We start from the raw sequence: 230,159 nt of genomic DNA, 5'->3' as shown, positions 1-230,159 counted from the left end.
GAAGTGCTCGGCCAGCGAGCCCAGGTCCGCCTTGCGGCTGCGCAGCGGCGGCAGGTGCAGGGGGATGACACAGAGCCGGTAGTACAGGTCCTCGCGGAAGCGGCCCTCGCGCGCAGCCGCCAGCAAGTCCCTGTTGGTGGCCGCCACCACGCGCACGTCCACCGTCTGCGGGCGGCTGGCGCCCACGCGCTTGATTTCGCCGCCTTCCAGCGCGCGCAGCAGCTTCGCCTGCAAGTCGAGCGGCAGCTCGCCAATCTCGTCCAGGAAGAGGGTGCCTCCGTCGGCCTCCTCGAAGGCGCCCTTGCGCGCGCCCATGGCGCCGGTGAAGGACCCCTTCTCATGGCCGAAGAGCTCGCTCTCGATGAGCTCCTTGGAGATGGCCGCGCAGTTGACGGGCACCAGCGGCCGGTTCGCCCGCTGCGAGCAGGCGTGGATGGCGCGGGCCACCAGCTCCTTGCCGGTGCCGGACTCGCCCAGAATCGTCACCGCCGCGGAGGACGGGGCCACCCGCTCAATCAACTCCGAGAGTTGCCGTACCGACGGGTCGCTGCCGATGATGCCGTGGAAGGACGTGGGCTCCTTGCGCGTGGTGGGCGCGGCGGGCTCCAGCACCAGCTCCGTCTCACCCACGCGCAGCACGGTGGGCAGCGGGACTTCCGCCTCGAAGACACGCACCGGGCCCATCCACGTCCCGTTGGTGGAGCGCAGGTCCACGACGTGGAAGGTGTTGTCGCGCCGGGTCACCTTCAGGTGCCGGCTGGAGGCGAAGCGGTCCTGGAGCACCAGGTCGCAGCCGGCGTCCTTGCCCGCGGTGAAGCCTTCACCTGTGAAGCGGTGCACGGACTCGTTGAGGCCCTGCTTCACCCGCACCTGCGCGGGCTGCCAGCGCGGGGCCTGCGTGTCGCGGGACTGGACGGACGTCGTGTGGCCCACCTCGGTGGTGACGTCCGCGCCTTCGCTGCCGCCGCTGATGCGGAACACCGCGCGCCATTGGCCCAGCGCCAGGTCCGCGCCGTCTGGCAGCTCGCCGTGGGTGATGGACTGGCCGGCGACGGTGGTGCCCTTGCCGGACAAATCCTCCACCCGGCAGCGCTCGCCGTCCCACAGCAGGGCGACCTGGAGGCGGCTCACCTCGGGGTCCGGGATGGCGACGTCGCTCTGCTCGCCGCGCCCGAGCACCAGCCGTGCCCGGTCCACCCCCACCCGCAACACCTCCTCGCCACGACGAAAGAACACCAGCTCCGGCATCCCAGCCCTCTCAGCAGTCCAGCACCTGAGAGCGCTTTACACGCCCTGGTGTTCGGCTTTCAACCCCGCGCCCTGCGGCGGGCGCGGGGGAGCGGGCGCTCAGCGCCGCGGGAGGAACGTCGGCCGGTTGAGGAAGCCGCCGAGCCGGGCGGCGCGGAAGCTGGGGTCCGTCTTGTCCGGCGGGAGGATGGTGACGCCCGCGCCCACCAGACCCAGCCGCTTCTGGAACTCCGGGTCCAGCTTGATGTTCACATCCATGCCGGGCTCGCTGTACTCCAGCCGCTTGCCCAGCTTCAGCGTGCCGGTGGCCACCGCCTCCAACTCGTTGCTCTTCAGGCGCAGCGACTCCACCGTGCCCAGTCCCTTGACGAACTGGATGCGCCCGGTGAGGGCGCCCAGGTCGATTTGCGGCAGGTCCATGGGCACCGCCGTGCCACCTCCCATGGGGATGGCCACCTTGCCGCTCTTGATGACCATGTTCCGGGTGTCCAGCGTCAGCTCGCCGTTGGCCTGGGACAGGTCCGGTTGCGCGCCGCTCTTGGGCAGCGTCAGCGACAGGGCCGCGTTCAGCTCGCCGTCCAGGTCCATGCCGGTGAAGGCCGGCAGGTTGCCGCCGGAGGCCTGGAGCCCCTCCGCCGTCACCTTCACGCGCGTGTCGCCCAGCAGGCCCACGGAGGCGCTCAGCGTGCCGCCCATGACGCTGGCGCGCAGCGCGATGCCCGGCGGGAAGAGGGCGGGGCGCAGCGCCACGCTGTCCAGCACCAGTGGCTCGCCCAGCTCCGCGGCGCCCAGCATGCCTTCGCCCCGCGCGAGGGCCGCCACCGTGTCCGCGCTCAGCGGCTGGGGCGGCTTGCTCACGCGCACGTTGGTGGCGGTGATGCCCGCAAGGCCCGGCCGCAGCGAACCGATGCGCACCGCGAGCCCCGCCTGGGCCGCTTCGCTGACCAGCCGCTTGCGGATGGCGTCGTACGGGAAGGTGACGAGCAGGCCCACGACGAAGGCCACCACCGCGAACGCGGCGTAGCCGAGGAGAATCTTCCAGCGGGCGGCTTTGGAGTCAGTGGACATGGGTCAGGGCTTCATCCGGTAGGTGGCGACAGTGGTCCACGCCGTCAGCGTGTCCGATGCGGGACGCGGCTCGATGCGCAACAGCTTCACCTTCACCACGCCCGGGCCGCTCTCCACCGTCTGCAGGAAGTCGGTCAGCTTGCGCAGGTCCACGTCCGTGAAGGTCAGCTCCACGGCGCTCTCCACGATTTTCCCGTCGCCGATGCCCACCTCGCCCTTGGGCGTCATGTTGGGCACCTGGAGGCCGGCCAGCGTCGCCTTGTCCTCGATGTAGCTGATGAGCTGCACGTTGCTGGACGTGAGCTGCTGCTCCACCGACTGACGGTTGGCCTGCGCCTCGCGGAAGCTGGCGGCCAGCGTGTTCACTTCCTGCAGCTTGGCCAGCTTCTCCTCGGTGCGCTTGCGGTACCCGGACGCGCTGTTGGTGAACGTCATCACCACGGCGAACAGGATGAACACCAGCACCGCCGCGCCGGCGATGGACACCATGCGGCGCTCGCGGTCGCTGAGCCGCTCGAACCACGTCTGGATGGGGGCGAAGACTTCCTGAAGCTTGGCCATGGTCAGCTCTCTCCTCCCTGCTCACCAGGGCATTGCACCTGCACGTCCAGGCGGAAGGACATCTTGCTGCCGTCCCGCGTCTTCTCCACCTTGCCCTGCCGGACGTCCTTGAAGCAGTCGTGGTTCTTGATGGCGTTGGACAGCGTGTCGATCTGCTTCGAGGAGTCCGTCTCACCCTCGAGGATGACGCGGCTCAGGTCGATCTGGATGCGGGTGAACTTCACCGGCATGTCGTCCGGAACGCGCCCCGTCACCTCCGCCAGGAGGTTGACCGCCGTCAGCCGGGGCAGCGCCGCCGCCGGGCTCTCCACGCCCGCGAGCATGTTGAGCGCGCGGTTGTAGTCCTTCTCGCACCGGCCCAGGATTCGCTGGGTGGTGTCACACAGCACGGCGTCCACCTGCGCCTCGCGCCGCGCCAGCACGGAGTTGCGCACCACCCCGAACGCGATGAGCAGCAGGATGAGCGTGGCCGCGAAGGACGCCAGGAGCCCCAGCTTGTCCTTCATGTAGTCGAAGTCGCCCTTGAAGGCGAACTCGCCCCGGCGCAGGTTGAAGCGCGGCGCGCGCACGCCCGCCGCGTTGCCGCGCAGGGACAGCGAATACGCCTGGGCCGCCACGGGCTGCTCCGCCGCGGGAATCGCCTTCGCGTCCGCGGGCAGCGCCAGCACCCGCACCGGCAGATTCAAGTCCCGGGAGAGCTGCTCGGCGATGCCCGGCAGCTTCGCGGTGCCGCCGCACAGCACCACCGCGCCCACCTGCTGACGGGTGCGGGCCGTGAAGGCCTTGAGGGTGGGGCGCAGCTCGCGCAGCATCGGCTGCAGGCCGCGCACGAAGGCCGCCGCCGCGCGCTCCGCGTCCGGGCCCTGGGCCGCGCTGGCCACCGCGCCGTGCTGCTCCTTCCAGTGGTGCGCCTCCGCCAGCGACGTCTGGAACTCCGTCGCCAGCGCCTTGCTCAAGTCCTTGCCGCCGCCGGAGAAGGTGCGCGCGAACTGGACGCCCTCGCCGGGCTTGCCCACCGACACGGAGGTGCGCTCATGGCCGATGTCCACCACCGCCACCGCGCCGCCTTCACCCGTGCCCTGGAAGAGGCCCGGGTGCTGCTGGAACAGGTTCTGGTAGGTCAGGCCCGGGTGCGTGACGATGCGCGGGTCCACCTTCAGCTCGGACAGCAGCGCCAGCAGCTCCGCCAGCTCTTCCTTGCGCACCACGCCCACCAGCAGGTCGCTGGCCTTCTCCTTGCCTTCGCCGTCCTTCAGGCCCACGACCTGGTAGTCGTAGACGACGTCGGAGATGTCGAAGGGCAGCTGGCTGCCGACCTCGAAGGGCAGCGTCGCCTCGATGCGCCTGGCGTCGGAGAAGGGCAGGCTCAGCGCGTGCGTGGTGAGCGCGGGGCCGGGCAGGGCGATGACAATCTGGTCCACGTTGCCCGGCGGGAGCTGGCCCAGCAGCTCCTGCACCGCGGCTCGCAGCGTGTCGGCACGCTCGCCCTCCTGGGCACGCCGGACCTCGGCGAACCCATGGGTGGTGTGCGTCTTCGTCTTCGCCTCCAGCACCACGCCCTTCACGGCGTGACTGCCGAGGTCCAGGCCAAGGATACGGGCCATGCTATTCCTCTCTCCAGTACAGGAGCCGGCCCAGAGTGTCGTCGAGCCGGATGACGGCGGTCAGCGTCTTCTGCACGCTGCCCGCTTCTCCCACAGATTTGATGGTGAATGTCTGACTCTTGTCGCCCACGAGCCGGTTGCCCGCGACGTTGGACTTCACGGCCGGGTCGACCAGGATGCCCGCGGCTTCCACCACCGCGACGAAGTCCTGCACGGACATCCCGAAGAAGCTGAACATGCGCGCGGCGCGCACGCGTTCGATGAGCTCGTTGAGGAACACCGGGTCCCTCAGGCGCGGATCCGGCCGCGTCTGGTCCGCCACCGACATGATGGCCAGCCCCATCATCACCGGGTCGTCGGTGTTGATGTTGGGCCGGCGGTTGATGTCTGGATAGACGGTGAGGCGATCCCGGAACGCCGCCATGAACTGGTCGTTGACGCCGTGGACCCGGTACAGCTCGTCCACGCTGTCGAAGCGCGCGTTCTTGGGCTGATAGCCGGGTTCATAACGGCTGTAGGCCGCGCCTTCATCCGAGAACCCACCCGGCAGCGGATTCACCGGGTCCACCGGGTTGAACGCCGAGCCTGTCCGGTCGTCGTCCGCCCAGTCCTTGAGGGCCAGGAGGACGTCCTGGGGCGTGCTGCGCACCTTGTTCGCGTCGTCCCGCTCCCAGAGGAACTCGAAGCGCGGGTCCGCCATCATGTCCATGAGCCGCAGCGCCGTGGGCCGCGCGTCACCCGCGCCCGCGATGAGGCGGTGCACGTTGAGCTTCTCTTCCTCGTCGGTGATGGTGGCCAGGAAGCAGCCTTCGAAGCCGCCGAAGGAGCGCATGGTCATCTGCGAGGCGACCTCGCGCGCCGCCGGGTCCGCGTCCTCGTCATCCAGCTTGAAGTTGTCGTCCTGCTTGGGCTCCAGCGCGGAGACCTCTCCACCCGCGCCGTCGTTCTTCACCAGCCCACGGAGCATGTGACAGTCCACGCGCGCCATCTTGAAGAGCTGGATGTTGAGCGAGGAGGGCTGCACCTGCCCGGCTTGCGGCGTGCCGCCGATGCCCAATTGCCCCAGGATGGCCGCCGGGTTGGGGATGGGCGTCTGGTCCACCTGCTTCTGGAAGCGCAGCAGCAGCCGGGACAGCGCGATGCCCGAGCGCGCCATGTAGTAGGCGCGCACTTCGTCCCGCTGGTTGGCCGCCAGCTGCAGGTCCACCCGGCTGTTGTAGGCGAAGTCGGTGGCAATCACCGTCAGGATGGCGATGGAGACAATGGCGATGATGAGCGCCACGCCGCGCGAGCGCCGCTCCCGCCGCGCCGGGCGGGGCTGGGGCGTGCGTCGCCGCCGGGGCGTCTGCTGGAAGAAGGGCAGGGGCATGGCTCAGTACCTCGGCAGCTCCGTGTTGAGCATGATTCGGGCCTGGGTGACGTAACGGGCCTCCTTGCCCGTTTCGTCCACCGCCGTCAGCGTCACGCGCACCCGGGTGGGCAGGATGGACTTGCGCTCGGTCCGCCGCGTGTCCCACTCGTCGTCCCACTCCTTCTTCTCCGAATCCCAGTAGGCGAACTCCAGCTCCTTCACGCCTTCGAAGAGCACGTCCACGTGGCCGCCCTGCTCCATGCGCTCGTCGATGTTCGCGTTGACGCGCCGCTTGAGGTCCTGCCGGCCGCGGGCCTCCCGGTCCTCCGACGCCTCCACGAAGTACTCGACGATGGCCTGGTCGGACTCCTTCACGTCCGTGTAGAGGCGCTGGTGCGAGAAGGTGGTGAACAGCAGCTTGCCGCGCTCCCCCACGAAGTTGCTGGGCCGGTCGTTCTGGTCCCGGAAGCGGGTGGAGTCGTAGCGGTCGCTGACGTAGGCGGAGCCAATCTCACGCGCCATGCGGTTCATGGCCACGCGGACCTGCCGGTAGCGGTCCGCGTCCACCTCCACCGTCTCCTTGGCTGTCAGGCCCGTCTGGAAGGCCATGGCCACCACCGTGCCCATGAGGGCGGTGATGGCGACGGCCACCATGACCTCCATCAGCGTGAAGCCTCGCGTGTGACGCCGCATCATTGAGCCCCTCGGAAGCCGCCCGGAAGCCTCGGGTTGCCCATCAGGCTGCCGCCGCCCATGTTCCCCCGGCGGCCGCCCAGGTCCTGCTGCGCGTCGGACATGCGGCGCAGGGGCTGGCGCGTCGTCGGATCCAACATGACGCCGTTGGGGCCGGGGATGGGGTTGGCCACGGGCCGCCCGTCCTGCGTCACCCACTGGTTGTCGGAGCCTCCGCCCTGGGCCGCGGCGGCGCCGCCGTTGCGGTCCGAGCCCGGCCCGAGCGACACGACGTGGGTCACCAGGTCGATGCTCTCCACCTGCGTGCCTTCCTGCCAGTAGACGGTGAGGTGCACCTCGCGGACCGTCTGGGTGATCTGCTCCACCATCTGCGTGAACATGGGCTGGGCCATGCCCATGGCCGCGCCGCCCATGCCGCCCAGGCCCGCGGCCTGGGGGCCGCCGGAGGACGCGCCGTCCTTGCCGCCCGCGCCGCCTCCGAAGAGGCCCGCCAGCCCGGACAGCGGGTCATCACCGCTGGCATTGTCGCCAATGGGCAGGTTGAAGATGGCGCCAATGAGCTGGTCCGGCGTCACGCCGTCCGTCTTGGGCGCGATGATGCGCGCGCGCCACTTGAACTGGTTCCAGCCTTCATCGGAGAAGTCCCCGGACTCCTCCTGGTCGTCCAGGCTGAAGCCGTCGTCGTAGAGGTCCTGCTCCAGGTCCGTCATCTTCGACCGGGCCAGCAGCGACGCCACGGTGAGGCGCTTGGTGTAGACGTGGTTGGACACCGCGCCCGCGTTGAGGTCGAAGATGGCCATCAGCGCCAGCCCGAGGATGGCGAGCGCCACCACCACTTCCAGCAGCGTGAAACCCTGGGCGCGCTTCATCGCGGCACCTCCAGCGCCTCGGCGACAATCTGCACCTTGCCGGTGAGCGGCGACACGTCCAGCGTCCAGACGTTGTCTCCCTGCTGCACGTAGACGTAGGCCTTCTCCGTGTAGCCCTGCGGGAAGAAGTAGAGGTACGCCACGCCGTTCTCCACCGGCTGACGCTGGTTGCGCGTCCACACGGAGACCTTGACGTCCGCCGGCAGCTCACGCGCGGGGACCTCCTCGGACGTGTAGGAGGAGAAGCGGGCCGCGTTCTCCACGCGCAGCTTCTCTCCCTCCAGCAGCTCCTGCGCGCTGGGGGCGTTCGTCCCGCTGCCGCCGGACAGGTAGTTGCGCCGCTCGTCACGGCCGCTGCCGCTGCCCCGGTTGCGCGCGGCGCGCTCGCGCTCGCTGTTCTCCGCGCGCAGCGTCTCGTCGCGGTCTCTCGCGGTGGTGACGGCGCCCTCCGCGCATTCGGCGTGATAGCGCGTGGCCTGCTCGCTCTTGGGGTCGGGAATCTCGAAGACCAGCCGGCACGTCTGCCCTCGCAGCGCCGCCGAGTCGTAGAGCGAGCGGATGAGGCCCGCCAGCTCGCCCGCGCTGCCCTTGGCCTTGGCGCCGGTGATGGAGCCGATGCCCATCACCGCCGCGGAGAACAGCATCGCGACGATGATGATGGCGATGGAGATTTCGATGAGCGTCAGGCCGCGCTGGGCGCGGTGGCTCCGCTTCGTCATGGATCCGCCCAACCGGCGGCCAGCACACCGCCGCTGCTCAGGTCCGCGTCAGGCCCCGTGCCGCCCGGCTTGCCGTCCGCGCCATAGGAGACGACGGCGCCCGTGGAGCCGTCCATCCAGTACACGTACGGGTGGCCCCAGGGGTCCTCCGGCACGCGGTCCAGGAGCCGGGCCTGGATGAGCGGCGTGAAGCCCTCTGCCTGGGAGGGGAAGCGGCCCATCAGCCGGTGGTGGGACTTGAACATGCCCTCCAACTGGCGGATGTCCGTGCGCGCCCGGCGCTGGTTGGCGTCCAGCGTCCGGTCCTCCGTCACGTAGACCAGCGTGAAGGCGAGCCCCGTGGCGGCCACGAAGACGAACGCGAGGAGGAACCGCCCCAGCCTCTGGCGGCGGTCCGGCCCCTCGTGCGAGGGCGTCGGGGATGGAATGGCGTCGTGCTCGTTCATGCCCAAGCCCTGTCAACGTGTGTCGCGCGCGACTTGTTCGTCACTTCTTGGCGGAAGCCGCCGCGTCCGCGGAGGAGATGTCCGCGTCGTTGCCCTCACCGCCCGAGGCGCCGTCCGCGCCATAGGAGATGATGACCGGCTTTCCGCCCTCGTTGATGTAGACGTAGTCGTTGTTCCAGGGGTCCTTGGGCATCTGCTCGAGCGCCTGCGCCTCCACCAGCGCTTGCAGGCCGGAGGCCGTGTCCGGGTACTTCCCCTTCTTCGTGTAGTAGAGCTTCATCGCGCCCTGGATGTTCTTGATGTCCAGCGCGGCGCGATCCCTGCGCGCGGCCTCCAACTGCGGGATGACGGCCACGCCCACCGCCGCGGCGATGAGACCGAGGATGGTGATGACCACCATGATTTCGATGAGCGTCATGCCGCGGTTGCGGCGCTGCTTCCTCTGCTGCTTCTGGCTCTGGCGCATGTGTGCTCTCCATCCCGGGTGACTTTCTGGCAGGCCACCCTCGTGTCGTCGTGTCTTCTTGTCAGGGCGTCCGGACGCTGTCCGCCGCACCGGCGGGCGGGCGCGGTTGCTGGGGACCGTACAACCGGGCCCCCACGGTCAGCAGCGCCGCCGCCATGGCGACCATTGCCGCCAGGGTGACGCGTTGAATCCAACGGTCCGCCATGTCGTTCATCATTCCGCCACACCTCACCGGATGGCCGAGTTCACCTGCAGAATCGGCATCAGGATGGAGAGCGCGACGAATGCAATCACCGCGCCCATCACCACGATGAGGAGGGGCTCCAGCAGCGAGGTGAGGGCGCTGATGCGCACGTTCACCTGCGTCTCGTAGTTGTCCGCCACGCTGGTGAGCATCTCCTCCAGCTGGCCGGAGCGCTCACCGATGGCGACCATGTGGTACACCAGCGGAGGGAATTCCCCGGAGCGCTTCAGCGGGTTGGCGATGCTCTCGCCCTCGCGGATGGAGTCGCGGGCCTTCTCGACGACCTCCGCCAGGACGGTGTTGGTCATGATGGCCTTGACGATGTCCATGGCCGCCAGCAGCGGGACGCCGCTCTTGAGCAGCGTGGACAGCGTGCGGGCGAAGCGGGAGATGGACAGCAGGCGCACCAGGTTGCCCACCACGGGGGCCTTGAGCGTGAAGCGGTCCCACTTGGGCTTTCCCGAGGGGCTCTTCGTCCAGCGCATGAAGAGGACCACGCCCAGGGCCATGGCTGGCAGCAGGACGAACCACCAGCTCTGGAAGAAGTTGCTGGAGGCGATGAGGAAGCGCGTGCTCAGGGGCAGCGTGGCCTTCATCGTCTCGAAGATTTTCGTCACCTTCGGCACCACGAAGACCATGAGGGCCACGAGGATGCCGCCGCCCACCACCATCATGATGGCGGGGTAGAGCATGGTGCTGAGAATCTTCTGCTGCAGCCGGGCCTGGTTCTCCGTGAAGTCCGCCAGGCGCGTGAGCACCGCGTCCAGCGCGCCGGAGGCCTCACCCGCGCGCACCATGTTCACGTAGATGCTGGGGAAGATTTTCGGGTGCTGCCCCATGGCTTCCGCCAGGGACGAGCCTTCATTGACGCGCTGCTTGATGTCGGAGAGGGCGCGCTTGAAGCGCTCCTTCTCCACCTGGTCCACCAGCGCGCTGAGCGACTCCACCAGCGTGACGCCCGCACCCAGCAGCGTGGAGAGCTGCCGGGTGAAGATGGCCACGTCGTCGGTGTTGACGCGGCCCCGGCCCAGCTTGCGCAGGTCGATGTCGCGCGCCACCAGCGCCGCGTTGGTGCCCTTGGCCACGGCGGCGCGGCTGCCTTCGGCCTGGGCCAGCACATCCGTGAGGAAGATGCCGTCGGCGCGCAGCTTGGACCGCAGCGTCTTGGGGGAGTCCGCCTCGAGCAGGCCCTTGATCTGCTTGCCCGCGGAATTGAGACCTCTGTACTCGAAGACCGGCATGGTTCAGGAACCCCGGCCCCTCCCAGGGAGGAGCTGTCGGCTACATGTCCTCCTGGGTGATGCTGAGCACCTCGGCGATGGTCGTCTCGCCCAGGGCAATCTTCCGCGCGCCGTCATCCAGCAGCGTCGTCATGCCCTTGGACGTGGCGGACCGCTTGATGGTGGAGGCATCCACGTTCTTCAGCACGAGCTGGCGCACGTCGTCATCGACGGGGAGGAACTCGTAGATGCCGGTTCGCCCGCGGTAGCCGTTGCGGTTGCAGGAGGGGCAACCGGCGGCCTTGTAGATGCGGTCCACGCCGTAGCGCTGCTTGAAGGAGGCCACCGTGTGGCCCAGCTCCTTGAGCTCCGCGTCGGTGGGCTCGTAGGGCACGCGGCAGTCCGGGCACACGCGGCGCACCAGTCGCTGGGCCAGGATGCCGGTGAGCGAGGACGCCACGAGGAAGGGCTCCACGCCCATGTCCACCAGACGCGTCACGGCGCCGGCGGCGTCGTTGGTGTGGACGGTGGACAGCACCAGGTGGCCCGTCAGCGAGGCCTGGATGGCGATCTCCGCCGTCTCCTTGTCGCGAATCTCGCCGACCATGATGACGTCCGGGTCCTGGCGGAGGAAGGAGCGCAGCCCCTGGGCGAAGGTCAGCCCAATCTTCGGGCTGATGGCCATCTGGCCAATGCCCTTGAGCTGGTATTCGACCGGGTCCTCGACGGTGAGGATGTTGAGGTCGGGCGTATTGATTTTCGACAGGGCGCCGTAGAGCGTCGTCGTCTTGCCGGAGCCCGTGGGGCCCGTCACCAGGATGATGCCGTGCGAGCGCTTGATGACGGCTTCCATCGACTCGAGCGTCTTCTGGCTCATGCCGATTTCCGCCAGGTCCAGCAGCGTCGCCGTCTTGTCCAGCAGACGCATGACGATGCGCTCGCCGAAGGACGTGGGGATGGTGGACAGACGGATGTCGATGTCGCGGCCGGCCAGCTTGATGCGGATGCGGCCGTCCTGCGGCAGGCGCTTCTCCGCGATGTTGAGCTGCCCCATGACCTTCACGCGGCTGACAATGGCGTTCTGGTAGCGCTTGGGCGGCTTGATGACCTCCTGCAGCACACCGTCCACGCGGAAGCGCACCAGCAGCTCGCGCTCCATCGGCTCGATGTGGATATCGCTGGCGCGCTCCTTGGCGGCGCGGAACAGCACGGAGTTCACCAGCCGGATGACGGGCGCCTCGTCGTCCTCGTCGAGCAGGTCCTTGGGCTCGTCCAGCTCGTGGGCGATGGCGTCCAGGTCCTGCGTTTCCATCTCGTCCACGAGCTGTTCCGTCTCGTTGACGGAGCGGTCGTAGACGCTGTTGATGGCGTCGGTGATGGTGGAGCCCAGCGCGATGCGCTGGCTGACGCTCTGGCCCAGCAGCACGCGCACGTGGTCCAGCGCGGCGGTGTCCAGCGGGTCCGCCACCGCCACCGCCACCGTGTCACCCTCCAGGGACAGCGGGAGGATGCGCGACTGCTTGGCGAAGTTGATGGGGATGCGCTTGACGAGCTCCGCGTCCACCTCTTCGGCGAAGATGCGCGCCAGGTAGGGCAGGTCCAACTGGTGCCCCAGGGCCTTGGCCACGTCCTCCTCGGAGACCGCCTTCATCCCCACGAGGGCCTCGCCAATGCGCTGCCCCTTCTCGTCCTGGATGGCGAGCGCCTCCTGGAGCTTCTCCTCGGTGAGCGAGGGGACGATGGCGCGCAGGATCTCCCCCAGCGGGCGGCCACACAGGTAGGCCTGCCCGTGCGCCACGAGCTGCGTGGCGTCGTTGCGCGGGGAAACCGTGCCGCCGGTGGCGGCGCTGGTGAGGGCGGGGTCGGCGGTCAGGTTCATGGCGTCTACTCCCTCGGCCCCGGCTCGATGTGCTGGATGCGCAGGCGTTCGGCGTCTCCTGGCTCGGGGACCTGGATGGCCTCGGGCGGGGGCTGCTCGAAGTTCTGCGGGGCGGGCGCGGGCACTGGTTCTTCCGAACCATCCGGAGGCGGCATGCCTTCCCGCACCGCCGGTCCACCTTCATCCTCCGGGGAGGCGGGCGCCTGCCGCTGCGTGGAGGGCACGGCTCCCGGGCTGCTGGCCGGGGGAGGGGCCGGGGTGATGACGCGCTCGCCGGACAGGCCCGGACCGCCGTTCTCCGCGCGCTGCTCCTCCTGCGTCACCTTCTGGCCCATGCGCGACAGCGGACCGGGCTTGCGGCTGAAGTCCACCGCCACGTCGTAGCCGGGCACCTGGCCGTAGAACTGCTCCACGAACTGCTGCCGCTCCTTCATCTTGCGCTCGAAGATGACGCGGAAGTCCTCTGGCCCCCGGATGATGTAGGGCGTCAGGAAGAGGAGCAGGTTCGTCTTCGTCTTGCGGCGCGTGGTGTCGCGGAACAGGTGGCCCAGCAGCGGGATGTCACCCAGCAGCGGCACCTTGGACACGCTCTCCAGCGTGCGGTCCTGCATGATGCCGCCAATCACCAGCGTCTCCTGGTCCCGCGCGATGACCGTCGTCTTCGCGCTGCGGCGGGACGTGGTGGGGCCGAGCACCGGGTCGGTGGAGGCGATCTCCTCCGTCTGCTGGTTGATGACCAGGCGGATGTAGTCGCTCTCGTTGATCTGCGGCTTCACCGTCAGCTTCAACTCCACGTTCTGACGGGTGATGGGGGCGTAGAGCGAACCCAGGCCACCCAGGCCGCCCAGCAGGCCGCCGCCCAGTCCTCCCGCGACGCCGCCGGCGCCCACGCCGGCCCCGAGCGAGCCCAGCGAGGTCGGGTTGAAGCCGGACTGGAAGGGCACGTTCTGGCCCACCGTGATTTCCGCCTCCTCGTTGTCGCTGGTGAGGATGTGCGGCGTGGAGAGCACGTTCACATCCGAGCTCTGCTGCATGGCGTGCAGCACCACGCCAAAGGCCGGGATGCCCAGCTTCTCCAGCGCGGGGATGACGGGGCCCTGGATGCCGGCGAGGAAGCCGCCGTAGGACGCCAGGCTGGTGAGCGACAGGGACGGCGGCAGGCCCTGGCCGGAGGTGTTGGTGCCGATGAGGCCGGGCACCTGATCGCCGCTCGACGTGCTCAGGCTGAAGCCGCTGTGGAGGTTCATGCCGAGCCGCGCGTTGCGGTCCAGGTTGACCTCCATGATGACGGCCTCCACGAACACCTGGCGGCGCGGCTTGTCGAGCTGCTGGATGACCTGGACGATGTTCTTGTAGTCCGCCGAGCTGGCGACGATGACCAGCGAGTTGCTGCCCTTGTCGGCCGAAATCTTCACCTCGCCGCTGAACAGCTCCGCCGCCTGCGTCGTGGTGGGGCCGCCAGGGGCGCCCGGCGGACGGGCCGGCACCGGGGTGCGGCCGCGGGGCGCGTTGCCGGTGCCCTGGGCCAGCGACTGGAGCGTGCTGGCCAGCTCCTCCGCGTTGGCGTTCTCCAGGTAGTAGACGTTGATGCGTCCGCCGCCGCTGGTGGGGATGTCAATCTGCCCGACGATGTCCTGGATGCGCTCGAAGGCCGCCGGGCTGGCGACGATGATGAGCTTGTTGGTGCGCTCGTCCGGGATGATCTGCGACAGCGTCACCGGACCGCCGGTGGAGCCTTCCTGGCCCTGGCCGGCCTGGGGCGTGGCCTGCGTCGCGGCGGGGGGCACGTTGCGCCCGGCGGCGGCGGGCTGGCCGGGGCGGGCGCCCTTGGCCTCGAAGAGGCGCTGCACCGTGTTGGCCACGTCCTGCGCGGAGGCGTACTGCACCTGGATGATGCGCATCTCGTCGCTGGCGGCGCGCGTGTCCAGCTGGTGGATGATGCGCTCCAGGCGGTGGATGTTGGAGCCCACGTCGTTGATGATGATGGTGTCGGGCGGGTACGGAATCGTGTCGCCGTCCTTGGACACCAGCTGCTGGAGCACGCCGCGCAGCGGCTCCACTTCCACGTTCTGCACGCGGAACAGCTTGGTCACCATCTGCTCGTTGGTGGTGTACGGCTCACCGTCCTCGACGATGGTCGGGATGGGGTTCTGCTTCGCCGAGCGCTTGTCGACGATCTTCATGAACCGGCCGTACTGGTAGACGGCGAGCCCGTTGGCGTCGAGCGAGGCGAGGAAGGCGGAGTAGAAGGCGTCCGCGTTGACCTCCACCCGGCCATTCTCCGGGCCGATGATGGAGATCTTCCCGCGCACGTTCTCCGGCAGGATGAAGGTGCGGCAGGTGGCGTCCGCGACCGTCTGGACCAGCTTCTCGATCTCCACCTTGTCGAAGTAGATGCCGTAACGGGCATTGCGGCGGGCCTCCTCGCACGTCGGCGTGCGGCGGGGACCCGCGTTGGCGTCACCAGCGCCGGTAGCGCCAGTGCCTTGCGGGGAAATCGTCCGCTCTCCGGCGGAACCAGAGGGCGGTGAGCGGCGCTGGGCCTGCGCGGGAACAGCGAGCGCGAGGCACAGGCAGAGCATCCAGGACGGGAGCGTCTTCATGGAGGAGCGGGCGCTGCGGAGGTGATTAACGGACGTTGTACGACTTGCGGATCGGCGCACCGTTGCGCTCGATCTCGATCTCGATGCGGGCTGCGTCCTTCATCTTCGAATAGACCTCCAGCGCTTTTTCCGGGCTGTTGAGGTCGAATCCGTTGATGCGACGGATGACGTCGCCATTCTGGACGCCAATCTTGGAGTAGATGGAGTCCGGACGGATGGAGAAGAGCTTGAAGCCCACCGCCTGACCGTCCTTGAACGCGGGCACGATGCGCGCCTGCATGGCGACGTTGTTGAGGTTGTTGAGCGTCTTGTCGATTTCCGCGCGAGGGACTTCGTACTCGTTCTCGCTGGTGGCGCGGATGCCGCTGCCGTCGCTGGGCGGAGCGGTGTTGGCCTGGGCCACTGGGGGCGAGGGCGGCACGAAGGCGCCGTCACCCGGATTGCCGTCGATGTACTCGCGGCGGCCACCGTTGATGATGATGACGCGCTCGCGCTCGATGTTCTCCACGGTGGCTCCCTGCAGGGAGTTGCCCACCATGTAGGTCTGCGAACGCTGCGTCGTCATGTCCTGGATGGAGGCGAAGGACCAGTCGGGATTGCTCGCCACCAGCGTGCCGAGCAGCTTGACCCGCAGGCCGCTCTTCACGGGCGCGGCGTTGGGGTCCACCTCCGCCGAAGCGCCGCCGGGCTCCTGAACCTCGGGCTCGGGTTCGGGGAGCTTGATGCCCGTCAGCCGTGACAGACGGTCCAGGTCGAGCATCGCCATCGCCGTCTCGATGCGGCGCGGCTGTGAAGGCGCGCGGGCGGACGACCCCCCGGTGGGAACCGGGGAGATGGCGGACTCGACGAACAGGTTCACCGTGCTCGCCGCCAGCAATCCGACGAGCAGGATGAACACCAGGTTCACCGTCCAAAAGTATTTTCGAAAGAAGAGTTCCATCACGCTTCCGGGAGAAAGCCGGGCCCTCATTGAGCAAGCCAGGTGCCATCGCGGGCCAGGCGGGCAAGACAGGACCTACGGCCAACCACTTGGAATTATTCCGGAATAGCAGGCGCCCCTGACGCGTGGCGGGCCTTCCGAAACCCCGCCAGACAAATTGTCAAAAGCAGGCGGGGGGCCGTGTGACGCCCTGTCAGTCGTCGGTGTCGGGGCCGGGGGGAGCGGCGGTGGGGCCATCCCCGGTGGACTGCTCGCGCTCCAGCTTGCGGTAGATGGTCCGCGCGGCGATGCCCAGCAGCCGTGCGGCCAGCGTCTTGTCTCCGCGGGTGTGACGGAGCGTCTCGTGGATCACCCGGCGCTCGATTTCCTCCATGGGCGTCCCGATGGGAATGACGAGCTGTCCGGCTGAGCCCAGCGGGCCCTTGCGCACGGATTCAGGCAGGTCACTGGCCTCCAGCACCTCGCCGCGCGCCAGCACCACCGCGCGCTCCACCGCGTGCTCCAGCTCGCGCACGTTGCCGGGCCAGGCGTAGTTCTCCAGCACGCCCATCGCCTCCTGCGAGAAGCCGCGCAGCACCTTGCCGTTCTTGGCGGCGAAGCGGCGCAGGAAGGCGTCCGCCAGCAGGGGAATGTCCTCGCGGCGCGAGGCGAGCGCGGGCACGCGAATCTCCACCACGTTGAGCCGGTAGTAGAGGTCCTCGCGGAAGCGGCCTTCGGCCACTTCCTTCTGCAAGTCCTTGTTGGTGGCGGCGACGAGGCGCACGTCCACCTTCACCGTCTGCGTGCCACCCAGCCGCTCGATTTCGCCCTCGGCCAGCGCGCGGAGCAGCTTCACCTGGGCGGGCAGCGGCATCTCACCGACTTCGTCCAGGAAGAGGGTGCCACCGTGGGCACGCTCGAAGCGGCCCTCTCGCCGGGCCACCGCGCCGGTGAAGGCGCCGCGCTCCACGCCGAAGAGCTCCGCCTCCAGGATGTTCTCCGGCAGCGCGCCGCAGTTGACGGCGACGAAGGGCCCGCGGACCCGCTGGGAGAACTCGTGCACGGAGCGCGCGGCCAGCTCCTTTCCCGTGCCGGACTCACCCAGCAGCAGCACGGTGGCGGTGGAGGGGGCCGCCTGGCGGATGGTGTCCAGCATGGCGCGGAAGGCGGGGGACTGGCCCACCATGGAGCGCCCACCCGCCGCGTTCATCTCCGCCAGCTTCGCCTTGAGCGACTGGTTCTCCGCCACCAGCGCTCGCTTCTCCAGCGCCTTCTGGATGGCCTTCACCAGCGCGTGGCGCTTGAGGGGCTTGGTGATGAAGTCGTAGGCGCCGTCCTTCATGGCCGCCACGGCCGTCTCCACCGTGCCGTAGGCCGTCATCAGCACCACTTCCACGTCCGGGCGGATGGCGCGCGCGGCGCGCAGCAGCTCCTGGCCGTCCATGTTGGGCATCATCAGGTCGGTCACCATGGCGGCGACCTCCGGCCGGCGCAGCAGCTCCAGCGCCTCCGTGCCGTTGGCGGCGGCCAGCGTGGCCATGCCCTCACGCTGGAAGATGCGGATGACCGAGTCGAGGTTCGCGCGGTCGTCGTCGACGACCAGGACCGTGGGGGATGTCATGTTGGGCGCAACCTCCTGCAAATCGTGTTCCCTCAAGCCGATTCCTCGTCCGGCTCCAGCGGCCCGCCGCCCATCCGGCCAATGTCCTCGCGCCGCACCTTGTCGACGTTGAACTTCCGGGCGCTGGCCTGCATCCGGTCCACGGTGGCGTCGAAGTCCGGCTTCCCGCCATCCTTGCGGAAGCGCAGGAAGTTGATGCGGGCGACGACGAAGTTCTTGAGGTACGGGCTCTGGAGGCCCCGCGCCTTGAGGGCGTCCACCACGGACACCACGGCGTCGTCCAGCTCCAGCAGCCGCCGGGCCCGGGCCTCGCGCAGGGGCAGGGCGTCCTCCAGGGGCGTGTCGAGGAAGTCCTCCACCACCTTCACGAAGGGGTGGTAGGCGCCCGCAGAGAAGCGGGGGCGCTGCTCGTAGGCGGCGCCCAGGGTGATGAAGGAGGGCTCCTCGAAGAGGTGGGCGAAGGCCGTCTCCGGCCCCTTGCGCTCCGCGCCCACCAGTCCGCGGTACATGCGGATGACCTCCAGCGAGCGCTCCTTGAGGTTGTGGGCCTTCTCCGTGTTGAGGGCCAGAATCTGGTAGGCCACGTCCTCCTCGGGCAGCACCAGGGCGACAATGGACTTGGCGCCCAGAAGCCGGCTGGCGTTGAGGCGGTGGTTGCCGTTGGGCGTCCAGTAGCGGCCGTCCTTGCGCACGGCGATGACGGGGTCCAGGAAGCGATCCAACCGCTCCATGGCGTTGGCCAGCCGCTTCACGTGGGGCTCGGACACGTCGCGCTGGTAGGGCGTGGGCTCCACCTTGTCGATGGGCAGCACGGAGAACAGCACCGGGTGGCCGCCCAGCGGGTCGCGGTACACGCCGAGCACCTCGCCGCCGTCCTCGCGCACCGCCTCCAGCAGCTCCGTGGGGTACTCCACCGAGTCGCTGGCCACCTCCGCGGGGGACAGGCCCCGGGACTTCGGCGCCGCCTTCTTGCGGCGGGGCTTGCGCGGCGTGGCCGCCTTCTTCGCGGCGGGGGACTTGCGTGCGGACTTCGCTGCCATGGGCTGCACCCTCCTCGTGCTGCTTGAAGCGTTCTACGAGGAGGCCCTGACACGTCCCCCCGCCGGCGCACGGTAGGGGGACGTGGAAGGGTGGGCTACTCGCCTGAAACGGTGAGCTGCCGGAAGCGGACAGTGGGCGCGCCCACCGCGCCGCTGCGGAACTGGAGGTCGCTGCCGACGCCGTCCAGGTCCTTGAGCATCTGCAGCAGGTTGCCCGCCACCGTCACCTCCTGCACGGGGTGCGTCAGCTCGCCCTTCTCAATCCACAGGCCGTTGGCGCCCGCGGACAGCTCGCCCGTCACCGGGTCGGTGCCGTGGCCGAGCAGGGCGGTGACATAGAAGCCGCTGTCCACCTCGCGCAGCAGCTCCTCCGGCGACTTCGTGCCCGCCTCCAGGTACAGGTTGCTGGTTCCGATGGAGGGTAGCCCGTTGTAGCCGCGTGACGCGTTGCCGGTGGTGCGCGCCTTCGCCTTGCGAGCGGTGAACGCGTCGTAGAGGAAGGACTTGAGCACGCCCTGCTCGATGATGGGGGTGCGCCGCGTGGGCACGCCCTCGCCGTCGAAGGGCGCGGTGGCCAGTCCGCGGGGCATGAGGCCGTCATCCACCAGCGTGACGTGCGCGCCCGCCAGCCGCTTGCCCAGCAGCGGGGCCAGGAGGCTGGCCTTCTGGTACACGGCGTTTCCGTCCGCCGCGCCCGCCACGTCCGACACGAAGGACGCGGCCACCTGCGGGTCGAACAACACGGGCACCTGCTGCGTCTTCACCCGCTTCGCGCCCAGCATCCGCACCGCGCGGCGCGTGGCCTCCCGGCCGATGGACTCCGGCCCGTCCAGGTCATCCAGGAAGCGGCGGTAGTCCATCCAGTAACCCGTCTGGAGCCCGTTGCCGTCGGAGGCCACCGGCGCGGCGTACAGGTACACGTAGGTGCCGGAGTACGCGCCTGTCACGCCCTCGGTGGAGGCCATGTACACCTCGGACACGGAGTCCCCTGCGCCCACGCCGTTGAAGGCGATGATGCGCGAGTCCTCCGCCCGGGCCGCCTTCTCCACCTCCAGCGCCGTCTTGATCTTCCAGTCTCCGGGAAGCTCGGCCACCTTCGTGTCGAAGAGCAGGCCGGTGTCCCCGAAGCGGCCCAGGTCCTTGCCGGAGGGCAGGCCGTTGAGCTTGCTGGGGGCGGAGAACTCGGCCAGCTTCAGTGCCTGGTCCACGATGTGGTCCACGGCGGAGGGCTCGAAGTCGGACGTATAGGCGAAGCCCAGGCGGTCCTTGAGCACCACGCGCACGCCCACGCCCTTGCTGGTGGACTGGGTGAGGTCTTCAATCTGCCCCTGGTGCACGCGCACGCTGCTCTGGCGGCCCACCTCCAGGAAGGCCTCCGCCTGGCGAGCACCCTTGCGCCTGGCGCGCTGGACGATTCTCTTCGCGAGCTGCTGGTAGTCCATGGTTGGTGCTCTCTCTCAGGCGACCTTGGTTCCGCCAACGGTGATGTTGTCGATGCGCACGGTGGGCAGCCCCACGCCCACGGGCATGGACTGGCCATTCTTTCCGCAGATGCCCATGCCGGGGTCCGGCATGGGGTCGCAGCCCACGCGTGACACGTTCTTCAGCGCCTCCGGCCCCACGCCGATGAGCGTCGCGTTCTTCACGGGGCGGCCCAGCTTGCCGTCTTCGATTTGATAGGCCTCGCTGACCTCGAAGACGAAGTTGCCGTTGGTGATGTCCACCTGCCCACCGCCGAAGGTGGCGCAGTACAGGCCGCGCTTCACCTCCTTGAGGATGTCCTCGGGGGCGTGGTCGCCCGGGGCCAGGAAGGTGTTCGTCATCCGGGGCAGGGGCAGGTGCTTGAAGGACTCGCGGCGCCCGCTGCCGGTGCTGCGCTGGCCCATGAGCTGCGCGTTGAGGCTGTCGTAGAGGTAGCCCTTGAGGACGCCGTTCTCGATGAGGACCTTGCGCTCGCCCGGGTTGCCCTCGTCGTCGATGTTGATGGAGCCGCGCCCGCTGGACACGGTGCCGTCGTCGATGATGGTGACCAGGTCGGACGCCACCTTCTCACCCAGCTTCCCAGCGAACAGCGAGGTGCCCTTGCGGATGAAGTCCGCCTCCAGGCCGTGGCCCACCGCCTCGTGCAGGAGGATGCCGCTCCAGCCCGGCGCCAGCACCACCGTCTGCGGGCCGGCCACGCAGTCCACCGCGCCCAGCGTGGCCACCGCCTGACGCGCCGCTTCCCGGGCTACGTCCTCCGGGGAGAAGGTGTCCCAGTGGCTGAAGGGCACGCGTCCGCCGCCGCCGTACATGCCGGTGCGCTGCTCGCCGCCCTTGCCCTGGGCCACCACCATCACCGAAATCCGGCACAGGTCCTGGGTGTCCTCGGTGTAGCGCCCGTGGGTGTTGGCCACGGCGATGCGCCGGGTCTGGTCCACGTAGCCGCCGTTGACCTGCTTCACCCGCGCGTCGAAGGCGCGGGCGGCCTTGTCGGCGCGCATGAGCAGGCCCGTCTTCAGCGACACCTCCACGTCCATCAGCGGGGGGCTGACGTGATAGTGGCTGGGGACCGCGGCGCGGCGCACGGGGAAGCTGCGCTCGGCGCCGCCACCCTGGGCAATCATGGCCGCCGTGGAGGCCGCGCGCAGCAGCGCGGACTCATCCCAGTCGTCGGAGAAGGCGTAGCCCACCTTGCCGCCGGAGATGACGCGCACGCCCACGCCCTGGACCAGGCCCGTCTGCGCGCTCTTGATGCGGGATTCTTCCAGCCTCACCGCCGTGGTGAGCGTGCGCTCGACGTACACCTCCGCGAAGTCGCCCCCACGCTCCATGGCCACGGCGAGCAGGCGCTCGATCAGCGGCTGGGGCAGCAGGGCGACGGGCGTGGGCCGCCGGGCCACCGGTGGGGCCAGCTTCAAAGAGGGGGCGCGCTTCGAGGGCGCAGACGCTCGGGGCATATTTCGGGACTCCCGCAGTGAAGACGATGGGGTATGTGACAGCCTACATAGGAGGGGGCGCCGCCGGGAGCAACGCTCAAGGGCCCCTGTTCTTTCCCTGATCCGCGGCCTGTCCGCATTCCCACCATGGAGACGGCGCTCTAAGATGTCCGGCGCTTCGAGACTGGAACCCACCCCATGCCTCCTCGTCCTCCTCCCTCTTCCCGTTCTGGCGCCGGCCGTTCCGGTGGTGCTGCGGGTGAGGACCCAGACTCCATGAAGTCCCCCTCCCGGCGCAGCCCCGCGTCCGAGGACGAGGACTTCGCCGCCCCCGCATCCGGCGAGGACGGCTACCCAGACGATGGGCCGCCCAACCCGGACCTCTATGGCGAGGAGTCACCGGGCCGCTCCCGCACGGGGGAGACGCGCGTGGCCTCCATCGAGTCCGTGGAGGAGGAGCGGCGCTCCCGCGACGAGGACGAAGACGACAACGCGGACGCCACGCGCGCCGGACCGCCAGTGCAGATGCATGTGCTGGACGGCCCGGACAAGGGCCGCAAGAAGCGCTTCCAGAGCGTGCGGATGGTGGTGGGCCGCAACAAGGACTGCGACTTCGTGCTGGAGGACCAGTCCGTGTCCCGCCGGCACCTGGAGCTGGTGTACGGCCAGGCCGGCGTGGTGATGCGGGACCTGGGCAGCGTCAGTGGCACCCAGGTCAATGACCAGCGCGTGGACGAGTGCCTGCTGAAGCATGGAGACGAAATCTCCATGGGCAAGACGCGCCTGCGCTTCGTGGACGAGTCGGAGCAGATCAAGGAGCTGCGCGCCCAGGCGGAGGCCCGTGAGGCCGCGGAGAAGCGCGAGCGCGAGGCGGCCGCCCGCGAGGCGGAGGAGAAGCGGAAGAACCAGGCCGCCGCGCGTGGCAGCGAGGTGGATCCGAACGACCCGCGCTTCAACGAGGCCACCAACGCCAACTACAAGCTGCCTGAATCACTCAAGGAGAACTCCGGCGCCAAGGGCGCGGTGGCCGTGCCCCGGTCCCGTCCGCCCATCCGCAGCACGCCGACGCGTTCGAACAGCGGTGGACTGACGGGCAAGCAGAAGGCGCTCATCGGCGGTGGTGGCGCGTTGGTGGTGGTGCTGGTCATCGGGCTGATGCTGATTCCGTCCGGACCGCCGCCTCCGCCTCCGCCGGACCCGAAGGTGGAGAAGGCGAAGGTGTTGATGCAGCAGGCGCGCGAGTCCGTGCGCGCGGATGACTTCGCCAACGCCATTCGCCTCGTCGGCGAGGCGGAGAAGCTGGTGCCGGGCATCGACGCGGACAACCTGGCCCGGGGCGCGCGCACGCAGCTGGAGGTGATGACCTCCCTTGATGCCGTCCGCACCCTCATCGAGGAGAAGCAGTTCGACGAGGCGCGCGCGAAGCTGGAGGCGACGCCGCAGGGCACGGCGAAGACGGATGACATCCGCCGCAAGCTGGCGACGGAGCTGGAGGAGAAGGACATCGCCTGGCGGCTCCAGCAGGTGGAGGAGTCCTTCGCCTCGCGCGACCCGGAGACGATTCGCCCGCTCATCGCGCAGCTGCCCCCGCTGAACCGGCCGGCCTACGAGGTGAAGCTGACGGACCTGGAGGCCGAGCTGGCGAAGGAGGCCCAGGATGCGTCGCGCCGCACCCGCAACGCCAACGCCCGCGCGGCGGAGGTGGCCAAGGAGAAGCGCAAGGAGTTCATCGCCGAGGCCTTCACCGACGTGGAGCGCCGCTTCAACGGGGGGGACTACCAGCGCGCCGTCCTGGAGTGCGACCGGGTGATGGACAAATACCGGGCGGACAAGGACGTGAAGGACCGGGCCCTGGCCCTCAAGCGTCTGATTCCCCAGTTCCGGCGCGCGCTGGAGGATGGGCAGAAAAAGCTGGACGCCAACTCGCTGGAGGCGGCGGCGAAGCCCCTGCGGCGCGCGGCGGAGCTGTACCGCCAGATTGGCTTCCGGGGCTCGTTGGGGAACACCATCGACGAACAGCTCGCGTCGTCATCGCTGGCGGCGGGGCAGAGCGCGCTGAAGAAGGGCGACCTGGGCGCGGCCGGCTCGCACTTCCGCGAGGCGCTGCGGCTCAACCCGGGTGACGGGCGGGCGCGTGAAGGACTGGAGAACCTGCAGAAGAAGGCGGAGGAGCTCTTCCTCCGGGCCTACATCCAGCGGGATAGGGATCCAAAGGCTGCGGCGGAGATGTTCAAGGTCGTCATCGAGACGGCCTCGGAAGGCTCCGACGTCAAGCGCAAGGCGGAGATGTATCTGAGCGAGCTCCAGCCGTGAGTGGCGGCGGGCCGACCATGATTTGCCGGGGAGAAAAGGGATGAACGAGTCGTCGCTGCGTGAGCTCGGGATGGACCTCATCGAGGAGCGCCAGTTCGAGCGAGCCCTGGCCGTGTTCGCCGAGGCGGTCCGCCGCGTCCCCGCGGACCACCGCTCGCGGATGCTGGCCGCGCGCTGCCTGGCGGAGCTGGGCGAGCGTGAGCGCGCCGTCACCGCCTACCACGCCTGCGCGGAGGGCTTGCTGCGCCGGGACTACCTGTTGTCCGCCATGGCCGCGTGCAAGCTGGCGCTGGACCTGGCGCCCAACGAGCGGCGCTTGAAGGAGACGCTGTTTCGCGTGCACTCGCGCGCGGTGCGCAACGCGCCGGGCCGCGCGGTGGTGCCTCCGCCGCTGCCGCCCGAAACCCTCTACGACGGCAAGGTGGAGACGGACCTGATGGGGCTGCAGGGCGAGGAATTGTCCAGCCGCGCCATCGAAGTGCTGGCCGCGACGGACCCGGGCGGCGCCGCGGACCCCAACAGCCGTCCGCCGCTGCCGCTGTTCGCGGAGCTGGACCGGGATGCCTTCGTGGACCTGGTGCGGCTGATGGCGTGGCGCCGCGTGAAGCCGGAGGAGGCGGTGAGCCGCGAGGGCGAGCCCGCCGACTCCCTCTACGTCCTGGTCGCAGGCAAGGCGGAGGTGACGCGGCAGATGGAGGGCGAGGCGCGCACGCTGGGCTTCCTCGGCGGCGGCTCCATCTTCGGTGAAATCGCGCTGCTGACGGGCGCTCCGCCCACGGCGACGGTGTCCGCGGTGTCGGACACGGAAGTCTTCGAGATTCGCCGCGAGCACCTCAACGCGGTCGCCAAGAGCCACCCCGCGGTGCCGCAGGTGCTGGCGGACTTCGCGCAGCAGCGCATGGCGCGCAACCTGATGGCCACCTCGCCCATGTTCCAGACGATGCCGGAGTCGGAGCGGGGCGCGCTGCTGCGGCGCTTCACCTTCCGGGCGCTCCAGGCCCGGGAGAAGGTGCTGGTGGAGGGCGAGCACTCGCCGGGGCTGTTCCTGGTGCTGGCCGGTGAGCTGGTGGTGCAGAAGGAGGACCCGGCGGGCGGCGTGGTGACGCTGGGCATGCTGCGCGAGGGCGAGGTCGCGGGCGAAATCTCCCTGCTGACGGGCCTGCGCGCGACGGCCACGGTGGCGGCGGCGCGCAAGACGGCGGCGGCCTTCCTGGAGCGCGCGGCCTTCCACGAGCTGGTGACGGCCGTTCCGGACATCCGCACGTACCTGGAGCAGCTGTCGGACCGCCGGCTGAAGCAGATTGGCGAGGCGCTGCGGCCCGCGGAAATCATCGACGCGGACGAACTGGTGCTCGAGCCCGAGGCGGCGTGAGAGGGGCCATGGTGAACGTGACGCGCTCTCAGGTGGTGGGCGGGGTGCTGGCGCTGCTGGCGGCCGGCGCGGTGCTGTACTTCTGGCCGCGGCAGCAGCTCACCGTGGAGGAATCCATCCGCCGTCAGGTGGTGGTGATGACGCGCGCCGCGGAGGCGAAGGACGTGGGCGGGGTGATGGAGCACGTCTCCGAGCGCTTCCGCTCCAACGGGCAGGGAGGCTGGTCGAAGAAGGACGTGCGCGGCATCCTCACCGCGCAGGTGCTGCGGGGCCAGTGGGTGCGCGTCTTCGTGACGAACCTGGAGGTGCGCGAGGTGTCGCCCTCGGAAGGGGAGTTTCAGGCGCGCTTCATCTTCGGCCGCTCCCAGGCGGAGAAGGTGGAGCACCTGGCCGCCGACAGCGTGCTGAACGCCTACCTCATCGAAGGCGCCTTCGAGAAGGAAGAGGACGGCGAGTGGCGCGTGGTGCGCGCCCGCCCGGAGTCCATCAGCCCCACTGACCTACTCTAGGAGCGAGCTCGACTCCGCCTTCCAGGCCTTGGCCATGCTGGCCTGGCCGGCGGACACCAGCCGCTTGCGGATGTCCTCCACGCGCTCCGCCAGCGCCTCGCGGGGCGTGCCCTGCGCCTGGGCGCGCGCGAGGCCGAAGAAGTAGTGCTGGCAGCCGGCGGCGTGCTCGCCCTGCGCGAAGAGCAGGTCCCCCATGGCGGTGTAGGCCTCCGCCATCGTGCCCGCGCCGCTGTCGGGTGCCACGGCGGCCAGCAGCGGGCGGGCGCCCTCGTAGTCCTTGCGCGCCAGTAGCAGCGCGCCCTTGGCGTACTGCGCCCGGGCCAGGTCCACGCCGCGCGCCGCCAGGGCCTTGTCGTAGGCGACCAGGGCATCGTCCTGACGGGAGGCGGCCTCCAGCACGCCGCCGCGCGCCAGCCAGTAGCGGCTGTCCTTCTCCAAGAGGCCGGCCTTCTTGCCGTCCGGGGTGGTGGTCTGCACCGGACCGAAGGTGGCCTCGTACGCGTCCAGCAGGGCCACCGCGCCGTCGGTGTCACCGGCGGTCTGCAGCGCACGCGCGCCGTCCAGGTAGAGCAGGGGCGCATTGCGACGCCGGGCCACGGCCGCCTCGAAGGCCGCGCGCGCCTGGACGTCACGCTTCACCGCCAGGGCCCGGGCCCGGGCGAAGAGGGCGTAGTGCTCATCGGGGACGGCCTTCAGCGCTTCATCCGCGGCGGAGAGGGCCTCGTCGGGCGCGCCGCGGGCCAGCGCCAGCTCCGCCTTCAGCGCGCCCGCGCGGGCCTTCAGTCCGGGCGTCAGCTCCGCGCCCCGGGCCTCCACGCCGGAGAGCACCTGCTGCGCTTCCTCCGTCTTGCGCCCCTGGTAGGTGTGGGCCAGCGCGGTGGACACGCGGGCCAGCAGGTGGTCCGGGTTGACGCTGGTGGCCTTGGCGAAGGCCTCCACCGCCTGCGGGTACTGGCCTTCGTCCATCAGGGCCTCGCCGTACGCGGTGGTGAAGCGTGGATCGCGCCAGGACGCCTCCGCCGCGCGAGCGAAGGCCTGCCTCGCGCCGGGAAGGTCGCCGCGCGCCTGGAGCGCCAGGGCCCGGGCCAGCGTCAGCCGGGCGTTGTTGGCGCCGCGGGCCTCGAGCCCGGCCAGGTACTGCTCCGCCTCGGCGGACTTGCCCGCGGCCAGCAGGTGCAGGGCGTGGGCGCCGTAGCGCTCGCCGGACTGTGACTCCAACTGCGCGGCGCGGGCGAGGTGCTCGCGGGCCTTGGCGTCCGCGCCGGGCTGCCGGTGCTCCAGCCACAGCACCGTCTGGATGTCGGCGGCCAGGGCCTGGGCGTCACGGGCCTCGGCGTCGAGCTGGAACAGGGCCTCCAGCTCCGTCATCGCGCGGGCGAGGTCAGCGGGGTTGCCACGCATGGCGGCGGTGCGGGCCGCGCGCAGGTGTTCCTCCGTCTGCTTGCGGACGGTGCCTCGGTGGACGAAGAAGACCACCGCGCCCGCGAGCAGCACCGCCACCACGCCCACCTGAACCAGCGCGCTGGTGAGGCTTTCGCGCCGCTGCCAGTCCTTGCGCCCTTCGGTGCCCATGGACCTGTCCCCCGCGCTGGAGTTGGATGTGCGCCGGCCGTAGTGCCGGGTATAGAAGCCGCGCTCAGATAGGAACGGTCCCCTCGACTGTCAACGGGGGGCGGCGGCGTGAACACGGACGTGGGAGGTCAGAGGTATGGCGGTACACACGGCGCTACCCCGCGAGGCATTCGAGCGGGTCGCGGAGGCATTCGGGCTCGGGGCTGTGAGTGAGGTGACGCCCATTCCCCAAGGCTCCATCAACACCAACCACCGCGTGGAGACGCAGAGCGGGCGCTACTTCGTGCGCCACACCACGGTGCGCTCCGCGGACGATTTGCGCTTTGAATCCGCGCTGCTCGCGCACCTGGCCGCGTACCACTTCCCCGGGCCCGTGCAGGTGACGACGCGTGACGGCGCGACCTTCCTGGAGCTGGAGGGCGGCCGCGTCAGCGTCTTCCGCTGGCTGCCGGGCGAGGAACTGCGCCACCCGGCCCTCACCGCCGACCACCTGGAGCGGCTGGGCGCGGAGCTGGGCAAGCTGCACCGCGACACGCAGTCCTTCACCGGCTCGCGGGAGAACCCCTACGGACCGGAGACGGTGAGCGGCTGGCTGGAGGCGCTGGCGGCGCACCCGGACGCGGAGCTGGCGGCCGTGGCGCGTGAGCTGCAACGCGACATGGAGACGGCGCGCACGGCGCGCCAGGGGCTGGAGCCTCGCGGCGTCATCCACGCGGACCTCTTCATGGACAACGTGAAGTGGCTGGGGGACCGCGTGGGCGCCTTCTTCGACTTCGAGATGGCGTGCCGGGAGGACTACGGCCTGGACGTGGCCATCACCCTCAATGCCTGGTGCTTCGACGGCGGGCAGTACCTGCCGGAGCTGTGCCGGGCATTCATTCGTGGCTACGTGGACGTCCGGCCGCTGTCCGCCGTGGAGCGCACGAACCTCTTCGGCCATGCGCTCTACGGGGCGGTGCGCTTCACGGCGAGCCGCATCCGCGACTACCACCTGTCCCCGCTGCCGGCGGACAAGCTGGTGCGCAAGGACTACCGCACCTACCTCCACCGGGCCCGGGCATTGAATGCCATGGGGCCCGAGGGCTTCGCCGCGCTGTTGGGCCTGTGAGGGCCCGACGGCGTCAGATGCCGGTGAGGATCTTCCAGGTGCCGTCTTCCTTGCGCAGCACCATCTGCTCCAGCTCGGACTCCTTCATCGGGCGCGAGTGGAGCGACGGCATCCGCCAGGAGGCGTTCCAGTAGTAGATGGCGGCGGCCACGCCGTCACCCACCTGGATGCGGCGGATGCTCAGCTCGATGCGAGGGCCCTGGATGCGGGGGAACACCCGCTCCAGGTAGGGCACCAGGGTCTGCGCCGTCAGGTCGTCGCTGGGGTCGTTCGGCGTGCCGCCGTCGTCCTGGAACGAAGGCGAGACGAGCTTCTGGATGGCCTGGGCGTCCCGGGCCTCCAGCGCGGTGCGGTACTCCTCCATGACCGCGAGAATGGCGCGCGTGTCGGAGTTGTCGACGATGTCCGTGCCGGGGATGCGCTTCGGGGCGCAGGCGACCAGCAGGGACAGGACGCTGAAGGCGAGGAAGCGTTTGAGCATGGCGGGGCCTTATTGGGACAACCCAACGGAAGTCAACCCATTCCCAGGCCCCGCCGGAGGCGGGAAGACGACTAACCGGGGCGGATGACCTCGGCGATGAACCGGTTGAGCACCGGCACCTCGTTGTCGAGGATCTTCAGGCCCTCCGACTGGATGACCTTCTCCGCGATGAGCCCCAACGGCTTGAGGAGGAAGGGCAGCTTGAGGGCGATTTCACCGTCCATCACCCGCTCCGTCTGGCCGCCGCCCACGTCGCGGAAGCGCATGGTGCCGGTGTTCACCAGCATCTTGGAGATCTTGTTCGAGGTGGGGACGTTCTCGAACGTCAGCTCCTTGCGGCGCTTGTCATAGGTGGACGTCTCGATGAACGCGAACCACTCCGGGGGCACCGTCTTGGGGCCAATCTTCTCGATGACGGGCTTGGGGCGGTAGCGCACGCGGCGGCGCACGACGTCTCCGTCCGGCTTCACCTCCAGGGGCTGCAACTCCAGCAGCACGCCATGGTGCTTGAGGAGGAACTCGAAGTACCGCTCGTCGAGGAGCGCGCGCTCCACCTCATCCACCGTCCCCTGAATCCGATGCCGCGACTCGAAACGCATCCACGTCCTCCTTGCCAGGCTGGCACGTCACCGCTGTCTGGCTGCCTGCCTAGCCGAAAAGCGTGGCTAGCGGAAAGCCTGTCGTGGCACCAGCAGTCCGCGGAAGGTCTTCTCCTCGAAGTCGCAGCGCTCCCGCCACTCGTCGGCGGAGGCCCGGAAGGCGGCGCCAAAGTCCGGTAGTGCACCGACCTCGTGCCGCACCGCGCCGCAGTCTCCTGACAGGTAGGCGGACTCCACCCGCATGCGCAGGGCTTCGCGGCGGAGCGCCTCCGGCAGGCCTTCCGCCGCCAGGGCTTGTTGCAGGTAGCCCGTGGCCAGCACGGGCGAGCCCACCTGCTGCAACCGGCGCCCCATGAGGTAGTTGAGGAACGGGTCTGTGGGCACCGCGGCCAGGGCGCGTGCGAGGATCAGCAGCCGCACCTCGTCCTGGCCGGCCCGGAAGTACGCGTCGATGGGGGCCTGGCGCACGGCGTCCTCCATGGCGGCGAGCTTCACCTGGGCGGTGCGCGTCAGCTCCGGCCCGGCGTCCTTCGACAGCACGGTGTCGAGGAAGCGGCGGGCCTCGCCGGGCTGGTCGCGGCGCAGCGCGACGTCCGCCCGCGCCATGGCCACCTCCGCCTCCAGCACGGCCTGGCCCTTCATGCGCTCGCCCACCTCGGCGAGCACGGCGTCCGCGTCCGCGTAGCGCTCCAGTTGGGACAGGGCGACGGCCTCACCGATGCGGAAGCCCGGCTCTTCGGGCTGGAGCTCGCCGGCGCGGCGGTAGCGCTTCAGCGCGTCCTCGGGGTCACTCGCCAGCGCCTGCCGGGCGGAATCCGACAGTCGCGCCACCTCGCGAGCGCAGGCGCGGGTGAAGAGGCTGCCGGTGCGGAAGCGCGCGAAGGCCCTCGCCACGGAGGCTTCGTCCAGGGGGAGCGCGTCCACGTACTGCTCCCACTCGGTGACGAGCTCTCCCAGGGGACGGCCGTAGGCGGCGTCGAAGTCCGCATGGGCATACACGGCCCGCAGCCGGTCCGCGCCATAGGTGTCCGCCAGGTAGCGCAGGAACGAGCCCGCCACCGTGTACGCGCGCGCGGGTGCCGACTGGTAGAAGCCCTTCGGCCCCATCAGCTTGCGCATGTCCGGCGCCAGCTTCTGCCTGCGCATGCCCGCCGCCCACTGGTGCAGCGTGAGGTCGCCCTGCACTGGGCCGTCCGCGGCGACGGCGAACCCCTCGATGACGCCCATGAGCGGCCAGATGCCCAGCCGGGTGGTGACGCGGAAGGGACCGCTGCCCGCGGGGGCCGCCATGACGTGCGCCAGCTCATGGTGGAGCACGGAGTGGGGGAAGGGCCGGTCCTGGATGTGCAACTCGTGGCGCCAGGGCTTGGCGAACTGGGTGCGGCCGGCGCCCACCAGGCGCTGCTTCTCGTGCTCGTCGCGGTAGAGCCAGACGTGGATGGGCTCGGTGGGGGCCACGCCCAGGAAGTGCCGCGTCTGGGCCCAGCGGAACTCCAAGTCCCTCGCGAAGCGGTCCACGTCCTCGTGCGGCTTGCCTTGCCAGTAGTGGAAGACGAAGTGCTCCGTCTCCCGCAGGCCGCCGAGCTCCTGAGTGAGCCACGCATCCGTCATCCGCAGGCCCATGGCGGGGCCGCGCGCCTCCATGAAGGCGATGGCGGCCAGGGGCAGCACCAGGGCGGCCAGGGTGGCGCGGCGCAGGCCGGCGCGGCGAAGGCGCCCGGTGCCCAGGTCCAGCAGGGCGCAGGTGAGCCCCGCGAGCACGGTGACCCACAGCAGCGTCTCCAAGCGGAACCAGCCGAGCGCGGCGGAGACACCCAGCGCCTCGTCGTAGAGGGGCCCGGGCATGTGTCCCAGGAAGTGGTTGAAGGCGAACACCTGGGGCCCGGCGACGATGGGCCACGCGGTGGGCACGGCGGAGAGGAGGATGAGGAGGGCGTACAGCCCCGCGGCCCTGCGGGGGCGCTCGGCGGTGAAGCCGCACAGCACGCCCGCGGAGGCGGCCAGCGCGGCCGAGGGGAGGGTGAGCATCGGATAGAAGCCCACCAGTGCGAACGGGTCACACGCGGTACGCAGCCAGGCGAACAGGGTGGCCACCAGGAAGGGGGGCACCAGGACGCCGACGTTGAGGAGCAGGGCAGTGCCCAGGGCCCGGCCCACCGCGCCGCTGGGCGTCTGCGGCCGGAGGGCGCCCGGTGGGGTCGGGGAGGTGCCCAGCAGGATGCGACGCTCCTGGGCGGCCGCGGCGATGCCCATCCCCCCTCCGAGCAGGCCGACGGCGATGGAGAGAGCCAGGCTCAGCTCGAAGCCGGGGACGCCAAAGAGGGGGAGCAGGACGAGCGCCGAGCCCCCGCCCGCGAGCAGGAGGACGGTGGCCAGGACGGCAGGGCGACGCAACAGGCCAGAGGCGCGGGTGAGGACTTGCCGCATGGCCTCTCCTATACTCCCGGCCAGCATGTCCGAACAGAAGACAGGTCCAGAGCACCGCCAGAACGGGCGCGCGCCCATCGAGCTGAAGGTCGACTACAAGAAGCTCAACTCGTTCTTCGCGGACTACACGAAGAACATCAGCAAGGGTGGCACGTTCATCAAGACGAAGAAGCCGCTGCCCATCGGCACGCGCTTCCTCTTCAAGCTGACGGTGCCACACCGGGAGGCCCCGTTTGAATTGCTGGGCGAGGTCGTCTGGTCCAAGGCGGACGCGGACGAGCCCGGCATGGGCATCCGTTTCATCTACAGCAGTGAAGCGCAGCGGGTGGAGTTCGAGACGGTGGTGGAGGGGCTGATGTCCGACAGTCTCGGCGGCGAGCTGACGGAGAAGCTGCTCAACAAGCCGCTGCACTCGCACTCATGAAGCACGGCCTTCGGTGGATGGTGGTGGCGGTGCCGTTGCTGGCATCGGGCTGTCAGCAGGAGGCGCAGGGCAGCGCGCCTCGTGCCACGCCGAAGGCAGCAGCGCCCCGTCCGCGCGTCACCGACGTCACCGCCGAGGACTACGTCATGCAGCCGCTTCCGCGTGGACATGTGCGGCTGGAGGATGCCTTCGGCGGAGCGCGCCGGGTGGAGGTGGAGATCGCCGCGACGGCGGGCACACGTGCCCGGGGCATGATGTGGCGCAAGGAACTGGCGGAGGGGAAGGGCATGCTTTTTCTCTTCCCCCACGAAGAAGTCCAGGGGTTCTGGATGCGCAATACGCTCATCCCGTTGGACATGATTTTCATTACGTCCGACCTGCGCGTGGCGGGCATCGTGTCACGCGCGGTGCCTCGCTCACTGGAGTCCCGCTCCGTGGGCGTACCCAGCCAGTACGTGCTGGAGGTGCCCGGCGGCTGGACGGAGAAGGTGGGCATCCGCAAGGGCAGTCCTGTCCGCTTCGAGGGCGTGGCGGGTATGGCCATCGAACCCTGAGGAACGTTCATGACCTGGCGTCGCGCATCGACGCCCATTGGAACGCCCTGCAAAAGGCCAGGCTTCGGAGCTGAGTGAGCCCTGCCTCATTTCGATGGGGTGCGTTTCATGGCTTCCTGCCAGGCGCGTTCGAATTCCTCCGATGGGATTTCGTACTCCTCACTCAGGTCGAGAACCTCGAACGGTTGATCCGCAAGGTGTTCGAGGTGTTTCTCGTCGCCCCAGAGCCACGTTTCTCCGTAGATTTCAATCTGCCGGCTCGGCCAGTCCCCCGTGATTTCCATGTAGCAGATGCCTTCTCCGTACTCGGATTCTGCATCTCGTTTGAAGTACCGCTTCGTGCTCAAGGGGGCTCCTGCAGATGGCGCTGATTGCGGGACGTCTGACGGGTTGTGGCGGCGTGGAACTGGAAGACGCCGAGCAGTCCCTCGACACGAACCTTGTCGGGCAGTCGGGCTGTACCTGCGGCGGTGCCCGCGTGAACCGGGGCAACAAGGTCGGACGGCCGCGTCGTGCGCATCGCGCCGCAGCCGTGTCCGTCATCAGGCCGGCGTGCGCCGTTCCAGCAACTCCGTGATGCGGCGAATGAGCTGCTGCATGGTGACGGTACCCAGGAATCGCTTCTGGGCATCCGTGACGACCACCGGGTCATAGAGCGCTTCGGGCGCGCGCTCCATGGCGAGCCGCGCCAGGGTGGTGAGCGCCATCCGGTCCTCGACGATGAGCGGAGCCACCTGCGCCGCGCCCTTTGTGGCCGTCGCGCGCCGCAACACCAGCGCCTCCAGCCGTTCGCCATGCAGCACGGCGACGTGGTCCACGTCGGCCTTTTGCTGGAACAGCCGCTCCAGCTCCTCGGGCGTCACGGGCCGCTCCACGCAGTTGCGGCGGATGACGATGCTGCCCACCGTCTCGTCGTCCTCGTCCTCGCGGAAGTCGAGCGCGCGCATGGCTTCATGGCGCCGCGCCTCGAACTCGACGCTGGGAAGCACGGGGACGGGAGCGGGGCGGGCCACCAGGTAGCCCTGCGCGTGCCGGATGCCCAGGCGGAGCAGCACGGCCAGCTCGTTCCACGTCTCCACGCCTTCCGCAATCAGCGTCGCGTTGACGCTGGCCGCGAAGGACACCAGCGACTTCACCAGGTGCTGCTGGTAGCTGTGCCGGTGGATGTCCCGCACCAGCGCCTGGTCCAGCTTGATGAACTGCGGCGCGCTGTTCACCAGCGTCACCAATCCGGAGTGCCCCGCGCCGAAGTCATCCAGCGCGATGCCGAACCCCAGCGCCGAACACTGCCGCGTCAGCCGTTGCAGCAGCGCGTTGTCCTCGAACGCCGCCTTCTCCGTGATTTCGAGCACCAGGTTCTTCGGGTTCAGCCCGTAGCGCGCGAGCAGCTCCTCCGTGGAGCCATCCCCGAAGCGCGGGTCGCTCAGCACGTCCGGGCTGACGTTGAAGAAGAAGGGCGCGCTGCGTTGCGCCTCCGGCAGCGTGGAGATGCAGCGCAGCGCGGACGTCCAGCACGCGCGCTCCAGCTCCCACGTGTAACCTTCCAAGCGCGCCTGCGTGAAGAGCACGTGCGGCTCGCGGAACTCGCCGGGTCCTCGCGAAAGCACTTCGTGCCCGATGACCTCGCCACGCAGCAAGTCCACGATGGGCTGAAACACCGAGGTGACGCTCGGCTCGTCACCTTTCCACAGCCAGGCGGGGGCTGGTGCGGAGGAGAGGGGCAGGCTCATGTGTGGAAATTGTAGCCGAACCCACCGCAGGCTCCATGCCCTCCCCGAAAGAAGCTGCAAGGCCGCATGTCACGGGGGCACTGCACCAGGGCCGGAGCCCCGGCGCTCAAGACTCGCCGACCCTCGGCTGCCCGCTTGCCGGGCCAGACGCCGGGCCTTCCTCGCCCTCGGCCTGTCTGACTTCCAGCGGAGGCGAGTGCATGGAAGCCCCTTGAATCATTGAAGATACGTCCTCCATGGAGTGGGCCTCCTCGCGCTGGAGGGAGGAGAGGGCGCGGAAGCGGCGCGCCAGGGCGGACAGCTCCGCGGCCTTGAGTTGGGCCTGGCCGCTGCGCAGTGACAGCAGGGCCACGCGGGCCCGTTCCAACTGGGCCACCTCTGCCCTCAGGCGGGCGAGGATGCGCTCGCGCCGTTGTTTCAGGGTGCCCAGCCGCTCCACCTCCTCACCCAGGGAGGCCGCGGCCAGCTCGAGTTGGCGTCTCGCGATGGCATCCGTGCTGGCGCGGGCGCTGCGCTCCAGGTCTTCGCGCTCGGCCTGGAGGTCCGCTTGCGCGCGCTCCTCGATTTGGGCCTCCACCCCCGCCCATTCAGACGCGAGCTCCGCGGCGTCGCGCGTCATCTTCCCCAGGGTGCGCGCCAGTTCCTCGCGCGCGGGCTCGCGAGGGAGCATCGCCAGGGACTGTCCGCATTGCCGGTACAGGTTCAGCGCCCGCTCGGTCAGCGCACGGAAGTCACCGGCGAGCTGCGGCAACAGCGCCTCCACGCGCGCCTCCACAGGGTCCGCTGACAGCGCCAGGTGCGCGGCCACCGCGCTCAATCCCACGAAGAGGCCCAGGATGCCGCCCGCCACTCCCGCGCTCAGCAGCGCCGGCGTGGCCAGGTCCGCCAGTCGCGCGGAGAAGACGCGGGACACCTCCATGCCGCCCAGCGTCAAGCCCGTGCACAGCGCCGCGCCCAGTCCGAAGTGGAAGAGGGTGGGGCGGGCTTCCGCCACCTGGCCATTCTCTCCGCGCTCACTGAGTCGCGAGCGCACCAGCAGCGCCCCCGCCGCCGCAGCGCTGAACGCCACCGTCCATCCTGGGGCCATGCCCAGGGCATAGGGCAGCGCGGTGAGGAGTACTCCCAGCCCCCCGAGCAGCACGCGGTCCCACTTGTCGCCTCGTGCACACCCGAGCACGACGGCAGCGGGGACGAGCCACGCCAACGGCAGGGGCACCCCGACGCGTGTCAGGGCCAGATGCAACACGCCGGCACCGGCCCCGGCAGTGAGCGCGCGCGTCACGGTCTGCTCGAAGGCCTCGCGATGATGGAGCTGCAATAGAGTGGCGTTCATCGACTCCCCACGGATGTAGGCCGGGCAGGAACTGTTCCTTTCACGCATGGGTGGCGAAAAAGGTCTGCCGATGAAGAGCCCCGTCGTTCCCGAGACGATGCGCGCGCTGGTCCTCACCGCCTATGACGGACGGCCGGAGTCCCTGCGCGTGGAGTCACGGCCGGTGCCTCGGCCCACCACGGGCCAGGTCCTGGTGCGCGTGGCGGCGGCACCCATCAACCCGGCGGACCTGATGTTCGTGCGTGGGCAGTACGGCATCCGCAAGCCGCTGCCCGTGGTGCCGGGCCTGGAGGCCAGCGGGACGGTGGTGGCCTCGGGCGGCGTCGCGGGCCGGCTCCTGGTGGGGCGCCGCGTGGCGTGTGTGGCGCCCGGCGAGGGGGACGGCTTATGGGCGGAGTACGCGGCGGTGCCCCTGGGGCAGTGCCTGCCGCTGCGGGGCCACGTCTCCGACGAGCAGGGCGCCAGCCTCTTCATCAATCCCTTCACCGCGTGGGTGTTGATGGCGCGTGCGAAGGAGGGGGGGCACACCGCGCTGGCGCAGACGGCCGCCGCGGGCACCATGGGACGGATGCTGCTGGCGCTCGCGAAGCGCCGGGGCGTGGCCATGGTGAACGTGGTGCGGCGCCCGGAGCAGGTGGCCCTGCTCCAGGACCTGGGCGCGGAGTACGTGCTGAGCACCCACGAGCCCGAATTCGAGGAGCGGCTGCTCCGCGTATGTCACGAGCTGAAGGTGTCGCTCGCCTTCGACCCGGTGGGCGGACGGCTCACCGGGCAACTGCTCCACGCGCTGCCGGAGGGCGGCACCGTCATCGTGTATGGCTCGCTCTCCGAACAGGAGTGCCGCATCGCGCCCGGGGACCTCATCTTCGGGCGCAAGCGGGTGGAGGGTTTCTGGCTGTCGGAGTGGCACCGGCAGGGCTTCGGCGCCGCGCAAATCAAGGCGCTGATGGGCGTGCCGTCGCTGGTAGGGCAGACGCTGGAGACGCCCGTGCGCGCCCGGCTCCCGCTGGAGTCAGCGGGCGAGGCGGTGCGTATCGCCTCCGCGGACATGACGTCCGGCAAGGTGCTCTTCGTTCCCGCGCAGGGGCAGGCACCGGGCGAATCACCGTGAGCCGGGCTCAGGCCTTGTCGCGGGAGATGGGGCCCGTCTTCGCCTTCGTCACGCGCAGGTAGTCCGCGGGAGCGAGCACGAGCTGCGTGCCACGCACGCCCGCGGACACGGCGATGGCGTCGAACAGCTCCATCGTCTCGTCGACGTACACGGGATAGTCCTTCTTGCCGCCGATGGCCGTGCAGCCGCCCCGGATGAATCCGGTGAGCGGCTGGAGCTCCTTGAGCGGCACGGTGTCCACCTTGCGGTCTCCGCTGAGCCGGGCCAGCGCCTTCAGGTCCAGCTCCGCGTTGCCGGGCACCACCGCCATCAACACGCCGGTGCGGTCGCCGCGCGCCACCAGCGTCTTGAAGACCTGCTCGGCGGGCATGCCCACCTTGGCCGCCACCGACTCCGCGGACAAATCCTCCAGGTCCACGTCGTAGTCGCGCAGCGCGTACTTCACGCCGAGCGAGTCCAGGAGCCGGGCGCTGTTCGTCTTCACGGCTTCACATCCCCAGTGCGGTGGCGGCGGCCTGCACGCGGGCGAGCGCGTCCTCGGGCGAGCTGCCCACCGCGGACAGGTGCCCCATCTTCCGGCCCTTGCGCGCCTCCCGCTTGCCGTACAGGTGCAGGCGGACGCCGGGCATGGCCAGCACCTCCTGGAAGCGAGGGCCGCCGTCCTTCAGCCACAAGTCGCCCAGCAGGTTGACGATGGCCGCTGGACGCACCACCTCCACGGAGCCCAGCGGCAGGTTGCACACCGCGCGCACCGCCTGCTCGAACTGCGAGGTGAGGCACGCCACCTCGGTGGAGTGGAAGCTGTTGTGCGGGCGCGGCGCCAGCTCGTTGACGAGCACGCTGCCGTCCTTCAGCAGGAACAGCTCGATGACGAGCAGGCCTTCGACCTGGAGCGACTCGGTGATGCCGCGTGCCAGCTCCGTGGCCTTGTTCAGCACCGCGGGCGGCAGCGGTCCCGGCAGCAGCGACCACGCGAGGATGCGCTCCTCGTGGTGATTGAAGGCTGGCGGATACACCGCCACTTCTCCATGGGGGCTGCGGGCCACCAGCACGGACAGCTCGGACTGGAGCGCCAGCGCGGCCTCCACCACCACGGAGCGCTCACCCAGCTCGCGCCACGCCTGGGCGGCCTCGTCCGCAGAGGTCACCTCTACCTGCCCGCGTCCGTCGTAGCCGCCCTCGCTGGACTTCACGAAGCAGCGTCCCCCCAGCGCCTGGATGGCTTCGGCCAGCTCCGCGGCGGAGTGCGCCTCGCGCCACGGGCCCAGGGGAAAGCCGCCCTTGGCGAGCCAGCCCTTCTGCCGGCCCCGGTGCTGAATCACGCGGAGCACGTCCGCGCCCGGGCGCATGGGGGTGTGCCGCGCCACCGCTTCCAGCGTGGGGAGGGGAATCTTCTCGATTTCGAGCGTCACGGTGTCGCACGCGCGCGCCAGCGTCTCCGCGGCCGCCGTGTCACCGAAGGACGCGGTGACACACCGGTCCACCACGGAGTGGGCCGGGCAGTCCGCGTCCGGGTCCAACGCCTGGACCTGGAAGCCCAGCGTGCGCGCGGCCAGGGCCATCATCCGCCCCAACTGGCCGCCGCCGAGCATGCCAATCGTGCCGCCGGGCAGCACCACGCGGGGGCTCATGACAGCTCCCGGTGCGCCAGCACTTCGTCCGTACGCGCCTTGCGCCAGGCCGCGAGCCGCTCGCGCAGCTCCGGGTACTTGAGGCAGAGGATGGCCGCGGCGTGCAGGGCGGCGTTGGCGGCGCCCGGCTTGCCAATGGCCTGCGTTCCCACCGGCACGCCCTTGGGCATCTGGACGATGGACAGCAGCGCGTCCAGGCCGCTGAGCAGCGTGGTGGGCATGGGCACGCCAATGACGGGCAGCAGCGTCTTGCTCGACACCATGCCCGGCAGGTGCGCCGCGCCGCCCGCCGCGGCGATGATGACGGACAGCCCCCGCGCCTCCGCGGTGGACGCGTACTCCATCATCCAGTCCGGGGTGCGGTGGGCGGACACCACGCGCACCTCGTGTGGGATGCCCAGTTCCTTGAGGATGTCGACCGCGGGCTGCAGGTGCTCCAGGTCGCTCTTACCGCCCATGATGACCCCGACCCACGGGGTGACCGTGCTCGCCATTGGTGTGCGCGCCTCCGTGCGCTGTCCCGCCGAAACCAGGAGGAACGCGGAGATAGGGCGGGGGGATTCCGCGGGTCAACACGGAAAGGTGCGGGTGACGAGGATGACACGCCGGCCTTCCCGCATTCCCGGTGCGCACTCGCACACAGGGTGGGGCAGGGGGATGAGCCCCTGCCCGCCACCCAGGGCGGCTAGGCCGCGGAGACGCTGCGGTCGCTGCCCTCGCGGTAGAGGGCTTCGATGGCGTCGTTGTAGCGGGCCACGACGTTGCGGCGCTTCACGCTCATCTTGGGGGTGAGCATGTCGTTGGCGACGGTGAAGTCCTCGCTGATGAGCAGGAAGCGCTGCGGGCGCTCATAGCCCTTCACGTCGCGGGTGAACTCGTTCAACTGCTCACGGTAGAGCTGGAGCACCTCGGGACGCTTGAGCAGCTCCGGCATGGACGTCGTGTCCAGGCCCTTCTCCGCGGCCCACTTCTTCAGCGTGTCCACGTCCACGACGATGATGGCCACGTTGTACGGCTTGTTCATGCCGTGGACCAACGCGTTGGCGATGTAGGTGGAGAGTGCCAGCGACTGCTCGATGGGGCTGGGCACTACGTACTTGCCGTTCTCCAGCTTGTACTGCTCCTTGATGCGGCCGGTGATGTAGAGGTAGCCGTCCGGATCCAGGTAGCCCATGTCACCGGTGCGGAAGCCGCCGTTCCCGGTGAACACCTTCTCGTTCTCCTCGGGCTTGTTGTAGTAGCCCATCATCACGTTGTGCCCGTGGACGACGATTTCGCCCTGCGTCGCCTCGCCGGTGGCCGCCGTGTCGATCTCCACGCGAACCCCGGGCAGCGCCTTGCCCACCGAGCCGATCTTCCGGTTGTTGGGGAAGTTGGCCGTGGCGATGGGCGACGTCTCCGTGAGGCCGTAGCCCTCGTAGACGGTGATGCCGAGGTTGTCGATGAACTCCGCCACCTCCTTGGAGATGGCCGACCCACCGGAGAAGGCGTACTTCAGCCGCCCGCCGAAGCGCGCGCGGACCTTGGAGAAGACCACCTTGTCGAAGAAGGCGTGCTGCAGGTCCAGCAGGCCGCTCGACTTGCCCGCCTCCGCGAGCGCGCGCCGCTGGGCCGCCACCGCGAGGCCGCGGTGGAACATGAACCGCGTCACCGCCTTCTCGCCGGCCATGCGCTTCTGCAGGCCGTCGTAGATGCGGTTGAAGATGCGCGGCACGCTGAACAGCAGCGTGGGCTTCACCTCGGAGAGGTTGTCGATGATCTTCTCCACCGCCTCCGCGATGGCCATGGACGCGCCCATGGACAGCAGCGCGTGCAGCTCCACCGTCTGGCCGAAGACGTGCGCCCAGGGCAGGAAGGCCAGGGAGCGGTCCTCCGTCCCCATGGGAAACACTTCGTGCATCGCCGACACGTTGCGGGCGATGTTCGAGTGGCTGAGCATCACGCCCTTGGGCTGTCCCGTGGTGCCCGACGTGTAGATGAGGCCGGCCAGGTCCGTCGGCTTGGGGCTCACCAGGGGCGTGGGCGTCTCGGCGCCCCGCCGCAGCAGCGTCGCGAAGCTGTCCGTGTCGCTGGTGGTGCCGCTGAAGCGGATGATGTGCTCCAGGTGCGGCAGCTCCGCGCGTACGGCCTGGATGCGCTGCGCGATGTCATCCGTGGCACAGAAAACGACCTTGGAGCCGCTGTCGTTGAGGATGAACTGCAGTTCCTTCACCTGCTGTGATTCGTACATCGGGACGTAAGCGCCGCCGAGCGTGTACGTGGCGTACGCGCCCACCGCCCACTCCAGGCGGTTGTTGGAGATGACGGCCACGCGGTCGCCCGCGCCCACGCCCAGCTGAGCGAGCCCACCACGCAGGTCGTCGACCATCTCTCCGAAGCGAGAGTAGGTCGTCCAGACCCACTGGCCGTTCTTCTTCTCTCCGAAGAGGTCACGGCTGCCGAAGGTGGAGGTGCTGCGCTTGAAGATGTCGATGAGGGTCTGGAACTGCGGGAGCTGCATGAGGGGGGCTCCACTCGGAAACAGGTTGGTTTGAGGTGCCGCAGCTTAAGGCTGAACGCCTCCTGTGTGGGCCCATTCCTGAAACTTCACGCCCCACCTGCACACAATCGTGAACACGACGCAGTGCGGCGGGGCGTCTGGGTGATGTGCGGGACGACTCTCAGTACGTGGAGCCGAGCTTGCCGAAGCTCTTGAGGGCCTTCACCTTGCTCTTCTTCACGAGCGAGCGCCGGGCCTCTTCGCCCTCCGCGCTGTCGTACTCGTCCATCACCGCCCGCTGTTCGGCCTGGTCCGCCGCCACCGCGGCGCTGCCGGACACCGCGCTGGCTTCGTCAAAGAGCGCCTGGTTGCGTTGCAGGTAGAGCTTCGCCTCGTCCTTGCGGCCCTCGCTCAGGGCCTCGGCCGCCTTCTGCATGTTGACGGCGCTGCGCGCCCGGGCGGCGTAGACGGTGGCCTCGCGGTCCTGGCGGGCGAGCACCTCCTCGCGCCGGTTGGTCACCACCGCGGACAGCGAGGCTTCGTTGGCCACCTCTGCGTCACGGATGAGGTCCGTGTACGCCAGCTTCAGGTCCAACACGCGCGCCGTCCGCCCCACCGAGTCCCCGGTGACGTTGAGCCGCACCACCACGCGCTCCAACTGGCCCGCGGAGAAGTCGGGCAGCGACACGTGCACCTGATTGCCGGACTGGCTGGCGCGGTAGCCCAGCACCTCGCCCAGTGACGTGCCGGGGGGCAGGGTGAAGGTCATCGTCACGCCGCGCGCCACCGTCGTCCCGGCCTGCTGCAGGTCCTTCTGGAAGAGGGTGGAGAGCTGGGCGGCGTCCTCCAGGAAGCCGTAGGCGCCGGCGCCGTACTCGGCGAAGGCCTGCATCAGGTCCTCGTTGAAGTCGGTGCCCACGCCGATGGCGCTCAGGGTGATGCCGGTGGCGCGCAGCTCCCGCGCCATCCGCGTCAGCTCCTCGTCGGCGGTGAGGCCCTCGGTGGGCTGGCCGTCGCTCATGAGGATGAGGCGGTTGACGCCGTAGGTCCGCTGCGCGGTGGACAGCTGATAGCGCCCGGCGGACAGGCCCGCGCCGATGTTGGTGCCGCCTTCGTCCCAGATGCCGTCCACGTACTGGAACATCCGCTCGCGGTTGGCGGCCGTGGCCTCCAGGGACGGCAGGCTCTTCACGTCCGAGCCGTAGTGGATGATGGCCAGCCGGTCCTGGTCATTCAGCAGCCCGATGAGGTGCCGCGCCGCCTGCTTGGCCTGGGCCAGCTTGTAGCCGCTCATGGAGCCCGAACGGTCGATGACGAGCGCCAGATTGACAGGGCTTCGCTGTGCCCCCGGCACCTGCGCGCCCGACAGGTCGAAGGTGGCGAACACCTCGGAGGTGCCCGCGGGGACGTACGGATGGGACAGCCGGCTCGTCAGCGTCAGCGAGCCCACCGTGGCAGGCACGACGGGGGGCGGGACGGGCGGCGGTGGCGTGGGGTGGGCGACGATGATCGGCTTCGGCGGGGGCGGGGTGCCCATCTGGGGCAGTCCCAGCACCAATGCGGTGAGCGCGAGACCGCCAGCCAGACTGAGGAAGACGACCGTACGGTTCATGAGGCAGGGCTCCTTGCGGAAACAGCGCGGGCCCTCCCTTTACGAACCAGTCGCGCGGAAAGGTCTACCCCTCCGCGCGAAAAGTGTCGGGTGGGTCAATCCGGGATGAGCGCGCCGGCGCAGAAGAAGGGCGAGTTGTTCTCGCCGAACGTCCGTCGGTAGAAGGCCTCGTCCGCGGAGCGGAGTGCATCCAGCGTGTCCTGATCCAGCAGCATCGGGCGGCACGACATCCGGCCGGGCAGGTCCGGATTGACGTCGTCGGTGTCCGTCACGTCGCACGAAGACGCGCCCTCGACGCAGGGCTTGCTGCAGTAGCCCATCGCCGGAGCATTCTCGTTCAGTGATCCATCCTCATTGAGGGCCCGAGGGTAGTCCTGGTCCCGAACGCAGATCAGATCCTCGCAGTTCACGGATCCGAACGAGATGAAGTCCTGCTTGGCCGCGATCTCCTTTTCCAGGATGGCGACGGCCACATCACTACCGGCAGCCCGTTCCTCGGGGGTTGCCTTGCGCACCAGCGTGCAGGGCTTGCCAATCTCGCTGGCCACCTCACAGCCACCCAACAGGAGCGCGGCGGACATCATGAGGGCGGTTCGCACGAACATCTTCATGGGACCTCTGACCTCTACAAAGGGGGGATGGGGCACGGGACCTCGGGGCCCGCGAGCCTCAGGAGGGTAGCACAGCCCCCTGGAACACCAACGCCCCCGTACGGCGGTACAGCGGGTGGAATTGTGAAGGAATACCGGAGGGATAGGCGGTAACCGGGCTTGCTCAGCGCGGTTGATGGTTGGGAATACGACCGATAGGATGTGCAAGCCGAGAGTCGCGCTGAACCCCCGGTGGCAGTTACGCCCCCCTCCCTCACGGAGCCTCCGGATTTGAACCGCCCCAAGTTGCTGCTCGCCCTGTGTCTGGTGCCCGCACTGGCATCCGCCCAGAGCCAGGAAGGCATGGGACTCGACCTCACCGACGAGTCACAGGCCGAGTCATCGCAGGATGCAGAATCACCCGCGCCTCCTCCGGTGGAGGAGGCCACACCGGCCGCGGCGTCCCGCCCCGCGGACGAGCCATTGGAAGCGGATCCGCAGTTGCCGCTGACGGACATCACCCAGGAAGACCGGGTGAAGAGCGTCCAGCGGAAGGTCTACCTCAAGAAGGGCCGCTTCGAGCTGACGCCGCTGGTGAGCTTCTCGGTCAACGACCCCTTCTATTCGAAGGTGGGGTTGTCGGTCCGGGGCGCGTACTACCTGGCGGACACGCTGGCCATCTCCGCCCGGGCCTCGCTGATGCAGGTGTTGCCGTCGGATGACGTGCGCACCGCGAAGCGGACCTTCAACAGCAAAATCTACTACTCGGTGCCCCAGTGGTCCGCGATGGGCGACGTGGAGTGGAGCCCCATCTACGGAAAGGTGGCGTTCCTCAACTCCATCCTTCACTTCGACGGCTACCTGCTTGCGGGTGCGGGCGTGGTGAATACGGAGACCTCGGCGCTCCCCGGGCGAGGCCTCAACCCGGCCGCTGACCTGGGCCTGGGCATGCGCTTCGTGGCTCAGGACTACATCGCCGTCAACGTGGCCCTCATCAACACCTCTTATGTGGATCAGCCCCTGGGCAGCAGCAAGGGCGCCATCCAGAACGTCATGACGCTCAACGCAGGCATCTCGCTGTTCCTGCCGTTCAAGTCGACGGGGAGGGACTCGGAATGAAGCGCTTCTTCCGTGTGCTCCTCGCCCTCTGTCTGACGGCGCCCGTGCTGGGCCTCGCCCAGACCACCGAAGAGGCGGAAGCCGGCGACGTGTCGGAGGTCGACAAGGACCGGCTCGGGCCCCTGCGCGAGCGCGTCCGGCCTGTCTCCGGCCACGTCTTCCTCAAGAAGGGCCGCTTCGAGTTCAGCCCGTCCGCGACGCTGTCGCTGCGCGACGCGTTCTACAGCAAGTACATCTTCGGCGGCACGCTGACGTACCACCCGATGGAGACGTTGGGCGTCAGCCTGCGTGTGGGCTACGCCATCAACACGGTGGCCGGCGCGGCGCAGAAGTGCACGTTCGGGGACGGAGGCGAGGGCTCCACGCGCGGTTGCGTGCCGCCCACGCTCGACGAACTGGACGGGAACGCGCCGGGGCAGATCAAGCTGCTGGGCGGCGCGGACGTCCAGTGGGCGCCCATCTACGGCAAGGTGTCGCTGCTGGCGGAGGCCTTCGTCCACTTCGACCTGTACGGCATCGCGGGCGCCTCGGTGGTTCAGTACCGCGGTCCCGGTGACTCGCCGGGCGCGGAGGCGCAGAACTACCTCACGCCGGGCGCGAACCTGGGGGTGGGCGCGCGCTTCTTCCTCAACCGGTGGATCACGCTGCGCACGGAGCTGCGTGACCTCGTCTACGTGGAGAAGGGCACCGCGGAGTCCGGCAACTACTTGCGCAACCAGCTCCTGTTCGAGCTGGGTGTCTCCTTCTTCTTCGGGTCCGAGTCATGATGCGCTCCTTCAAGCTCATCCGTGTCGCCGTCGTCGGGCTGTCGCTCGCGTGGACGGCCCCCTCCTACGCGCAGAACTTCGAGGGCCTGGACCTCTCCGGCCAGTCCAAGAAGAAGCGCACCACCCCCAAGAAGAAGAAGCCCACCCGCAAGAGCCGCGCCGACAAGGCGAAGCCCGTGCCGGTGCAGGAGGAGGACGCGGACGACGATGCCGCCGCTGCTTCCTCCAGCGAAGCGCCCACGAGCGTGTCTCCCGCGGAGACGGCGCCCGCTGTGGCCCCTTCCACGCCCGCGCCTACCCCGGCTTCGCCTCCCGCGAACACCGGGAGCATGGGCATGGGCCTGGACCTGACGCAGGAGGCGCCCAAGCCGGCCGCGCCCACCATGTCCTTCGACGCGGTGGACGTCTCCGGCAAGACGGCGGACCGCCAGCGCCTGGACGTGGCCGTCAGCCTCTTCAAGAACGACGAGTACGAGAAGGCCTCCATGGCGGCGCACGAGCTGCTGGAGGACCCGAAGCTGGCGGGCCTGCACACCGAGGCGCGCTACGTGCTGGCCAAGTCGCTCTACCGCATGGGCATGTACCACTCGTCCCTGGGCGAGTTCTCCAAGATCCTCTCCCTGGGCCCGTCCACCAAGTTCTTCAAGACGAGCCTGGAGTGGCTCTTCTTCATCAGCCGCAAGACGAAGAACGAGACGGTCATCCTCGACGAGATTGCCCGTCACGCGAACCAGGAGTTCCCCGAGAAGTACCGCAACGAGTTCCGCTACCTGCTGGCGCGCTACCACTTCGTGCGTGGCCGCGCGCTGGACCAGGTGGGGCAGCCCGAGGAGGCCGACAAGAGCTTCTCGGAGGTGAAGCGGCTGGCGCTGACCATTCCGCGCACCGACCCGTTCTTCCCTCGCGCCAAGTACCTGGAGGGCCTGTCCTCCTTCCGCAACGGCAGCCGTCAGAAGGACGCGGCGGCCAAGCGCGCCAACGGGGAGATGCTGGCCGCCATCGAGGCGATGAAGGAAGTCGTCCGCCTCACGCGTCCGGTGCCGGGCAAGACGGTGGACCAGGCGAAGATGGACAAGTCGCTGCGTGAGCTGGCCTTCATGCAGCTGGCCCGCACGCACTACGGCATGCAGCAGAACCGCTTCGCGCTCTTCTACCTGGGCAAGGTGGAGCGCGGGAACACCCAGTGGCTGGAGGCCCTCTTCGAGTCCAGCTGGGCCAACTACCGCGTGGGCCAGTACGAGCAGGCGCTGGGCAGCCTCATCACCCTGTCGTCGCCCTTCTTCCGCGAGGAGTACTTCCCGGAGGCGCTCATCCTGAAGGCGGTCATCTATTACGAGAACTGCCGCTACCGGGAGTCCAACATCATCCTCCAGGACTTCGAGCGCACCTACCTGCCCGTGCACGACCAGTTGGAGGCGCTGGTGAAGAAGAACATGGAGGCCAGCGAGTACTACTCGGTGCTCTCCGACGTGCAGAAGAAGAACAAGGACGGCCTGGAGAAGAACGAGACGGACATCATCCTGGAGCGCATCCTCCGGCTGGCCCTGACGGACCAGGACCTGCGCAAGACGAACGACTCCATCCTCGAGCTGGAGGCGGAGATGGACGCCTTCGCGAACCGGGCGGACACCTTCAAGTACTCCGAGCTGAGCAAGTCCCTGCTGGAGGGGCTCAAGGTGCAGCGCACGGCGCTCATCTCCAAGGCCGGCATCATGGCCAAGGGCAAGCTGGAGACGGAGCTGGTGGCGCTCAAGCAGCTCTTGGCCAACGGCCTGCGCATCAAGTTCGAGACGACCACCAAGGAGAAGGAGTTCCTGGAGGAGCAGCTCAAGGCGGGCGGCCGCACGGCCATCGTCAAGAAGTACAAGTACTCCGTCGCCGTGCAGGACGACCAGCTCTACTGGCCGTACGAGGGCGAGTACTGGCGTGACGAGCTGGGCACCTACCAGTACACGATGACCAAGGGCTGCATCGAGCGCGACACCGCGAACCGGAACGTCCAGTCCGCCGAGGCGATGTAAAGCCCTTCGGACCCGGGACTTCTCCCCCATTCGAGCCGCCGGGGCGCTATCTTCGCGCTCCGGCGGTTTTCTTTTTCAGCAAAGGGGCAACTGGTGGTGCGGCGGGCGGCGTCACTCCGTGTCGTTTTCGGAATCGTGGCGCTGGACCTCATCGGGTTCGGCATCCTGATTCCCCAGTTGGGGGTGTACGGCGTGCGGTTCGGTGCCTCGCCCTTCACGGTGGGGTTGCTCATCTCCGTCTTCTCGCTGATGCAGCTGGTGTCGGCTCCGATACTGGGCCGGCTCAGCGACCGGTACGGCCGCCGGCCGGTGCTGCTGGTGAGCCAGGTGGGCTCGCTGCTGGCGTACCTACTGTTCGCCTTCGCGCAGTCGCTGCCGCTGCTCTTCCTGGCGCGTGTCATCGACGGCATCTCCGGTGGCAACATCTCCACCGCACAGGCCGTGGTGGCGGACATCACCACGCCGAAGGACAGGGCGCGGGGTATGGGAGTCATTGGCGCGGCCTTCGGGCTGGGCTTCGTGCTGGGACCGGCGCTGGGCGGCTTCCTGGGCGCCTGGGGTGGCAACCTCGCCATCGGTCTGTTCGCGGCGGGGCTGGTGGCCATCAACCTGACGGGCACGTACTTCTACCTGCCGGAGACGCGGGTGGAGGGGCGCCCGGGGGAAGGGCACGCGCGGACGCTGAAGGGCGCCACGCTGGCCATGAGCCTGCCCGTGGTGGGGCGCTGCCTGGTGCTGATGCTGGTGTTCACCACCGCCTTCGCGCAGATGGAAGGCACCTTCTCCGTCTACCTGCTGACGCGCTTCCTGTCGTCCGGGCCGGTGCCGCTCCAGGAAGGCGGGCTGTTCCTCCGGGCGGCGGTGACGGACCTGGACGTGCTGCGCGAGGCCAGCCTGCGCTCCGGTTGGCTCTTCGCGGCGATTGGGGTGATTTCCGCGGCGGTGCAGGGCGGGCTGGTGCGCCGGCTGACGGGAGGGCCCGGGAGCGCGCCGGGGCGCGAGGCGCTGCTGGCCACGGTGGGCTTCGGACTGACGGCGGCGGGGCTGGCCCTGTTGCCCGTCGCGCCGGATTATGCGTGGCTGTTCCCGGTGATGGGGTTGTTGGCGGTGGGGTCGGCGCTGGTGACACCGTGTCTGTCCGCCCTGGTATCTCTGCATGCCCCGCCGGAGCGGCTGGGCGCGGTGCTGGGGGCGTACCAGGCCTTCGGCTCGCTGGGGCGGATTCTGGGGCCGGCGCTGGGAGGCTGGCTCTTTACCCGGCTGGGGCCCGCGGCCCCGTACGGGACGGCGGCGGGCATGGTGGCGATGGCGGGGCTCCTGGGATTGTCCCTGGTGGCCCAGACGAGAATGGCAGGCGCGGGGGCCGAGCAAAGGTCCTAAGATGGAGGACATGGTGGGGACGCAGCCGCAGCCAGTGACGATTGCCTTCGATGTCATGGGAACGGACCACGGCCCGGCCGAGGTGGTCCGGGGAGCGGCGATGCTGTCGCTCGAGTCCCCCCACATCCACACGCTCCTGGTGGGGGACCGCACCCTCATCGACGACGCGCTGGCGGAGACGAAGCACAACGGCGAGCGCATCTCCGTGCAGCACGCGGCGGACTTCATCGGCATGGACGAGAAGCCAGGCGAGGCGCTGGCGCGCAAGCCGAACGCGTCCGTGGCGGTGGCCGCGCGGCTGGTGGCGGAGGGCGAGGCGCAGGCGCTGGTGTCCGCGGGCAACACGGGCGCGGGCGTGCTGGCGTGTGCCCGGCACTTCCAGCTCATCCCCGGCGTGCGGCGCGCGGCGCTGGCCACGGTGTACCCGACGCGCTCGGTGCGCGGCGCGAAGGGGGACCCGTTCTCCCTCATCCTGGACGTTGGCGCCACGGTGGAGGCCACCGCGGATGACCTGGTGACGTTCGCGGTGATGGGCTCCGCCTACGCGCGCATCATCTCCCAGAACGAGCGCCCCAAGGTGGCGCTCCTGTCCAACGGCATCGAGCCGCAGAAGGGCCCGCCCCGCGTGGTGGAGGCCCATGCCCGCCTGTCGGAGATGAAGGACATCCACTTCATCGGCAACGTGGAGGGCATCGACATCCCGAAGGGCACCGCGGACGTCATCGTCACCGATGGCTTCGTGGGCAACGTCTGCCTGAAGATGCTGGAGGGCGTCCACGACACGGTGGTGGAGCTGGCCCAGTACGCCTACAAGGAGAGCCTGCGGTGGCGCGCGGGGCTCGCGATGTTGTCCAGCGGCATCCAGCGCATCAAGGACATCACCGACTGGAACCAGTACGGCGGAGCCCCCATCCTGGGGTTCGATAAAATCTTCATCAAGGCACACGGGCGTTCGAAGTCGCGGGCCATCGCCAACGCGGGGAAGGTCGCGGCGAAGGTGGTGTCGAACAACCTGGGCGCTGCCATCCGGGAAGGCCTGAAGAAGTGAGCTTGCCGGACCGCATCGACCCGCGTCCGCCCCGGCGCATCTACCGCTGGGATTTGGACAAGACGTACCTCCAGACGGAGTTCGACTCGCTCCGTGACCTGGTGCGGACGGCGTTCCAGAAGGCCCACCAGAAGGTGGCCGTGCCGGGCGCCAGCGCGCTCATCCGCGAGCTGTCGGAGAACGGGGACTCGCGGCTGTGCATCGTCTCCGGCAGTCCGAAGCAGATGCGGGCCGTGCTGGAGGAGAAGCTCAAGCTGGACGGCGTGCGGTGGGACGAGTTCGTCCTCAAGGACAACGTGGGCAACCTGCTGCGCGGCCGCTTCCGGGCCCTGCGCGGTCAGGTGGGCTACAAGCTGCCCGCGATTCTGGAGAGCCGGGTGCACGCGCCGGTGGAGGCGGAGGAAGTCCTCTTCGGTGACGACGCGGAGGCGGACGCGTTCATCTATTCGCTCTTCGCGGACCTGGTGGCGGGCCGCGTGGACGAGCGCGTGCTGTCGCAGGTGCTGGAGGCGGGCGGGGTGTACCCGGACGACGCGCTGCGGGTGCGCGAGGCGTGGAAGAAGATTCCGGTGGGCGACCCGGTGCGCCGCATCTTCATCCACCTGGACAGGCTGACGCCCCCCGCGCACTTCACGCCCTACGGACCGCGCGTGGTGCCCATCTTCAACTACTTCCAGGCCGCGCTGGTGCTGCTGGCGGACGGCCACCTGACGGCGCCGCAGGTGCTGAAAATCGCAGTGGAGATGGTGCAGACGGCGGGCCACAACATCATCACCCTGTCCAACTCGTTCCAGGACCTGCTGCGGCGCGGGCTGCCGCTCCAGCAGGCGGCGGTGGCGCTGTCCCAGGCGCTGGAGGGGCCCAACAAGCTGCTCGCGGCGATGCGGCCCATGCCGGACATCCTGGCCGCCTTCAGCAAGCGCCTGGCCGCGCTGGGCACGCCGCCGCCCCCCCCGCCGGTGCAGGCGGTGGACTACGTCTCCCTCATCCACCACGCGCTGCCCCGGAACCACAAGGGGCGCACCAAGCCGCAGTAGGGGCTGGCCGCTCGGCTGCCCCTCGGGTGGGCCTGCGTTCCCCTCGCGGGCCGGCCCCAGAACGTTTCCGGCGGACGCTGTGTTGATACAGGACACAGGCCCGCGGCCCCCACGCTTCGCGCGTGCCCTGTCCCCTGGTTGGGAGCAGGAAAGCGGGCGGGGGAGCCCGCTGCCCGGTGACATCCGACAACAATGTCGTCCATCGCTACTCCCTACCCGGAGGATGCGGTATAGACGGCAGGCCTACAAGCGCCCCGATGGGGTGTCCCTGGCTGATGACACGAGATTTGACTGAGACGCCGCCTGCCGGCGGTCTGCTGCCACCTGCGCCCGAGAATGACGCGCGCGAGGTTGCCTCTACCGAGGCGGCAGGGACTTCCGAGCGCGGCGAACAAGAGGTTCCCATGAACTCCCAGCTGGAGCTGTCGGCGCACCCTGAAGAGGACAGCGCCTCCAAGCCCGTGGCCGCCGACGAGCAGGCCCCCACTGAAATCCCCTCGATACAAGTCGCCACCCCCGCCGAGCCGCCTCCGGCCCCCGCCTACGCGGATGCCGAGGACGAGGACGACGAGGAAGATGACGACGAGGTAGACCCGGCCGAGTCGGGCCTGGACGACGCCGTCCTGGGCGCCGAGGCCGCGCTGGCCGCCGCCGAGGCCGAGGACGCCGCCGAGGCCCGGGGCGAGGACGTCGAGGAAGTCCCCATCGTCCTGGAGCCCGAACCGGAGCCGACGCCCGATGAGCGCGCGCTGCACGCGCCCCATGTCCGGCCCAGCGGCGAGCCGGCGGAAATCGACCCCGATGAGCTGGACCCGGACGCCCTCAAGGTGGTGCTCCGCCTGCACCAGCACGGCCATCAGGCGTACATGGTGGGCGGCTGCGTGCGTGACCTGCTGCTGGGGCGCAAGCCGAAGGACTTCGACATCGCCACCAGCGCGACGCCGAACGAGGTGCGCGGCATCTTCCGCAACTGCCGCCTGATTGGCCGGCGCTTCCGGCTGGCGCACGTCTACTTCAAAGGCGGGAAGATCATCGAGGTCTCCACCTTCCGTGCGAATCCGACGGAGCTGGAGCACGCGGCCAACGGCGCTGAGGATGAGGGGGACGGTGAGGACCTGCTCATCACCCACGACAACGTCTTCGGCACCGCGCAGCAGGACGCGCGCCGCCGTGACTTCACCATCAACGGCCTGTTCTACGACGTGGCCGAAGGGCGGGTCATCGATTACGTCCGGGGCCGCCGTGACCTGGATGAGCGCTTCATCCGCACCATTGGCGACCCGGAAGTGCGCATGCGCGAGGACCCGGTGCGCATCCTGCGCGCGGTGCGCTTCGCGGCGAAGCTGGGCCTGGACATCGAGTCGCGGACGTACGCGGCCATGGAAGGCGCGGTGGAGGACCTGCCCCGCTGCGCGCCCGCGCGTCTGCTGGAGGAGACGTTCCGCCTCATCCGCGGCGGTGTGTCCGCGCCGGCGCTGAAGCTGCTGGACGCGCTGGACGCGCTCAAAATCCTCCTGCCGCCCGTCAACGCGTACCTCAAGCAGCACGGCAAGGAAGGCGAGAAGACGTTCTACGCCTTCGCGGAGTCGCTGGACCGGCGCGTGTCCGCGGGCGAGCCGCTGGACGACGCCATCCTCCTGGCGATGTTGCTGATTCCCATCAGCCGCTCGACGGGGCCCGAGGAGCCGCAGGAGGGCCGCCCGTCCGTGTCGCAGGTGGTGGAAGACCTGCTCGCGGGCTTCGTCCAGTCCGCGCGTCTGCCGCGCCGCATCGCCGAGCGCTGCCGCATGCTGCTGCTGGCCCAGCGCACCCTGTCCGGTGAGCGCCGTCGTCGCAGCGCCGCGTTCAAGCGGCACCCCCTCTTCAGCGAGGCCCTCACCGTGTTCGAGATGACGGTGGAGGCCACGGGCGAGAATCGCGAGCAGTTGGAGGCGTGGAAGGCCGGCGAGGTGCCGCAGCCGCGTGCCGCCGCCGCAGAGGGGGAGGAGTCCGACGCGGGAGGCCAGCGCAAGCGCCGTCGCCGTCGCCGCCGCCGCCGTCCCTCGGCGAACGGCTCGTCCGGTGAGAGCGCCGGTTCGTCCTCCGAGTCGGGCGACGCCTGACTCGAGGTCGCGTCCGTGCTGTGAGGGCACCGGCTCGGCTTCCGGGTCGGGCGCTGCCTGAGTCGAAGTCGCTACCGTGAGGTGTGGGCCGCTCCGCGAACAGGCGTGAGGCCCCACCCGTACCAGGCCCTCAGTCCTTGGGCCCGCCCTTGTCCACTGGGCGCTCGGAGCGGTGTTCGGCGCTGTCGGTGGCCTCGCTGCCGGCGATGTCCGCGGTGGTGATGGCCTTGCTGCCAAACCGCTCGGCAATCTTGTCCAGCGCCGCGTTCAGCTTCGCGGTGCGTGGCGGGGCGGCGGGGAAGAGGCCCAGCTGGGGCGGCTCCTCGTCCAACTGCACGCTGACGCCGGTGAGCCGCAGCGGCTTGCCCTGGTGCGACTTGTCCAGCAGCTCCAGCGCCGCGCGGTAGAGCGTCTGCCCATCATCCGTGGCCTCGCGCAGCGTGGTGCGCCGGGTGATGAGCGTGAAGTCCGCGAACTTCAATTTGAGCTGCACCACGCGGCCCTTCAGCGCCGCTCGCCGCAGCCGCCGGGCCACGCGCAGGGCCTGGGCGTGGACGTGTGGCTTGAGCGCGTCCACCCCCACGAGGTCTTCGTCGAAGGTGTCCTCCGCGCCCACGCTCTTGGCGGCCCGGTCCGGCACCACCTCGCGCGTGTCGATGCCCTGGGACAGCTCCCACAGGTGCCGTCCGCTGGAGCCCAGCCTGTCTTCCAGCCAGTCCAAGTCCCGGGCCGCCACGTCGCCAATCGTCTTCAGCCCGGCGAGCCGGAGCGCCTCCTCCGTCTTCGGCCCCACGCCCCACAGGCGCGACACCGGCAGGCCCGCGAGGAAGGCCACCGTCTCCTCGGCGCGCACCTCCCGCTGGCCATTGGGCTTGGCGAGGTCGGAGGCAATCTTCGCCACGAACTTCGCCGTGGCGACGCCCGCGGAGGCGGGGAGGTTCAACTCGTCGGCAATCTCCTTGCGGATGCGCCGGGCGATGTCCGCGGGCGTGCCGAAGAGGCCCACCGACGCCGTCACGTCCAGGAAGGCCTCGTCGAGCGACAGCGGCTCGATGAGCGGCGTGTAGCGTTCGAAGATGGCGAACACCTGCTCGCTGGCCTCGGCATAGGCGGCGAAGCGGGGCTTCACGACGAGCGCATGGGGCGCGGCCTTCGTCGCACGGGCCATGGGCATGGCGCTGCGCACGCCGAAGGGGCGCACCTCGTAGGAGGCGGCGACCACGACGCCGCGCTGGGCATGCCCGCCCACGATGAGCGGCTTGCCCCTCAGGGCCGGGTTGTCCCGCTGCTCCACGGATGCATAGAAGGCATCCATGTCCACGTGGATGATGGCTCGCATGGTGTGAGTCACTTTAACGGGGCACTCTGACGCCTGGCGGAGACGGAGATGAAGAGCCTGACGGAGTACCTGTGGTTCGAAACCCCGCAGCGGCGGGAGCTGGTCCGGCTCACCGACACCGTGACGGCCCTGGTGCGCAAGAGTGGCATCCAGGAGGGAATGGTCCTCGTCTCCGCCATGCACATCACCGCGGGCGTCTTCGTCAATGACGACGAGCCCGGTCTCCATGAAGACATCTGGGAGTGGCTCCAGCACCTGGCGCCCGCCGGTCCCGACTACCGCCACCACCGCACGGGCGAGGACAACGGCGACGCCCATCTCAAGTCACTGCTGGTCCACCACCAGGTCATCATCCCCGTCACGGGCGGGAAGCTGGACCTGGGGCCCTGGCAGCAGGTGTTCTACGCCGAGTTCGACGGCCAGCGCCGAAAGCGCGTCATCGTCAAGGTCATGGGCGAATAGTGGAAAGCCCTCAGTCCCGCTGCTCACCGCGGGGCAGGGGCAGGCCGCGCCGCTCCAGCTCCGCGCGCAGCTCCGGGGGCAGGGGGCTGTGGACCGTCATGTTTCGCCGCGTCTGCGGGTGCGTCAGGCCCAGGGAGCGAGCGTGCAGGAAGAAGCGGCCCAGCTCCGGGGCCTCGCGTCCGCCGTAGAGGCTGTCGCCGACGATGGGGGCGCCAATGCCCGCGAGGTGCGCGCGCACCTGGTGCAGCACGCCGGTGAGAATCTTCACCTCCACCACGCTGAACTCACCCGCGCGCGACAGCACGGTGAACTTCGACACCGCCTCCCGGGCGTCCTCGGCCCCGTAGGGCGCGGGCTCCACGCGGTCCGGATGCCGGGGGTGGTGACGCAGGGGCAGGTCGATGTCGCCCTCGTCCGTCAGTGGCCCTGTCACCAGCGCCAGGTAGCGCTTGTCCACGGCGCGGCTGCCAAAGGCCTCGCGCACGGCGTTCCACGCGTCCCGCGTCCGCGCGGCCACGACGACGCCGGAGGTCTCCACGTCCAGCCGGTGGCACAGGCCGCCCTCGCGCGCGTCCAGCGAGGCCTGAGCGCATTCGGGATAGCGGGCCACCAACGCGTTGGCCACCGTGCCCGTCTCTCCGGACTGCAGGGGGTGGGACGGCCGTCCCGCGGGCTTGTCCACGAATACGAGCGAGTCGTCCTCGTGCAGCACGGTGAGTGGGAAGTCCGCGTCGGGCACGGCCTCGCGGGACTCTTCTTCCACCTCGACGGCGATGTGCTGCCCGGCGGTGAGCGTGAGGCCCTTCTTCGCGGGGCGGCCATTCACCTTCACCGCGCCCGCCTCGAAGAGGCGCTTGAGGCGCGCGCGAGACAGGCCCAGCGCTTCACCAATGAAGAGGTCCACCCGCTGGCCCGCCTTGTCGGCGTCCACGGTGAGGGTGTGCAGCTTGGAGGGATTCACTCGGACAGGGCCTCGTAGACTTCCTCGGCCGTCTGGAACCGGTCGTCCGGCTCCTTGCGGATGAGGCGGTGGGCGACGCGCGCGAGCTGCGGGTCCCCGTGAAGGTTCAGCGCCAGCACGGGGGGCGGCTCCGTCTCCAGCACCTGGCGCCAGAGCTCGTGCGGCGTCTTCGCGTCGAAGGGAGGCCGCCCGCTGAGCAGCTCATAGAGGATGACCCCCAGGCTGTACAGGTCGGAGCGTCCATCCAGGGGCTCGCCCAGAATCTGCTCCGGCGCCATGTACCGGTAGGTGCCCACCAGCTTGCCGGCCTCGGTGATGGCCGCGTCGTCCGCCAGGAACTTGGCGAGCCCGAAGTCCATCAGCCGCACCTGCCGGTCGTCGTCCACCATGATGTTGGACGGCTTGAGGTCGCGGTGAACCAGGCCGTGGCCGTGGATGTAGGCCAGGGCCTCGCAAATCTGGAGCATTGCGTCCTTGAGACGTCCCATGCGTTCGGGCCGGTTGAGGTCCTCTTCGCGGACCACGCGTCCCGGCTCCTCCTCGGGCTCCGGGGGGCGCGGCATGGGGGGCGGCAGGTCGAAGCCCTCCAGCGAATCATCCGAGCCGATACCCACGTGCGGGCTGGCACTGGAGGCGAAGCTCTCCAGGTCCTCGCTGGGTGCCTCCTCCGCGAAGGCCTCCAGGCCGAAGGTGCCGTCATACGGGCTGTCCTCCGAGTCATCCATCGAATCGGAGAAGCTCCGGCTCAAGGGGCCGAAGTCGTCGTCCGCGGTCCGGAGGACGGACAAGGGGCTGCGCGGCGTGTGGCTGCCCGGAGGGGTTTGCCGGTCGCCGCTGCTCAGGTCGAGGTAGTGGCGGAGGGTGAGGCCCTCGATGAGCTCCATGGCCAGGTACGGCACGCCCTGGTGCACGCCGGACTCGAACACCTTCACGACGTTGGGGTGTGACAGGTCCACGAGTGTGTCGAACTCGCGGGCGAGTCTGCGCGCGGCACGAGCATCCCGCGCGGGGCCGGCTGAAAGCAGCTTCAGCGCGACCTCGTCGGTGGTGCGGCGGTCCAGGGCCCGATAAACGGTTCCTGCCCCGCCACTGCCAAGCGTCTCCAGAACGCGGTAGGGACCGATGACCTTCGGGGGCATGGGGTGCCGAAATCCTACGGACCACGTCACGTCAGGGTCAACGTTGGCAACGCCTGATTGCTCGGCGCACGGCAGAACTGGCGGCAAGTGGTTTTACTTTTCCGACAAACCTGGGAGAACCCGAGTCAATGCAAATCGGGAAGTACCAGCTGGTGCGAAAGCTTGCGTCAGGCGGCATGGCGGAGGTCTTCCTGGCGAAGGCCGCGGGGCCACGCGGCTTCGAGAAGACGCTCGTGCTCAAGCGCATCCTTCCGCACCTGGCGGAGGACGCGGCCTTTGTCGAGATGTTCCTGGGCGAGGCGCGGCTGGCGGCGCAGCTCGAGCACCCGAACATCGTGCAGATTTTCGACTTCGGTGAGGCCGAGGGCAGCTTCTTCCTGGCCATGGAGTTCATCGACGGTCCGAACCTGCGCAAGCTGGTGAAGCGGGCCGCGGAGGAAGCGCTGCCCCCCGCCTTCTGCGCGAAGGTGGTGGCGGCCGCGGCGGAGGGGCTAGCGTACGCGCACGAGTTCCGTGACGTGGAGACGGGCGAGCCGCTGGGCTTGATTCACCGCGACGTGAGTCCGGACAACATCCTGGTGTCTCGGCAGGGCGCGGTGAAGGTGGTGGACTTCGGCATCGCGAAGGTGGCGGGGCAGGGGCACCGGACGCTGACGGGCGTGGTGAAGGGCAAGGTGGCGTACATGCCGCCCGAGCAGCTCCAGGCGAAGGCCATGGACCGGCGGGTGGATGTCTACGCGCTCGGGGTGGTGCTGTACGAACTGCTCACGGGGAAGCGGCCGTTCGATGCGACGACGGACGTGAGCGTGATGCAGGCGATTCTGTTCGAGCCGTTCATTCCCGTGGTGCAACGGCGGCCGGATGTGCCCGTGGCGTTGCAGCAGGTGCTCGACAAGGCGCTGGCGAAGGACCGGGACCGGCGGTACGCGGACTGCCGGGCGTTGCAGGACGACCTGGAGCGGTTCGTGTTGTCGACGGGCGAGCCGGTGGGCGCGTATCAGATTGCCCAGCGCATCGCGCAGTGGGTGCCGGAGGTGGCCGCGGCTCCGGCGATGACGCCGTCGAAGGGAGGCAGCAAGGGCGCGGTGGCGTCGCAGGCGAAGTCGGATGCCCGGAGCGCGTCCATGGTGTCGCCGCCGGTGGATTCGACCTCTCCGACGACGCCGATGCCCCGGTCGCTCGTTGCGCCCGTGGAGGTGCCGGCGGATCCGACGTCGCCGACGACGCCCATGCCGATTGCCATCGGTGGCGTGGTGCAGGCGTTGGAGCCGCGCGCCTCCCCGCAGCAGGACACGCTTCAGTCGTACCCGGTGGTCGTGAAGACGCCCGCGCTTCGGGCGGATGCGTCAGCGCGTGGAACGTCTCGGCCAAGAGCGCAGTCCCGGGCCTCGGGGGCGAAGGTACAGGTGCCGCATGCGCGTGACGACGACGCGGTGGCGATGGCGGCTGCTTCGTCGCCGCCGCCAGGAGGGGCTTCATCGGCGCCCACGACTCCCGAGGACGCGGACGACGCCGTGCATACGCGGAGCACGGAGTACACCGCGACGGTGCCGTCAGGGCGGTCAGGAGGGCGGATTGCTGTCATCGTCGGGGCCGTAGTGGCGCTGGTGGTGGGCGGCGCTGTCACCGTGATGCGCGGCGATGATTCAGAGGTCTCGCCAGTTCGGGTGAATCCACCGCCGCTCACGCAGTTGCCGAGCGAGCCTGTTGCTCCGAGCCAAGGCGGCAGGAATGTGCCGCAGGTGAAACCAAGCGTCGACGTGAAGGCGAGCGCTCAGGATTCGAGTGACAGGGCACAGGCGGAACCGCAGGTTTCGGTGGACGTCCCCGTGGCGCCGCAGGAGCCGCGCGTCGCACGGGATGCCACCACGCCCGAAGCAGGGCCTCCCACTGTGAAGGATGCTCCGCCTGAGAACGGCGGAGCGGCTGCGAAGGAGGGGAGCGCTGTCGTGGCGAAGCGTGAGCCCGCGAAGGCGTCTGGGGAGCCCGTGCCGAATCCATCGCGGGCTCGTGAAAGGGCGCCGACCCAGAAGGTGGCGCCTGTCGCAAAGGGGCGCCTGGAGTTCCGCATCCGTCCGTATGCCGTGGTGTCGTTGGACGGGAAGGTCCTGGGGCAGACGCCGTTCGCCGCGGTTGAGGTGTCGGAGGGGCGACACACCGTCCGGCTCGTCAACAAGGAACTCGGCAAGGACGTGACCCGGACCGTTGAGGTGAAGGCAGGCCAGCCCAATGTGTTCAAGCTCAATCTCGAAGCGGAGTGAGCCGCGCCCGCACCGAGGCCACCTGATACGTGGCCTCGGTGGTGAGGCTTGCTATTGAGGCCAGTGGAGAATCTGTCCGTTGTTTCCCGCGACCCAGAGGTCTGCGGGGCTCGTGCCTGCGATGTCGTTGAATCGGAGGCTCGTGTTCTCGAAGATGATTTGCCACTGCGTGCCGTCGTACCGGTAGATGCGACCGTTGTAGGCGGTGACGTAGACGGACTTTGCGCCGAATGCGACGACGGAGGTCAGTGTCTCGGTGTTCGTGTTGGGGAAGGGCATCCTGCTCCACGTGCTGCCGTCCCACTGGAGGACAGAGTTCTGGCCGCCCAGTGCGTCGCCCACTGCAAAGGCGAGCTTGTCGTTCACCACCCAGACTCCACGGAGGCGGCCCAGGTCTGCGACGGTTGTCTCTACCATCTCCGATTGCCACTGCCCGGTGCTTGGGTTGAAGCGGTACAGGCGAGCCCTGTTGCTCCCACTGTCGAAGCCACCAACCGCGAATAGCGCTGAACGGGAACGACCGTGGATGTCGAACAGCGGCCCGACAGTGTTCGTGCCGAAGTTCAACGAACCGGTGCCGATATCTCCCGTCCACCTGAAGGTCAGGCCCTGGTTCACGGAGCCAGAGTTCTCAGTGACCCCATGAATCTCGAGGGCCCCTGCATGGCGAAAGCCGACGAGTGCCTGCACCCACCGGGCAAAGGAGTGCGTCGCGGTGCAGGCATTTTGTGACCTGTCCAGATAGGCAAGATAACCTCCTGAGGAGCCGATATAGATACGTCCTTGGCTTGCCATGTCGGCCCAGACTGCGTTCCACCCTCTGTTGGAGTCGCCACAGTTGGTTGCGTTGGTCTGGAACACTGAAGCGCCCGGCGTGAGAATCGCGATACTTCCTTGATTCCCAGAGACAGTCACATCGCCTGGAACTTCCGTGAAGATGGAGCGCCATTCCATGTCGGTCACGCCAACGGTCAGTGATACCCAGCTTGCACCTTCTCCCGGGCACACCTCGGGGCCTTCGGGAGTCCCGTCACAGTTGTTGTCCAGGGCGTCGCACAGCTCCGGCGCGCCAGGGTAGGTGAACGGGTTGCCGTCGTTGCAGTCGCCACTGGTGGCGGCGTAGTCCGTGCCAGGCGGGACGCAGGACGACACGGCCGTGCCAACACCAAAGCCATCTCCGTCGCCATCCAGGTACCAGTTGTTGGGGAACCTCGTGGGCTGGCAGGTGGTGGCGATGCCGGAGGCGTCGCAGACGTAGACGCCGGCACACTGGGCCTCCGCGGTGCACGCGGTGCCGAGGTGGGGGAAGGTCTCGTCAATCTGGTCGTTGCAGTTGTCGTCGACGCCGTTGCAGATCTCCGGTGCGCCAGGCCTGATGCTGGCGTTGTTGTCGTTGCAGTCGTCCGCGGGACCGGTGACATAGCCCTGCGGGATACCGTCGCAGAATGCGACGGGAGCGGCGTTCCGGTTGCCGTGGCCGTCCTGGTCCACGTCGGGGTAGGCATACACGGCCAACGGCATGTTGCAGATGACGGCACCATTTTCGCCGCACGCCCGAATGCCTTCGCACCCCTCTGCCTCAAAGCAGTCCTGGCCCAGGCGCAGTTCCACCGTGTCCGACTGTCCGTTGCAGTTGTCATCGACGTCGTTGCAAAGCTCGGTTGCACCCGGATGGATGCTCGCGTTGTTGTCGTCGCAGTCCGTTCCGCCCGTGAGCAGGGAGACGTACCCATCGCCGTCCGCGTCCGTTGCTTGGAGCGACAGCGTCACTGTCTCGACCTTCCCCGTTTGGGGGCTCACGCGTATCGAACGCGTCATCACGGGTGTCGCTTCGCAGTTCTGCTCATATGCACGTGCCTCCACTTGGACGGAGTCGCCCCAACTGCTCGGCGCAAATACACTGACGAGGAGGGACCCTCCTGAGCGGCCTCCCTTGCCGGCAATCTCGACGGTGGACGCTTTCCCACTGGCTTCGTCCCGGGCACTGACGAGCACGCAGCCAGGAAGGAACCCCGAGTAGTCGATCGACACTTTGAGGGCTCTGCATGTCGGCCTGTCACCCAGGAATGCGTCGACGGAGTCGCCCATGAGGCCGTTGAGGTCACATGGGTGGAGTTCGTCGAGGCTGGGCACGGTGCAGGCCATGCCAGACAGGAGAACAAGGCACGCCAGAAAAATGCGGTTCATCGCGCCTCCCGCTGCGCCGTGGCTTCGTTGCCCAGGAAGTAGGTGATGACCGCTCCCGCCGCCGCTGTCGCCGCGACACCGAACAAGATGTTGGCGCCGAGCGCCTTGCCGCGCGCCGCGTCCAGATGTCCCATCTGCTCATCGACACTGAAGGTGTCTCGCGCGCTCTGGATGTCGCTCCGGGAGCGCAGGCCGAGGTAGCTCCCGATGCCACCCGCGAGCACCCCTGCACCAAGCAAGGCCACGGGGAGAGGACGGATGCGGAGGCCCGTTGACTCATGTGCCATGAGTCCGGGCTCGGCGCTGGTGAGGAGTGAAGGGGTTGGCGCAGCAGGTGATGGTGTCGCGACGGCCAACGCAGTTCCCTCGGGTTCGAGGACGGGGCGGTCCTGCGAAGGGGCGGGCGGTGGCTCGACGGGGGCCGAAGCCACGCGTTCGCTCTGGAGCTTCTTGCGTACGTCCTCGAAGTCCCGAGCCACCTTGGGAGAGACCCTGACGGGAAGCTGGGAGTCTGGTTGAAGTGACAGGGCTTCGCGGAATGCTCGGAGGGATTGTGAGCGTCTCCCGAGATCGGCGAGGACGATGGCCTCGTACATCGCGGCGTCTGCCCGTTCGTCGTCCGTCGTGGCCAGTGCCTTGGCTTGGGTGAGCGTCTTCAGCGCTTGCTCATACTCAAGTTCCTCATAGAGCTGCGCTGCCGCCTTCAGTCGTGCGCGAAACGAGGAGTCGCGAGCGCTGGATTGCGCGGCCTTGGCCGTCACGGTTTGCCCAAGCGCCAAGCCCGGTAGCAGGAGCGTGTAGCTCAGCACCCATACCTGGATCGGTGCTTTCTTGAGAATGAAGCTTTCCATGGATGGCAAAGCTACCACGCTCGTTCGACTGTCTAAGAAAGGGTGTGCGAATTGCTGTGCATGCGTAGTTCTTGCGAGGCTTGCCCAACAGCGCAAGCTTCGCCTGGCCATGCGTCAAGGAGTGGCACTTCGATGCGTGTCGAGGATACCCGTCGCCAGTTTCAGGAGCTTCGTTCGCAGTCCTTCCGGGGCGAGCACTTCGAAGCCCGAGCCGACGTCGCAGAGTTGGCTGAAGGCAATCGCTTCGCGCTCGAAGTCCACGACCACTGTCTTGAGTCCATCCGCTGCGAGCGGCGCGGCATCCAGCCGTGAACCCTCCGCTCGCGGCCGGATCTTCCGCAGCGCCTCGAGTGCCTCCGGCGTCAAGCGCAGCGTGACCTCGTACTGCGCGCGCTTCTCCGCGAAGCGTGAGCACCACTCCTTCCAGAACGCGGGCAGGTCGAAGCGCGCCGGCCGGATGAAGGTCTCCGGGCTTATCCGTGCACCGTCCACGCGCGAGCCTCGATACACACGCGGTTCATCCTCGCCCGTGCTCGCGACGAGGTACCAACGGTCCGCCTTGATGACGAGCGCGTACGGGTCCACCACCTTGCGGCTCGGTTTGCCTTCGAAGTCCCGGTACGTCAGCGACACGCGCCGGTCCTGCCAGACGGCGTCGCGCAGCGTCGCCAGATGCGGCACGGCCTCGCGTTCCGGAAACCACGAGGACGCATCCACGTGAAGCCGCTGGCGTGCGTACTCCAGCGCGGGTTGCTGGAGTGCGGGCAGGGAGGCCGCCATCTTCACCAGGCCCGAACGCAGCGCCGAGGTCAGGCCCAGGTCATCCAGGGCTCCCGGTGCCGCCACGGCCGCCAGTGCATGCAACTCCGCCCGGGTGAAGCCCGTGAGTTGGGTACGCCAGCCTTCCATCAACGCCACGCCGCCCGCGGCGCCTCGGGTGGCGTACACGGGCACGCCCGCGCCGGAGAGCGCGTCGAGGTCCCGGTGGATGGTCCGTTCGGAGACCTCGAGCTCCCTTGCCAGCTCGCCCGCCGTCATCTTCGGGCGTGTCTGGAGGAGCAGCGTCAAACTGACGAGTCGGTCGGCGCGCATGGGCAGGTTCCAAAGCGAAGTCTAGGCAGGGAATCATGACAGGGGATGTCATGATTCCCTGCCTAGGGTGCGAACACGAACCACCGCGGTCCACGGCCGCCCGTGGGCTTGGAGGAGTGCCCGCCATGAAGCCACTCGAAGGACGCGTTGCCCTGGTCGCTGGAGCCACCCGGGGCGCGGGGCGCGGTATCGCCACCATGTTGGGGGAGGCGGGCGCCACCGTGTACTGCACCGGGCGCAGCGTGCGCGGACGGCCCGCGACGGGCTCGCGTCCGGAGACCATCGAGGAGACCGCCGAAATCGTCGACGCCAAGGGCGGCCGGGGCATCGCCGTCCGCGTGGACCATTCCGTCGAATCGGAGGTCGAAGCCCTTTGCGCGCGCATCCAGCGGGAGCAGGGGCGGCTCGACATCCTGGTGAACGACATCTGGGGCGGCGACGGACTCACCGAGTTCGGCCCGGCGTTCTGGAAACAGTCCGCCGCGAAGGGGCAGCAGATGTTCGAGCGCGCCGTCTTCACGCACCTGCTCACCAGTCGCCACGCCGTGCCGCTCATGCTGGGCGGTGAGCGAGGGCTCATCGTCGAAATCACGGATGGGGACTCGTTCGGCTACCGCGGCAACCTCTGGTACGACCTGGTGAAGATGTCCGTCATCCGACTCGCCTTCGGGATGTCCCGGGAGTTGCGCCGCACGTGTGTTACCGCACTGGCGCTGACGCCCGGCTTCCTCCGCTCCGAGGAGATGCTGGAGAACTTCGGCGTCACGGAAGCGAACTGGCGCGAGGGCGCGGCGAAGGATCCGCACTTCATCGCCTCGGAGAGCCCTGCCTACGTGGGCCGGGCGGTGGCGGCGCTCGCGGCGGATCCGAACGTGGGCGCCAAGGCCGGCCGTGTCTTCAGCTCCTGGGCCCTGGCCCGCGAGTACGGCTTCACGGACGCCGACGGCTCCCAGCCGCATTGGGGCGACTACTTCGCGCGCGCTTTCGGCAGGCCGTACCAGGTCGCGGACGAGGACGCCTACACGTCCTGGCGCGACGGCCCCATGGAGATTGCCAGCCCGGATTGGCCCCTGGGCTGAGAGGCCACCGAGTGAGCGGCTGCCTACCTGCGCCTACATGGCGCGTGCGCTCTGACGGGGAGCGGCCACCCACCGCCACCGGGCGACCAGTCAGGGGCCGACCGTGACGGTTGGGGCACGCGCCCGTGGACGGCGCGCGGCGGCATCGCTAGGGTGCGCGGCTTCATGGAACGCCCTTCAGTGATTTCCACCCTGGAACAAGCCGTCAAGGCCCGGCCGATGCCGCGCCACGTGGGCATCATCATGGACGGCAACGGGCGATGGGCGGAGTCCCGAGGGCTGCCCCGGCTGGAGGGGCACCGGGAGGCGACGTCGAGTGTGCGCGAAGTGACGCGCACCGCGCGCCGCCTGGGCATCCAGGCGCTGACGCTCTACGCGTTCTCGTCGCAGAACTGGGCGCGTCCGGCGGAAGAGGTCGCCGGATTGATGGACCTGCTCCGGGAGTATCTGGAGCGCGAGCGCTCCGAAATCCTGGACAACGGCATTCGCCTCAACGCCATTGGAGACGTGGACCGGCTGCCGCGCTACGTGCGTGATCCGCTGGACCGGCTCCGGGCCGACTCCGCGCACAACACCGGCATGGTGCTGTCGCTGGCGTTGTCCTACGGCGGGCGTGAGGAAATCCTCCACGCGGCGCGGCGGCTGGCCGAGGCCGTGGAGCGTGGGGAGTTGGCGGCGGGACGGTTGGAAGAGAGCGACTTCGAGCAGTTCCTCTGGACGCAGGGACTGCCCCCGTTGGACCTGATGGTGAGGACCAGCGGGGAGCTGCGCGTGTCCAACTTCCTGCTCTGGCAGATGGCGTACGCGGAGATGTGCTTCACCGACGCCTTGTGGCCGGACTTCCGTACTGACGAGTTCCTCCGCTGCGTGTCGCAGTACCAGCAGCGTGAGCGCCGCTTCGGCCTCACGTCCGCACAGGTGCAGCGGGAGGACGCTCCTCAGCAGGCCAAGGCGTGAACGACAAGAACCGAAACCTCGTCATCCGCGTCGTCTCCGCGGTGACACTGCTGCCGCTGGTCCTCCTGCTGCTGTTCCTCGGTGGTTACTGGAGCGCGGCCCTGCTGGGCGCCGCCGCCGCCGCGTGCGTGGGTGAGTACTACCTCATCGTCCAGAAGCGCCTGACGGTGGCCTCCTGGGTCGGAATGGCCTTCGCCGCGGTGCTGCCCTTCCTGCCCATGCGGGACGCGGCGCGCACGGGCGAGACGGCCTTCTGGCTCACCATCGTCTTCGCGTTCTTCGCGTGGATCTACCACCTCTTCAAGGGGCCGCTGGCGGAGGCGCCCACCCGCACGGCGCACCTGGTCAACGGCTTCCTCTACGGCGCGGTGGGCCTCACGGCCGTGTCCGCGCTGCGCCTGTTGCCCGACCACGGCCTGGCCTGGGTCATCTGCGCGCTGGTCATCACCTGGGCCAATGACACCGCCGCCTACTTCTTCGGGCGGTTCCTGGGGAAGCACAAGCTCTACCCGGAGGTGAGCCCCAACAAGACGTGGGAGGGCTTCTTCGGGGGCATGCTGGGCTCGGTGGGCGGTATGTTCATTGCCCGGCAGTTCTTCTTCCCCGTGTTCACGGTGTGGGACTGCGTGCTGCTGGGCATCGCCGGCGGCATCCTGGGGCCGGTGGGCGACCTGTGTGAGTCCATGCTGAAGCGGGCCTACGGGGTGAAGGACTCGGGCGTCCTCATCCCCGGGCACGGTGGCGTGTTGGATCGCATCGACGCGCTCCTGTTCAACGCGCCCCTGGTGTTCGTCTACGTGCAGTTCGTCCGGGGCCTGCTGCCCTAGGACCGCCCCTTCCGGCTGCCCGTCTGCTCGGCGGGCCCGGTTGCGCGTTGTCCACCTGGGCGCCCACGATTACTGTTGCGCCCATGCTCCAAAACATCGGGTTCTTCGTCATTCTGCTCGGCGTGCTCGTCACGGTGCACGAGCTTGGCCACTTCCTGGTGGCGAAGGCCTGTGGTGTGAAGGTCCTGAAGTTCTCCATCGGCTTCGGACCCAAGTTGATCGGCTTCACCAAGGGCGAGACGGAGTACCAGATTGCCCTGCTGCCGCTGGGCGGCTACGTGAAGATGGCGGGGGACATGCCCCACGAGGAGCTCAGCCCGGAGGAGGCCAGCCGGGGCTTCCTGGCGCAGCCCCCATGGAAGCGCGGCCTCATCGTCCTGGCGGGGCCGGCCTTCAACCTCATCTTCCCCATCCTCGTCTATTTCTTCGTCTTCCTGGGCCCGCACCAGGCCACCTCCACCTACGTGGGAACGGTGAGCGAGGGCATGCCAGCGCAGGCCGCCGGCATCCGCCCTGGAGACCGCATCCTGTCCGTGGATGGCGAGCCGGTGCGCACGTTCAACGACATGCGGGAGGCGTTCGTCGGCCGCTTCGAGCGGCCCGTCCCCATCGTCCTGGAGCGCAACGGCCAGAAGCTGACGCTGGACGTGACGCCCACGAAGAACGTGGAGACGTCCCCCATCGACACGGTGGAGCGCGGCTCCATTGGCGTGGAGGCCGTGTCGAAGCCGCCCATCGTCGGCGTGCCGCCGGGCTCGGTGGCGGAGAAGGCCGGACTGAGGACCTTCGACCGCATCCTGGCCGTCAACGGCGTGAGCGTGGAGACGGAAGCGCGCTTCCAGCAGGAGCTGGACAAGCACGCGGAGGGCGCGCCCCTGGAGCTCACCCTCCGGCGCATGGACTCCGTGGCGGCGGGCGTCGTGACGGGGCGGGTGCCCTCCGTGCTGAAGCTCACCGTGCCGAAGCAGCCGGGTGTGGGGCTGGCGACGGTGGGCGCGGAGACGTCCGACCTGTACCTGGCCACCGTGGCGCCGGGGAGCGCGGCCGAGAAGGGCGGCCTGCGGCCCGGAGACCGCATCATCGCGCTGGATGGCGAGAAGCCGGAGTCCTTCGTCAAGTTCTCCTCGAAGCTGAACGCCCTGAAGGAACGTTCCTTCCAGCTGACGTGGCGGGGCGCGGACGGCGAGCGCACGGAGACGCTGGCGCAGGCGCCGCTGAAGACGGAGGACGAGATGGGCACGGCGAGCTCGCCCATCGTCCTGGGCGTGCGCAACTGGGTGCTCTCCGCGGCGGACATGCCGGTGCTGGATGAGGTGACGGTGCATCTGGGGCCGGGCGCCGCGCTGAAGCAGGCCGCGCTCATCGTCCCGAAGATCGTCGGGCAGATGGTGCGGGTCCTCGGCGGGCTGCTGGTGGGCTCGGTGCCGATGAACACCGTGGGCGGCCCCATCATGATGTACCAGCTGGCGTCGAAGAGCGCCGAGCAGGGCCTGGACAGCTTCCTCCACCTGATGGCGCTCATCTCCATCAACCTGGGGGTGATGAACCTGTTGCCCATCCCCGTGCTGGACGGCTTCCACCTGCTTTCCGCCGCCTGGGAGGGAATTCGCCGCCGCCCCATCCCTGTTCGCGTCCGCGAGGTGGCCAACATGGTGGGGCTCGCGCTGCTCGTCCTGCTGATGCTGTTGGCCGTGACCAACGACATCACCCGCTAGAGGACGCATGCGAGGAATCGCCGTTGCCGGACTGCTCTGCTTGGGTTTCACCTCCGCGTGCGCCTCGCGCGCGGCCAGGCCCGACCCGGTGGAGGAACCCGTCCGCCCGTCGAAGTCGCCGAAGTCCCGCGGTGGTACGCCCGGCGTGACGCGGCGCGAGCAGATGCCGCGCTCGTACCTGGGCGAAGGGTTGGCCTCGTTCTATGGCCCCGGCCTGCACGGGCGGCCCACCGCGAGCGGGGAGCGCTTCGACCAGGAGGCGATGACGGCCGCGCACCGCAAGCTGCGCTTCGGCTCGTGCCTGCGCGTGGTGAACATGGAGAACGGGCGCGCGGTGAAGGTGCGCGTGAATGACCGGGGGCCCTTCATCGACGGGCGCATCGTGGACCTGTCCAAGGGCGCCGCCCGGAAGCTGGGCATGCTGGACAAGGGCGTGGTGCGCGTCCGGCTGTACCGCTGCCAGGACCGGGTGTCGGAGATTCCGCAGGAAATGTGGGCCGCGCCGGTGTAGTGAGCCGTCCCATGTTTCTCTCGCTGGACACCTCGACGTTGACGTTGTCGCTGGCCCTGGTGGAGCGAGCGCCGGATGGCGCGCTGCGCACGCTGGAGCACGTGGTGGTGGGGCCGCCGCGGAAGCAGAGCGAGCTGCTGCCTGGCATCGTCGGGGAGCTGCTCGAACGCCATGGCGCCACGCTGCCCGCCCTGGAGGGACTGGTGGTGGGCCTGGGGCCGGGCTCCTTCACGGGGCTGCGCATCGGCCTGGCGACGGTGAAGTCGCTGGCCTACGCGACGAAGCTGAAGGTGGCCGGGGCCTCGTCGCTGGCGGCGGTGGCGCTGGAGGGCCCCGAGGGCGTGCCGCTGTACTGCCTGGCGGTGGCACGCAAGGACGACCTGTACCTGGGGGCCTACGTCCGTCAGGGCGGGACGGTGGAGCCGCTGGAACCGGAGACGGCCATGTCACCCGCGGAGGTGGCCGCGCGCATGGCCGCCGAGCCCCGGGCCGTGGCGCTGGGGCCCGCGCTGGTGGACTACCGCGCCGCCCTGGAGTCGCAGGGCGTGGCGCCTCACCGGCTGCTGGCGGCGCCGGCCTTCCCGTCGGCGGTGGCGCTGGCGCAGCTGGCGCGCTTTCCGGAAGCGCAGTCGCTGGACGCGCTCTTCGCCATGGAGCCGCACTACGTGCGGGCCTCGGAGCCGGAGCGCAACCCGAAGTTCCCGCCGCTGCCCGGGCCGGCGCCCACCGCACGGTTGAAGGAAGACTGAGCCGCCTCGTGGTGCTCGCGCTCCCGGCCTCCGGTGGCGTAAAGGACGCGCCATGAGAGACGACTTGACGATTGGCGTGGTGGGCGCGACGGGCGTGGTGGGCCGCGAGGTGCTCGCCGCGCTGTACGCGCAGGACGTGCCCGCTGAACAGGTGCGCGTCTTCGGCTCCGAGCGCTCCAAGGGCATGGAGGTGGAGTACGGCGAGGACTCGCTCGAGGTGGAGCAGGCGACGCCGGACGCCTTCCGGGGTGTGAAGCTGGTGCTGCTGGCCACGCCCGCCGAGGCCTCTCGCACGCTGGCTCCGGCCGCGCAGGCCGCGGGCGCGTGGGTGGTGGACGTCAGCAGTGCCTTCCGAGGTGACGGCAACGTCCCCATGGTGCTGCCGGGCTTCAACACGGACGTGCTGGGCGCGGGCTTCACCTTCAAGGGCCGCATCGTGTGTCTGCCGGGGGCCGTGACGACCGCCGCGGTGCACGTGGTGGAGCCGCTGCGGAAGGCCTTCGGCGTGGCGCGCGCGCAGGTGACGGCGCTGATGGCGGCGTCCAGCGCGGGTGTGCGCGGTGTGGCGGAGCTGGAGAAGCAGACGGCGGACCTGCTGTCGGGCCGCGAGCCGGAGCCGCACGCCTTTCCCCACCGTGTGGGGTTCAACCTGGTGCCGCAGGTCGGCGGCTTCATGGTGAATTCACCCTGGACCGAGGAGGAGGGCGGCTGGACGCTGGAGGCGGCCCGGCTCTTCTCGTCCAAGGGCGATGTGCCCGTCATCGCCGGGACGGCGGTGCAGGTGCCTACCTTCTACGGCCACGGCCTCACCCTCAACGTGCAGCTCAAGAAGGCGGGCCCGGTGGAGCAGGTGCGCGCGGCCCTCAAGACGTCCGGGGCCTTGAAGGTGCTGGATGTGCCCGGTGAGCGTGTGTACCCCATGCCCATGCTCGTCACGTCCGACCCGGCGGTCCATGTGGGCCGGGTGCGCGCATTCCCCCAGGCGCCGGAGTGGGTGACGTTGTTCGCCTCGGTGGACAACGCCAGCCGGGGCGCCGCCCTCAACCTGGTGGAAGCCGGACTCCGCCTGGCCGAGCGCCCCGCCTGACAAATTGGCAAAGCCTCCGTGGCCGTCCTGCCTGTTTGGCGCGGCGGGACGGCCCTCCCGGAGTGATGCCCAGCGGACGGGAATGCGTTTCATGTGGCCTCCCGCTTGCTAGCCTGGGCGTACCCATGCGCCTCACTCTCGTTGGCCTCTTGCTCTTCGCGTCGACTGCCCTGGGGCAGACCGTGACGTTTTCAGCCACGGGCGACATCATCCAGAACGATCAGATTGTCGTCTCCCAGGAGAACTGCGGCTTGGACCGCACGGTCAACTGGACGCGTGTCGCCGGCAATTGCGACGTGCTCCACCTCTGGCTCTCGAACGAATCGAGTTGCACGGGGGCGCCAGGGGCGGGCGACCTGTCTCTCGACGAGATCTCGGTAACGGATACTCGGCTGACGGGGTCGGTGACCTTCAACGCGTCCGAGGCGCTGGTGGCGGACGGCGCCAAGTGCGAGTCGCAGACGTCAACCAAGACGTTCCGGCTGTGTGCTACCACCCGACGTCCCTTGGGGATTGGTTGCGAGGAGTCGTTCACCTCGATTGGGTCGCCCTCCAACCTCAGCTTCATCTATGACCCGGAGCCTCCCGCAGCGCCGGAGACCCCGAGCGTCACGGGGCTGGACGCCGCGCTGAGTGTCTCTGTCAAGGTGCCGAGCGACGCGGTGTTCATGGAGGTGCAGGTCCTTCAGTTCGTTCCGGGCGAGGACGGTGGTGTGGGCGCGGGTGAAGTGATTTCGACGAAGCGGCAGGTTTCGTCGAACGCGGTCTTCCGCATGGATCAAGGGCTCGAGAACGGCGTCGAGTATGCCGTCCAGGCAATTGCCATCGACAGGGCGGGTAACCAAAGCGAACCTTCGCCCGCTGCGACAGGGACGCCCATTGCAAGCAACGGCTTCTACCAAGGGTACCTCGGAGCTGGCGGCACGGAGACGGGTGGCTGCGCCGCGGCGGGTGGTGGCATCACGGGATGCGCGATGCTGGCGTCCCTCGGAGTCTGGCTGTCGTCGAGGAGGAAGCGGTCATGAGTCGGGCATCGGCCCTGGGAGTCGTGGCGCTGCTCGCCACGCTGCCTGCCTGGGGGCAGGACACGGTAGTGGTGGAGGAGGAAGTCTCGCTGCGCTCGCCACGTTCGGGCGGCATTCAATTCCGCTTGGGTGGCTACAAGCCCCTCATCGACGAAGAGCCCGGCCTCACGGGTACGCCGTACCAGGACTACTTTGGCGGCGAGTCGCTGCTGACGTTCGAGGTAGAGCTCCAGCGATACTTCTACCAGGGCGTGGGTACGGCGGGCGTGGGCTTCTCAGCGGGCTACGGCGAGAAGTACGGAACGGCGAAGCTGGCCTCCGGTGCGGACGCCGCGGAGCGTACGGCGCTGCGTCTGATTCCCCTGAGCCTCAACGCCTTCTACAAGTTCGACTACGCCGCCTTCGAATGGGGCATCCCGCTGGTGCCCTACGGCAAGCTGGGGCTCATCTACACGCCTTGGTGGATCCTCAAGGGCACGGGCACTGAGGCCGTGGGGGGCAACCGGGGCTCGGGCGGCAAGTGGGGCTGGGGCGCGACGGGTGGCGTGGCCTTCATGCTGGACGTCCTGGAGCCGCGCTTCGCGCGCGACTTCGACTCCGACCTGGGCGTCAACCACAGCTACGTCTTCGCCGAGTACACCTATGCGGATGTGGACAACTTCGGCGGGCCGGGGCTGAACCTGTCGAACCGGCGCTGGATGTTCGGACTGGCGCTGGACTACTAAGCGGCTCATGCCGCTCATTCCGCGCCGCCCTGGGTCTCTTGTCGCGCTCCTCCTGTTGACGGTCGCCGTGGGCCCCTGGGCCTCCGGCTGCCGTCGCGCGGTGCGGCCGGACCTGGGGCAGGACCGGACGGTGGAAGCGGGCGTGCCGGTCGACCTCGGCTCGCAGCGCGAGGACGCCACCGCCGTCACCTGGGACTTTGGTGACGGCAGCGACGCCCAGACGGCGCCGTGGGTGTCCCACGCGTTCTCCCGGGCAGGCGCCTATACCGTGCGCGCCCTGCACGAGGGCGAGGAGGTCGGCCGCGTCCAGTTGACGGTGGTGCCTCGGCCCGTGCTGCGCGCGGTGCCCGCCAGCGCGCGCACCGTCATGTGGCTGCCCGAGCTGCGTGGCCACGTGGAGCAGTTGATGGACTTCTACGCGCGGCTCGTGGGGCCGGAGAACGCGCGGCGGGCCGTGGAGTCATCCCCGCTGCTGCCACTGCTCTTCGCGGACCTGGAGAACGGCGCCGGCTCGGTGGTGGACCCCGACGAGGGCTTCGGCTTCTTCCTGCTCCCGGAGTTCGACGGCGTCGTGACGCTGCTGGGCATCACGGAGCCAGAGGCGGCCCTGAAGGCCGTTGCCGGTGAGTTGGAGCGGGCGGGGCACGGCGTGATGCCGCAGCCGGACGGGTCCGCCACCGTGGAGCCCGCGTCAGGCGGGCCCCCGATGTTGCTCTTCGAGGACCGAGGCTACCTCTATCTCGCCGTACCAGAGGGGCTGGAGGAGCCCGACGAGGGTGAACCTCAGCAGGCGCAGGTGCTGGCCATTCCCGACGCGGAAGTGGCCCGCCAGGCGGTGCGAAGCCTCACGGGGCCGGGCATCTCCGAGGACGTGCTCCTGACCGAGCTGCGAGGGAAGGTGGCGAGCGGCAGCATGTACCTCTTCTCCGGGAAGCAGCCCGGAGTGGCGCCTGAGGAAGAAGGCACCCACCCGATTCGCGGCTTCGCCGCGTCGCTGGCGGTGAAGCCGGAGCGGGTGGACCTGGATGGCTTCCTGTCCTCCTCGACGCCGTTGTTCCAGGGCGCCCGTGCGCCCGCGTCGGCGTTGCTGAAGGACGCGGAGCTGGGGCCCATCGCCGCGGCGCAGGTTTCCGTGCCGCCTGAGGAACTGGCGCGGCTGGTGTTCGGTGCGCCGGGCTCCGAGCGCCGCGAGCGCATGGTGGCGTCCTGGCGTCGTGAGGGACTGGATGTGGAGGCGCTGCTCAAGGCGCTGCGCGGCGACGTGGTGCTGCGCGCGTACTTCGACATCCCGGCCTTCTTCCGCAACTTCATCCGGAACAAGCGGCCCGACATCAAGGGCTCCATCGTGTTCGAAGCGGGGCTGACGGAGTCGGAGCCCGTGCGGGCGCTCGTGCAGAAGCAACTGGAGGACTCCGTGCTGCGCTACACGACGCAGCAGGAGGCGAATGGCACGCTCTTCCGGACGCGGATTCGGGAGCATCCGGTGGAGCTGCGCATCACGCCCGAGCGCGCCAGCCTGATAGCGGGGGAGCTGCTGCAGGGCCGTCCTCGCGGAGACGTGGGCGCCGAGCTGCGGGAGCGCTTCGGTGGTGAGGCCTTCAGCTCGGGCCACGTGTCGGTGATGGTGGACCTGGGCCGGCTGCGCGCGGACCTGCGCGCGGCGGAGAAGGTGCCCGGAGTGCCCAACATGTTGCTCGGGGCGACGAAGGCGCTTTCGGGGGCGCTGCTGGATCGGATCACGCCGCTGGACTCGGGCTTCCTCGACTTCAGCCCGGTGGAGGGCGGGGGCCGGCTCAAGGGACGCCTGTCCTTGCGCGCGGATCAGGAGGCTTCGCGTTGAGCGGGGGCATGGCGGACGCCGGGAACGTGCGCATCACCGTCCTCTATTTCGCCGCGGCTCGCGAGCGCACCGGGCAGGTGCGGGAGTCCCTGGACTTGCCCGAGGGCTCGCATGTGCGGGACGTGTTGCGGCTGCTGAGCGCGAAGTACGCGGCGCTGGCGCCACTCCTGCCGCACCTTCGTGTGGCCGTGGACCAGGAGTTCGTCGGTCCGGATGCCCCGGTGCGGGATGGGGCGGAGCTGGCGCTGATTCCCCCCGTGGCGGGAGGCGCACCTGGGAAGTTCCTGGTGGTGGACCGGCCCCTGCGGCTGGAAGAGGTGGTGGAGGCTGTCAGCGGGGAGTCATACGGCGGGCTGGTGACGTTCAGCGGCTCCGTGCGGAACCAGACGAAGGGCCGCCGCGTGTTGCGCTTGGAGTACGAGGCCTACGCGCCCATGGCGGAGAAGAAGCTGGCGGAGATTGGGGCGGAGGCCGCGGAGCGGTTTCCCGGCGTGCGCGTGTCCATCATCCATCGCGTGGGAACGCTGGTACCCGGCGAGCTGGCCGTCGTCATCGCCGCGGCGTCGCCGCACCGGAAGGAGGCGTTCGGTGGCTGTGAGTACGCCATCGAGCGGCTCAAGCAGGACGTCCCCATCTGGAAGAAGGAGTTCTTCGAGGATGGGGAGGTCTGGGTCGGCCTGGGGCCCTGAGGCGCCGCCTCAGCGGACGCGCAGGAAGGCGGGGACCGTGACGTCGTCACCGCCGTCGGGCTGCATGCTGAGCTCCTCATCCGTGAGCGGACGCAGGGGCGTGTCCAGGCCCATGGCCTTGCGGCGCGCGGCTTCCTTGTCGGCGGCCATCTTCATGGCGCGGACCTTGGATTCCTCGATGCGCTGGGGCGTGGGGCCCGCGATGAGGAAACCCACGGGCAGGCTGAGGAAGAGGATGCTCACGATGATGAGCCAGCCGAAGTCCTTCCACTGGAGCCGGTTGACCTGCTCCTTGACGACGGAGCCTTGGATGCGCAGCGAGAGCTCGCCTTCCGAGAGGCGAAGCGTCATGCCCTCCGCGAGCTCCACGGTCGTGCGTCCGTCGTGCTGGCGCAGGTCCGTCTGCGGCACGGCGGCATAGGCGTTGCCTTGGATTGCGCGCTCGGCACGGGCCGCGGGCGGCAGGTGGATGCGCCAGCCCTGATCGGTGCGCTCGGCGAGCAGGAACGGCTCTTCGGGCAGGGTGAAGCCGTAGAGCGGTAGTGGTGCCGTCTCGTCCGGGGCGGCGTGGACGTTCGAATGCTCCGGCCCATAGCTCCACGCCTCGGACAGATTGTTGCCCCAGTACAGCTCACAGAAGAGTCCACCGCCTGCCTTGGTGTTCATCGCGGGGGGCAGCATAGGGCCTTGCATGGCTCGCGGCTCCTTCATCGTCCAGGAGACGTCTTCCGAAAGACGGCCGACGCCCGGTTGGTCCCTGGACAGCCGGGAGGCGGGCAGGGTTCCGTCCCAGGCGGGAAAGAAGGAAACCACCGCCGCGCCGCGGGAGCAGGCCCCCGCGGCGCGGTTTGGGGACGTCTGCTAGGGGGCGTCGGGGCTTTCCGCCATCGCGGGCTTCGTCAGGACGCGTTGTCGGCGCTGGAGGCGCTGAAGCGCCATCAACGTCACCCCTGCCATCAGGGACGCGTATCCCACCAGGGGCCACGCCGTGTCGCCATCCAGCAGGACGACCATCAGCGTGCCGAGGACGCCGACGATGAGGCTCTGGATGCAGAAGTAGAGCGCGACCGCCGTTCCCGCCACATCGCCAAAGGCCTGGAGTGCGCCATTCGCGGTGACGGAGACGGAGAACACGATGCCGACCGCGATGAGCCACATCGGCGCGACGAACGTCCAGAACGACGGCGTTGCCAGGAGCTGTCCGGCCGTCAGCAGCCCCGCCCCGAGCAGCAACATGCCCATGCCCCGCGTGAGGCTTCCCGCCAACCCCCAACTCCCCACGAAGCGCTTCGCGAAGCGGGTCGTCAGAATCATCGCGAGCGCGGCGGTGGCGAAAGCCAGGCTGAACCCGAGCTCGGAGAATCCGGCCTGACCGATGAGCACCCGGGGCGCCGTGGAGAAGAACACGAAGAAGGAGCCCATGGCCGCGCTGAAGCCCAGGGTGTACGTCCAGAACGTGGCGCTGCGCAGGATGTGCCGGAACGCGGGACGCGACTGGAGGCCCTGCGCCGGGCGCGTCTCGTGCCACCGTGGCAAGGCTTGCAGCAGTGCCGCCGTGGCCACGACTCCGAGCGTGATGAAGATGGCTCGCCATCCCCAGCGCTGCATGAGCAGCGCCCCCGCGATGGGCCCGAGCGCGGGGACGAAGGCCAGCATGGCGCTGAACAGGCTGTAGAGGGTCGCGCTCTCGGGGCGCTCCGCATAGACATCGCGGACCGTCGCGAACGTGGCGACGAGGGCCGCGGATGCCCCCATGGCTTGGACGAGCCGAAGGCCGACGAACATCGCGGCATCCGAGGCCCCCGCGAGCAGGAAGGACGTGACCGCGAACAGGAGGGCGCCTGTCAGGAGCACTCGGCGCCGGCCGATGCGGTCGGAGATCGGGCCAAACACCATCTGGCCGAGCCCAAGCATCGCCAGGTACAGGCTCAAGGTGAGCTGGACGATGGCGGGTGAGGTGTTGAGGATTCCGGGCATCGCCGGAACGACTGGCAGGTAGATGTCCATGGCCAGCGAGGCCAGGAGGTCGAAGGGCGCCATCAGCAACAGCGCTGCTGGCACAGCGTGATTCCACGACGGGGCTTTGAAGTCAGGCACGATTGCATCCGCACAAATGAGGAACATCTGGCGGCGCTCTGCCTCTCCACGGGTACCGGGATGAGCTGGGGCAGATGGCCGCGGCAACGATTGACGTGTCGCCGCGGCTCACTCATCTGCGGATACGGTGCTTCCCATCTGGCTGGCTCCCATGCGGCGCGTCTGCGCTCGAAGGTCGGGGCTGGGTGTCGCAATCACGACGGTGCTGAACAACCGTCCGCCGTGACCGGACGGGACGTAGCCGCCGAGTCTTCCTGACATGAGGTGCAGCGCGCGGTGGCTGATGGCGTGGCAGGCGGGGGGCTGGCACCGCGTGTGGCTGCTCCCGGTCCGTGGGGGCCGGCAGGCGCGGCACCAGGCGCACCACCGGAAGCTGCCTACGTCCCCGCGTCAGCTCCTGCCACGGCTGGGCCCGTCGCGGCAGGACGGGTGCCCGTTCCAGTGCTCGCAGCGGTTGTCCGAGCAGGCCCGGCCCCCGCCGTCGTGCCCGCAGCGGCCGTCCCGGCAGGCGTGGCGCCCGCCGTGTCGCCTCTCTTCTCCGGCGCGCCAGGCGCCTGAACAGGAGCGGGGGCCGTGCCCTTCGCGGAAGCGGACGCCGCAGGCGACGGCTGTTCTGTCCCCGCATCCTGAGCCGGCGTGTCCTCCATGCCGAACCGCGCCGGCAACGCGCGCCGAATCTCCGCGGTCGCCATCAAGACCACGGCCACGGCGATTCCCAGGAACCCCACCGTCTGCGCCACCGTCTCCACGCGAGGGGGGATCCGCCGGCCGCTCGCCGCCTCGACCAGGAGCAGCACCACGCGGCCTCCATCCAGCCCGGGCACGGGCAGCAACGTCAACAGCGCGAGCACCACCGACGCGGCCACCAAGGTCCGCAGCAGGGCATCCGTCCCGGACGACATCGCATCCGCGGACTCCTGCCGCACCAGCGCTCCGGGGCTCGCCGCGTCCGCGCTCTCCAGGCCGTGCTGCATCATCCGCTTCAGCAGCGCCACGCCTTCCTCGGCCACCTTGACGGTGTGCGTGAACGAATGGCTCAGCGCCTCACCCGCGCCGTGCGCCTTGTAGACGTACTGCTGGCTCACCCCGATGCGGCCCGTGCCCCGTTCATCCGGCCGGGGCCGCACCACCACCGAGCGCGCATCGCCGCCGCGCTCCACGCCCAGCTCCAGCGGGACACCTGGTGCCGCGCCCACCTTCTCCACGAACTCCGACCAGCTCCGCAGCGGCTGTCCCGCGACATTGACGATGCGGTCCCCCGGCAGCAGTTGTGCGCGCGCCGCCTCCGAACCCGGCTGCACCGTCCCCACCGTCAGCGGCACCACCACGTGCGTGCCCGACGTGTACAGCGCGAACAGGACACCCAGCGCGAGCGCATAGTTGGCCAGCGGCCCCGCCAGGATGATGAGGATGCGCAGCAGGGGCCCGCGTGCGGCGAAGCCCGCGGCCTCGTCCGCGTCCGCACGGTGCGGGTTCATCCCCTGCAGGTGCGCCGTGGCGCCCAGGGGCACCGCCGCCACCACGTACTGTGTCCCCCATAGGCGGAAGGACACCAGCGGTGGACCGAAACCGAACACGAAGCGGGGCACCCGCACACCGAGCAACCGCGCGGCGATGAGGTGCCCCAACTCGTGGAGGGTCAGCAGGCCTCCCAGGGCGAGCAGGACGAGCGCGTAATGCATCCTCCCGCGCCGCTCCTAGAGCTTCCGCCGCTGTCCGGTCCGCTTGTACGTGACGTAGTCGGACAGGATGGTGTCGTGGTCGAAGCACAGGTCCTTCGGCAAATCATTCACGCGGAAGGCGCGGGCCTCGGCCGCGTCGTCGGCGCCCTGCGGTTCGCCCTCGGCCGAGCCGATGTAGACGGTGGAGATGTTGTGCTGCCGCGGATCCCGCCGGGGGTCCGAGTACGTGAAGAACTGCTCCGACAGCTTCACGTGAAGTCCCGTCTCTTCCAGGACCTCGCGCACGGCGGCGACGTCGAGCGGCTCGCCCTCATCCACGAAGCCACCGGGCAGCGCCCAGCCGACCGGCGGATTCGCACGCCGGATGAGGACGATGCGTTCACCGGGCAGCTCGATGATGCAGTCCACGGTGGGCTTGGGGTTGCGGTATTCGAGCATGACCCCCAGTCTACCCGCTGCCGTCACGCTCGCACTTCCTAGATGCGTGCCGTGGAGTATTGTGCGCGCCGTGTCGACTCCGAGACGCCATCGCCTCGTCCTCTCCGGTCTGCTCCTGGCCTGCCTGGCGGGCTGTCTGCCCCACGTCCAGGAGCCGGGTGATTACGTCTTCGAGCCCGTCGAGGTCCTCCGCGACGATTGCGGCCTGCTGGAGACCAACCGCAACCAGCTCTACGGCACCCTGCAAATCAGCGGGCGCGTCGTCCGCCTGGACTTCGGTTTCCTGGACAGCCACCTCGTGGGCTATTTCCTGGAGGATGGAGACCACTTCTCCATCGATGGGAGCGTGGTCAAGGCCGCCGCCGAGGTGAATGGCCAGGAGTGCCTGTTGGATCAGATCAACATCCACATCGACGGTACGACGCAGTGCGAAACGCAGTTCAATGGGGTGCTGCGCGTCCGTTACGACACGCGCCGCCCCGACGAATGCGTGTGCGAGATGTGGCTGCGCTACGAGGCCGTCAAGGAATCGAAGCGCTGTGACACGGAGGGTTGAGCCGCGCGCTCCGCGTTCCTAGAACAGGGTGGCATTGTCCACGCTGGAGGAACGCATGGCGGCTTCGAAGCATGAGATTCACTCGGTCCTGACGGAAGCACGCGTCTTTTCGCCGCCAGAGGCGTTCGCCCGGCGCGCGCACATCCGGAGCATGGAGCAGTACCAGCAGCTCTGGGACGAAGCCGCGAAGGACCCTGACAAGTACTGGGGCGACCGCGCCCGCGAGGAGCTGTACTGGAAGGCGCCCTTCCAGACGGTGCTTGACTGGAAGCCGCCGCACGCGCGGTGGTTCGTCGAGGGCAAGACGAACCTGGCCTACAACTGCCTGGACCGGCACCTGGCCACCCGCAAGGACAAGCCCGCCATCCTCTTCGAGGGGGAGCCCGGCGACCGCCGCAGCCTCACGTACGGCGAGCTGTCCACCGAGGTGAACAAGCTGGCCAACGCGCTCAAGTCGCTGGGCGTTCGGAAGGGGGACCGGGTGGGAATCTACCTGCCCATGGTGCCCGAGGCCGCGGTGGCCATGCTGGCGTGCGCTCGCATTGGCGCGGTGCACTCGGTGGTGTTCGGCGGCTTCTCCGCGGAGGCGCTCCACGAGCGCATGAACGACGCGGGCGCGAAGGTACTGCTCACCGCGGACGGCGGCTGGCGCAAGGGCGCGGTGGTGCCGCTCCTGAAGAACGTGGAGGCGGCGCTGCCGCACATGCCCACCATGGAGAAGGTGGTGGTGCTCCGCCGCACGGGGAGCACGCTGGAGCTGTCCGGGCCCAAGCTGGTGGCGTGGGACACGCTGGTGAGCGGGCAGTCCGCGGAATGTGAACCGGAGTGGGTGGAGAGCGAGCACCCGCTGTTCATCCTCTACACGTCGGGCTCCACTGGAAAGCCCAAGGGCGTGCTGCACACCACGGGCGGCTACGCGGTGAATACGTCGCTCACCACGCGCTGGGTGTTCGACCTGCGCGAAGACGACGTCTACTGGTGCACCGCCGACGTGGGCTGGGTGACGGGCCACTCCTACGTCGTCTACGGCCCTTTGATGAACGGCGTCACCACCATCCTCTACGAAGGCGCGCCCACCCAGCCGGGACCGGACCGCTTCTGGGACATCATCGAGCGGTACAAGGCCACCATCCTCTACACCGCGCCCACCGCCATCCGCGCCTTCATGCGGCTGGGCGAGGAGCCCGTGCGCAAGCACGACTTGTCCTCGCTGCGTCTGCTGGGCAGCGTGGGCGAGCCCATCAACCCCGAGGCGTGGATGTGGTACCGCGACGTCATCGGCGGGGGCCGCTGCCCCGTGGTGGACACGTGGTGGCAGACGGAGACGGGCTGCATCATGGTGTCGCCGCTCCCGGGCGCCACGCCGACGAAGCCCGGCTCGGCCACGCTGCCGCTGCCCGGCATCCACGCGGAGATTCTGGACCGAGAGGGCAACAAGGTGCCGCGAGGGCAGGGCGGACTGCTCTTCGTCACGCGCCCCTGGCCCTCCATGTTGCGCACGGTGTACGGCGACCCGGACCGCTACGTGCGCACGTACTTCAACGAGCTGCCCGGCATGTACTTCACCGGCGACGGCGCTCGCACGGATGCGGATGGGTACTTCTGGCTGATGGGCCGCGTGGATGACGTGGTCAACGTCGCCGGCCACCGTCTGGGCACCGCGGAGGTGGAGAGCGCGCTGGTGGCGCATGAAACCGTCGCGGAGGCCGCCGTGGTGGGCCGTCCGGACGACTTGAAGGGCACCGCGCTGGTGGCCTTCGTCACCCTGAAGCAGGGCCACACGCCGTCCGACGCGCTGAAGAAGACGCTGGCCGCCCACGTGGGCCGCGAGATTGGCGCCATCGCCCGGCCGGACGAAATCCGCTTCGCGGAGGCGCTGCCGAAGACGCGCTCGGGGAAGATCATGCGCCGGCTGCTGCGCGACGTGGCCGCGGGCAAGCAGGCCTCCGGGGACACCACCACCCTGGAGGACCTCAACGTCCTGGCCGCGCTGAGGCAGAACGACGACTGACGGACACTTGCTCGCACTTCAGGGCAGGGGGCGTCAAAATCCACCGCTGCCCTGGGGTGAAAAAACAGGATTCGTCGTTTTTTGCCCGGACAATACGTGCCTATCTGGGTATTTCGCGCCTGTTTCAGCCTACGCAGCACATCCGGTTGAGTCGGAACAAACGAATACAGCGGAGCCGTCAGGGTAGGCCGGTTGACACTGGAAAGATGCAGAGGCATTAAATGCGCCGCTCGCCCCCCTCCCCGAGCGCCGCGCCTCTCGTTGACAGCGCGACCTTTCCCCCTGGACGTGCTTCATGGATTTCCGAGCTCAACTCGACTCGCCGCTCTTCACCCACTTCATCTCCCATTACGCGCAGCCGACGGGACCTGACCTGCTGGGGCGGACGGAACCCTTCTTCGAGTGGCAGGAGTCGCGGCGGCAGGCGGGCCTGTGGCCGTACTCGCGAAGCCTGGAGGCGGCACCGAAGGCGGAGTGTGGTGTCCGCAGCGAGACGGGGGCGGCGCGCCAGGGGCTGAACTTCGGTTCGCAGGATTACCTGTCGCTGTCCACGCACCCGGCGGTGGTGGAGGCGGCCCAGCGGGCCATCCAGGACTACGGGTTGCACAGCGCGGGCTCGGCGATGCTGGGGGGCAATACGACGCCGTCGCTGATGCTGGAGAAGGCGCTCGCGGAGCACCTGCAGACGCCGCACGTGGCGCTGTTCTCCACCGGCTGGGGTGCGGGCTTCGGCGTCATCGCCGGGCTGGTGCGTCCCGATGACCACGTGGTGCTCGACGCGCTGTCGCACGCGTGCCTCCAGCAGGGCGCCGCCGCCGCGACGACGAACGTGAGCCGCGTGCCGCACCTCAACAACCGCGCCATGCGGCGCAAGCTTCAGGAGATTCGCGCCCGCGACACGCAGAACGCGGTGCTCGTCGTCACCGAGGGCCTGTTCTCCATGGACTCGGACGTGCCGCGGATCGAAGAGCTCCAGTCCATCTGCCGTGAGTACGGCGCGACGCTGCTGGTGGACGTGGCCCATGACCTGGGCGCGATGGGGCCCCGGGGGACGGGCAGCCTGGGCGTGCAGGGCCTGCTGGGGAAGGTGGACCTGGTGGTGGGCGCCTTCTCCAAGACGTTCGCGAGCAATGGCGGCTTCGTGGCCACGCGCTCGCCGGCGGTGCGCCAGTTCATCCGCATCATGGGCGGGCCCCACATCTTCTCCAACGCGCTGCTGCCCATGCAGGCGGCGGTGGTGCTGGAGTCGCTGCGCATCGTCCGCTCGGAAGAGGGCGACGCGCTGCGCGCGAAGGCGCGGGAGAACATCCTGGCGCTGCGCGGAGCCTTCGAGGGGCGGGGCGTGACGTGCCTGGGCGAGCCGTCCAACGTCGTCCCCGTGCAGGTGGGCGACGCGAAGGTGGCGCGGCTGGCCTCGAAGAAGGTGTTCGACCGCGACATCTTCGCCAACCTGGTGGAGTACCCGGCCGTTCGCTTGCGCGAGACGCGCTTCCGCATGCAGGTGATGGCGTCCCACACGCTGGAGCAGGTCCAGCGGGCCGCCGACGGGGTGTGCGACGCCATCGAGGAGGCCCGCGCCGAGCTGGAGGTTCGCCCGGCCGCGACGCGCGCGTCCCGCCGCGACGAGCAGCGCCCGCAGGTGGAGCTGTAGCCACCACGCGCGTCCGCGCGGGCGCTCAGGTGTCGTCGAGGCTGGCGGCACGCAGGTGGGTGACGTCACCCCACGTCACCAGCCGCCACGCACCTTCGTGGTAGTCGAATTGGTTCCACCCGGCGTTGAGCACGGAGAAGGTGCGCGGCGCCGCGTGCGGAATCCCCAGGCTGTGGCGGAACAAGAGGCTGAGCACGCCTCCGTGGGTCACCACCACCAGCCGTTCGCCCCGGTGGCGCGCGCCCAGTTCCTCCAGGCACTCCACCGCGTGGCGCAGCCGTTGGGACGTGCTCTCCCCGCCGGGGACGATGTAGTCCGGCGCGCCACCGGAGTACGCGGCGAATATGTCCGGGTGCTTCTGGCGTGCCTCGTCCCGGGTGAGGCCTTCCAGGATGCCCAGTCCCCGTTCGCGCAGGCGGGGGTCGGTCTGGACGGTGTGGCCCGTGCGGGTGGCGATGCGCCGCGCCGTCTCCTGCGCCCGTCCCAGGTCGCTGCAATAGAGCGCCGAGAAACGGACGGGCGCCAGGCGCGCGGCCAGGGCATCCGCCTGGCGCAGGCCCACGTGGCTCAGGGTGCTGTCCTGATGTCCCTGGAGGCGCCCCAGGGAGTTCCACTCCGTCTCTCCGTGACGGAGCAGGATGAACTCGGTCGTCATGGACTCAAGCGTCGCTTTGGCGCGTCGCCTGAGTCCAGCACTCAGCGCGTCCGCTCCAGGTGGGTGATGCCTTCTTCCAACAGCGCGGCCACGCCCCGCTTCACGACGTGCACCACCTTGTGGCTGTAGGCCGGCCCACCGTGCGTGTAGTGGCCGCTGACCTTGTGGTGCAGCTCCGTGGCGCCCCACACCAGCACCAGGTCCGCCCAGTCCAGGTCGCTGCGGGCGCGGTCCGCCGTGCGGCGTTCCGTGCCGTCCACCATCCGCAAGTCAATCTGGTGGCCCAGCTTCGCCTCCAGCTCCTCGCGCACGGCCGGCGAGCCACCCACCACCACCACGCGGCGCACGCCGTAGCGTTGGCAGGCCTCCACGAAGGCCACCTCCGCGCGGCGGTTGGCCGAGCCGCCACAGCGCTCACAGTGCAGCCGTGGCTCGATACGCATCGGCTCACGCCCGCTGGCCTGCGCGACCTTGAGGCACGCGCTGTCCGCGCACACGGCGAAGAAGCGCCCCGTCAGCAGCTCCGCCGCCTTGAGCAGCTTGGGCTCGCTCATTCGCTGGCGGCCGGGGCGGGTGAGGCCCACTTCCTCCAGCACCGCGCGGGTGCGAGCGCGGGCCTCGGGCAGGGTGATGCCTCGCGCGGCCATCCACTCGTCGATGTCCCGGTCGGCGCTCATGACTTCACCCCTGTCCGGGAAGGGGCCTCGGGGAACAGCTCCGCCTGGAGGGCGGAAGGCGGTGAGCCGGTCGGCAGGCCCAGGGCCTCGCGCACCGGCGCGAAGCTGCGTCGGTGGATGGGCAGCACGCCCTTTTCACGCAGCGCCTGCAGGTGCTGCGGCGTGGGGTAGCCCTTATGTGCGGCGAGCCCATAACCCGGGTACTGGTCGTCCAGCTCCGCCATCCAGCGGTCACGCGTCGTCTTCGCCAGGATGGAGGCCGCTGCGATGCTGAGAGACAGTGCGTCCCCCTTGATGATGCCCTTCTGCGGCACCGAGCACTCCGGCACCGTGCGAGCATCCACCAGCAGGTGGTCCGGCTTCACCGACAGCCCCTCCACCGCGCGGCGCATGGCCAGCAGGCCCGCGTGGTAGATGTTGATGCGGTCGATCTCCTCCACCTCCGCGCGGCCCACGGCCCAGGCCACCGCGTCGCGCTTGATGGCCTCGGCCAGCGACTCGCGCTTCTCGGCGTCGAGAATCTTCTTCGAGTCATCCAGCCCCTTGAGCCGGAAACCCTTGGGCAGCACGGCCGCGGCGGCCACGACGGGCCCGGCCAGCGGTGCCATGCCCGCCTCGTCCACACCCGCGATGTGCGTGTGGCCCTGCTCCCAGAGCTCCGTCTCGAAACGGAGCAGCTTGCGCATGCGCTGGCCCTCCGCGCGGTTCTTCTCCTGGCGTGAACGGATGCGCCGGGCGAGCGCATGCGCGCCCGCGCGCGGGTCCGCGTCCAACGCCTCCAGCAAGCCGGTGGGGACGGGGTTGGCCTGGGTGACGAAGCGCGCGGTCAGCTCGGACAGCGCGCACTGAAGCAACTGTTCCACGGTGTCTGCGGACATGATGAGGGCCCGGACCTACCTGGAACGTGGGCTGACAGGACCCCTTGCGCGGGGAACGCGCTCGCAGCGGCAACACATCCCCGCGGCCCCGTGCTCGGAGGAAGCCGGCTGGAGGGCCCCCCTGGACGCAGGGGAGGCCAGACGCGGGGAAGGCTGACGAGCGTCACGCATGTCACCAGCCGTACTCCATGGGCGGGTGGAGCACAACCTCCCTCGCGTTCATTCAGATGAATCCATGAAACAGCGGTTGTCTCAGCGTCGCGCGGGGCGGGTCCTACGGATTGAGCTGGAGTTGGAGGGTGGCCGGCTCTGGCTGGCAGTTGCAGGCGTCACACACCCATTCCACCTGCTGGGCCGCGGACACCTTGGCGCCCGCGGTGGCCACGACTCGCACCGCGCTGGGCGCGAGCGATTCGTTGATGGCGGTGCTGACGCCCTGGTCGTCTGTCACACCGGTGATGCTCACGTTGGAGGTCACGTTGGTGCCGGTGACTGTCGCCCCGCGCACGCGCGCGCCCTCCGCCGACAGCACCTCCACCTTCAACGACACCTGCTCCGCCTGGCAGTCGTCCACCGCGCGCTCCATGCGAGGCGCCTGGTCACATGCCGCGAAGAGACCGAAACCGATGAGCCACGAAAACCAGCGTGCGCGAACCATGCCGTGAAGGGTGATGCTGGCGTGCGAGCGCGGCAACGTCTGTATCAGTCGGAAGTCGGAGACACGCGTTCACTCGCGAAGCGTGCCGCTGCCGTGTCTGGGTAACGGTGGAGCACGTAGCGGTAGACTTCTTCCGCGCGCGGCGCGTCGTGCATCCGTTCACCCAACACACGCGCCAGAAGTACCAACGCACGGGGGGCGGTGGGCTCATCGGGCGCCGTGTCTGCCGCGGATTCCAACGCCGCTACCGCCAGTGGGAAATTTCCTTCCACGGCCGCGGCCTGTCCGACGAACAGGTGATGCTCCGGGGGCACACGCAGCCGCGGTTGCTGCTGCACGGTGGCATACAGCGACATCGCGAGTGGAACATCGCGGGCGTTCACCGCGGCCGCCAGCGCCTCCAGGGTGTCGTCGTTGGCGCTTCCCGTCTCGGTGGCCGTCGCCGCCGCTCCGGTGAAGGGAATGGGACCGGCTTCGCGCAGGGGCGGCGCCCTGCGGCTCGGTTGTGCGTCGCCCAGCACGGGGTCCAGGTAGTCTTGCTCGAGGCCATACCCCAGCGCATCGCCCCGCGTGTACAGCAGCAGTCCCACCACGTGCGCGGCGGTGAAGGGGATGACCAGCGTGACGGCTTCGGCCAGCACGCGTGAGATGACGAAGAGGTCCAGCATGCGCAGCAGCAACGCCACCCCGTGCGTCATGAGGTGGAGGACGCCCAGGCCCACCAGCGTTCCGGCGACCAGCGTGTAGTCCCGGCCCAGGCGGCGGACGATGCGAAGGGTTCCGGGCACGTCGAACAGGGTCAGCAGGGGCTGGCGCGCGGCGGTGATGAGGAGCGCCGCGGGCAGCCAGAGGACGCCGAGCAGCAGCAGGCCGATCAGCACCGGATCCACTGTCAGCAGCCCGGGGGTGTCCAGGCCCCGAATCCACGCGCCGAGCGCCGAGCGCCCCTCTTGGAGGAGCGGGCGCAGCACGGTGACGTAGAGGAACGCGGGCATCCAGACGATGGCGAAGGTCACCACGCCGCGGAGGCCGGGGAGGACCGCGTCATGGAAGTAGTCGCGGTAGTCGGGCGAGCGCAGCGCCGTCTCGCCGCGCGCCGAGTCCCGCGCGAGCGTGAAGAAGGTGCCCCAGAAGACGCCTCCGTACATGGTCAGCGGGATGAGGGCCGAGAAGGAGATGGCCAGCTCCACCAGCCACCGGAGCGCCGCCAGGAAGACGCTGACCGCCACAATGACCTGCGAGCCGGACGCGGTGAAGACATAGCGCCACGCGCCCTTGAGCCGCTGCGCCACGGACACCCGGCTGCGGGAGGTGAGCAGGGTCTGCGCCACGTCGCCGCAGCGCTCGCACGCCACCAGCTCCACCGTCTGGGCCCGCCGGCCCACCACGCAGTCAGGGCAGAGCGTTTCGTTGCACCTCTCGCAACGCCACCCGGCCACGGTGGTCCGATGCCGCTGGCAGCGGGGCAGGGGCGCATCCGGTGGAATGATGTTGGGCGATGAGGGGCTCATGGCCCCCAAGCCTACGACTGCCCAGGGGACTCTTCCCAGGGGCTTCCGAGCCACGCCTGATAGGCGGCCTTCTGGGCGTCGGTGGGGCGCTCCACGCGGGACAGCCACGCCGCCTCCGCGGGCTTCGTCCCCAGCACCACCGGGATTTCCAGCAGCCGGTCGCGGCGGAAGACCGTGAGCCGCACCGTCTCGCCGGGCCTCCGCTCCTCGCAGCGGGACAGCAGGGTGGCGCCGTCCACCTTCCAGCCATTCAGCGCGACCAGCTCGTCCTCCACGTAGAGCCCCGAGTCCTGTGCGGGCGAGCCATCCATCACCACCGCCACGGTACCACTGCCCCGCGTGGTGACGCCCAGCCAGCCCTTGGGCTTGCCTTCCCCCGCCCGGCCTCGCGGCGGCGTGCCTCCCTTGTCGCTGGCGGCCTCGCGCGGACGGAAGTTCAGCTCCAGGCCTACGTGGGAGAAGACGGAGTAGTCCAACGGCTGCGTGGTGCGCAGCGCCCGGTCGAAGAAGGGCGTCAGGTCCACACCGGCCACCTCGCTGGCCACGGCTTCGACGCCGTCCTCGGGAACGCCGGAGCCGTCGCCGTAGCGCTGCCACAAGATGCGCACGACGTCATCCAGGCCACGGGCGTCACCGGTGGCGCGGCGGATCTCCAGGTCGAGCAGCGCGGAGACGACCTCGCCCTTGAGGTAGTAGGAGATGGCGCTGTTGGGCGAGTTCTCATCCGGGCGGTAGTGCTTCACCCAGCTCACCAGCGACGCCTCCGCCAGCGTCTGCACGCGCCGCCCCGGCGTGGCATGCAGCGCGGTGAGCGTTTCGCCCAGGCGCGTGAGGTAGCGCTGCGCGGACATCAGCCCGGCGCGCCGCACGAAGAGGTTGTCGTAGTACGCCGTGGAGCCCTCGAAGGCCCACAGCAGCGAGGTGTAGTTCTCCTTCGCGTAGTCGAAGGGCACCAGCGCGCGCGGCTTCACCCGCTTGATGAACCACAGGTGGAAGTACTCATGCGCCACCAGGGTGAGCAGGTCCTCCCAGCCGCGGTGGGTGGAGAGTCCGACGCGGGGGAACAACAGCGCGGTGCTGGCTTTGTGCTCCAGGCCGCCCCGGCCCCGGTCCGTCAGGTACAGCAGGATGAGGTAGCGCGGCATGGGCAGGCCGCCGAACACGCGGGCCTGGCATTCGCAGATGCGCTTCAGGTCCGCGCACAGCCGCTCCGGGTCCTGCACCGTGTCGCCCCACACCACGACTTCGTGCGGCACGCCCTCCACACTGAAGGTGAGCGGCGTGTGAGGGCCGACCTCGAAGGGGCTGTCCACCAGTTCGTCGTAGTCCTGGGCGACGAAGGTGCTTGCGCGCTGGCCCAGCGCGCAGAAGGTCCGCCAGCCGGGGGGCGCGTCCACCGTGACGTGATGCTCCAGCCCGCGCGTGTCCTCCGTGTAGAGGAACGTGGCGGCGCCGTTGAAGTAGGCGTGTGAGCCGTCCAGGTGGTTGGTGCGCACCGTCAGCTCGTTGGCGTAGACGCGGTAGCGCAGCGTGACGGCCACGCCCTTCGCGTCCACCCGCCAGGTGCGCTTGTCCGCGCGCCGCACCGGAAGGAGCGTTCCGTCCGGCGCATGGGCCGTCATGTCCTGCACCTGCCGCGCGAACTCCCGCACCATGTAGCTGCCGGGCGTCCACACCGGCATCACGGCGTCCAGCACGCTGGCGCCTCCTGGAAAGGAGGCTTCCACCTCCAGCAGGTGCGTATGCGGCCGGGGCATGGAGACGCGGTAGCGGACGGCACGGTGCATGAGCAGTGTCTCTCTCCCCCCGGCCGCAGGTTACTTCGCGCGGACGAGGACGGCGCCGAAGAATCCGTCGGTCCCGTGGGTGTGAGGCGCCAGCCGGAGGAAGGGGCCGGGGCCGACCTTCTCGGCCAGCTCCGCTCCCAGCAGCTCCGCCACCGGCTTCACCGTGAACTCGGGGTGCTTCGCGAGGAAGTCCTCCACCACGTTCTCGTTCTCCTCCCGCAGCACGCTGCACGTGCCGTAGATGAGCCGGCCGCCGGGCTTCACCAGCGTGGCGAAGCGCGCCAGCAGGGCCTTCTGCCGGCCCACGTGCATCTCCAAATCCTCCGGCGTGAGGCGGTAGCGCGCGTCAGGCTTGCGGCGGAAGGTGCCGGTGCCGCTGCACGGCGCGTCCACCAGCACCCGGTCCGCCTTGCCCTTGAGGGGCGTCAGCGCGGCGTCGGCATCCGGGCCCTCGTGGGGGATGAGCTGGGCGCGCACGTTGTGCACCCCCGCGCGGCGCGCGCGCTTCTTCAGGTCCTCCATGCGGCGCTCATCGATGTCCAGGGCGTGCAAGTCACCCCGGTTCTTCATCTGCGCGGCGAGCTGCAGCGTCTTGCCGCCGGCCCCCGCGCACGCATCCACCACGCGCGTGGGCGGCGCATCCACCAGCATGCCGAGCAACTGGCTGCCCTCGTCCTGGAGCTCCAGCATGCCTTCGCGGAAGCTCTCCAGGGAGAAGGCGTTGATGCGCGTCTCCAGCACCAGGCCCATGGGCGACAGCGGCGTGGGCTTGACGTCCACCGTCTCCGCTTTCAGCCGCTGCGCCAGCGCGTCGCGGTCCCCCTTGAGGAGGTTGGCGCGGGCGACCAGCGGGGCGCGCTCGTTCATCGCCTCCGCGGCGCGAGCGGCATCCCGGCCGAACGTCTGGAGGAAGCGGTCGGCGAGGAAGTCCGGCAGCGACGCGGCGATGGGGAAGCGCTCGCGGGCGGGCAGGGCCTCCAGGGCGGCGGCGGCTTCGGGAAGGGCACCCAGGGCTTGCGCATCCGGGGGCGCCAGCGCGGACTGGCGGGCCACCAGGCCGTGGGGCTCGCCGTAGAGGACGCGCGAGGCGGCCAACCGGAGCACGTCCTGGCGCGAGGTCTCCAGGCTGTCGAAGCGCGGGTGGGCGCGAGACAGCAGGAAGTCCACCGTCCGCTGGCGGCGCAGCAGGCCGTAGACGCGCTCGGCCACGGCGCGGCGCTCGTTGGAGTAGAGGTTGGCCTTGCGGCGCAGGGTGAAGTCCAGCGCGCGGTCGGCCATGCGGCCCTCGTGCCGGACCGAGCCGTACGCCTCCAGGCAGGCCTGGAGGACCAGGTCTTCTCGCAGGGGCCGCTCGGGCCGCTCGGAGGGGGAGGGCTTCTTCCCGGACGGAGCGCCGGACTTCTTCGGGGCCGACCGCGAGTGCGGGCGGGACTTGCGTTGGGTGGCCATGACGGAATGCGGCTTTGCATTCCTCGGGCCGGGTTGACAAGCGCGGAAAGCAAATCCGCCCCGGCGGACGCCCGCCCCGCCGCCGTGTGACGTCAGGAGGAGGGAGCGGGGGACCTGGGGCGGGGAGGCCCTACTCGCGGCGCCGGTGGAGCAGACCCGCGGCCAGCAGGGCCAGGGCCGCCGGGAGGAGGGTGGCGGTGGGGCCCGCGGCGCAGCCACCGCTCGAGCTGCTCATGCCGTCATCCGGGGTGCCGGGAGAATCCGGAAGCCCCGGGCGGGGATTCGGTGAGCCCGGGTCCGTCGTGCCGGAGTCCGGCGTCTGGGGCCCCTCACCGGGAGTCTCCGCCACCTGGACCAGGGCGGTGGCCGTCTGCTTCACCGTGCCCTGGGTGGCGGTGGCCGTCACCGTGTACTGCCCGGGAATCGCGAAGACGTACTCGGCGACCTCGCCCTCGGCCGTGCCACCGTCGCCGAAATCCCAGGTCACCGTGGCGGCCTCGAGGGACGGCGTGGCCCGGAAGAAGGCGCGGTGAGGGGCCACGCCCCGCTCGCCCTCCACGGCGAGCGTCAGCTCACCTTCGGGAAGCTGTTCCTGCGGAGGCAGCTCCTTCTGGAGCGTGAAGCGGTCCACGGTGTCTCCGTTCACCCCGAGCAACTGCGCGGTGAGCGTGCCGTCGACCACCGTCACGTCGAGGAAGCCATAGGCCTGGTTGTCGCGGATGACGCTCCAGTCCGGCTTGCTGCCGGGGAGCTTCCTCAGCGTCGCGCCGCCGCCGCCCACCACGAGGTAGGGGATTCCCTTTTCGCCAGCCCCGGCGATGGCGTCACCCTTCATGGGCTTGCTGCGCTCGTAGTTGTGGTCGTGCCCGGTGAGCACCAGGTCCACGCCGTACTTCTCCATGATGGGGCCGAAGTGGCGGCGCATGGAGAGCTGCGAGCCGTGCTCGCCGCTGGACCAGGGCGGGTGGTGGAAGAAGACAATCTTCCACGGCTGCGTCGACCCCGCGAGGTCCCGCTCCAGCCACGCCTTCTGTGCGTCCCGCGTGCAACGGTCCGCCGACGCCAGTCCCACGGCGCAGTTGGAGTCGAGCGCCACGAAGTGCACGTGGCCCCAGTCGAACGAGTAGTAGCGCTCCGTGCCCTCGGGGTTGTTGGTGGGCAGGTAGAGGTTGTCCAGGTAGGGCTGCCCCTGGTTCGTCACGTACTCATGGTTGCCGAGCGCCGCGAAGAACGGCACCTGGGCCAGCAGGGCCTCCATGGGCACGAAGAGGTTGTTCTGGATTTCCGCCTCGGTGCCATCGGCGTAGGCGTTGTCCCCCAGCGCGACGAACAGCTCCGCCTGCCGCTTGACCATGGCCGCGGCGACCTTCTTCTGGTTCGAGCCGCCCGTGCCAAAGTCGCCCACCGCCACGAAGTGCACGCTGCGGGTCCCTGGCACTGGCGCGGTACGGAATCGATTGAGCGGCGTGCGTAGGCCACAGGCCGACACCTCGTACGTGTACTCGGTGCCCGGCGTCAGCCCAGTCAGCACCACCGCGTGCACCTGCCCGCCGTCCTGGGAGACAGCCGACTGGTTGGCTGCTCCTTCGCCGTAGCGCACCTCCGCCTGGCAGTTGGCCGCGAGCCGGAAGGCGATCGTCGCCGTGTCCGGCCCGACCTTTTGCAGATAAGGGTCTCGATACAGCGTCCCCGCCCTCACGGTGCTGGCCAGCAGCATCAGCGCGGCCGCCCAGGGGGCAAGGTGAAAGGGGGTCTTCCGGTGCATGCGGCCTCCTCCCGAACAAGCTCGGGATAGAGGCGCAACCGTTCAACCGCTGACCTTCATCCTGCCCCCTCCCGGAGGAGGAGACGGTGGGGCAGGGCCCCGTGTATCCGTCTCCTCCCCGGTCAGGCGTCAAGGCTTGATGTCGTAGGCCGCCAGGTCCTCGGTGCGTTCGCCTTCCTCACGCACCTTTCCGATGCCCGGGACGAGCCAGTAGAAGCGCGTCTTGTCTGGCTTCACCTCGCCGTTGTTGTTGACCTTGTCGCGCTGAATCTTGACCGCGTTGGTGAAGGTCCCAGCCCGCGTCGTCACCGTCACGCCGGATTCGAGCACCTTCCAGATGTACGTCGGGTCCTTCTGGTCCTTCGAGCCGTCGCCCAGGGTGATGTGCTCGAGCACGTCGCTCTTGTACGTCCAGGGCAGGGCGTCCGGGACGCTCGCCACGGACTTCACCGTGGCGGGAGACCAGGTGGTGGAGCGGACCTGCTGGCCATTGCGGTAGTCGTCCTCGCGCAGACGCACGACGAGCCCGTTGGTGAGCTCCACCTGCCACGAATACTCCTCATAGAGGGTGCCGTTGCGCACGCGGTCCTGGCGGCTGTGCACCTGGACGGCGTTGATGCCCGGCTGGTCAGGGACTTCGCCGGGGCCCACCACCGTCACCTGCTTCTGGAAGTTGCCCTCGACGGGGTCCTGGATGTCGTAGGTCCAGGTGCTGCCCGCGGTCAGCGGCCACAGCGACTGCGACCCGGTGGGCTCCTCTCCGTTGCCCTGACCATCCGGCCCCCCCGGCGGCACCGGCTCTCCCGGCAGTCCGCCGCCGGGTGTCGGGTCCTGCGAATCTCCCGCGGGCAGGCTGTTGCCGCCACACGCCACCAACCACCCCGCCGCGAACACGGCCACCCAGCTGCGCCTCATACCCGCTCCTCCCGTGTGCTCCTCGAATTCACCGCTGTCCACCGCAAGCCTCGCAGGGCCGCCCCCTCCGTGCTGCCCAGCGCCGCGGCGAGGGAGCCCGGCTCCGGCTCCTCGACTTCCAACTCCAGCCGCCGCCCGTCGAAGTCGAGCGCGCAGCTCTTCACCATGACGTTCCGCTCACCCAGGACCCGGCGCAGCGTGGCCTCCGCGCCCACCAGGTCATCCGACTGCGCCGACAGCACCAGCCGCTGCTTCGCCGTGGCGGGCGCCTCCTCGCGGTTGAAGCAATCCAGCACGAAGAGCAGGGCCATCACGAACACCGTCCCGACGGAGGCAAGCCCCAGGCTGCCGTGGCCGCACGCCATGCCCAGGCCAATCATCAGGAAGAGGATGGCTGCGTCACGCGGGTCCTTGAGTCCCGAGCGGAACCGAACGAAGCCGCCCAGGCCCACCAGTCCGAAGGCCTTCGCCAGGCTGTCGCCGATGACGGCGGTGATGACCGCCGCCGCCGCGCACAGCAGCACCTGTGCCTGAATCATGTCCGCCTTGGGCAGCGCCCGCTTCATGAGCAGACGCCAGGGCCGCAGCGACAGCAGGGTGCCAATGAGCGCCGCGGCCAGCATCCGCGGCAGAATCGCGGTGACGGACAGCGCGTTGAGCTCTGCTTTCGCGCCCTCGAACAGGGCTGAGAATGATGCGTCCATGGCGGTGACCTAGGCTTCCATTCGGGGAGAGGTATCCACGCGGACCGTGCGCGCGGGCTGCTGCGCGAGCGCCCGTGCGGTCGCGGCCACGGCGTAGGCGTTGCGCAGCACCGGCAGCCGGTCTGGCTGTTCCGCCAGCACGCGCTCGATGAGCGCCTGCGCGTGCGGCCCCATGGGCAGTCCCTTCAGGGAGGACAGCGCGGTGGTGGGCCACCGGCCCAGATGGTCTACACGCAGCTTCCAGGCCCGCGAGGCATCCATGCCGTCCACCGAATCCAGCGCCTCCTTCGTCTGCGGCGCGCCGCGCTCGCGCAGCGCCCAGGCTTCCTCGGTGTCCAGCCCCGTCAGCGAGCGGAGCACCAGCTTCAGCGCCTTGCCCGCCAGGGCCTCTCGCAGGCCTCGGGCCACCGGTGTGTCCAGGCCCTGGGTGCTGCGCAGCACCGCCAGCCGGTCATGCGGCAGCAGGACTTCGCGCAGCGCATCCGCCCGCGCCCCCGGGACACCGGTGAGGCTGCTCGCGACCTCCGAGAACAGCTTTCGCTGCATGCCCGCCTCGCGCACCAACCAGGACTCCTCGCAGTCCTGGCCGGCGAGCCCCGCGAGCACGTCGGTCAGCCGCCCGTCCCGCATGGCGCGCTCGCGCAGGGCCCACGCCGGGGTTGAGCCATCGTTCTTGAGGCTCGCCAGCACCTCCGTGGGGGCCTGCGCGTACAGCCGCTGCCGCAACATGGCCGCGCGCGAGTCCATGCGGCCCGTGAGGCTGAAGGCCACCTCCGCGGGCGCCAGGTCCGCCAGCACCTCGCGTAGCTCCATGGCCGGTACGTCGGCCAGGCCCACCATGCCGCGCGCGGTGAGGCCCGGGAAGCGCTCCGCGAAGGCCAGGCGCTGCTGGTGCGCGGCCAGGCCCGGGATTCCGCTCAACATCCACACCGCGAGCGCCGGTTCGCGCTGCTCCACGGTGTCCAGCGTCTGGAAGAAGCGCTCTTCCAGGTTCTCGAGCGTCGTGGGGCTGGCATGCCGCGGCCGGGCCGGCGCCGGGACGATGCGCTGCACTTGCTGCTCGCGACCCTCCAGCCGGGCGACGACGGCGTCCACCAGCCGCTGCTCCAGCACGCGCAGAGGGACGTCGTTGTTCTCCAGGATGATCCACCGCTGCGGATCCTTCCGCGCCATCTCCAGGAAGGACTCGCGCACGCGCACCGCCAGGCCCGCGCCCACCAGTCCCTTCCGGCTGTCCCCATCATTGACGCGCTTGCTCTGGAGCTTGCCCAGGCGCTTGCGCAGCCGGGCGAGGTCCGGATCCACGTCCACCAGGATGACCAGGTCCGGCCACAGGCCCTGCGAGGCCAGCTCGCACGCGGGGCGCAGCTCGTCCATGGGCAGCCCGCGGCCTCCACCGCTGAGTGCCAGTTGTGAGTACAGGTAGCGGTCGGTGATGCACACCTCGCCCCGGGACAGCGCGGGCGCCACCACCTCATCCAGTTGTTGGGCGTCCCGCGCCAGGTTGAGAAAGAACTCCGTGCGTGGAGACATCTCCAGCAGCCGGGAGTCTCGCGTCAGCTCCCGGATGCGCCGCGCCGCGGGCGCCTGCAGCTCGCCGCCCTCCCGCGCATGCGCCACCCGGTAGCCCAGCCGCTTCAGCTTCGCGGCCAGCAGGTTGGAGAGCGTCGTCTTGCCGCTTCCGTCAATTCCCTCGAAGTCGATGAACACTGTGCCCTATCCCCCTGCGACGCCATCCGCGGCGAAAGCGTGGACCTTCGCCATTCCCTCTGCGAACTTGCTGTAGGCCGGCGCGCCGCCCGGATTGAGCGACGCCAGCCACTCGGGCAGCTCGTGCCCGAGATGCTTCACCTCCACCACCACTTGCGGCTCTACCCACTGCGCGGGCTCCAGCCGCTCTACCGACAATGCAAGCTGGGACAGCGCCTGCTCCGGCGCAATCCGGTGGTAGCGAATGTCCCGATCCACCGTCACCCGCCACGCCCGCGACGACTGGTACACGTGGCGCGTGTACGTCACCGCCAGCACCGGGCTGAGGCTGCCTCCGGCGATGAGCGGCAGCAGGCTGGCCCCGCCGTGCAGCACGCGGCCCAGGTCCGAGCGCGGCACCCAGACGCGGCGCTTCTGCGTGAGGCCGTGGCGCTCCCGTTTCACCTCCAGCACCACCCGCGCCTCGCCGTTCGCGCCCCGGTCCGGCGAGTACTCCTTCGTCCGAACCTTGAGACAGTCTTCCGGCGTGAGCAGTGCCCGCGCCGCCAGCGGGCCACCGGGCCGGTCGAAGTACACGGACACGATGCGCGTGGGCGGCGGCAGGTGCCCCTCCAGCTCCAACGACAGGCGCGTGCCCAGGGCCGCGGCCGTCTTCTCCTCCAGCACCAGCTTGAATTCCCGCCGGAGCTTGGTGATTTCACCTTCCGCGAACGACAGCATCGTTTGGGTCTCCGTGCTCAGAAGCGTGCGCCGAGTTCGATGGAATGCTGCAGGCCAGGGAATTCATCGCCGGGGCGCAGCGCGCGCTCCGTCTGGAATTGGGCCCGGAAGCGGGTGCCGAGCAGCACATTGAAGCCGCCCACCAGTGAATGTCCGTCCCCCCGCACCGTGTCGCCGCGAAGCTGCAAGGCCTCCACGCCCGCGACGGGCTGGATGGCCCATTCGTTGCCCACGTGGATGAGGTACTGGGCCAGCAGCATCTGCGCCGTGAAGGGCCCCAGGGGCAGCCGTCCGGAAATGGCCTCACCGGTGAAGACGAAGCCCGCCAGCTTCAGCTCCGCGTCCGCGGCCACCGCGTGCTTGCGCGCCAGGTCCATGGCTTCGGAGACGTAGGTGCTGACGCCCACGGTGAGCGGCTTGAAGTTGAAGGGCCGCAGGCTCACGCGGGCGGCGGCGTCCTCCTTCAACCGCGCGCCCGCCTCGTCGATGGCCCCCTGGAAGAAGCCCGCGGAGATCTTGAGCCCCCAGACCTGCTTCAGCCGGACTTCGCCCATCAGCCCCATGCGGCGGCCACCCATCTGATGGGTCTCCGTGATGTACTCCTCCACCAGTCCGCGTGTCTGGATGGGCAGGTCCCACGACGACTCCAGCGAGCGCTGGAGGAAGGGCGTCTTGAACTGGCCGCCGTAGAGGCGGAAGCGCTTGCGGTCATCCGCCAGACGCACGAAGGCGTCCTTGAGTATCTGCGAGTCCGCCAGGTCCGCCGTCACCTCGGCTTCCAGGTTGGGCAGTGACGTGCTCACGCCCACGCGTGCGTCCGCGATGGAGAGGCGGCGCTGGTACTGGTTGCGCTCGTCGGCGCGGGCCCGCGCGGATACGCGTCCGATGACGCGGATGGTCTGCGCCTCGCCCTTGGGCTTGTCGTCAATCGCGTCCGGATTCTCGCCCAGCGAGTCATCCTGGGGCTGACCGGGCCGCTGCTTCTTCTTGCGCTTGTTCGCGTCCTGCTCTGCCGTCGCCTCGTCATCCGCTCCGGGGAGAGGACTCACGGAAGGCGGCTGCGCGCCGGGCGCGGGCCGCGACGGAGGCGGCAGGGCCTGGGCCATGGCGCCCTCGAGCTGCGTCTGCGCGTCGTCCTTCTCCTCCGGCGGCAAGGGCTCAGGCGGCTCAACGCCGTCCACCACGCCACCTGACAGAGGGTCATCCTCCACGGGCGCGGCAACTGCCTCCGTCCGTGGGCCGGGTGTCTTGGCGACAGCCCACGCCGGCATGCCCATCAAGATTGCGACGAGCAGGTTCCGCCTCGTCCGCTCATTCACCCGCCACCCGCCCATGTCCACGCCTCCCCGACCGCCAGCGGAGCGCGTCCACTGCAACACGGGTGCCCGTTCGATGAGCGGACGCGGAGGGTTGGGGGAGGTTCGGTTCCGGACGAAAAGCGGGCCCGACGGCGCAGAAAAGCAGTGACCTGGTCGTCACGTTGCCGTGACAGGGAACGGAAGTTCCCAATGTCGCGGCAGGCGACCCTGTACGAATGCCCGTCGGTTTGAAGGAGTTACTGCCCGGACGGAGGATCGGCCGGTGGGGTGGGGACGCTGCCCGCTTCCGGCGTGGAGGGCGCCGCAGGTGGGGGCGGAGTCTCTGTTGCCCCAGGGGTGGATCCGGACGACTTCACGCGCCGCAGGACGTTGCGCAGGCCCAGGGCCAGCGCCGTGCCGGCACCCACCAGAATCAACACCCAGCCCATGCCGCGGGGCAGGGGCGAGCTGGCCACGGAGAAGCGCGCGGTGATCACCTTCAGGTGGGTCCCTCGGTATCGCACCTCCAGGTCCCAGGGGCCGGGCTGGTCCGGAGTAAACTGGGTGTGCCAGTTGACCCCGTCCCGCGTCAGCGTCTTCGTCTGCTGGGAAGGCGACCCGGTGGGGTGGAAGGTGACGGTGAGGGGGCCGTCGAATTCGGGGCCCTCGAAATTGCCTACATGCAACGACACGGAGATGGGCTCTCCCTCTGTTGGCATGGCGGGGTGGAGGGTCCCCTGAAGGCGCTCCTCCGCGTCGGACCAGCGGAGCTCCAGAACGTCCCCACGGCGTTCGACACGAATCTGATCGTTCGCGGGAGCCGCAACCGTGGTAGTTGCAATGAGGAGGCTGGCGATCAGTGCCCATCCGGATTTGAATCCGGGGTGCCTTTGCCTCCGAAGTGCCTGTCCTCTAAGATGCGCTGCCCTGCTGCATTCCACCTGAGCCTGCTCCCCGCCGGCAATGTCCCGGGATGAACCCTCAATCATTCGGGAAATATCAGCTTCTTAAGAAGCTCGCCACGGGCGGCATGGCCGAGGTCTGGCTGGCGCGCCAGACGGGCATCGAGGGGTTCCACAAGAACCTCGTGGTGAAGCGCATCCTCCCGCACCTCGCGGAGGACCGTGAGTTCGTGGAGATGTTCCGGAACGAGGCGCTGATTGCCGCGCGCTTCAATCATCCGAACATCGCCCAGGTCTACGAGTTCGGCGAGGCCAACGGCACCTATTACATCGCCATGGAGTTCATCCACGGCGAGGACCTGGGCCGGGTGATGCGCAAGGCCGCCAGCACGGGGCAGTGGGTGGCGCGGCCGCTGGCCATTCGCATCGTCGCCGCCGCCTGTGAGGGCCTGCACTACGCCCACAGCCGCACGGATGACGCGGGCCGGCCCCTGCGCGTGGTGCACCGCGACATCTCGCCGCAGAACATCCTGATCAGCTTCGATGGCTCGGTGAAGCTGGTGGACTTCGGCATCGCCAAGGCCGCGGATCAGGCGTCGCTCACGAAGTCGGGCGCCATCAAGGGCAAGTTCGCGTACATGGCGCCGGAGCAGGCCGCCGGCAAGCCGTTGGACGGGCGCGCGGACATCTTCGCCATCGGCCTGGTGCTCTACGAGCTGCTCACGGGCGTGCGTCCGTTGAAGCGCGACTCGGAGCTGGCCACGCTGCAGGCCGCCATGGAGTGCGCCATCGCCGCACCCTCCCAGGTGGCGGACGTTCCGGAGGAGATGGACCCGGTGGTGATGCGGGCCATCGCGAAGAACTCGGACGACCGCTACCGGGACGCGCGCCAGTTCCAGATGGCGCTGGAAGAGATTCTCGTCGGGCAGCGCTGGGTGGCCGGCTCGGTGCAGATCTCCGAGCTGATGGAGACGCTCTTCGCCGACCGTCTGGCCGAGGAGAAGGCCCAGGGCCAGGTGGTTCCCGTGGGCGAGGACTCCGCGAACTCCGGCACGCCCATGCCGCCCACGCCGCCGCCGCAGGAGCGTGGCCGCAGCCGCACCTCCGCCGCCGCGGACATGAACTGGGAGGCGCCTCCGGGCGAGGCCTCGGTTCGCGAGCGCCAGCGCGGCTCGTCTTCCCGCACGTCCATGGGGCCCCGGCGCACCTCGGCCGCGGTGCCCGCGGTGGAGCCCGATGAGCAGGGGGAGTGGGATGCGCCGTCCGGAATCGAGGAGGCCCCGCCGCCGCGCCGGAGCAGGACGTCCGCGGAGCTTCGCCGTCCGTCCAACCCCAACTCCACGCAGATTGCGCGGACGAGCTCTCGTTCGGACCTGAGCCGGACCGGCGTGGGCGACCCGCCCCCGCCTCGCCGCTCCGCCACGCGCGCCGCCCCCATCGTGGAGGATCCGGGGCCGCCGCCGTCCCGCTCGCGCGCGAGCATGGCGGCGGTCGATGAGCGCACCCGGATGGAGGACGAGGAGCTGGACGACGAGCGGACCATGCTTCCGCCGCCGGAGCCCGCGCCGCCTCCGCGCCGCCGGACCGGGATGCATTCCGGCATCCACCCCTCCGAGGCCCCGCCGCGCCGCCGCACGTCGAGCCGCGCGGAGATGCCGTCGCCCCCGCCGCGTTCGCGGACGTCGAGCGTGGCCCTGTCGCGTTCGCGCGCCGAGGACGCCGAGGTGGACCGGGCGCTGGAGAAGTCCGCGCGGAGCGCTCGCGCGGGTGTGGCCAAGCGGAACATCGCCACCGTCGGGTTCATCGTGGGGCTGGTGGCCGTGGGGGTGGTGTTCCACAAGCCCATCCTCTCGGTGCTCAACAGCCGCGCCTCCGACGGGCAGTCGGTGACGCTGTCGGTCAACACCAACGAGAAGGTGAAGGTCTCGGTGCGCCACACCGAACGCTGCGGCAGTCCGCAGCCGGTGACGGAGCTGGGGGAGACCCCCCTCGTCAATGCGACGGGCGTCCATCTCCAGGACACGCTCATCCTGGTGAATGAGCAGCAGGGCATCTACAAGGAGGAGGTCGACACGCTCGCCTTTGGTGAGCCCGGTCAGGCCAAGTCCTTCACCTACGAGTTCCGCCGGGGCCAGCTCCAGCTGACGCTGAAGCCGGACGGTCTGCGCGGCATCTCCGTGAAGCGCAATGGCCAGGACCAGGGCACCTACCTGGGCAACAAGGGCATGAAGCTCGACCTCATGGAGGGCCGCCACAAGCTGGAGCTGCAGGGCGGGCCCCTGAAGGAGCCCTTCATGTTCGAGGTCGAGATCAAGCCCGGCCTCATCAACAAGCAGACCGAAGACTTGTCCGCCTTCGTAGGCTAGCGGCGTGCCGCCCCGTCAGTAGCGGGGCAGGCTGGGGTCCACCTGCAGGGAGTACAGGTCGATGCCGCCTCGCAGCGACACCGCGTCGATGCCCAGCGACATCAGGTAGGCCGCGCCGTCCAGGCTGCGCACGCCATGGTGGCAGTAGACCACCACGGGCCGGCCGCGGAGGGCTTCCAGTTCATCCGCGCGCTCTTCCAATTCAGGCAGGGGAATCAGCAGCGAATCCGGCAGGGCCACCCACGCATTCTCCGTGGGAAAACGCACGTCGAGCAGCGCGGGGCGGGACTCCGCGGGGCCGGCGAGCAGTTCGGCGAGGCGGGCGGGGGTAATCTCGGGAATGGGCATGGCGTGACGTCCTCAGGCGGGCGTGGGGGCGGCGCAGAAGCGCTCGTAGTCGATGAGCTCCACTTTCGCGCCCGGCGCGCACACGGGGCACTGTGTGTCCCGACGCAGCTTGAGCTCCTGGAAGCGGGTGCCCAGCGCGTCGAAGGTCAGCAGTCGCCCCACCAGGGGCTCCCCCTGGCCGAGGATGAGCTTGAGCGCCTCGGTGGCCTGGAGCAGACCGATGAGTCCGGGCAGCACGCCCAGGACGCCGGCTTCCGCGCATGAGGGCGCCAGTTCGGGCGGGGGCGGGGCGGGGTAGAGGCAGCGGTAGCAGGGGCCCTGGCCGGGGACGAAGGACGTCACCTGGCCCTCGAAGCGGAAGATGGAGCCGTGGACGTTGGGCTTGCCGAGCATGACGCACGCGTCATTGAGCAGGTAGCGCGTGGGGAAGTTGTCCCCGCCATCCAGCACCAGGTCGAAGCCCTCCAGAATCGTCACCACGTTGTGCGAGGTGAGGCGCTCCTCGAAGCCCACCACCTTCACGTCCGGATTGAGCGCCTCGATGGCGGCTCGGGCGCTGGTCACCTTGGGCTGGCCCTGACGCTCGCGGGTGTGGATGACCTGCCGCTGGAGGTTGCTCAGGTCGACCACGTCCGAGTCGACGATGCCCAGTGTTCCGACGCCTGCGGCCGCGAGGTACAGCGCCGCCGGTGAGCCCAGTCCGCCGGCGCCCAGCAGCAGGACGCGGGCTTGAAGCAGCTTGGCCTGGCCCGCCTCACCTACCTCGGGGAGGCTCAGGTGGCGGCGGTAGCGCTCCTTCTGCTCCGCGGTGAGGACGAAGGGCTTCTCCACTGGCAGGGCGGCGTCACTCCACCGGTTGTAGCCGCCGGCCAGGGAGGACACACGCTCGTACCCCAGCTCCTTCAGCGTCTTGGCGGCCAGGGCGGAGCGGGTGCCTCCGGCGCAGTAGACGACCAGCTCCTCGTCCCGCTGGACCTGGCTTTCGATGCGCAGCTCCAGGTAACCCCTGGGAATATGGAGGGCGCCGGGCAGCCGGCCACCGGCGTATTCGTCCGCCTCCCGGACATCCAGCAGCCGCACGGAGGCCCGGGCGTCCAGCAGCCGCTTCACGTCGTCCACGGAGACCTCGCGAATCTCCTGTTTCACTCCGGCCAGCAGCGTCTGGAAGGTCCGAGCCATGTCGGATGCATATAACCCAGGGGCTGGGCCCATGGATTTTCCGGGCCCGGGCGTTATAAGTCCCCTAGAGGAGACATGGATATGGACAGCACCCCCACGACTTCCGCCGCCCCCGCCGCCTCGCCGGCTTCCCAGGCCACTCCGGTGGCCGTGCGCCTCACGGACGCCGCCATCCAGCAGGTGAAGAGCGTCATCAAGGCCCAAGGCTTCGAGGGCTACTTCTTCTCCATCCGCGTCGTGCCCGCTGGCTGCAGCGGCCTGGGCTATGACTTGAACCTGGTCAAGGAGTCCAAGGCCGGTGACACCGTCTGGGAGCAGGACGGCGTGAAGATCGCCTCCGACCCGATGAGCAGCCAGTACCTCGGGGGCACGGAGATTGACTACGTCTCCGCCATCACCGGCTCGGGCTTCAAGTTCAACAACCCGAACGCGAAGTCCTCCTGCGGCTGCGGCACGTCGTTCACGACCTGAGTCGCACCGCCGCGGTATCGCCCGTGATACGGGCGGGAAGGCCGGGCCGGATGCTCCGCCCGGCCTTCGTGCGTCAGGCACCCGCGATGGGTGTCATCACCTTCAACCAGGACTGGTTCTCCTTCTGCCGGACCAGTCGCAGCGTCCGGCGTGTCTGGGCCTCCTGGAAGGCCATGCGGTCCGCATCCGTCTCCATCAGCAGGGGCGGCACCGGCACGCGCTGGCCGTCCTTGTCGATGGCCACGAAGGTCAGCAGCGCGCTGGTGGTGAGGTGACGCTCGCCGGTGAGCGGGTTCTCCGCGTGCACCGTGACGCCCACCTCCATGGAGGTGCGGAAGGCGGCCAGCACCCGGCCGTGCAGCAGCGCGATCCAGCCCACCTTGATGGGGGCGTGGAAGTGCAAGTCATCCATGGAGGCCGTCACCACGACCTGCCGGCAGTGGCGCTGCGCGGCCACGGCCCCGCAGATGTCAATCCACTGCATCACCTTGCCGCCGAAGGCAGCGTCCAGGTTGTTGGCGTCCGGAGGCAGGATGAGCTGGGTCATCACCACCTCCGTGTCCTTCGGATTCTTCGCGCTCAGGTCGGTCATCTCGCACCTTGGGTTGTCGGACGGAGCCTGCGGCCGGGCCGCGCCGGTTCATCCGGTGGATATCCCAAGCGCTAACGCGATGGGCCAGACAATGTCCGCGCAGGTGACAGGCGCGGGCGCGGCGCTCAGGCCAGGAAGGTGGAGACGCGGTCGAGGAACTCCTCGCGTCCCCGGCCTCGCCGGATGTCCTGCTTCGACACGTCCATGGTGAGGCAGTCCACGCCGTACTTCTCCTGCAGCACCAGGGGGAAGCTGGCGTAGTAGCCGTTGAGCCCCCGAAGGAACTGGTGGCGGATGCCCTTCTCCTCCTCGCGTCCCCGGGTGCGGATGCGCTGGAGGAGCACCTCCACGCTGCCGACCTCGAAGCAGATGACCTTGTCGGGCCGGATGATGTGGCGCGACAGCCGCTGGAAGTACTCGTAGTACAGGTCCAGCTCCGCGTTCGTCAGGTGTCCCAGGCCGTGGAGGTACTTGGCGAAGATTTCCGGGTCCTCGTACAGGGTGCGGTCCTGCACGCAGCTGCGGCGGTACGAATGGATGAGTTCGTGGTGTTCGACGCGCCGGATGAGGAACTCGAGCTGGAGCGTGAAGGACCACCGCGACATGTCCGCGTAGTAGTCACGCAGGAATCGGTTGTCGATGACGGGCTCGTCGAACAGCTCGTAGCCGAAGGCCTGGCTGATCATCTTCGCCGCCGTCGTCTTGCCCGCGCCGATGTTGCCCGCCAGCGCCACGAAGCGCCGCGCCTTGGGCACCTTGACGCGCAGCGTGTTGCGGGGACGCGGGGTGGTCGCGGGGGCCTCTTCCTGGGCGGGCTTCGAGCGCGTACGAGCGGTGGTGCGAGGCATGAATCCGGGGCTTATCCCGGCTTCGAGGGGTCGTCCATGATCTGCCTCAGGACGTCCGGCCGGTCGGTCATGATGCCGCCGACGCCTTCCGCCAGGAGCTGGTGCATCTCCTTCGGGTCATCCACCGTCCAGACGTTGACCCACTTGCCCCGGGCCGCGCACTGCTGGAGGAAGTTCGTGTCCACCAGCCGGACCTCACCGAAATAGAGCGGCATGTCGAGCACGGTGTAGCGCGGGTCCTCCGGCGGCGTGTCCCCGCCACGCAGGGCGATGACGAAGGCCGCGAGCGCATCGCGGGGATAGAAGTGGCAGGCGGAAGGGAGGCGCTCCGCCAGCCGCTCGGCCACGGTGTCCAGTTCGCTGCCCATGCACACCCGCTCCAGGGCGCCTTCCTCTTGAAGCACCTGGGCGAAGGTGTCCTCGATGCCGGGGACATCCGGCTTGAGCTCCACGTTGAGGCGCAGGTTGGGGAAGGTGCGCAGCAGTTCGCGGAAGCTGGGGATGCGCACGCCCTGGCCCCGGAACGGGAAGGTGCGGCCTTCATCGGGCGTGAAGTGAAAGCCCGCGTCCAGCCGCTGGAGTTCGGCCAGCGTGAGCGCAGCCAGCGGGCCCGTGCCGTCCGTGCAGCGCTCCAGCGTGACGTCATGGGCAACGACGAGCTCCCCGTCCCGGGTGAGGTGGAGGTCGAGCTCCAGCATGTCCGTGCGATAGCGCTCCACGGCCTGCCGGAAGGCCGCCAGTGTGTTCTCCGGCGCCACGGCCGCGCCTCCACGGTGGGCGATGTGCAGCGTGGGCCGCAGGCCGCGGAGGAAGGGGAGGGGAGAGGATGCCATGCCGCCAGTGTAGCGACTGGCGGCGTGGGGCTGGCTAGCGGTTGAAGCGGTAGACGAAGATTCGTGGACTCCTGTCCTCGGCCATGGCCTCACACGCGACCCAGGGGATGCCATCCGCATCCACCTGGAGGTGCAGACTGCCCACGTTCGTGGCGTCCGGCAGAGCGCTGCCGGAGCCATGGATGGTCCTCCATTCCGAGCCTGACCACTGGCGGACATGGACGCGGTTCGTCGTGCCATCGCTCTCTCTCCACGCCACCAGCGGTGTGTCGTCGGGAGCCAGGGCCATGGACGGAAGGTCCGCGGGGGTGTTTCCAGGGGTGGCACTCAATCCGTTTCCTAGGGAAACCCACTGATTGCCGTCCCACCTTGAGACGTAGACGTTGGCTGCGGTACCTGTGGGGCCTTCCGGGGTTGTCTCGGACCAGACGACCAGCGGACGTCCGTTCCCATCGAGCCTCATGTCCACCTGGCTGGCACTGGTATCCGACGTGTGAGTCTTGAGGGCGGAGCCCAGCGGGATCCATTCATTTGCGGCCCGCTGCCACACATGGACGCGGCCGTTGATGGGCTCGTTGTTTGTGTCCAGTCCGAACTCGGACCAGGCGATGTAGGGCACGGCGGCGTGGAATCGCAGGGACACGTCGCTGACCCGCCCGAGGTTGGCCGTGACGGCCCGAAACGCGCTGCCGACGTCCGCCCACTGCGCACCGTTTTGCCGTCGGACGCGGATGCTTGTCGCGCCCTGTTCCGGACCGGGGGCGATGCCCGCGAGCCACGGTGTGGTCTCAGTGCCAAACTGGATAGATGGTTTGCCCACTCCGTCCACGGCATTTGCAACGGACTGCCATTCGCTGGCACCCCAGGAGCGGACGTATGTGGTGCCTTCGCCTCGTTCCTCTTCGGTCCAGCTCACATAGGGCGTGCCATTGTGGCTGATGACCATAGGGGCTGACGCGTGCACTTCGATGTCATCGACGCGTACGCTGAGCGTTCCTCCCAGGGCATTCCAACTACCCTCCTGGAGTCTGTGGACATGAATGCCTGTGGCGGTCCTCCACGTCACCAGCGGAGCAGTGTCCGGGGCCAGATGAAGATGAGGAGAATTCGCCCAGGAAGGGCTGATTCCCGCTGCTGGGCCGACGCTCAGCCATGCTGGAGCGCGCCATGACCATGTCGTTGTTGAATCCTCAAGCGGGTTGCCGGCCAGATCCGTAATCGAGTCTGCCAGCGCGAGTTCGAACTCATGCGGTACGGGGCCTATCTCCGTGGGGGTAACGGTCAGGAGAGACTCGTTCTCCGTGAGTTCGACGGTGCGGTCGACGACCACCCCTCCCAGTCGGAGCCGGACCGATGTTCCGTTGAGTGTCGAGCCCAGCACGGGCTCCGAAATGCGAATGCGTATGGGGCTCCCAGCCGCGACGGCGTTGTCATTCGGAGTAGGCTCCTTGGAGATGATGGTGGGCGCGGTGCGATCCACGATGAACCGCCGTTCATCACTCGTCTCGATGCGCCCGGCCTTTGTGACTCGGGCAACCAGCGTGTGGGTCGTCTCGGGAAACGAGGTGGTGTCCCAGGTGTACGTATAGGGGGGCTGCAACGAGGCCAGCAGCTCGTTTCCGACGAAAAGTTCGACCGTGTCGGGTTGCTGTACGCTCGTGCTGATCTGAAGCGTGACGGTGTCTCGAACGTGCGTCGCACCATTGATGGCCGTGAGAGTGACCTTGCCGTCAGCCGGGCCGCCATCAGGCTCGTTGATGTCGCCCGCATCGGGTTGTGCGTCCACGACATCGGGGACGTTGATGCAGGCCGTGAAAAGCGAGGTCAGGGTGACGTAGGGAAAAAGGGCGCGGAGGCTCATGAGCGTGGGCTTCAGCAATCCCCGTTCCCGACCATTAGACAAGAGGCGGGCTGCGTCCACCTTTCCCGAATCGGCGACGGAGCATCCGGGACGGTGGACTGATGAACCGGCGCAGGACGGCCTCTTCCCAGGTGGCCCACACGACGTCGAGCCTCCTTGCAGGACTGTCGGCAGGGGACATTTTCTTGGAATCCTGAGAGTGTAGCGTCTGAATCCGGACCCAGTGTGGAATCCGGGACTCACGCGCCTGGAGTTCACGCACGTGTCACCCGTGTAGTGGGCGCCTTCCTTGCCGGCCCCCGTAAGGCGCCGGTATAAGGCCCCATCCTCAGGCCGGCAGGCGTCGGCGTTGACGAATCGCGGCGCCGAAATGAATGGAGACTCGAGACATGGAACTGCGCAAAACGCTGGGCGCCGCGGCGCTGATCACTGCAGCGACGATGGCTTCCGTTGCTGGCTGCTCTGGCCGGGATGACGATGGCGACCCGAATCCTCTCCCGGATGCGGGCTGTATCGGTAACTGTGGCACGGATGCGGGCTCCGACGCGGGAACGGACGCCGGTTTGCCTCCGGAGGACGCCGGCCCGCGGGTCTGCCCCGAGCCGGTCGACGGAAAGGGCCCCATCGGACGGCTGCGCGAGAGCGGCACCCGGGGCGAGGCGGTGACGCTGGACGAGGTCGTCGTGACGGCCGTCAGCCAGCTGACGCGCGGCAACCAGGGCGACTACACTGCGCGGTTCTGGGTCGTGGATTCATGCTTCCCGACGGAGGGTATCTTCGTCGACAAGTTCTACACGGACGCGACCAAGAACTACGCGCCGGTCGTGGGCGACGTCCTGCGGATCGAGGGCCTGTTCCGTACGTTCAATGCAACGGCGACGGACAATGCCCCCAATATGCGCGAGGCCTATCGTCCCGTCATCAAGAGCGCGCACCAGATTAATGTGACGGGCGCGACGGGGAGCCTGGTCATCACCAAGAAGGGCTCTGGGGAGCCGCTGCCCGACAACACCGTGCCGGAAGGCTTTGGCAACGCGGAGGGTGGCGTTGCGGTTCCCAATCCTGAGCTCGGCGGTACGCGCGTCCACATCCCGGGCCCGCTGACCATCACGAATGCGTCTCCCGAGGCGATGAAGCAGCGCCCGAACGAGCCGGAGAACGATACCTACCTGGGCTTCGAGGTGACGGGTGGCATCCTCGTGGCCAACTACAAGACCTACAACGTGGAGGGTTGCGACATGCGCGCGGCCGCCGCGGACGGCGGCACGGTGACGTTCGAAAACGGCCTCCGGGGCGTTTGGGACACGTACTCGAACGTGGTGTGCACGGACGGCGGAACCACGACGACCAGCGATGGCGGCACGACCTTCAGGTGCAACGAGTCCGCGGATGGCGTCATCCCGGGCACTACGAATCCGTACACCTACGTCCTGATTCCGACGGACTGCACGGCGGACATGGTGGGAACGGTCACTCCGGCGGAAGCGCCGTAACGGCCCGGTTTCGTATCGCGGGTTCGTAACGAGCCGCCCCTCGCCCACCCGGGGAGGGGCGGCTTCTTTTTGGGCCCGGAAGGCGGGGTGGGTGTCCGGAACCCACCGATGCGGGTCCCTGGCTCCCAGGAGCCGGTGATTGTGGGTAAGCTCCGGAAAAGTCCAGTCCATTCACCTTCAGACAGACGGCCTTTCTTCGTGAGCTCGCCCCAGACGGCCATTCCGTTCGGTAACTACCTGCTGATCAAGCGGCTCGCCGTGGGAGGCATGGCGGAGCTGTTCCTGTCTCAGCGGCCGCCGGACCCCGAACTGGTGGTGCTCAAGCGCATCCTCCCGTACCTCTCGGAGGAGCCCGAGTTCGTCCAGATGTTCCTGGACGAGGCGCGCATCGCCGCGCAGCTCCACCACCCCAACATCGTGCAGGTGCACGAGTTGGGGAAGGAGGGCGACAACATCTTCATCGCCATGGAGTACGTGGAGGGCGTGGACCTGCGGCGCGTCATGGCCGAGGAGTCCAAGTTCGGCGCCACGGTGCCCTATGGCGTGGCCGCGCGCATCTGCGCGCAGGTGGCCGCCGGCCTGGACTACGCGCACCACAGCCGCGGCGTGGATGGGCGCCCGCTGGAGTTGATCCACCGCGACGTCAGCCCTCAGAACGTGATGATCGGCTACGACGGGCGCGTCAAGCTGGTGGACTTCGGCATCGCCAAGGCGGGCGCGTTCATGGAACGCAGCAAGCCGGGCGTCATCAAGGGCAAGTTCCTCTACCTGGCGCCGGAGCAGGTGTCGCAGGAGCGGCTGGACCACCGCGCGGACATCTTCGCGCTGGGCACCATGCTGTACGAAATCACCACCGGCCGGCAGCCCTTCGCCAAGCCGACGACGGAGGGCATCCTCTACGCCATCCGCTACGAGGACCCGTCGCCGCCGCACCTGCTTCGCGACGATTACCCGCCAGCGCTCTCGCGCATCGTCATGCGCTGCCTCACCAAGGACCGCGCCCTGCGCTACCAGCGCGCGTCGGAGGTGCACGACGCGCTGGAGGCCTTCCTCGCCTCCGGTACCCTCCGGCAGAGCCTGGACGTGTCGGAGTACATCGGCCGGCTGCTGGGCGAGGAGGAGGAGCGCACCATCCTCCACATCCCCGAGGCCAAGGGCCCCGGCCGGCGTGAAGCCACCGTGCCACTGCAGGGCGCTCGGCTCTCCCAGGACGCCGAGCCGCCGCGGCGCCCGTCCGTGCTGGAGTCCACCGCCCCCACGCTGTCCTCGACCACGCCCGAGTCCGACCTGGCCTCGGTGCCCAGCGCGCAGCTCACGCCCGGCCTCACCGCTCGGCCCACGCCTCGCCGCGCCTCCAGGGACTCGGTGCCGGTGTCCTTCTCCGGTGACGAGCCGGAGCCCGCCACGCTGATGGCGCGCCCGCGCGACCTGCCTGCCCTCCAGGCGGAGGACGACGACGAGGATTCGGAGATGTCCACCGCCGTCGCCACCTCGCCCGTGGGGTACCGGGCCACGGCGCCGGTGGTGGAGGACCTGGACATCGGCGACGGAGAGTCCACCGTGCCGCAGCGGAGTCGGCCCAGAGACATTCCATCCCGTCCTGCGTCGACACCGCCGGCTCCGGCTCGCCGCTCCTCGCCGCACATGGCGCCTCCTCCCGCGCGCGTGGCGGAGCCGTCCCGCACGCGTCGCCCCGGCCCGTCGTCTCCCTCCCACGTGGCGGCCTCGCGCCGGCCCCCTCCGCCGGAGGAGGACGCGGCTCCTTCCGTGTCCATCACGCCGGTGCCTCCGCGTCGCGCACTCTCGCTGGACCTGGAGCTCTCCCAGTCCGTCTCCCTGACTCCCGCCACGGTGAATCAGCGGCCGCAGCCACCGAGGAGCCCGCCGCCGTCCCGAGGCGGCCGGCACAAGGAGGAGGATGACGAAGACTTCCTCCATGCCGACCTGAGCCAGTCCTCGCTGGAGTACACCGACCCTCGGCCCACGCTCCGGGATGATCCGGACGATGACGAGTCCACCATGGGCTATGGCGGGGACTCGGGCGAGTTCACCGCCGACACGCGGGCCATGCCGCCCGAGCGCAAGCGTCCGGTGGCGCTGGTGGTCGCGTGCGTCGTGGGGCTCCTCGCCCTGGGCATGGGCCTGACGTGGTGGTTCTGGGGCGGCGCGCACGGAGCATCGGCGAGGCAGCCTCAGGACTTGTCGGTCGGCGCGCTGGACCCGCGGGGAACGGCGTCCCCCGTCGTCCTGCCCGCCACGGGACAGGCGCTGCCTGCCTCCACACTCACGAACACGCCCCCCGTGGCGCAAGACGACGGACGCCCGGAAGCGACGGCGCCGACTGAATCGGCGAAGCCTCCGGAGCCGCGAGCAACAGCGTCCCCTGAGGCCAACGCGGACGCGCCGCTCGCGGCCACCGCTGAAGTCTCTCGGGTGAGCGTCCGCTTCGATGCCCCCGCCCGTACGGTGCTGCGGCGCGAGGGGGGCGAGCGCCTCCCCATCAACACCCTGGTTTCGCTGCCCGCGGGCCCCATCCGGGTGAGCTACCAGTGCCCGGGGCGTCGGAAGCCGAAGGGTACAAAGCCCTACCTCATAGAGCCGGCGAGCGAGGGGCCGCTCGTCCTGCAGATTCCATGCAAGAAGCGACGCCAGTGACATCGGGCGTTTGAAGCGTATGCGGCATCCTGCCCCAGCGGCGGACAAGTGGGCCCTGGTGGGCTTGAGTGGCCTTAAGTCGTTGGAATTCCAGGGCTTTCGCCTTCCCGAGCGCGTTTACACATGTCAGACGGGTCCGTAGAATCCGGAACCCTTATGGCGCGCCCGAAGAGTCAGAAAAACGTAATCAGGAAGCGGAGTTACACGGCCGGCCGGGTGGCCCGGCAGGTTCCCCTCGTCCCCGAGCCCAACAGGCTCTTGAAGGTCTGGCGTCGCGTGCTCGAACGCCGGCTGCGCACGCGCCTGCGCGCGAAGGTGGCGTTGGAGATTCACGACAACACGCACACCATGCTGACGTTCCAACGCCAGCGGGCCATGTGGCGGCTTCGGCTGCACCACATGTTCCTGGTCGCTCCGGACGACGTGGTGCAGGCGCTCGCCAGCTTCGTGCGCAAGGGTGACCCGGACGCCAGCGTGCTGCTGGACAAGTTCATCGAGCGCAACCGCGTCTACATTCGGCGCCTGTCTCCGGCGCAGATGCGCAAGCGCATCCGGCTGGAGCCCGTGGGGCAGCACCACGACTTGGAGCGCATCTACGCCCGGCTGAACGAGCGCTACTTCGAAGGCCGCATCGACGCGGCCATCACCTACGGCCCGGCGCCGCGGGTGAAGGGGCCTCGCAAGAGCATCAAGATGGGCTCCTACTCCGCGGACTCGAAGGTCATCCGCATCCACCCGGCGTTGGATCAGCCGGTGGTGCCCCGCTACTTCGTGGAGTGGATTGTCTTCCACGAGATGCTCCACCACGTGTACCGGACGCGGAAGGGCGATGACGGGCGGCGCTGCATCCACCCGCCCGAGCTGATGGAGCACGAGAAGCAGTTCCACGACTACGCCCGCGCCCTCGCGTGGGAGCGAGAGAATCTGGACCTGCTCCTGCGTGCCCGCGTGACGCCGGCCTGAGTGGCCGCGCGTGGGTCCCCTGTGCTCAGGGGATGATGAGCCCGCCGGGGCTGCGCCGCTCCAGCGTGGGGGCAGGCGCGGCCTCCGCGGGGCCGGTGTCCGCGCCGGGCCGAGCACCGGCCCGCGCCCCGGCGGCGGCGACCAGGGCCAGCACCTTCTCGAAGAGCCGCTCGGCGAAGCGGGAGAAGGGCTCCTGGGCCCCATGGAAGAGCCGGCGGGCCTCAGCCCGGGCGATGTCCGCCTCGCGTGGGCGGCTGCTCCGCTCGAAGTAGTCCGCCATCCGCCACAGCCGCAGCGCGTAGCGCTGGCGCACCTCGGGGGTGAAGAAGTCCCGGGCCACGCCGAGCACCGCCGCCTGGAGCTGCTCCTGACGCTGCACGTCGCTCAGCGACAGGGGGCTTTGCACCACTTCGTCCATCTTCTGCACCAGGACCCGCATGTCGGGCTCCGGAGGCAGCCACGAAGCCAGCTCCACGGTGTCGTGGAGGACGTCGGCTTCCTGCGCGCGGCGGAGGTCCTCGGGCTCGGGCGGAGGCAGCTCGGTGGGCGACTGCTGCGGCTGGACACCAAAGTGGCGCAGCACCACGTCCAGTCCTTTGGGGAAGGGTGTGCGGGTGCGCAGGTTGGTGCCGGCGGCCTCGGCCAGCAGGGCCGCGGCTTCCTCGGGCGGCAGCTCCACGATGCCGCCGTGGGCCAGCCCGTCCTTCACCAGCTTCCGCCAGGTGGCGCGATTCCTGTCGCCCAACTGGAGCGCCACCACGCCGCGCTCGTCGGACAGCTGCATCTGCACCACCTCCACGCCCGCGCCGCGCAGCACCCGCGCCAGCACGAGCGCTCGCTCGCCGTCACCGGTGACGGCGCTGGCGAGCGCGTTGAGGGCCTCGGGGGCGGCGGCGGGGGGCGGCTCGGCCGGGGTGGCACGCGCGGGCCCGGCCACGGCGACGCCGCGCGAGCGAAGCTGGTACAGCGCCTTCTTCGCGGCCTTGACCAGGGGCTTCACCGACGAGGACGCCAGGGCCTCCGGCAGGACGGTGTTCCCGTCTGACACAGCAGCCTCGAGCACGGCCAGGGCCAGGGGCTCCGGAAGGGCCTCCACGCGGGCGAGGGCGGCCTGGGAGACGTCGCGCGCCAGGGCGCGGGCGGACTCCACCGCTTCGGCGGGAAAGGAGGGCAGCGGCGCGCCGGAGCGCAAGGCATCCAGCAGGGAGCGAGGGTCCGAAGAGGAGGAACTCATACCGGACCTTCTACTGCACGGCGCCCGCCCCGGGGCATGCCCCGCGCGGGGATTGCGCCCACCAGGCCACAGTGCCGCGAGCGGCGGAGGACTCAGCGCCGGCGCACCAGCGCGCTCTTGCCCGGCTCCGCCACCACGGCCAGCTCGGATGGGAGCCGCGGACCGAACACTCGCGACGGTGACGCACCGCGTACGAGGAAGTGGTCGTACCAGACGCCCTGCCGCTCGTAGTCCATCTGCTGCGGCCGCCACTCGGAGGGGAAGGTGGGGGGCTCCTCGCCGGTGTAGCGCAGCGGGGAGTGCGGCGTGGACGCGAAGGTGAAGTTGGGCACGCCACCGCGCGCCCGGGCCAGCACCGCCGCGCTGTGGATGAAGACGGGCTGTCGCACCACCCGGGAGCTGGGGTCGAACATCAACCCCATGACACGGGGGCGCGGGGCGGTGGCGGCCACCAGCGGCCCCCATTCGGCCTGCGCCTCCCGAGAGAAGGCGCGGTAGCCGCGCGCCATGACGAAGGCCAGCACCAGTGCGCACGCCAGGGCGGCGACGCGCAGGGGCCTGCGCCACGCGGGAATGGCGGCCGGGACGGTGGCCACCAGGAGGGCCGCGGCCAGGTGCGCGTAGCGCGTGTTGAGGTAGTAGACGTAACCGCGGATGTCGAAGGGCAGCAGAAAGTAGAGCGCCAGGGCCAGCAGGCCCAGCCCCATCAGCCGCGAGCGCGCCACCAGGCCCTGGGTGGCGGAGCGCTCCGGCCGCAGCAGTCCCGCGACCCAGCCCGCCACCGCCACCACGCCGACGGCGTACAGGGCCCACCGGTCCGAGCCATCCCGGAAGGTGTTGGCGAGCACCTGGAAGAACTCGACGCGGTTCTGCTCGAAGCCCTTCCACGCCAGGTTCTGTGGAGAGAACGTGGGCCCCCACGCCTTCCAGGGCACCCCGGGCTGGATGTCCGCGGGCTCGCCGAAGCGAAGCACCACCCAGCCGAGGAACAGCGCGACGCCGGGCACCACCCCCAGCAGCGCGGGCACGCGAGGCCGCAGCCGCGCGGCGAGCCCCCGGGCCTGTGCGTCCTCGGGCACGCGCGTGGTGAGCAGCAGCAGGGGCAGCCCGAAGGCGAGGAACCCGAAGGCCTGCACGTGGAAGAGGAGCACCGCCACGAGGCACACCGCCAACCCGATGCCCCACGTCCGGCGGCGAGGCGTGTCTTCCAGCGTCCGCACGAAGAGGCCGCAGCACAGCAGCGTCAGCGGCAGCGCGGCGCAGTAGTTGATGAAGCCCCAGTTGAAGCTGTCGCCGTAGGCGAAGGGCAGCGCCAGCAGGGCGGGCCAGGTGGGCCGGCCCAGGCTGCGCAGCAGGAATCCGAGGCTGAGCGGCAGGCCCACCACGTAGGCGGAGAGGAAGACGCGGTTGGCCATCTCCAGCGGCAGCAGCCAGTTGAGGCCGCTGACCAGGTAGTAGTAGCCCAGGTATGGCGTCAGCGCGTGACGCGCGGCGAACAGCTGCGGGTACAGCGTGGTGGGGTCATCCAGCCGGTGCAGGACGGAGATGAGGTACAGGTGTTGGGGCAGGTCCACCAGGGGCAGGTGGCGCGACACCCACAGGGGGAGCACCCCCAGGACGAGCGCGGCGGCATGGACGAGGCGGGAGTGTCGGGGCGTCACGGACGGCGCGGACTGTACGCGGCGCCTCCCTGCACGGCGAGCCGTCCTTGCAACCCGGCCAGCGCCTGTTTTCCAGGTAGACAAAGGTATGGCTGTCGGCCTTGGCAGTCGGGGAGGGCTGCGGTATAGGCGCCGTTTGAGCAGGGGCGCCTGGAGCGCCCCGAGGAGAGCAACATGACGCGCATCGGAATGTGGGTGGCCGGAGGGCTGATGGCGAGCGGCCTGCTCCTGGCACCGGGCGCGGCGGAGGCCTGCGAGGCCCACCGGCGTCCGGCCCCGGAAGCGAAGGCCGCGGAGGCCACGCCGAAGGCTGCCGAGCCCTCTACCAGCGGCGTGGAGCGCCCGTTGGAGGTGCTGGACTCGCTCATGGCCGCCAAGTGCCAGTGCGGCAGCAAGGCGGACTGCACGTGCAAGAAGGGCTCGTGCGATTGCAGCAAGTGCAAGAAGCCCAAGCGTCAGGTGATGGACGCGCTGCGCGGCCAGCCCGCGAACCTGCAGCTCGACGAGGCGCGCTACGACGCGTCCGCGGGCATCTTCATCTAGGCGTCTGGGCGGAGCCCTTCTCCGCCTTCACGACCAGCAGCGACGGCAGGGACACGCGCTCGAAGCGCACGAAGCCCGCCGCCGCGGCCTCCCGGCGCAATTCGGCCTCCCCGCGTGGATGCAGGCCCACGCCGCGGTGGAGCAGCGCCCGAGGCGCTCCCGGCGAAGCGTAGGTACTGGCCACCCAGCGGCCTCCGGGCCGTAGCACGCGGTGGACCTCCATCATCATCCGGGGCAGGTCCGCGACGAAGGGCAGCGCGTCACTCATCAACACCGCGCCCAGCACACCGTCGTGGAAGGGGAGGTAGGGGGCTTCGGCGCGCAGGAAGTCCACGGCGACGCCGGCCTCGCGCACCTGGGCCACGCCCTCTTCCAGCATGGCGCGGGACACGTCGAGCGCGGCCACGGGCGGCGCGTCCGGCTCATGGGCCAGCCGCCGCGCGAGCAGCCCTGTGCCGCAGCCCACGTCCAACACGGTGCCTTCGGGTTTGCCCAGGAGGCTGCGGTAGAGGACGAACTCGCTGTCGCCATCCAGCGGCTGGCGGGTGAGGGCGCGCTGGAGCACGGGGCGCATGTAGCGCTCATAGGAGCGCGCCACCCAGCGCTGCTCCATGCCACGTTGCAGCGGGCCGGACGCGGCGGGGTCCACCACCAGGTCGGCGACGCCCTCGGCCACCGGGTGGCTGGCGCCGCACGCCTGGCAGCGCAGCGGGCCGAAGAAGAGCACCGGGGCGTCTACCTCCGGCTGGAGGGCGCCACGCCGGCACCGGGGACATCGCAGGAGAGGAACGAGCGCGCGCCGCATGGGGCCGGCAAGGCTACCGTCCCCCGTGCGGCGCGAGAACCCGTTTTCCGCCGGACGCCGTCAGGCCGAGGGCTGCGTGCGTGGCACGCGCTTGTCCTCGGCCACCAGCACCGGCCAGCCGCGGGCCATGGCCTCGCGGAAGAAGGCGGCCAGCTCCTTGCGGCTGTGATTCACCGCGCCCAGGAACGGGTCGATGAGGGACTCCTCACCCAGGCTGCGCGTGGCCGCCAGCTCCACCGGCGTGCCGCAGCGCTCGCAGCGGATGGACACCTGGCGCACCAGGGCCACCGGCACCGCGTACCGGGCGCCACAATCTCCGCACTTCCACACCAGGGCGCGCTCACCCGCCTCGCGGCGCGCCAGGTTCTCGAGCTCGTCCGCCAGCCGCAGCAGCGCCGGGAGGTCCTGGGGAGGATGCGCGAAGACGGCGGACGGGCCGAAGCCCGTCTCGGGCGCGCCCAGCGACGGGGGGCGGTCCCCCTGTAGCAGGGTGCGCAGCCTGTCCTTGGCTCGCATGTCTCGGAATTCAGCGCCGGTGAGCGCGCGCTCCACCGCCTCATGGACCGGAGGCAGCTCCGGCTCGAGGCGCTCATCGTCCGGCAACGTCTGGGGGAAGTTCACCAGTCGGTGCGCGGGGACTGCGAGGAATCGGAAGGCCACGGTGGCTCCATCGCATTGTGCTTCGCGGGGTGCAAGACGCGAGTTGGCAAATGTCCGCTGCTGCCGTTCATCCGCAGACTACTGAGACCAGTCCAGCATGCGTTGCAGCGGCGCGCGAGCACCCTCGCGCAGGTCTTCGGGCATGGTCAGTTCGGGCGTGCGCTCCTTCATGCACCGCCAGAGTTTCTCCAGCGTGTTCAGCCGCATGTACGGGCACTCATTGCACGCGCAGCCGTTGTCCGGCGGCGCGGGAATGAACGTCTTGTTCGGCGCGGCCCGCTTCATCTGGTGGATGATGCCCGCCTCCGTCACCACGATGAACTGCTGCTTCGGACTACGCACCGCGTAATCCAGAATCGCCTTGGTGGAGCCGATGAAGTCCGCGTGACGCAGCACCGCCTGCTCACACTCGGGGTGGGCCACCACTTCCGCCTCCGGGTACTCCACCTTCAGCTGCACCAGTTTCTTCTCGCTGAAGATTTCGTGGACGATGCAGCTGCCCGGCCACAGCACCATGTCGCGGCCCGTCTGTTTCATCACGTAGCGGCCCAGGTGCTGGTCCGGCGCGAAGAGAATCTGCCGGTCCTTCGGCACCTGGTTCACGATTTTCACCGCGTTGGACGACGTGCAGATGACGTCGCTCATGGCCTTCACCGCGGCGGAGCTGTTGACGTAGCTCACCACGAAGGCGTTCGGGTGTTTGTCCTTGAACGCCTTGAAGGCTCCCGGCGGGCACCGGTCCGACAGCGAACAGCCGGCCTTGAGGTCCGGCAGCAGCACCTGCCGGGACGGATTGAGAATCTTCGCCGTCTCCGCCATGAAATGGACACCACAGAAGACGATGACGTCTGCCTTCGTGTTCGCCGCGGCTTGCGCCAGCGCGAGGCTGTCGCCCACGAAGTCCGCGAGGTCCTGGACTTCGCTCTCCTGGTAATAGTGCGCCAGGATGACTGCGTTCATGGAACGCTTGAACTCCTGGATTTCCTTCGCGTAGTCGACTTCGGCGCGCATGGCACCTCCCGAGTCCCACCTTTAACCGGGACTTGAAGTGCCGGCCAGGGTGCGGTTTGCCCCACTTCGCTGATGCCCGGGTGGCCGCGAATCAAGCGGGCGGCCCTTTTCCAACATCCGCCCTGTCCTCATGCTGGGGCACTCCCTTCCCCATGAGGTCCGGTAAGATGGCGAGCCGGGCCGGACGCCGCGCATGCGGTTCGGCCATTGCATCTGGGAACTTCGAACCACGGGGGGAATGTGAGGGGTCGCCGTCGGAAGGTCCGGCGGGGCGGTGGAGGCTGGCGGTCACATTCCGACCCGTGAAGTGGTTCATCCGGGAGCAGGCGGCTCTGACCCGGTGGAGGAGGACATATGACCGTGACGACGCGCGCAGTGCTGGTCGTGCATCCGGAGGCGGAGCGTCGTGGACGGCTCCGCGCCTTGCTGGATGGCTACGAAGTGCTCGAGGCCTCCAACCGGCAGGAGGCGGTCGAATTCCTCACGAAAACCGCTCCCGCGCTGGTGTTGACGCATCCGGACATCTTTCCCCGGTTGTTGAAGGACCTGGAGCGCTACACCCCGCGCTCCATCCGCGCGGTGCTCTGCCCCAGGGACAATGCGCAGGCCCACCACAGCCTGGTGGACGTGGCCGCCGCGGGGCACATGTTCTTCACGCTGGAGGATGACCCCAGCCCGGCGCTGCGCCGCGCCGTCCAGGAATTGCTGGAGCTGCGCGAATCCGAACGCCGCGAGCCGCACGGCGTCCTGGAGGCCTGCTTCACGGCGGATGGCACGACGTTCCGCGCGCGGCTTCTCGACGTGGCCACGGGAGGACTGGGCCTGCGCCTGGAGTCCAGCGTGCGCATCGAGCGGCTCACGCCGGGCACGGAGCTGGAAGGGCTCCAGGTGCTGCGCGGCGACACGCTGGTGCTGCGCGCCGGCCATGCCACGGTGCGCATGGTGCGCCCGCTGCGCGCGCACGAAGGTCAGGGCTTCCACCTGGGCGTGTCGCTGGAGCGCCCCGTGGAGCACGCGCGCTCCTCCGCCGCGCCGCTGCTCAACGACTCGGTGCGCATCCGCGGCCTGCTGCGCCGCGCCGTGCGCGCGGGGGTGGGCTTCGGGCTGCGCACGCACGAAGGCAACCGGTTGGTGGACTTCTCCCGCGCGGAGGTGCTGCCGGAGGAGTCCCGCCTGGTGCTGCGCGAGCAGTCGCAGCCGGGCACGCTCTTCCATCCAGGAGACGTGGTGCGGCTGTGTCTGGACTTCGGCGGCGTGTGCCATGTGGGCACCACGGCGGTGCTGAACTCGGAGCCGAACCAGGTGGAGGTGGCCCTGCCGCGCACGCTGAGCCTGCACCACCGCCGCAACAGCCTGCGCTTCCGCTCCTCCGCAGAGCGGCCCTTCGCGGTGTCCTTCAATTCGCCGCTGACGGGGGAGGCCATCGTCCGCCCGCTGTTGGACCTGCACACCGGCGGCTTCGCCTTTCCCTTCGACGCGGGCCGGGAGGCCTTCCCGCCGGGGCTGGTGCTGGACGACGTGATGCTGCAGTTGCCAGATGGCACGCGCTCGCGCTGCCGCGCCCAGGTGCAGGACACCGGGCAGCTCACGGTGACGGAGGAGGGCGCCAGCATGAGCCGCCCGCGCCGCTGCGGCCTGCGCATCCTGGAGCTGGCGCCGGAGGCCCGCGCCGCCATCCTGGACGCCTTCATCAAGGCGCGGTGTCCCGACGCGCGGGATGCGTCCGAGCTGCCCTTCTCCGACGTGTGGGACCTGTTCCGCTCCGCCGACGTCCGCTTTCCCGACTACCCCTTTCACGAGGCGGCGACGCCCGAGCCGCTGGTGGACGCGCACCAGCGGCTGGGCAACGGCATCCACGGCCTGTCCAAGGCCATCGTCTATCAGCGCGAGGGCCGGCTCTACGGCCACATCTCCGGGCTGCGCATCTACTCGCGCACCTGGCTGTCGCAGCACCTGGTGGTGCGGCCGGGCTACCACCGGCACGAATCCATCTCCCAGGAACTGGTGGCGCTCGCGGCCGACTACGCGGAGAGCCTGGACGACGTGGAGTACCTGCGCGCGCTGTGGCGTTGCCGCAACCGGTGGACGTCGCGAATCTACGGCGCCATCGCCAGCCGGTTGGAGCGCCCGGGCCTGAGCTGCCTGCATGCCTTCACGCCGTGCCGGCTCCCCGTGGACGCCGCGTTGCCGCCGCCTCGGAGCGATTTGCGCGTGCGCCCCGCGGAGACGTCCGATTTGCGCTGGCTGGAGCAGCACCTGCGGGAGACGCAGGACGTGGTGCGGCTGCGCAGCTCGGACCTGGTGGAGGGCGAGATGACCATGGGGACGCTGGGCGGGCGCTACTCGGACGCGCGGCTGCGGCGCTCGCGCAGCATCGCCATGGTCGAGGGCAAGGACGGGCCCCAGGGGTTCGTCCTCATGGAGGACTCGTCGCCCGGTCTCTTCTGGGCGGAGTGGTACAACGCCTTCTCGCTGGTCATCGTGGAGCCGGATGCACGGGAAGCGGATGCCGTGCGCCAGGCGCTGGTGACACACGCGGTGGCGAACTCGGCCCGGCGCGGCCGCTCCACCGCGGAGTGCCTGGCCTCGGACGCGGACCTGCCCGCCCTGGAGGCACTGGGTTTCCACAACCTGGGCAAGGTGATGGAGTTCACGGCCCACCGCCGGCTCGTGCGTGACTGGAATGCCTACCTGCTCGCCGTCTTCGAGCGGCTGGCGGCCCATGGCCGGGGTGGGAGCCGGGTGGATGACAAGGACATCGCGGCATGACCTACCTGATGGAGTCGGCCCAGGAGGTGCACCGCCTGCAAGCGCAGGCGAGCGCCACCTCCTACGCGGAGCGGCTGAGGCTCACCGGCCTGAGGCCCGGGGACGCCGCACTCGATGTGGGCTGCGGTCCCGGCGTCATCACCTCGGAGATGCTGGACGTGGTGGGGCCGCACGGCCGCGTGGTGGGTATCGAGCCGCAGGCCGCACACCTGGCGGCGGCCCGGGGACTGCTGGCGGGCAGGCCCAACGTGGAGCTGCGTCAGGGCGCGCTGCCGGAGACACATCTGCCCGCCGACCACTTCGACTACGTCTGGTGCCAGTACGTCTTCGAGTACCTGGGAGAGCCGGGCCCCGCGCTGGCGGAGCTGGTGCGCGTGGTCCGCCCCGGTGGGCGCGTGGTGGTGGCGGACATCGACGGGGTGGGGCTGTGGAACTGGCCCTTTCCGGAGGACCTCCAGGAGGAGAGCCAGAAGCTGCTCGCCGCCCTGCGCGCGGCGCGCTTCGACCTGCACGCGGGCCGCAAGCTGTTCCACCTGTTTCGCAAGGCCGGGTTGGTGGACGTGCGCGTGCACATCTCCCCGTTCTACGTGGCGGCGGGCGCGGTGGACGCGCGGCTCCGCGAGGACTGGGTCATCCGCTTCCGGACGCTGCGCCCGCTCGCCGAGCCCTTCTTCGGAGGCGCCGGCCCCTATGACGCTTTCTGTGAACGCTTCCTCGCACTCCTGGACGACGCCGACACCCTCAAATATGCGATGGTGTTGACGACCGAAGGAGTGAAGCGTTGACCGTCCCCGCGGAACTGGCCTCCGCACCGTCAGCCCCCGACACACCCGAGCTGAGTGTCCGGATGCTGCGCAGCGTGATGTTGTACTACGAGCGGACCTACGGCCGGGACCGACTGGTGCGGGTGTGGCAGCGTGAGGCGCTGCCGCTGACGTTGGCGTACGTGGAGACGCTCACCAACTTCGTCTCCGTGGGGTTCACCGAGCGGCTCTTCGACGTGCTCGACAAGGACTCCGGTGATCCGGACTTCATGACGAAGGCGGGGCGCAGCATCGCCAGTCCGGAGGCGGTGGGCTTCCTCTATTACATGATGAAGGCGCTGGCCACGCCGCGCAGCGTCTACGAGCGCGCGCTGGAGCTGGACCACACGTACAACCGGGTGGGCGGCTTCCACATCGACACGCTCACCGACTCGCGGGTGCAGGTGCGCTACGTCAGCCGCATCCGCGAAAGAGATCGCAACTTCTGCCGCGCGCGCCAGGGCAACCTGTCCGCGTTCCCCGCCATCTGGAACCTGCCCCTGGCGGAGGTGAAGGAGCTGCGCTGCCAGGTGGATGGGGCGGACTGCTGCGAGTACGACATCCGCTGGCAGAGCCTGCCGCCCCTGGCGTGGCGCTACATCGTGGGCGGCATGGCGGGCATGGTGGCCGGCCTGGTGTCGGGCACGTTGAACCTGGCGCCCCCCATCTTCGCGGTCACCTCCCTGGGCATGGTGGGCGTGGCGGCGGGGGCGTGGCTGGACACGCGGGCGGCCCTGCTGCGCAAGGACGAGAAGCTGTCGGAGCAGCACCAGGGCCTGCAGACGTCCCTGGAGGACCTGCAGCGGCGCAACGAGGAGATCTTCGCCGCCAACAAGGCGCTCGAGGACCGCGTGGCCGAGCGGACGCAGGAGCTGTCCGAGGCCAATACGAAGCTGGAGGCGTCGCTCACGCGGCAGCAGGAGCTGGACCGCCTCAAGAGCGAGTTCTTCGACAACGTCAGCCACGAGCTGCGCACGCCGCTCACGCTCATCCTGCTGACGCTGGAGGCGCTGGCGAAGCAGGCGGAGTCGTTGCCATCGGAGGTGCCTCCGCTGGTGACGAACATGGAGCGCAGCGCGCAGCGCCTGCTGCGGCTCATCAACAACCTGCTGGACCTGGCGCAGCTGGAGTCGGGCAAGGCGCGGCTGCGCTACCAGCCGCTGGAGCTGTTCGGCTTCCTGAGCACGGTGGTGCCGCCGTTCCACACCATGGCGGAGCGGCAGGGCGTGACGCTGCGGCTGGAGGGCGCCACGGTGACGCCCGTCCACGTGGACCACGAGCGCATCGACATCGTCTTCCAGAACCTGCTCGGCAACGCGCTGAAGTTCACCCAGAAGGGTGGGGTGACGGTGCGCGTGCGCGAGGACGACTTGGAGGTGCACGTCGAGGTGGAGGACACCGGCCAGGGCATCGCCCCGCAGGACATTCCCGTCATCTTCGACCGCTTCTCCCAGGCGGATAACAGCGGCACCCGGCGCTTTGGTGGCTCGGGCATCGGCCTGGCGCTGGTGAAGGAGACGCTGGAGCTGCACGCCGGCGGCATCTCCGTGACGAGCGAGCTGGGGCAGGGCTCCGTCTTCCACGTGCGGCTGCCCAAGGGCACCGCGCACATCCGCGAGGACTTGCGCGAGCGCCGTCAGGCGGTCATGCCCGTGCGGCGCGAGCGCCGCATCTCCGGGGCCTTCCCCTCACTGGAGCCGACGGGGCCGGATGTCCTGGGCGCGTCGCCTCCGCCGGCCAGGGACCACGCGGGGCCGGGGCCCGAGTCGCCCCGCATCATGGTGGTGGAGGACGACCCGGAGATTCGGAGCTTCCTCGCCCGGCTGCTGGCCCAGCACTACCGGGTGATGGAGGCCATCAACGGCGACGACGGGCGCCAGCGCGCGCTGCGCGAGCGGCCGGACCTCATCCTGTCGGACGTGATGATGCCCGTCATGTCCGGCCTGCAGATGCTGACCGCCCTGCGCAATGATCCGCAGACGGTGGACATCCCCGTCATCCTCCTCACCGCGCGCCAGGAGGTGACGGCCAAGGTGGAGGGCCTGGGCACCGGGGCCAATGACTACCTGGGCAAGCCCTTCAGCCCGAACGAGCTGCTGGCGCGCATCGAAACCCAGCTGCGCCTGCGCGAGGCGGCGGTGCGCGCCGCGGAGAACGAGCGGCTGGCGGCCATCGGTCTGCTCACGTCCGGCTTCGCCCACGAGGTGCGCAACCCGCTCAACGGGCTGATGAACGCGCTGTTGCCGCTCAAGGACATGCTGACGAGCGGCACCTCCGACGTGGAGCTGAGCAAGGCCATGCTGGAGGTGGTGGAGGAGTGTGGCCAGCGCATCCGCCACCTGGCCGAATCCCTGCTCTCCTTCACGCGGACCAGCGAGTCCCCGGTGGTGCTGTCCCTGGACTCGTCGCTGGACTCCACCCTGAGCGTGCTGGCGTGGAAGGTGCCGTCGGGCGTCAAGGTGGAGCGCGCGTACCACTGCAGTGAGCCCATCCGGGGCAACCCAGGCGCCCTGAACCAGGTGTGGCTCAACCTCCTGGACAACGCCCTGCGCGCGGTGGGCGACAAGGGCCGCGTGCGCATCTCCACGGCCAACACGGCGGAGGAGGCCATCGTCACCATCGATGATGACGGGGTGGGCATCCGCCCGGAGGACATGGAGCGGCTCTTCCAGCCCTTCTTCTCCACCCGCGCGGCGGGCGAGGGGACGGGGTTGGGGTTGGCGCTCAGCCGCCGCATCATCATCCAGCACGGTGGGAACATCGCCCTGAGCAGTGCTCCGGGGGAGGGCACGCAGGTGGAGGTCCGCCTGCCGCTGCGCCCCGTGGCGCCCCGGGTCACGGGAGGCCTGCCCGACCTCGCGTCCGAGCCGCGCGTCGGCCGCCTGGGCTGACGCAGGACGCAAAGGCCCCGCCCGAGCCCACGGCGGCCGGACGGCGGAGAAGGGGAATTCCCTACCCGCTCAGGTGTCCTCCTGGGCATGGCCCGCGTGTCTGCTACAGTCACGCCACATTTCGTCGCACCTCTCCTTTTTCAAGGAAACGACCTGCATGCAAGGCACCGTAGCCGCGGGTGATGCCCGCAAGGGGCACCCGCGAGGGCTCTACCTCCTGTTCTTCACTGAGATGTGGGAGCGCATGTCGTATTACGGCATGCGTGGCCTGCTCGTGCTCTTCCTCACGAGCAAGGTCAACGGAGGCTTTGGCTGGTCCACCGCGGACGCACTCAGCCTCTACGGCACCTATACGGGCCTGGTGTACCTGACGCCCATCGCCGGCGGCTTCATCGCGGACCGCTACATGGGGCAGCGCCGGGCGGTGGTACTTGGTGGCGTGTTGATGATGATAGGCCACCTCATCCTGGCCTTGCCCAGCGTGACGATGTTCTACGCGGGCCTGGGCTTCCTCATCATCGGCAACGGCTTCTTCAAGCCGAACATCTCCACCATGGTGGGCGGGCTGTACGCGCCCGGTGACGGCCGCCGCGACAGCGCCTTCACCATCTTCTACATGGGCATCAACCTGGGCGCGGTGCTCGGCAACTTCATCTGCGGCACGCTGGGTGAGCGCGTGGGCTGGCACTGGGGCTTCGGCGCCGCCGGCGTGGGCATGCTCCTGGGCCTGATCGCCTTCGTGTCGATGCAGAATAAGCTGCTGGGGAATGTGGGCCTGGTGCCGGAGCGGATGGTGGCCGCCGCCGAGGCGAAGCCGGGCACCCCGGAGAAGTCGGGCTTCACCCGCGATGAGTTCGACCGCATCCTCGTCATCTTCATCATGGCGATTTTCGTCGTCGCCTTCTGGACGGGGTTCGAGCAGGCCGGCGGTTTGATGAACCTCTACACGAACGCGAAGGTGGACCGCGGCATCCTGGGTTGGGAAGTGCCGACGACCTGGTTCCAGAACTTCAACTCCATCTTCATCGTCACGTTGGCGCCGATTTTCGCCGGCCTGTGGAGCTGGCTGGCCGCGCGCGGCAAGGACCCGAGCATCCCGGTGAAGATGAGCCTGGGCCTGCTGTTCCTCTCCGCCGGCTTCCTCTTCATGCTGGGCGCCTCCAGCGAGAGCGCCTCGACGGGCAAGGCGGCGGCGTGGTGGGTGGTGATGGCCTACCTGCTGCACACCATGGGTGAGCTGTGCCTGTCGCCCGTGGGCCTGTCCATGGTGACCAAGGTGGCGCCGGCGCGCATCGTCTCCGCGATGATGGGCGTGTGGTTCCTCGCGAACGCGGCGGCCAACAAGCTGGCCGGTGTCTTCGGTGGCTACTCGGAGAAGCTGGGCGAGTTCAGCGTGTTCCTCTACATCTCCGTGGGAACGGGCATCGCCGGCGTGCTGCTGCTCGTCGTGTCGCCCATCCTCAAGCGGATGATGCACGGCACGGACGAGGTGAGGCCCTCCGCGCCCCCCTCCGCGCAGCAGGGCGGCTCGGTGGCGGCGGCCTGAGCGGTCGCGGACGCCCCCCCTGATTGAAGTCCAGACGCCGGCGTCCCGATGGGGGGCGCCGGCGTTTCTGTTCGCGGGCTTCTGGCGCCACGCCTGAAACACAAACGCCGGCACACCCCACGGGTGCACCGGCGTTCACCGCGCGGGCTGACCGCCTGGCTACGCGGACTTCGCCGAGCCGGGCGTCACCCCCGCGGCGTTGCGCTCCTCGGTGGGGATGGGCGCGGACGTCTGGTAGTAGTCGCGCACCACGTAGCGGCGGGCCACCAGGGCCATTCCCACTGCGGCCACCAGGGCGAAGCCGGCGTAGAAGAAGAACTGCCCGGAGCCCGTGAAGACGTTGAGCTTCGCGGTGATGGCCACCGCCGCGTTGGCCAGCGTGTTCGTCACCAGCCACACGCTCTGGATGGTGCCCTTCATTTCACGCGGGGCCTGCGTGTACGCGAACTCCAGGCCCGTGGTGGACATCAGGATTTCGCCCAGCGTCAGCACGATGTACGGCAGAATCTGCCACGCGATGTTCAGCGTCGTGCCGCCTTCCATGGTGACCTGGAAGATGCCGGCGATGATGAACGACAGCGCGCCCACCACCAGCCCCAGGGGCATGCGCCGCAGCGGCGTCAGCTCCCAGCCGAAGCGCTGGAAGGCCGGGTAGACGACGGCCGTCAGGAAGGGGATGAGAATCATCACCAGCAGCGGGTTGATGAACTGCATCTGGCTGGCCTGGAAGGTGAACGGCCCCACCTGCGGGTCCATGGACCGGGCCTGCACCACCCACGTGGACGCCTTCTGGTCGAAGAGCATCCAGAAGAAGGGCACGAAGGGGAGCAGCAGCGCGCTCACCCGGAACACCGCCTTCACGCCGTCCACGGCCTCCTCGGGGTGCTCCCGCTTCGCGCCGTCCAGCCAGCCGCCGCCCTGGCCGCGGTTGCGCAGCGCGCTGGCCACCACCTTGAAGAAGCTGTGCGGGTTGGCGCCCGTGGCCGGCACCCGGACGTACTTGTGACGGCCCGCCCAGAAGATGAACGTCGCGATGAACATCAGCACCCCGGGGATGCCGAAGGCCACCGACGGCCCGAAGTGCTTGAGCAGCAGCGGGATGAACAACGACGCGAAGAACGAGCCGAAGTTGATGGTCCAGTAGAAGATGGCGAAGACCTTCTTCACCAGGTGGCTGTTGGACTCGTTGAACTGGTCCCCCACCATGGCCGCCACGCAGGGCTTGATGCCGCCACTGCCAATGGCGATGAGCGCCAGGCCCGTGAAGAACCCCGTGACGTTGTGCTCGAAGATGGCGAGGCACGCGTGGCCCAGGCAGTACACCAGGCTCAGCCCCAGGATGATGCGGTACTTCCCGAAGAACCGGTCCGCTAGGTAGCCGCCGATGAGCGGGAAGAAGTACACGCCCGCCATGAACGTGTGCATCAGGCTCTTCGCTTCAGCCTCCCGCAGCGCGTTGTCCGGTATCTGCGTGCGCAGCAGGTAGTCGATGAGGAACACCGTGAGGATGTTCCGCATCCCGTAGAAGCTGAAGCGCTCACACGCCTCGTTGCCGATGATGAAGGGGATTTGCGGCGGGAACTTGTTGCTCTGCGCGGCGGGTGCCTGGGCCATGCGACGGGGTGCTCCCTCGTGACGAAAGGTGGGGGCTCCTAGATTCCGAGAAGTCGCACCCTACCCAACGGGCCGCCGGGACTCCACCGAACGAAGGGGCCCCGCCGCGCCGCCCGGCGCTTTCCTGGCCGCACCCACGCCGGAAATCTCCCGCACGACTGCCTGCGTCATTCCGATGGGCGTGTGTGTTTGTTGATACAACTCAAGTCGCCTGGCTGAGTTTGACAGGCATTGGAATATCCCTATCATTTCCCATGATGTCTTTCCTCCAAGGTGGTGCGAGGGGATGGGGGTGAATGAAGGCACCCCCGTCCCCCCGCTCCATTTTTCCAGGAGGCATTGCGCGGTGCGTCGTCAGCCCCGCGCGCCCTTCTTCACGGGCACTGGGTCGTCCACACGCACGCCCACGCGGGCCCTGCGGGCCTTGGTCAGCACGTGGCCCAGGTAGCGGCCGGTGTGGCTGCCTTCGACCTCGGCGACCTGCTCGGGCGTGCCAGCGGCCAGAATCCTGCCGCCGCCCGCGCCGCCCTCGGGGCCCAGGTCGATGATCCAATCCGCGCTCTTGATGACGTCCAGGTTGTGCTCGATGACGAGCACGCTGTTGCCCGCCTCCACCAGCCGGTTGAGCACGGACAGCAGCTTGCGGATGTCCTCGAAGTGCAGGCCGGTGGTGGGCTCGTCGAGGATGTAGAGGGTGCGGCCGGTGGCCACGCGCGCCAGCTCGCGGGCCAGCTTGATGCGCTGGGCCTCGCCGCCGGACAGGGTGGGGGAGGGCTGCCCCAGGCGGATGTAGCCCAGGCCGACGTCATGGAGCGTCTGCAGCACCCGCATGATGTCGCGGTGCGCGCCGAAGTGCTCCATCGCCTCGCGCACGCTCATGTCGAGTACCTCGGCGATGTTCTTCCCCTTGTAGCGCACGCGCAGGGTGGCCTCGTTGAAGCGCTTGCCGGCGCAGACCTCGCAGGGCACGTAGACGTCCGCCAGGAAGTGCATCTCCACCAGCTTCACGCCGTCGCCTTCGCACGCCTCGCAGCGGCCGCCCTTGATGTTGAAGCTGAAGCGGCCCGGCCCGTAGCCGAACGCGCGCGCCTCGGGCGTCATCGCGAACACCTCGCGGATGTTGTCGAAGAGCTTGGTGTACGTGGCCGGGTTGCTGCGCGGCGTGCGGCCGATGGGGCGCTGGTCGATGTCGATGACCTTGTCCAGGTGCTCCATGCCCAGCACGGCCTTGTGCTTGCCCGGGGATTCACGGCTCTCGTAGAGGTGCCGCGCCAGGGCCGGGAAGAGAATCTCGTTGATGAGCGTGGACTTGCCCGCGCCGGACACGCCGGTGATCGCGCTGAAGACGCCCAGCGGAATCTCCGCGTCCACGTTCTTCAGGTTGTTCTCCTGCGCCCCCTGGATGACCAGCTTGCGCTTCGGGTCCGGCTTGCGGCGCTCCTGGGGAATCTCGATTTCCTGCCGCCCGGAGAGGTACGCACCGGTGGAGCTGGCCTCGTTCGCCATGACCTGCTCCGGCGTGCCCTGGGCCACCACCTGGCCGCCCAGCTCGCCCGCGCCAGGACCGAAGTCCACCAGCCAGTCCGCCTCCTCCATCGTCTCCTCGTCGTGCTCCACGACGATGACGGAGTTGCCCAAATCTCGCAGGCGCTTGAGCGTCAGCAGCAGCTTGCCGTTGTCGCGCTGGTGCAGGCCGATGGAGGGCTCATCCAGGATGTAGATGACGCCCGTCAGCTCACTGCCCATCTGGGACGCCAGCCGGATGCGCTGGCTCTCACCGCCCGACAGCGTGGAGGCGGTCCGGTCCAGCATCAGGTAGCCCAGGCCCACGTCCACCAGGAAGGACAGGCGGCTGCGAATCTCCTTCAGCAGCTCGGTGGCGATCTTCCGCTCGTGCGCCGACAGGGCCATGTCGCCCAGGAAGCCCAGCGAGTCGGAGATGGTCAGCCGGCTCAGCTCGACGATGCTGCGCCCGTGCACCTTCACCGCGCGGCTCTCCGGCTTCAGGCGCTCGCCCTTGCAGGACGGGCAGGGCTTGTCGCTGAAGTACTTCTGGAGCTCGGTGCGGCGCGCCTCGGAGGTGGTCGTCTTGAAGTTGCGCATCATGCGCTCGACCAGCCCCTCCCATTCCATCTTGTACTTGCCGCCCTCGCCCCACGAGACGGTGAAGGACTTGCCACTGGCGCCGTACATCAGCGTGTCCTTCTCGCGCTTGGACAGCTTGGCGTAGGGCACGTCCAGATCAATCTTGAAGGCCTTCGACAGGCTCTCCACGAAGTCGGCCGTCCAGCCCTCGCCGCGGTTCATGCTGCCGGCCCACGGTTCGATGGCGCCATCGCGGATGCTGCGTGACGTGTCCGGGACGATGAGGTCCGGGTCCATCTCCGGCTTGGTGCCCAGGCCGTTGCAGTCCGTGCACATGCCCAGGGGGTTGTTGAAGGAGAAGGACGCGGGCGTCAAATCACCGAAGGACAGGCCGCACTTGGCGCAGGCATTGAGCTCGGACATCACCCGGTCGGAGGCGAGCGTGCCCTTCTCGTCGGTGATGATGAGCGTGCCCTTGCCCTCGCGCAGCGCCGTCTCCACGGAGTCGGTGAGGCGCGTCTTCACGTCCGGCTTGAGCACCACGCGGTCGATGACGAGCGCGATGTCGTGCTTGGACTTCTTGTCCAGCTCGATGCGCTCCTCCAGGCTCTTGAGCGCGCCGTCGATGCGGGCACGGGAGAAGCCGCGCTTCTGGGCCTCGGCGAGCAGGTCCTTGTGCTCGCCCTTGCGGTTCGTCACCAGCGGCGCCAGCACCTGGAGCTTGGTGCCCGCGGGGGCCTTGAGGATTTCATCGACAATCTGCTGCGCGCTCTGCTTGCCCACCTTCACGCCACAGTTGGGGCAATGCTGCACCCCGATGGAGGCATAAAGCACCCGCAGGTAGTCGTGCACTTCCGTGACGGTGCCCACCGTGGAGCGGGGGTTGTTGCTGGCCGCCTTCTGCTCGATGGAGATGGTGGGCGACAGGCCGCGAATGGTGTCGTACTTCGGCTTCTCCATCTGCCCCAGGAACTGCCGGGCATAGGCGGAGAGGCTCTCCACGTAGCGGCGCTGGCCTTCCGCGTAGAGGGTGTCGAAGGCGAGCGAGCTCTTGCCCGAACCCGACACGCCCGTGAAGACGACGAGCTTTTTCTTGGGAATGTCCAAGGAGACGTTCTTGAGGTTGTGCTCCTTGGCGCCTCTGAGGGAAATGACGTCGGGCTCGGACATGGGCGGGCGATCTACCACTGAATATGCGTTCCGGTAGGGGGAAACATGTCGGAACCGCTCTGGATGCAGGGGAACGTCCTGGGTTGCGCTCCGCATCCCACATCTGGCGACCCCCCAGGCGGGGAGGCGTCCCTGAAATCCCCTGGCGCCTCCTGCTCCACCCAGAGTGGGTGAAGTCGAGACGCCTGGCTGCCTGCCCCGCCCGGACGGAGGATTCGTCTGTGTGGCACCTGGAGTTCCTGAAGGAATTTCAGGAGTGTCCTGTGAAAGGACACCCGCATTTCCCGGGTGGGCTCTGGCGTTTCCCTGCGAGGCCAGAGGGGTGCCGCATGGGAGCGCCCCTCGCCTCTCTGTGGGCGGACCGGGCACCGGGGTTGCAAAGGGCCCCCCGCTGAGCCGTGAGGTGAACCAGGGTGTGTTCCTGGCGTCTCCCGGTGGGGCGGGGAGGACGTTATGCGCAGGGCGTTTGGGCTGGTGGCATTGGTGGCGGTGATGGTGGCGGGAGGGGCGTGTGAGCGGCCCGCCTCTCAGAGGGCAAAGAGCGCCTTCGTCGTCCGGCCTGAGACCGTGGACTTCGGTCCCGCGGCGCTGGGGCATACCAAGACGTTCAAGCTGCGAATCGCCAATGCGGGCCGGGCTTCCTATCGTGTGGAAGGCGCCGTCTCCAGCGTGCCCAACGTCAACATTCCTCCCTTCGAGCCCTTCATCCTGTCCGCCGGTGGCGAGCAGGACATCGAAATCCACTTCCTGCCGCAGGTAGAGGGCGAGATTCAAGGCGTGGTGGAAATCATCACCGACGCGGAGGTCGGTGGGCGCGTGCCGGTGTCCGGGCGCGGCGTGAAGGCTTTCATCGAGGTGCCCTCGGAGGCGCTCGATTTCGGCAACGTGGCCATGGGCCTGGTGGAGATGCGCGAGGTGACGGTGCGCAACCCATCGGACGTGGACAGTCCGCTGACGCTGTCGGTGCAGGGCGCGGACGCCGACCAGTTCACCGCCGGGCAGGGCCTGCCCTCCTCGCTGGCTCCGGGTGAGGCGTTGGTGGTGCCCGTGGCCTACGCTCCGCGCCGGTTGGGTGCGGCCGAGGCGGCGCTGCACGTGGTGGTGTGTGACGGGTGTGCGCCGGCGGTGGTACCGCTGACGGGCACGGGCGTGGCGTCCAAGCTGGAGGTGACGCCGCTGCGCGTGGACTTCGGGCGCGTGGCGCTGGGGGCCACGGCGGAGCAGGTCATCACCGTGCGAAACCAGGGCACGCAGCCGCTGAGCTTCTCGGGCTCGCAGTTGGTGGACAGCTCGGAGGGCGTCTTCCGCATCGCCAGTGAGCCGGTGGTGGCCAACGGGCAGTTGGCGCCGGGCGCGGCGGTGGAGCTGCGCGTGGCCTTCACGCCAGCGGCGGTGGGCAAGGTGCGTGACGGGCGGGTGGAGATTGGCGTGCGCGAGCAGGGCTCCAGCGCGCCGGGTCCCAAGGTGTCGCTGGCGGGTGAAGGTGGCGGCTCGTGCGTGACGGTGCTGCCCCGGCGGCTGGCTTTCGGCACGGTGGCGGAGGGCATGACGGCGACGCGCGACGTCACCGTCTACAACCGTTGCCGTGAGGACGTGAGCGTCACCGACCTCCAGCTCGACACGCGCCAGGGTGGCTACTTCACCCTGGCCCAGGCGCCCGCCAGCGTGAGGGTGCCCGCGGGGCAGAATGCCCGGGTGAGCGTCACCTTCCGGCCCAAGGCGGGGAACACGGACGCCAGCCAGGGACAGCTCTCCGTCACGGTGCGTGACAGCGGCTCCGCGGCCACGGAGGCGGTGGCGCTGGAGGGGCGCAGCCGGGTGTTCGCGCCGTGCCAGTACGTGCTGCCCCAGCACCTGGACTTCGGCAAGGTGCCGGTGGGCGCGGAGGTGGCGCTGGGGGTGACGCTGCGGAACTCGGGCACGGAGGCGTGCTACCTGGCGTCGATGCAGCTTGCCCAGGGGTCGGACGGGGTGTTCTCCGCGTCTCCCGTGCGCAACGGCGTGCTGGAGCCGGGCGCGAAGGCGACGCTGCTGGTCCGCTTCAAGCCGTCCGAGGAAGGAGGCTTCTCGGGGCTGGCCGAGGCCTGGGTGAACAGCCCCACGCAGGGACACCCGCTGGTGGAGCTGCGGGGCGAGGGCGTCGTGGGGTGCTTCGCGGTGCAGCCCACCACGGTGGACTTCGGCCTCACCAAGCTGACGTGCGGCCCGCGCACACGGGAGTTGGTGGCCGTGAACTCGTGCGTCGGGCCCATCCAGGTGAGCCAGGTGGCGTTCGACGCGGGCGCGGGAGAGTTCACCGTGGATGGTGGCGGCAACGCCCCGTGGACGTTGGCGAGCCAGAGCACGCGCCCGCTGACGGCGACGTATGCCCCGGTGGATGACGGCGCTGACACCGCGGCGTTGCGTTTCACCCTGGCGGATGGCTCCGTCTACACGGTGGGCATGGTGGGACAGGGCGTGACGAAGGCGGAGCAGACGGACCGCTTCTTCCAGGAGTCCCAGGCGAAGGTGGACGTGCTCTTCGTGGTCGACAACTCGGGGTCGATGATGGAGGAGCAGCAGAGCCTGGGGCAGAACTTCGCGGCCTTCCTGAGCGCGGCGGACGGCGCCGCGGTGGACTACCGCATCGGCGTCACCACCACGGGCCTGGACCCGTCGCCGGGCGGCTGGTCCGAGTGCCCGGGCGGCTCGCAGGGCGGAGACAATGGCCGCCTGTTCCCCGTGGACGGCTCCCGGCCGCGCATCATCACCCCGGCGACGCCGGATGCCGCGGGCGTCTTCGCCAGCAACACCCGTGTGGGTGTCTGTCATTGGAACGAGCAGGGACTGGAGGCCGCCTACCGCGCGTTGGCGGACCCGCTGCTCTACAACGAGGATGACCCGCGCACCGCGCAGCCCAACGACGGCAACGCAGGCTTCCTGCGCGAGGATGCCCGCCTGGCCATCATCTTCGTGTCGGACGAGGAGGACTTCAGCGCACAGCCGGTGTCCTTCTACGAGACGTACCTGCTGGCGCTGAAGGGCAATGACCGCTCGAAGCTGAGCGTCAATGCCATCGTCGGGCCCGCGGACCTGGCCAGGTGCCCCACGTCCAGCAGCTCGGGCAGCCGCTACATCCAACTGGCGGAGGCCACGGGCGGCGTGGTGGAAAGCATCTGCACGCCGAACTGGGCCAGCTCGTTGGAGAAGCTGTCCGACAGCACCTTTGGCGCGAACCGCAAGTTTCCCCTGTCCGAGACGCCGGAGGATCCGGGCAGCATCGTCGTCGATGTGGACGGCGTCCGCGTGATGTCCGGCTGGGAGTACGACGCCCGTGAGAATGCCATCCTCTTCGACCGTGCCTCGGCCCCCGAGGCGGGTTCGCTGGTAGAGGTGACGTACCCGCTGGGCTGCGGCTGAACCGGCGTGCGGAGCGTGATGCCGCCGGGCGTCTGTCTTCAGGACGGGGCGCCCGACGGCATCAGCGCGTTGATGGCCGCGGAGCCCCGCGCGATGCATGGCGGCGCTCGTGGTCGAGCAGCCATTGCTTGCGCTCCAGGCCCCCGCCGTAGCCCGTCAGCGACGCGTTGGCCCCCACCACCCGGTGGCAGGGGACCACCACGCCAATCGGATTGGCGCCGTTGGCCATGCCCACGGCGCGCACGGCCTTGGGGCGGCCGATTCGCTGGGCCAGTTGGCCATAGCTCGTGGTGGCGCCCGCGGGGATGTCCCGCAGCGCGCGCCAGACTTCTCGCTGGAACGGCGTCCCTGCGGTGGCCACGGGCAGCGAGTCGATGACGCTGACGTCTCCGCGCAGATAGGTCTGCATCGCGGTCGTCCTGCCGAAGGGGTCGCTCGCGGGCTCGAGCACGTAGCCGTTCACGCCGTAGTGGAGCCGCAGCAGCCGGAGCATCCGAGGCTCGTACTCCTCCCAGTCGAGCGCGCGAAGGCAGCCCGCTTCGTCACAGACGACCAGCATCGAGCCGATGGGTGTGGGGGCGCGGTCCATGAGCAAACGCAGCGGCGGGGGCATCGTCATCTCTCTGTCGCGAAGGGGAACGGGGAAGGTGGGGGGCGGGCCCGGGCCGAGCGGCGTCCGCGGCCCAGAGGTGCTGCGCGGCATAGGCGCGCCAGGGGCTCCAGGCTTCGGAGCGGCGGAGCGCTTCATCCGGAGCGGGACGCACGCCGTCGGCGCCCGTGAGCGCGCGCAGCAGCGCGACATCCGCCGAAGGGAAGGCATCCGTTTCGCGCACGGCGCGCAACGCGATGTACTGCGCCGTCCAGTCTCCAATGCCGGGGATGCGTTTGAAGCGTTCCACGGTCTCCTCCAGCGTGGCACGCGGCTGGAACAGCCTCGGGTCCGCGACGGCCGCGGCGGCCAGGCTCGACAAGGTCCGGGCCCTGGCGGCGGGCATCCCGAGCGAGCTCAAGTCCTCCCGCGCCAGTCTCTCCGGCCGAGGGAAGCTGTGCGTCAGACGCGCGTCTCCCGTCGATTCGACGCCGGCGGGCTCGCCATACGCCGCGACCAGCCGCGCACCCAGGCCGCGCGCCGCGGCGACCGTGACTTGCTGTCCCAACACGGCCCGGACCGCGAGCTCGAAGCCGTCCCAGCCTCCGGGGGCTCGCAGTCCCGGCCGCAGGGACACCAGCGGAGCGAGGTGCGGGTCGCGGGACAGGTGTTCCCGGATGACGTCCATGTCCGCGCCCACGTCGAAGACGCGCCGGACCTGCCCCACCACCGTGGGCAGGGCCTGAACTCGGGGGAGGCGGAGCGTCGCGAGCAACCCGTCGCGTCCAGGGGCTCGGAAGACTTCGACGGCGCCCTGACCGTCCGTGGTCGCCACGGTCCGCCGGTAGCGCCCGGCCTCGATGTGCTCCAGGCCCGGGAGGGCCCGTGCCTCCAAATGCGCCAGCATCGCCTCCCAGTCATAAGGGGGCTGGTAGGGGACGAAGAGCGTGACACCCGCGGCGGCTTCGGCCACTGGCGCCCGGCTCCTGCGGAGCGCGCTGGGCGGTCGTCCATACAGGGCCCGGAACACGTCGTTGAAGCGGCGGACGCTGCGGAACCCCGAGGCCAGTGCCACCTCGGCCATGGGTAGGGTCGTCTCGTGCAGGAGTTGCCGGGCGAACAGCACGCGCCGTGTCTGGGCGACGGCTACAGGCGAGGCCCCCAGGTGCTGCTGGAACAACCGCCGCAACTGCCGGTCACCCACGCCCAGTCGGCCCGCGAGCTCCTCCACCCCGGTGCCGTCGTCATCCAGGCCGCCCTCGGCGATGAGCGCCAGGGCCCGGGCGACGGTGTTGGAGGTGCCCCGCCAGAAGGCGAGGTCCGGTGACGTCTCCGGGCGGCAGCGCAGGCAGGGCCGGTAGCCCGCCTCCTGGGCCCCGGCGGCGCTCGGATAGAAGGTGCAGTTCTCGAACCGGGGCGTCCGGGCGGGGCAGATGGGCCGGCAATAGATGCGCGTCGTCCGGACGGCGGTGAAGAACCGGCCGTCGAAGCGGGCATCTCGGGTCTGCATCGCGCGGTAGCACGCGCTGGCGTCCAGGCCGTTCATGGCGGGCAAACTCCCATACCGGGTGGCCGCTGTCTGGCCGCTTTCGGACTTCAATGGCACGGGTTGGACGGGGTGCGTCATCCGCCGCGCCCGGGGTTTGGCCGCCTGGGGAGGTTGCGTTCTGTCAGGCATTGGCGACAAGAGATGATCTCGACTCGACAGGGCGATACGGCGCGTGCAGCCTTTCAAGCAAGATGCCGGAACCCCTACTTGTCGCGGCCGTGGGCGACATCCATGGCCGCTTCCACCGTGTGGAGACGTGGCTGGACGCGCTCGAGCAGGCTCGTGGCCGCCGGGTGGACCTGGTGCTGGCGGTGGGCGACGTCGAGGCCTTCCGCCGCGCGGATGACCACCGGCGCAAGGCCGCCAAGCGAGCCATGCCCGCCGAGTTCGCGGAATACGCGGATGGACTCCGGCAAGTGAAGCGGCCCCTGTACTTCATCGGGGGCAACAACGAGGACTTCGAGGCGCTGCACGACCTCCAACTGGGCGGCACGCTGGCGCCGAACGTGACGTACCTGGGCCGAGCCGGCGTGCGCGAGCTGTGCGGACTGCGGGTGGCGTACCTGTCGGGCATCCACGCGCCGCGCTTCGTCGACCAGCCGCTGAAGCCACCCTCCACGCCGGACATGGTGAAGCAGGCCGGCTACTTCCGCACGCCGGAGGTCGAACAGGTGGCGGAGCTTCGTGACGTGGACCTGATGCTGGTCCACGAATGGCCGCGAGGCATCGTTCAGCGCGCGCGGGAGGAGAACCCGTCACCGCCAAGGCCGTTGCCCTCGTATTGGATTGGCAATCCCGTGACGCGGCGGCTCGTGGACACGGTGTTGCCGAAGTGGATGCTGTGCGGCCACTCGCACAAGGGCTTCGCGGTGACGCTGGAGGGCCCGGGACGTCCGGCCACCCGCATCGCCTGCCTGGACCAGGCGGCCAGGGCTCAGGAGTCCATCTTCTGGTTGGAGTACGAGGACCGTCAGGCCCTGCGCGCGGGCTGGGGCCTGTCGGGCGCCATCTCATGGACCGCCGGCCAGCGCTGGGACATGAACTCGCTGCCCCCGCTGGCCGCGGAGGGAGAGGGCGCCCCCGCGGAGTTCGGCCTGGGAGAGGCGATGCCGGCGCGGAACTAGAAGGTGCCGGAGATGCCCATCATCCGCGCGCTGGCCACGGGCGCCATCTGGATCTGCCCTGACTGGATGTTCGGCGTGGCCTCGCCCTTCCGGCCATGGAGCAGCAGGGGCACGGCGACGCCGACCGCCGAGCCGAGCAGTGCGCCGGTGGCAACGTCCGTGAGGTAGTGCTTGTCGGCGCCCATGCGCAGCAGGCCCACGGAGGTGGCCACGGGCAGGCCCACCGCCCAGAGCCACGCCTGATGCTTGTAGCCGCGCAGCGCGGCGACGGTGCCCGCGGACACCACCAGCGAGAAGGCGAGGTTGGTGTGGCCGCTGTAGAAGGACAGGTTGTTGTCGCTGGGGTGGTCGGTGAGGCCCTTCTGGTCCTCGGGCAGGATGTGGACGAAGGGGCGCTCGCGGCCGGCGATGAACTTCACCGTCTGGTTCGCCAGGGAGGCGAACACCGCGCTCTGGACGATGATGGTGGCGTCCTGGGCGAAGTAGCGAGTCGGAGCGCCCGAGCCATGGCCCATGGCGTACTGGATGCCGAGCACCCCCGCCGGCAGCGCGCCGAAGCCGACGATGTTGCTCCAGTTGTGGGCCCGTTTGCGGGCGGACGGCGTCGACCCGACGATGCCGCGTCCCCAGCGGTCCAGCCGGTTGAGGCGGTCCGTCCCATCCGGCGCGCGGTCGCACCAGCGGCACTGCGCCGGGGCCAGGTTGTCCTTGAAGAACGCCTCACTGGAAATCCACAGCACGCCCGCCACGCCGGTGCTGACGCCATCCCGGGTCCAGTCGAAGCGGAGCTCATGGAGCCGCGGCTCGTCCGAGCCGCCTTGCGCGGCTGCGGGGGAGAAGGGGACGACGCTCAGCAGGACGGCAATGGCAAACGCTCGATAAGGAAGGCGCACGGGCGGCAGCATAGGGGCGCAATCCCGTCGGGTTCCAGCGAAGTCCCATGACTTCGTGCGTAGACTCGGCCCCGCATGTCTTTGGAGGCGTGCCCCCTCATGCAATTGACCTCCGCGTCGGAACTGCCGCTGCGCGCCCTCTCCACGCTGTTTGCCCGCGCCTTCGAGGGCTATTTCGTCACCGTGCCGGATGCCCCCAGCCTGTTCGATGCACGCGTGCGCAGTGAGCACATCTCGCTGGAGGAGAGCCGCGTCGCGCGCGTGGACGGGGAGCCCGTGGGGCTCGTGTTGATGGCCCGCCGGGGACGGGAGTGTCGCGTGGCGGGCATGGGCGTGGTGCCCGCCTGGCGGAATCGCAAACTGGGCGGTGCCATGCTGCGCCCACTGCTGGAGGACGCGCGAGCGCGTGGCGACGCCCGGATGCTTCTGGAGGTCATCGAACAGAACGCACCCGCGGTGACACTCTACGAACGGCTGGGCTTCCAGCGCGTGCGCCGGCTGGTGGGCTTCATGGGGACGCCCGAGCCCTGGGTGGGGGCCTCCGCGCTGGAGGAAGTGGACCCGTGGGAATGCGCGCGGCTGCTTCCCGAGGGATTGCCCTGGCAACTGGCTCCCGCGACAGTCATGGGGATGGCGTTGCCCGCGCGTGCGTTCCGGCTGGGCCCCGCGGTGGCGATGGTCGCGGATGTGTCGGCGCCCACACTGGTCGTCCGGTCCGTGGGGGTGGAGCCCTCGGCCCGGAGGCAGGGGGCTGGCCGCAGGCTCCTGGGGGCCTTGGCCGCCCGGTGGCCCGGGAAGGCGCTGGCTGTGAGCGCCGTCGTACCGGAAGGCCCCCTGGCGCGCTTCTTCCTGGGGGCGGGATTGGGGGCGACTCCGCTCACACAGCTCGAGTTGGAGCTGCCACTGAATGTGCGCTCATGAGCCCCCGCGACTCGCTGTAAATCCGGGAGCCCCGGCGTGGATATCGATGGACTGGCCGGGAATACGCGGACAGCGGCCGGGCAGGCACGGAAATGACCTGGGCGGCGGGCCTTGAATGGAGCATGAAAGTCACCCGCCCGGTCGTTCTAGAATCCGCCCCGCATGCCCTTTCGCTCTGGCCACACCCTTCACGTGTTCCCCGACGCCGGCCGGCGTCAGGCCGCGTTGCGGGCCATGGGCGACGCCAGCGGGTTGAGCGTGGGTGCGCACCTGCTGACCTGGGAGGAGATGCTGCAGGCGCTGGGCGGCGCGCGGGAGCTCAACCGGCGTCCGTGCCCGGCGGTGGCGGCGCGAGCGGTGGTGGCCTCCCTGGGATTGGAGCTGGGGCCCACGCCTTTCGGCGACTATGTGCGAGAGCCCGCTTTCGCGCGCGCCGCGCTGGACGTGGTGCTGGACCTGAAGGCCGGGCGCCTGTCCGCTCGGGAGCTACAGGACGCGGTGGAGGTCCTGCCGCAGGAGCGCAGGACGCGAATCCGCGTGATTGCGCGCCTGTACCACCTGTACGAGCAGCGGATGGCGGAGCTCTGTCTCGCGGACCGCGAGGACGTGCTGCGCGGTGCACGCGAGGCGCTGGGCCGAGGCGCGTGGCCCGTGGGGTGGGAGGGGCTGAGCACGCTCGTGCTGCACGGCGTATATGACGTGCGGCCCTCGGGGCTGGAGTTGTTGCTGGCGTTGGCGGCGGCGTGTGAGTCCCGTCGGGTGACGTTGCGTGTGGAGACGCCGGTGGGTGGCTCGCCCGCGGCGGACGCGGCGCTGACGGCGCTGTTTCGCGCCTTCGAGAACCGCGGCGATTCCATGACGCACGTGGACCTCTTCAAGGCGGACGTCACCTTCGAGGGCCGGCCCTTCATCGACCTGGGGCGCCACCTCTTTTCACCTCGGGCGCCGCGCGACGCGTTGAAGGACGCGGTGCCGTCCCTGCGCGTGTGGAAGGCGGCCACGGCAAGGGAAGAGGCGCGTCTGTTGGCGCGGGACGTGCGGCGCTTGCTGGCCGAAGGCGTGGCGCCCGGCGACGTCGCGGTGGCGTACCGCGAGCTGGGGCCCGAGGCGGGCTGGCTCGCGGAGTCGCTGGGGGAGCTGGGCGTGCCGGTGCGTCTACCCTGGGGCGAGCCGCTGGGGCTCGCTGGGCCCGTGCGTCTGGCGCTGGACCTGCCACTGCTGGTGGAGGATGGCTTCCCGGTCGAGCGCATGGCGGAGTTGATGGGCAGCCGCTATGCGCCCACCTTGTCGCGCGGTGGTCCGGACGCGCCCGCGACGCTCTTCGCCCAGGCCGCCGTGCGCGATGACCGGTTGGGCGCGCTGCGGAACCGGGGCGCCTACGACGTGCGGCTGGACGGGCTGGCCAGGCGGATGCTCGCGCTCAGCGGTACGCGCAAGGCGCAGGACAGCAGCCGCGTCCACGCCGTGAAGGTGCTGCGAGAGCGTTGCCTGCTGTTGGTGGAGGCGTGCCGCCGCATCCCCGAAGAAGGCACCGCCGTGGAGTTGCTCGCGGCGTGGTGGCAGGTGGTGGAGCGGTTGGGCCTCGTGGATTCGGAGGGCGCGTTGGCGCCGCGCGAGGAGGGTGGGTTGGGTGCGCGCGCGGTGGATGCGCGGGCTCGGGACGATGCCGCGCGCGAAGCGCTCCGCCTGCGGGTGCTGGGCCTGACGCGGATGATGAAGGCGGTGGGCGGCGGACCGAAGATGCGCCGCCGGACGTTTGGCCGCTGGCTGCGTGACGCGATGGCGGATGCGCACCTTCCTCCGCGCGGGCCCCGTGGCGCCGCCGTCGAGGTGCTCGACGTGGCCGAGTTGCCGGGCCGTTCCTTCCAGCACCTCTTCCTCGCGGGGCTGACCGAAGGCCGCTTCCCCGGGCGTGACGCACCGTCTCCGTTGCTGGCGGACGCGGAGCGCGCCGCGCTCAACAAGCATCTGGGCCGTGACGTCTTCCGGCTCACGGGCGGCGAGTTCGACGAGCGCGCGGCGTGGCGCCTCACCGAGGACCGCCTGCTGTTCGCCAGCGCACTTGCCGCCGCCGAGGCGAGCGTCAGCCTGTCCTTCGCGGTGGAGTCCGCGGGCGGTCAGGAGCAGGTGCCATCGGCGTTCCTGGAAGAGGTGCGCCGGCTCACCGCGCTGAAGTGGGAGCCGCGCTCGCTGTCTCCCATTCCACCGCTGGACGAGGTGCTCACCGAGTCCGAGCTGCGTCGCTGCGTGGCGCTGGAAGCCCTGTCCCAGCCCAAGCTGCGGGTCACCGAGCCCGACGCCGCTGCCTCGGTGCTCCGGCGCCGCTTCGCGTCCGAGGCCTGGTACGCGGGGGCGCGCGAGCTGTCCGAAGTGGAGATGGAGCGCCTGTTCTTCTTCGGCGATCCGAAAGTGCAGCCCGGCCCGTACTCCGGCTCGGTGGACCTCGACACGCAGCGCGAGTCCCTGCGCGAGACGTTCCGCTTCGACATCACCCGGCCGCTCTCCGCGTCGGCGCTGGCGCGCTTCGGCAACTGCGGCTTCCAGGGCTTCCTCTCGTATGGCCTGAAGGTGGCCGAACCAGACGTGCCGGGCGAGGAGTTCGACGCCCGGGGCCGTGGCACCTTCTGGCACAAGGTGGTGGAGGAGGTCTTCGCGGCCCTGAAGGAGAAGCAGTTGTTGGGCAAGGCGCCGGAGGAGGTTCCGGACGAGGTGCTGGACGCCGCGCTCAAGGCCGCCATCAAGGACTTCGAGCGCGTGCACCACGTGGGGCATCCGGAGCTGTGGAAGCTGGCGCACGAGCGGGCCCGAGCGATGGCTCGCCGCATCCTCGTGGACGAGCGACGCGGCCTGCCGTTCGACGCGATGACGCCGGAGAACTTCGAGTTCCGCTTCGGCCCGGCCGCCCGTGACGACAAGTGGAGCAACGTCGTGCTGCACGCGGGTGAGGAGCCCGTGTACTTCGAGGGCACCATCGATCGGCTCGACATGTCGGGCGGGGAGGTGGGCGTCATCGACTACAAGTCGGGTCGGCTGAACGAACGCTCGCTGAAGGAGCGGTTGCTGACGTCGGACTTCCAACTCCCGCTGTACCTCTACGCGGCGCGCGAGAGTGGCCACAAGAACGCACGACAGGCCGCGTGGTTCTCCCTGCGCACGGGCAAGGCCATCCGCCTGTCCGAGGTCATCTCCGACGCGGAGCTGGACGAGCTGCTGTCGAAGGACCCCGAGGTCCGCGCGAAGGTCGCGGAGAAGGAGGGCCTCAACCTGCCCAACGCGGTGGAGGCGCTGGTGGGCACGCTGCGGCAGGGCCAGTTCGCCGCGCGGCCGCAGGACTGCGGGACGTGTGGCTATCGCGCGGTGTGCCGGATTACGGACAGGCGCGTCACGGAGGACGGTGGATGAGCGGCGAGCCGTCTCTCTTCGCGCTGGAGCGCAACCTCGCCCTGATGGCGGGCGCCGGCGCGGGCAAGACCTACAGCCTGGTCACCATGACGTTGCACCTGATGGCTGGCGCGCGCGAGGCCGGCGGGGCGGTGCGCCCGTCACGGCTGTGCATGCTCACGTTCACGGACAAGGCCGCCGCGGAGATGCGCTCACGCGTCCGCCAGCGACTGGACGCGCTGGCCCAGGGCGAGACGCGTCTGGACCAGGAAGCGGAGCTGAGAGCGTCGCTGGCGCGCCTGGACAAGCCCTTTCCCCTTCCAGATGCCTGGCGGCAACTGCGTGAGGAGCTGGGCGCGGCCACGGTGGGGACCTTCCATTCGCTGTGCGGCCAGTTGCTGCGCCGCGCGCCGCCCGCGGTGGGCATCGACCCGAACTTCGAGGTGCTGGACTCGCTGGAGGCGGCGGGGCTGGTGCAGGACGTCTGCGAGCGCGTGGTGCTGGACGCGCTGGAGGTCGGTGACGCGCAGGTCCGGGAGCTGTGCCAGGAGCTGGGCTTCTCCGGCTCGGGCTTCTCCGACGGGCTCGTGGCTGCGTTGATGTCCGTTTACGGCAAGCTGCGCGAGGAAGGGCTGCGCGCGGAGAAGGCCGCCGTGAGTGACGCCGCCGAAGCGCGCGCGGAGCTGGAGTCGTCCATCACGCAGTGCCTGGAGCTGTGCGCCGAGGCGCGGGGCTTGGATGAGAAGGGCGAGTGGAGCCGGTTGCTGGGTGGGTTGGAGCGCGCGCTCAACGGCATGACGCCGGAGAACTTCGGACAGGGCGAGCGTTTCCCCTGGCTGCGCGCATGCTTCAAGGCGGACGGCCGCAACTTCTCGCGGCTGAGCAAGGGGGCCGGGGGGCCCATTCGAGCGCTCTACTGGCGCATCTTCGGCAAGAGCGATGGCTCCGTGCCCCGGCTGGATGATGCCTGGGCCGCCTGGCGCACCGCGCCCTTCGAGGTGACGTTCCGCGAGCTGCTGACGCGCGTGGAGACGCGGCACGACACGGAGCTGTCCCGCCGCAACGTGCTGGACTTCACGTCCCTGCTGGTGAAGTCGCGCGACCTGCTCCGGGCGCACCCGGAGTTCCGCCGACAGGTGCAGGAGCGCATCGGCGCGCTGCTGGTGGACGAGTTCCAGGACACCAACCGCCTCCAGTTGGAGCTGGTGCTGCTGCTGGCGGAGCGGCGTGAAGACGGTCCGCGCGAGCTGGCGCCGGACGTGGACCTGGTGACGGCGCTGCCGCTGGAGCCCGCCTTCCTCTGCGCGGTGGGTGACCGCAAGCAGTCCATCTACGAGTTCCGTGGCGCGGACGTGTCCGTCTTCTCCGTGCTGGCGACGAAGCTGGTGGATGAGGGTGGCACGCGCGGGTTCCTCCAACACAACTACCGCTCGGTGCCCGGGCTGCTGTCGTTCTTCAACCGCGCCTTCGCGGGGGTGCTCGTCGCCGCCGATTCCGGGGCGCCTCGGCCCTTCGAGGTCATCTACGTCCCGGAGCAGGATGACCTCTCCGCGGCGAGGTCGTCGCTGACGGACGCGCCGGTGGTGGAGCGGCTGCAACTGGAAGAAGCGGACACGTCGGCGGACCTGCGCTGGCTGGACGCGGATGCGATTGCCCGCCGGCTGCGGTGCCTGCTGGCGCCAGGGGCACCGCCGTCCGTGGCGCGCGAGGATGGCGAAGGGCTGCGTCCCGCGCGAGGCGGCGATGTGGCCATGCTCTTCCGGACCTTCACGCACCTGGAGGTGTACCGGCAAAGACTCATCCGCCACGGTGTCCCGCACCGCGTGCTGCGCGGTCGCGGCTTCTATGGCGCGCAGGAGGTGCTGGACATGGCCTCGCTGCTCGCGCTGCTGGCGGATGCAGAGGATGCGTTGGCCTTCGCGGCGGTGCTGCGCTCGCCCCTGGTGGGACTGAAGGACGCGTCGCTGTTCCTCCTGGCGGGGGACGCACCGCTGTCCTTGGCGTCGCCCCGGTTGACGGACCCGGAGGTGTTGGCGTCGCTGTCCGAGCGAGAGCGCCAGCGCCTGGAGTGTTTCCTCGCCGCGCTTCCCGGCTTGCGACGCGAGCGCGACCGGCTGGGCGTGCGCGAGTTGCTGGTGTCCGCGCTGGACGTGACGGGCTACCGCGAGGCGCTCGCGGGCTCGCCCTACGCGGAGCAGGCCAGCGCCAACGTGGAGAAGTTGCTGGCGCTTGCGTCACGCCGGGACGAGCGCGGCACGGGAGGCTGCGTGGCCTTCGCGCGCGAGCTGCGGATGCTGGCGGAGAACAACCCCACGGAGGCCCAGGCGGACCTGTTGGACGCGAGCGACCCTCGCGCGGTGCAGCTCCTCACCATCCACAGCGCGAAGGGCCTGGAGTGGCCGGTGGTGGTGGTGCCCTCGATGGGCAGCCGGAGGCGTGGCACCTCGGGGCGTGTCCACTTCGAGCGCACGCACGGCATCTCCCTGCAGCCGTGGGTGCCGGACTCGCTGGATGATGACTACACCTCCAGCCGCTTCAAGGCGGTGCGCGCGGAGCTGAAGGCACGCGAGGGCGCCGAGTACCGCCGCTTGCTCTACGTCGCGCTCACGCGCGCCAAGGACATGCTGGTGCTTGCGGGCGGCGCGGAGCGAAGCGGTGGCAAGGACTCGTGGTGGCACCTCATTGACGGGCGCTTGGACGTGGACGCGGAGCTGCGGGGCCTGGTCGATGACCTGGACGTCGACTCGCTCCCGCCGCCAGCGGATCCGGAGCCGCCCGGTCCAGAGGCCTTGTTGCTCGCCGAGGCGCGTGTCGAAGCCGCGCTGCTGCGAGTGCGGGGGCAGCATGTCGCGCACGCCGAATCACTGGGTGCGGCCGTAGCTTCCGCGGAGGCGTTGCAGGACTTCATCGCCTGTCCGCGCCGCTTCCACTACGTGCACCGGCTGGGGCTTCGCGGTGCGCCGTGGCCCTGGGAAGTGCTGCCCCGTGGCGCGCCGCCCCTGGTTGAGCCCGACGGTTGGCTCCCTGTCGAGCGTCCGGAGGACCTCGTGCAGCGGCTGCTTCGCGGCGTCGACCTCCGATTGGCGGCGCCGGATGTAGACGCTCCGGAGCGGCGGGCCCACCTGGAGACGCTGCTGCGTGACGCGGGCGCGCTGCCAGACGAAGAGGGCATGGACGCGGTGCTGCGCACCGTGGAGCGCTTCCTGATGTCGGCGTTCGCACGTGAGCTGGCGCGGGCGCCGTCACAGACAATTCACCGAAGCCTGCCGTTCATGCTTGCCCTGGAGGGCGAGGTGGGGGTCGAGGGGGCGGTGGACCTGCTGTGGGAGTCACCCCAAGGGGAGGCCGTGGTGGTGGCCTTCAAACACGGCGGGCGTCATCCGCTGGGAGCGGCCGCGTACACCTACGAGCTGGCGGCGCTGGGGCTGGTGGCTCGGCGGATGGTGCGAGAAGGGGTGCCGGTGCGGGTGGGAGTCGTCTTCCTGAAAGAGTCCCAGCCAGAGCCTGAGTGGTTGTCCGGGCCCAGGGGCCTGGAGGAGGCCGCCGGGCGGCTCGCGGGGGCAGCACGGGCCGTGGCACGCGGTGAAGCGAGGGGTGAATGGGATGGGAGGGAGAAGGCAGCCTGCCAGGCCCTGCATTGTGGCTTCGCGGAACACTGTCACCCGGCCCCCCGCGCGTGCTAAGCGGCGAGCACCATGCCGAACGTCGTCGTCATCGGAGCGCAGTGGGGAGATGAGGGGAAGGGCAAGGTCGTTGACCTGCTCACCGAGCACGCCCAGGTCGTCGTCCGCTTCCAGGGCGGCAACAACGCGGGCCACACGCTGGTGGTGGGTGGGCAGAAGACCGTCCTCCACCTGATTCCCTCGGGTATCCTCCACCCTGGGAAGACGTGTGTGATTGGCAACGGAGTGGTGGTGGATCCTGCCGTCCTCGTCGGGGAGATTGACGCGCTGAAGGTGCGCGGCTTCCTGAAGGACGACGCGCAGCTCCTCATCTCCGACAATGCCCACGTCATCTTCCCGTGGCACAAGCTGCTGGACAGCTTCCGCGAGAAGGCGCGCGGCGGCAGCGCCATTGGCACCACGGGCCGGGGCATTGGCCCCGCGTACGAGGACAAGGTGGCCCGTCGCGGCATCCGCGTGCGGGACCTGCTCAACGCGGACCGGCTGCGCACGCGCATCGAGGCTCGGCTGCCGGCGGCGCTGGACGAACTGAAGGACCTGTGCGCGCAGGCGGGCGACCCGGTGCCGCAGCTCGAGGTGCTGCAGATTCTGGCGGAGTTCACCGGCCTGGGCGAGCGGCTCAAGCCCTTCGTCCACGACGCCTCGCTCTATCTGTCCGGTCAGGTGCGCCGCGGCGCCCGCATCCTCTTCGAGGGCGCGCAGGGCACGCTGCTGGACGTGGACCACGGCACCTATCCCTTCGTGACGTCCTCCAACTGCGTGGCGGGCAACGCGGCGGTGGGCTCGGGCCTGGGGCCCACGGCCATCGACAAGGTGATGGGCATCAGCAAGGCCTACACCACGCGCGTGGGCGGCGGTCCGTTCCCCACGGAGCTGCACGACGCCATCGGCGACCAGCTGCGCAAGATGGGCGACGAGTTCGGCACCACCACCGGCCGGCCCCGTCGCTGCGGGTGGCTGGACGGCGTGGTGCTGCGCTACGCCTCGCGCGTCAACGGCCTGTGGGGCATGGCCCTCACCAAGCTGGACGTGCTCAGCGGCCTCAAGACGCTGCAGATCTGCACCGCGTACGAACTGGACGGCCAGAAGGTGACGGAGCTGCCCGGCGACTACGAGGACCTCGCGCGCGTCAAGCCCATCTACGAGACGCTCCAGGGCTGGGACGAGCAGATCGCCGGCGTGCGGACCTTCGACGAGCTGCCGGAGAACGCCAAGCGCTACGTGCGCCGGGTGGAGGAGGTCAGCGGCGTCCCCGTGGTGTGCGTCTCCGTGGGCGCCGACCGCGGTGAGACGGTGCTGCTCCAGAACCCGTTCCGGAGCTGAGCGGAGGCGAAGGGCTGGCGTCGCTCGCGGGCGAGCTGACGCGGCCCTGGTTTTTCTGCTACGGCTTCCGGATCGATACCCCGGGAGCCGTCATGGTTGTCTTGCGCAGGTTCGTCATCGCGCTGTCCGCGGCAATGCTGCTGGGGGCCGCGGAGCCATCCGCCGCGGCCCGGGACGCATTCCTGCGCGGAGAGTCGGCGCTGGCGCGTGGCCGCTGGGATGACGCGGCCACCGCCTACCGCGAGGCCCTGGCCGACACGCCCGGCTATCCCGCCGCTCTCAATGGCCTGGGCAGCGTGCTCTTCCGCAAGGGGCAGGTGCAGGAGGCGCTCACGCTCTTTCGCGACGCCGCGAAGGCCGACCCCGGCTTCAAGATGGCCTGGTTCAACCTGGGCTATGCCGCGCGGAAGACGGGGGATGCGGCCACCGCGGCACAGGCCTACGAGCGCTACACCGAGCTCGAGCCCGGCGACGCGGACGGCTTCTACGGGCTGGGGGAGAGTTACCGGCAGCTTGGGCAGAAGGACAAGGCGATTCCCGCGTACCAGGCGTACATCGCCCGTGAGCAGCGCAGGGGGGAGCAGGTCTGGGTCCGAAAGGCGACCGAACACCTGAAGGCCATGGGCGCCGAGCCGCTCGCGGTGGCCACCGCGCCGGCCGCTGCGACGCCCTCAGCGGCGCCCGTTGCGGAATCCGTGACGTCCAATCCGGCGCTGGCGGCGTCGCGCATCCGTGACGGTGACGCCTTGATGAAGGAGCGCCGCTACCGCGAGGCGGCCTTCGCCTTCCTGGATGCATCTCACGCGGATGCGGGCCATGTGGAGGCCTTGTTCAAGCTGGGCAACGCCTTGGCGGTGCTGGGCTACTACGGGCAGGCGGTGGCGCAGTGGGAGCGGGCCACCGCGCTCACGAAGGACGCGGCCATCCAGCAGAGCGCGAAGGAGAACATCGACCGAGCGCGGGCGAAGATGGCGCAGGCGGGCGTTTCTCCCCAGGCCGCGGGACAGGCACCGGGCTCCGGCCCCGTGGCCGACACGACGCGCGCACTGGCGCGCCGGGCGTATGAGCAGGGCGTACAGCGCATCGCCAGCAAGGACTTCAGTGGCGCGCTGACCAGCCTCACCCAGTCCATCCAGCTCGAGCCCATGCTGGCCGTGGCCTTTGTCGCGCGAGGCAGCGCCAACATCGGCCTGCGCCGCTACGCGGAGGCCGCGGCGGACTATCAGTACGCCTTGGAGCTGGAGCCCGGCTCGGCGTCTCCGCTTTACGGACTGGCCGAATCTTTCCGCGCCATGGGCCGCATGCTGGAGGCACGCGACCTCTACGAGCGCTATGCCGCCTCCTCCTCCGCGGACGTCCGCCCCCAGCTTCAGGAGGAATCCCGACAGAAGGCGGCGCGTCTGCGTTGACCGGCAGGCAGGAAGCCTGTGGGCCGGTGGACCGTGTCAGCCCCAAGCATTAGCTTCCATGAATGACCGGGCGCGACGCGGAACCGAACGGACGGCAGGTCTTCAGACCCCGACGGGTCCTCGCAGCGGCCATGGCCGCCGCGGGCCTCCTCTGGGTTGCCGTGCTGGTGTACCTCCTCCGATTCTTCGATGAGGTCCCGTTCAAGACCTTCCTCTCAGCGGGCTTTTTCGTCCTCTTCTTCGCCGTGTCGCTCATGTACTACGGGCGCACGCACATCGTCGTGGATGCCCGGGGCTTGACCTACCGAGGCATGGTGCGGACGCGGCGCTTCACCTTCGCGGACATCCGCAAGCTCGATGTCCTGCCTGGGCCCGTGACGGTCTACGCCATCCGGGGCAAGGCGGGCCTCGTCCACTTCACCAGCTTCTTCAGGCACCATCAGCAACTCGCGCGGCTCCTCGTGGAGCGCGCGGGGCTGGGCCCCATTCCAGGCTGAGCCTCGCGTCAGCTTCCCGTCGCGAGCAGCCACGTGACGGCCACGCCCACGGAGGCCGCCACCGCGCCCAGTCCAATCAGCCACCATTCGCCGCGAGGCTTGGGCATGCTGGGAGGCTCCTCGGGCGTGGGCTCCACCGTGACTTCGGTGGAAGCAGGGCTGGCCGCGCCAGAGGGCGATTCCTGCTCGCCAGCAGGCGAGGCGGGGGGCGGGGTCTCTTCCACGGCGGCCTGGAAGCGGAGCAGTGAACGGCCCATTTCAATGACGTCGCCATCCGCCAGCGGAACCCGGGATTCGACGCGCTGGCCGTTGAGGAAGACGCCGTTGGGACTGCCCAGGTCCTCCAGGGAGAATCCCCCCTCGCCGTGGAGGACGCGCGCATGTGTCCTGGACACGGCCCGGTCTCTCAGCCGCATCGCGACGTCGCTGCCCCGGCCGATGTCCGTCTGTGCCTCGGCGAGCGCGTGGACGCGCCCGACATCCAGTCCCGTGAGGCAGGTGAGGGTGGCCGCGCGCGACGGGGCCGGTTCATCCGTTCCCGTCAGCAGTCCCTTGAGGAGCGCCACGGTGCCCAGCCCGCGCTCACTGACGGCCTCCTGAAGCACGCGCAGTCCCATGTCGTCGGGCAGGCCGAGCGCCTCTCCGGGAATCACCAACCTCGGGACACCCGGGGGGACCAGCACGTCATTGACGGAGAAGGTGCGCGCGGCCTCGACCATGAGCCGCTGTGCCTCGATGCGCAGACTGAGAAGGCTCGGGGGCAGACCCTCCAGTCGGATGTGGTCATCCGGGCCGCCTCCCAGGAGGTGGATGCCATCGGAGAGCTCGAAGGGGGTGGTGGAGCCCAGGTGTTCGAATTCGAAGCGCATGGGAAAGCCCGGAAGCAACGGACCGGCCGCCCAAGGAGGCCAGGGTTCCGCGGACTTGCCGTCCATGTGCGTCCCGGTGGCGACGGGGCCGTCCGAAGCGCGAGACACCCGCGGAGGAGACGCGGGCCTGGCTCAGGCGGCGCGCGGCTTCTCGGAGGCTGGCGACTGGCCGGTACCGGAGCCCGTTCGCGTGCCGGGATACACGGCCACGGCCGAGCCGTCCGCGACGAAGGCGGAGCTGGGCTTGCCGCGCAGGAAGGGGACGAACCTCGCGCCGTACATGCCTTCCACGTCGATCTCGAGCGCGGTGGTGTCCACCTGCCACACGGACCAGCGGGGATGCTCCACGCGGTACTCCGCGCAGCCGCCGTCCCGTTGCGCGGTGTAGCCCCAGTAGTGCTCGGTGATGAACTCCGCCTCCGAGCCAGGCTCGCTGGCCTGCGGCGGACCGAGCGTCGTCGCCGCCAGGTGCTGCCACTTTCCCCCCGCCTTCCACGCATATTCGACGCGGCCAGGGGCGCCGGTGTGCGCGCCTTCCATCTCCACGACGTGCCGCATGGGCAGCGCGACATACGGCTCGTTGTAGAGCACGCGCGCCACGGTGGCGATGGCCTGTCGCGGGACGATTTCCTTCACGAACACCACGCCTCGCCGCCAGTCTTCAGGGCCGAGATGGCGCACGTAGAAGCGCAGGTTCACCTCATCGAAGTTGCGGTGGAATGGCACGGGCAGTCCCCGCACGCGCGTGTCGAGGAACCGGAAGCCCACCATGCTGGCGAAGGTCCGGCCCTGCCAGGTGTCCAGCTCCGTGTCACGAGGGACGAGGGGGTGCAGTACCTCCGGGTCCACCTCGTAGTTGAGCATGACGAGATACCGCCACTCCGCCGTGAGGAAAGGGCGCATGCCTCCGTCCTAATGCGGGGTCGTCTCCCGGCGCCACTGAGTCTGATGGCGGGCGTGCGTCGCGCTCACCCCTCGCAGAAGCCGGCATTCTGCGACGGGGGAGCGCTCGCGGAGGTCAGGTGTCCGGGCTCGCTTCATTCCCAGGCACAGGTGGCCGTGTCGCTACCAGGTCGCGCCGATGTTGACGGTGCCTGCGTAGCTGCCGCCGCTGCTGAAGTTCCGGTCGCCAATCGTGACGTCGCCGGGCGGGGCGTTCGCCGCGAACTGCTGGTCCAGGAGGAAGCTGTACTGGAGCCGGGCATCAGCGGTGAAGTTGCCCATGTGGACGCGCAAGCCGCCGCCCAACGGGATGTTGCCCGCCGTGTCATCCGCGAAGGCGACCGTGGGGGCCCGCACGTTGTACCGGCTGATGCCCACGCCGCCCAGGACGTAGGGCTGCACGGGCGCGGCACCCAGGCCCAGCGTGGCCACCACGTGCGCGCCGTTTCGGACCAGGTCCGGGCCGCTCCGGGCGCCCGTCACCACGCGCTGGTCGAACTCGTTGAGGGCGCCCGAGTAGCCCAGCTCGATGCCCAGCACCTTCGTGGGCTTGATGGCCACCGTCACGCCGTAGCCCAGGCCCGGGTTGATGTCGGAGCCCAGTGCGCTCGTGTAGCCCTCGACACCGCCGCCCACCAGGAACGTCAGTCCACGCATGTCCGCGGAGGACTCCAGCCGCTCTTGTGCCATGGCGCTCCCTGCTCCCAGCACACCCACCACCGCACCCACCTTGAGTAGAGTTTTCATTCGCGCCTCCCTTGGGCCTGAACCGCTGGTTGAGGCGAGAAGATGGGAGCCACCGCTCGGCATGACAATTGCCGGGACTTCGGGGTGAGAGGGGCACGATGGTTGCCTGCTCGCCCACCTCGTGGTGAACCCATTGGGCGCGAAGCCCGCTAGGATGCGCGGCCCCGATGCGTCTCCCGTCCTCCGTCCTCGCTCCGCTGCTGGCCGTCACCTGTCTTGCCACCGCCTGTCGTGATGAGCAGGCCGGGCCGCGCCAGAAGACACCTCGCATTCCCGCGCCCACGCAGCTCCGCACCCTGGACGCGGCGCCCGCGGACCTCACGTTCCGCAGCGGCGCGACGTTCGCCGGTGGCGCGGTGGTGTACCTGGGCTCCAAGGTGTCACCGGAGAAGGCCGCGCCCGGCACGCAGGTGAGGTTGGCCCATTACTTCCAAGCGGTTCGTCCGCCGCCGCAAGGCTTCGCCTTCTTCGTTCACGTCGTGGACCCGGCGAGTGGCGGCATGCTCACGAACGCGGACCATGAGGTACAGGGGGGCGCCGCGCCGCTGGCGTCATGGCCGGTGGGCAAGGTCATCGAGGACGTCCACTCGGTGCCCATGCCGGGCACGCCCGCGCGCGTGATGCTCGGCTTCTGGCGGGGAGACTCGCGGCTGCCCGTGGACGACGCCCATGCGCATGACGGCTCGCAGCGGATGCTGGGGCCTCAGTTGGGCGGGGCCGCGCAGGAACTGCCCGAGTACTCCGTCCCGCGCGTGAGCCAGCCGCCCACCATTGACGGCGTGCTCGACGACGCGGCGTGGAAGCAGGCCAAACCCGTGGTGCTGCGCCGGAGCTTCGACGGGAGCGCCGCGCGCCAGCGCACCGAGGCGCGGCTCGTCCATGACGGCAAGTTCCTCTACGTGGCCTTCGACCTGGAAGACCCGGACGTGTGGGGCACACTGCGCAAGCGCGATGACCCCATCTACGAGGAGGAGGTGGTGGAAATCTTCCTCGACGCGAACGCGGATGGCCGCACGTACAACGAGCTCCAGGTGTCACCGCACAACGTCATCTTCGACGCGTACTTCCCCGCCCGTCGGCAGGGCATGGACCGCTCCTGGGATTCAGGGATGACGTCCGCCGTGAAGGTGCGGGGCACGTTGGATGATGCCTCGGACCGCGACGAGGGCTGGTCGGTGGAGATGCAGATTCCCTTCGACCGGCTGGCCGAAGTCCCGCACATCCCGCCTCAGCCGGGTGACCGCTGGCGCTTCAACCTCTACCGGCTGGAGCACCATGACCGCCGCACGGTGGAGGGGCAGTCCTTCTCGCCCCTCTTCGTCGGCGACTTCCATGCGCTGCCGCGCTTCGGTTGGCTCGTGTTCGAATAGGGGCGCCCGCGCTCATGCGTGGGGGCTGATGTCCCAGTGCGCGTCCGCGACGGACCGCTCGGTGGGGTCCCCCAGGAAGCGGAGGAAGCCGCGAGTCTCCATCGTGTCGATGAGCTCCTCCGCCTCCAACTGCGAGAAGCCGCGCAGGTCCACGAGCAGGTTGCGCATCACGGACTTGCCACGGAGGTACCCGATGGGTTCTCCCGGGCCGAGCGCGTTCTTCAGGTCGGCGGTGAGCTGCTGGAGGTCGATATCCTCTGGAATCATCGGCCCCAATCTGGTGATGCGCCCCCAGCCCGCGCAACCGGTGTGGCCTGGGGAGAAGGCTCGTGGGGCAGGAAGGTGAGGAGGCGGACGTCCTGGCCGTCGCTTTCCACGGTGATGGCGCCATGCTGGTCCGTTCTCCAGCACTCGCTCCCCAGCGCCCGGTATCGCGCCTCCACGTCGTCGTGGGGAAAGCCGTACCGGTTGCGCCGGCCCACGCAGAAGACGACGTGCCGTGGGCGTGTGCGCGCCAGCAGGGCTTCCGTGGAGGACGTCCGTGAGCCGTGGTGAGGGGCCTTCATCACCGTCACTGGGCCCAGTCGTTCCGCCAGGGCCTCTTCGCCATCCGCCTCCACGTCGCCCGTGAGCAGCACGGTGACATCGCCGTGGCGCACCAGGAGCACCACGCTTCGGTCGTTCGCGCCTTCCAGCAGGTCGCGTGCCTCCAACGCTGGTGGTCCGAGCACTTCGATGGTCGCCTCGCCCAGGCGCAGGGGTGGATGGCCCACCTCGACTTCCTCCACCAGCGCTGTCCCCGCCGCGGCCACCACCTGCCGCGAGAGCGGACCGTCTCCGTCGCCCGCGGGCATCCACAGTCGCTGGGTGGGAATCTGCTTCAACGCGGAGGCCAGCCCGAGCGCATGGTCCGGATGCGGATGGGACAGCACGGCGAGGTCCAGCCGGGAGATGCCCGCGTGCTTCAGGTACGGGAGGATGAAGCGTTCCGCGGTGTCCATGCCGCCTGGAACGCCGCCGCCATCCACGAGCATGTGCTCACCACCGGAGCTGACGACCACGCCGTCGCCCTGACCCACGTAGAGAAAGGTGACGCGCAGCCCGGGCTGCGGCGTGAGCACCGGTGCCAGGATGGCGGCGACGACGGCCGCGGGAGCCAACAAACCGCCCAGCCGCCAGCGCCCCGTGCCGAGCGCCCACATCAGCAGCCCCGCCGCGTAGAGGGCCGACAGGAAGCCCAGTGACGGCACCTCGACCGAGGCCAGCGGCGCCGCCGCGAAGAGCCGGGTGATGACCAGCAGCAGCTCGGACGCCCAGGCGCCGGCCCACAGCACCGGCGTCGCCAGCACGGGGGCGACGACGAAGAGCGCGGCGCCACCCGCGGCCAGGCCCGTGAGCAGCCCGCACAAGGGCAGGGCGACCACGTTCGAGATGAGCCCCGCGAGACTCACCCGTCCGAAGGTCGCCGCGACGATGGGGAGTCCCGACAGCGTCGCGGCCGCGCTCGCGCACAGTGTCTGTGCCACCGTCTCCTGAGCGTGTCCCCACCAGCGCCGGACGCGGTGGGGCTCGGACGGGTCGGGCTCGGCCAGGGGCAGCGCCTGCCGCAGCGGCGGTGACAGCAGCACCAGTCCCAGTACGGCGAGGAACGACAGCCGCAGCGACAGGTCGGCCACGCTGGAGGGCGCCCAGGCCACCAGCACCACGGCCGCGGCGGCCAGCCCATTGAGCCCGTCCGCGCGCCGCCACAGCGCCAGCCCCAGCAGCACCACCGTGGCCATCACCGCGGAGCGCACCGCCGGCGGCTGGTTGTCGGTGAACACGACGTAGGCCCAGACGAAGGGCACCGCCGCGGGGGCCGCCACCTGCCGAGCATCCAGCATTCGCCACCGCTCGCCGGTGCGCACCACCAGCCGCCGCAGCACCGCGAGCGTCATCAGCGCCAACGCCGCCACATGCAGCCCGCTGACACTCAACACGTGGGCCAGTCCCGCGCGAGAGAAGGCCTCTTCCCACGCGTCATCCAGCGCCGCGCGTTGCCCCGCCGCCAGGGTGAGGAAGAGCGCCGCCGCATCCGTCGAGGGCGACACCGCATGGACCGCCGCCGCCAGCCGCGTGCGTGTGTCCTCCAATGACACCCGCCACGCCGGGGCAGGGGAGAGCACCATCAGGCGCCGCGCGTCCATGCCACCGGTGAAGGCCACGCCCTGTCGCCGTCGCGCTGCTCCGAAATCCTTCTCGCCCGGGTTCGATGGGGGCGCGTCTGGCTGCAGCTTCGTCTCTGCCCGGACACGTTGCCCGGGCAGGAGCGGCGGTGGCTCGCCACGCAGCGACAGGTTCATCCGGAACCGTACGGGCGCGAGCGGCCCGGGAGGGACGCCCGCCCGCGCGACGGCCAATCGGACACGCGTCGTCCCGTCGAAGCGGTCCACCCGTTCCGTTTCTCCCTCGATGATGATGGTGTTGCCTTGGGTCAGCTCCGCCGGCACATCCACCTGGGATTCCCAGCGCGCCAGCCCCGTGCCCGCCGCCCAGAGCGACGCAAGCACGGCGAGATGCGCACCAGGCAGCCGGGCAAGCGTCAGCCCGAGCGCTCCCAGTAAAAGCCCACAAACGAGAAATGGCTCGGCGTACGCGCTTGTTACCGGGGCACAGAGGGCTCCGAGTGACAGGCTCAGGGCGGGAAAGAAGAGAGGACGCGCGCCCAGGTCGCGCCAAGCATGACGTTCCACCTTCCGACCCCCACCCGCCGCCCGTCACGCTGGTGCACACATCTGCCGACACCGCGTGTAGAAACCGACAACGTAGTCGGGAGCGTCCTGGGTGGTCAAGGCGTTATCGTTGCCCGTGGATGTGGTTTGTGGTAGTAGTGCCCGGCTGAAAGGCCGGGAACGAGTCTTTCAAGGAGGCAGTGAGTGCAGACCAGCTTCAAGACTGGTGACAAGGCGGTCTACCCGGGCCAGGGCGTCGGTGAAGTGATGGGTATCGAACACACCGAGGTGGCCGGGCAGCGCCAGTCCTTCTACGTGCTGCGCATCCTGGAGAACGGAATGCGGATCATGATCCCGATCAACAAGGTCGGGTCGGTCGGTCTCCGGGAGATCATCAGCGAGGAGGACGTCAAGCAGGTCTACTCCATCCTCAAGGAGAAGGACATCTCCGTTGACTCCACGACGTGGAACCGTCGTTACCGGGAGTACATGGAGAAGATCAAGACGGGCTCGGTGTTCGAAATCGCCGAAGTGCTCCGCGACCTGTACCTCCTGAAGGGCGACAAGGACCTCTCCTTCGGCGAGCGGAAGATGCTGGACACCGCGCGCTCGCTCCTCATCAAGGAGCTGTCGCTGGCCAAGGACTGCTCCGAGGAAGAAATCGAGTCGGACCTGAAGAAGATCTTCAACCTGGCCTGAGCCGTCCAGCTGCTGTCCAAGACTCGTCGCCCCGGGTTCCCCAGTCAGGGAGCTCGGGGTTTCGTCTTTCCACGCCACATCATGCCCGCCCATGAGTGAGCAGCCGCCGCAGTCCCCCTCGGAAGAGGCGCGAGCGCGCCGTATCGCGGAGCTCGAGTTCCGGTTGTCACGCCGCCGCGTGGGCGTACGGCCCATGGCCGCGGTCATGGCCATCGCCGTGGGACTGGTGCTGCTCGGCATGCAGCGGAAGGACTTGTCGTATTTCCTGTCCCCCAGCGTGCCGCTGACGTTGGGGGCGGAAGGGGCGTACCGCTTCGAGGCGCTCGTTTCCAACCGATACGCCCAGGTGCATGGCGTGCCCACGGTCCGGGGCGCCTATGAGCGCGCGGACGGCGCGCTGTATGTCCTCGTGGGGCTGCGAGACTCGCCCTTCGTGGTGCGCCGTCCAGCGCTCCCGGGGGAGCAGTGGACGGATGGCCGTCCACCGCCGCAGCCCGACCAGCGTCCCTTCGCCGTGCGAGGGCGGCTGCTGGCGCAAGAGGATGCCCCTCGCTACCGCGATGCGCTGGCCCTGATGGAGCGCATGGGCGAGCTCCAACCGCGGGACGGCCGATTGTGGCTGCTCATAGAAGGCGAGCGGCCCGGCACGGACAGGGGGTTGCTGCTCGTGTGCCTGGCGCTGGTCACCTTCGTGGTGCTCAACGCGATGCTGCTGGTCAGGGGGCTGAAGCGCCGGTGAGCCGGCCGAGTTGCTCGCGGGCCTCGCGGTTGCCCGTGTCGTGCTTCAGGGCCTGCTCGAAGGCGGCGCGCGCCTCGCTCACCCGGCCCGCGGCGGCATGCTCCGTGCCGACCTGGACGTGGAGTCGCGACAACTGCTTGCGCAGGGGCGGTCCGTGTTTGCTCCAGCCATGTGCCAGGGCGTCGTCCACGGAAATGGCGAGCGTCAGCTGGGCAATGGCCTCCGGAAAGTCCCGCTGCGCCAGGGCCTTCTTCGCCTGCGCCTCGGCGGTCTCGAAACGGATGAGCTGCCCGTGCAGCGTGGTGAGCTTCTCCGCCTGGGCCAGGTCCCGGGCCGCCGCCAAATCTCCCGCTTCGTAGCGGCGCAGGACCTCGGCCTCCTTCGCGGAGGTGGCGTCGGATGGCGCCGCCGCCGAATCGCGCGCCCCAGCCGCCCGCTTGTTCGAGGGGGCCACGGCCACGGGAACGGGACGCACCTGCTTCGTGGTGCCACGCGCCACGTTCAGGGCGCTGATGCCCGTGGCCTTGGGCGTCAGGGGCGCGTTCTCCGCTTCGGGAGGCGGATCCTCCGTGGTGGCCGTCGCGACTCCAGTTGTCGTGTCGCCTGTCTTGTCGGCGCTGCTGGCTGCGGGCACTTCCATGTCGAGCCGCGTGGGCGCACCCGACGCGGCCACGGCCGGCGAAGCGGCGGCCGTACTCCGGGGGGCAGCGGGTGGCGGGGTGGGAGAGGTGTGCTCCGCGCCGCCGGCCATCCGCATGGAAAGCAGCGCGATGAGCGCGGCCACACCCGAACCCAGCGCCGCGGCGCCCAGGGCCACCCCCACCGTGCTCAAGGCCCTGCGCGAAGGCGGCTTGTCGTCGTGGGAGACGGCGGGCACCCCCAGGGCAGGGGTTCCACCAGGGCCGCGCAGGCGCAGCAGGGCATTGCCGAGGGACACCTCGTCCCCCGGCATCAGCTCGACCTCCGAGGTGATGCGATGGCGGTTGAGGAAGGTGCCGTTCTGGCTGCTGAGGTCCTTCAGGAAGAAGCGCTCGCCGCGGCGGGTCAGGTGCGCATGCCGGCGGCTGATGGACGGGTGCTGCAGGCGGAGGTCGGATGAGGAGGACCGCCCGATGACCAGCGCCCCCTGTTTGACGGGCACCAACTGCCCGGCGCCAGGGCCTCGTTCGACGTACAGGAAGGCAGGCGCGTACCCGGGGTCCGAGTATTCATTCGAGGTGTCGAAGCGGGAGGCGAGTTCGCGGTCGCTGTTGGCGCGCCCTCCCGGGCCCTGGCGCCGGCTGCGGCGGGAGCCGGCGGGAAACTGGGGCACCCGCTGGGGACGCGGGTCGTCAGCCTGGAGCGGATCCACCTCGTCGTCATCGAAGGGCAGCTCCACGTCTGAATCCTGGGGCGCCTGCGTACCGGGCGGGCGGGGCGGCCGAGGGGGCCGCTTTGGGTTCGGTGGAGCCATGATGCCCATTCTCCCAGATTGGGGGCGGCGACGAACCCCTTGCGAATACTGGCTTGTCCGCGACCCGAGACTCTAGAGTGCGGGACACACCCACGCCTATGGACCCGAGAGGATTGCCGCACGTGACCCCGCCCGCCATTCGGCTCTTCAACACGATGACCATGCAGAAGGAGCTGCTGCAGCCCGCCATTCCTGGCGAGGTGGGGGTCTACGTCTGTGGTCCTACCGTCTACAGTTACATCCATATCGGGAATGCCCGCACCTTCACCTCCTTCGACGTGGTGGTCCGCTACCTCCGTCACCGGGGCCTGAAGGTCCGGTACGTCCGCAACTTCACGGACGTGGACGACAAAATCATCAAGGCGGCCGCGGAGACGGGGGAGGCCCCCGTGGAGCTGGCGGCGCGCTACGTGGAGATTTTCCGGGAGGACACCCGGGCGCTCCACCTGCTGGAGCCGGACTTCTCGCCGCGGGTGAGTGACCACCTCCCCGAAATCATCGCCATCATCCAGAAGCTCGTGGACAAGGGCCACGCGTACGCCTCCCAGGGCGACGTGTACTTCTCCGTGAGCAGCGACGCGGACTACGCGAAGCTGTCCAAGCGCAACCTGGATGAGCTGTGCGTAGGCGAGCGCGTGCAGCCGGGTGAGCAGAAGCGCGAGCCGCTCGACTTCGCCTTGTGGAAGGCGGCGAAGCCGGGAGAGCCCGCCTGGGAGAGCCCCTGGGGGCCTGGCCGTCCGGGCTGGCACATCGAGTGCTCCGCCATGAGCGCGAAGTACCTGGGTGAGACGTTCGACATCCACGGCGGCGCGCTGGACCTCATCTTCCCCCACCACGAGAACGAAATCGCCCAGAGCGAGTCCGCCAACGGGGTGACGTTCGCCCGGTATTGGATGCACTGCGGCTTCCTGGACCTGGAAGGCGCGAAGATGTCCAAGTCGCTGGGCAACGTGGTGCGCCTGCGCGACGCGCTGACCAAGGTGGACCCGGAAGCGCTGCGCTTCTTCTTCCTCGCCACGCACTACCGCCACCCGCTGTCGTTCTCCGACAAGGCGCTGGCGGATGCGGAGACGCGCATGGAGTACTTCTACGAGACGCTCCGCAAGGTGGACGAGCGAATCTCGGGGAAAGACTTCGGCAAGGGCCCCCTGCACGGCGACCCGCAGCGCTTCTTCACCGAGTTCGAGTCCGCCATGGACGACGACTTCAATACCGCGGGCGGCCTGGGCGCGCTGTCGGGGCTCTTCGGGATGATGAACGAGCTGACCGACAAGCCGCCCGTGAAGGACAAGGCCCTGGTGGGCCGCACGCTTCAGGCGCTGCGTGAGGACGTGCGCAGGGTGTCCGGCGTCCTGGGCCTCTTCGAGGACGCGCCCGATGCGTGGCTGCTGCGCCGCCGCGAGCGCGCCGTGCGCGAGCGGGGCATCGACGTGGCGGAGGTGGAGCGCCTGCTGGGCGAGCGCACCGCTGCCCGTGCGGCGAAAGACTTCGCCGCCGCGGACCGGGTGCGAGGCGAGCTGAAGCAGAAGGGCGTGGAAATCATGGACACGCCCGCTGGCACGACGTGGAAGGTGGCGCCGCTCCAGGGCTGATGCAGTGCTTCGGGTGTCCCGGGCTTCGTGTTAGGGCTCGGGACACCATGATGCGCTCGCTGCCCCTGCTTCTCGCCCTCTGCTCCGCTCCGGCGCTCGCGCAGCGCGTGCAGTTGACGACGCCCGCGGAGAAGTCCGCGTCCGGTGTCATCGCTCCGGAGGTGCTGCGCGCGCACGTACGCTTCCTCGCGAGTGACCTGCTGGAGGGCCGTGGTCCCGGCACACGGGGGGACGCGCTCGCGCAGGCGTACATCGCTTCGCAGTTCGAGGCGCTCGGGTTGCAGCCGTTGGGCACGGACGGCTCATACCTGCAGCCTTTTGACCTGGTGGGCGTCACCAGCAGCCCCGAGGAATTGTCGTTCCAGTCGCCCCAGGGCGCGGTGCACCTGAAGTTCCACCACGACTTCATCGCCGTGTCCGGCGTGCAGGCCCCCGAGTCGAAGCTGGCGGCGTCCGAGCTCGTCTTCGTGGGCTACGGTATCCAGGCCCCCGAGTACCAGTGGGACGACTTCAAGGGGATGGACGTGCGCGGCAAGACGCTGCTCATCCTCAACAGCGACCCGGAGGATGACCCGCAGCTCTTCGCGGGGAAGACGCGACTCTGGTACGGCCGCTGGGATTACAAGTACGAGCAGGCCGCGAAGATGGGCGCGGCGGGCGCCATCATCATCCACACCACGCCAAGCGCGGGCTACCCGTGGCAGGTGGTGCAGACGTCGTGGACGGGCGAGCAGTTCGAACTGCCCGCGGCGGAGGTGCCCCGTCTCCAGGTGAAGGCCTGGACGACCGAGCAGGCCACGCGCCGGGTATTGCAGCTGGCAGGCAAGGACCTGGGCGCGCTGTGGGCCGCCGCACAGAAGCGCGACTTCCAGCCCGTGCCACTCGGGGTGACGGTGTCGTCACGCCTCACCAACACGGTGCGCCGCAGTCCCACCGCCAACGTGCTGGCGCTGCTGCCCGGAAGCGATCCGAAGCTGTCGCAGGAGGTGGTGCTCTACACCGCGCACCATGACCACCTGGGCCGCAAGGAAGGCGGCAAGCCGGGCGAGGACACCATCTACAACGGCGCGCTCGACAACGCGTCCGGTGTGTCGGCGATGCTCAACATCGCCAAGGCGTTCAAGGCCCTTCCCAAGGCGCCGCGCCGCTCCATCCTCTTCGCGGCCGTGGCCGCCGAGGAGCAGGGGCTGCTGGGCTCGCAGTACCTGGCCGAGCACCCGCCCGTGCCCCACGGCCGGGTCGCCGCCAACATCAACATCGATGGCGCCAACATCCATGGCCGCACCCGCGACCTCACCGTCATCGGCCTGGGCAAGTCCAACCTGGACGCCACCCTGGTCGCCCTGGCGAAGACGCAGGGCCGGGTGGTGAAGGCGGACCAGCTGTCGGACCGTGGTTTCTTCTACCGGTCGGACCAGTTCAACTTCGCCAAGCGGGGCATTCCCGCCGCGTACTTCGGCAGTGGGATGGACTTCATCGGCAAGCCGGAGGGCTGGGGCAAGCAGCAGCGGGAGGTCTGGGAGTCGAAGCACTACCACCAGCCGTCGGACGAGCTGCGTCCGGATTGGGACTTTTCCGGCGCGGTGGAGGACATCCGCCTGTTCTTCCTGCTGGGGGCCCACGTTGCCCGGCAACCGGAGCTGCCTCGCTGGAACAAGGGGGATGAGTTCGAGGCTGCTCGGCTGCAATCCCTGGAAGCGTTGAAGCGGCAGGACACTTCGAAGTAGCGCGGTCACGAACATCCGGCCTTCCCACCCGGGCGGTGTTAAGTCTCGCGGGTATGTCGGACTTTCAGCTCGTCAGCGAACACCGTCCCGGAGGCGACCAGCCGAGGGCCATTGGCGAACTCACGCAGGGCGTCCTGCGGGGGGACCGCTACCAAACGCTCCTGGGCGTCACCGGGTCAGGCAAGACGTTCACGATGGCGAACGTCATCGCCAACGTGCAGCGGCCCACGCTGGTGATGGCCCATAACAAGACGCTGGCCGCGCAGCTCTACGGCGAATTCAAGGCGCTCTTCCCGCACAACGCCGTCGAGTACTTCGTCTCGTACTACGACTACTACCAGCCCGAGGCCTACGTTCCGTCGACGGACACCTTCATCGAGAAGGACTCGTCCATCAACGACAACATCGAACGGATGCGCCACTCGGCCACCCACTCCCTGCGCACGCGGGACGACGTCATCATCGTCGCCAGCGTGTCCTGCATCTACGGCCTGGGCGCGGCCCGCAGCTACGTGGACCTGGCGGTGCGCGCGGCGGTGAGCGAGGAGATGGGCCGCGACACCTTCATGCGCAAGCTGGTGGAGGCCCAGTACAAGCGCAACGACCTGGACTTCCACCGCGGCACCTTCCGCGCGCGCGGCGACACCGTCGAGGTGTTCCCCGCGTACGAGGAGGAGCGGGCCGTGCGCGTCAGCTTCTTCGGCGATGAGGTGGAGCGCGTCACCGAGTTCGACCCGCTGCGCGGCGTGACGCTGGGCGCGCTGGAGAAGATCGTCATCTTCCCCGCCAGCCACTACGTGGCCGAGGAGGACGTGCGCCGACGCGCGATTCAGACCATCCGCGACGAGCTGTCCGAACAGCTGCAGACCTTCAAGCGCGAGGGCAAGCTGCTGGAGGCGCAGCGGCTGGAGCAGCGCGCCATGTTCGACCTGGAGATGATTGAGCAGGTTGGCTACTGCAGCGGCATCGAGAACTACTCCCGGCACTTCTCCGGCCGCGCGGCGGGAGAGCCGCCGCCGTGTCTCATCGACTACTTCCCGCGCAACCTGCTGGTGATGCTCGACGAGAGCCACCAGACGGTGCCGCAGATTGGCGCCATGTACCGCGGCGACCGCGCGCGCAAGGAGACGCTGGTGGGCTTCGGCTTCCGCCTGCCCAGCGCGCTGGACAACCGCCCGCTCAAGTTCGGTGAGTTCGAGGAGCTGGTACCCCAGGCCATCTTCGTCTCCGCGACGCCGGCGGAGTACGAGCTGCAGAAGTCACAGGGCGTGGTGGTGGAGCAGATCATCCGCCCCACGGGCCTGACCGACCCGGAGGTGGAGATTCGCCCCGTGGGCAATCAGGTGGACGACCTGCTGGAGGAGGTGCGTCAGCGCGTGTCCCGCAGCGAGCGCGTCCTGGTGACGACGCTCACGAAGCGCATGGCGGAAGACCTCACGGAGTACTTCTCCGACGTAGGCGTGCGCGTGCGCTACCTGCACTCGGACATCGACGCGATTGAGCGCATGGCCATCATCCGTGACTTGCGCAAGGGCGAGTTCGACGTCCTGGTGGGCATCAACCTGCTGCGCGAGGGCCTGGACATCCCCGAGGTGTCCCTGGTGGCCATCCTGGACGCGGACAAGGAAGGCTTCCTGCGCAGCCACGTCTCCCTCATCCAGACGATTGGCCGCGCGGCCCGTAACGTGAACGGCCGCGTCATCATGTACGCGGACAACGTCACCGACTCCATGAAGAAGGCCCTGGAGGAGACGACGCGCCGCCGCGACATCCAGCGCGCGTACAACGAGGCGAACGGCATCACCCCGCGTTCGGTGAAGAGCAACATCACCGACCTGTCCGAGCACGCGGCCTACGAGGCGGGTGACGTGGGCGCCCTGCCGATGGCGGCCGAAGGCGAGGACGACGTCCTCCAGCCGAAGGAAATCAAGCGGCTCATCGAGGAATTCACCAAGGACATGCTCGCCGCCGCGGACGAGATGCAGTTCGAGAAGGCGGCCGAGTACCGGGACCGCGTGCAGCTCTTGAAGGACATGGACCTGGGGCTCAAGCCGGCGTCGCGCTCGCTGCTGCGGGCCCCGGCGAAGGCGGCGGAAGCGGAGGCCCCGAAGAAGGGCAAGGGGCGCGGGGGCGGAGGACGCTCCGCGCGGGCCCGGAGCCGCAAGTAGGCGGGGGGCTGGCATGGACGCGAAGCTCCTGGAGAAGCTGGACGCACTGCCCACCGAGCCTGGCGTGTACCTGATGAAGGACCGCCGGGGTCAGGTCATCTACGTCGGCAAGGCCATCAACCTGCGCAGCAGGGTGCGCTCGTACTTCAACCGCACCGGCGACACGCGCGTCTTCGTGTCCTTGTTGGACCAGTTGCTGGGCGATTTGGAGACAGTGCTCGTCAGCAACGAGAAGGAAGCGCTGCTGCTCGAAAACGAGCTCATCAAGAAGCACCGGCCGCGCTTCAACGTCCTGCTCAAGGACGACAAGCAGTTCATCTCCCTGCGCCTGGACCGCACGCAGCCCTATCCGCGCCTGGAAGTGGTGCGCAAATACGAGCGCGACGGCGCGCGCTACTTCGGGCCGTACTCCAGCGCGGGGGCCATTCGCGAGACGCTGCGGGTGGTCAACCGCTTCTTCCGCCTGCGCACGTGCACCGACCACGTGCTGGCCAACCGCAAGCGGCCCTGCTTGTTGCACCAGATTGGCCGTTGCCCGGCCCCGTGCGTGTACCCGGTGCCCCAGGAGGACTACCACCGCAGCGTGGATGAGGTGGTGATGTTCCTGGAGGGCAAGGCGGGGGAGCTGGTGGAGGGCCTGCGCCTGCGCATGAAGCGCGCCGCGCAGGAGCTGAAGTTCGAGGAGGCCGCGCGGATACGAGACCAGCTCAGCGCCATCGAGCGGAGCCTGGAGCGGCAGAAGGTCGCCACCACCGACTTCAAGGACCAGGACGTCTTCGCCTTCCACCGGGAAGGGGACCGCATCCTGTTCTACGTCCTGTGGGTGCGGCAGGGCCGGCTCAACGGTGGGCAGGCCTTCCCCTTCGGCAGCCAGGAGTTCCCCGACGAGGAGCTGATCGCCTCGTTCGTCAACCTCTACTACGACCAGGGCAGCTTCGTGCCGGAGGAGGTGCTGCTGCCGCTGGAGCTGGAGGACGGCACCGGGGGGCTCGAGGCGCTCCTCACGGAGCGCAAGGGCGAGCGCGTGCGCGTCCTGGTGCCCAAGCGCGGGGAGAAGCTGGACCTGGTGAAGATGGCGGCGAAGAACGCCGAACAGGCCTTCGTGGAGCGCCGGCGGACGAAGGACGAAACGGACACCGTGCTGTCCCGGCTCCAGCAGCGGCTGGGGCTGCGCAACTTCCCGCGCCGGATGGAGTGCTTCGACATCTCGCACTTCCAGGGTTCGGCCATTGTCGCGTCGCAGGTGGCGGTGACGGACGGGGACACGGACAAGTCGCGCTACCGGAAGTACAAGATCAAGACGCTGGAGAAGCAGGACGACTTCGCCAGCATGTACGAGGTCATCTCCCGCCGCCTGAAGAAGGGCCTGGAGGACAATGACCTGCCGGACCTGCTCGTCATCGACGGAGGCAAGGGGCAACTGGCCAGCGCGCACGCGGCGATGAAGGACGTGGGCGTGGATTCGGTGGACGTGGTGGGTCTGGCCAAGAGCCGCGACCTGGAGGTGTTCGACCGCGACGCGGAGAGCGCCCGGAGCCCCGAGCGCATCTTCGTGGTGGGGCGCAAGGACCCCATCGTCCTGTCCCAGAACTCGGCGGAGATGTTCATGCTCACGCGAATGCGGGACGAGGCCCACCGCTTCGCCATCACCTTCCAGAAGCAGGTGCTGCGCAAGAGCCGGGTGCGTTCGGCGCTGGAGGACATCCCTGGCGTGGGGGAGACGCGGCGCAAGCAACTGCTTCGGCACTTCGGTTCGCTCAAGCGGGTGGGGGACGCCTCCATCGAAGAGCTCGCGGAAGTCGTCGGACCGGCCATGGCGGAACGCGTCCATGCGGGCCTCCACGGACATCCAGAAGAGGATGCGGAAGATCCCGTACGGGAGGCTTCCCTTGACGACGCGCACGAACCCGTCGGCGAAAAAACGCAGGGAGGGTCGCCACCCGGGGCAGCGTGATTAATTTCCGCTGCAGACCTGGTGGGAAGTGCGCTGGAAGCGCGACGTTCCTGGGGTTTTTCATTGCGACTGGGCTCGGCGCTGAACTATAGCGGTTGACGATTCCGAGCACGTTTCACAGAGGGCGAGGGACCGACATGAGGCTGTATCCGAAGGTGATCCCGATCATCTCGCGCGAGGCCGTTCAGCAGCTCATGCAGGACGGGGACATCGAGGTGGAGCCGATGCGCGTGGCCGACGCCGAGATGGACCTGTCAGCCATCATGCGTGAGTACCTTGCGAACGAGGAGCGTGTGAACCAGGCGACGCGTGAAGCGCTGGAGCGTCGCGGCTACGACTATTCCAAGTTCAACCAGGTGAAGCGCGAGATGGCGGACGTCCGCGGCTTCAAGATGGGCGACGAGGGCATCGAGTACGTCATCAACCAGATGATTGAATTCCTGCTCATCAGCCGGAACGTCGAAGAGGTGTACTCGGCGGATAACGGGCTGCGTCAGAAGATTTTCGCCGTCATGAAGCGTCACCTCGACGTGGACGACGAAATCGACAAGGAGGCCCGCTCCCGCCTGAAGCACCTGCAGGAGGGGACCAGCGCCTTCGACATCGAGTACAACAAGACGGTCGAGCAGATCCGCAGGGCGCGCGGCCTCATCTAGTTCGCAGGGGTGGGGCATGCCGTTCCCCGCTCCGCTGCCTACCTTGTAAACCAAGGAGGCAGCGTCGATGGCGGGACCCTTCACCACGTTCGTTCTGTCCGGCTTGTTGGCCGCGGCGCCAGGCGGGTTCACGTTCGAGGGCCGCGAGGCCAGCGCGAGGACCGAGCAGCCAGACGGCTTCTTCATCCAAGGCTCACTTCCCTTCACGGACCTTGCTGAAAGCGGCACGGGGAGCGCGTCGCTGACGGTGGAGGACCGCGTGTCCCTTCCGGGCGCCACCTTTGGGGATAAAGGGACGCTGGAAGCGTCCTTCCGCCTGGGGGCCACGGAGTACCGGGTCGAGCTGATGCGGCCGGGTTTCCCGCCGGAGCAGGGGCAGGGGGGCTCGGGTCCGCCGCTTCGCCCGCCTCAACATGCCATTGGCGGCGGCGTGTTGCTGGACGTCCCGCTCTATGGGGACAGTGGCCTGGGCTGGACGGCGATGACGCGTACCCATGCCGCGGTGGCTGTCTGGGGGGTGGGCAGCGTCTGGCGCAACGGACAGCTTCTGACGGACACGGCCTTCGTGCACGCGGCGGCGCTGGCCGCTGGCGCGTACGCGGATGACGACACCCACCGGCTGCTGCGGCAGGCTCGCTACGACGACACGGAGCTCGTGGTGCTGGTGTGGAACCTCCCGCCGCGGCTCGAGCCGCGCGGCTTCATCCAGTTCGTGTTCGAGGACGTAGCCATCGACGTGGGCGGCACGGCGGTGAGTTCGCGGCCCTTCGTGGAGAACACGGGCAATCCGCCGCTGAGCTGGCGCTCGCTGACGCCGGTACCGCCCTCCGCCGTGGTAGGGGCGCCTGTTACCGCGTCGCCTCCGCCCGCGCCTTCGGCCATCGGGGGCAGTGGGACGGCTGGGGCGCTTCAGGAGACAGGGGCCGTGACTCGGGTGACGGTGCCGGCGACGGCTCCAGGGCGCCTGGCGACTTCGCCCATGCAGGCCACGACGGTGCCAGGGGTGCCGGTGACGCCTGAGGTCATCAGTGGAGGCTTTCCCGTGCCGACGGTGACGAACACGCCCGTGACATACTCGGGACAGCTTCCGGTGACGCCGTTGGATGGGACCACCGTGGTGGCGGGGACGCCCGGCAGAGGCACGATGGGGGCGTTCGCGACGCCGCCCACCGCGTCCACCTTCGGTTCGTTCACGGTGCAGCCGCTGGCGCCGGGCTCGTTCGATGCGTTTGTCGGCACGGGGCAATCCAGCGCGGGAATCATCGCCACCGAGCCTCCGCTCAACTCGAATCCTGCCACGCCGCCGCCGGGGTTGCTGAGCACGCCGGCGCCGCTGAATGCTGGGACTCCGGCGCCGTTGTTGGGGACACCCGCGCCGCTCAATGCCGCGCCAGCGCTCCCGCTGCCCGCGACGCCTTCTCCCGTGCTGGGGCCCGCGACGACGGCTCCTGCTCCCGCCGCGCCTGCTGCGTCGGGTCCTTGAGTGGAGGTTCGTCACGACAAGGCTACCGGGATGACGGGGAGCGGTAGCGCATTGGCGCGGGCCGTAGCCTGTTCTCGGCCTGTGACGGGCGCTGTCGAGGCAGTACATCGGCGTTCGCGGCCGTGCGCTGGCACTGCCTGTTGCTGGGGCCCGCGTAAGAACGAGGCTTCACAGCCGCGTGTCAGCGGCTGCGCACCGGCACATGTGCCTGCCGATTCATGCTCGCGGCCTGGGACAGGCGCTTGCGCAGCCGCACGACGGCGTCGTGGAGTGAATCCAACTGCTGAAGGACGCGCAGGTCATCACCCGATTCCACCAGCGCGGCCGGTGTCACCGCTTCCGTGCGAAGCGTGTCGAGCAGGTCCGTGAAATGGGCCTCCACCTCGCCGAGCGCGTCCAGTCCCTCTCGGAGGTCATCCTCCAGCAGGTCCACGAGCACAGCCGCGTCAGCGCGCGCAGGCAGTGAGCGGGCGAGCTGTTCCACCGCCACCCGGACCGGGTCTGCACGGCGCGACGGCGTAGGGGCGACGAGGGTCAGGGCCGGAGGAGCCATGGCCTCGACGCTACAGGCAGGTAGCACTCCGTCAATTTTCCAGTCAGGGCCGAAGCCCGGCGCACCGAGGCGCCCCGGCCCTCAGCGCGAATCCGCCAGCCCAACGCCCATGTCGTGGAGTCGCAACGAAGGGGGGCGTCAGCTGCTCACCACTTCATCGTTTCCTGTCCTTCGCTCTTTTGCGGCTTCTCACCCGGACGCGACACGGAGGTGAGGGTGGCGCGCACGGCGCCCAGGTCGATGGTGCCCACGGCGGCCAGCGGCAGGCGGCGCGCGTCGTCTGAAATCCAGACGTGGACTTCACGCTTCTGCTTGGGCCGGTCCAGTCGCACGGCGGTGCCCGTCACGTGCCAGGCGTTGAATTGGCCCAGTGGCGTCGTCACCTGTTCGCGCTTCACCACCGCGCCCTGCATGCGCCACATGCGGCGCACGCCGTAGACGTCGAAGCACACCTGGAGGTCGTCCTTGAGCGGCAGCTGGCGCAGCAGGTAGATGGCCCCGGCCACATCCAGGCCGTCCTTGTCGAAGGTGTAGTTGAACTGCCCCTTGGGACGCTGGCCGAACTGGTAGTCGACCTTGACGGTGCGCTCCTTCTGGCCGAACGCGACGTTCACCTTGCGGCGCTGTTCGTTCTCCATGGTGTCTTCGACGTAGCGATTGGGGCGCAGCGTGCGAGGGTGGAGGTACGCGGTGGCGCTGCCGCGCACGCGCCGCACCTTGGAGAAGAAGGTGTTGGTCTGCGCCTCCACCTGGATGGGGAGCTGCCCATCCTTCTGCTTGTGGACGCGCATCGTCATGGTGCCCGCCTGCGCGCCCATGGCGTCGAGGTCGAACTCGAGCACCTCACCCGGCATGAACGCCATGGGCGTGCGCAGTGCCGGCAGCGCGGAGGTGCACGGCGCCACGGTGAGGGGCGCCTCGGGCTCCTCGGCCTTGGCGCTCTCAGCCTCCGGCGCGTCCGCCTCCGCGTCCGGCAACTGGGCCCAGGCGCTGACGCTGGACAGTGACAACAGGGCCGCGAAGAGGGTGCGCAGGGGGCTCATCCTTTTCCTTCCAGAGACTACGGGGTGCTCTGCGGCGTCTGACGGTCCGGGCGCTTCGCATATTCGGACTCCGCCCAGCGCTTCCGGAGCCGGGTGGTGACTTCCTCGCGGACCGCCTCCCATTCTCCCGCATCCGCGTTGATGTCCCAACCGGTGCGCGCCAACTTGCGCGCGGCCGTCCGGGCGAAGGCCGCGTCACCCAGCTCAGCGAGCAACCGGAGGTACTCATAGTCCTCCAGTCCGTCCCGAATGTGCTTCAGCCGCAGCGTGAGGATGGGCTGGTGGCCAGAAGGACCCACCCTGACGGGTGTCCCCGGATAGAAGAGGGTGCCGTCGCCGTTGCCGCCGAACTCGAAGACGTCCTTCCAGGGGTCCTTCTTCGTGTTGTAGGCGAAGACGGTGTCGAAATAGAGCTCGCCGTCCACGCCGGAGGAGAAGGCGAGCACGCCCATGGCCCGGTTGAGCGGGGCGGGGTGGTCCACCATGTACGAAGCCCAGCCGCTGTAGGCCGCGTCCACCGCCTTGTCCGCCGGGGGGCCGCCGTTGCAGCCGTGCGAATTGCAGCTCTGGTACCACCACACCCGGGTGTCACCTGCCAGCCGTTTGCGCAGCGCGCGCGGCTCCACCACGCTGCGGCACGTCTGAGGCCCGGGGCGCGGGTAGAAGCAGTTGAGCGTGGGCGTGAGGATGTCCGCCGAGCCATTCAGCGCGTCATCCAGCGGGCTGGTGACGAGCACGGGAATCGCGCCCGCCGCGCGCACCCGCTTGGACTGGGCCTTCACCAGCGGCACGTCCTCGGGCTTGGGTTCGTCCTTGGCGTAGAAGAAGAGCTGCGCGGGCCAGCCCTTCTCGCGGAAGTGCTCGGCGAAGGCGCGGTAGTACGCCGTCTTCTCCGCGTCCGTCTTCGCCTGCTTGCTGTCACGCACGTCGGTGCTGGTGAAGCGGGCGCCGGAGGGCAGCAGGCTGCCGTCCAGGAAGGGCGCCATCTCCGCGTCGTACTCGCGCCAGTCCAGCACCGCGCGGCCCTTTTCGAAGCGCACGGGAGGCGGCGTCATGCTCATGCCGTGGGCACTCACCCGGTGCTCCAGGAGCGCGCGTCCGTAGTCACGCAACAGCTTGCGCGCCTCCGCCGACTCCGGCGCCACGCCGTGGCCCCGGGCGATGCTGTACATCGACACCCCGAAGCTGTTGGGCAGCGAGGACGTGGCGGGCAGGGCGAAGGGTTGCACCTCGGCGGTGAACGGCACTGGCCGGAACTTCGCGTCACCCGCCTTCACCCGCAGCTGTCCCCGGTACGTCCCCGGCTCCTGCTTCTCCGGGGCGCACACCTCCACGTAGAAGACGGTGGGCAGCTTCGAGTCATGTCCCGGCGCATCCACCGGAACCAGCGCGTCAGGCCACGGGCCCTTGTGGCCCTGGCCGTTGGACGGCGTCTTCACGTCGATGAAGGCCTCGCGCCAGACGCTGACCTTCAGCGCCGCGCCCGGGCCCTTCAACGTCAGCGGCTCCACGGTGGGACGCTCCACCCGGCCGGGAAGCGCCACCTGCACGGCCTCACACTCACCGCGCGCGAGGCTGAGGCGCGCCTCCTTGCGTCCCTTCACTGCTTCGCCCGGCCGGACCTTGACCAGGGGCGACACCACCTGAGGCTCCTGCGTGGCGGACATCGCCGCCGCCACCACCGCCCACGCCCATCCTGCACCCATCCGCCCCCTTCACTCTCCGGCGGGTGCTACCCGCCATTCTCGGCGCGGGCCACCGTCATGCTCCGGCCCGGCTTGTAGTCCGTTATCTCCGCGACGATGGTGCCCAGCGCGAACTCCGCCTCCACCCGCACCGGTACGTGGCTGGAGTCCGTGGTGAAGTAGACGAACATGTCCCGCTTCGAGGCGAGGTTGCCGCCGAACTCCGTCTTCACGCTGAGCTTGAAGACCTCTTTGTCGCCCAGCGCCGTGCCCAGGACTTCACGCCCTTCCACCTTCGCGCGAAGGGTGAACTGCTTGCTTCCGGTGAAGACGGGATAGGCATACTCCTGCCCCACGACCAGCTCCCGGTTGCGCAACGCGAACGTCGCACCGGTGACATCCAGCGTGCCCTCCGTCACCTCGCGGGTGGACTCGCGCGGAGACTCGCCTTCCTTCTGCTTCACCACGAAGGCCGTCTTGCCATCCGGCTCCATCTTGATGCGCTGCCGGCGACGTGAGCCGTTCTCATCCGCGTGCAAGTCACTGCCCACCACGCGCTGGCTCTCCGGCTGCCAGTAGGACACGAACTTGTCCTTGATGGGCCACACGCCCAGCATGTCGTTGGAGCGCGCCACCGCGACGATGGGCCACACGTCCTGGCCCCACTGCTTCATGTGGGCACCCACCGTCACCTGCGCGGTTCCCGCGGTGATGCCCAGGTACCTGACGCGGTAGGAGCTCTGCTCCCCAGGGCCGAACGCCGGGTTCACGGACTCCTGAGCCATGGCCGTCGACGACCAGACCAGCCCCGCGAGCGCCGCCGCGAACCCCCACTTGGACTGCGTTTGCATCGGGTGAGCTCCCTCGCTTGGAAATTAGGTAGCCGGGCCGCACCGCGCCAGACCCGGCTTGGAACCATTCCCGCCACCGCCCATTTCCACTGACGCGGTTGTTGACCAGCTATTCAATGGATGGCCGCTCACTTCACGGGGAGGCACACTTTCCCACGTCACGCTCCCGCACGCCTCTTCCCGGCCGGGGCCTGTTCGCCCGGCAGGCGGCGGTGCCGCGCAGCGGCGTGTCCACTCGACGACACCGCTGGTAGCCTCCGCGCGGGGCAGCCCGCGGTGTCGGGCGCCATCCCGCAGGAGGGGCACATGTCTGGTGGTGGCGGTTCGTTCGACTTCGACGATGACGAGAAGGAATCCGCGCGCGGAGGTGGCAAGGCGCACAAGGACTTCGACTGTCCTTCGTGCAACGCCAACAACCCCGTGGATGATGCGCTCGCCCAGGGGGACGAGGTGCGCTGCAACTACTGCGGCTCCGAGTTCAAGGTCAGCGTGAACTCGGAGGGGCGGGTGAAGTTCAAGGAGATTTGAGCGCGCGCTCACCGAAGATGGCGGTGCCCACCCGGACGACGGTGGCGCCTTCTTCAATGGCCCACTCGAAGTCATGGGTGGTGCCCATGGACAGACCCGGCAGCCCGTGCACACGGGCCAGCTCGCGCAGGGCCTGGAAGTCCGCGCGGGCCCGGGCCTCTTCCTCCGTGGGGGGCGGCAGCGCCATCAGCCCCACCGCCTGGAGGCCAGGCAGGGCGCGGACCTCATCCAGGAAGACGCCGAGCGCGTCGGGCGCCAGGCCGCTCTTGGTGGCCTCGCCGCCCACGTTGACCTCGACATAGACGGGCAGGGGTGGGGCGCCCTCGCGGCGCTTCGACAGCTCGCGGGCGACCTCCAGCCGGTCCAGGGCGTGGAAGGCCCCCGCCGCCCGCGCCACGTATTTCACCTTGTTCGTCTGGAGCGCCCCAATGGCATGCCAGCGCAGGCCCTCCAGGCCCTCCAGCTCCGCGGCCTTGTCCCGCAGTTCCTGCGCGTAGTTCTCCCCGAAGTCGCGCTGACCGGCGGCATAGGCCTCGCGGATGAGGTCCGCGGGCTTCAGCTTGGACACCGCCACCAGCGTTACCGACTCCACCGGCCGCCCCGCCCGGGCACAGGCCGCCGCCACCCGCTCCCGCACCGACGCCAGCCGCTCCGCGACGCTTCCGCTCATGAGGCCCTCCAGGGCAAGGGGAGGCCGGCCCGCTCCAGCAGGGCGACTGTCTCGCCCAGCGGCAGGCCCACGACGTTGGACGTGCTGCCGTCCACGCCCGCCACCAGGAAACCGCCCTTGCCCTGGATGGCGTAAGCCCCCGCCTTGTCCAGGGGCTCGCCGCTGTTCGCGTACCAGGACATCTCCCCGGGGCTCAGTGACCGGAAGGTGACGCGGGTGCGGACCACCAGCGTCTCCTCATGCCGGCCGGCCAGGGCCACGCCGGTGTAGACGTCATGCGTCCGCCCGGACAGGCGCGTGAGCATGGCCTGGGCTTCCTCGGCGTCCCGGGGCTTGCCCAGCAGCTCGGCGCCCAGGGCGACGGTGGTGTCGGCGGCCAGCACCCAGGCGCCCGGGTGGCGGGATGCCACCACGCGGGCCTTCTCCCGGGCGAGCCGACCGACATAGGCCTCCGCCGCCTCTCCGGCGTGGGGCGTTTCGTCGATGTCCGCCGCGGAAACGGTGAAACGGATGTCCAGCTGTGCCAGAAGTTCCCTGCGTCGCGGCGACGCCGAGGCCAGGACGAGCAACGTTTGATCTGCGTTCATGTGCATGTTACGGCTCGGCCCGGCCTTACCAGACTTGTGCCCCGGAGTGGACTCTACGGATGAATCCCGCGGACCTCCTGTCGGCCATGAAGCGGACAGTGGAGCAGTTGGCCGCCTTCAACGAGATGGCCAAGGCGCTGACGTCCACGCTTGAGCTCCGCGAGGTGCTGGCGCTGGTGATGCAGAAGGTCAGCAGCCTGCTGCTGCCTCGCAACTGGTCGCTCATCCTCCAGGACGAGCGCACCGGAAAGCTCTACTTCGAAATCGCGGTGGGTGACGGCGCGGACGTGCTCAAGGGCCTCCAGCTCAACCCGGGCGAGGGCATTGCCGGCGCCGTCTTCACGTCCGGCGCGGCGCGGCTCGTCCATGACGTGGGCGGGGACCCCAGCTTCTCGCCACGCTTCGATGAAGCCTCCGCCTTCCACACCCGCTCCATCCTCGCGGTGCCGCTGCTGGCCCGGGGCCGGGTCCTGGGCATCATCGAACTGGTGAACGGGCCCATGGACCCACCCTTCACCAACGAGGACCTCACCATCCTCACCGCCATCGCGGACTACGCGGCCATCGCGATTGAGAACGCGCGCAACTTCCGGCGGGTGCAGGAGTTGACGATTACGGACGAGCACACCGGCTGCTACAACGCCCGGCACCTGCGCGCCTTGTTGGATCAGGAGGTGAAGCGTTCGGAGCGCTTCAGCCACCCGCTGTCGCTCGTCTTCCTGGACCTGGACCACTTCAAGAGCATCAACGACACCCACGGGCACCTGGTGGGCAGCGCCACGTTGAAGGAAGTGGGGGACCTGCTGATTACCCTGGGCCGGCAGAACCTGGACGCCGTCTTCCGCTACGGCGGCGACGAGTTCGCCATGTTGCTGGTGGAGACGGACCCGGCGGGCGCGGCCGTCATCGGCCAGCGCGTCTGCGAGGCCTTTCGGGGGCGGGGCTTCCTCCTGGAGCAGGGCCTGGACGTGCGCCTCACCGCCAGCGTGGGCGTGGCCACCTACCCGGACCATGCCTCGTCCGCGCTGGACCTCATCCGCGCGGCGGACTTCGCCATGTACGCGGCCAAGGCCCGGGGCCGGGACGCGCTCTGCATCGCCGAGCCCATTGCGCCCAACGGCGGCACAGGCTCCCACGAGTTCCCGGAGCGGTAGCTGGCGCTGCGGCCCTGTTGGCCGCGAAGCCCGCAATGAGAGAGGGCCGGGGAGGGGAGTACCCTCGGCCCGGCCCTCGGAGGCGTCACGGTTGGACGCCGGGACTCACCCGGTGCCCACCACGGAGTCGATGGCGGCGGTGTTCGTCACCACCGAGCCCTGCTCGCGCAGCGCCTTGAGGAAGGACTCCGTCAGCTCAATCTGCTTGGCCTGACGGGCCTGGGTGCGCAGTTCCTCCTTGCGCTTCTCGAAGCCCTCGGCGTCCGGCTTCTGGCGCTCCACCACCTGCGCCACCACGAAGCCCTCACCCATGGGGAACACGCTGTCGAGCGGCTGCGGGGCGCTGACGGCGAAGGCCGCCTTCACCAGTTCGGGCGCGGGGCCCAGGTGCGGCACCGCCTCACCCTCGGCGGTGAAGCTGTCCGTCTCCACGGCCTCCGGGCGCGTCTCCGTCTCGAAGCGCAGCAGCGCGGGCTGCTCCTTCTCCGGCGGGAAGAGCGTCTTCAGGTCCTGGCCCGCCTTGACGGAGGCCAGCGCCTTCTCCGCCTCGGCGCGGGCCAGCTGCTTGGCGCGGTCCTGCTTGTAGAGCGTGGTGGCAATCTCGTCCTGGACGTCCTCGAGCTTCTTGTCCTGGGCGGCCTGCTTCTCATCCACCTTCACCAGGTGCACGCCGAACTTCGTCTCCACCGGCTGCGTCACCTCGCCCTGCTTCAGCGCGAAGGCCGCGTCCGCCAGCGCCGGCTCCCAGCTGCCGCGCTCCACCCAGCCCAGGTCGCCACCGCGCGCCTTGCTGCCCGGGTCCTCGCTGCTGTCGCGCGCGACCTGGGCGAAGTCCTTGCCGCCCTCGATTTCCTTGCGCAGCGCCTGCGCCTTCTCCAGGGCCGCCTTCTTCTGGTCGGCGGTGGCCTCCGGGGACAGCTTCACCAGCACCTGCCGCGCACGGATGCGCTCCGGCTGCTGGTACACGAAGCGGTTGGCCTCGAAGTACTCCTTGATGTCCTTCTCGTGCGCCTTCTTCCACTCGGCCAGCTGCGCCGCGGTGGGGTTGGAGACCTTGTCGGCGTACATGGCCGGCAGGAAGCGCGCGAAGACGACCTTCGCCTGGTTGCCTTCCTTCTCGAAGCGGGCGCGGACCTCGTCGTCCGACACCACCGCGTTGCCGCGCACCACGTCCATCATCTTCTGGGCGGCCAGCTGCCGGCGCAGCTCCGCCTCGAAGTCCTGCGGGGACTTCCGGTAGAAGTCGCGCAGCACCTGCTGGTAGCGCTCGAAGTCGAACTGGCCCTCCTTCTGGAAGTCCGTGTTCTGGTGGATGAGCTTGCGCAGCTCATCGTCGGACGCGGCGATGCCGTGGCGCTCGGCCGCCTGGGCCAGCAGCTCCGTGTTCACCAACCGGTCGAGCACCTGGTTGTGCATGCCGAACTGACGGGCGAGCGACTCAGGCACCGGGCTGCCCTGCGAGCGCAGGAAGCTCATCTGCTGGGCCCAGGCCGCCGCGAAGTCACGCAGCGGGATTTCCTTGCCGTTCACCGAGGCCACCGAACCGGGCGCCGTCGCCCCACCCGTGGCGCCGAAGCCAGAACTGCCCGGGCCGAACTGGAGCGTGAACACCACCGCGATGCCGATGATGAACAGGAGCGAGGCAACCTTCCGGGGATTCAGACCGTCCATTGTCGTCACTTCTGGGGCAAACGCGCCGAGAAAAGCCGTGCGGAAGGACTCGCGACGCGGTGTTGTTGGTAGCCCGGCCGGTGGGTGGTGGACCAGGAACCGCCCCCCATGCAGGCCTTGACTGCCTAGGATAACGCACCGGAAAATGCAAGCGATTTAGAGCCCTTAGCCAGCCCCTGCTCCCCCATTACACCCCCGGAAACTCCTGCCTGTGTGGTCGCTCCTGAAGCGGTACTACCGCCCCCTCATCGTGGGCTTCCTGCTCCTTTCGCCGCTGGTGGCCTTCCTGCTCGGTGGCCGGAAGGGCAGGGAACCCAACTTCGTCGACCGGGCGATCATCGCCGTGGCGTCCCCCGTGCAACAGGGGCTGACGTCCGTCATTGAGGGCGGGGTGGCCGGGGTCCAGAACTACCTGGACCTCCGAGGCGTGCGGCAGGAGAATGACGCATTGCGCTTGGAGAACCTCCAGCTGCGCGCGGCGGTGCAGTCCTTGGGGGAGTCGCGGATGGAGAACGAGCGGCTGCGCAAGCTGCTCAACTACGCGGAGGCCGAGCCTGGGCCGGAAATCCCCGCGCGGGTGGTGGGCGTCAATCCGGTGGCGAAGCTGCTGTCGGTCCGCATCAGCAGTGGTGAGCAGCAGGGTGTGTTTCGCGGCATGTCCGTGGTGACGCCGGATGGAATCGTGGGACAGGTCATCCGGGCGACGGGCGGGTATGCGGATGTGGCGCTGGTGACGGACCCGCAGAGTCGGGTGGCGGTGCGTGTGCAGCGCTCGCGGGCCCGGGGCACGGCGGCGGGTACGGGAGGCGGGCCCCTGAAGTTGGAGAACATGCTGCGCACCGAGGATGTGGAGGACGGTGACCTCATCATCACCGCGGGGACGGACGGCATCTATCCGCCCGGCGTGGTGGTGGGGCGCGTGACGAACCTGGAGAAGAAGGAGCACGGCATGTTCCAGGGCGCGGACATCGTTCCGGCGGTGGATACGAGCAAGCTGGAAGAGGTGTTGGTGGTGGGCAGCCCCTACAGCGCCATGGCGCCGGGCAGCGCCGCGGAGGGCGCGTCGAAATGAAGTTCCTGGTGTCCGTCGCGCTGGCGCTGGCGTTGCTCACGCTGGAATCGGTCCTGGTGAAGCAGGCAGGTCTTGAGCTCGGCCGGATTGACGTCACCGTGGTGTTGGTGGCGTTCCTGGCCCTGCGGGCCTCGCTGCTCGAAGGGACCTTCTCCGCCTTCTCCGTGGGGTATCTGCTCGACCTGATGAGCGGGCAGCCCACCTGGCTCTACACCTTCCTGGCCGTGTTCATCTTCCTGGTGGGAAGGCTGGTGCCGACCTTCGTGGAGGTCCGGGGACCGCTGGCCTTCGCCTTGTTCGCCATGGGCGCGGACGTGGGCCATTCGCTGCTGGCCACCTTCTTCACCTGGCTGACGGTGAAGGAGGACGGTCCGGGCTCGCAGCTGGCGGAGATGCCGCTGCAGGTGGCGCTCACGGGCCTCGCGGCGCTGGCGCTCTACCCGTTGCTGCGGCGCTTCGAGGCGTCTCAGGAGCGGCCCGCGGGGTTGCTGCGGTGACGCCACCCACCTTGGGCAACACGACGCCGGGGCGCGAGCTCAAGCGGCGCTTCCTGTGGCTGGGCCTGGCCATGGTGGCGGGCCTGGGGCTGATTTCCATCCAGCTCTACCGCCTGCAAATCACCCGGGGCGAGGAGTACGCCGCCAAGAGCGTGGCCAACTTCGTCAAGGAAGTGCGGCTGCGCGCCGACCGCGGCGTCATCAAGGACGCGCGCGGCACCATCCTGGTGGACAGCCGTCCGTCCTTCGACGCCTTCATCACCCCGGCCTTCTGCACCGACTGCTACGAGCAGGTCATCCCCCGCCTGGCGGAGCTGCTCCAGTGGGACCCGGACCAGCGCAAGAAGGTGGAGGACATGGTGCGCATGGGGCGGCGCAACGCCCCCTTCCAGCCGGTGCCGGTGCGCGTGGACCTGTCGCGCGACGAGTACGACCGGCTGGCCGCGCGCCGCGACATCCTGGACGGCGTGGAGGTGGCGCCCGTGCCGCACCGGCACTACCGCACCAACTCCGTGCTGTCGCACGTGCTGGGCTACATGAATGAAATCACCCAGGAGGAACTGGAGCGCCTCAATGGCGACGGCGCCCGCTACGCCCTGGGGGACTACATTGGCCGGCGCGGGCTGGAGCGCTACTTCGAGCAGCGCCTGCGCGGTACCGACGGCGTGCGCAAGGAAGTGGTCAACGCGCGCGGGCAGACCATTGAAGAGCTGAACGACAAGCTGGGCGACAACGCCGTGGTGTCGCCGCGTCCGGGCAGCAACCTGGTGCTGTCCATCGACATGCGGTTGCAGGAGGAGGCGGAGCGGGCCTTCCCCGGCGTGACGGGCGCGGTGGTCGCCATCGACGTCAACACGGGCTTCATCCGCGCGCTGGTGTCGCGCCCGGGCTTCGACCCCAACCTGCTCACCGGCCGCGTGACGCCCGCGCAGATGGCGCTCCTGTCGAGAGATCCGCTGGACCCGATGATCAACCGCGTGGCCGCCGAGCACTACAGCCCGGGCTCCACCTTCAAGGTCGTCACCGCCCTGGCCGCGTTCAAGTCCGGCGCCTTCCGCCCGGAGACGGTGGTGAACTGCCCCGGTGGCTACCGACTGGGCGCGCGCACCTGGCGTTGCCACAAGGACGCCGGACACGGGCTCGTGGATGGCTTCACGGCGATGAAGTCGTCCTGCGACACCTGGTACTACAAGGTTGCGGACACCATCGGCCTGGACCCCATTGGAGAGATGGGCAAGGCCCTGGGCCTGGGCAGCCCCACGGGCGTCAACGTGGTGGCGGAGGTCCCAGGCATCATGCCGACCAGCGCCTACCACGACAAGGCGTCGCCCGGCGGCTACACCAAGGGCATGGCGCTCAACAGCTCCATTGGCCAGGGCGACACCAACGTCACGCCGCTCCAACTCGCGCTGGTGTACGCGGCCATCGCTAACGGAGGCACGCTCTACAAGCCGCAGATGGTGAACCGCCTGGAGGACCTGGACGGGCAGACCATCGAGTCGTTCCAGCCGGAGGTGGTGCGCAAGGTGGACCTGTCGCCCGCGCACCTCAAGGCGGTGGTGGACAGCCTGGTGGTGGTGGCGCACGAGCCGGGCGGCACCGCGTACCGCGCGCGCATGAATCACATGCGGGACAAGGACATCCTGGTGGCGTCCAAGACGGGCACCGCGCAGGTGACCCGTCTGGGCGCGGTTCGCTTGAAGACGCACCAGATGAGCTACTTCGAGCGCGACCACGCCTGGTACGCGGGCTTCGCGCCGGCGGACAAGCCGGAGCTGGCCGTCGTCGTGCTCAACGAGCACGGCGGCCACGGCGGTTCGGACGCTGCGCCCACCGCGATGGCGGTGTTCCAGAAGTACTTCGACTTGAAGAAGCTGGACGCCACGGCGCCGCCGCCGCGTCCCAACCAGCCCTACACGCCGTCCTCCGTGACGCGCGCGCCCTCAGCCGATGAGGCGGCGCTGACGCGAAGGGTACGGCCACCGGCCCGGCTTCCGGGCGATGAAGAGGACCGCACGCGTGCAACTGCGGATTGAGCGCCGGATGGTGCCCCACATCCCCTGGGGCCTCATCTTCTCCGTGCTGGCGGTGTGCGGGCTGGGCATCTGGAACCTCGCCTCGGCGTCACGGCCGCCGCACTCGCCCGTCTGGGGCTCGCAGATGGGCTACCTGGGCATCAGCATGGTCGCCGTGCTGGTGGTGTGCCTGGTGGACTACCGGTGGATTCAGCGCATGGCGCTGCCCATCTACGCGGGCAACATCCTGCTGCTCATCGCGCTGCGCTTCTTCGGCCACACGGCCAAGGGCGCGGAGAGCTGGTTCGTCATCGGCCCGTTCCGCATGCAGCCCGCGGAGTTCATGAAGATTGGCGTCGTGCTGATGCTGGCCAAGGTCTACCACGACGACTTCCAGCCCAATGCGCCCTCCTACAGCCTGACGCGGCTGTGGAAGCCGGTGCTCGTCGTCTTCGTGCCCTTCGCGCTGGTGTTGGTGCAGCCGGACCTGGGCACCGCGCTGATGATTGGCCTGTCGTCGCTCACCATCATCCTCTTCGGGAAGGTGCGCTGGTACCTGGTGGCCACGCTGGTGGCGGGCGTGTTCGCCGCGGGCATCGTCATCTGGAACGACTACATCCGTGACGTGCCGGAGCCTCGGCCCACCATCGTCCGGCACCACCTGAAGAAGCACCAGAGCCAGCGCATCTCCGGCTGGCTGGACCCCGAGGCGGACCTGCGCGGCAGCGGCTATCACGCGGCGCAGTCGAAAATCGCGGTGGGCAGCGGCGGCGTGTCCGGCAAGGGCTGGCGCGAGGGCACCCAGACGGGCCTGCGCTTCCTGCCCGAGCAGCACACCGACTTCATCTTCTCCGTGTGGGCGGAGGAGCATGGCTTCATCATGTGCATCGTCCTGCTGGTGCTCTACGGCGCCATCTTCATCTTCGGCCTGGGCGTGGGGTTCAACGCGCGTGACAGGTTCGGCGCCTTCGTCGCGGTGGGCGTCGTGGCGATGCTCTTCTGGCAGGTGTTCGAGAACATCGGCATGGTGATTGGCCTGCTGCCGGTGACGGGAATCACCCTGCCGTTGATGAGTTATGGCGGCTCATCCCTGCTTTCCGTGATGCTCAGCATCGGCTTGCTGGTGAACATCAGCATGCGCCGTCACATGTTCTGAGAAATTCCGGAATTTATCCTCGCGAGACGGGCGCAAGCGTTTCTCGGCGCGCGGCATGGGGTGGTGTATGAATCACCCCACCAACGCACGTGGAGGGCGAGCCCTCCCGGGCAGATGAGGACGCGTCATGCAGAGGAAGGGTGGCCAGAAGGCAGTCGGGAGCACGCGGGTGGAGGCGCCGGTGCGCGTGCCCGCGCGAGCGCCAGCGCAGGTCGCGGCGCTGGCGAAGGAGGTCCGCCCCGCGGTGGTTCCGGCGCGTCCTGGTGGCAACGTGGCGGCGGTGAGCCCCGAGCCGAGGCCGGCCTTCGCGCCGTTGATTGAGATGAACCAGGGCGAGGCGGAGCACCGTCACTTTCCCCGCGCCCAGCTCGCCACGCGCTTCGAGGTGTGGGTGGATGACGAGGCGGGCGAGCGTCGCTTCGAGGCGAGCCTCGTGTCCGTCAACGTCAGCGTCAGCGGGGCGTTCCTGGAGAGCACCTTCTACTTGCCGCTGGGCACCGTGCTGGGCGTGCGCTTCGCGCTGGAGCCGGGCGCCGCGCCCGTGCAGGCGCGCGCGGAAATCGTGCGGGAGGAGCGGGGGAACGGGCCGGAGGGCCGCAGCGGCTTTGGCGTGCGCTTCCTCGACTTCAGCGGTCAGACGGAGGTGGCACTGGCGCGGCTCTTCGTGGGGATGCGGCTGAGGGCCTTCGCGGAGGACTATCTCAAGTCCCAGCGGGCTCGCTCCCTGCCCAACGAGGTGGAGCGCGTGGTGGACGTGCTGGCGGCCTGGGAGCTGCTCAAGGCGACGTCGTCCGTTTCCGACCCTTGGCAGGGCTGATGCGTTGGACCGGTCATCGCCCAGGGCCGTGGGCGGGTGTCCGGTGTGCAGGCACTCAGGCCGACTTGCTGCCCGAAATCTGGCGGCGGCGTTCGGCCTGGTAGTGCGCGGAGCACAGACCCTTCGAGCGCTGCTCGCGAGTACAGCCCTCCATGGTGCAACGGCGATCCAGCGAAACCAGGCTGGCGCCCGCCATCACCTTCGGCGGACGGCCGCGGCGCCGGCCCGCGGTGAGCGCGGTAGAGCTGGGCGAAGTGCTCCCCAGCCTGGGCATCCCGTCGTTGAGCGCGCGCAGCATGCCGCGCCCAATGGCGTCTCCCAAGGCTTCGGCCCAGTTCACCATGGCCGGCGTCAGCGGGACGGTGGACAATTCTTTGCGTGGACGTGCCATGAATACTCCAAGTGAAAACAGTCAGCCAACACAGACACTGCTATGTGCCTATTTGGCGGTTGAAGTCACCGCTGTCAATACAACCTTGGAGGGTCTGTCTTGACTCGTAAACGATCTCAAAAAATTGATGACAAGACTGCAAATGGATACGTGTTTCCCGTATGTCCTCATGGCACTGTGACACTCGCAGCGGTCGACCCGTCTGTCTCGGCGGGTGAGCACGCGAAATATGAGAAGACGCTCAAGACGCTCCAGGAGCGCGTCTTCGAGCTGCAGATCCAGAACTACCTGGCGGGGCGGAAGGCCGTCATCGTCTTCGAGGGCTGGGACGCCTCCGGCAAGGGCGGCGCCATTCGCAGGCTCACCACGCTGATGGACCCGCGTGGTTACAAGGTCTGGCCCATCTCCTCGCCGTCAGAGGAAGAGCGCAGACACCATTACCTGTGGCGCTTCTGGCGCAAGACGCCGGGCGCGGGCGAGGTCTGCATGTTCGACCGGAGCTGGTACGGCCGGGTGCTGGTGGAGCGGGTAGAGGGCTTCGCGAAGCCGGCGGAATGGCGGCGCGCCTACGATGAAATCAATGCTTTTGAACACATGCTCACCGCGGACGGTGTGCGGATGGTGAAGTTCTTCATCCACATCGACAAGAAGACGCAGCTGCAGCGGTTTCGCGAGCGCGAGGCGGACCCGGCCAAGCGCTACAAGCTGGGGCCCGAGGACTGGCGGAACCGGGCGAAGTGGAAGAAGTACGAAGCGGCCATCCAGCAGATGCTGGACCGGACGCACCGCCCCGACGCGCCGTGGCACGTGGTGCCAGGGAACGACAAGCGGTACTCGCGGTTGGAGGTGCTCCGCCGCTGCGTGGAGTTGCTGAGCTGAGGCAGGAGGAGGCCACGGGTGGTGCGCGGAAGAGCAGCAGGGGCTCTCTCGCGCGCCCGACCCCGCAGCGGCGAGTCTACGTCAGGGCCTTCTTCACGGCGTCTTCGATGCGGGCCTTGGGCACCGCGCCGACAATCTGCTCCACCACGCGGCCGCCCTTGAACAGGAGCAGGGTGGGGATGGAACGGATGCCGTACTCCTGCGGCGTGTCCTGGTTCTCATCGATGTTGAGCTTGGTGAACTTCACCTGCCCCTTGTACTGCGAGGCCAGCGCTTCGATGGAGGGCGCAATGGCGCGGCACGGCGCGCACCACGTCGCCCAGAAATCCACCAGCACGGGCTCCTGGGAGTCCAGGACCTGCTGCTTGAAGTCGCCATCCCCGATGTTCGTCACGTCCGCGCCTGCCATGGTGTCTCCTCGTGCCTGTCCGGGCACCTCCGCCGCGTGTAGTACGCGTCCGGTGGGCCTGCAAGGATCGGCCGGCCATCAGCCAATCTGGCGGCTCAGATGCGGATGGATGGCGCCTGTTTCAACCATTTCCCCCAAGCGTTCCCCCGGGGGAGGGGTGGCTGGTGTAAGCTGGAAGGCGTGACGAAGCTCTTCCTGCCCCAGACCCAGCTCGAGGAGTGGGCGCTGGCGGACAAAGCAGACCTGCGCGAAGGCCGGCTGGTGGTGATGGCGGAAGGCGGCGTGGCCTTCCCCCTCACGCCCGCGGTCCACTTCGTCCAGCTCGTGTCGGGCGAAGACACCCAGGGGTTGGTGGCCCGGGTGAAGACCGAGGAGCAACTTGCCCGACTGGGTGCCGAGCAGATGGCCGACTCGGTGCTGGTGGGGGACAACGCCTATGAGGTTGTTCCAGGGTATGTAGCGGAGGTCGCCGCCGGCGCGCCCAGGCCAGAGGGCGCGGACAAGAAACCGGACTCTGAAGCAGACCTTCTGGCTGCCTTCATCCTCAACAAGATGGGCTGATTCGCCCGTCTTCCGTGGTTATGAGCCTGCCCCTATGAGCCACACGCTCGTCTCGCTCGCCTGCCACGCCTATGGCATCGCCGCTGTCGTCTACCTGGCCTACCTGGTCCGCCAGTCCGAGGCCCTGGCCACGGCAGGGCGCGTGCTGGTGGGCGGTGGATTGGCGCTGCATGGCGTGGCGCTCTTCGAGTTGCTCGGGGTGCAGAGCGGGCGGCCGGTAGGCCTGGCGCAAGGCTTCTCCGCACTGGCCTTCCTGTTGCTAGTCATCTTCCTGTTCCTGGATGTGCGCTACCGCCGGCCCGTCATCGGCGCCTTTCTCACGCCCCTGGCGCTGGCCGCGCTGCTGCCCGGCCTGCTGATGCAGGGCGGACAGGCGCCGCTGCCTCCCGGGGTGCGTCAGCCGCTGTTGCCGCTGCACATCACCCTGGCGCTGTTGGGGCTGGCCGCCTTCGCGGTCGCCGCGGGCGTGGGCGTCATGTACGTGCTCATGGAGCGGCAGGTGAAGGCGAAGCGCTTCGGGTTGCTGTTCTCCCGCCTGCCCTCCCTGGAGTTCCTGGACACGCTGAACCGGCGCCTGGTGGTGTGGGGCTTCCTGGCGCTGTCCATCACGCTCGCCACGGGGGCCTTCTTCGTGGGCACCGCGCCGGGCCCCTGGACCGTGGATGGGAAGACGCTGGCCACCCTCGTTGCGTGGGCGGTCTTCGCCGCGCTGCTGGTGGCACGTTCCGTCGCGGGCTGGCGGGGGCGGCGGGTGGCCTTCCTCACCATGGCGGGGTTCTGCCTGGTCATGGTGTCCTTCCTGTCCTCGTATGACGTGTCGTCGCCCTCGGCGGCCATGAGGATGCCCTGAGTATGGAGCTCATTTGCATTGGCCTGTCCCACCGGACGGCGCCCCTCACCGTCCGCGAGCGACTGGCCTTGCCGGAGTCGCGTCAGGTGGACGTGCTCCAGCGGCTGGCCCAGGCGCCCGTGGAGGCCCTCTGGGTGTCCACCTGCAACCGCGTGGAGGTGTACCTGTTCGCGCCGGACGCGGCGATGGCGCGGCAGCGCGCGTTGACGGAGCTGCAGGTGCTGGGCGGCGTGGAGGCCCTGGAGCACCTCTACGAGCACCAGGGCGAGGCGGCGCTGGTGCACCTGTTCCGCGTGGCGTGCAGCCTGGACTCCATGGTGCTGGGCGAGGCTCAGATTCTGGGCCAGGTGAAGGAAGCCTTTGAGCGGGGCCAGGGCGCGGGCGCGGTGCGCGGTGAGTTGATGCGCGCGTGCGCGGCCGCCTTCAGCTGCGCCAAGCGCGTGCGCACGGAGACGGCCATTGGCCGCGCGGCCACGTCCATGGCGGCGGCGGCGGTGCAGCTGGCCAGCAAGGTGTTCGACGGGCTCGCGGGCAAGACGGTGCTGGTGGTGGGCGCGGGGGAGATGGGCGAGCTGGCGGCGCGCCACCTGAAGCAGGCCGGTGCGTCGAAGCTCTACGTCACCAACCGCACCCTGGCGCGCGCGGAGGCGCTGGCGGCGGAGGTGGGCGGACAGGCGCGGCCCTTCGAGGAGCTGCTCAGTCTGGTGGCCGCGGCGGACGTGGTGGTGTGCAGCACCGCGTCGCAGGTGCCGCTTTTCACGCGGGACAACGTGGGCGCCCTGGGGCGCGGACGCCGGGGGCGGCCGCTGTTCATGGTGGACCTGGCGGTGCCTCGCGACATCGACCCGGCCGTGGGCACGCTGGACTGGGTACATGCATACGACGTGGACGACATCCAGAAGTTCGTCGCGGACAACGCCGCGGCGCGCGCGGAAGAGGCGCAGAAGGCGGGCGTGCTCGTCGCGCAGGAAGTAGCGCGTTTCGTCAAGGAGCGTGCGCTGCGTGAGGGCACGCCGGTGCTGGCGCGACTGCGTCAGCGCGCGGAGGCCATTGCCCGCTCCGAGGTGGAGCGCACGCTGGGCGCCCTGGGCGACGGACTCAACGACAAGCAACGCAAGAGCATCGAGGCCATGGGCCGAGCCATCGTCAACAAGCTGCTGCATGAGCCCACCGCGCGGCTGCGCGCCGTGGGGCCGGAAGGGGAGGGCAACCGCCTGGCGGGTGCCGCCGCCGAGCTGTTCGGTCTGCTGGAGGAGGAGGTCGGCACCGCCGCCGCCGCGCCCTCCGTCATGGCCGCGCCAGCCCAGGTCGCCACGGGGGGCAAGTGATGACGCACGTGCGCATCGCCACCCGGCAGAGTCCCCTGGCGCTCTGGCAGGCGCGTCACGTGGGCGCGCTGCTGACCTCGCGGCATCCCGGTCTGGAAGTGACCCTGGTGGAGATGACCACCGAGGGAGACCGCTTCCTGTCCGCGCCGTTGTCCGCGGTGGGCGGCAAGGGCTTGTTCGTGAAGGAAATCGAACAGGCGCTGCTCGACGGCCGCGCGGACATCGCCGTGCATAGCCTCAAGGACATGACGTCCGTGTTCCCGGAAGGGCTGATGCTCGCGGCGGTGCCGGAGCGGGAGGATCCGCGCGACGTCTTCTGTGGCCTGGGCGGGCTGACGTTGGACACGCTTCCGCAGGGCGCGCGCGTGGGCACGTCGTCGCTGCGCCGGAGCTGCATCCTGCGCTCGCGCCGGCCGGACGTGGACATCGTCAGCGTGCGCGGCAACGTGCAGACGCGCCTGGCGAGGACGCGGGAGCAGGGGCTCGCGGGGGCGGTGCTGGCCTACGCCGGACTCAAGCGCCTGGGCCTGGAGGACGTCATCACCCAGGTGCTGCCGCCCGAGGTGAGCCTGCCCGCGGTGGGGCAGGGCGTGCTGGCCATCCAATGCCGCACGGACGATGCGCGCGTGCGCGCGCTGCTGGCGCCGCTGGAGCACGACACCACGCGCATCGCCGTCACCGCCGAGCGCGCGCTGCTGGCGAAGCTGGAGGGGGGCTGCACCGTGCCCCTGGCCGGGCATGCCACCGTGTCGGGCGACACCGTCTTCCTTCGCGGACTCGTGGGCCGTCCGGATGGCACACACGTGGTGCGGGGCGAGGTGCGCGGCCCCGTGTCGCAGGCCCATGCACTGGGTGAATCCCTGGCGGATGACCTGCTGTCGCGTGGGGCGGCGGACATCTTGCGTGATTTCGCGCGCCGCTCCGAGGCGCGGGAGTCCTAGACTGCGACTCGCGTGGAACGGCGACTTGAAGGCAAGAGAGTCTTGGTGACGCGCCCGCGTGAGCGGGCCGAGGAGTTGTGCTTCCTCCTGGAGGATGAGGGCGCCGAAGTGCTGAGTGTGCCCCTTCTGGAACTGCATCCTCCGGAGGACCCACGTCCGCTGGCGTCAGCGGCCGAGCACATCCAGCGCTACAACTGGGTGGTGTTCGCGAGCCCGACCGGCGTGGATGCGCTGATGGAGGCCCTGCGCGAGGCGGGCACCCAGGACCGGATACAGCGGGTGAAGGTGGCCACCGTGGGGCCGCGCACGACGCGCGCCGCGGAGGGCTACGGCCTGGACGTGGTGGCCGAACCTTCCGAGGGAACGGGCGCGGCCCTGCTCAACCTCATCAAGGATGCGCTGCAACCGGGTGACGAAGTCCTGCTTCCCGCCGCCGAGGAAGGCCGGCGTGAGCTGGAAGACGGGCTGAGAGAGTACGGCCTCCTGGTGACGCGGGTGACGGCGTATCGCGCCACGCCCGCGCCCCTGCCACCGGAGTCGTTGGCCTTGCTGGATGCCTCACCGCCGGACGTCGTGCTCTTCGCTTCGCCGCGCACGGCCGAGGCCTTCGTGGAAGAGGCCGGACGCGAGCGCCTGGCCACCGCGCGGGTGGTGGCAATCGGTCCGACGACGGCGTCCGCCCTGGAGCGGCTGGGCGTGCCCGCGGCGGCCGTCGCGGAGCGGCCGACGCCAGAGTCCCTGGTGGATGCCGCCGTGCTCGCGGTGACGAGCACCGTGCACTGACGGTGGCGCGGCGCCGTGCCCGCACGGCCGCACGACGTGCCTGACAGCGGCTCCATGCCTGGCTGGTGGAGCGGAGGGCGCCAAGGGTGTTTTCCGCTCGGCGCACGGCCGTGTGCCGGAATCCGTCTGGTACGCTGCGGGGTCGCACTCCGGCGGGCGGCCGGGGTGAAAGGAGACGCGCTTGGTACAGCCAGTGAGCGGCGTGGGTGGCACTGCTCCGAAGAGCCGGGATGACTTCACCACGCTGTTCGTGCTGGAGGCGCTCGTTGCCCAGGGGCTGCTGCAACCCCAGCAGGCCCAGGAGGTGCTGGCCCGCGAGGGCGCCGCGCGCGCCCGGGTGCTCAAGGCCCACCAGGGGGGCACGGGTGGCAGCAAGGAGGCCGCGCGGTACGACGTCTCTCCGGTGGAAATCGTGGCGGCGTTCCAGGTGCCGCTGTCCAACGGCCGAGGCGTGCTGGACGAGGACCGCGTCACGGAGGCTGCCGCGCGCGCCGCCGGCATGACCTACCGGAAGATTGACCCGCTCAAGCTCGACATGGCGCTGGCCACGCGCACCGTGTCCAGGCCCTATGCGCAGAAGCACGTGCTGCTTCCCCTGGAGCGCACCCCGCAGGGCCGGCTGCTGGTGGCGGTGGCCAACCCTTTCGACCGGGAGCTCTTCGAGAGCTTCCACCGCCTGACGGGGCTGCCGGTGGAGCCCGTCCTCAGCGCGAAGGCGGACATCCTCAAGTCCATCAGCGACATCTATGGCTTCAAGAAGACGCTGGCGCGCGCCGCCGACGACTTCAGCGCCGCCGCCGGAGCCCAGGTCGCCAACTTCGAGCAGCTCGTCTCACTCAGTGGGACCCAGGAGTTGGAGGCGTCGGACCGGCCCGTGGTGCAGGCCGTGGACTACCTGCTGCGCTACGCGTTCGACAACCGCGCCTCGGACATCCACATCGAACCCAAGCGCACCACCAGCGTGGTGCGTCTGCGCATCGACGGCGTGCTGCATCCGGTGCACACGTTGCCGGCGCCGGTGCATCCGCCCATCGTCTCGCGCGTGAAGATGCTGGCGCGCATCGACATCTCCGAGCGCCGCAAGCCGCAGGATGGCCGCATCAAGACGGAGCGCGACGGCCGCGAGGTCGAACTCCGCGTGTCCACGCTGCCCACCGCCTTCGGTGAGAAGGTGGTCATCCGCATCTTCGACCCGGAGACGCTGGTGCAGGACATCGCCCAGCTCGGCTTCGAGCCCGACGAGAAGAGCGCCTTCGAGTCCTGGATTGACCAGCCACACGGGCTCATCCTCGTCACGGGCCCCACGGGCAGCGGGAAGACGACGACGCTCTACTCCGCGCTCAAGGCGTTGGCGGGCCCGGACGTCAACGTCACCACCATCGAAGACCCCATCGAAATGGTGTGGGACGCCTTCAACCAGGTGCAGGTGCAGCCCAAGGTGGGGCTCGACTTTGCCGGAGCGCTGCGCCACATCCTCCGCCAGGACCCGGACGTCATCATGGTGGGCGAGATTCGCGACCCGGAGACGGCGGAGAACGCGATTCAATCCGCGCTCACCGGCCACCTGGTGCTGTCCACGCTGCACACCAACGACGCGCTGGGCGCGGTGGCGCGCATGCGGGACTTGGGCGTGCCGTCCTTTCTCCTGGCGCAGAGCCTCCTGGGCGTCATGGCGCAGCGGCTGCTGCGCCGGGTGTGCAGCCATTGCGCGCAGGAGACGACGCTGACGCCGGACGAACTGCTCGCGCTCCAGGCGCCCCTGCCGCTGCTGCCTGGTGGCGTGCGCCTGCTCAAGGGGGCTGGGTGCGTGCGTTGCCGTGGTACCGGCTTCGTGGGCCGCACGGGCGTCTTTGAAATCGTCACCAGCGCGGGCGAACTGAGAGACCTCATCGCCCGCGAGGCCCCCTATTCGCAGATGGTGGAGGCGGCCCGGCGCTCCGGCATGCGGACGCTGCGCGAGGCCGCCGTGCGCAAGCTGGCCCAGGGCTTCACCGCCTTCGACGAGGTGGTGCGGATGACGACCGTCTGACGCACGACGGCCCGGCCTCTCACGAGGAGAGACCGGGCCGCGGAGCCCTTCCGGCTGCCCCGGTGGGGCAGGGCGGTGGACTAGAAGCGCGCCTGGAGCATCGTGTTGAAGCCCAGCGCGTGCGGGCGCTCGAAGCTCGGCTGCGCCACACCCGTCACGTCGTCCCGGAACGTGGTCCGGTTGGTGTCGTACGTGTAGTAGACCTCGCCGACGGCGGCGACGGAGTCGGACAGGTCCCAGCGGAACGTGGCCTTCGCGGAGTAGATGGGCTCCGCCTTGCACGCCGCGCCGCCGCGGCCGCACGTCTCCGGAAGGATGCTGAGCTGGTTCACGTCACGCACCACGACGGTGCGCGTGCCGATGAGGTTCTCCGGCGGGTTGTTGCCGCCCAGCACCGGCGTGGGGCTGCGGAACGAGGCCGGCTGCTGCACACCGATGATGAAGCCCGGCGTGAAGTGCAGCTTCGGCAGGTGGTAGTCCGCGCCCACCGCGAGGAACATCTCCGGCTTCAGCTCCGTGCCCTCCGGGAAGTCCTGGAACGGCGGGAAGCCCGGCACCTCGAACTGGATGAAGGACAGGCTGCGGTACAGGCCGAGGAGGCTGACGCGGAGCAGGTCGTACTTCGCGCGCGCCTGGAGGGCCACGGCGGTGGCGCCCTGCGGCTTGGTGGCGCCGAAGTCGTTGGGCTTCTCCAGCGTCTGCGACAGGTAGCTGCCTTCCAGCGACACGGTGTACGACAGGCCGCCCGGGTACTGCTCCGGCGCGAAGAAGCGCTGATAGATGTCCGGGTCGTTCTTGTAGAGCCGGAAGTCCACGCTGGTGCCGACGGGCACACCCACGTGGTAGACGATTTGTCCGGACACGCCCGCGGCGTTCACCGGCGCTTCCACGCCGAGCGTCGCCAGGCCGGGCACCAGGCCCTTCTGGAAGTAGCCGCCGCCCGCCTCGACGCGCAGCGTCTCCAGGATGTCCCAGCCCGCGCCGGCCATGAGGCCGTACTTGGTCTCTTCCTCGCGGATGAGCTCGTTCTGCATGAGCGCCGTCTTGCCGCCGACGTACGCGTACCAGTTGTCGCGGGTGATCTGCAGCTTGCCACCGGGCACGCCGTTGGTGGCGGCGCGGGTGGTGAACACGCCGCTGCCACCCCAGGAGATGCGGTACGCATAGCCCAGACGGAAACGGTCCGCGGACACCGGGAAGCCGACGAGCGAGATGCCTTCCTTCTCGCTCCAGCCCGGCGGCTGGTAGTTGAGGCGGATGTAGCTGGAGTTGTCGCGGATGTCGACGCCGCCCGAGGGCCGCTCGAGCACCAGCAGCGTCAGCGCCGCTTCGGTCGTCAAACCCTCGAAGAAGGCCGGTGCCCGCTTGTAGAGCACCACGTTCGACAGGGACTCGAAGCCGGAGAACCGGGTGTTGAAGTTGTCGTAGAACTGCGTGTTCTGGTTGCCGGCGCCGAACCGTGCATCGGGGCTGTTCGGCGTCGTCTCACCAGAGCCCGCGAGCACGTTGTCGTCCGCGAAGACGAACGACAGACGGGTGTCCACGAAGTCACTGGCCCACGCGGGCGCACTCAGGGAAATCAGGCCGGTCAGGGCCAGCTTCTGCAGCGTTTTCAATGTCCCTCTCCACGGAGCGGCCCAGGGGACCGCTCCTCCCTGCTTCCCGTCACCGGGTCGCGAGAATCATCAGAAGACTACGGATTGACGCAAGGCCGGATCGGTCGCGGGCACTCCATGCCCGGGCCGGGGTAGCAGCAGATGTCGTCCACGTCGCGAGGCAGCACGTTCCACCGGGGGCGGGCGGCGCTCACCTGCCGCAGGTGGCCCACGACGTCGTAGGTGGCCGCACGCAGATTGCGGCACTGCTGGGCCGCCTCCGCGTTCGGGTCATCCTCGCGGCAGTCGGGAACCAGGTCCGGCACCGCGTCCTTGGTGACCAGGTTGATGCGCGTGCGCGAGTCGGGTGCCACCTTGCAGGTGAGGGTGCCGTCCTCGCGATTCTGGACGGAGGCGTACACGGTGCTCTCTCCCGTGGCCATGACGTGCTGTAGCGGGGTGTGGGCCGCCAGTGCCACCGGCGTGCCGCTGGCGCTGAAGCGTACGTTGGCTGGCTTGTCGCACGACACGTTGATTCGCACGTCCCGAGCGAAGTTGTTGGACTGGGCCCACGTCACGATGGTGGGGTCGGCGTTGACGGTGGCGGTGAAGGTCTGGATGCGCCCGGGGACCGATTCGTCCAGGCCCGCTTCCGCGGCGCCGGTGGGGTTCATCTCCACCACGAACTGGCCGAAGCCGTTGTACGTGTTGCGCTCGGAGCAGTGGATGCCGGCGAACTGGCCGATGCCCAGCGTGCAATCGATGTTGCACTGTCGCTCGGTGATGTCTGGGTCGTTCGGGTTGTCCGTGCCGCAACTACCCCACGTGCCCGCGCGAGTGTCGGGGCAGAAGAAGGGAACCGTGCCGTTGCCGTTGGCGTCGCAGTTGTGGAAGACGCGCGGGAACTTCACCTTGGTGAGCTTCACCAACGACGACTCCAGGCCCTCCATCTTGAAGTTCTTGTAGTTGTACCCACAGAGCGGGTCCGTCGGGTACGGCGAGTTGCTGTAGCCGCACAGTCGCCCGTTCACTTCCACGGGAGGCACCAGCTTCAGGTACTTGTCCCATTCCGTCTGGGGCAGCAGCCGGACGCGCTCGCGCACCGTCCACGCGGGGAAGGTGAGCTGGGTGGTGGCCGTGAACTCCTGGACCGAGCCAGACACCGACCACAGCAAGTCGCCCGGGTCCAGGCCTTCCGGGAAGGAGTAGTTGTAGATGTAGAGCGAGTTGAAGCGGCCGGGGTTGTAACCGTCGGGCTCACGCGTCTGAATATTGGCGTCCGGGACGCTGTCCTCGCGCACGCGGCAGGCCGTCATGTCCGTGACGAAGAAGCCGCCCGGGTCCGTACCCGTCACCACCAGTGTCACGGGCTGCTGGTCGTTCGGGTCTCCCTCGGGGCAGCTCTGAAGTAGGGGCGGGCCCGCCTCGGGATTGCGCCCGATGCGCATGTACGTTCCCGCGTAGGCCGTGAGTTGCTGGCCTGCTTGCGGAACCTGGATCGTGGCGATCGTCGGCTCCTCGAACTTCATCAGCCGAGACAGGCCGGTGGCGTTCGTGCGCGTCGCCGGCTCCTGGGGCAGCTCTCCGGGGATGACCTGCCCGTCGGCGTAATCCACCTGGGGCGGCTCGTCCTGCACCCAGACGTGGGTGTCGCCGTAGAGCTGGCCGGAGCGCACCGTGCCGGTGCCCCGGCCGTTGGTGAGCTGGGTCCAGCGGTAGCGGTACTCGCCCATCAGGTTGCCCGGCACCGTGCGGAAGGACACCGGCCCGTTGAACGACTCCATGGGCTGGCCCTTCGCGTCCAGGGCGAGGATTTCCACGTCGAAGTCCACCGGCGTTCGGGGCAGGGCGAGTCGGCAGTCCTCCGTGCCGCGAACCTCCAGCGGCACCTGGTTCTGGCCGCCGTGCGCGGTGGCGCACTCATTCACCACCGGCAGCGGGGTCCGCGTGCCGCCGGTGTAGATGCCCGTGAGGTTGACCCGGAACGAGGCGACGCCATCAGGCTGAGACGTTTCCTGGGTGTAACAGCCGGCCGCCGCCAGGGCCGACAGGAAGAGAAGGCGCTTCATTTACTTCACCCTCCGGCCGATACGGGAATCCTCAACCGCGTCCGCGATGGACACGGAGGTGGGGTTCTCACAGAAATTCCGCAGCTGGTTCGTCACCGTGCCGCAGATGGGGTTGTTGCCCGCCAGAACATCCCGGCAGCTGCAGCGGCCTGTGTACGGACCCTCCGGCACGTTGCACTGGCTCTGGATGTCCTCGGCCGTCAGGCCCGGCACGCCGCAGCGCTCCGCGGCGTCCGAGGGGAGCGACAGCAGATCCTTGCAGGCGCAGCTGCCCACCTGCTTGTCCAGCGCGGCCTTGAAGTCGGCGGCGGCGCGGCAGGAGCCCACCACCTGTTCGTTCACCGTCCAGCGGCCGTTGACGAGGTTGCCGCAGTAGTGGCCCGACTTGGACGTCTCGCGGCCCGCGAGGATGTCCTCGCAGGTGCAGAAGCCCTGCATGTAGCCGATGAGCGAGTCGCGCAGCGAGATGCCCGTCTCGATGCGGGTGGTGTTGCGCTTGAGGACGTTGAAGCCCGAGCCACCCTTGGCGATGTAGTCGTTGACGGCGATCTTGTACGTGCCGGTGACGTCCAGCGGCTTGCCGTTGATCTGGATGTTGGTGCCCGGGTGCGCGTAGCAGCGGCCCACGCTGGAGTCGCTGCTCTGGTCCACCAGACACTGCCACGGCGCATGACCCTGGCGATCCTGGTTGGGGCAGTCCGTGCCGTTGAGCTCCGGGTTGCAGGGGGTCTGCAGGTCGTTCACCTGCACCTGCGCGCAGTCCATGGTGAAACGGGCGCCGGAGATCTGTGCCTGGCTGACGCAGCCGCGCTCCGCGGAGCGCTCGGTGACGAAGTCGAACATCTCCTGCATCTCCTTGCCGGAGAGGTACATGATGTTGATGGTGTTCTCGAACGGGAACACGTTGAACATCGACTCCTGGCTCACCACGCCCGCGTAGAGGTTGTCGCGGATGCCCAGCGAGTTGGTGAGCGCCATCTCCGCCTCGACGCGGCGGCGCTTGCGCATGGAATCCGCGGCGATGTTACCCAGCGGCGAGTCACCACCCGTGGAGTTGTTGCGGCGCTGCACGTCGCGCGGTGCGTAGGAGAAGATGGACGTCAGCTGGAAGTTGAAGTCCATGCCCAGGATGTACGGCTGGAGCAGATGCGTGGTCATCCGGTCCTCCTGGTTCTTGCACGCCTGGATGGCCTGACGGACGCGCTCGTCGCGGAGGAACTGGCCCTCCTCCCAGAACACGTTGCTGTCGTGGCGGAAGCGGCGCATGGCGTCGTCGCACCACAGGGCGTCCATGGGGAACACGCGGTAGTCCTGGCTGACGATTTCGCCGCCCTCACCGGTGCCGAGCACCTCGGGCATCTTCACCACCAGCTCCAGCCGGCCCACGTACTTGGCGAACGCTCCCGAGTGCGCGAGCACCACCTTGCGGCCCGCGGGGTCGGTGAGCAGCTGCGGCGGGTTGAGCACCACGTGCAGGTGGCCTCCCATCACCGCGTCCACGCCCACCACGCCGGGGATGCGCACGCGCACCACGGACTTGTCGTCCCCTTCGGGGCCGAACCACTCCAGCACCTGCCAGGGCTCCTTCTGGCGCTGCACGTAGGCCTTGGCGCGGGCGTACTCGTAATAGGCCTCGTAGCCCTGGATGACGTCCTGGTCCTCATGGAGGCCCAGGTGGCTGACCAGCACGATGAGGTCGGTGACGGGGCGCAGCAGGTCCACGTAGGCGCGCGCCACCTCGTTCTGCTCCAGCGGCGTCACCTGGAGGCTGTTGCCACCTTCGACGATGGAGTTGAGCGAGGAGATGTTGGCCATGCCGATGATGGCCACCCGGAGGCCCTTCACGTTGCGGATGGTGTACGGCTCCACTTCCAGGGCCGTCTGGTGGTTGCCGTTCGCCCGCCAGTCGTCCCAGAAGTAGTTGGCCGCCAGCAGCGGGAACGTCGCGTGCTGCTGCGCCATCTGGGTGAAGTTGAGGAGGCCCGCGTCGAACTCGTGGTTGCCCACGACGGCCGCGTCGAGCCGCGCTTCGGAGAGGAACTTGAACTCCACCTCGCCGGTGTTGAGGTTGAAGATGGGCGCGCCCTGGAAGCAGTCGCCCGAGTCCACGTGCAGCACACGCTCGCCCTGGGAGCGCTCGCGCTTGAGCAGCGCCCCCATGCGCGTGGCGCCGCCGAAGGGACCCGCTTCCGGGATGGTCCCCAGGTCCACGTCCGTCTTCAACGGCGTGAAGTCATAGGGGATGAGGCGCGAATGGATGTCCGAGGTATGAAGGAGCGTCAGACGCACCTCCTGCCCCTCGAGGTTGTAGTCCTGGCCTTCCAGCACCGGCATGCACGAAGCAGATGCCAGGGCGCAGCAGAGGCCGAGCAGGAGGCGACGCATCAAGAGAATTCCGTGTTTCGGGAGGGAGACGGCGGTAAAGCGGGCGCAAGGTACGGGATCAAGCTTTGTCGGGCAAGCAACGCCACCATGGTGGGCCAGGTTCCTGCCATCGGCGTTCCTACTCCACAGGAGAGCAGGCGGACATGCGGCAGCGTCATTCCAGTGTGACTGACATCGAGATCATCGAGGATTTCTCGTCTACCGCGAGATGCGACGAGGGCTTTCTCAGGGTTCGGCGGCTGCGCTGCCGCAACCGGCGCGCGGACGGTTCTTCCTCTCCCGTATACCGCGTGGACGTGGTGGACCGGCCCCGGTTGGACGCGGTGGCGGTGCTCGTCTATCGCCGCGGTGCGTCAGGCATGGAGGTCCTGACGCGGATGAACCTCCGGCCCGCGGCGTATTTCCGGAAGGACAGCCGTGACGCGATGACCGTTCCAGACCCTGCGTCTGGCTACTTGCGCGTGGAAGAAATTGTCGCGGGACTCCTGGAGCCGGAGGACAAGGGCGAGGAAGGCCTGCGTCGGCGCGCCGCGGCAGAGGTGCACGAGGAGGCCGGGTTCAACGTGAAGCCGGAGGACATCCAGCTGTTGGGCGGCGCCTTCTTCCTGGCGCCGGGCATCCTGTCCGAAAAGGTGTTTCCCGCCGCGGTGGACGTCACCGAGCTGTCACCCGAGGAGCCTGAAGGGGATGGTTCGCCTCTAGAGGAAGGCACGCAGCTGCACTGGCGTCCCATCCAGGACGTGTTGGACGCGTGCCGGCGCGGTGACATCCCGGATGCGAAGACGGAAGTCGCGTTGACGCGGCTGCTCGCCCTGCAGCCCTGAAGGGCGTGCATTGTTTTCGCACGGCCGCGTGCCGGGGTAGGGTGCGCGGCGTTCCGCAATCCACCGCAGAGGTCGCTGCATGTCGTCGCTGCCCCCCTGGCTGGCCCAGTTCCTGCCCATCCTCATCCTCCTGGGGGCCATCGGCCTCGTCCTCGCGCGCCTGCCCAAGGTGGAGCTGGGACACTCGGAGGCATTCAAGCGCCGCCGGTTCTTCAACTGGTTCCCGTTGGGCATGACGTACGCGTTCCTCTACATGGGGCGCTACAACCTCAACGTGGCCACCAGCGCCATGGGGGACCGCACCTCCAACGCGGACTTCGGCACCATCTTCGCGTGGGGCACCGCCGTCTACGGCGTGGCCTTCCTCCTCAATGGCCCGCTGACGGACAGGCTGGGTGGCCGGAAGACCATCCTGATGGCGGCCGCGGGTTCGGCGGTGGCGAACGTGGCCATGGGCGGCGTGGTGTACGCGGTGCTGACGCACAACTGGGCGCCGCCGGGCGGCCTGGTGGCGACGCTGTCGTTCCTCTACGCCGTCAACATGTACTTCCAGAGCTTCGGCGCGGTCTCCATCGTCAAGGTGAACGCGGCCTGGTTCCACGTGCGTGAGCGCGGCCTGCTGGGCGGCGTGTTCGGCATCCTCATCTCGCTGGGCATCTACTTCGCCTATGACTGGAGCCGGCTCATCGTGAAGGCGGCGCCCACGTACTGGGCGTTCTTCGTGCCCGCGGCCATCCTCGCCGTGTTCCTGGTGGTGGACTACTTCGTCATCCGCGACACGCCCAGCCACGCGGGCCATCCGGACTTCGACACCGCGGACGCGTCCTCCGGCGAGACGGGGCCGCAGTTGGGGGTGGCGGGCGTGCTGAAGCGCATGCTGACCAACCGCGCCATCATCATCATCCTCTGCATCGAGTTCTGCAGCGGCTTCATGCGCAACGCCATCATGCAGTGGTACCCCAAGTTCGCGAAGGCCACGGGAATCGGCGAGACGTTCGTCGCCGCCAACTGGGGCATGCTGCTGTGCGTGGCGGGCATCACCGGCGGCATGTTCGCCGGCGTCATCAGCGACCGCGTCTTCGACTCGCGCCGCGGCCCCGTGTCCGCCGTGCTCTATGCCGGAATGTCGGTGGGCGCCGTCATCTCCGTGTTCGTCCTGGAGAGCGTGGCCCTGGGCTGGACGGTCATCTTCATGTCCCTGTGTGTCATCGGCGTGCACGGCATGCTGTCCGGCACGGCCAGCATGGACTTCGGCGGGAAGAAGAACGCCGGCCTCGCGGTTGGCATCATCGACGGCGCCGTGTACGCGGGCACCGCGCTGCAGTCCATCCTGCTGGGTTCCATCCTGCCGATGGGTGACGAGGCGAAGACCGCCGCGAACTGGGGCAACTGGCCCTACGCCATGCTGCCGCTGTCCTTCCTCGGACTGCTGCTGGCCACCCAGGTGTGGAACGCCCGGCCCCAGCCGAAGTCCGCGCCCGTGCCGGCCACGCTGCCGGTGCCTCCGGCGGCGCCAGCGAATCGGACCGGTACTGGCGGGTGATATCCGTGTGGCCCCAACGATGTGTGACGTTGGGGTCACTCCCGCGTGACAGGGATGTAGCGTAGACTCCAGACGTGTCCCAGTCACCCGCACCCCTGCAGAGCCGCTTCGAGGTCCACGACCGGAAGCAGTTTGAGATCAAGCTCGAGTATCAGCCCTCCGGGGCGGATGAGACGCGCTACCTCGTCGAGGCGTATCTCTTCCTGCCGGGGAGCCTGAACATCGACGCGGAGACGTACCCGCGGGCGGACTTCTACGCGGACATCCACAACTACGTGCGCTTCAAGACGCCGGTGATGGCGGTGAACGAGCTGCTGAACTCGGACACCTCGCCGCTGGTGCGCCTGGAGGCGTGGCTGCGCACGGGGATGGGGTCCGAGAAGGACGTCGTGTACCAGGCCAAGCTCCTCTCCTGCGTGCTGCGCGGTGCGCTGCGCCGCTTCGCCACTGGGGTGGAGTCGCGGTGCGAGGGCCCCGCGGCGCTGACCACGGACGCGTGCGCGGTGCTGGAGTCCGAGATCCTGGCCATGCAGGCGGGTGTGACGCAGGTGCTGGCGCGCTTCCGCGTGTGGCTGCGCGCAGTGGGGGAGCTGCACCTGCAGGAGCGCTCGCGGGCGTCGCTGCGGCTGGTGGACGAATACGTCAGCCTGCTGGTGGAAGGCGGCTTCCGGCGCTCGGTGGCGGACATGAAGTCGCTGCCCCGCGGCGAGCCGTGGCATGGGCTGCGCAAGGGGCTGATGGAGGCGGTGCTGCGGGAGGAGGCGTACCGCAAGGAGCACCGGCTGCGCAGCGTGCTCAGTCCCACGGGGGACAACGAGGAGTACATTCTTCGGCTGGGCTTCCTGAAGAAGTTCTGCATGAACGTGCTGTTCCTGTCGTCGAAGCGGCGGCAGAAGCGGCAGGGCTGGGAGGAGATGCTCTTCGCGCTGGCCGCGGGCATCGCGATGACGGTCGCCACCGCGGTGGCCTTCTGGGCGCAAGAGCGCTACGCGCAAGCCAGCCTCAACTTCTTCCTCATCCTCGTGGTGGGGTACATGGTGAAGGACCGCATCAAGGAGGGCCTGCGCCGGATGCTCAGCCGGGTGGCGGCCATGCACCTGGCGGACCGGACCACGGACCTGGTGGACCCCGTCACCGGGCGCGTCATTGGCGCGTGTGAGGAGCGGGTGGACTACGGGCCCTCGCTGAAGGTTCCGGACACGGTGGCGGCGCTGCGCCAGCGGGATGACTTCCTCACCGCGACGCAGGGCGAGCTGTCGGAGACGGTCATCCGCTACCAGAAGCAGATTGTCCTGGATGCACGGCACCTGCCGCGCACGCAGCGCGGCCTGACAGGCGTGACGGACATCCTCCGCCTCAACGTGGAGCGCTTCCTGCGCGACATGGACGAGCCGGAGCTGGCGTTGGAATACGTGGACCTGGCGGACCTGTCCGTGGGCCACATCCGCGGCACCAAGCGCTACCCGGTGGACATGGTGTTCCGCTTCACGGTGGTGGAGGAAGAGAAGGACCGCAGCCAGGACTCCGTCCAGTTCGTGCGGCTGGTGCTGGACCGCAATGGCATCCAGCGCATGCAGCGCTTCACGGAGCCCGGCCCCGGAATGCCGCCCAGCCGTTCGGGGTGGAAGTCCGCGGCCTGAGGCTCCCGGCGCTGATGCCGGGAGCCTCCTGCGGCTCAGTCGTTCGCCCTGTGCTGGCGGAGGGCTGAGCGTCCGCGCTGCACGAGCCAGGCGAGGCCCATGGCGATGAGCGCCATCTGGAGCGACGACACCGCCACAAACGTGAGTTGAGGCACCAAGACTGCGGCGAGTGACGCCCGGTCCTCAATGAGCCATAGCGAGATCATTGACGCGTGGAATGCGGGAAGGTTGAGCCCCAGCGTCCAGTGGTTGATGGGGACGGAAACCTCATCCGTGAACATCCGTGCTCGCTCCAGCAAGGAGCCTTCCCCTGCGCCGTGTAGCGCATGGAGCAAGGTGATGAGATAGATCAGTGCGCTTGCCGCGGAGGCGGCGGCGCCGGCCCATCGAATGGCACGAAGCTGGGCCCCACGCACCTGGGCACGCGGAGAATGGGGTGTCTCTCTCGTCAAGGCGCCTTCCTTTAGGGGAGCGTCATCGTGTGTTTGCCGGTCAGTTCGCGTGACGCTCCAAACGCGGTTACCACCGAACTCACGGATGAGCCTCTGTCGCCTGCTCCATGATGACTGCCGACAGCGCTGCCGAGCGTGACGTTTGGGAACTTCTTGGAGAATTCCTCCAACGAGCCGTATTTCTGGATAATTTGGTCGGCGAGCGACTCGGCCCGTCGGTCTCCGAAATTGTTGTTTCCACCAGCAGCCAGCGGGTACTTGTCACCGATGAGGTTGACGATGACGAGGTGCTCCGAGTTCTTCGCGGCGGCCTCAAGTTTGTCCATGATCCGGTCGACGCGTGCCCCGTACACGACGACGTTGTTCCACTTGACGCCTTGGGCGCCTTCTGGCCCAGCGGCGGCCGCCGCGAAGATGGCGGCGTCTCCTCCCAGGCTGAACCCCACGAGGTTCTTCTGGGCTTGATCCACATGGACGTGGTTGGTGGCGAAGGCTATCGCGCGTGTTGGGTCCTTCTCCATATAGCCATTTCCATGGATCCTATCGGGGACAACAGTCCGTACGTCCGGCAGGAGGGCCCTCATGGTGTTTGCCAACAACGTCACGCCAGAGGCTCTTCCTGGACCACCACCGTGGAGCACCACGGTGTCGAGCCCTGAGGGATCGACGAGGTTGAGTGGCGCGTTGCGAGCGTAGCCATAGAGGTTGCATTCGACCGGTTTATCGCTGCACCTCTCCAGATCTTCGAGATAGAGCGGGTCGGGTGTGAGGAACAGGTTGAGCGTGGGGTCGTAGTCGCGCATCCCCATTCGAATGACTCCCAAATCAGCATCGTAGCCGTTCTGCGTATAGTCGAGTGCTGCGGCAATGTCGGGATGGGTGCTTCGGTTTCCAAATGGAGATACCCAGCGTGTCGTCCCATCGGTGTCAGCCACGATGGAGCCCCGCAGGTCGGTTGCTACCATCTGGAACTGACCATTCTTGATCAGTCCCGCGAGCTGACCGCCGTAGCGGAAGGGCTCGGTGAGGCCGGTGGCATCCAGGTAGACGCCCCCGTCGAGGTAGCCTGCAATGGGATTCCCTGCTTCAAGCTTGAGGAGGCGCTGGCCAGTCTCGTCGTAGAGATAGGCCCACTGTCCTTGAGGGCTCGTCGCGGTGGCAACCTGGCCGTTGGGCCCGTAGGCGAGCGACAAATCTCCCTTGGATACGATGCGCCCCATGGCGTCGAATACGTGAGAGATGCCGCCGACGGTGAGGGTGTTGCCCTGGCGCGAAAAATTCCTCCGCGCTCCTTGCTCTTCAATGAAGGTGGGCAACCCGGAATCATCGAAGCCGTATTGATAGGCGTGCTGTGAATCGACGGCGCTGACGAGGAAGCCTTGTGGAGAGTGGCCGTACTGACGTTGAAGGTGAGTGCCGCCGATGGAGAACGACTCATGACTCATGAGCCCGCGAGCATTCAGACTCAGGGAAGTGGAGGCGCTCCAGTTGAGTCCGACCTGGGTGAGTGAAATCACATCTCGCGTCAACGGGTCGTAACCCAACGAAGCGCTGCCACCTGCTGAGAATGCGATGGTGGTTGGCTGCCCATTCTCATTGTAGTCGAGTAGGGCCAAAAGCTGACCATCCAGGTGCAGCTCCGAGAGTTGTCCGTAGGTGTTCCAATGCCAGGACTTGGTGTTGCTCGATTGAAGAGGTCCCTGCGGGCTCCACAACTTCAAGGTTTCGGTGCGTACGGCGCCATTGGCGGCGTAGGAGTACATCCACTCGACCGTGTGCCATCCGTCGAGTTGAATGATTCGCCTGGAGACCTTGCCATCTGCGCGATACTCCAGCCGTTTGGTGTAGCCCTCGCCCTGAACCGTGGAAACCAGTCCCAAAGTGGTACGGAGCGTCGGATGTTCAGGACTGGTGCCATCATGATAATAACGATAAACGAGCGGAGCGCTGCCAACGAAGTCCGCATGCGTCTCGCTTTCAAGTCTGCCCACTGGATCGTGCGTGAACGTGACCTGTCGTTGCACGACCCCCGAAGGAGACGAGAATCGCTTGAGCACGGGAAGACCTGAGACCATGTCGTAGGCGTATTCAATATTCGCGACGCCTTCGCGAATCATCAGCGATACCCGGCCGTGATCGTCGAAGTGCGCTTGGTGCATGCTGCCATCTGGCAGTTCGACTTGGCGAATGCGCCCCAGGGCATCGTAGCGATATTGGTGGCGAACGTTGGCCTCGTCTTCGCGAGCGACGATACGCTCTGAGGCATCCAGGGTCACTTGCGTGCGGTGGGTACCGTTCTCCCAGGCGGTGCGGTGAAGCTGGCCCGCCTCCAAACGAAGAGCTGTTGCGACCTGCTGCTCAACGCCCGCATGAAACGACCTCGCCGTGGCGACAGCATGGCCATGAGAGGAATTGCGAGTGAAGTCAACGGGTTGCCCATTGGCGAAAAGCGCTGCGTAATCCAGTGCAAGCACGTTTTCGGTGCCTGGCATCGAAGGGCGCATGAACGTTCGGGTTTCAGCAACGGAAGCCTTGCGCTCGACCAGCCCGTCGAAAACCCAGCCTTCAGGGATCCGTGTTGCCTCCGTGACTTTCTCACCTGCCGCAGTGGCGTAGAGGACGCTGTCTTGTGCCGCTCCGTCCTGTTCATCGACCAGGCTCGACATGAAGATGGATGCCGGGGCGACGCCGGTGGCGTACTGATAGCTGTAAGTCTGCTTCGGTTGGATCTCTGAACCAGCGAGGTCGTCCCATTCCTTCTGGAGACGCTCCAACCCATCGTACCGGAAGTGACGCGTGTATTGCTGCGCTCCGCGGTCCTTCTCCAAGGAAAGAATCGTGTCGCTGACCGGATGCCGCTGCATCACTTGGGTGACCACGCCATCCGGAGTCGTGATCTGTCGAAGGATCCGGGTGCCTGGATCGTACGCGAAGTGCGTGGTGCCTCGGCCCGGCATGGAGATTCCCGAAACCATGTAGTCAGACGAGTAGGTGACGTGCTGTAACGTCAGGGTTTGGCTTGGCGTGATGCTGTAGACATCCGTGGCGAGGCCGACTGCGTTGCGTGCGATCTGGACTTCGTGACGGAAGTCGAGCGTGGGATCCACGTGGGTGCCAGTGTGGCGGATGGTCTCCTCCACGCAATGCAGCGCGGGGCCGAACCCAGAAATTGTTGCACGTGACTTCTCGACGAGCAGTGTTCCGTGCTCATTCGTCTGTTTCACAGTGGATGGGCAGACTTCCATGTCGTAAGCCAGGTACTCTGTCTTCTCCACAGATGCGAGTTGGCCCGCGGTGTCGGACGCCCAGCCACGCAGGTTCTCCTTGAGCCGCTTCCTGTTGATCCCACGGAAAGGGGCATCTTCGTAAACCCACTGTGCGAAAGCATGGACTCCGACGGTGAGCGGGTCTTGTCGAACTTCCTTGGTCCTCAGTCCAGAATAGTCATCCGCATTGAGGAATTCGATGTCATGCGATTGTATGTTCGTTGTGCGCGTAACCTTGTTGAATCCAACGAGGAATTTCCCTCGTGTGTGGAGGGTGGGCTCCAGGTGGCTGTAGGTGAATCGAACCGTATCATGGCCGGAGGACGCTACCTCCATCGCGGCGAGCAGCGGCTGGCGCTGCCGTGCTCCAGGCGTGGCGTTGCTCTGCGCATACTCGAAATGCAGCACCGTTCCTTTGCCGTCGTCGGCGGTACGCATCAGCCCGGTACCCGGCGTGTCGAGAGTAATTCGATACGCGCGCGTGACGAACTGTTCCATCCTCGTATAGGAAACCTCGACGTCGCCACTGCCAGAAAAATCCGCGATGACGGGGCGACTGAAGGTCATGCCTACGCTAGCGAGCGCCGGTACGGGGACTTCCTGGAAGCGGGTCCCAGTGTTGACGGCCAGCACGGTCGCTGGGCTGGAGACCCGGGTGAGGAGAATGTCCGTGAGCCCATCGCGGTTGATGTCAATGAAGTTGAGTTGGAAATCGGAGAGATTCGTGAGGGAGAGGCCCGAAAGCGTCCGAATTTCGAACGCTTGGCCATTCTGCAGAAAGGAGGCATTCCCCAATCCGAACCAGACCATGATTCCGCCGCTGTACCGGGAGACAATGTCTGGCAAACCATCGCCGTTGAAGTCGTGAAGCCATGAGGCGTTGGGGGAGATGCTGGGACGGAGCGCTCCCTGAATCGGAGCGCCGAAGGCGTAGGTACTCCCGGTACTGATATTCGGAAGAATACGGTACTCGCCGCTGCTGACACGAACGAGATCAGGCTGATGATCCTTGTTGATGTCCACCAATTTGACGTTGGCTCCGAGTTCCCAGTCTCCAGGGATCGTCTGGTTTGCCAGGAATTGACCCAGGCGACTGCAGACGGTGAGCGCCGTTTGTGTCCGCAGGGACGACGGTTGGAGGCTTACGACCTGGTACTCGCCGTCAGCCCGAAGCTGCGCGAGGTTTCGAGGCAGGTTGTAGGAGGACTGGGGACCACGGCAGGCCAACACCGTGTCAGGTGGCCGTGGGGGGAGCGGCTCGTAGATGAAACCATCATCCCCCTGGACCAGCAGCGTGTTGCCCGCATGGTGCTCGATGTCAATTCGACCGTCTTCATTGATATCAAGCAGGGTCCCTCGGTTAGGCTGGAGCGCGTCCGATGAAAAGGACGTGAAGAGCGCATCGAGCTTTGGTACGCGTTCGAGAGACGCCGCGGAAAGCCGCTCGGAGGCAAGTTGATATGTGTATGTTGCTGCGGGGGCGGTTTGCCCTGACGCAAAGCGCTGGACAACCGATTGAAGATAAAACGATGGGCCGAGTTCCTCCGCCTGCCAGGTGGGCTCGTGCCGCCAGCGCTCCTCGAAGGAGCCGGTGACGGCATGCTTCGTTTGCGAGATGACGGTGGCCACCCTCCGGTCAAGCGTCAATTCCTGGCCTGAGCGAAAGTCTCGAAAAGGACGGGGAATCGGTTCGTATTCCAGCAGGACGCGGTGCTGGAAGTCATCCCCGACGCCACCATAGGAAACCATCTTGAGGAACATTCGTCCCGAAGCATTGGCCTCATAGTCGAAGCGGGTTTTTCGCCCCGTTGCGGTGACGACCTCCTCGAGGAACCAAGACCAGGTCCCGCGGGGGGTGACAATCCGATGGTCTCCTCCGAATTTCCAACGGCTTCCGTCGGGGGGGTACGCGACCAGGGTGTCCCCGAGATGCTCAAGGCGAATCGTCGAATCCAGGCCGCTGGGATACCAGTAGCCGTCGTTTCCTGGAACGAACCGGCCCCAGGGACCGGCGAGTTCATCGGTGAGGTAGTCGGGGCTGCCTTTCACGCGCCATCGCGTGAAGGAGAGGGCGTTCTGCCAACCTGCGCCCCATTCCGACAGTCCATTGTCCACAGCGTAGGTGGGGAAGAATGTCCCCATGGGAGCGCCGCGCTCCGTGGGGAATGAAAAGGGTCCCGGCAGGCTGAAGGCTCCGCGGCTGACATCGGCAGGACCAAACGTGATGCTGGCGAGCTGGCCTGCAAGGGAGCCGCGCCGCGGCTCGCTTAGTTCGGGGGCCTGGACTTTTGCGTCCAGCGAGGAGGAGGTTTGCGCGAATGCGTAGGGTGCTGCAAGAAGCCCATGCAGCATGAGCGCGGTTGAGAGCCGCACGTGTTTCATGAAGTACCTCGGATGTGTATCGATTGTTGCAGATGGAAATAGGGGGGCGGACATGCGACAACTGTCCGCCCCCACAATGGACGCCAAGCGCCCTTGGTTACCGCATGTCTGATTCGACGCTCAGCAGTCCTTGGCTCGTGAGCGCAGTTCCCGGGTGGCACGTCCGGATCCACGTCATCGGTTGGGTGAGCTGCCGTGGCTCTACTTGGAACACGAGGACGAGCTCGCTGATCATGTCAATGAGGGGGGGCTCGTCCAATCTAACGGGTGCGAACAGCACTGTTCCATCGACATCGAACTGGGTGAATGGGGATAGGCCATTCCCAACTCGTTCAGGAAGGGCATGTTTTTCGAAAGTGCCTAGTGCATCGCTCGCCGTGCCATATGTCACGGGGAGGCCTCCAAAATGCCACTCCGCATTGCTCTGTTGATACGTCTCCAAGCCCGCGAGTGTGGGGAATGCGAGTTGTGAGCCGAATTGAGTCAGCGCCCGTGTTGCGAGCGCGCTGCTTAGGACAACTCCGTCCGTCACATGAACGCGGGCGAACAGGCCCATGGCGCGGATGATCGGAGAGCCTTCCATACAGAACAACTGCGCGTGTCCGCCGGAGGCCGTGTAGAAGTCTTCGGGGAGCACCGTGAATGGAGCGATGCCGGTTGTCAGCAGATGGTCCCATACCTGCGCAGCTCGTGAATCACTGACTTTCCGATAAGGCGTGTCGGCCTGGACGCCCGGACGCGGAAAGCTGAGTGCGACGACCTTCGGAGTCAGGTGATTTGCCGCTGCCCTCGCGGATGCGAACTTGTCGCGGATGTCAAACTCGACGTCGAGGATGGACTCGGCGCGATCCAGTGCCGGTGCCATCCAGTCCATGTCGACCAGATGCATGAGGCGAGCTCGGGCGGCTGAGTCATTCGCAAGAGCGGTGAAAACGCTTGGATAGCGTAGGTGGATGATGGGGTAGAGGTACTGATTGAGGCCGGACACCACTTCGCGAGTTCTCGAATCGAGTTGAGCGCCGTCCAGGTTTCGCAGGTTCCAAAGTGGGAGCATTCGTACCCACCGGGATTCGGCCTGGGCGGAGGCCAGTTCGTCGCGGAGCGCTCGGAGTTCCAGGGCCAACATGTCCTGCTCCCGCCTGACTGCGAGAATCTCCACCTGTCTCTGGAGGATGGAGAGGTCATGCTCCAGCCAGGCCGAGAACAAACCGTTGAAGGTGGTGGGGATCTTCGAAGGGTCGTTCACGTTGCAATTGCATTCGGTAGAGAGCCGGGCGAACGCTTGACTCCTCAGCGCTGATAGATCCTGAGGATGCAGTCTTCCCTGCCTCAGGTAGTCCGGGAACTTGCTGCGGAGGTCTTCCCGCACGGCTGCCATGGCTCTGCCCAGTTGCTGGATGCTGGCGGCGAGGGGACGAGAATGGCTGATGTTGACGGTCAGGCTGCCGGCTGCCGTGGGGCCACAACCCGTTTTGTCATTGACCACCAGGTAGAGGTCCGAAGCTCGGTCGATCGCGATGGATGTATGCGGCGCCTGGACGGGATGGATGTTCCGGATGTGGCGGCGCAGAGCCTGCGCGGGAGCCGTTGGACGTTCGACTTCCACGAGCAGCAGGCTGCCTGCTGGAAGTTGTGGGAAGGGGGTATTGGCTGCGCGGAGTCCGGTGGTGAATGCCGCGACACTGCGGCTTTCTGTGCCGTTCGCATTGTTGTCGACCTCTGTTGTGGAGCTCCGCTCACCCCAGTCCCAGTTCAGGCACCCTTCGGCCTTGACGTAGGCCTTGAAAGAGGCGCCCCATGCACCTTCGACAATGCTGGGGGAGCCATAGGAGGCCTCCATGCCCGCGCAGGTGGAAGCCGTTTTGTCGAACGTCCTGTAGGTGCCGTCTTCCTTTACGGTCTGTTTGGAGACAGCCTGGAAGTTGCTGTTCTGGAGATTGACGAGGAACCCCTCGGGACCTGTGAGAACAGGGATTGTCTGGGAGCCATTGGGTCCCTGTTCTGTTCGGGTGACAAGGATGGGTTTCGTCGTGTTCGGGCTTCCAGGCAGCCTGTGGGTTCCCTGACTGATTGCACAGGTCGGCGACCACTGTCCGGTCACTGTGACCGTTAGGAAGTCACCGGCTTCTGTGGCCTTCATCCAAGGCGTTGAACCATTCGTTCTTGCTGCAATGTCAGCGATGCGGGTCTCAGGGTCGGGGCTGCCTCCCGCGTAGACCGCATTGCCAGCACTGAGCATGATAGGGGGGATGGTGTCTTGATGGATGAGCTGGTTCAAATCCGTGGTCGCGACCACTTCATCGAAAGCGCTCATGAAGTCGCCCTGACGCACGTTGGCGACCTCTACGTTGTTGCGCAGGCCCGCCAGGTCTTTCGACACAACCTTCATGCGCTCGTGAAGCGCGGTGATTCGCCACATTCCCGATGTCTCGGCCTGCTGGGTCTGCAGGTTTGCAAGCAGGTCTTGAATCAGTGCGGTCCGGGTGGACGTGTACTCAGAGACCCTTTGGCTGAGGTTGTTACGGAGCGCGTTCAGGTCCCCGTCGAGCGTCTCTTGCTCCAGCGAGCTTGTGTTCATTCCCCGGGACAGGACGTTCCGATGGAGCGAGTCGAACAGGCCATGCGCTTCATAACTCGTGCTCCGGGCGTGAGCCTCTCTCAAGAGTTGGGACACTCCCAATGCAATCTGGGGTATCTGCTCATGACTCAAGGTTCGCAAGGGAGCGCCAGAGGGCAGTGGGTACTGTCCCAGGGCGTCTGACATGGCCCCCGCCAGGCGTGAATGCTGATTCACGATGGCCTGAAAGACTGCTCGCCACTCGCTGCGGACCTTGTTCGAGCTGTTGAGTGCACTCTGCAGCGCAGCCGCGTCGTCGAGCAGACTGAGGAGGTTCCAGAGCTGGCTCACCTCGGTGCTCAATTGGCCGCTGGCGCAGGTGAGATAGCGACACGCAAGGTCGTGGGACGCGCTTGCGACCCGGAGCCGATCCACCATCCCGTGAAACGCGTCGCTCATCACCGGGAGGAGGAGTGCGGATTGGACGTAGGACTCCGGAGCGAATGCACTCAGAAGGACTTCTCGGTCCACTTTCATGTAGGCCGCGGAGAGATCGTCAAGGGCTTCCGGGGAGAGTGTGGTGCCGATTTGCTGCTCGCTGTCGTACGCGCCCTTCCAGAAGGCGCTCATCAGCACGCTCAATTCTTCCCAGAATTGAGGGGGAGCCTCCAGGTAGTTATCACTCGCATGGAGAACGCGGAGCGAGTGGTACCGCCATCTTTCGAGGGCGGCCAGATTGTTGACCAGCGTTTGCTGCCGGGGCGCGCCGCTGGGACCGTGAGGTGCCGCGAAGACCTTCTTCAGCAGGGAGATCGAGACATCTCGGTAGGGCAGCGCGTACGGCTGAAGTCCGCACTGCGGGTCGAGTGGTGCATTCTCGATGAAGTCGAGGCATTCATCCAAGAACTGGCGGGTGACTGCGACCTGGACGTGATCCAGTGAGAGGGGGTGGCAAACCGTTTCAAGGAATGAACGGTCGTGCTCAATCGAGGGATCACAAGTCGGACTCACCTCGGGAACCATGAGGTCATTGTTACAGTTCGAGCCAAAGCGACTGTTGCGATAGAGACTGAGGGCATCGGCCAGGTTCGCCGCAGTCAGCGCATCGCCCCGCATCTCGATGAGTCGGCGGAGTTGGCTGGCGGTGACGTTGCGTTCCACTCGGTCTGACTTTGTATCCCTCATGAGGCGATTGAGTCGCAGCCTGATGCAGGCGTACTTCGCATTTACGTCCGAGTCATCCTGCATTGGAAGGTGATCGCAAGTCGAGCAGTGAGGGCTTAGAGCAATGGCTGCCGCGGTGTCGTGGGTCGCCTTGAGGGACTCCAGCGAGAGTCCTCGAGGCGAGGTGTTTGTCGCGCCATCGTTGGCGAGTCCGCATTCGCTTTCCGTCGGGGCGGGGCCGTGGCTCTCGTGTCGGCAGAACCCATGGATGGGCTTGGTGGTGTCGTCGCATTGGGCGGTATAGGTCTCGCAGGGCGCTTCGGCTCTCTGGTGATAGAGCGGGACGTTGTAGAGCGTGACGTAGCACTGCTGGGTGAAGCGCGCGACGTTGCCTTCGCCAATGAGAGTGATGGCACCTTCGCTCCAGGTCGACGTCACGGTGTTGTGCCATCCGCCCTGGAGCGAATCCCTGACTGTGTTGACGCTGGCGCTGCATCCGCCCTGGTTGTCGTAGTCGTACTCGTCGAAGTACTGGCAGCCTTGTCCCGGCATGCACTCCATGACGGAGTATCGGGTTCCTTCGATGATTGGAGCCTGGTTGATGGTTTGGAATCGCTCGATCCCGAATGCCGGGTCTCTACAGGTGTGGTGGTACGTGCACGTTCCTTGCTCGTACCCAATGACAGGACACGCGCTCGAGTTGGCATCCGCGTAACAGGGCTGAATGTAGGACTGGTACTCCCAGACCCCCGCGCAAACCTTCTGGGCGTCCGGAATGCTCGTGTTGTGGTCCCATGCGATTTGGGCAGGCGTACAAGTGCTCGTTGTTGTGAGTCCCAATGGGGCGGCAGTTGATTGTGGTGCCGGTTCAACTTCCTCGTGGAGAGGACCGTCTCCGCAGGCTGTGAACCATATCCCTGCGAGTGCCAGGAGGATGTGTCTTGGTGCGGTGGTACTTCTTTGTTTTGCGCTCACGTTGTCAGCTCTTTGTCTTGGAAATGAGTGCGGTGGGCTGCGAGTGGTGTTTGTTGGGGGATTCTTTGGGTGGGTTGAGCGGGCAGGCGCCTACCCGGCGTACGCGTCAGACGAGTCTGGCCGTCACGAGTCGCTGAAGGGCGCCGCACGGAAGCCTTGCCTGGATGAGGCGGGGCTCGACGCGGAGGTCAGGGAGCCCTGTGGCGCATTCGCTGTGTCGCGTTGACCGGAGAGGCGAATTGGGGACGACGTCAGTGTGTATTTGTAGGTCGGTTGAAGTGGAACCCACGGTTGATGCGAATGCCGTGCCTTGTTGGGCCGTGCGGCCCGCTCACACTGGGAGCGGAAGTCCTGCCGCGACGGCTCCGAATCCGATTCCTCTTCGAACTGTCCCTTGGCATTGACGGGGCAGCTTCGATGCGCTGTGCCAGCGACTTGAGGATCGGGTGAACGGGAGCACGCCTTCGCTGGATCGCCGTCTCTCCGGGCGGACGGGAGTCCAAGTGAAGAGACCCAGGAAATCCCCGTTACTGAACTTGATTCGAAAGCCGCTTGACGCGTTCCTCGCCCCCTGGGCGGGCGCCCCCACGAAGGGGGCGCAGGCCGGGGTCGGCTCTTCGTCGTGCTTGACTCGCTCCGCTTGGGTGGGCGAGGCCCGCTTGGGGAGCACCCAATGCGGCAGCGGGCATGCGACCTTATTCCCCCGAGGCCCGCCGGCGCAGGTAATCTCCCCCGCGCACATGGCTTACGACGACTTCAAGAAGCGCATCCGCGACGACTGGCGCGACACCCTGCGTTCCATCCTGGGGCGCGCCCGCTCCCTGGGCTCCTCCGCCGTGCTGGCGTTCGACCTGGACTCGACCCTGTTCGACAACCGGCCCCGGCAGGCCCGCATCCTCCGCGAGTATGGTGTCGCCCGCTCGCTGGCCGTGCTTGCCGCCTGCGAGCCGCGCCACTGGGTGACGGGCTGGGACATGAAGGAGGCCATGCGCGCCTGCGGCCTGGAGGACGCCCTGGTGGAGTCCCACTTCGCCGAAGCCCGCCGCTTCTGGGCCGAGCGCTTCTTCACCAGCGACTACTGCGTGGACGACGAGGCCATCGACGGCGCGGCCAGCTTCACCCACGAGGTGGTGGCCACCGGCGCGAGGTTCGTCTACGTCACGGGCCGCCATGAGGCCATGCGGGAAGGCTCCGTCTCCTGCATGCGCCGTCACGGCCTGGTGCTGCCGGATGACGACCGCGTGCTCCTCGTGATGAAGCCCACGCTGGCCGAGGACGACGACGCCTTCAAGCGGGAGGCGCACGCGCGGCTGGGTCGCCTGGGGAGCGTGGTTGCTGCATTCGACAATGAGCCCACGCACGCGAACGACTACCGGCGGAAGTTTCCAGAGGCCACCGTCATCCACCTCGCCACGGACCATTCGGGCCGGCCGGTGGAGTTGCTGGATGGCGTCATTTCCGTCCCACACTTCGCGCTGGGTTCCTGACGCACTGCGCCTGAAATAGACCTGGCGTGGACGGGGCTTGAAAGGCTTTGAAGTCCCACTGCCGCGCGGCTATTGAGTCGCTCGGCGTTTGCCGCCCCGGGAGTTCCGTGGGCGGCCAGCATGGAGGCATTCCGCAGTGGCCAGCCCGTACTCAAAAGAACTGCTGTTGGACATGTACCGGAAGATGTACCTCATCCGTCGCTTCGAGGAGCGCGCGGGTCAGCAGTACACGCTGGGGAAGATTGCCGGTTTCTGCCACCTCTACATCGGCCAGGAGGCCGTGGCGGTGGGGCCGGTGGAGGCCCTGCGACCGGATGACTACATGCTCAGTGCGTATCGTGACCACGGCCAGCCGCTGGCCCGTGGCAGCGACGCGGGCATGGTCATGGCCGAGCTGATGGGCCGGGACACCGGCTACAGCAAGGGCAAGGGCGGCTCGATGCACATCTTCGACATCGAGCATCACTTCTACGGCGGCTACGGCATCGTCGGCGGCCAGATTCCCCTGGCGGCGGGCATGGCCTTCGCCAGCCGTTATCGCAACGAGGACCGCGTCACCGTCTGCTATTTCGGCGACGCGGCGGCCAGCCAGGGCGCCCTCCACGAGACGTTCAACATGGCGTCCAAGTGGAAGCTCCCGGTCATCTACATCTGCGAGAACAACCGCTACGGGATGGGCACGGCCATTTCCCGCATCGCGGCGGTGCCGGAGATCTACAAGCGCGCCAGCGCCTACGACATGCGCGGCGAGCCGGTGGACGGCATGGACGTGCTGGCCATGTACGAGGCCGTCAAGGACGCCGCCGAGTACTGCCGCGCCGGCAAGGGCCCCGTGCTGCTGGAGGCCAACACGTACCGCTTCCGCGGCCACTCGATGGCAGACCCCGCCACCTACCGCACCAAGCAGGAGGTGGAGGACGAGCGCAAGGGTGACCCGATTCCGAAGCTGCGCGCCTACATCCTGAAGCAGGGGCTGGCCCAGGACGACGTCTTCGAGTCCATCGAAGCGGAGGTCAATGCGCAGGTGGACCAGGCGGTGAAGTTCGCCGACGAGTCGCCCGAGCCCAGCCTGGACGAGCTGTGGCGCGACACCATCGTGGAGGAGGGCGAGGAGGACGTGCGCCCCCGCGAGCGCGTGCTGGGGAAGAAGGTGAACTGGCCGACGTACCCCAGTGGCCAGGAGCTGAAGGTGACGTGGGACCTGGAGCCGCGCGAGCAGGCCGAGGCGGCCGACAAGAAGGCGGGCCTCATCCGCTAGGCGCGCGCTGACCTGTCTACCAACCCTTTTTCGAGTTCGAGTCGGAGCCGACGATGCCCGAGTTGATGTACCGCGAGGCGCTGAACCAAGCGCTCGCCGAGGAAATGGAACGCGACGCCAACGTCTATCTGATTGGCGAGGAAGTGGGCCGTTACAACGGCGCCTTCAAGGTGTCGCAGGGACTGCTGGACAAGTTCGGGAGCGCGCGCATCATCGACGCGCCCATCGCCGAGCTGGGCTTCACCGGCCTGAGCGTGGGCGCGGCCATGGTGGGCTTGCGCCCCGTGGTGGAGATGATGACCTGGAACTTCGCGATTCTCGCGATGGACCAGATCGTCAACAACGCGGCCAAGCTGCGGCACATGTCCGGTGGCCAGCTGCGCTGCCCCATCGTGTTCCGCGGTCCGGGCGGCGCTGGCGGCCGGTTGTCCAGCCAGCACAGCCAGGCGCTGGAGGCCAACTACGCGCACTTCCCGGGCCTGAAGGTGATTGCGCCCGCCACGCCCGCGGATGCCAAGGGCATGCTCAAGGCCGCCATCCGGGACGAGAACCCGGTGATCATGTTCGAGGGCGAGCGGCTCTACGCCATCAAGGGTGAGGTGCCGGAAGGCGAGCACGTCGTGCCGCTCGGCAAGGCGGACGTGAAGCGCGAGGGCTCCGACGTCACCATCATCACCTGGAGCCGCATGTATTACTTCTGCATGCAGGCGGCCGAGGAATTGGCGAAGGAGGGCATCAGCGCGGAGGTCCTGGACCTGCGCACGCTGCGGCCCCTGGATGAGGAGGCCATCCTGGCGAGCGTGCGCAAGACGAACCGCGCCGTCATCGTGGAGGAGGGCTGGGGGCTCGCCGGCGTGGGCGCGTCCGTGGTGGATATCATCCAGTCGAAGGCGTTCGACGACCTGGACGCACCGGTGGAGCGCGTCACGGGCCTGGACGTCAACATGTCCTATGCAGCGAACCTGGAGAACGCGACCCAGCCGGACGCACCGAAGATCATCGCCGCGGTGAAGAAGGTGCTGTACCGCGAGGGAGCTTGAACGCGTATGGCCATTCCCATCCAGATGCCGAGCCTGTCCCCGACGATGACGGAGGGGAAGATCGTCAAGTGGCTCAAGAAGCAAGGGGACAAGGTGTCCTCCGGCGATGCCGTGGCCGAGGTGGAGACGGACAAGTCCAACCTCGAAATCGAAGCCTACGACGACGGGTACCTGCTGCAGGTGCTCGTCGGCGAGGGCGAGATGGCCAAGGTGGGCGCGCCCATCGCCTATATCGGTGCGAAGGGTGAGAAGGTGGGGGCCGGCAAGCAGGCCGCGCCCGCCGCCGCGCCTCCTGAGCAGAAGCCCCAGCCGGCGCCCGCAGCCCCCGCGCCGCAGGCCGCCGCGAAGCCCGCATCGTCGGGCGGCAGTGACAACCGCATCGCCATCCAGATGCCGAGCCTGTCCCCGACGATGACGGAGGGGAAGATCGTCAAGTGGCTCAAGAAGCAGGGGGACAAGGTGTCCTCCGGCGATGCCGTGGCCGAGGTGGAGACGGACAAGTCCAACCTCGAAATCGAGGCCTACGACAACGGCACCCTGGCGGAGATCGTCGTCGGGGAGAACCAGATGGCGAAGGTGGGGGCGCCCATCGCGTACCTCACCGTGAAGGGCGCCAAGGCGGCCCCGGCCGCTCCGGCGGCGCAGCCCAAGGCGCCTGCTCCGGCTCCCGAGAAGCCGGCGGCGGCGAAGCCCGCGGCGGCTCCGGCCCAGGCGGGTGGCCGGCGTCTCCGCGCCAGCCCCGTGGCGAAGAGAATCGCGCGCGAGAAGGGTCTGGACCTCACCCAGGTGAGTGGCTCGGGTCCCTCTGGCCGCGTGGTGAAGCGCGACATCGAGGAGGCGCTCGCGCGAGGACCGGCGGCGGTTCCTGCCGCGAAGAAGGCCCCGGCCGCGCAGCCCGCTCCGGGCGTGCGTCCCGAGCCGACCGTGGTCCCCCTCACGTCCATGCGCAAGGTCATCGCGCAGCGGATGACGGAGGTGAAGCCCGGCGTGCCTCACTTCTACCTCACCATCGAGGTGGACATGGAGGCGGCGTCGAAGGTGCGCGAAGAGGCGAAGGCGATGGACCTCAAGGTCTCCGTCAACGACCTCATCGTGAAGGCCGTGGCCATGGCGGTGCGCCGCTACCCGAAGATCAACGTCTCGCTGCAGGGCGACAAGGTCGTCCAGTTCCACAGTGTGGACGTGGGCATCGCGGTGGCGCTGGAGGAAGGCCTCATCACGCCCATCCTCCGGGATGCGGACCAGAAGGGCCTGCAGGCCATCGCGTCGGGCGTGCGTGAGCTGGCCGAGCGCGCTCGCAAGCGCGCCCTCAAGCCGGAGGAGTACACCGGCGGCTCCATCACCGTCAGCAACCTGGGCATGTACGGCATCGACCAGTTCGTCGCCGTCATCAACCCGCCGCAGGCCTCCATCCTCGCGGTGGGTGCCGTCTCCGAGAAGGCGGTGGTGCGCGATGGTCAGCTGGCGGTCCGGAAGATGATGACGGCGACACTGTCGTGCGATCACCGCGTCATCGACGGTGCCATTGGCGCCGAGTTCCTGCGCGAGCTGCGCGGGCTGCTCGAGCACCCCACGCGGCTGCTGTTCTAGGCCGTCCGGTTGCCCCGCTCCGCGTGCCCGTCCTGGGGCGCGCGAGGGCGGGGCAGGGCCCGGATGGGCCCTTGTTACTTGCGCGTCGGCTCCTTGCGGCCGTGCGCCTCCTGCTCCAGCTTGCGCTGAGTCTGCGTCACGCTTGCCTGGCGCTCGCGTGACGTTCCGGTCGGCAGTTCATTCTCCTCATCGTCCGAGCGACCGCGGATGCCGGGCCAGGGCTCTGGGTGCGTGCCCTCCACATGCTCGATGCGCTCCGCATAGCCGTTGTCTCCGGCTGCGTTGTGCTTCGTCTCCTCGGATTTACCCTTGTTGTCCGCCATGATGTGTCCTCCCAAGCAGGTGCCATCCGGCACACTTCGTGGGGGTAACGGTGGGACGTGTGCCGCGTGCTGACCACCCACAAGCGGGTTGCGTGGCTCGTCCCCCCGCCTGCTCCACGAGCGCGAAAAAAGGTCGGCGGCCGTGGGCGTTCGCTGCTTAACTTGCTTCCAATGAACGACGACATGACACGCGAACGGCTTGCCCAGGGTGTGTCGGAGTTGGAGTCGCGCGGAGGCCCGCCGCTGCCGCTGGCGGAGTCGCTGCACAAGGCGCTCGACGGCGCCGTCTTTCCGCTGTCCGCGCGGCAGTTGACCTGGGTGGCCCGTGAGAACGAGGCCCCGGCCCTGGTGCTCTCGCTCCTGGGTTCGCTTCCCCGGGCCAGCTTCGGCTCCGTGGACGCGGTGGCCCGGGCGCTGGAAGGCGACCTGGAGGCCACGGTTCCGCAACAGTCGGCTTCTTCGCGCTGACACGACCCCGGGACGGAGAGGGCTTCTCCGGAAGGCGCGACGCGTCAGGCGTTTGCCCTATCCTGGTGGTGCGCGCGGTACCCAGCAGATCGCGAAGGGGGTGAGGCGCTATCCTAGGCCCTACCAGCCTGGCCCCCTTCATGGGACGCTGGCCAGGAGGAGCGTCATGAACCCGTCTGAACTCCCCGCGGTCCTCTACGTCGACGATGACGCGCTGAACCTCCGGGTCTTCGACGCGAACTTCGGGCAGCGCTTCCGCATCTTCCGCAGCTCCTCGCCCAGCGAGGCGTTGGCGCTCCTGGAGCAGCGCCGGGGCGAGATTGGCGTCATCCTCTCCGACCAGCGGATGCCGGGCATGACGGGCGTGGAGCTGCTGGAGCGGGCGCGCACGATTGCTCCGGACGCCAAGCGCATGCTCGTCACGGCCTACGCGGACATGCAGGCCGTCATCGACGCCGTCAACCGCGGCCAGGTGACGCGCTACTTCGTCAAGCCGTGGGACCGGACGGAGCTCCAGGCCGCACTCGATGACGCGCTCAAGATTGCCCGGCTGGAGCTGCGCATCCGCGAGGTGGAAGGGCGCATGATGAAGTCCGAGCGTCTGGCCACCCTGGGACAGGTGACGGCGGGCATCGCGCACGAGCTGATGGGGCCGGTGGGCTACCTGTCGCAGAACGTGGCGTCGCTGCAGCGCGACCTGGGCAGCGTCATCCAGTACGTGTCGCGGCACCTGCAGACGGACCCCGACCCCGCCGTGGCGGAGACGGTGGAGGACCTGCCCGCCCTCATCAAGGACCTGGCGGACGGCGCCGAGCACCTGCGGCAGGTGGCGCTGGGGCTGCGAGCCCAGGCCCGCGGTGAGGACCTGGAGGCCACGGCGGACGTCGCGGAAGTGGTGTCCTTCGCAGTGAAGCTGGCGCGCGCCGAGGTGCGGGAGCGGGCGCGGCTGACGAGCAACGGCGAGCCCGTGCGCGTCACCTTCGGCCCGGTGAAGCTGTGCCAGGTGCTGCTCAACCTCATCGTCAACGCGGCGCAGGCCATGGGCACCACGGGACGTCCCGGGCGCATCGAGGTCCGGTGGACGACGACTCCCGAGGACGTGGTGCTCACGGTGGCGGACAACGGCTGCGGCATTTCCATGGAGCTGCAGGAGCGCGTCTTCCAGCCCATGTTCACCACCAAGCCCGTGGGCGTGGGAACCGGACTGGGCCTGTCCATCTGCCGGGAGCTCGTCACGCAGTTCGGCGGCAGCCTCCGGTTGTCCTCCACGCCAGGGGAGGGCACCGAAATCGAAATCACCCTCCGGCGAGCCCCGCTCCCCTGAGTCCGAAGGCGTTGCTGAGCATGCGCCACACGCGGTGCAGCGTCTGCGTCTCGGAGGGGCGGATGGCCTCCACCAGCACCGCGCGGCGCGGCGGGCCCTCCGCATTCTCTGGCGCGTACTCCACCACCAGCGCGTAACGGGGACCGGGGCGCTCCACCATGTGGACGGCCCGCACCGCGTCGAAGGGCACCACCGCCGCGCGGGTCGCGCCCGGTGACCAGGCCAGCTGCTCCAACCGCAAGGACTCGGTGCGGAAGTGCAGGACGAAGCGCCGGCGGCCCAGCCGGGACTCCAACTTGAGGGACAGACCCACCAGGGCCGCCGCGAGCAGGCCCAGGGCGAAGGCCGACGTCGAGCCTTCCCGGACGCCCACCAGGACGGCGGCGCCCACCGCGCACCCCAGCCCTACGCCGACGAGCAGTCCAGGCAGGGCACGCCGCTCCCAGGGCGGCGGTAGGGATTCGCCCACCAGCCGGCCGCCGTCATAACGCAGCCGCACGTCGCCCAGCCGCCCGGGTACCCGGTTGTCCTGCAATGCGTCTTGAAAGCTCGCCACACCCTCAGCATAGCGGGCCTCAAATGCGGGCTTCGTAGTTGGAAGTGAGCTGTGCGAATCTCCGCGGCCATGGAGTTCCCGTTCGAAACCGGTGAGGGTGAAGGAGGGGAAGGGGGGACGCTCGCCTCGACGGTGCTGGTGGTGGATGACGAGCCCGTCGTGCTGGACATCTGTGCCCGCCTTCTGGAGCGAGATGCCGACCTGGTGGTGACGCTGGCCGCGAGCGCGGAGGACGCCCTCCCGCTGCTGGCCGAGCAGCGCTTCGACGTCCTGGTGACGGACAAGAACCTGCCCGGCATGGGCGGCGTGGAGCTCATCGCCGAGGCGCGCCGTCTCCAGCCGTCCCTGGAAGCGGTGATGATTACCGGCTACGCCAGCTCCGAAAGCGTCGTTGCCGCCTTCGCCGCGGGCGCCAGTGACTACATCCTCAAGCCTTTTGACGACCTGCGGGTGCTGCGCGCCAAGGTGCGCGCAGCCCTGGAGCGCAGGACGGCGGGCCTGCTCGTGCGGGAGCAGGCCCGGGAGGTGGCCCGCGAGGCCGCGGCCCTCCTGGCCTCCGGACAGGATGCGCCGGAGCTCGCCTACGAAGCCCTGGAGGCGGAGCTGCGAGCCTACGAGGAAGCGGTGCGCCTGGGCCTCAATGGCCGCGTGGCCGTCGTGGGCAGCGCGAATACCGTCACCGTTCTTCAGGACGCTGGCTTCGAGGCGGTGGAGCTGCCGCCCTACGCCCCCGAACTGGAGCGCGCGGACGTCGTCATCGTGGAGACGGGCGACCCCCAGTGGCGCACGCTGGCCGAGCGCCTTCAGCGCAGACCGCCCGACGTGCTGCTGCTCGCCAGCCCCCAGGCGGACCTGGGGGATTTGCTGGAGGCGATTACGCTGCGCATGGACCTGGTGGGCTTCGGCACCAGCCAGGGCGCCGTCGCGCTGCCGGAGAAGGTGCGCATGTTGCTGCTGCGCCGGGGCGTGCAGCGGGCGCAAGATCGGCTCGCCGCGGCGCTCGCCGCCTTCCGGCAGAGCATCGCCGCGCCGTTGCCCTGAAGGACCCCGTCGAATCGTGAGCAGGAACGCGCGGGCCGCGCCTCGAAAGAGGCGCTGGGCCCCGCGGAGCCGCCGTCTCGCGCCACACGTGACTGGCCCGCAAAGCGAAACGCCCACCTTCTTTTCAGAAGGTGGGCGTCTCAGTGTGACCCTGCCGGGATTCGAACCCGAGTTTGAGCCGTGAGAGGGCTCCGTCCTAACCGCTAGACGACAGGGCCGATACTTGTTTCAACCGCTGCTAACTGCCCGCGATTTCTACCTTTTTTCGTCTGCCCTCGTCAACCCTTTTGTTTCGTCCTGCTCAGGTTGCTTCGGACCAACGCGTACTGCAACTGCGGAACTACAAGCTGGGGAACTAGGATTCGAACCTAGATAAGCAGAGTCAGAGTCTGCTGTCCTGCCGTTAGACGATTCCCCAAGGACCTGCTCGACCGCGGCGCTTCTCTACCAATACCACTTCGGGACTGCAACAACTTCGGTGCGACGTTTACTTCTTCCTGCTCTTCGTCGTCTCCGGCTTCTTGGCGGGCTTGGCTGCCTGCTGGGTCGGGACGATGTAGATGCGAACTTCGTCGTTCGCCTCGTAAATGTTCAGCCCCGCGAAGTTCTTCCCCGAGGGGTTGCTGATGTGAACCGCCTTGACGCCCGGCTGGTTCACGATCTGCCGGCGGGGGTAACCGCTCGTCGAGTAGACCGCGCGGTAGTACTCCAGCGTGCCATCGAAATCCCTGGGCGACCGGTAGCGATTCTCACCGACCCGCTTGGACCCATCCGGCAACTGCGCGCCATTGACGACTTCGGCGCCCGCTGAAACCGCCCAGAGCGCCACCAGCGCCGCTCCGAGCGGGCGCGCCTTATAGAAACCGCGTTTCAGGCTGTCAAGGGCACGCATCATGGGTCCGAAAGATAGGGGCCTGCGCTGCGGACGTCCACCGCTACCTGCGCTTGACAGCTCAACCGCGCGTCAGCGCCGCGTCGATGCGCAGCAGGGATTCGTCGCGGCCTACCAGCACCAGCGTCTCGCCGATGCCCGGGCTGGTGGTGTTGCCGGTGAGTGCCACGCGGATGGGCTGCGCCACCTTGCCCATGCCGACGCTGGAGGCCTCGCTCACCTGCTTCACCACGCCGTCCAGCGCCTCCACCGACCACTCCGGCAGCGCGGCGAGCGTCTCACGCACCTTGCGCAGCAGGTTGAGGGACTCTCCGGAGAGGTGCTTGGTGGCGGCCTTCTCGTCCAGGGTGATGCCGGAGCGGAAGTAGACGTTGGCCGCGGTGGTGGCGATGTCTTCCAGGGTGTTGGAGCGCTCGCGCAGCGTGCGCACCAGCGTCTCCAGCCGCGGGTCGCCTTTCGCCTGGATGCCCTTCGCCTCCAGGAAGGGGAGCAGCCGCTCCACCACGGTCTCCACCGGCAGCTGCTTCATCCACTGCTGGTTGAGCCACAGCAGCTTCTCCGGGTTCCACACGCCGGAGGTGGTGCCCACGTCGCTGAAGTCGAACCACTCGAGCATCTGCTCGCGGCTGATGACCTCGTCGTTGCCGTGGCTCCAGCCCAGGCGGATGACGAAGTTGAGCAGCGCCTCCGGCATGACGCCGTTGCGCTTGTGCACCATCACGTCCGCTTCCGGGTGCTTGCGCTTGGACAGCTTCTCGCGGTCCGGGCCCAGGATGAGCGGCAGGTGGGCGAAGTCGGGCGGCGTCCACCCCAGCGCCTGGTACAGCATGAGCTGCGGGAAGGTGGAGTTGACGTGCTCCTGGCCGCGCGCGACCAGGGTGATGTCCATCAGGTGGTCATCAATGACACACCCGAAGTTGTACACGGGGATGCCGTCCGCCCGCATCATGACCCAGTCATCCAGGTCGCTGTGCGTCTTGGTGATGGTGCCCAGCGCCTTGTCGGTGAAGGACACGGAGCCGTCGCCCGCGGGCATCTTGAAGCGGATGACGGCGTCCGCGGCGTTGCGGCCGGCGGGGGGGGCGGTCCGCTCGCGGCAGGTGCCCGGGTACTTGAACGCGCCGCCCGCCTTCTCCGCCACCTGCCGCTGCGCGTCGAGCTCCTCCTTCGTGCAGTAGCACCGGTAGGCCTTGCCCTCGGCGATGAGCTGGTCGGCGTGCTTGCGGTAGGTGTCCAGCCGCTGCATCTGGAAGTAGGGGGCGTAGGGGCCTTCCTTACCGGGGCCCTCATCCCAGTCGATGCCCAGCCAGTTCAGTCCGTCCAGGATGGCCTGCACCGACTCCGGGGTGGAGCGGCCCTGGTCCGTGTCCTCCATGCGAAGGACGAAGGTGCCGCCCTGGCGCCGCGCCTGGAGAAAATTCATCAGCGCCGTACGGGCACCGCCAATGTGAAGGTAACCGGTAGGCGAGGGAGCGAAGCGGACGCGAAGGGCAGGAGGCATACGGGCGCGCGGATTAGCAGGGCGACGATGGAGGGTCAACGCGGAGGGGCATTCCTGGAGTAAGTTGGATGGCCAGGGAGAACTCGTATGTCGATTCGTCAGGTAGTTCGCACGTTGCTCCTGGCTGTCCTCCTGGTGGGCGTGCCCGCGACCGCCACCACCCAGCTCCGCGTGGACCTGTCCGGGCTCGCGGTAGGCGCGGACACCGTGGTCCACGGGGTCGTCCGGCGCGTGGAGAGCCGCTGGAGCGGCGACAAGATGCGCATCCTCACCGACGTCGAAATCCAGGTGACGGAGTCGCTCAAGGGCCAGCCTGGGAGCACGGTGCTCGTCACCCAGCCCGGGGGCCGCATGGGGGACATTGGCCAGGTGGTGCACGGGCTGGCGTCCTTCACGCCGGGCGAGGAGGTGGTGGTCTTCCTGCAGAAGCGCGGCCCCCGTGCCTTCCGCGTCTCTGACATGGCGCAGGGGAAGTTCCAGGTGAAGCGTGAGGGAAAGACGGCGCTGGCCGTCCCAGAGCCCACCGAGTCGCAGCTGTTGGACCCCGTCACCCGAAAGCCTGCCGCGTCCGCGCTCCAGTCCATGACGCTGGTGGAGCTGAAGGCCGCCATCCGTGAAGCCCTTGGGGAGCAGACGCCGTGATACCGCTCGCGCCCCTGATGCTGGCCCTGAGCCTGGGCCAGGTGGACCCCTACGTCCGCAGCCGTGTCGATGCGGGTGACACGGGCACGCAGTGCCTCTACTGGACGTCCCATCGCATCGTCTGGAACCAGAGCACCTACGGCAACCCGGACACGGCGGGCGACTCCGAGTTCGACGCGATTCGCGCCTCCTTCCAGAGCTGGCAGGACATCTTCGCCGAGTGCGGCAACCTCACGCTGGTGGAAGGCCCGCGCGTGGACGAACGCCAGGTGGGCTACCGGCGCCAGGGAACCAATACCAACCTGGTGCTGTTCCGGACCCGGGACTGCAACTCCGTGGTGCCCGAGAGCGATGCGTGCTGGGCCGACGACACGTGTGCCAACACGCATGACTGCTGGGATGACGACGACAACACCATCGCCATCACCCTCACCACGTACGACGAGCGCTCGGGAATCATCTACGACTCGGACATCTCCTTCAACGCGGCGCGCTTCTCCTTCACGACGGCGAACGGCGGCACGTGCTTCCCGCCGGTGACGACCCAGTGTGTTGCCACCGACGTGCAGAACACCGCCACGCACGAGGTCGGCCACCTCATCGGTCTGGACCACACGCGCGCCACCGGCTCCACCATGAACCCCAGCGCGCCGCCGGGAGAGGTGTCCAAGCGCGTGGTGGACTCGGGCTCGCGCGGCTTCGTCTGTGACGCCTACCCCCAGGGGCAGGCCAGCCAGTCGTGCCTCCACCCGGTGACGTCCATCGAACTGGGGCCCAAGGCTGGAGGCTGCTCCGCGGCGGGGCCGGGTGGGGCGCTGTCGCTGGTGGCCGTCTGGTCGCTGTGGCTGGCGCGCCGCCGCCGCCGCGAGGAGGCGGTCCAGTGAGGAAGGTGCTGGCGCTCGCGGCCGCGTGCCTGGCCACCTCTGCTCAAGCGCAGATGGAGGAGGAGCCGGCCTACCGCCGCACCGTGGTGCCCAGGCACCCGCTGTGCCTGGTGTGGCCGGTGCGTGAGTATGTCTACCACCTGGATGCGGCGGGCAGCGCGCGCACGCCTGGGGACTCCGAGGTGGCGGCCATCGAGGCGTCCTTCGACTCGTGGCGGAACGTCTCCGACGGGTGCAGCGACTACCGGTTCACCCGGGGCGAGGACTGGCGAGCGCCCATCGCCGTGGGCTACGACGAGACGCGTCCCCGGGACAACTACAACATCATCACGTTCCGGGAGACGTCGTGCCACGAGGTTGCCCCGGCGGATGATGCGTGCTGGACCGAAGAGACGTGCGGCAACGTCTACCAGTGCTGGGAGCATCCGCCTGGGACCATCGGCCTCACCACGTCCACGTTCTCCTATCGGGACGGGCGGGTGTTGGACTCGGACATCGAGCTGAACGCGTCCCAGCCGGCACAGGGCTACGGCTTCCTCTTCACCACGGTGGACTCACCGGTGTGTGAGCGCGAGCCCTCGGTGGACTGCGTGGCCACGGACATCCAGAACACCATGACGCACGAGATTGGCCACGTGGTGGGGCTGGACCATGTCTTCGTCCCGGGCGCCACCATGGAGGCCACCGCGCCGCCGGGGGAAACGCGCAAGCGTGTCATCGACTCGGGGTCGGCCGCCGGGTTCTGTGACATCTACCCGCGTCACCTGCCGCCCACCCAGTGTTTCGTGCGGGAGGGGGCGGGGTTTGCGTTGAAGGCGGACGGCCGGGGCAGCGGCTGCGCGGCGGCGCCGGGACCGGTAGCGCTGGGGCTGGGGCTGGCCGCGCTCGTCCTGACGCGTGTGCGGCGGCGTGCGGTCCGCGCTGCGGCGTCCCTCCGGCGGGATGAAAGGTCCTGGCGTGGCCGTCGCATTCTTTGACCTGGACAAGACGCTCATCGCCGCCAACTCGGGCTCGCTGTGGATTCGCCGCGAGCTCGAGCTGGGGCACATCTCCCGCTTCCAGGCGCTGCGCGCCAGCCTCTGGATTGCGCGCTACCACCTGGGCTTCGTGTCCATGCAGGACGCCGTCGCACGCGCGATTGCCCAGCTCGCCGGTACGCCCGCGAAGCCGCTCCAGGAGCGCACCGCCGTGTTCTACGCGGAGCAGGTGCGGCCGCTCTATCGGCCCGGGGCCTGGGCCGTGCTGGACGCGCACCGGCGCGCCGGGGAGCGGCTCGTCCTGCTGACGTCATCCACGGGCTACCTGTCGGAGCTGGTGGCGCGGGAGCTGGGACTGGACGCGGTGCTGTGCAACCGCTTCGAGGTCGATGGCGCGGGCCTCCACACCGGACGCGCCCTGGGCACCATCTGCTTCGGCGAGGGCAAGCGCGTCTGTGCCGAGGCGTACGTGCGCGAGGCGGGCGTGGCACTGTCGGCATGCGCCTTCTACACCGATTCGTATTCGGACCTGTCGGTGATGGAGGTGGTGGGGCGGCCCGTGGCCGTCCACCCGGACCACCGGCTGCGGCGCCACGCCCGGAAGCGGGGCTGGCCGGTGGTGGACTGGGGCGTGCCGCCCGGCGGCGATGTGCAGGCCGTTCCTCCCGCGCCTCCCGTGGTGCCCTCCACCGGACCCTGATGCGCGCTGGGTCCGGCGGGGGCGGTCAGGGATGCAGCCTCAGCGGCGCGGTGCCACCAGGCGCATGCTGAAGGTGTAGTCCACGTTCACCGGGTAGCCCTTGTAGACGATGGGCTTGTAGGTCCGGGACGTGAGGGCATCGAGCACCGCGCGCTCCATGTGGGCCACGGACTTGATGGTCCGGCACTTCTCCACGCGGCCCTTCTGGGTGATGGTGCAGCGGACAATCATCACGCCGCTCGACTTCGCGGCCATCGCTTCGCGCGTGTAGATGATGTCCTTGCCCTGGTCGACCATCTCCGGGCGAGGCATGTCCTCGTTGTAGGGGAGCACGTCGCCCCGCGCGGAGGCCACCGCAGCGGTGGGGAGGACCGGCAACGCGAGCCCGGTCGCCGAGCCCTTGGCCGGAGCCGCGTCGGCTGCCGCGGCCGTGGCGCCACCGACAGCCGCCGCGACAGGGAGCTCCGTGGCGGGCGAGGCCGTGGGGGCGAGCATCACCGGCGCGGACATGCCGCCCGGCGTGGCCACCGGCTCGACTTCCTCCGCCGTCTCGTCCGCGCTCACGGAGGCCACCTCGACGTGCCGGCTGCCGCCCGCGCCGCCCCGGCGCTTCTGCATCTTCTGCGACAGCACCACCTCGCCGGTACCGCCCGTGACGACGGTCTCCATCTGGTAGCCCTCCATCGCGAAGGTCAGCTCCACCGTGACGGAGCCATCCTGTCCCGACGGAATCTCCAGGGTGAAGGGCGTGACGCCTCGCTCCTTGCCCCGGTAGAAGACGCGGGCGCCGGAGGGCTGGCTCATCAGCTTGAAGCGGACCTTGCCCGCGTTCGCGGCGGCAGCGGGTTCGGCGGCCGGCTCCGCGGCGGGTGCGGCGGCGACAGGCGCCGGGGCCTCCGCCTGGGGCGCGGGGGCCGGTGGTGCCGCTTCCTTGTTCGACATGAAGAACACCGCGCCGCCCGCGATGAGGCCCGCCACTACGAGGCCTCCCAGGCCACCCGTGAGCAGCGTGCGCTGCCGGGCGCGCTTGACGTCCCGGGGCACCTCCACGCTGATGTCCACCGCCAGCGTGTCACCGGATTCGGTGTTGTTGCCCACGTTGGAGAACAGCGCGGGGGATGGGTAGGGGCCCGTCGTCGTCGCGCCGCCGGGCCGCTTGAAGATGCCGCTGTTGCCGCCCGCGGACATGCTCGCTTCGCGCAGGCCCTCCAGCAGCTCGTCCATCGTCTGGTAGCGCCGCGCCGGGTCCTTCTCCAGGCAGCGGCGGACCACCGCCTCGATTTCCGGCGGGATGTGGAGGTCCGGCCGCACCTGCTGGAAGGTGGGTGGGGCCTCCTTGTAGTGGGCGAAGATGAGCTCGATGTGGTCGCGCGCGATGAACGGCGGACGCCCCATCAGCATCTGGAAGAGCACGATGCCCAGCGAGTACACGTCACTGCGCGCGTCGGTGGCGTTGCGCGCCTGCTCGGGCGCCATGTACTGCGGCGAGCCCAGGAACGTGCCGTTCTGGGTGATTTCAGGAGAGAGCTGCCCCTCCTGGGGCGCCGCCACCGACTTCACCAGGCCGAAGTCCAGCACCTTGACCAGGTCCTGATCCTGCTCGTTGAGGAGCATGATGTTGGCCGGCTTCAGGTCGCGGTGGATGATGCCCTGGCTGTGCGCCTCGCGCAGCGAGCGGCAGATCTGCTGGGTGATGGCGATGGCGCGAGACCACGCCAGCGGGCCGACCTGCCCCAGCACCTGGGCCAGCGTCCGGCCGTCCAGGTACTCCATGGCGATGTAGAAGATGCCGTCGTCCGTCTGCCCGTAGTCGATGACGGTGACGGTGTTGGGATGGCGCAGCTTGGACGTCAGCGACGCCTCGCGCAGGAAGCGCTTCTGGAAGCCAGGGTCCCGGCTGCTGGGGAAGCTGGGGTTGAGTACCTTGAGCGCCACCACGCGCTCGAGCGGCGCCTGCAGGGCCCGGTAGACCTTGCCCATGCCCCCGATGCCCAACGGTTCCAGGATGCTGAAGCGGCCGTTCAGATTTCGCCCGATGAGCGGATCCGTGCCCGTTCCAGTGGGTGCCTCGGGATTCGGCGAGTCGCCCTTGATCATTCGTAGCCCCAGACTGCAAGCAACATCGGTTCTCCAGAAGTGTCGCCGCACTTCATCAAACCATACCTGCCGAGCGCTACGCACCAGCGGGCTGTCCGATCCAGCACGTCTGATGCCTTCCGTTGCCGCCATCACTCGCCGATCGTGTGAGAGTGAATGCCGGTTAGCCCGCATTGACGCTTCTTTGTCGGACAGACTAGCGTGCTCCAATCCCGCGCTTCAGTGACAGGCGGGAGTTCCCCTGATGGCAGACACACCAGACAATTCCATGGTCGCGCAGTCGCGCCGTCTCTCTGTCGAGGAGCGGCTGAGTCAGCTCGAGGAGGAGCAGGCCCAGCTGCGCCAGGAGCTGGCGTCGCTGGCGGGCGAGCTGCGACTTCCAGGGATGTACCTGGCGGTGGACGCGGCGGGGACCAGCGCGCTGATGGACGCGGAGACGGTGCAGGAGGTGGTGCGGCTGGTGGAGCTGGAGCCGCTGCCCGGGGCGCCCGCGCACGTTGCGGGGACCTTCGTCTACCGGGGCAGCCCGGCCGTCGTCGTGGACCTGGCGGCGCTCCTGGGGGTGAAGCGGGAGGCCTCCCTGGATGCGCACCTGGTCGTCTGCGGCGGCGGTGCGCGGACGGTGGCCGTGCTGGTGGACCGCGTGCGCGACCTGGTGGAGTCCCCGGTGCTGGTGGACGGGACGCCGGATGGGACGCCGCCGCTGCCGTGGGATGCCAGCGGGCTGATGGCGGGGCTGTGCCGGACGCCTGAAGGCGTGCGCCCGTTGCTTCGGACGGCCGCGGTGCTCGTGGGGCCGGAGGCGCCGTGAGCGAGGGCGTGCTCGACGACGCGACGCTGGCCCGGGTCGAGGACGTCCTCCAGTCGGCCTGCGGGGTGACGTTGGCGCGCAGCCTGCGCCGCTCGCTGGAGACGGCGCTGGGGCGGGCCGCGCGGTCGCGAGGCCTGGAGCCCGACGCCTTCCTGCGCAAGCTGCTGGTGCGCGAGGCCGCGGCGGTGGAGTGCTTCATCGAGCACGCCGTCATTGGCGAGACGTACTTCTTCCGTCACCCGGAGCACCTGCGCACCCTGGCGCGTCTGGCGCAGGCGCACCCGGCCCCGTGCTTCCAGGTGTGGAGCGCGGGCTGCGCCAGCGGCGAGGAGCCCTACAGCATCGCCATGGCCTTGATGGCGGAGGGCTTGCCCGAAGGCCGCTTCCGCGTACTGGCGACGGACGTGTCGGGCCGGGCGCTCCAGCGCGCGCGGGAGGGCGTGTACGGCCCGTGGTCCCTGCGCCGCATCGAGCCGGAGCAGGAGAAGCGCTTCCTGGTCGCCAACGGCGACGACTACGCCGTCATCCCCCAGGTCCGGCACGCCGTGGAGTTCCGGCGCCACAACCTGGCCGTGGATCCGCCGCCCTTCATGGGCCTGGGCGCCATCTTCTGCCGAAA

At 68.7% G+C, this 230,159-nt stretch carries 185 protein-coding genes and 2 tRNA genes (2 of these 187 running past the window's edge); 87 read left to right on the top strand and 100 right to left on the bottom strand.

The window, feature by feature from the left end; genetic code table 11:
• From BLU09_RS11960 to BLU09_RS11875, 19 genes are all read right to left on the bottom strand, one after another.
• Positions 1-1,248, bottom strand: the 5' portion of a protein-coding gene (locus BLU09_RS11960) for a sigma 54-interacting transcriptional regulator (RefSeq protein ID WP_090489398.1). The gene continues 393 nt to the left of window position 1, outside the view; only the first 1,248 of its 1,641 coding nucleotides appear in the window; its start codon is at positions 1,246-1,248; its stop codon lies off the left edge, out of view.
• A gap of 99 nt (positions 1,249-1,347) precedes the next feature.
• Positions 1,348-2,316 carry a type II secretion system protein GspN gene (gspN, locus tag BLU09_RS11955; protein WP_090489396.1) on the bottom strand — a complete coding sequence of 323 codons (969 nt, stop codon included), beginning with the start codon at positions 2,314-2,316 and terminating at the stop codon, positions 1,348-1,350.
• A 3-nt stretch (positions 2,317-2,319) separates the two neighbouring features.
• A complete protein-coding gene (gspM, locus tag BLU09_RS11950; RefSeq protein WP_090489394.1) occupies positions 2,320-2,877 on the bottom strand; it encodes a type II secretion system protein GspM in 558 nt (185 codons plus the stop codon).
• Positions 2,878-2,879: 2 nt separating this feature from the next.
• Positions 2,880-4,481, bottom strand: coding sequence for a pilus assembly protein PilM (gene pilM, locus BLU09_RS11945; protein ID WP_090489391.1), 1,602 nt, complete (start codon positions 4,479-4,481; stop codon positions 2,880-2,882).
• Between the two features lies 1 nt (position 4,482).
• Positions 4,483-5,850, bottom strand: a complete 1,368-nt coding sequence (locus BLU09_RS11940) for a type II secretion system minor pseudopilin (protein WP_090489390.1) — start codon at positions 5,848-5,850, stop codon at positions 4,483-4,485.
• Positions 5,851-5,853: 3 nt separating this feature from the next.
• Positions 5,854-6,525, bottom strand: a complete 672-nt coding sequence (locus BLU09_RS11935) for a type II secretion system protein GspJ (RefSeq protein ID WP_090489931.1) — start codon at positions 6,523-6,525, stop codon at positions 5,854-5,856.
• Complete coding sequence (locus BLU09_RS11930; protein ID WP_090489388.1) at positions 6,525-7,394, bottom strand: type IV pilus modification PilV family protein; 870 nt, start codon at positions 7,392-7,394, stop codon at positions 6,525-6,527. The genes BLU09_RS11935 and BLU09_RS11930 overlap by 1 nt, the downstream gene beginning before the upstream one ends.
• The gene (locus tag BLU09_RS11925; protein WP_174256948.1) at positions 7,391-8,113 is read right to left on the bottom strand and encodes a prepilin-type N-terminal cleavage/methylation domain-containing protein; all 723 of its coding nucleotides are present in this window, start codon (positions 8,111-8,113) and stop codon (positions 7,391-7,393) included. Before BLU09_RS11925 ends, BLU09_RS11930 begins: the two co-directional genes overlap by 4 nt.
• Entirely contained in the window at positions 8,110-8,559 is a 450-nt protein-coding gene (locus BLU09_RS11920; RefSeq protein ID WP_186817716.1) for a type II secretion system protein GspG, read from the bottom strand. The genes BLU09_RS11925 and BLU09_RS11920 overlap by 4 nt, the downstream gene beginning before the upstream one ends.
• Before the next feature lie 40 nt (positions 8,560-8,599).
• Positions 8,600-9,025 carry a type II secretion system major pseudopilin GspG gene (gene gspG / locus BLU09_RS11915; RefSeq protein ID WP_090489382.1) on the bottom strand — a complete coding sequence of 142 codons (426 nt, stop codon included), beginning with the start codon at positions 9,023-9,025 and terminating at the stop codon, positions 8,600-8,602.
• 61 nt (positions 9,026-9,086) lie between these two features.
• Positions 9,087-9,242 (bottom strand): hypothetical protein, encoded by a 156-nt coding sequence (locus BLU09_RS38730; RefSeq protein ID WP_162295072.1) that lies wholly within the window; start codon positions 9,240-9,242, stop codon positions 9,087-9,089.
• A gap of 11 nt (positions 9,243-9,253) precedes the next feature.
• Complete coding sequence (gene gspF, locus BLU09_RS11910; protein ID WP_090489380.1) at positions 9,254-10,510, bottom strand: type II secretion system inner membrane protein GspF; 1,257 nt, start codon at positions 10,508-10,510, stop codon at positions 9,254-9,256.
• A gap of 40 nt (positions 10,511-10,550) precedes the next feature.
• On the bottom strand, positions 10,551-12,368 hold the full coding sequence (gene gspE, locus BLU09_RS11905) for a type II secretion system ATPase GspE (protein WP_090489378.1): 1,818 nt from the start codon (positions 12,366-12,368) through the stop codon (positions 10,551-10,553).
• A 5-nt stretch (positions 12,369-12,373) separates the two neighbouring features.
• Complete coding sequence (gspD, locus tag BLU09_RS11900; RefSeq protein ID WP_090489376.1) at positions 12,374-14,971, bottom strand: type II secretion system secretin GspD; 2,598 nt, start codon at positions 14,969-14,971, stop codon at positions 12,374-12,376.
• A 25-nt stretch (positions 14,972-14,996) separates the two neighbouring features.
• Positions 14,997-15,911 (bottom strand): type II secretion system protein GspC, encoded by a 915-nt coding sequence (gene gspC / locus BLU09_RS11895; RefSeq protein ID WP_026113979.1) that lies wholly within the window; start codon positions 15,909-15,911, stop codon positions 14,997-14,999.
• Positions 15,912-16,104: 193 nt separating this feature from the next.
• On the bottom strand, positions 16,105-17,511 hold the full coding sequence (locus BLU09_RS11890; RefSeq protein ID WP_090489930.1) for a sigma-54-dependent transcriptional regulator: 1,407 nt from the start codon (positions 17,509-17,511) through the stop codon (positions 16,105-16,107).
• A gap of 32 nt (positions 17,512-17,543) precedes the next feature.
• The gene (locus BLU09_RS11885) at positions 17,544-18,551 is read right to left on the bottom strand and encodes a ParB/RepB/Spo0J family partition protein (protein WP_090489374.1); all 1,008 of its coding nucleotides are present in this window, start codon (positions 18,549-18,551) and stop codon (positions 17,544-17,546) included.
• 95 nt (positions 18,552-18,646) lie between these two features.
• Complete coding sequence (locus BLU09_RS11880) at positions 18,647-19,993, bottom strand: TldD/PmbA family protein (protein ID WP_090489372.1); 1,347 nt, start codon at positions 19,991-19,993, stop codon at positions 18,647-18,649.
• Positions 19,994-20,008: 15 nt separating this feature from the next.
• Complete coding sequence (locus tag BLU09_RS11875; protein WP_090489370.1) at positions 20,009-21,490, bottom strand: TldD/PmbA family protein; 1,482 nt, start codon at positions 21,488-21,490, stop codon at positions 20,009-20,011.
• 177 nt (positions 21,491-21,667) lie between these two features.
• Here BLU09_RS11875 and BLU09_RS11870 point away from each other — a divergent pair, with 177 nt between their 5' ends.
• The 3 genes from BLU09_RS11870 to BLU09_RS11860 are packed head-to-tail and all read left to right on the top strand — an operon-like array spanning position 21,668 to position 25,663.
• Positions 21,668-23,782 carry an FHA domain-containing protein gene (locus BLU09_RS11870; protein WP_090489368.1) on the top strand — a complete coding sequence of 705 codons (2,115 nt, stop codon included), beginning with the start codon at positions 21,668-21,670 and terminating at the stop codon, positions 23,780-23,782.
• A gap of 40 nt (positions 23,783-23,822) precedes the next feature.
• A complete protein-coding gene (locus BLU09_RS11865) occupies positions 23,823-25,154 on the top strand; it encodes a cyclic nucleotide-binding domain-containing protein (protein ID WP_026113978.1) in 1,332 nt (443 codons plus the stop codon).
• Positions 25,155-25,162: 8 nt separating this feature from the next.
• Positions 25,163-25,663, top strand: coding sequence for a hypothetical protein (locus BLU09_RS11860; RefSeq protein WP_186817715.1), 501 nt, complete (start codon positions 25,163-25,165; stop codon positions 25,661-25,663).
• Here BLU09_RS11860 and BLU09_RS11855 read toward each other — a convergent pair.
• Positions 25,655-27,235 (bottom strand): tetratricopeptide repeat protein, encoded by a 1,581-nt coding sequence (locus tag BLU09_RS11855; protein WP_090489365.1) that lies wholly within the window; start codon positions 27,233-27,235, stop codon positions 25,655-25,657. The genes BLU09_RS11860 and BLU09_RS11855 overlap by 9 nt on opposite strands.
• A 136-nt stretch (positions 27,236-27,371) precedes the next feature.
• Here BLU09_RS11855 and BLU09_RS11850 point away from each other — a divergent pair, with 136 nt between their 5' ends.
• Entirely contained in the window at positions 27,372-28,343 is a 972-nt protein-coding gene (locus BLU09_RS11850; RefSeq protein ID WP_090489363.1) for a homoserine kinase, read from the top strand.
• A 13-nt stretch (positions 28,344-28,356) separates the two neighbouring features.
• On the opposite strand, the gene BLU09_RS11845 is transcribed toward BLU09_RS11850, so the two are convergent.
• The 3 genes from BLU09_RS11845 to BLU09_RS11835 form a co-directional block, all read right to left on the bottom strand.
• Complete coding sequence (locus BLU09_RS11845) at positions 28,357-28,824, bottom strand: nuclear transport factor 2 family protein (RefSeq protein ID WP_090489361.1); 468 nt, start codon at positions 28,822-28,824, stop codon at positions 28,357-28,359.
• 71 nt (positions 28,825-28,895) lie between these two features.
• Positions 28,896-29,423 carry a hypothetical protein gene (locus BLU09_RS11840; protein WP_090489359.1) on the bottom strand — a complete coding sequence of 176 codons (528 nt, stop codon included), beginning with the start codon at positions 29,421-29,423 and terminating at the stop codon, positions 28,896-28,898.
• Positions 29,424-29,489: 66 nt separating this feature from the next.
• Positions 29,490-31,850 carry a hypothetical protein gene (locus BLU09_RS11835; protein WP_186817714.1) on the bottom strand — a complete coding sequence of 787 codons (2,361 nt, stop codon included), beginning with the start codon at positions 31,848-31,850 and terminating at the stop codon, positions 29,490-29,492.
• A gap of 25 nt (positions 31,851-31,875) precedes the next feature.
• Between BLU09_RS11835 and plpQ the strand changes: the two genes are divergently transcribed.
• On the top strand, positions 31,876-32,274 hold the full coding sequence (gene plpQ, locus BLU09_RS11830) for a motility regulator PlpA (protein WP_002639025.1): 399 nt from the start codon (positions 31,876-31,878) through the stop codon (positions 32,272-32,274).
• A 17-nt stretch (positions 32,275-32,291) separates the two neighbouring features.
• A complete protein-coding gene (locus BLU09_RS11825) occupies positions 32,292-32,828 on the top strand; it encodes a DUF192 domain-containing protein (RefSeq protein WP_090489356.1) in 537 nt (178 codons plus the stop codon).
• A gap of 86 nt (positions 32,829-32,914) precedes the next feature.
• On the opposite strand, the gene BLU09_RS11820 is transcribed toward BLU09_RS11825, so the two are convergent.
• From BLU09_RS11820 to BLU09_RS11810, 3 genes are all read right to left on the bottom strand, one after another.
• Positions 32,915-33,175, bottom strand: coding sequence for a hypothetical protein (locus BLU09_RS11820; protein ID WP_090489354.1), 261 nt, complete (start codon positions 33,173-33,175; stop codon positions 32,915-32,917).
• 195 nt (positions 33,176-33,370) lie between these two features.
• Complete coding sequence (locus BLU09_RS11815) at positions 33,371-34,558, bottom strand: EAL domain-containing protein (RefSeq protein WP_244171633.1); 1,188 nt, start codon at positions 34,556-34,558, stop codon at positions 33,371-33,373.
• Positions 34,559-34,664: 106 nt separating this feature from the next.
• Positions 34,665-35,891 (bottom strand): hypothetical protein, encoded by a 1,227-nt coding sequence (locus tag BLU09_RS11810; protein ID WP_244171632.1) that lies wholly within the window; start codon positions 35,889-35,891, stop codon positions 34,665-34,667.
• A 70-nt stretch (positions 35,892-35,961) separates the two neighbouring features.
• On the opposite strand from BLU09_RS11810, the gene BLU09_RS11805 reads away from it, so the two are divergent.
• Positions 35,962-37,002: a zinc-binding dehydrogenase gene (locus BLU09_RS11805; RefSeq protein WP_244171631.1), complete on the top strand. Its 1,041-nt coding sequence runs from the start codon at positions 35,962-35,964 to the stop codon at positions 37,000-37,002.
• Positions 37,003-37,009: 7 nt separating this feature from the next.
• On the opposite strand, the gene ybaK is transcribed toward BLU09_RS11805, so the two are convergent.
• The 6 genes from ybaK to cglC form a co-directional block, all read right to left on the bottom strand.
• Positions 37,010-37,486 carry a Cys-tRNA(Pro) deacylase gene (ybaK, locus tag BLU09_RS11800; RefSeq protein WP_011552603.1) on the bottom strand — a complete coding sequence of 159 codons (477 nt, stop codon included), beginning with the start codon at positions 37,484-37,486 and terminating at the stop codon, positions 37,010-37,012.
• 4 nt (positions 37,487-37,490) lie between these two features.
• Complete coding sequence (gene purK, locus BLU09_RS11795) at positions 37,491-38,633, bottom strand: 5-(carboxyamino)imidazole ribonucleotide synthase (protein WP_090489347.1); 1,143 nt, start codon at positions 38,631-38,633, stop codon at positions 37,491-37,493.
• Entirely contained in the window at positions 38,630-39,127 is a 498-nt protein-coding gene (gene purE, locus BLU09_RS11790; protein ID WP_090489345.1) for a 5-(carboxyamino)imidazole ribonucleotide mutase, read from the bottom strand. The genes purK and purE overlap by 4 nt, the downstream gene beginning before the upstream one ends.
• A 191-nt stretch (positions 39,128-39,318) precedes the next feature.
• Positions 39,319-41,133 (bottom strand): AMP-dependent synthetase/ligase, encoded by a 1,815-nt coding sequence (locus tag BLU09_RS11785; RefSeq protein ID WP_090489343.1) that lies wholly within the window; start codon positions 41,131-41,133, stop codon positions 39,319-39,321.
• Positions 41,134-41,293: 160 nt separating this feature from the next.
• Complete coding sequence (locus tag BLU09_RS11780; RefSeq protein ID WP_090489341.1) at positions 41,294-42,724, bottom strand: vWA domain-containing protein; 1,431 nt, start codon at positions 42,722-42,724, stop codon at positions 41,294-41,296.
• Between the two features lie 95 nt (positions 42,725-42,819).
• Complete coding sequence (gene cglC / locus BLU09_RS11775) at positions 42,820-43,335, bottom strand: adventurous gliding motility lipoprotein CglC (RefSeq protein WP_143043129.1); 516 nt, start codon at positions 43,333-43,335, stop codon at positions 42,820-42,822.
• A 270-nt stretch (positions 43,336-43,605) separates the two neighbouring features.
• Between cglC and BLU09_RS11770 the strand changes: the two genes are divergently transcribed.
• From BLU09_RS11770 to pcnB, 7 genes are all read left to right on the top strand, one after another.
• Positions 43,606-44,433 carry an outer membrane beta-barrel domain-containing protein gene (locus BLU09_RS11770; RefSeq protein ID WP_090489337.1) on the top strand — a complete coding sequence of 276 codons (828 nt, stop codon included), beginning with the start codon at positions 43,606-43,608 and terminating at the stop codon, positions 44,431-44,433.
• The gene (locus BLU09_RS11765; protein WP_090489335.1) at positions 44,430-45,200 is read left to right on the top strand and encodes an outer membrane beta-barrel domain-containing protein; all 771 of its coding nucleotides are present in this window, start codon (positions 44,430-44,432) and stop codon (positions 45,198-45,200) included. Before BLU09_RS11770 ends, BLU09_RS11765 begins: the two co-directional genes overlap by 4 nt.
• Positions 45,197-47,221: an adventurous gliding motility protein GltC gene (gltC, locus tag BLU09_RS11760; RefSeq protein WP_090489333.1), complete on the top strand. Its 2,025-nt coding sequence runs from the start codon at positions 45,197-45,199 to the stop codon at positions 47,219-47,221. The genes BLU09_RS11765 and gltC overlap by 4 nt, the downstream gene beginning before the upstream one ends.
• Positions 47,222-47,314: 93 nt before the next feature.
• Positions 47,315-48,601, top strand: a complete 1,287-nt coding sequence (locus tag BLU09_RS11755) for an MFS transporter (RefSeq protein ID WP_090489331.1) — start codon at positions 47,315-47,317, stop codon at positions 48,599-48,601.
• Positions 48,602-48,611: 10 nt separating this feature from the next.
• Positions 48,612-49,649, top strand: a complete 1,038-nt coding sequence (gene plsX, locus BLU09_RS11750) for a phosphate acyltransferase PlsX (protein WP_090489927.1) — start codon at positions 48,612-48,614, stop codon at positions 49,647-49,649.
• A complete protein-coding gene (locus BLU09_RS11745) occupies positions 49,646-50,686 on the top strand; it encodes a phosphatase domain-containing protein (protein ID WP_011552614.1) in 1,041 nt (346 codons plus the stop codon). The genes plsX and BLU09_RS11745 overlap by 4 nt, the downstream gene beginning before the upstream one ends.
• A 404-nt stretch (positions 50,687-51,090) precedes the next feature.
• Positions 51,091-52,788 carry a polynucleotide adenylyltransferase PcnB gene (gene pcnB / locus BLU09_RS11740; RefSeq protein ID WP_090489329.1) on the top strand — a complete coding sequence of 566 codons (1,698 nt, stop codon included), beginning with the start codon at positions 51,091-51,093 and terminating at the stop codon, positions 52,786-52,788.
• A 130-nt stretch (positions 52,789-52,918) separates the two neighbouring features.
• On the opposite strand, the gene dinB is transcribed toward pcnB, so the two are convergent.
• Positions 52,919-54,127: a DNA polymerase IV gene (gene dinB, locus BLU09_RS11735; protein WP_090489327.1), complete on the bottom strand. Its 1,209-nt coding sequence runs from the start codon at positions 54,125-54,127 to the stop codon at positions 52,919-52,921.
• 48 nt (positions 54,128-54,175) lie between these two features.
• On the opposite strand from dinB, the gene BLU09_RS11730 reads away from it, so the two are divergent.
• Complete coding sequence (locus tag BLU09_RS11730; RefSeq protein WP_090489325.1) at positions 54,176-54,589, top strand: secondary thiamine-phosphate synthase enzyme YjbQ; 414 nt, start codon at positions 54,176-54,178, stop codon at positions 54,587-54,589.
• Between the two features lie 10 nt (positions 54,590-54,599).
• On the opposite strand, the gene BLU09_RS11725 is transcribed toward BLU09_RS11730, so the two are convergent.
• Together BLU09_RS11725 and BLU09_RS11720 are read right to left on the bottom strand one after the other, a co-directional pair.
• Positions 54,600-55,550 carry an RluA family pseudouridine synthase gene (locus tag BLU09_RS11725; protein WP_090489323.1) on the bottom strand — a complete coding sequence of 317 codons (951 nt, stop codon included), beginning with the start codon at positions 55,548-55,550 and terminating at the stop codon, positions 54,600-54,602.
• Positions 55,547-56,689, bottom strand: a complete 1,143-nt coding sequence (locus tag BLU09_RS11720) for a serine/threonine-protein kinase (protein ID WP_090489322.1) — start codon at positions 56,687-56,689, stop codon at positions 55,547-55,549. Before BLU09_RS11720 ends, BLU09_RS11725 begins: the two co-directional genes overlap by 4 nt.
• Positions 56,690-56,817: 128 nt before the next feature.
• Between BLU09_RS11720 and BLU09_RS11715 the strand changes: the two genes are divergently transcribed.
• Positions 56,818-58,950 carry a serine/threonine-protein kinase gene (locus BLU09_RS11715; RefSeq protein ID WP_090489320.1) on the top strand — a complete coding sequence of 711 codons (2,133 nt, stop codon included), beginning with the start codon at positions 56,818-56,820 and terminating at the stop codon, positions 58,948-58,950.
• A 51-nt stretch (positions 58,951-59,001) separates the two neighbouring features.
• Here BLU09_RS11715 and BLU09_RS11710 read toward each other — a convergent pair whose 3' ends face one another.
• The 3 genes from BLU09_RS11710 to BLU09_RS11700 all read right to left on the bottom strand — a co-directional run bounded on the left by BLU09_RS11710 (position 59,002) and on the right by BLU09_RS11700 (position 63,080).
• Positions 59,002-61,137: a putative metal-binding motif-containing protein gene (locus BLU09_RS11710; protein ID WP_090489319.1), complete on the bottom strand. Its 2,136-nt coding sequence runs from the start codon at positions 61,135-61,137 to the stop codon at positions 59,002-59,004.
• Positions 61,134-61,988 (bottom strand): tetratricopeptide repeat protein, encoded by an 855-nt coding sequence (locus BLU09_RS11705; protein WP_244171630.1) that lies wholly within the window; start codon positions 61,986-61,988, stop codon positions 61,134-61,136. The genes BLU09_RS11710 and BLU09_RS11705 overlap by 4 nt, the downstream gene beginning before the upstream one ends.
• A 114-nt stretch (positions 61,989-62,102) precedes the next feature.
• Positions 62,103-63,080 (bottom strand): helix-turn-helix transcriptional regulator, encoded by a 978-nt coding sequence (locus BLU09_RS11700; protein ID WP_090489315.1) that lies wholly within the window; start codon positions 63,078-63,080, stop codon positions 62,103-62,105.
• A gap of 125 nt (positions 63,081-63,205) precedes the next feature.
• Between BLU09_RS11700 and BLU09_RS11695 the strand changes: the two genes are divergently transcribed.
• From BLU09_RS11695 to moaD, 11 genes are all read left to right on the top strand, one after another.
• Entirely contained in the window at positions 63,206-64,159 is a 954-nt protein-coding gene (locus tag BLU09_RS11695) for an SDR family oxidoreductase (RefSeq protein WP_167371072.1), read from the top strand.
• Between the two features lie 165 nt (positions 64,160-64,324).
• A complete protein-coding gene (locus BLU09_RS11690) occupies positions 64,325-65,116 on the top strand; it encodes an isoprenyl transferase (RefSeq protein WP_011552625.1) in 792 nt (263 codons plus the stop codon).
• On the top strand, positions 65,113-65,943 hold the full coding sequence (locus tag BLU09_RS11685; protein WP_011552626.1) for a phosphatidate cytidylyltransferase: 831 nt from the start codon (positions 65,113-65,115) through the stop codon (positions 65,941-65,943). Before BLU09_RS11690 ends, BLU09_RS11685 begins: the two co-directional genes overlap by 4 nt.
• An 83-nt stretch (positions 65,944-66,026) precedes the next feature.
• The gene (gene rseP / locus BLU09_RS11680; protein ID WP_167371071.1) at positions 66,027-67,658 is read left to right on the top strand and encodes an RIP metalloprotease RseP; all 1,632 of its coding nucleotides are present in this window, start codon (positions 66,027-66,029) and stop codon (positions 67,656-67,658) included.
• Between the two features lie 7 nt (positions 67,659-67,665).
• Positions 67,666-68,169 (top strand): septal ring lytic transglycosylase RlpA family protein, encoded by a 504-nt coding sequence (locus tag BLU09_RS11675; protein WP_090489308.1) that lies wholly within the window; start codon positions 67,666-67,668, stop codon positions 68,167-68,169.
• Positions 68,170-68,180: 11 nt separating this feature from the next.
• Positions 68,181-68,918, top strand: a complete 738-nt coding sequence (tsaB, locus tag BLU09_RS11670; protein ID WP_186817713.1) for a tRNA (adenosine(37)-N6)-threonylcarbamoyltransferase complex dimerization subunit type 1 TsaB — start codon at positions 68,181-68,183, stop codon at positions 68,916-68,918.
• A gap of 52 nt (positions 68,919-68,970) precedes the next feature.
• Positions 68,971-70,005 (top strand): aspartate-semialdehyde dehydrogenase, encoded by a 1,035-nt coding sequence (locus BLU09_RS11665; RefSeq protein WP_090489304.1) that lies wholly within the window; start codon positions 68,971-68,973, stop codon positions 70,003-70,005.
• 125 nt (positions 70,006-70,130) lie between these two features.
• Positions 70,131-71,030 carry an MXAN_2561 family MXYO-CTERM-anchored protein gene (locus tag BLU09_RS11660; protein ID WP_244171629.1) on the top strand — a complete coding sequence of 300 codons (900 nt, stop codon included), beginning with the start codon at positions 70,131-70,133 and terminating at the stop codon, positions 71,028-71,030.
• Entirely contained in the window at positions 71,027-71,755 is a 729-nt protein-coding gene (locus BLU09_RS11655; RefSeq protein ID WP_090489300.1) for an MXAN_2562 family outer membrane beta-barrel protein, read from the top strand. Before BLU09_RS11660 ends, BLU09_RS11655 begins: the two co-directional genes overlap by 4 nt.
• Positions 71,756-71,762: 7 nt before the next feature.
• Positions 71,763-73,595: a PKD domain-containing protein gene (locus BLU09_RS11650; protein ID WP_090489298.1), complete on the top strand. Its 1,833-nt coding sequence runs from the start codon at positions 71,763-71,765 to the stop codon at positions 73,593-73,595.
• An 8-nt stretch (positions 73,596-73,603) separates the two neighbouring features.
• Complete coding sequence (gene moaD / locus BLU09_RS39875) at positions 73,604-74,284, top strand: molybdopterin converting factor subunit 1 (RefSeq protein WP_090489296.1); 681 nt, start codon at positions 73,604-73,606, stop codon at positions 74,282-74,284.
• A 9-nt stretch (positions 74,285-74,293) separates the two neighbouring features.
• Here moaD and BLU09_RS11640 read toward each other — a convergent pair whose 3' ends face one another.
• The 4 genes from BLU09_RS11640 to BLU09_RS11625 all read right to left on the bottom strand — a co-directional run bounded on the left by BLU09_RS11640 (position 74,294) and on the right by BLU09_RS11625 (position 78,501).
• Entirely contained in the window at positions 74,294-75,097 is an 804-nt protein-coding gene (locus BLU09_RS11640; RefSeq protein ID WP_090489294.1) for a hypothetical protein, read from the bottom strand.
• Positions 75,098-75,145: 48 nt separating this feature from the next.
• The gene (cml, locus tag BLU09_RS11635; RefSeq protein WP_090489292.1) at positions 75,146-76,408 is read right to left on the bottom strand and encodes a CmlA/FloR family chloramphenicol efflux MFS transporter; all 1,263 of its coding nucleotides are present in this window, start codon (positions 76,406-76,408) and stop codon (positions 75,146-75,148) included.
• Positions 76,409-76,758: 350 nt separating this feature from the next.
• Complete coding sequence (locus BLU09_RS11630) at positions 76,759-78,063, bottom strand: M50 family metallopeptidase (RefSeq protein WP_244171628.1); 1,305 nt, start codon at positions 78,061-78,063, stop codon at positions 76,759-76,761.
• Positions 78,064-78,078: 15 nt separating this feature from the next.
• A complete protein-coding gene (locus BLU09_RS11625) occupies positions 78,079-78,501 on the bottom strand; it encodes an NUDIX domain-containing protein (RefSeq protein ID WP_090489290.1) in 423 nt (140 codons plus the stop codon).
• A 61-nt stretch (positions 78,502-78,562) separates the two neighbouring features.
• Here BLU09_RS11625 and BLU09_RS11620 point away from each other — a divergent pair, with 61 nt between their 5' ends.
• The 3 genes from BLU09_RS11620 (at position 78,563) to BLU09_RS11610 (ending at position 82,719) form a co-directional block, all read left to right on the top strand.
• Positions 78,563-79,057 (top strand): hypothetical protein, encoded by a 495-nt coding sequence (locus BLU09_RS11620; protein WP_090489289.1) that lies wholly within the window; start codon positions 78,563-78,565, stop codon positions 79,055-79,057.
• Positions 79,058-79,112: 55 nt separating this feature from the next.
• Positions 79,113-81,068, top strand: coding sequence for an acetate--CoA ligase (gene acs, locus BLU09_RS11615; protein ID WP_186817712.1), 1,956 nt, complete (start codon positions 79,113-79,115; stop codon positions 81,066-81,068).
• A gap of 295 nt (positions 81,069-81,363) precedes the next feature.
• Positions 81,364-82,719, top strand: coding sequence for an aminotransferase class I/II-fold pyridoxal phosphate-dependent enzyme (locus tag BLU09_RS11610; protein WP_090489286.1), 1,356 nt, complete (start codon positions 81,364-81,366; stop codon positions 82,717-82,719).
• Positions 82,720-82,744: 25 nt separating this feature from the next.
• Here BLU09_RS11610 and BLU09_RS11605 read toward each other — a convergent pair whose 3' ends face one another.
• The 14 genes from BLU09_RS11605 to BLU09_RS11540 form a co-directional block, all read right to left on the bottom strand.
• Positions 82,745-83,374, bottom strand: a complete 630-nt coding sequence (locus BLU09_RS11605) for a histidine phosphatase family protein (RefSeq protein WP_090489285.1) — start codon at positions 83,372-83,374, stop codon at positions 82,745-82,747.
• Positions 83,375-83,415: 41 nt separating this feature from the next.
• Positions 83,416-84,051, bottom strand: coding sequence for a hypothetical protein (locus BLU09_RS11600; protein ID WP_090489283.1), 636 nt, complete (start codon positions 84,049-84,051; stop codon positions 83,416-83,418).
• Positions 84,048-84,929: a ribonuclease HII gene (locus BLU09_RS11595; protein ID WP_090489281.1), complete on the bottom strand. Its 882-nt coding sequence runs from the start codon at positions 84,927-84,929 to the stop codon at positions 84,048-84,050. Before BLU09_RS11595 ends, BLU09_RS11600 begins: the two co-directional genes overlap by 4 nt.
• Before the next feature lie 274 nt (positions 84,930-85,203).
• The gene (locus BLU09_RS11590) at positions 85,204-85,587 is read right to left on the bottom strand and encodes a carboxypeptidase-like regulatory domain-containing protein (protein WP_244171627.1); all 384 of its coding nucleotides are present in this window, start codon (positions 85,585-85,587) and stop codon (positions 85,204-85,206) included.
• A gap of 44 nt (positions 85,588-85,631) precedes the next feature.
• Positions 85,632-87,098, bottom strand: a complete 1,467-nt coding sequence (locus BLU09_RS11585) for a tetratricopeptide repeat protein (RefSeq protein WP_090489277.1) — start codon at positions 87,096-87,098, stop codon at positions 85,632-85,634.
• Between the two features lie 11 nt (positions 87,099-87,109).
• The gene (locus BLU09_RS11580; RefSeq protein WP_090489275.1) at positions 87,110-88,885 is read right to left on the bottom strand and encodes a M61 family metallopeptidase; all 1,776 of its coding nucleotides are present in this window, start codon (positions 88,883-88,885) and stop codon (positions 87,110-87,112) included.
• Positions 88,886-88,915: 30 nt separating this feature from the next.
• Positions 88,916-90,334 carry an RsmB/NOP family class I SAM-dependent RNA methyltransferase gene (locus BLU09_RS11575; RefSeq protein ID WP_090489273.1) on the bottom strand — a complete coding sequence of 473 codons (1,419 nt, stop codon included), beginning with the start codon at positions 90,332-90,334 and terminating at the stop codon, positions 88,916-88,918.
• A 130-nt stretch (positions 90,335-90,464) separates the two neighbouring features.
• The gene (locus BLU09_RS11570) at positions 90,465-92,099 is read right to left on the bottom strand and encodes a metallophosphoesterase (protein WP_090489271.1); all 1,635 of its coding nucleotides are present in this window, start codon (positions 92,097-92,099) and stop codon (positions 90,465-90,467) included.
• Between the two features lie 129 nt (positions 92,100-92,228).
• Complete coding sequence (locus BLU09_RS11565) at positions 92,229-93,014, bottom strand: hypothetical protein (protein ID WP_090489269.1); 786 nt, start codon at positions 93,012-93,014, stop codon at positions 92,229-92,231.
• On the bottom strand, positions 93,011-93,718 hold the full coding sequence (locus BLU09_RS11560; RefSeq protein ID WP_090489267.1) for a DUF4956 domain-containing protein: 708 nt from the start codon (positions 93,716-93,718) through the stop codon (positions 93,011-93,013). Before BLU09_RS11560 ends, BLU09_RS11565 begins: the two co-directional genes overlap by 4 nt.
• A 9-nt stretch (positions 93,719-93,727) precedes the next feature.
• Positions 93,728-95,428 (bottom strand): dTMP kinase, encoded by a 1,701-nt coding sequence (gene tmk / locus BLU09_RS11555; protein WP_090489265.1) that lies wholly within the window; start codon positions 95,426-95,428, stop codon positions 93,728-93,730.
• Between the two features lie 6 nt (positions 95,429-95,434).
• The gene (locus BLU09_RS11550) at positions 95,435-96,148 is read right to left on the bottom strand and encodes a VTC domain-containing protein (protein ID WP_090489263.1); all 714 of its coding nucleotides are present in this window, start codon (positions 96,146-96,148) and stop codon (positions 95,435-95,437) included.
• Positions 96,149-96,165: 17 nt separating this feature from the next.
• A complete protein-coding gene (locus BLU09_RS11545) occupies positions 96,166-97,482 on the bottom strand; it encodes a hypothetical protein (protein WP_373284002.1) in 1,317 nt (438 codons plus the stop codon).
• Between the two features lie 221 nt (positions 97,483-97,703).
• Positions 97,704-98,165, bottom strand: a complete 462-nt coding sequence (locus tag BLU09_RS11540) for a hypothetical protein (protein ID WP_090489259.1) — start codon at positions 98,163-98,165, stop codon at positions 97,704-97,706.
• Positions 98,166-98,419: 254 nt separating this feature from the next.
• Here BLU09_RS11540 and BLU09_RS11535 point away from each other — a divergent pair, with 254 nt between their 5' ends.
• Positions 98,420-100,714, top strand: coding sequence for a serine/threonine protein kinase (locus tag BLU09_RS11535; protein ID WP_090489257.1), 2,295 nt, complete (start codon positions 98,420-98,422; stop codon positions 100,712-100,714).
• A gap of 15 nt (positions 100,715-100,729) precedes the next feature.
• On the opposite strand, the gene BLU09_RS11530 is transcribed toward BLU09_RS11535, so the two are convergent.
• Complete coding sequence (locus BLU09_RS11530) at positions 100,730-101,062, bottom strand: rhodanese-like domain-containing protein (RefSeq protein WP_090489255.1); 333 nt, start codon at positions 101,060-101,062, stop codon at positions 100,730-100,732.
• Between the two features lie 12 nt (positions 101,063-101,074).
• The gene (gene moeB / locus BLU09_RS11525) at positions 101,075-102,241 is read right to left on the bottom strand and encodes a molybdopterin-synthase adenylyltransferase MoeB (RefSeq protein ID WP_186817711.1); all 1,167 of its coding nucleotides are present in this window, start codon (positions 102,239-102,241) and stop codon (positions 101,075-101,077) included.
• Between the two features lie 81 nt (positions 102,242-102,322).
• On the opposite strand from moeB, the gene BLU09_RS11520 reads away from it, so the two are divergent.
• Complete coding sequence (locus tag BLU09_RS11520) at positions 102,323-102,712, top strand: HesB/IscA family protein (protein ID WP_090489251.1); 390 nt, start codon at positions 102,323-102,325, stop codon at positions 102,710-102,712.
• Positions 102,713-102,785: 73 nt separating this feature from the next.
• On the opposite strand, the gene BLU09_RS11515 is transcribed toward BLU09_RS11520, so the two are convergent.
• The 4 genes from BLU09_RS11515 to BLU09_RS11500 all read right to left on the bottom strand — a co-directional run bounded on the left by BLU09_RS11515 (position 102,786) and on the right by BLU09_RS11500 (position 106,846).
• Positions 102,786-103,304, bottom strand: coding sequence for an acyl-CoA thioesterase (locus BLU09_RS11515; protein ID WP_090489247.1), 519 nt, complete (start codon positions 103,302-103,304; stop codon positions 102,786-102,788).
• Between the two features lie 125 nt (positions 103,305-103,429).
• On the bottom strand, positions 103,430-104,152 hold the full coding sequence (locus tag BLU09_RS11510) for a deoxynucleoside kinase (protein ID WP_090489245.1): 723 nt from the start codon (positions 104,150-104,152) through the stop codon (positions 103,430-103,432).
• Positions 104,153-104,163: 11 nt separating this feature from the next.
• Positions 104,164-104,985, bottom strand: a complete 822-nt coding sequence (locus tag BLU09_RS11505) for a glycerophosphodiester phosphodiesterase family protein (protein ID WP_090489243.1) — start codon at positions 104,983-104,985, stop codon at positions 104,164-104,166.
• A gap of 34 nt (positions 104,986-105,019) precedes the next feature.
• Positions 105,020-106,846 carry an Ig-like domain-containing protein gene (locus BLU09_RS11500; protein ID WP_143043128.1) on the bottom strand — a complete coding sequence of 609 codons (1,827 nt, stop codon included), beginning with the start codon at positions 106,844-106,846 and terminating at the stop codon, positions 105,020-105,022.
• Between the two features lie 389 nt (positions 106,847-107,235).
• Between BLU09_RS11500 and BLU09_RS11495 the strand changes: the two genes are divergently transcribed.
• The 3 genes from BLU09_RS11495 to BLU09_RS11485 all read left to right on the top strand — a co-directional run bounded on the left by BLU09_RS11495 (position 107,236) and on the right by BLU09_RS11485 (position 111,957).
• Positions 107,236-108,339, top strand: a complete 1,104-nt coding sequence (locus BLU09_RS11495; RefSeq protein WP_090489238.1) for a hypothetical protein — start codon at positions 107,236-107,238, stop codon at positions 108,337-108,339.
• A 198-nt stretch (positions 108,340-108,537) separates the two neighbouring features.
• Complete coding sequence (locus tag BLU09_RS11490) at positions 108,538-110,994, top strand: serine/threonine-protein kinase (RefSeq protein ID WP_090489236.1); 2,457 nt, start codon at positions 108,538-108,540, stop codon at positions 110,992-110,994.
• 216 nt (positions 110,995-111,210) lie between these two features.
• Positions 111,211-111,957, top strand: a complete 747-nt coding sequence (locus BLU09_RS11485; protein ID WP_090489233.1) for a hypothetical protein — start codon at positions 111,211-111,213, stop codon at positions 111,955-111,957.
• A gap of 25 nt (positions 111,958-111,982) precedes the next feature.
• Here BLU09_RS11485 and BLU09_RS11480 read toward each other — a convergent pair whose 3' ends face one another.
• Both BLU09_RS11480 and BLU09_RS11475 read right to left on the bottom strand, forming a co-directional pair.
• Entirely contained in the window at positions 111,983-113,191 is a 1,209-nt protein-coding gene (locus BLU09_RS11480) for a hypothetical protein (RefSeq protein ID WP_090489231.1), read from the bottom strand.
• 92 nt (positions 113,192-113,283) lie between these two features.
• Positions 113,284-114,852, bottom strand: coding sequence for a hypothetical protein (locus BLU09_RS11475; RefSeq protein WP_186817709.1), 1,569 nt, complete (start codon positions 114,850-114,852; stop codon positions 113,284-113,286).
• 174 nt (positions 114,853-115,026) lie between these two features.
• Between BLU09_RS11475 and BLU09_RS11470 the strand changes: the two genes are divergently transcribed.
• Complete coding sequence (locus tag BLU09_RS11470) at positions 115,027-115,395, top strand: metallothionein (protein ID WP_090489227.1); 369 nt, start codon at positions 115,027-115,029, stop codon at positions 115,393-115,395.
• Here the strand turns inward: BLU09_RS11470 and BLU09_RS11465 are convergent.
• The 3 genes from BLU09_RS11465 to nadA all read right to left on the bottom strand — a co-directional run bounded on the left by BLU09_RS11465 (position 115,388) and on the right by nadA (position 117,871).
• Positions 115,388-116,122: a class I SAM-dependent methyltransferase gene (locus BLU09_RS11465; RefSeq protein WP_090489225.1), complete on the bottom strand. Its 735-nt coding sequence runs from the start codon at positions 116,120-116,122 to the stop codon at positions 115,388-115,390. The two genes, BLU09_RS11470 and BLU09_RS11465, sit on opposite strands and share 8 nt — an antisense overlap.
• A gap of 138 nt (positions 116,123-116,260) precedes the next feature.
• A complete protein-coding gene (locus tag BLU09_RS11460; protein WP_090489224.1) occupies positions 116,261-116,860 on the bottom strand; it encodes a zinc ribbon domain-containing protein in 600 nt (199 codons plus the stop codon).
• Between the two features lie 78 nt (positions 116,861-116,938).
• Entirely contained in the window at positions 116,939-117,871 is a 933-nt protein-coding gene (gene nadA, locus BLU09_RS11455; protein WP_090489222.1) for a quinolinate synthase NadA, read from the bottom strand.
• Positions 117,872-118,225: 354 nt separating this feature from the next.
• Here nadA and BLU09_RS11450 point away from each other — a divergent pair, with 354 nt between their 5' ends.
• From BLU09_RS11450 to BLU09_RS11435, 4 genes are all read left to right on the top strand, one after another.
• The gene (locus BLU09_RS11450; protein WP_090489220.1) at positions 118,226-120,640 is read left to right on the top strand and encodes a hypothetical protein; all 2,415 of its coding nucleotides are present in this window, start codon (positions 118,226-118,228) and stop codon (positions 120,638-120,640) included.
• Positions 120,637-121,425, top strand: coding sequence for a methyltransferase domain-containing protein (locus tag BLU09_RS11445; protein ID WP_090489218.1), 789 nt, complete (start codon positions 120,637-120,639; stop codon positions 121,423-121,425). The genes BLU09_RS11450 and BLU09_RS11445 overlap by 4 nt, the downstream gene beginning before the upstream one ends.
• Positions 121,422-124,334, top strand: coding sequence for an ATP-binding protein (locus BLU09_RS11440; RefSeq protein WP_090489216.1), 2,913 nt, complete (start codon positions 121,422-121,424; stop codon positions 124,332-124,334). Before BLU09_RS11445 ends, BLU09_RS11440 begins: the two co-directional genes overlap by 4 nt.
• A 157-nt stretch (positions 124,335-124,491) precedes the next feature.
• Positions 124,492-125,880 carry a peptide MFS transporter gene (locus tag BLU09_RS11435; RefSeq protein ID WP_090489214.1) on the top strand — a complete coding sequence of 463 codons (1,389 nt, stop codon included), beginning with the start codon at positions 124,492-124,494 and terminating at the stop codon, positions 125,878-125,880.
• Between the two features lie 159 nt (positions 125,881-126,039).
• On the opposite strand, the gene BLU09_RS11430 is transcribed toward BLU09_RS11435, so the two are convergent.
• Positions 126,040-127,494 (bottom strand): POT family MFS transporter, encoded by a 1,455-nt coding sequence (locus BLU09_RS11430; RefSeq protein ID WP_090489212.1) that lies wholly within the window; start codon positions 127,492-127,494, stop codon positions 126,040-126,042.
• Positions 127,495-127,848: 354 nt separating this feature from the next.
• The gene (uvrA, locus tag BLU09_RS11425) at positions 127,849-130,749 is read right to left on the bottom strand and encodes an excinuclease ABC subunit UvrA (RefSeq protein ID WP_090489210.1); all 2,901 of its coding nucleotides are present in this window, start codon (positions 130,747-130,749) and stop codon (positions 127,849-127,851) included.
• Positions 130,750-131,202: 453 nt separating this feature from the next.
• On the opposite strand from uvrA, the gene BLU09_RS11420 reads away from it, so the two are divergent.
• Complete coding sequence (locus tag BLU09_RS11420; RefSeq protein ID WP_090489209.1) at positions 131,203-134,148, top strand: choice-of-anchor D domain-containing protein; 2,946 nt, start codon at positions 131,203-131,205, stop codon at positions 134,146-134,148.
• Positions 134,149-134,209: 61 nt separating this feature from the next.
• On the opposite strand, the gene ogt is transcribed toward BLU09_RS11420, so the two are convergent.
• Both ogt and BLU09_RS11410 read right to left on the bottom strand, forming a co-directional pair.
• A complete protein-coding gene (gene ogt / locus BLU09_RS11415; RefSeq protein ID WP_090489208.1) occupies positions 134,210-134,737 on the bottom strand; it encodes a methylated-DNA--[protein]-cysteine S-methyltransferase in 528 nt (175 codons plus the stop codon).
• Entirely contained in the window at positions 134,691-136,283 is a 1,593-nt protein-coding gene (locus tag BLU09_RS11410) for an AlkA N-terminal domain-containing protein (protein WP_090489206.1), read from the bottom strand. Before BLU09_RS11410 ends, ogt begins: the two co-directional genes overlap by 47 nt.
• Positions 136,284-136,477: 194 nt before the next feature.
• Here BLU09_RS11410 and BLU09_RS11405 point away from each other — a divergent pair, with 194 nt between their 5' ends.
• Positions 136,478-137,410, top strand: coding sequence for a metallophosphoesterase (locus tag BLU09_RS11405; RefSeq protein WP_090489204.1), 933 nt, complete (start codon positions 136,478-136,480; stop codon positions 137,408-137,410).
• On the opposite strand, the gene BLU09_RS11400 is transcribed toward BLU09_RS11405, so the two are convergent.
• A complete protein-coding gene (locus tag BLU09_RS11400) occupies positions 137,407-138,315 on the bottom strand; it encodes a phosphatase PAP2 family protein (RefSeq protein WP_090489202.1) in 909 nt (302 codons plus the stop codon). The genes BLU09_RS11405 and BLU09_RS11400 overlap by 4 nt on opposite strands.
• A gap of 87 nt (positions 138,316-138,402) precedes the next feature.
• On the opposite strand from BLU09_RS11400, the gene BLU09_RS11395 reads away from it, so the two are divergent.
• From BLU09_RS11395 to BLU09_RS11370, 6 genes are all read left to right on the top strand, one after another.
• Entirely contained in the window at positions 138,403-139,224 is an 822-nt protein-coding gene (locus tag BLU09_RS11395) for a GNAT family N-acetyltransferase (RefSeq protein WP_090489200.1), read from the top strand.
• 162 nt (positions 139,225-139,386) lie between these two features.
• On the top strand, positions 139,387-142,626 hold the full coding sequence (locus BLU09_RS11390; protein ID WP_090489198.1) for a PD-(D/E)XK nuclease family protein: 3,240 nt from the start codon (positions 139,387-139,389) through the stop codon (positions 142,624-142,626).
• Complete coding sequence (locus tag BLU09_RS11385; protein WP_090489195.1) at positions 142,623-146,288, top strand: UvrD-helicase domain-containing protein; 3,666 nt, start codon at positions 142,623-142,625, stop codon at positions 146,286-146,288. The genes BLU09_RS11390 and BLU09_RS11385 overlap by 4 nt, the downstream gene beginning before the upstream one ends.
• A 12-nt stretch (positions 146,289-146,300) precedes the next feature.
• Complete coding sequence (locus BLU09_RS11380; protein WP_090489193.1) at positions 146,301-147,611, top strand: adenylosuccinate synthase; 1,311 nt, start codon at positions 146,301-146,303, stop codon at positions 147,609-147,611.
• 92 nt (positions 147,612-147,703) lie between these two features.
• Positions 147,704-149,020: a tetratricopeptide repeat protein gene (locus BLU09_RS11375; protein WP_090489191.1), complete on the top strand. Its 1,317-nt coding sequence runs from the start codon at positions 147,704-147,706 to the stop codon at positions 149,018-149,020.
• A 62-nt stretch (positions 149,021-149,082) separates the two neighbouring features.
• On the top strand, positions 149,083-149,517 hold the full coding sequence (locus BLU09_RS11370; RefSeq protein ID WP_090489189.1) for a hypothetical protein: 435 nt from the start codon (positions 149,083-149,085) through the stop codon (positions 149,515-149,517).
• Between the two features lie 8 nt (positions 149,518-149,525).
• Here BLU09_RS11370 and BLU09_RS11365 read toward each other — a convergent pair whose 3' ends face one another.
• The 3 genes from BLU09_RS11365 to BLU09_RS11355 form a co-directional block, all read right to left on the bottom strand.
• Positions 149,526-150,386 carry an FHA domain-containing protein gene (locus tag BLU09_RS11365; protein WP_090489922.1) on the bottom strand — a complete coding sequence of 287 codons (861 nt, stop codon included), beginning with the start codon at positions 150,384-150,386 and terminating at the stop codon, positions 149,526-149,528.
• Positions 150,387-150,518: 132 nt separating this feature from the next.
• Complete coding sequence (locus tag BLU09_RS11360; RefSeq protein WP_090489187.1) at positions 150,519-151,289, bottom strand: YqjF family protein; 771 nt, start codon at positions 151,287-151,289, stop codon at positions 150,519-150,521.
• A 162-nt stretch (positions 151,290-151,451) separates the two neighbouring features.
• Positions 151,452-152,075: a hypothetical protein gene (locus tag BLU09_RS11355; RefSeq protein WP_225909932.1), complete on the bottom strand. Its 624-nt coding sequence runs from the start codon at positions 152,073-152,075 to the stop codon at positions 151,452-151,454.
• A gap of 167 nt (positions 152,076-152,242) precedes the next feature.
• Between BLU09_RS11355 and BLU09_RS11350 the strand changes: the two genes are divergently transcribed.
• Positions 152,243-153,445, top strand: coding sequence for a carbohydrate-binding family 9-like protein (locus tag BLU09_RS11350; RefSeq protein ID WP_090489185.1), 1,203 nt, complete (start codon positions 152,243-152,245; stop codon positions 153,443-153,445).
• A 12-nt stretch (positions 153,446-153,457) separates the two neighbouring features.
• On the opposite strand, the gene BLU09_RS11345 is transcribed toward BLU09_RS11350, so the two are convergent.
• Both BLU09_RS11345 and BLU09_RS11340 read right to left on the bottom strand, forming a co-directional pair.
• Entirely contained in the window at positions 153,458-153,712 is a 255-nt protein-coding gene (locus BLU09_RS11345) for a hypothetical protein (protein ID WP_174256959.1), read from the bottom strand.
• Entirely contained in the window at positions 153,709-156,177 is a 2,469-nt protein-coding gene (locus BLU09_RS11340; RefSeq protein WP_090489180.1) for a DNA internalization-related competence protein ComEC/Rec2, read from the bottom strand. Before BLU09_RS11340 ends, BLU09_RS11345 begins: the two co-directional genes overlap by 4 nt.
• 183 nt (positions 156,178-156,360) lie before the next feature.
• Between BLU09_RS11340 and BLU09_RS11335 the strand changes: the two genes are divergently transcribed.
• Complete coding sequence (locus BLU09_RS11335) at positions 156,361-156,855, top strand: CarD family transcriptional regulator (RefSeq protein WP_013939202.1); 495 nt, start codon at positions 156,361-156,363, stop codon at positions 156,853-156,855.
• 91 nt (positions 156,856-156,946) lie between these two features.
• The gene (locus BLU09_RS11330; RefSeq protein ID WP_090489179.1) at positions 156,947-157,594 is read left to right on the top strand and encodes a hypothetical protein; all 648 of its coding nucleotides are present in this window, start codon (positions 156,947-156,949) and stop codon (positions 157,592-157,594) included.
• On the opposite strand, the gene BLU09_RS11325 is transcribed toward BLU09_RS11330, so the two are convergent.
• Positions 157,572-158,972 carry an FHA domain-containing protein gene (locus tag BLU09_RS11325; RefSeq protein ID WP_244171626.1) on the bottom strand — a complete coding sequence of 467 codons (1,401 nt, stop codon included), beginning with the start codon at positions 158,970-158,972 and terminating at the stop codon, positions 157,572-157,574. The genes BLU09_RS11330 and BLU09_RS11325 overlap by 23 nt on opposite strands.
• Before the next feature lie 197 nt (positions 158,973-159,169).
• On the opposite strand from BLU09_RS11325, the gene cysS reads away from it, so the two are divergent.
• The 6 genes from cysS to BLU09_RS11295 all read left to right on the top strand — a co-directional run bounded on the left by cysS (position 159,170) and on the right by BLU09_RS11295 (position 168,627).
• Positions 159,170-160,639, top strand: coding sequence for a cysteine--tRNA ligase (gene cysS, locus BLU09_RS11320; RefSeq protein WP_425270576.1), 1,470 nt, complete (start codon positions 159,170-159,172; stop codon positions 160,637-160,639).
• A gap of 47 nt (positions 160,640-160,686) precedes the next feature.
• On the top strand, positions 160,687-162,366 hold the full coding sequence (locus BLU09_RS11315) for a M28 family metallopeptidase (RefSeq protein ID WP_373284001.1): 1,680 nt from the start codon (positions 160,687-160,689) through the stop codon (positions 162,364-162,366).
• Positions 162,367-162,419: 53 nt separating this feature from the next.
• The gene (gene uvrB / locus BLU09_RS11310; protein WP_090489171.1) at positions 162,420-164,534 is read left to right on the top strand and encodes an excinuclease ABC subunit UvrB; all 2,115 of its coding nucleotides are present in this window, start codon (positions 162,420-162,422) and stop codon (positions 164,532-164,534) included.
• Positions 164,535-164,547: 13 nt separating this feature from the next.
• The gene (gene uvrC, locus BLU09_RS11305; protein WP_090489169.1) at positions 164,548-166,488 is read left to right on the top strand and encodes an excinuclease ABC subunit UvrC; all 1,941 of its coding nucleotides are present in this window, start codon (positions 164,548-164,550) and stop codon (positions 166,486-166,488) included.
• A gap of 137 nt (positions 166,489-166,625) precedes the next feature.
• Positions 166,626-167,144, top strand: a complete 519-nt coding sequence (locus BLU09_RS11300) for a DUF507 family protein (protein ID WP_011552704.1) — start codon at positions 166,626-166,628, stop codon at positions 167,142-167,144.
• A gap of 67 nt (positions 167,145-167,211) precedes the next feature.
• A complete protein-coding gene (locus tag BLU09_RS11295; protein WP_090489167.1) occupies positions 167,212-168,627 on the top strand; it encodes a hypothetical protein in 1,416 nt (471 codons plus the stop codon).
• Positions 168,628-168,808: 181 nt separating this feature from the next.
• Here BLU09_RS11295 and BLU09_RS11290 read toward each other — a convergent pair whose 3' ends face one another.
• The 4 genes from BLU09_RS11290 to BLU09_RS11275 all read right to left on the bottom strand — a co-directional run bounded on the left by BLU09_RS11290 (position 168,809) and on the right by BLU09_RS11275 (position 172,759).
• Entirely contained in the window at positions 168,809-169,180 is a 372-nt protein-coding gene (locus BLU09_RS11290) for a hypothetical protein (RefSeq protein ID WP_244171625.1), read from the bottom strand.
• A gap of 146 nt (positions 169,181-169,326) precedes the next feature.
• Positions 169,327-170,223, bottom strand: coding sequence for a DUF3108 domain-containing protein (locus BLU09_RS11285; protein ID WP_090489163.1), 897 nt, complete (start codon positions 170,221-170,223; stop codon positions 169,327-169,329).
• 17 nt (positions 170,224-170,240) lie between these two features.
• Positions 170,241-171,929 carry a DUF4091 domain-containing protein gene (locus BLU09_RS11280; protein WP_090489160.1) on the bottom strand — a complete coding sequence of 563 codons (1,689 nt, stop codon included), beginning with the start codon at positions 171,927-171,929 and terminating at the stop codon, positions 170,241-170,243.
• Positions 171,930-171,955: 26 nt separating this feature from the next.
• The gene (locus BLU09_RS11275) at positions 171,956-172,759 is read right to left on the bottom strand and encodes a DUF3108 domain-containing protein (protein WP_090489158.1); all 804 of its coding nucleotides are present in this window, start codon (positions 172,757-172,759) and stop codon (positions 171,956-171,958) included.
• 306 nt (positions 172,760-173,065) lie between these two features.
• Between BLU09_RS11275 and BLU09_RS11270 the strand changes: the two genes are divergently transcribed.
• Complete coding sequence (locus BLU09_RS11270) at positions 173,066-173,287, top strand: hypothetical protein (RefSeq protein ID WP_090489156.1); 222 nt, start codon at positions 173,066-173,068, stop codon at positions 173,285-173,287.
• Here BLU09_RS11270 and BLU09_RS11265 read toward each other — a convergent pair.
• Positions 173,274-173,957, bottom strand: a complete 684-nt coding sequence (locus BLU09_RS11265; protein ID WP_090489154.1) for a YggS family pyridoxal phosphate-dependent enzyme — start codon at positions 173,955-173,957, stop codon at positions 173,274-173,276. The genes BLU09_RS11270 and BLU09_RS11265 overlap by 14 nt on opposite strands.
• Positions 173,954-174,550 carry a Maf family protein gene (locus tag BLU09_RS11260; RefSeq protein WP_090489151.1) on the bottom strand — a complete coding sequence of 199 codons (597 nt, stop codon included), beginning with the start codon at positions 174,548-174,550 and terminating at the stop codon, positions 173,954-173,956. The genes BLU09_RS11265 and BLU09_RS11260 overlap by 4 nt, the downstream gene beginning before the upstream one ends.
• 53 nt (positions 174,551-174,603) lie before the next feature.
• Here BLU09_RS11260 and BLU09_RS11255 point away from each other — a divergent pair, with 53 nt between their 5' ends.
• Positions 174,604-175,698: a GGDEF domain-containing protein gene (locus BLU09_RS11255; RefSeq protein ID WP_090489150.1), complete on the top strand. Its 1,095-nt coding sequence runs from the start codon at positions 174,604-174,606 to the stop codon at positions 175,696-175,698.
• A gap of 105 nt (positions 175,699-175,803) precedes the next feature.
• Here the strand turns inward: BLU09_RS11255 and BLU09_RS11250 are convergent, their stop codons facing one another.
• Positions 175,804-177,369 (bottom strand): peptidylprolyl isomerase, encoded by a 1,566-nt coding sequence (locus BLU09_RS11250; RefSeq protein ID WP_186817708.1) that lies wholly within the window; start codon positions 177,367-177,369, stop codon positions 175,804-175,806.
• 211 nt (positions 177,370-177,580) lie between these two features.
• On the opposite strand from BLU09_RS11250, the gene mreC reads away from it, so the two are divergent.
• The 5 genes from mreC to BLU09_RS11225 all read left to right on the top strand — a co-directional run bounded on the left by mreC (position 177,581) and on the right by BLU09_RS11225 (position 182,926).
• The gene (mreC, locus tag BLU09_RS11245; RefSeq protein ID WP_011552715.1) at positions 177,581-178,441 is read left to right on the top strand and encodes a rod shape-determining protein MreC; all 861 of its coding nucleotides are present in this window, start codon (positions 177,581-177,583) and stop codon (positions 178,439-178,441) included.
• Entirely contained in the window at positions 178,438-178,938 is a 501-nt protein-coding gene (locus BLU09_RS11240; RefSeq protein WP_090489146.1) for a hypothetical protein, read from the top strand. Before mreC ends, BLU09_RS11240 begins: the two co-directional genes overlap by 4 nt.
• Positions 178,935-180,974 (top strand): penicillin-binding protein 2, encoded by a 2,040-nt coding sequence (gene mrdA, locus BLU09_RS11235; protein WP_090489144.1) that lies wholly within the window; start codon positions 178,935-178,937, stop codon positions 180,972-180,974. The genes BLU09_RS11240 and mrdA overlap by 4 nt, the downstream gene beginning before the upstream one ends.
• Positions 180,975-180,981: 7 nt before the next feature.
• Positions 180,982-182,109: a rod shape-determining protein RodA gene (rodA, locus tag BLU09_RS11230; protein WP_090489142.1), complete on the top strand. Its 1,128-nt coding sequence runs from the start codon at positions 180,982-180,984 to the stop codon at positions 182,107-182,109.
• Between the two features lie 127 nt (positions 182,110-182,236).
• Positions 182,237-182,926 carry a PilZ domain-containing protein gene (locus tag BLU09_RS11225; RefSeq protein WP_090489140.1) on the top strand — a complete coding sequence of 230 codons (690 nt, stop codon included), beginning with the start codon at positions 182,237-182,239 and terminating at the stop codon, positions 182,924-182,926.
• 55 nt (positions 182,927-182,981) lie between these two features.
• On the opposite strand, the gene BLU09_RS11220 is transcribed toward BLU09_RS11225, so the two are convergent.
• Positions 182,982-183,317, bottom strand: coding sequence for a hypothetical protein (locus BLU09_RS11220; protein ID WP_090489138.1), 336 nt, complete (start codon positions 183,315-183,317; stop codon positions 182,982-182,984).
• Between the two features lie 177 nt (positions 183,318-183,494).
• Between BLU09_RS11220 and BLU09_RS11215 the strand changes: the two genes are divergently transcribed.
• Positions 183,495-184,196: a polyphosphate kinase 2 family protein gene (locus BLU09_RS11215; RefSeq protein WP_244171624.1), complete on the top strand. Its 702-nt coding sequence runs from the start codon at positions 183,495-183,497 to the stop codon at positions 184,194-184,196.
• Between the two features lie 76 nt (positions 184,197-184,272).
• Here BLU09_RS11215 and trxA read toward each other — a convergent pair whose 3' ends face one another.
• Positions 184,273-184,605, bottom strand: coding sequence for a thioredoxin (gene trxA / locus BLU09_RS11210; RefSeq protein ID WP_090489134.1), 333 nt, complete (start codon positions 184,603-184,605; stop codon positions 184,273-184,275).
• 99 nt (positions 184,606-184,704) lie between these two features.
• Here trxA and BLU09_RS11205 point away from each other — a divergent pair, with 99 nt between their 5' ends.
• The 6 genes from BLU09_RS11205 to BLU09_RS11180 all read left to right on the top strand — a co-directional run bounded on the left by BLU09_RS11205 (position 184,705) and on the right by BLU09_RS11180 (position 191,097).
• Complete coding sequence (locus tag BLU09_RS11205) at positions 184,705-185,166, top strand: hypothetical protein (protein WP_090489132.1); 462 nt, start codon at positions 184,705-184,707, stop codon at positions 185,164-185,166.
• Between the two features lie 34 nt (positions 185,167-185,200).
• On the top strand, positions 185,201-186,016 hold the full coding sequence (locus BLU09_RS11200) for a cytochrome C assembly family protein (protein ID WP_090489130.1): 816 nt from the start codon (positions 185,201-185,203) through the stop codon (positions 186,014-186,016).
• A 2-nt stretch (positions 186,017-186,018) separates the two neighbouring features.
• Positions 186,019-187,344 (top strand): glutamyl-tRNA reductase, encoded by a 1,326-nt coding sequence (gene hemA, locus BLU09_RS11195; protein WP_090489128.1) that lies wholly within the window; start codon positions 186,019-186,021, stop codon positions 187,342-187,344.
• The gene (gene hemC / locus BLU09_RS11190) at positions 187,341-188,285 is read left to right on the top strand and encodes a hydroxymethylbilane synthase (protein WP_090489126.1); all 945 of its coding nucleotides are present in this window, start codon (positions 187,341-187,343) and stop codon (positions 188,283-188,285) included. The genes hemA and hemC overlap by 4 nt, the downstream gene beginning before the upstream one ends.
• Before the next feature lie 12 nt (positions 188,286-188,297).
• Complete coding sequence (locus tag BLU09_RS11185) at positions 188,298-189,068, top strand: uroporphyrinogen-III synthase (protein WP_090489123.1); 771 nt, start codon at positions 188,298-188,300, stop codon at positions 189,066-189,068.
• A 181-nt stretch (positions 189,069-189,249) separates the two neighbouring features.
• The gene (locus BLU09_RS11180) at positions 189,250-191,097 is read left to right on the top strand and encodes a GspE/PulE family protein (RefSeq protein WP_090489121.1); all 1,848 of its coding nucleotides are present in this window, start codon (positions 189,250-189,252) and stop codon (positions 191,095-191,097) included.
• Positions 191,098-191,177: 80 nt separating this feature from the next.
• On the opposite strand, the gene BLU09_RS11175 is transcribed toward BLU09_RS11180, so the two are convergent.
• The 3 genes from BLU09_RS11175 to BLU09_RS11165 all read right to left on the bottom strand — a co-directional run bounded on the left by BLU09_RS11175 (position 191,178) and on the right by BLU09_RS11165 (position 197,146).
• Positions 191,178-192,713 carry a hypothetical protein gene (locus BLU09_RS11175; RefSeq protein WP_011552729.1) on the bottom strand — a complete coding sequence of 512 codons (1,536 nt, stop codon included), beginning with the start codon at positions 192,711-192,713 and terminating at the stop codon, positions 191,178-191,180.
• 77 nt (positions 192,714-192,790) lie between these two features.
• Positions 192,791-194,761: a single stranded DNA-binding domain-containing protein gene (locus tag BLU09_RS11170; protein WP_090489119.1), complete on the bottom strand. Its 1,971-nt coding sequence runs from the start codon at positions 194,759-194,761 to the stop codon at positions 192,791-192,793.
• Positions 194,762-197,146 carry a bifunctional metallophosphatase/5'-nucleotidase gene (locus tag BLU09_RS11165; RefSeq protein WP_090489117.1) on the bottom strand — a complete coding sequence of 795 codons (2,385 nt, stop codon included), beginning with the start codon at positions 197,144-197,146 and terminating at the stop codon, positions 194,762-194,764.
• A gap of 143 nt (positions 197,147-197,289) precedes the next feature.
• Here BLU09_RS11165 and BLU09_RS11160 point away from each other — a divergent pair, with 143 nt between their 5' ends.
• From BLU09_RS11160 to BLU09_RS11150, 3 genes are all read left to right on the top strand, one after another.
• Complete coding sequence (locus tag BLU09_RS11160; protein WP_090489107.1) at positions 197,290-197,970, top strand: NUDIX hydrolase; 681 nt, start codon at positions 197,290-197,292, stop codon at positions 197,968-197,970.
• Positions 197,971-198,049: 79 nt separating this feature from the next.
• Positions 198,050-199,513: an MFS transporter gene (locus BLU09_RS11155; RefSeq protein WP_090489105.1), complete on the top strand. Its 1,464-nt coding sequence runs from the start codon at positions 198,050-198,052 to the stop codon at positions 199,511-199,513.
• A 74-nt stretch (positions 199,514-199,587) separates the two neighbouring features.
• On the top strand, positions 199,588-201,153 hold the full coding sequence (locus tag BLU09_RS11150) for a hypothetical protein (RefSeq protein ID WP_090489103.1): 1,566 nt from the start codon (positions 199,588-199,590) through the stop codon (positions 201,151-201,153).
• Positions 201,154-201,188: 35 nt separating this feature from the next.
• Here the strand turns inward: BLU09_RS11150 and BLU09_RS11145 are convergent, their stop codons facing one another.
• The 3 genes from BLU09_RS11145 to BLU09_RS11135 form a co-directional block, all read right to left on the bottom strand.
• The gene (locus BLU09_RS11145; RefSeq protein WP_090489101.1) at positions 201,189-201,434 is read right to left on the bottom strand and encodes a hypothetical protein; all 246 of its coding nucleotides are present in this window, start codon (positions 201,432-201,434) and stop codon (positions 201,189-201,191) included.
• Between the two features lie 182 nt (positions 201,435-201,616).
• Entirely contained in the window at positions 201,617-207,253 is a 5,637-nt protein-coding gene (locus BLU09_RS11140; RefSeq protein WP_244171623.1) for an RHS repeat-associated core domain-containing protein, read from the bottom strand.
• Positions 207,254-207,350: 97 nt separating this feature from the next.
• Positions 207,351-211,526, bottom strand: a complete 4,176-nt coding sequence (locus BLU09_RS11135; protein ID WP_244171622.1) for a seawater-induced protein 61-2 — start codon at positions 211,524-211,526, stop codon at positions 207,351-207,353.
• A gap of 1,163 nt (positions 211,527-212,689) precedes the next feature.
• On the opposite strand from BLU09_RS11135, the gene BLU09_RS11130 reads away from it, so the two are divergent.
• The 4 genes from BLU09_RS11130 (at position 212,690) to BLU09_RS11115 (ending at position 217,324) form a co-directional block, all read left to right on the top strand.
• Entirely contained in the window at positions 212,690-213,436 is a 747-nt protein-coding gene (locus tag BLU09_RS11130; protein ID WP_090489097.1) for an HAD family hydrolase, read from the top strand.
• 136 nt (positions 213,437-213,572) lie between these two features.
• The gene (gene pdhA / locus BLU09_RS11125) at positions 213,573-214,694 is read left to right on the top strand and encodes a pyruvate dehydrogenase (acetyl-transferring) E1 component subunit alpha (RefSeq protein ID WP_186817707.1); all 1,122 of its coding nucleotides are present in this window, start codon (positions 213,573-213,575) and stop codon (positions 214,692-214,694) included.
• Between the two features lie 53 nt (positions 214,695-214,747).
• Positions 214,748-215,734, top strand: coding sequence for a pyruvate dehydrogenase complex E1 component subunit beta (locus tag BLU09_RS11120; RefSeq protein WP_090489083.1), 987 nt, complete (start codon positions 214,748-214,750; stop codon positions 215,732-215,734).
• Positions 215,735-215,740: 6 nt separating this feature from the next.
• Positions 215,741-217,324, top strand: a complete 1,584-nt coding sequence (locus BLU09_RS11115; RefSeq protein ID WP_090489081.1) for a pyruvate dehydrogenase complex dihydrolipoamide acetyltransferase — start codon at positions 215,741-215,743, stop codon at positions 217,322-217,324.
• 74 nt (positions 217,325-217,398) lie between these two features.
• Here BLU09_RS11115 and BLU09_RS11110 read toward each other — a convergent pair whose 3' ends face one another.
• A complete protein-coding gene (locus tag BLU09_RS11110) occupies positions 217,399-217,647 on the bottom strand; it encodes a hypothetical protein (RefSeq protein WP_090489079.1) in 249 nt (82 codons plus the stop codon).
• Positions 217,648-217,830: 183 nt separating this feature from the next.
• Here BLU09_RS11110 and BLU09_RS11105 point away from each other — a divergent pair, with 183 nt between their 5' ends.
• Positions 217,831-218,115 (top strand): DUF2795 domain-containing protein, encoded by a 285-nt coding sequence (locus tag BLU09_RS11105; RefSeq protein ID WP_090489077.1) that lies wholly within the window; start codon positions 217,831-217,833, stop codon positions 218,113-218,115.
• Positions 218,116-218,281: 166 nt separating this feature from the next.
• Complete coding sequence (locus tag BLU09_RS11100) at positions 218,282-219,439, top strand: sensor histidine kinase (RefSeq protein ID WP_090489075.1); 1,158 nt, start codon at positions 218,282-218,284, stop codon at positions 219,437-219,439.
• Here BLU09_RS11100 and BLU09_RS11095 read toward each other — a convergent pair.
• Entirely contained in the window at positions 219,411-219,995 is a 585-nt protein-coding gene (locus BLU09_RS11095) for a hypothetical protein (RefSeq protein WP_090489073.1), read from the bottom strand. The two genes, BLU09_RS11100 and BLU09_RS11095, sit on opposite strands and share 29 nt — an antisense overlap.
• A 51-nt stretch (positions 219,996-220,046) precedes the next feature.
• Here BLU09_RS11095 and BLU09_RS11090 point away from each other — a divergent pair, with 51 nt between their 5' ends.
• Positions 220,047-221,036, top strand: coding sequence for a response regulator (locus tag BLU09_RS11090; RefSeq protein ID WP_090489071.1), 990 nt, complete (start codon positions 220,047-220,049; stop codon positions 221,034-221,036).
• Positions 221,037-221,182: 146 nt separating this feature from the next.
• Here the strand turns inward: BLU09_RS11090 and BLU09_RS11085 are convergent.
• From BLU09_RS11085 to gltX, 4 genes are all read right to left on the bottom strand, one after another.
• Positions 221,183-221,254 (bottom strand) — tRNA-Glu (locus BLU09_RS11085).
• A gap of 129 nt (positions 221,255-221,383) precedes the next feature.
• Positions 221,384-221,454 (bottom strand) — tRNA-Gln (locus tag BLU09_RS11080).
• A 69-nt stretch (positions 221,455-221,523) separates the two neighbouring features.
• Entirely contained in the window at positions 221,524-221,931 is a 408-nt protein-coding gene (locus tag BLU09_RS11075) for a hypothetical protein (RefSeq protein ID WP_090489069.1), read from the bottom strand.
• 58 nt (positions 221,932-221,989) lie between these two features.
• Positions 221,990-223,429 carry a glutamate--tRNA ligase gene (gene gltX / locus BLU09_RS11070; RefSeq protein WP_090489067.1) on the bottom strand — a complete coding sequence of 480 codons (1,440 nt, stop codon included), beginning with the start codon at positions 223,427-223,429 and terminating at the stop codon, positions 221,990-221,992.
• Between the two features lie 87 nt (positions 223,430-223,516).
• Between gltX and BLU09_RS11065 the strand changes: the two genes are divergently transcribed.
• The 4 genes from BLU09_RS11065 to BLU09_RS11050 are packed head-to-tail and all read left to right on the top strand — an operon-like array spanning position 223,517 to position 226,632.
• Positions 223,517-224,071: a hypothetical protein gene (locus tag BLU09_RS11065; protein ID WP_011552744.1), complete on the top strand. Its 555-nt coding sequence runs from the start codon at positions 223,517-223,519 to the stop codon at positions 224,069-224,071.
• Positions 224,068-224,955, top strand: a complete 888-nt coding sequence (locus BLU09_RS11060; RefSeq protein ID WP_090489065.1) for a myxosortase-dependent metalloprotease, MXAN_2677/MXAN_2678 family — start codon at positions 224,068-224,070, stop codon at positions 224,953-224,955. The genes BLU09_RS11065 and BLU09_RS11060 overlap by 4 nt, the downstream gene beginning before the upstream one ends.
• Positions 224,913-225,932: a myxosortase-dependent metalloprotease, MXAN_2677/MXAN_2678 family gene (locus BLU09_RS11055; RefSeq protein WP_090489063.1), complete on the top strand. Its 1,020-nt coding sequence runs from the start codon at positions 224,913-224,915 to the stop codon at positions 225,930-225,932. The genes BLU09_RS11060 and BLU09_RS11055 overlap by 43 nt, the downstream gene beginning before the upstream one ends.
• Positions 225,913-226,632 (top strand): HAD family hydrolase, encoded by a 720-nt coding sequence (locus tag BLU09_RS11050; RefSeq protein WP_090489061.1) that lies wholly within the window; start codon positions 225,913-225,915, stop codon positions 226,630-226,632. Before BLU09_RS11055 ends, BLU09_RS11050 begins: the two co-directional genes overlap by 20 nt.
• A gap of 39 nt (positions 226,633-226,671) precedes the next feature.
• Here BLU09_RS11050 and BLU09_RS11045 read toward each other — a convergent pair whose 3' ends face one another.
• A complete protein-coding gene (locus tag BLU09_RS11045) occupies positions 226,672-228,729 on the bottom strand; it encodes a TonB family protein (protein WP_090489059.1) in 2,058 nt (685 codons plus the stop codon).
• 244 nt (positions 228,730-228,973) lie between these two features.
• Between BLU09_RS11045 and BLU09_RS11040 the strand changes: the two genes are divergently transcribed.
• The gene (locus BLU09_RS11040; RefSeq protein ID WP_090489057.1) at positions 228,974-229,540 is read left to right on the top strand and encodes a chemotaxis protein CheW; all 567 of its coding nucleotides are present in this window, start codon (positions 228,974-228,976) and stop codon (positions 229,538-229,540) included.
• Positions 229,537-230,159: the start of a CheR family methyltransferase gene (locus BLU09_RS11035; RefSeq protein WP_090489055.1), read on the top strand. It continues 835 nt past the right edge of the window; only the first 623 of its 1,458 coding nucleotides appear in the window; its start codon is at positions 229,537-229,539; the stop codon falls past the right edge of the window. Before BLU09_RS11040 ends, BLU09_RS11035 begins: the two co-directional genes overlap by 4 nt.

The sequence above is a fragment of the Myxococcus virescens genome (assembly GCF_900101905.1).
GTDB lineage: Bacteria > Myxococcota > Myxococcia > Myxococcales > Myxococcaceae > Myxococcus > Myxococcus virescens.
This window is presented reverse-complemented; position numbering and strand designations above follow the sequence as displayed.

Bases quoted from the DNA above. Each gene is read 5' to 3' on its own strand.
- BLU09_RS11355 (WP_225909932.1), bottom strand. From the start codon at position 152,075: ATGAAAACTCTACTCAAGGTGGGTGCGGTGGTGGGTGTGCTGGGAGCA.
- BLU09_RS11930 (WP_090489388.1), bottom strand. From the start codon at position 7,394: ATGAAGCGCGCCCAGGGTTTCACGCTGCTGGAAGTGGTGGTGGCGCTC.
- BLU09_RS11250 (WP_186817708.1), bottom strand. From the start codon at position 177,369: ATGGACGGTCTGAATCCCCGGAAGGTTGCCTCGCTCCTGTTCATCATC.
- BLU09_RS11530 (WP_090489255.1), bottom strand. From the start codon at position 101,062: ATGCCCATTCCCGAGATTACCCCCGCCCGCCTCGCCGAACTGCTCGCC.
- BLU09_RS11935 (WP_090489931.1), bottom strand. From the start codon at position 6,525: ATGCGGCGTCACACGCGAGGCTTCACGCTGATGGAGGTCATGGTGGCC.
- BLU09_RS11220 (WP_090489138.1), bottom strand. From the start codon at position 183,317: ATGGCACGTCCACGCAAAGAATTGTCCACCGTCCCGCTGACGCCGGCC.
- BLU09_RS11595 (WP_090489281.1), bottom strand. From the start codon at position 84,929: ATGTCCGCAGACACCGTGGAACAGTTGCTTCAGTGCGCGCTGTCCGAG.
- gspM (WP_090489394.1), bottom strand. From the start codon at position 2,877: ATGGCCAAGCTTCAGGAAGTCTTCGCCCCCATCCAGACGTGGTTCGAG.
- BLU09_RS11445 (WP_090489218.1), top strand. From the start codon at position 120,637: ATGACCTACCTGATGGAGTCGGCCCAGGAGGTGCACCGCCTGCAAGCG.
- BLU09_RS11170 (WP_090489119.1), bottom strand. From the start codon at position 194,761: ATGAAGCGCCTTCTCTTCCTGTCGGCCCTGGCGGCGGCCGGCTGTTAC.
- BLU09_RS11405 (WP_090489204.1), top strand. From the start codon at position 136,478: ATGCCGGAACCCCTACTTGTCGCGGCCGTGGGCGACATCCATGGCCGC.
- moaD (WP_090489296.1), top strand. From the start codon at position 73,604: ATGGCGGACGCCGGGAACGTGCGCATCACCGTCCTCTATTTCGCCGCG.
- gspC (WP_026113979.1), bottom strand. From the start codon at position 15,911: ATGGAACTCTTCTTTCGAAAATACTTTTGGACGGTGAACCTGGTGTTC.
- BLU09_RS11105 (WP_090489077.1), top strand. From the start codon at position 217,831: ATGACACGCGAACGGCTTGCCCAGGGTGTGTCGGAGTTGGAGTCGCGC.
- BLU09_RS11570 (WP_090489271.1), bottom strand. From the start codon at position 92,099: ATGCACCGGAAGACCCCCTTTCACCTTGCCCCCTGGGCGGCCGCGCTG.
- BLU09_RS11260 (WP_090489151.1), bottom strand. From the start codon at position 174,550: ATGCACATGAACGCAGATCAAACGTTGCTCGTCCTGGCCTCGGCGTCG.
- BLU09_RS11285 (WP_090489163.1), bottom strand. From the start codon at position 170,223: ATGAGCCCCCTGCGCACCCTCTTCGCGGCCCTGTTGTCACTGTCCAGC.
- gspN (WP_090489396.1), bottom strand. From the start codon at position 2,316: ATGTCCACTGACTCCAAAGCCGCCCGCTGGAAGATTCTCCTCGGCTAC.
- BLU09_RS11165 (WP_090489117.1), bottom strand. From the start codon at position 197,146: ATGCGTCGCCTCCTGCTCGGCCTCTGCTGCGCCCTGGCATCTGCTTCG.
- BLU09_RS11295 (WP_090489167.1), top strand. From the start codon at position 167,212: ATGGCGGGACCCTTCACCACGTTCGTTCTGTCCGGCTTGTTGGCCGCG.
- BLU09_RS11710 (WP_090489319.1), bottom strand. From the start codon at position 61,137: ATGAACCGCATTTTTCTGGCGTGCCTTGTTCTCCTGTCTGGCATGGCC.
- BLU09_RS11385 (WP_090489195.1), top strand. From the start codon at position 142,623: ATGAGCGGCGAGCCGTCTCTCTTCGCGCTGGAGCGCAACCTCGCCCTG.
- BLU09_RS11940 (WP_090489390.1), bottom strand. From the start codon at position 5,850: ATGCCCCTGCCCTTCTTCCAGCAGACGCCCCGGCGGCGACGCACGCCC.
- trxA (WP_090489134.1), bottom strand. From the start codon at position 184,605: ATGGCAGGCGCGGACGTGACGAACATCGGGGATGGCGACTTCAAGCAG.
- BLU09_RS11580 (WP_090489275.1), bottom strand. From the start codon at position 88,885: ATGCACCGTGCCGTCCGCTACCGCGTCTCCATGCCCCGGCCGCATACG.
- BLU09_RS11500 (WP_143043128.1), bottom strand. From the start codon at position 106,846: ATGAGCCTCCGCGCCCTTTTTCCCTACGTCACCCTGACCTCGCTTTTC.
- BLU09_RS11375 (WP_090489191.1), top strand. From the start codon at position 147,704: ATGGTTGTCTTGCGCAGGTTCGTCATCGCGCTGTCCGCGGCAATGCTG.
- BLU09_RS11265 (WP_090489154.1), bottom strand. From the start codon at position 173,957: ATGAGCGGAAGCGTCGCGGAGCGGCTGGCGTCGGTGCGGGAGCGGGTG.
- BLU09_RS11390 (WP_090489198.1), top strand. From the start codon at position 139,387: ATGCCCTTTCGCTCTGGCCACACCCTTCACGTGTTCCCCGACGCCGGC.
- gltX (WP_090489067.1), bottom strand. From the start codon at position 223,429: ATGCCTCCTGCCCTTCGCGTCCGCTTCGCTCCCTCGCCTACCGGTTAC.
- BLU09_RS11665 (WP_090489304.1), top strand. From the start codon at position 68,971: ATGAGAGACGACTTGACGATTGGCGTGGTGGGCGCGACGGGCGTGGTG.
- cml (WP_090489292.1), bottom strand. From the start codon at position 76,408: ATGTTCCTCATTTGTGCGGATGCAATCGTGCCTGACTTCAAAGCCCCG.
- BLU09_RS11270 (WP_090489156.1), top strand. From the start codon at position 173,066: ATGTCTGGTGGTGGCGGTTCGTTCGACTTCGACGATGACGAGAAGGAA.
- gspG (WP_090489382.1), bottom strand. From the start codon at position 9,025: ATGCGCCAGAGCCAGAAGCAGCAGAGGAAGCAGCGCCGCAACCGCGGC.
- BLU09_RS11520 (WP_090489251.1), top strand. From the start codon at position 102,323: ATGGACAGCACCCCCACGACTTCCGCCGCCCCCGCCGCCTCGCCGGCT.
- rodA (WP_090489142.1), top strand. From the start codon at position 180,982: ATGGTGCCCCACATCCCCTGGGGCCTCATCTTCTCCGTGCTGGCGGTG.
- BLU09_RS11715 (WP_090489320.1), top strand. From the start codon at position 56,818: ATGCAAATCGGGAAGTACCAGCTGGTGCGAAAGCTTGCGTCAGGCGGC.
- BLU09_RS11480 (WP_090489231.1), bottom strand. From the start codon at position 113,191: ATGAGTTCCTCCTCTTCGGACCCTCGCTCCCTGCTGGATGCCTTGCGC.
- rseP (WP_167371071.1), top strand. From the start codon at position 66,027: ATGCTCCAAAACATCGGGTTCTTCGTCATTCTGCTCGGCGTGCTCGTC.
- BLU09_RS11815 (WP_244171633.1), bottom strand. From the start codon at position 34,558: ATGAGCCTGCCCCTCTCCTCCGCACCAGCCCCCGCCTGGCTGTGGAAA.
- BLU09_RS11575 (WP_090489273.1), bottom strand. From the start codon at position 90,334: ATGGCCACCCAACGCAAGTCCCGCCCGCACTCGCGGTCGGCCCCGAAG.
- BLU09_RS11785 (WP_090489343.1), bottom strand. From the start codon at position 41,133: ATGCAGCTCCCGCAGTTCCAGACCCTCATCGACATCTTCAAGCGCAGC.
- BLU09_RS11330 (WP_090489179.1), top strand. From the start codon at position 156,947: ATGAGTGAGCAGCCGCCGCAGTCCCCCTCGGAAGAGGCGCGAGCGCGC.
- purK (WP_090489347.1), bottom strand. From the start codon at position 38,633: ATGAGCCCCCGCGTGGTGCTGCCCGGCGGCACGATTGGCATGCTCGGC.
- BLU09_RS11660 (WP_244171629.1), top strand. From the start codon at position 70,131: ATGCGCCTCACTCTCGTTGGCCTCTTGCTCTTCGCGTCGACTGCCCTG.
- BLU09_RS11730 (WP_090489325.1), top strand. From the start codon at position 54,176: ATGAAGAGCCTGACGGAGTACCTGTGGTTCGAAACCCCGCAGCGGCGG.
- BLU09_RS11720 (WP_090489322.1), bottom strand. From the start codon at position 56,689: ATGCCCCCGAAGGTCATCGGTCCCTACCGCGTTCTGGAGACGCTTGGC.
- BLU09_RS11135 (WP_244171622.1), bottom strand. From the start codon at position 211,526: ATGCCGGGACAAGGCTGCCAGTACTTCGACGAGTACGACTACGACAAC.
- BLU09_RS11840 (WP_090489359.1), bottom strand. From the start codon at position 29,423: ATGCGTTTCGAGTCGCGGCATCGGATTCAGGGGACGGTGGATGAGGTG.
- BLU09_RS11365 (WP_090489922.1), bottom strand. From the start codon at position 150,386: ATGCGCTTCGAATTCGAACACCTGGGCTCCACCACCCCCTTCGAGCTC.
- BLU09_RS11765 (WP_090489335.1), top strand. From the start codon at position 44,430: ATGAAGCGCTTCTTCCGTGTGCTCCTCGCCCTCTGTCTGACGGCGCCC.
- BLU09_RS11350 (WP_090489185.1), top strand. From the start codon at position 152,243: ATGCGTCTCCCGTCCTCCGTCCTCGCTCCGCTGCTGGCCGTCACCTGT.
- BLU09_RS11360 (WP_090489187.1), bottom strand. From the start codon at position 151,289: ATGCGCCCTTTCCTCACGGCGGAGTGGCGGTATCTCGTCATGCTCAAC.
- acs (WP_186817712.1), top strand. From the start codon at position 79,113: ATGGCGGCTTCGAAGCATGAGATTCACTCGGTCCTGACGGAAGCACGC.
- hemA (WP_090489128.1), top strand. From the start codon at position 186,019: ATGGAGCTCATTTGCATTGGCCTGTCCCACCGGACGGCGCCCCTCACC.
- BLU09_RS11240 (WP_090489146.1), top strand. From the start codon at position 178,438: ATGAAGTTCCTGGTGTCCGTCGCGCTGGCGCTGGCGTTGCTCACGCTG.
- BLU09_RS11920 (WP_186817716.1), bottom strand. From the start codon at position 8,559: ATGAACGAGCACGACGCCATTCCATCCCCGACGCCCTCGCACGAGGGG.
- BLU09_RS11600 (WP_090489283.1), bottom strand. From the start codon at position 84,051: ATGAGCGCCGACCGGGACATCGACGAGTGGATGGCCGCGCGAGGCATC.
- BLU09_RS11205 (WP_090489132.1), top strand. From the start codon at position 184,705: ATGCGGATGGATGGCGCCTGTTTCAACCATTTCCCCCAAGCGTTCCCC.
- BLU09_RS11805 (WP_244171631.1), top strand. From the start codon at position 35,962: ATGAAGAGCCCCGTCGTTCCCGAGACGATGCGCGCGCTGGTCCTCACC.
- BLU09_RS11430 (WP_090489212.1), bottom strand. From the start codon at position 127,494: ATGGCCCAGGCACCCGCCGCGCAGAGCAACAAGTTCCCGCCGCAAATC.
- moeB (WP_186817711.1), bottom strand. From the start codon at position 102,241: ATGGCTCGGACCTTCCAGACGCTGCTGGCCGGAGTGAAACAGGAGATT.
- purE (WP_090489345.1), bottom strand. From the start codon at position 39,127: ATGGCGAGCACGGTCACCCCGTGGGTCGGGGTCATCATGGGCGGTAAG.
- BLU09_RS11110 (WP_090489079.1), bottom strand. From the start codon at position 217,647: ATGGCGGACAACAAGGGTAAATCCGAGGAGACGAAGCACAACGCAGCC.
- gspD (WP_090489376.1), bottom strand. From the start codon at position 14,971: ATGAAGACGCTCCCGTCCTGGATGCTCTGCCTGTGCCTCGCGCTCGCT.
- BLU09_RS11705 (WP_244171630.1), bottom strand. From the start codon at position 61,988: ATGGAAAGCTTCATTCTCAAGAAAGCACCGATCCAGGTATGGGTGCTG.
- BLU09_RS11370 (WP_090489189.1), top strand. From the start codon at position 149,083: ATGACCGGGCGCGACGCGGAACCGAACGGACGGCAGGTCTTCAGACCC.
- cglC (WP_143043129.1), bottom strand. From the start codon at position 43,335: ATGAAGATGTTCGTGCGAACCGCCCTCATGATGTCCGCCGCGCTCCTG.
- BLU09_RS11610 (WP_090489286.1), top strand. From the start codon at position 81,364: ATGGATTTCCGAGCTCAACTCGACTCGCCGCTCTTCACCCACTTCATC.
- BLU09_RS11040 (WP_090489057.1), top strand. From the start codon at position 228,974: ATGGCAGACACACCAGACAATTCCATGGTCGCGCAGTCGCGCCGTCTC.
- BLU09_RS11075 (WP_090489069.1), bottom strand. From the start codon at position 221,931: ATGATGCGTGCCCTTGACAGCCTGAAACGCGGTTTCTATAAGGCGCGC.
- BLU09_RS11200 (WP_090489130.1), top strand. From the start codon at position 185,201: ATGAGCCACACGCTCGTCTCGCTCGCCTGCCACGCCTATGGCATCGCC.
- BLU09_RS11400 (WP_090489202.1), bottom strand. From the start codon at position 138,315: ATGCTGCCGCCCGTGCGCCTTCCTTATCGAGCGTTTGCCATTGCCGTC.
- ogt (WP_090489208.1), bottom strand. From the start codon at position 134,737: ATGGACCGCGCCCCCACACCCATCGGCTCGATGCTGGTCGTCTGTGAC.
- BLU09_RS11145 (WP_090489101.1), bottom strand. From the start codon at position 201,434: ATGTTCACGGATGAGGTTTCCGTCCCCATCAACCACTGGACGCTGGGG.
- BLU09_RS11435 (WP_090489214.1), top strand. From the start codon at position 124,492: ATGCAAGGCACCGTAGCCGCGGGTGATGCCCGCAAGGGGCACCCGCGA.
- BLU09_RS11780 (WP_090489341.1), bottom strand. From the start codon at position 42,724: ATGAACCGTACGGTCGTCTTCCTCAGTCTGGCTGGCGGTCTCGCGCTC.
- BLU09_RS11825 (WP_090489356.1), top strand. From the start codon at position 32,292: ATGGTGGTGGCGGTGCCGTTGCTGGCATCGGGCTGTCAGCAGGAGGCG.
- uvrA (WP_090489210.1), bottom strand. From the start codon at position 130,749: ATGTCCGAGCCCGACGTCATTTCCCTCAGAGGCGCCAAGGAGCACAAC.
- plsX (WP_090489927.1), top strand. From the start codon at position 48,612: ATGGTGGGGACGCAGCCGCAGCCAGTGACGATTGCCTTCGATGTCATG.
- BLU09_RS11650 (WP_090489298.1), top strand. From the start codon at position 71,763: ATGCCGCTCATTCCGCGCCGCCCTGGGTCTCTTGTCGCGCTCCTCCTG.
- BLU09_RS11925 (WP_174256948.1), bottom strand. From the start codon at position 8,113: ATGACGAAGCGGAGCCACCGCGCCCAGCGCGGCCTGACGCTCATCGAA.
- BLU09_RS11560 (WP_090489267.1), bottom strand. From the start codon at position 93,718: ATGGACGCATCATTCTCAGCCCTGTTCGAGGGCGCGAAAGCAGAGCTC.
- BLU09_RS11655 (WP_090489300.1), top strand. From the start codon at position 71,027: ATGAGTCGGGCATCGGCCCTGGGAGTCGTGGCGCTGCTCGCCACGCTG.
- BLU09_RS11855 (WP_090489365.1), bottom strand. From the start codon at position 27,235: ATGGGCACCGAAGGGCGCAAGGACTGGCAGCGGCGCGAAAGCCTCACC.
- BLU09_RS11255 (WP_090489150.1), top strand. From the start codon at position 174,604: ATGAATCCCGCGGACCTCCTGTCGGCCATGAAGCGGACAGTGGAGCAG.
- BLU09_RS11540 (WP_090489259.1), bottom strand. From the start codon at position 98,165: ATGCCAACAGAGGGAGAGCCCATCTCCGTGTCGTTGCATGTAGGCAAT.
- BLU09_RS11315 (WP_373284001.1), top strand. From the start codon at position 160,687: ATGATGCGCTCGCTGCCCCTGCTTCTCGCCCTCTGCTCCGCTCCGGCG.
- BLU09_RS11505 (WP_090489243.1), bottom strand. From the start codon at position 104,985: ATGGCATCCTCTCCCCTCCCCTTCCTCCGCGGCCTGCGGCCCACGCTG.
- BLU09_RS11535 (WP_090489257.1), top strand. From the start codon at position 98,420: ATGAACCCTCAATCATTCGGGAAATATCAGCTTCTTAAGAAGCTCGCC.
- BLU09_RS38730 (WP_162295072.1), bottom strand. From the start codon at position 9,242: ATGATGAACGACATGGCGGACCGTTGGATTCAACGCGTCACCCTGGCG.
- gspE (WP_090489378.1), bottom strand. From the start codon at position 12,368: ATGAACCTGACCGCCGACCCCGCCCTCACCAGCGCCGCCACCGGCGGC.
- BLU09_RS11045 (WP_090489059.1), bottom strand. From the start codon at position 228,729: ATGATCAAGGGCGACTCGCCGAATCCCGAGGCACCCACTGGAACGGGC.
- BLU09_RS11395 (WP_090489200.1), top strand. From the start codon at position 138,403: ATGCAATTGACCTCCGCGTCGGAACTGCCGCTGCGCGCCCTCTCCACG.
- dinB (WP_090489327.1), bottom strand. From the start codon at position 54,127: ATGCGAGCCATCATCCACGTGGACATGGATGCCTTCTATGCATCCGTG.
- BLU09_RS11550 (WP_090489263.1), bottom strand. From the start codon at position 96,148: ATGCTGTCGTTCGCGGAAGGTGAAATCACCAAGCTCCGGCGGGAATTC.
- uvrC (WP_090489169.1), top strand. From the start codon at position 164,548: ATGGACGCGAAGCTCCTGGAGAAGCTGGACGCACTGCCCACCGAGCCT.
- BLU09_RS11630 (WP_244171628.1), bottom strand. From the start codon at position 78,063: ATGCATTACGCGCTCGTCCTGCTCGCCCTGGGAGGCCTGCTGACCCTC.
- BLU09_RS11155 (WP_090489105.1), top strand. From the start codon at position 198,050: ATGTCGTCGCTGCCCCCCTGGCTGGCCCAGTTCCTGCCCATCCTCATC.
- BLU09_RS11865 (WP_026113978.1), top strand. From the start codon at position 23,823: ATGAACGAGTCGTCGCTGCGTGAGCTCGGGATGGACCTCATCGAGGAG.
- BLU09_RS11420 (WP_090489209.1), top strand. From the start codon at position 131,203: ATGCGCAGGGCGTTTGGGCTGGTGGCATTGGTGGCGGTGATGGTGGCG.
- BLU09_RS11275 (WP_090489158.1), bottom strand. From the start codon at position 172,759: ATGCAAACGCAGTCCAAGTGGGGGTTCGCGGCGGCGCTCGCGGGGCTG.
- BLU09_RS11100 (WP_090489075.1), top strand. From the start codon at position 218,282: ATGAACCCGTCTGAACTCCCCGCGGTCCTCTACGTCGACGATGACGCG.
- pcnB (WP_090489329.1), top strand. From the start codon at position 51,091: ATGAACTCCCAGCTGGAGCTGTCGGCGCACCCTGAAGAGGACAGCGCC.
- BLU09_RS11410 (WP_090489206.1), bottom strand. From the start codon at position 136,283: ATGAACGGCCTGGACGCCAGCGCGTGCTACCGCGCGATGCAGACCCGA.
- BLU09_RS11890 (WP_090489930.1), bottom strand. From the start codon at position 17,511: ATGACATCCCCCACGGTCCTGGTCGTCGACGACGACCGCGCGAACCTC.
- BLU09_RS11810 (WP_244171632.1), bottom strand. From the start codon at position 35,891: ATGAACGCCACTCTATTGCAGCTCCATCATCGCGAGGCCTTCGAGCAG.
- BLU09_RS11625 (WP_090489290.1), bottom strand. From the start codon at position 78,501: ATGCTCGAATACCGCAACCCCAAGCCCACCGTGGACTGCATCATCGAG.
- BLU09_RS11545 (WP_373284002.1), bottom strand. From the start codon at position 97,482: ATGGGCGGGTGGCGGGTGAATGAGCGGACGAGGCGGAACCTGCTCGTC.
- BLU09_RS11450 (WP_090489220.1), top strand. From the start codon at position 118,226: ATGACCGTGACGACGCGCGCAGTGCTGGTCGTGCATCCGGAGGCGGAG.
- BLU09_RS11850 (WP_090489363.1), top strand. From the start codon at position 27,372: ATGGCGGTACACACGGCGCTACCCCGCGAGGCATTCGAGCGGGTCGCG.
- BLU09_RS11345 (WP_174256959.1), bottom strand. From the start codon at position 153,712: ATGATTCCAGAGGATATCGACCTCCAGCAGCTCACCGCCGACCTGAAG.
- BLU09_RS11280 (WP_090489160.1), bottom strand. From the start codon at position 171,929: ATGGGTGCAGGATGGGCGTGGGCGGTGGTGGCGGCGGCGATGTCCGCC.
- BLU09_RS11470 (WP_090489227.1), top strand. From the start codon at position 115,027: ATGACGCGCATCGGAATGTGGGTGGCCGGAGGGCTGATGGCGAGCGGC.
- uvrB (WP_090489171.1), top strand. From the start codon at position 162,420: ATGTCGGACTTTCAGCTCGTCAGCGAACACCGTCCCGGAGGCGACCAG.
- gltC (WP_090489333.1), top strand. From the start codon at position 45,197: ATGATGCGCTCCTTCAAGCTCATCCGTGTCGCCGTCGTCGGGCTGTCG.
- BLU09_RS11695 (WP_167371072.1), top strand. From the start codon at position 63,206: ATGAAGCCACTCGAAGGACGCGTTGCCCTGGTCGCTGGAGCCACCCGG.
- tsaB (WP_186817713.1), top strand. From the start codon at position 68,181: ATGTTTCTCTCGCTGGACACCTCGACGTTGACGTTGTCGCTGGCCCTG.
- BLU09_RS11225 (WP_090489140.1), top strand. From the start codon at position 182,237: ATGCAGAGGAAGGGTGGCCAGAAGGCAGTCGGGAGCACGCGGGTGGAG.
- BLU09_RS11160 (WP_090489107.1), top strand. From the start codon at position 197,290: ATGCGGCAGCGTCATTCCAGTGTGACTGACATCGAGATCATCGAGGAT.
- BLU09_RS11880 (WP_090489372.1), bottom strand. From the start codon at position 19,993: ATGGACTACCAGCAGCTCGCGAAGAGAATCGTCCAGCGCGCCAGGCGC.
- BLU09_RS11875 (WP_090489370.1), bottom strand. From the start codon at position 21,490: ATGCCCCGAGCGTCTGCGCCCTCGAAGCGCGCCCCCTCTTTGAAGCTG.
- BLU09_RS11510 (WP_090489245.1), bottom strand. From the start codon at position 104,152: ATGCCTCGCACCACCGCTCGTACGCGCTCGAAGCCCGCCCAGGAAGAG.
- BLU09_RS11605 (WP_090489285.1), bottom strand. From the start codon at position 83,374: ATGACGACCGAGTTCATCCTGCTCCGTCACGGAGAGACGGAGTGGAAC.
- plpQ (WP_002639025.1), top strand. From the start codon at position 31,876: ATGTCCGAACAGAAGACAGGTCCAGAGCACCGCCAGAACGGGCGCGCG.
- BLU09_RS11115 (WP_090489081.1), top strand. From the start codon at position 215,741: ATGGCCATTCCCATCCAGATGCCGAGCCTGTCCCCGACGATGACGGAG.
- nadA (WP_090489222.1), bottom strand. From the start codon at position 117,871: ATGCGCGCCGAAGTCGACTACGCGAAGGAAATCCAGGAGTTCAAGCGT.
- BLU09_RS11380 (WP_090489193.1), top strand. From the start codon at position 146,301: ATGCCGAACGTCGTCGTCATCGGAGCGCAGTGGGGAGATGAGGGGAAG.
- BLU09_RS11065 (WP_011552744.1), top strand. From the start codon at position 223,517: ATGTCGATTCGTCAGGTAGTTCGCACGTTGCTCCTGGCTGTCCTCCTG.
- BLU09_RS11515 (WP_090489247.1), bottom strand. From the start codon at position 103,304: ATGACCGACCTGAGCGCGAAGAATCCGAAGGACACGGAGGTGGTGATG.
- BLU09_RS11300 (WP_011552704.1), top strand. From the start codon at position 166,626: ATGAGGCTGTATCCGAAGGTGATCCCGATCATCTCGCGCGAGGCCGTT.
- BLU09_RS11590 (WP_244171627.1), bottom strand. From the start codon at position 85,587: ATGGTTCGCGCACGCTGGTTTTCGTGGCTCATCGGTTTCGGTCTCTTC.
- BLU09_RS11860 (WP_186817715.1), top strand. From the start codon at position 25,163: ATGGTGAACGTGACGCGCTCTCAGGTGGTGGGCGGGGTGCTGGCGCTG.
- gspF (WP_090489380.1), bottom strand. From the start codon at position 10,510: ATGCCGGTCTTCGAGTACAGAGGTCTCAATTCCGCGGGCAAGCAGATC.
- BLU09_RS11675 (WP_090489308.1), top strand. From the start codon at position 67,666: ATGCGAGGAATCGCCGTTGCCGGACTGCTCTGCTTGGGTTTCACCTCC.
- BLU09_RS11835 (WP_186817714.1), bottom strand. From the start codon at position 31,850: ATGCGGCAAGTCCTCACCCGCGCCTCTGGCCTGTTGCGTCGCCCTGCC.
- BLU09_RS11845 (WP_090489361.1), bottom strand. From the start codon at position 28,824: ATGCTCAAACGCTTCCTCGCCTTCAGCGTCCTGTCCCTGCTGGTCGCC.
- BLU09_RS11700 (WP_090489315.1), bottom strand. From the start codon at position 63,080: ATGCGCGCCGACCGACTCGTCAGTTTGACGCTGCTCCTCCAGACACGC.
- BLU09_RS11495 (WP_090489238.1), top strand. From the start codon at position 107,236: ATGGAACTGCGCAAAACGCTGGGCGCCGCGGCGCTGATCACTGCAGCG.
- BLU09_RS11565 (WP_090489269.1), bottom strand. From the start codon at position 93,014: ATGAGGCGCAGCTGGGTGGCCGTGTTCGCGGCGGGGTGGTTGGTGGCG.
- pilM (WP_090489391.1), bottom strand. From the start codon at position 4,481: ATGGCCCGTATCCTTGGCCTGGACCTCGGCAGTCACGCCGTGAAGGGC.
- BLU09_RS11140 (WP_244171623.1), bottom strand. From the start codon at position 207,253: ATGAAACACGTGCGGCTCTCAACCGCGCTCATGCTGCATGGGCTTCTT.
- BLU09_RS11130 (WP_090489097.1), top strand. From the start codon at position 212,690: ATGGCTTACGACGACTTCAAGAAGCGCATCCGCGACGACTGGCGCGAC.
- BLU09_RS11120 (WP_090489083.1), top strand. From the start codon at position 214,748: ATGCCCGAGTTGATGTACCGCGAGGCGCTGAACCAAGCGCTCGCCGAG.
- BLU09_RS11585 (WP_090489277.1), bottom strand. From the start codon at position 87,098: ATGAGCCCCTCATCGCCCAACATCATTCCACCGGATGCGCCCCTGCCC.
- BLU09_RS11870 (WP_090489368.1), top strand. From the start codon at position 21,668: ATGCCTCCTCGTCCTCCTCCCTCTTCCCGTTCTGGCGCCGGCCGTTCC.
- BLU09_RS11885 (WP_090489374.1), bottom strand. From the start codon at position 18,551: ATGGCAGCGAAGTCCGCACGCAAGTCCCCCGCCGCGAAGAAGGCGGCC.
- BLU09_RS11690 (WP_011552625.1), top strand. From the start codon at position 64,325: ATGGAACGCCCTTCAGTGATTTCCACCCTGGAACAAGCCGTCAAGGCC.
- BLU09_RS11290 (WP_244171625.1), bottom strand. From the start codon at position 169,180: ATGGCTCCTCCGGCCCTGACCCTCGTCGCCCCTACGCCGTCGCGCCGT.